The organism is Jatrophihabitans endophyticus (assembly GCF_900129455.1).
GTDB lineage: Bacteria > Actinomycetota > Actinomycetes > Mycobacteriales > Jatrophihabitantaceae > Jatrophihabitans > Jatrophihabitans endophyticus.
This window is the reverse complement of the sequence record NZ_FQVU01000003.1, coordinates 280903-510658: the sequence shown is the minus strand read 5'-3', so window position 1 is coordinate 510658 and position 229756 is coordinate 280903. Positions and strand designations below refer to the sequence as shown.

The following is a 229756-nucleotide window of genomic DNA, read 5'->3' as shown; positions in this document are numbered from 1 at the left end:
CGGAGACGTCCCGGTGCCGTCCCGCCGTCACGCACCAGGACACGCGCGGCGCAGGAAGATCCGCCGGGGTGGGTCAGCCCGTCTCTTCGCCCGTGGCCTCGGGCGCGGCGCCGACGACGGCGGGCTCGGCCGGGTCGGAGGGCTTGAACTCGATGAGGTCGGTGTTGATCTCGCGCATGGCGATCGACAGCGGCTTCTCCTGCGGCGCGGTCTCGACCAGCGGGCCGACGTACTCGAGCAGGCCCTCGCCGAGCTGGCTGTAGTAGGCGTTGATCTGACGCGCCCGCTTGGCGGCGATGATCACCAGCGCGTACTTCGACTGCGCGCGCTCGAGCAGCTCGTCGATGGGCGGGTTGGTGATGCCTTCGGGTGAGGACACGACTCAGCTCTCTGTAGCGACTACTGGGAGTTCCGCGGGCCCGGACCGCGGTGGGCGGTCGACGGATCCGACGTCCCAGGGTAGCAATTCCCGGGCCGATCCGCCGTCGGACGCCGCCGCGCGCCGGGGCGCGACCGTCGATAATGGCGCGGTGACCGACGTGATCGCGGGCCGTTTCGCCCTGTGCGACCCCATCGCGCGCGGTGGCAGCGGCACGGTCTGGCGGGCCTACGACCGCAAGCGGCAGCAGTTCTGCGCTGCGAAGGTGCTGCGCCGCCGCGACGCCGGCGACCTGCTGCGCTTCGTGCGCGAGCAGTCGGTGCGCATGTCGCACGCACACGTGCTCACGCCGTACTCGTGGGCCGCCGAGGACGCGTACGTCGTCATCGCCAGCGAGCTCGTCGACGGCGGGTCGCTCAGCGGCCTGCTCCACGACTGCGGCCCGCTGGGCGAGGGAACCGTGGCGGTCGTGCTCGACCAGCTGCTCGTGGCGCTCGCGGAGGTCCATCGGGCGGGGCTCGTCCACCGCGACGTGAAACCGGCGAACCTGCTGCTGCGCGCGACCGGCACCGGGCCGCTGCAGGTCATGCTCTCGGACTTCGGACTGGCCATCGGCGCCCAGGACGCGCACCTGACGCAGGCGGGGATGATCGTGGGGACGCCGGGCTACGTGGCGCCGGAGCTGCTGCGCGGCGGGGTGGCCCCCGACCCGCGGCACGACCTCTACGCCGCCGGGCGTGTCGCGGCCGCCCTCGCCGCCGGCGTCGAGCCGGCCGGGCTCGGCGTCCCCACCGACCTGTCCCCCTTCCCGCCCGGCCCGCTGCGGACGGCCGTCGCCGCGCTCGGGGCGCTCGACGCGCGGGCCCGGCCGCGGTCCGCCGGCGAGGCCCGGGCCCTGCTGGCGGGCGCGCCGCGGGACCCCGCGCCGCGTACCCGTGCCGGCACCCCGATCGACGTCCCGCACCGGCTGCCGCCGCTCACCGCGACGGCGCTGCGCGAGAGCGGCGCCGACGGCACCGACGGCACCGGCAGCCGCGGGACCGCCGCCCACGCCGAGGTCACGGCATCGGCGACGCCACCCACGGTCGTGGCGGCGGGGCCGGCCACGCTCGTCCCCGCCGGCGGCACGACCCCGGCGCTGGGGACGGCGCCCGCCACCGGCGACACCCGCAGCGCCGTCGGGGAGGCCCCCACCACGACCCGGCTCCCCGGCGCGGCCCGGCGCGGCCCGACCCGACCGCTGCGGGCGCGGGGGCGCGGCGCCCGCCGGAGCGCGCTGGTGGCGGCCGCGGGCCTGCTCGTGGCCGCCGCCGTGGCCGTCCCCACCGCGCTCGTGGTCGGGACGACCGACGCGGACCCTGCGCGGAGCACGCCCCCGGTCAGCACCCCGGCGCGCACCACGGGCGGCAGCTACGTCCCGCCGGCGGTGACGGTCAACGAGGTGTGCACGTTCACCGACGAGGGGGACGTCCGCACCACCGGTGACGGCGTGCGGGTCCGGTGCGCACGCCAGGCCGACGGCGGCTACGTGTGGGCGCGCGCCTGATGCGCTCGACGCCGGCGCAGCAGCAGCACCAGCAGGACGACCGCGACCAGGCCCGCGCCGACGCCGGCCACGCCCGCGACGAGCACGCCGTGGGCGGTGACGCCGCCGCCGCGCTCCGCCCGCGGTGAGGCCGACGCCGTGGCCCCGCCCGTCGGCAGGTAGCCCGGCCCCCGCTGGGCCTGCCCCACGACCTGCACCTGCAGCGTGTACGGGAACCGGGCACCGCCGGTCCCGTCCTCGGGGCGGTCGACGGCGAGCTCGAGGAACCAGTCCCCCGCCACCGCGCAACCCACCACGCCGTCGTCGTCCGACGCGCGGTTCGCGTACCGCACCGGCGCCGGGGTCGAGCCGGCGAGCGCGGCGTCGGCGTAGCCGACCGACGTGGTGGCCGAGCCGGTGCCGGAGGCGTCGACGGCCGCCCGGACCGGGTTGCGCACGGTCAGCTCGACGTCCAGCGCGTCCGCGTACTCGACGCCGGCCCGCGCCGGCGCGGTCAGCGAGAACGCCAGCCGCTGCCCCCACCCGAGCCGGACCCGCACGATCCGCACGTCGCCGGCCGCGAGCGAGTCGCGGTAGATCCCGGTGGGGACGAGCGGCGCGGTGTCGAACCCGGCGCCCGAGCGCAGGACGGTGGGGCGGCCGGCGAGCCCCGGACGCACCGGCGCCGCCGTCGCGGCGGCACCCGGCTGACCCGTCGCGTCCACCGCCGGCTCGAGGCGGTAGGCGAGCTCGACCCGCAGCGGGTCGGCGAGCGCGTACGGCCCCGAGCGCGCGACCTTGACGACGACGGTGCCGGCCGGGCAGCCGTCCTCGCGGCCGGTGGCGTCGTCCGGCGTGGCGACCGCGGTCACCTCGGCCAACCGGTCGTCGATCGCGTCGTCGCCCTGCTCGTCCTGCGCGCAGTCCTGGTCGTCGCCGGGCGCGCGCAGCGAGACCTCGACGCCGAGCCGCTCGCTCCCCGGCCGGACGGTCGGTCCCGGGGCGATCGTCGCCGCGACGTAGGGCGTCTCGCCCCGGCGCAGCGTGATCGCGTAGTAGCGCACGCTGCCCGAGCCGGTGACGTCGTCCGTGCCCCGGGCGAGGGTGTCGACGTGGCGGCCCGGGGTGAGCGGCGCCGCGGCGCCCGCGTCGTCGCCGCCGGTGATCGGCGAGCCGCCGGGCGTGAACACCTGGGCCGCCGCCACGCCGGCCGCCGCCCCGGCCGCCGCGCTCGCTGCTGCCGTGGGCGCGGCGGGAGCGGCGAGCGCCAGCGGCACCAGCAGGGCCGCGGCGCCGAGCGCCGCGCGACGTTTCACGCCCCGATCCTCGCGTGCGCGGCGCTGCCCGCACAGGCCGGGCGGCCGCCGACGTCCCCCGCGACGCCTGTCGCGGCCGGTCGCGCCCGGTTCGCGCTACCGTGCCCCGCGGGTGACCGGCTTCACGCGACCGCGCGGGCAGGCCTTCGGGTTGGCTAGGTTTCGCCCAGCGTCGAGACGGGAGTGCACTGGTGCTGATCGGGGTCATCAAGGAGTCACAGGCCGGCGAGACACGTGTCGCCGCGACCCCCAAGACGGTCGAGCAGCTGCGCGGGCTCGGCTACGACGTCGTCGTCGAGGCCGGCGCGGGGCTCGCCGCGAGCATCGCCGACGACGCCTTCGCCGCCGCCGGCGCGACGATCGGTGCGACCGAGGACGTCTGGCACGCCGACGTCGTGTTCGCCGTCAACGCCCCCACCGACGACGAGATCGCCCGGCTGCGCGACGGCGCCACCGTCGTCGGCCTGCTGAGTCCGGCGCTGCGCCCGGAGCTCGTCGACGCGCTCGCCGCCCGTCCGATCACCGCGCTGGCGATGGACGCCGTCCCCCGCATCTCGCGCGCCCAGTCGCTGGACGTGCTGAGCTCGATGGCCAACATCGCCGGCTACCGCGCGGTGGTCGAGGCCGCGCACGTCTTCGGCCGCTTCTTCACCGGCCAGGTCACCGCCGCGGGCAAGGTGCCGCCGGCGAAGGTGCTGGTCGCCGGCGCCGGTGTCGCCGGGCTGGCCGCGATCGGTGCGGCCAGCAGCCTCGGCGCGATCGTCCGCGCGACCGACCCGCGCCCCGAGGTCGCCGACCAGGTGCGCTCGCTCGGCGGCGAGTTCCTGGCCGTCGACGTCGAGCAGGAGCAGAGCGGCACCGGGTACGCCAGTGCGACCAGCGAGGACTACGACCGCCGCGCCGCCGAGATCTACCGCGAGCAGGCGGCCGACGTCGACATCATCGTCACCACCGCGCTGATCCCCGGCCGGCCCGCGCCCACGCTCGTCACCGCCGAGGACGTCGCCGCGATGAAGCCGGGCAGCGTGATCGTCGACATGGCCGCGGCACAGGGCGGCAACGTCGCCGGGTCGCGGGCCGGCGAGGTCGTCGTCACCGACAACCAGGTGACGATCATCGGCTACACCGATCTCGCCGGCCGGCTGCCGACGCAGGCCTCGCAGCTCTACGGCACCAACCTCGTCAACCTGATGAAGCTGCTGACGCCCGGGAAGGACGGCCGACTCGTCCTGGATCTCGACGACGTCGTGCAGCGCGGGATCACCGTCGTGCACGGCGGCGAGAGGATGTGGCCACCACCCCCGGTCCAGGTGTCCGCCGCGCCCGCGCCGGCACCGGCCGCGCCCGCCCCGGCCGCCGAGCCGAAGCAGCCGATCACCGTCGCGCGAAAGCTGACCCTCGTCGGCATCGGCGTGCTCGCGCTGTTCCTCGTCAACGCCTTCGCGCCCGACCCGCTGCCGCAGCACTTCACGGTGCTGGTGCTCGCGGTGGTCGTCGGCTACTACGTCATCGGCAAGGTGCACCACGCGCTGCACACGCCGCTGATGTCGGTGACCAACGCGATCAGCGGCATCATCGTGATCGGCGCCATGCTGCAGATCGAACAGCACTACGTGGTGATCCGGACGCTCGCGTTCGTCGCGATCCTGCTCGCGTCCATCAACGTCTTCGGCGGATTCGCCGTGACCCGCCGGATGCTGGGGATGTTCAGCAAATGACCGCGCAGAGCATCGCCACCGCGGCCTACATCGTCGCCTTCCTGCTGTTCATCATGAGCCTGGCCGGGCTGTCGAAGCACGAGTCGTCGCGGCTCGGCGTGGTGTACGGCATCGCCGGCATGGTCATCGCGCTGGCCGCGACCGTCGGCGTCGCGACCAAGGACGCCGAGGCCGTCGCCGTCGTGCTGCTCGTCGTCGCCGTGCTCATCGGCGGCGCCGTCGGGCTGTGGCGGGCGCGGATCGTCGAGATGACCGGCATGCCCGAGCTCATCGCGCTGCTGCACAGCTTCGTCGGTCTCGCCGCCGTGCTCGTCGGCTGGAACGGCTACTACGAGACCGAGGGCGGGCACGGCGACGTCACTGCGAAGGGTGCCCTCGTCATCGGCAACTACGCAGGACTGCAGGATCAGCTCGACGACGCGAACACGCTGCTGCACATCCACCACGCCGAGGTGTTCATCGGCATCTTCATCGGCGGCGTCACCTTCACCGGCTCGATCGTCGCCAACCTCAAGCTCTCGGCCCGGATCAAGTCCGCACCGCTGATGCTGCCGGGCAAGAACGTGATCAACCTCGGCGCGCTCGCCGCGTTCGCCGCGCTGACGATCTGGTTCGTGGCCGCGCCGAACTTCGGCCTGCTCGTCGCGGTGACCGTGCTGGCCCTCGCGCTGGGCTGGCACCTCGTCGCGTCCATCGGCGGCGGTGACATGCCCGTCGTCGTGTCCATGCTCAACAGCTACTCGGGCTGGGCGGCCGCGGCGTCGGGCTTCCTGCTGGACAACGACCTGCTCATCGTCACCGGCGCGCTCGTCGGCTCGTCCGGTGCCTACCTCAGCTACATCATGTGCCAGGCGATGAACCGATCGTTCATCTCGGTGATCGCCGGCGGTTTCGGCATCGAGGCCGCGCCGGGCACCGAGACCGACTACGGCGAGCATCGCGAGATCAGCGCCGAGGACACCGCCGAACTGCTCAAGGACGCGTCGTCGGTGATCATCACCCCGGGGTACGGCATGGCGGTCGCGCAGGCGCAGTACCCGGTCGCGGACCTGACGCGGCGGCTGCGCGAGCGCGGTGTCGACGTCCGCTTCGGCATCCATCCCGTCGCCGGGCGGCTGCCGGGTCACATGAACGTGCTGCTCGCCGAGGCCAAGGTGCCCTACGACATCGTCCTCGAGATGGACGAGGTCAACGACGACTTCGCCGACACGTCCGTCGTGCTGGTCATCGGGGCCAACGACACGGTGAACCCCGCCGCGGCCGAGGACCCCACGTCGCCCATCGCCGGCATGCCCGTGCTGCGGGTGTGGGAGGCACAGCACGTCGTCGTGTTCAAACGCTCGATGGCCGCGGGGTACGCCGGCGTGCAGAACCCGCTCTTCTTCCGTGACAACAGCCAGATGCTCTTCGGCGACGCGAAGGCAAGGGTCGAGGACATCCTGCGCGCGCTCTGACGCGTCCGCCGCACCCTGGCCGCGACGGCGCCGTCCGGTCATGATGACGGGATGACGGGGAGGGTCGCCGGCCGCCGGCCGCCCGCGTGGCGCCTGCTCGGCGGGGTCGCCGCGCTGTTCCTCGTCGTGCTGCTGGTGGCGGCCGCGGGCTACGGCTACCACCGCGACGAGCTCTACTTCCGGCTGATCGGCGGGCATCCGGCGTTCGGCTACGTCGACCAGCCCCCGCTCGTGCCCCTGCTCGATCACGCGGTCGACGCCGTCAGCGGGCACTCGCTGGTGTGGTTGCGGGTGCCGGCCGCGCTCGCCGGGGCGCTCGTCGTGCTCGTGACCGGGCTGCTGGCCGCCGAGTTCGGCGCGGAGCCGGCGGCGCAGGGGCTCGCCGCCGCATGCGCGGGCGTGGCCGCGATCGTCGTGTCCGCGGCGCACCTCGCCACCACCACGGTGTTCGACCTGCTGGCGTGGGCGGTGCTGAGCTGGCTCGTGGTGCGGGCGCTGCGCGACGACGGCCCGACGTGGTCGTTCGTCGGCATCGCCGCGGGGGTGTCGCTGCAGATCAAGACGTTGCCGGTGTTCCTGCTCTTCGCGCTCGCCGTCGGCGTGCTGGTCGCCGGGCCGCGACGGGTCTTCGCCTCACGGTGGCTGTGGGCGGGCGCGGCGATCGCGCTGGCGCTGTGGGCACCGAATCTCGTGTGGCAGGCCACGCACGGTTGGCCCCAGCTGCGGCTGTCGAGTTCGATCGCCGCCGGCGACTCCGGCAGCAGCGAGCCGAGGATCGCGTTCGTGCCCTTCCAACTGGTGCTCGTCAGCCCGCTGCTGGTGCCGGTGTGGGTGACCGGGCTCGTGCGGCTGTGGCGCGATCCCCGGCTCGCGACCTGGCGTGCGCTGGCCGTCGCGTACCCGCTGCTCGCCGTCGTGTTCCTGGCCGTCGGCGGGAAGCCCTACTACCTGTGCGGGCTGTACCCCGTGCTGCTGGCCGCGGGCTGCGAGCCGACGCTGCGGTGGGCACGTCGCGCACGGTCGCGGGGGGCGCTGCTGGTGGCCGCGGTCGCGCTGTCGGCGGCCGTCTCGGCGGTGCTGATGCTGCCCGTGGTCCCGGTCGGGACGCTGCCGTCGACCCCGGTCGTCGCCGTGAACTACGACGCGGGCGAGACGGTGGGGTGGCCGCGTCTCGCCGCGACCGTCGCCGGCGTGCTCGATGCGCAGCCCGGACGTCCCGTCGTCCTCGCGGCCAACTACGGGGAGGCCGGTGCGCTTGCGCGCTACCGGCCGCGGGTCCCGGTCTACAGCGGCCACAACAGCCTGTGGGACCTCGGCCCGCCGCCGGCGGACACGACCGCGGCCGTCGTCGTCGGCTACCGCGCAGCGACGCTGCGGGGCTGGTTCGCGTCGTGTCGCCGCGCGGCGACGGTCGACGACGGTGTCGACCTCGACAACGACGAGCAGGACGGGCCGGTGTTCGTGTGCACCGGCCCGCGGGACGGGTGGACGGGGTTGTGGCCGCGGCTGCGGCGGTTGGGCTGAGCCGCGGCTGCGGCGGTTGGGCTGAGCCGCGGCTGCGGCGGTTGGGCTGAGCCGCGGCTGCGGCGCCCGTCGATCACCAGGTCGGGTCAGCCGGGCGGGTCCTCGCTGGGGCCGATGACGAGCGCGGCGACCGCGGCGGCCGCGTCGGTGACGTCGTGGTTGACGACGACGTGGTCGAACTCGCTGGCCGCCGCCATCTCGACCTCCGCGCGGTCGAGCCGGCGTGCCATGTCGGCGGCGGACTCGGTGCCGCGCCCGGAGAGCCGCTCGGCGAGCTCGCGCGCCGACGGCGGGGCGAGGAAGACGAAGCGGGCCTCGGGCATCGCCGCACGCACCTGCCGCGCGCCCTCCAGCTCGATCTCGAGCAGCGTGGGGACGCCCTCGGCGAGGTGGTCGACGACGGCGCCGCGCGGCGTCCCGTAGCGATTGCCCGCGAACTCGGCGTGCTCGAGCAACTCCCCGGCGGTGGCCATCCGCTCGAACTCGGCCCGGTCGACGAAGCGGTAGGAGACCCCGTCGATCTCCCCCGGCCGCGGCGAGCGCGTCGTGCAGGACACCGACACCCAGACATGGGGGACGAGTTGGCGCAGCTCGGCGACGACCGTGCCCTTCCCGACGCCGGACGGCCCGCTGAGCACCGTGAGACGGGCCGGTTGCCATCCCTCGTTCATTTCGCGCAACCTACCGCAGGCCGACGCGGCCGGCGCGACCCGGCGGGCGGTGCTAGCCGGCGCGGCGGACGCGCAGCACCGCCGACACCACCAGGTTGTCGAGGTAGCTGCGGCGGGCGCGGTCGAAGTCGCCGGTGCAGGTGATGAGTCGGAGGACGGGCTGCGCGACCGGGCCGTACACGGCCGCGCTGGGGAAGTCCGATTTCGGATAGCGGCGCACGTCGGTCACGACGAAGTGGCGGACGGCACCGGCGGTGTCGCGGACCGCGACGTCGTCGCCGATCCGCACCTCGCGCAGCGCGAAGAACACCGCCGGCCCGGTCCGCGAGTCGACGTGGCCGGCGATGACGGCGGGGCCGAGCGCGCCGGGGCGGATCCCGCCGGCGTACCACCCGGCCCGGGCGAACTGCCGCGGCGCGCGCAGCCGACCGCGGGCGTCGAGGCCGAGGCGTTCGAGATCGCTCGAGATCCCCACCCGCGCCACCGCGACGTGCACCGGCTCGCCCGGCCCGGTGGCCGGGGCGCGGGTGTCGACCGGGACCTGCAGCACGGGCGAGGCGGGGGCGGCACCCATCGGCCCTCGCGTCGCCGTCGCCGTACCGACGACTCCCGCGGCGCGGCCCGTCCCGGCTCCCCCGCCGTCGCCACTTCCGGCGCCGACGGCGAGGACGGTGGCGGCCGCGGCAAGCACGGCGGCGCCGGCGGCGAGCAGCAGCGACACGCGCCGTCCGCGTCGTTGCCCTCGGGTCGCCGCGCGGCGCCTAGGCACCGCGCCCGGCGCCACGATCACGGCCCGTCCGGCCGGGGCTGCACCGCCGGCGGCGCCGCCACGTCCCGGCCGACGCGGCGGCGAGGAGGACGGCCAGCCCGCCGAGCACCCCGGCGAGGGGCCCGAGCGTGGCGGCGGGACCGCCGGCCCCCAGGCGGGCCGTCCCGCCCGCCCCGGCCGGCACCGCGTCGCGCGGGACGACCCCGGCGGACGCGGCGTCCAGGACGGTGCGGACGGTGATGCCGGTGGTCTTGGCGTCCAGCAGCAGGATCGAGGTCACCTGCCCGCTGCGCACCACGACGGGCCCGCTGGCGCTCGCGGTCGAGCCCGACGTGCCCCGGGCGCGCACCGTCCACCGGCCCGCCGGCAGCGTCGCGTAACCGGTCACCGTGGCGAAGCGGGCGCTGCGGCTGATCACCTGCCCGTCGGTGGCCTCGACGTCCGCGACCGGGACGCGGCTCGCCGCCTGCACCACCCGGACCCGCCCCCGGCCGGCCGGCGGCGTCGACAGGTCGTCGCGCACCACCACGCCGCGGACCGCGGTGCCCGCCCCCACCCCCGCCACCGTGTACGCGTCGTGCGGCCGGGCGTGCAGGGTCCACGTGAGCATCGGCGGCGACGTCGGCGACGCACCCGCCGCGCGCATCGCCACGGTGTAGACGCCCGGCGTCAGCGGCTGGTAGGCGGTGACCGCCCCGTAGCGGACGTGGCTGAGCCACAGTGTCGTCGGCGGCCTCCTGCCGTCGAAGCGACCGAGGTAGACGTCCACGCCCGGCGTGGTCGGCGAGAAGTGGGCGGCCCGGATCGTCGCGTCCGCGGCCGGCGCCGCCGCCGCGGCGGACGGTGCGGTGCCGCTCGCGACGACCACCGTCGCGAGCGGGACGGCGCCGGCGGCGACCACGACCGCGAGGACGCGGCCCCCGCGACCACGGCCCCGCGGGGCGCGTGACCGGGGCCGGCGGTACCGGTGTGCTGTGCTGCCGATCATGGCGGACCTCGCTCTCGACGGACGGGACGACGCTCGCGTCCCGGTGGCTGGTGACGCTGCGGCGGCGGTGCCGCTCATCCGCCCACGACCCCGGCCGGTGCCAGCGCCGGTGACCACACCAGGCGGAAGGCGCGGGTGCCGATCGCGTCGACCGAGCCGGGGCGGTAGGGCGGCGGCAGGGCGGCGAGCGCCGCCTGCACCGCGGCGGGGTCGGCGGTGGTGACGACCAGCGATCGGACGGGCGCACCGGCCCGCGCCTCCGCCGCCGACTGGCGGGGAGCGCCGACCTGCACCGTGCCGGTGGTCACGAGCGTGCTGAGGACGGTCTCGGCACGCAGGTCGACGTGCCCGGCGCGCAGCGCGGTGCGGGCGGCCGGGTCCGGCGCCACGCCGCTGTTGCGCAGCAGCTCGCGACCGCCGTCGCGCTGGGCGCTGCCGGCCCGGACGAGGCGCGACCGCGCGGCGGCCGCGCCGTCCGGTGCCACCTCGCGGACCGACGACGGCGCGCTCGCCGGACCGAAGACGGCCAGCGGCAGCGAGGCCGCGACGAGCGCGCGGCGCTGCGGGTCGGCCGGCGTCACGCCCGCGACGTCGATCACGTAGTCGACGGCGCGCCCACCCGGCTGGCCCGGCGCGGTCCCGGCCGGCCGGGACCCGCGCACCGGCCAGCCCACCACGGCGGTGAACCCGGCACGGCGCAGCGCGGCCGCGGTGACGTCGTCGGTGGCGACGACCGCCTCGCGGGCGAGCGCCGCCCGCGCCCAGCCGAGCGCGGCCGTCCGGCCGGCTGCGCTCACCCCCGTCGCCGGCGCCGGTGGCCTCGCGGTGCCCGGTGGCTTCGCGGTGCCCGGTGGCTTCGCCGCCGTCGCCGGTGGCTTCGCCGCACCGGGTCCGGTGCCGTCGTCCCCGGTGCCCGTCAGCGCGTGCAGCAGGATCGGCACCCCGACGGCGAGGGCGAGCACGCCGAGACCGATGCCCACCGCCCAGCGGCGACGCCGGGTGCGCGGGCCGGCCGGCCGGCCGGGTGGCGCCACCCGCGTCGCGGACGGTGACGGGCGTCGTGCCGGGACGGGCGGTACCGGTCGGCCGGGACCCGGTCGCGGCCGACCGCGGGCCTGGGTTGGCGCTGCGAGCAGGGCCGGCGGCGGTGGCGACGGCTGTCGCGGCGACGGCCGGACGGGTCCGCCCTCCCCCTCGGCCGAGCCGCGCTCGTCGAGCCCCGGGTTGGCGGCGAAGGTCACGGTGTAGCGCCGCCGGGTGCGGACCTCCGGCCCGCGCCGGACCACCGACGCGACGACGTAGGACGGCGCCGGCGGGTCCTCGTGCGCCGGCGGCGGCGCCGCACCGTCGCGTCCGGTCGCGGTCACGTGCCCTCGCCCCGCACGCCACCGGCCGTCGCGCGGCGGCGCACGTCCGACCCGTCGTTCACGCAGCGCCCCCCGGCACGTCCGAGGGTGGCGCCGGCAGTGTTGGCCGTGGCACGTGCCCCGGTACACCCGAGGACCTTAGGAGCCTGTCGCGGCGCTCGGCAACGAGTACGACGAGGCACATCGCCGTGGCAATCGCCGGTCACTCACGCGGACACCGCGCACGCCGTCGGCCAGGGCTACGGCGGCCAGCGGTGGGCGCCGACGACGGACCCGATGTCAGCCGGCCCGGCCGGGCGGGGAAGGCTGACGACATGGACTTTCGTCATCTCGGGAACTCAGGGCTCGTCGTCTCCGCGGTGGGGCTCGGCACCAACAACCTCGGCATGAAGCTGGACATGGCCGCCAGCCGCGAGGTCGTCCACGCCGCGCTCGACGAGGGCATCACGCTCTTCGACACCGCCGACTCCTACGGCGCGTCCGAGGAACGGCTCGGCGAGATCCTCGAGGGCAGGCGCGACGACATCGTCCTCGCCACCAAGTTCGGCAGCGACTCACGCTCGCGCGGCAACGACAACGGCGAGGACTGGGGTGCGCGCGGGTCGCGCCGCTACGTCAAGCGAGCCGTCGAGTCGTCGCTGCGGCGACTGCGCACCGACTGGATCGACCTCTACCAGCTGCACCGTCCCGACGAGCGCACCCCGATCGAGGAGACGCTGTCGGCACTCGACGACCTCGTGCGCGAGGGAAAGGTCCGCTACCTCGGCTCGTCCAACTTCACCGGTTTCCAGATCGCCGACGCGGAGTGGACGGCGCGCGCCCGGGGGCTGGAGCGCTTCGTCAGCGCGCAGAACGAGTACAGCTGGCTCGAGCGCGATCTCGAGAAGGACGTCGTCCCGGCCCTGGAGCACTACGGGATCGGGCTGCTGCCCTACTTCCCGCTGGCCAGCGGGTTGCTGACCGGCAAGTACCGCCGCGGCGAGGCCGCCCCCGAGGGCAGCCGGATCCAGGCGTGGGGTCGCGAGTCGACCCTCACCGACGAGGTGTTCGACGTCGTCGAGGCCCTGGAGTCCTTCGCCGAGGAGCGCCACGTCACCCTGCTCGACGTCGCGATGGGCGGCCTGGCGGCACAGCCCGCGGTCGCCAGCGTCATCGCCGGGGCGACCTCGCGCGACCAGGTGGCCCGCAACGTCGCGGCCGGCAGCTGGCAGCCGTCCGCCGCCGACCTCGCCGAGCTGGACGACATCACGGCGCGCTGACCGCGACGCGACGAAAGGCCCCGCCCGGACGGATCCGGACGGGGCCTCGTCGTGCGGGTGTCGGCTACAGCGCCTCGACCGGCGGCAGGCCGAACATCGACGGCGCGTTCTGCACGTGCTCGCGGATGTCGATCCGCTCGCCCCGGGCGTCGTCGACCCAGCTGTGCAGCGGCTCGTCGATCTCGGGGTTCACGAAGTACATGATCGACTGCCGGTCGTCGAGCCCGTGGTTGCGCACCTGGTGGTAGAGCGGCTGGATCACCCCGCCGGTCAGCGCGGTGAGCACCGAGCCCGGCATGATCACGATCTCGTCGGCCGCCGGGAGCATCGGCGCGACGTTCGGGCTGTGCTCGCCCTCGGCGTAGATCTCCAGGCCCGGCGCGGTCGGGTGCAGGACGGTGACCATGTGGCCGTCCTCGTGCTTGTCCTGCAGGAACTCGCGCTCGGCCGGCGCCGGGATGCTGTAGTTGATCTGCAGGTAGGCGGCCTTCTCGAACGCCGGCGCCTCGGGCGCCTCGAAGTGCCGCGCGATCTCGTCCAGGATGCCCTTCACGAGCGGGGCGAGGGTGTCGCGGTAGTCGAGGAACGACCCGGTGAGCTCCGGGATGTCCTGCGCGTTCGGGATCAGGTCGAGGCGGCTCGACCAGACGGTGAAGCACTCGTTCATGTCCGGGCGCTCGGGGGAGATGGAGTACTCGATGCCGAACGGCCGGTACCCATAGTTGTGGTCGGTGCTGCCGTGCGCCATCTTGTCCTCGAGCGGGCGCTGGAAGAACGCGACGGCGGTGCTGATGGCCTTGTCCAGGTTGGCGGCGTCGAGGTCGGCGAGCTTCACCACGGCATAGCCGTGGTCGATGATGTCGCGAGCGGCCTTGGATACGACTGGCAGTGCGAGCGTGTTGGTCATGAGGTGCCTTCCCTGTGGGGAACGTCGGATGGAGGTACGTACGTCGGCATGCGGGTGCGATGCCGATGGGCCACAGCCCGTCCCAGACCCTACCGAGCGGCCTCGGCGATCACCGCAACCCGCGAGGCGTTCTGTCAGGTTTCCGTGAAAGCGGGCACCATGACGGCGTGACACCCGCGTTCGACGCCGCGATCGTGCAGCTGCTCGTCTCGCCGGTCCATCGCTGGGCCGGACGCCCCGATCCGGCCGGGCCGGTCGCCGACGACACCACCGACGAGATCGGAGTCCGCGCCGGCCTGGGGGTCGTCGGCGACCGCTACTTCAACCGGCCCGCGCACCGGGACGCGTCGGTCACGGTGATGGCCGCCGAGGCCCTGGCCGGCTGGGAGGGCGGGCTGGCCCGCACCCGGCGCACCGTCCTGCTGCGCGGCGTCGACGTGGACGCGGCGCCGGGCCGGACGCTCTCCCTCGACAGCGGCACGGGCCCGGTGCGGCTGCGCCTCAACCGGCGGGCGCACCCGTGCGCCTGGCTGGACGTCGCGCTCGGCCCGGGCGCGTGGAAGGCGCTGCGCGGCCGCGGCGGCATGCGCTGCACTCCCCTGACCGACGGGACGCTGCGGGTGGGTCCCGTCCGGGTCGAGTGGCTGGACTGAGCGCCGCTCAGTCGCGCAGGAAGGCGAAGTCGGCGACGAGGCGTTCGACGGCGGCCCGGAGCGCGGCGACGTCCGGCCCGGCGCGCAGCACCTCCCGGGACACGCTCGGCACCACCGCGCGCAGCGAGGCGCCGAAGATCCGCCGGACGTCGTCGGCCGTGCCCCCCTGTGCGCCGACGCCCGGCGCGAGAACGGCACCGCCGAGGGCGGTGAAGTCGGGCGGGTCGGCGATCGTGGCACCGGCGACGACGCCGAACGACCCGAGCGGCGTCGCGCCAGCGTTGCGGGCGCCGACGTCGTCGACCACGGCCTGGGCCACGCTGCGGCCGGCGACCACGGCCTGCTGGACCTGCGGCCCCTCGGGGTTGGACGTCGCGGCCAGCACGAACAGGCCGCGCTCGTGCTCGGTCGCCGCGGCGAAGGCCGGGTCGAGGGAGCCGACGCCCAGGAACGGGCTCACCGTGATCGCATCGGCGGCCAGCGGCGACGCGGGATCGAGGTAGGCGCGGGCGTACGCGGTCATGGTGGAGCCGATGTCGCCGCGCTTGACGTCGAGCAGGACGAGCGCGCCGGCCGCCTGCGCCGCGACGACGGTGCGCTCGAGGACGGCGATGCCGGCCGAGCCGTAGGTCTCGAAGAACGCCGACTGCGGCTTGACCACGGCGGCGAGGCCGCCGAACGCCTCGACGCAGGTGTCGGCGAAACGGCCGAGGCCGACCGCGTCGTCGGACAGCCCCCACGCCGCGAGGAGGCCCGGATGCGGGTCGATGCCGACGCACAGCGACCCCCGCTCGTCGAGCGCCGCGTCGAGGCGCGCGCCGAAGCCGGTCACGACGCCGCCGCCCCGGCCGCCTTCGGCTGGAGCCGACCCACCCGCTGCGGCGCCGTGAGGTGGCCGAAGCCGACCGCGTCCTGCAGCGAGGCGAAGCCACGCTCGGCCAGTGCCTGCTCCAGCTCGGCGAGCACGCGCACCGGGGCGGACGGGTCGCCGAACACGGCCGTCCCGACCGAGACCGCCGACGCGCCGGCGAGCACGAACTGCAGCGCGTCGAGGCCGGAGCGGATGCCACCCATGCCGAGGATGGGCAGGTGCGGCAGCGCTTGGCGCACCTGCCACACGCACCGCACCGCCACCGGCCGGATCGCCGGCCCGGACAGTCCACCGGTGACGCCGCCGAGCGCCGGCGCCATGGTGTCGGTGTCGATCACCATGCCCAGCAGGGTGTTGATGAGCGAGAACCCGTCGGCGCCGGCATCTGCGCAGGCGCGCGCAATATGCGTGATGTCCGTGACGTCGGGCGAGAGCTTCGCGAACACCGGCTGCGCCGGGTCGGCCGCGCGTCGCACCGCGCCGATCACCCGTGACGACGCGATCGCGTCGCAGGCGAAGACCTGCCCGCGCGACTCGACGTTCGGGCAGGAGATGTTGACCTCGAGCATCGAGACGGCGGGGTGCCCGGACAACCGTCGCGCCAGTTCGACGAACTCGTCGGTGTGGCCACCGGCGATGGAGACGACGGTGCGAGCCCCGTGCTCGGCGAGCCAGGCGAGATCGTTCTCGACGAACGAGTTGATGCCCGGCCCCTGCAAGCCGATGGAGTTGATCATGCCGCTGGGCGTCTCGGCCATCCGCGGTGTGGGACGTCCCGACCGGGGCCTGGTCATGATCGATTTGGTGACGACGGCACCCAGCTCGGCGACGTCAAAGAACTGGTGCAGCTCGCGACCGGCGGCGGCGCAGCCCGATGCGGTCAGCACCGGGTTGGGCAGGGTGAGCGTCCCGAGCCGGGTGGACATGTCCATCAGTGACCTCGCATCGCGTCCGCGCCGACGAGGTCGGCGGGCAGGTGCCCCACGTCGTTCCACCGCACCCGGGCCGCATCGAAGACGGGTCCCTCGACGCACGAGCGGACGAGCCTGGTGCGGCCGTCGTCCCCCCGCACCGGGAGCACGCACGTCATGCAGACGCCGATGCCGCAGGCCATGGCCTCCTCCACGGCGACCGCGGCATGTATTGCGTGTTTCTGCGCAATGTTGCCGACGGCTTGCAGCATGGGCATCGGGCCACAGGCGTAGACGATCTCGGCGTTGATCCGCTCGATCGCCGCGGGCAGCACGTCGGTGACGAGACCGCGCTCGCCGGCCGACCCGTCGTCGGTGGTGACGGTGACCTGCCCGGCCGTGCGCTTGGCGGTGAGCTCGCCGTAGAGCCGCGAGCCGGTCGCCGCGCCCAGCACGAACTCGATCGGCGAACCCTGGGCGAGCAGGGCGTGCGCGAGCGGGATGAGCGGAGCCGACCCGTAACCCCCGCCGACGAGGACGGCCGGTGCCGGCCCGTTCGGCAGCGGGAACGGTGTGCCGAGCGGCCCCACGAGGTCGACGACCTCGCCCGCGCGGCGCTGCGTCAGCCACCGGGTGCCCGGCCCGTGCTCGGCGACGACGAACTGGACGGTGCCGGCGAACGCGCCCGTCGGCGTCGCCCCGGCGATCGCGAACGCGCGGCGCAACCCCATCGCCGAGTTCTCGCCGCCGACCGCGACGGCCACGAAGTGCCCGGGGCGGAACCCCTCGGCGATGCGCGGCGCGATCACCGTGAACTGGAAGTACTCCCCCGCCCTGGTGACCGAGAAGATCTCCGCCTGCTCCTGCACGACGCTCATCGACTGCCCCCCTCCCCGCGAATCCACTGGCGACTTCTCCCGCCGACTGGCGACTTCGCGGCCGACTGGCGACCTACAGGTCGCCAGTCGGCGCGAAAGTCGCCAGTCGATAGGCTGGGGCGGACGGGGCGGGTCAACGCGCACGTCCGGCCGGACGGATGACCGCGTGGAACTCCTGCAGGCTGCGGACGCCGACGTCGCCGCGGATGAGCTCCTCGATGCCCTGGACGGCGGCGGCGAAGGCCTGCGTCGTGGTCAGGCACGGGATGCCGGCGGTGACCGCGGCGGTGCGGATCTCGTAGCCGTCCAACCGCGGGCCACCCGAGCCCCAGGGCGTGTTGAGGACGAGGTCGACGTCGCCGGCGAGGATGCGCTCGACGACGTTGCCGCCACCTTCGCTGAACTTGCCGACGACCTCCACCGGGACGCCGTTGCGCCGCAGCACCTGCGCCGTCCCGGTCGTCGCGAGCACCCGGAACCCGAGGTCGGAGAGCCGCTTCACCGGGAAGATGGCCGCACGCTTGTCGCGGTTGGCGATGCTGACGAAGACCGTCCCCGACGTCGGCAGCGAACCGTAGGCAGCCGCCTGCGACTTGGCGAAGGCCGTCCCGAAGGTGGTGTCGAAACCCATGACCTCGCCGGTGGACTTCATCTCCGGGCCGAGGATGGAGTCGACCTGGTCGCCGGCGGGCGTGCGGAACCGGTGGAAGGGCAGCACGGCCTCCTTGACCGCGATCGGCGCGTCGTCGGGCAGGTCGCCGCCGTCACCCGTCGCCGGCAGCAGCCCCTCGGTACGCAGCTCGGCGACGGTCGCGCCGAGGGCGATGCGCGCGGCGGCCTTGGCCAGCTGCACCGCCGTGGCCTTCGAGACGAACGGGACGGTCCGCGAGGCCCGCGGGTTCGCCTCGAGCACGTAGAGCACGTCGCCGGCGAGCGCGTACTGCACGTTGAGCAGCCCCCGCACGCCGACCCCCTGGGCGAGGGCGAGCGTCGAGCGGCGCACGGCGGCGATGTCGGCCGCGCCGAGGGTGATCGGCGGCAGCGCGCACGCGGAGTCGCCGGAGTGGATGCCGGCCTCCTCGATGTGCTCCATGACGCCACCGAGGTAGAGCTCGTGCCCGTCGTAGAGCGCGTCGACGTCGATCTCGATCGCGTCGTCGAGGAAGCGGTCGACGAGCACCGGGTGGTCGTCGGTGATCTCGGTGGCGCGGCTGATGTAGTCGGACAGGTGCTGCTCGTCGTAGACGATCTCCATCCCCCGCCCGCCGAGGACGTAGGACGGACGCACCAGCACCGGGTAGCCGATCGAGTCGGCGACCGCCCGGGCCTCGTCGAACGACGTCGCGGTGCCGTGCTTGGGCGCGGGCAGCCCCGCCTCGGCGAGCACCCGGCCGAAGGCACCGCGGTGCTCGGCGAGGTCGATCGCCTCGGGCTGCGTGCCCAGCACCGGCACGCCGGCGTCCTTCAGTCGCTGTGCGAGCCCGAGCGGCGTCTGCCCGCCGAGCGTGCAGACGACACCGGCGACCGGGCCGGACTGCTGCTCGGCGTGCACGACCTCGAGGACGTCCTCGAACGTCAGCGGCTCGAAGTAGAGCCGGTCGGCGGTGTCGTAGTCGGTCGACACGGTCTCGGGGTTGCAGTTGACCATCACGGTCTCGTAACCCGCGGCCCGCAGCGCCATCACGGCGTGCACGCACGAGTAGTCGAACTCGATGCCCTGCCCGATCCGGTTCGGCCCGCTGCCGAGGATGATCACCTTCTCGCGGTCGGGCTGCGGCGCGACCTCGGTCTCCTCGTCGTAGGACGAGTAGTGGTACGGCGTCGTCGCCGCGAACTCCGCGGCGCAGGTGTCGACGGTCTTGAACACCGGCCGGATGCCGAGCCGGTGGCGCAGCGTGCGCACACCGTCCTCGCCGGCCAGCTCGGGGCGCAGCGCCGCGATCTGCGGGTCGGACAGCCCGTGCCGCTTGCCGCGCCGCAGCAGCGCCTCGGTCAGCGTGGGCGCGTCGCGCAGCGCCGCGCCGGTCTCGGCGATCAGTGCGATCTGGTCGACGAACCACGGGTCGATGCCGGTGGCGCCGGCGACGTCCTCGACCGAGGCCCCCGCCCGCAGCGCCTGCTCGACCCAGTAGATGCGCCCGTCGGTGGGGACGGCGGCGCGACTCAGCAGCTCGGCGGTGGGCAGCTCCTCGTCCGGCCGCGTCCAGAAGCCGGCGCGCTTGGTCTCCATCGAACGCAGCGCCTTGCCGAACGCCTCGGTGAAGTTGCGCCCGATCGCCATCGCCTCGCCGACGCTCTTCATGTGGGTCGTCAGCACCGGGTCGGCGCCGGGGAACTTCTCGAACGCGAACCGCGGCACCTTGACGACCACGTAGTCGAGGGTGGGCTCGAACGCCGCCGGCGTCTTGGTGGTGATGTCGTTGGGGATCTCGTCGAGGGTGTAGCCGACGGCCAGCTTGGCCGCGATCTTCGCGATCGGGAAGCCGGTGGCCTTGGATGCCAGCGCCGACGAGCGCGACACCCGCGGGTTCATCTCGATGACGATCATGTCGCCGGTGGCCGAGTTGACGGCGAACTGGATGTTGCAGCCGCCGGTGTCGACGCCGACCTCGCGCAGCACCGCGATGCCGAGATCGCGCATGTGCTGGTACTCGCGGTCGGTGAGCGTCATCGCCGGGGCGACGGTGATCGAGTCGCCGGTGTGCACGCCCATCGGGTCGAGGTTCTCGATCGAGCAGACGATCACGACGTTGTCGTGCCTGTCGCGCATCAGCTCGAGCTCGTACTCCTTCCAACCCAGCACCGACTGCTCGACCAGCACCTCGTGCACGGGGCTGGCGGCGAGGCCACGCGCGACCATGGTGCGCACCTCGTCGGCGCCGTCGGCCAGGCCGGAGCCGAGGCCGCCCATCGTGTAGGACGGCCGGATCACGACCCGGTTGTCGACGCTCGCGGCGAACTCCATCGCCTCGTCGAGGGTCTTGCACACCAGCGAGGAGGGCACCTCGCCACCGACGGCGCGCACGATCTCCTTGAACCGCTGGCGGTCCTCGCCGCGTTGGATCGCGTCGACGTCCGCGCCGATCAGCTCGACGCCGTACTTGTCGAGCACCCCGGCCTCGTGCAGGTCGATGGCGAGGTTGAGCGCGGTCTGGCCGCCGAGCGTCGGCAGGATCGCGTCGGGGCGCTCCTTGGCGATGACGCGCTCGACGAAGTCGGGCGTGAGCGGCTCGACGTAGGTGGCGTCGGCGAACTCCGGGTCCGTCATGATCGTCGCCGGGTTGGAGTTCACCAGGCTGACGCGGAACCCCTCGGCCCGCAGCACCCGGCAGGCCTGCGTGCCGGAGTAGTCGAACTCGCAGGCCTGGCCGATCACGATCGGCCCCGACCCGATGACCAGGATGTGCTCGATGTCGTCGCGCTTCGGCATCAGCGGCGGCCCTCCAAGAGCTCGACGAAGCGGTCGAAGAGGTAGGCGGCATCGTGCGGACCGGCCGCGGCCTCCGGGTGGTACTGCACGCTGAAGGCGCGGGTGTCGCGCGCGACCAGTCCCTCGACCACACCGTCGTTGAGGCAGACGTGGCTGACCTCGACGGCACCGAACTCGGTGTCGGTGGCGCGGTCGGCCGGCGCGTCGACGGCGAAGCCGTGGTTGTGCGCGGTGATCTCGACCTTGCCGGTGCGGCGGTCCTGCACCGGCTGGTTGATGCCGCGGTGGCCGTAGCCGAGCTTGTAGGTGCCGAAGCCGAACGCGCGGCCCAGCACCTGGTTGCCGAAGCAGATGCCGAAGACCGGCACCTGTCGGCGCAGCAGCTCGCGCACCGTCTCGACCGCGACATCGGCGGTCGCCGGGTCGCCCGGGCCGTTGGCGAGGAACACCGCGTCGGCGCCGGTCGCGACCACCGCGTCGGCGCTCGACGTGGAGGGCAGCACGTGCGACGTGATGCCCCGCTCGGCCATCCGGTGCGGCGTCATCGTCTTGATGCCGTAGTCCAGCGCGGCGACGGTGAAGCGATGCTTCCCGAGCGCGTCGACCCGGTACGCGTCGGGGGTCGTCACCTCGGCCGACAGGTCGCTGCCGGCCATGGCCGGCGAGGCGAGCACCGTCGCCAGCAGCGCGTCTCGGTCGCCGATGCTGCTGATGCCGCAGCGCATCGCGCCCCGCTCGCGCAGGTGGCGGGTCAGCGCGCGCGTGTCGACGCCGCTGATGCCGACCACGCCCTGCGCGGCGAGCTCGTCGTCGAGCGAACGGCGGGAACGCCAGCTGGACGCCCGGCGGGCGGGGTCGCGCACGACGTAGCCCGCGACCCAGATGCGACGCGACTCGGGGTCGTCGTCGTTGATGCCGGTGTTGCCGATGTGCGGCGCGGTCTGCACGACGACCTGACGGTGGTACGACGGGTCGGTGAGCGTCTCCTGGTAGCCGGTCATGCCGGTGTTGAAGACGGCCTCGCCGACCGTCTCCCCCTCGGCCCCGAACGGTTCGCCGGCGAACGTCCGGCCGTCCTCCAGCACGAGCAGTGCCGTCACGCGGGCACCCCTTCCACGATCGATCCGTCCTGCACGGTGAGTCGGCCACGGAACACCGTGGCCACGACCCGCGCCGGGAACCGGTGCCCGGCGAACGGGGTGTTGCGCGCCTTCGACGCCAGCGCGGCGGGGTCGACGGTCCAGGCGCCGGCCGGGTCGACGAGCACCAGGTTGGCCGGCGCCCCGACACCGAGCCCGCCACCGTGACCGGGCACGCGCCCGATCGTGGCCGGCCGGGTCGACATCCGGTCGGCCACCCCCGCCCAGTCGAGCAGGCCGGTGTCGACCATCGTCTCGGCGACCACGCCGAGCGCGGTCTGCAGCCCCAGCATGCCGAATGCCGCGTCGCCGAACGCGTGGTCCTTGTCGTGCGCGGCGTGCGGCGCGTGATCGGTGGCGACCGCGTCGACGGTGCCGTCGGCCAGCGCCGCCCGCAGCGCGGTGACGTCCTCGGCCGGCCGCAGCGGCGGGTTCACCTTGTACAGCGGGTCGTAGGTCTCGAGCAGGTCGTGGGTCAGCAGCAGATGGTGCGGCGTGACCTCGGCGGTGACCGCGACGCCGCGGGCCTTGGCCCAACGCAGCACCTCGACCGTGCCGGCCGTCGACACGTGGCACACGTGCAGCCGCGACCCGACGTGCTCGGCGAGCATGACGTCGCGCGCGACGATCGACTCCTCGGCCACCGCCGGCCAGCCGGCGAGCCCGAGTCGGCCCGAGAGCTCACCCTCGTGCGCGCAGGCGGCGTGGTCGGCGAGCCGCGGGTCCTGGGCGTGCTGCGCGACGACCGCGTCGAACGCCTTCACGTACTCCAGGGCCCGTCGCATGAGCCGGGCGTCGTGCACGCAGCGGCCGTCGTCGCTGAACACCCGCACCTGTGCGGCGGAGCGCGCCATGTTGCCGATCTCGGCGAGCGTCTCGCCCGCGAGCCCCTTCGACACCGCGCCGACGGGACGGACGTCGACGAGCCCCGCCGTCCGCCCGCGGCGGTACACCTGCTCGACGATCTCGGCACTGTCGGCCACCGGGTCGGTGTTGGCCATGGCGTGCACGGCGGTGAAACCGCCCAGCGCGGCCGCGGCCGACCCCGTCGCGATCGTCTCGGCGTCCTCGCGGCCCGGTTCGCGCAGATGCGTGTGCAGGTCGACGAATCCGGGCAGCAGCACCAGACCGTCGGCGTCGACCACCGTGTCGCCGGACAGCCCCGCCCCGACCTCGGCGATCACGCCGTCCTCGACGAGGACGTCGGTCGGGTCGGCACCGAGGAGCGCGGCTCCCCGCAGCAGCAGGCTCACAGCGCGACCTCCCCCGCGCCGGCGAGCAGCCGGTAGAGCACGGCCATGCGCACCGAGACCCCCGCCTGCACCTGGTCGAGCACCACCGAGCGTTCGCTGTCGGCCGCCACCGACGAGATCTCCAGGCCGCGGTTCATCGGACCGGGGTGCAACACCGGCGCGTGCTCGGCGAGCAGGTCGAGCCGTTCGGGGGTGAGCCCGTACCCGATCGCGTACTCGCGCTCGGTAGGGAAGTAGCCGCCGTTCATCCGCTCCCGCTGCACCCGCAGCATCATCACGGCGTCGACGTCGCCGTGGGCCTTGCCCGACAGCACGGCGTCGAGGTCCCAGCTGGTCTCGCACGGCCAGCTGCCGATGCCGGAGGGCAACAGCGTCGGCGGCGCGACGATGGTGACGCGGGCGCCGAGCGTGCACAGCAGCAGCACGTTCGAGCGAGCCACCCGGCTGTGGGTGATGTCGCCGACGATGACGACGTGCCGGCCGGCGAGCTCACCGAGTCGGCGCCGGAGCGTGTACGCGTCCAGCAGCGCCTGGGTCGGATGCTCGTGCGTGCCGTCGCCGGCGTTGACGACGCTGCACCCCACCCAGGTCGCGATCCGGTTCACCGCGCCCGAGGCGTGGTGGCGCACGACCAGCGCGTCGACGCCCATCGCCGCCACCGTCAGCACGGTGTCGCGCAGGCTCTCGCCCTTGCTCACGCTCGACCCCTTGGCGCTGACGTTGATCACGTCCGCCGAGAGCCACTTGCCCGCGATCTCGAACGACGAGCGGGTACGGGTGGAGTCCTCGAAGAACAGGTTCACGATCGTGCGACCGCGCAGCGGCGGGAGCTTCTTCACCTCGCGGGTCTGCACGGCGTGCATGCGTTCAGCGGTGTCGAGGATCGCCGTCGCCGCGTCCCGGTCGAGGTCGGCGGCAGAGAGCAGGTGGGCGCTCACGACGCCCCCGTCCCGAAAGCCTCGGAGTCGTCGACGTACACGGCGTCGCCCGGGTCGTCGCCGTCGATCTCCCTCAGCAGCACACGCACGTCCTGGGCGGCGGCGGTGGGCAGGTTCTTGCCGACGTAGTCGGCGCGGATCGGCAGCTCGCGGTGGCCGCGGTCGACGAGCGTGGCGAGCTGCACGCTGCGGGGCCGCCCCAGCTCGGTGAGCGCGTCCAGCGCCGCACGGCACGAGCGGCCCGAGCAGAGCACGTCGTCGACGAGGATCACCACCCGCCCGTCGACCCCGCCGTCGGGCTCTACCGTCTCGCCCAGGGGGCGGACGCCGCGCAGGCGCAGGTCGTCGCGGTAGAGAGTGATGTCGAGCGAGCCCACCGGCAGTTCGACGTCGGCGAACGCGAGGATGCGCGCCGACAGCCGGTGCGCGAGCGGGACCCCGCGGGTGGGGATGCCGAGCAGCACGGCGTCGAAGTCGCTGCGCGCGACGTTCTCGATGATCTGGTGGGCCATCCGGTCGGTGATGCGCGCGACGTCGGCGGCGGTGAGAACCGGGGGCGGGTCACCGGGGTCGGGCGGACCGGTGGGGTCGGGTGAGCCGGTGGGATCGAGCGGACGGTCGTCGGCGTCGCCGACGACGGTCGTCCGGGCACGACGATGCTCCGAGGGCACAGCGCCTCCTTGTCCGCCTCACGGGACGGTCCCTTAAAGGAGTGGTTCGCGCTCACCCTAGCAAGCCGCCGCGGCACCGCGGTCCCGGCACCGGACCCGGCACCGCACGCGCGAACGTGATCATTCCCGCGACGTCCCGAGGTACCGTCGGGGCCTGTCCACAGCAAGAATGGGCATCTTTGACAGGCAGTGACCGGGATAGTTACGGTCCGGTTGCTTCTCGGCGTGCAGACCACGCCGTCGGACGGCGCGGCGCACACGGGGACACGATGACTGGACGATCGACGGACGAGGACGCCGTCGCCAACGACGGCTACGCCAAGGCCCTCGGCGCGCGGCTGCGTGCCGTGCGCATGCAGCAGCACCTGTCCCTGCACGGAGTCGAGCGCAAGTCATCCGGTCGGTGGAAGGCCGTCGTCGTCGGGTCCTACGAGCGCGGCGACCGCGCGGTGTCGGTGCAGCGGCTCTCCGAGCTGGCCGACTTCTACGGCGTCCCCGTCAGCGACCTGCTCCCGCCCGAGGACTCCCCCTTCGGCAACGGCGGCTCGGCCGGCACCCCGCTCTCGCGCATCGTGCTCAACCTCGACAAGGTCACCTCGCTGCAGGACCCGCACGCCGACATCCTGCGGCGGTTCGTCGCCTCCATCCAGCGGCAGCGCGGCGACCTCGGCGCCCGCTCGTTCCCGGTGCGGCACGAAGATCTGCGCACGCTCGCGCTCATGTACGACACCACCATCGAGGCGCTCACCGAGCGCCTCGTCCGGTGGCAGGTGCTCGCGCCCGAGAGCGTCATCGTCGACGGCGAGCCGTAGGCCTCAGTCCGCTGCGGACGGCCGGGCCGGCACCTCGCGGGCGACCTTGCCCAGCACGCCGTTGACGAAACGCGGCGACTCGTCGGTCGACAGCGACTTCGCGAGCTGCACCGCCTCGTCGATCGCAACCGCGTCGGGCACGTCCTCTCGCCACAGCAGCTCGTACACGCCGAGGCGCAGGACGGCACGGTCGACGTCGGGCATGCGGTCGACCGTCCAGCCCTCGGCGTACTCGGCGAGGATGCCGTCGATGTCGCCGCGGTGCGCGTGCACGCCCTCGACGAGCTCGACGGTGTAGTCGTTGACCGGCGGCTCGGCGAGCGCCACCCGGTCGGCCAGCGTGGTGAGCGCGTCGGCGCCGCGGACGTCGGCCTCGTAGAGGACGTCCAGGGCGCGCTTGCGTGCCTTCGATCGCGCGGACAAGTCAGCTGTTGACCCGGCCGAGGTACCGGCCGTCGCGGGTGTCGACCTTGACCTTCTCGCCCGTCGACACGAACAGCGGCACCTGGATCTCGGCGCCGGTCTCGAGCGTCGCGGGCTTCGTGCCGCCGGTGCTGCGGTCGCCCTGCAGGCCGGGGTCGGTGTGGCTGATGACGAGCTCGACGCTGGTCGGCAGCTCGATGTAGAGCGGCGCGCCGTCGTGGACGGCGATGGCGACCTCGGCGTTGTCGAGCAGGTAGTGGGCGGCGTCGCCCACCACGTTGGCCCCGACCGGGATCTGGTCGTAGGTGTCGCTGTCCATGAAGACGAAGTCGCTGCCCTCCTTGTACAGGTAGGTCATCGCGCGCTTGTCGACGTTGGCCGTCTCGACCTTCGTCCCGGCGTTGAAGGTGCGGTCGACGACCTTGCCCGACAGCACGTTCTTCAACGTGGTCCGCACGAAGGCGCCGCCCTTGCCGGGCTTGACGTGCTGGAACTCGACGACGGTCCACAGCTGGCCGTCGATGTTCAGGACCAGGCCGTTCTTGAGGTCGTTGGTGGTAGCCACAGCGGGCGAGTCTAGTGGGGCTCAGCCGGTGGGGTCGGCAGCGGGCCGCTCGGTCACGTGCAGCCGGATGACGCCGCGGACCACGGCGGTGCCGTCGTCGCGGGTCGCGACCACGCGCACCGCCACCTCGCCCGGACCCGACCAGTCGGCCGGGTCGGTCTCGGCGGTGGCGAGCAGCGTCGAAGACGACTTGGCGAGGTACTCGAGCTCCATGCCCTTGGGCAGCCAGCGCAGGTGCTCCGGGATCGTGGCCTCGGCCAGCGCGCCCATCGCCATCTCGAGCCCGTTGGCCACGGCGATGGCGTGCACCGTCCCGATGTGGTTGTGCACGCCCCACCAGTTGCGCACCCGCACCACCGCGCGGTGCGGCCGCAGCTCGACCAGTGTCGGCGCGATCGTGAGGAAGTACGGCGCCTTCAGCGCGAACGCGAGGCTGAAGGCCCCCCGCCCGAGCGGCACGCGGCTGGCTCGGTCGTAGAGCGCGAGGACGTCCACGGCCGTGACGTTACCCGCCGGTAACCCAGCGCACAGCCCGGATCGTGGACCGACATGCCGGCGGATCGAGCGGATCGGTCCACGATCGGGGTCAGGCGTCGGCGCGCTTGCGCGACGGCAGCGCCGGGAAGCCGTGGGCGTGCCGCAACGCCATCCACACCGGGCCGGCCAGGACGAGCAGGGCGGCGAGCACGATCCCGGTCGCCGCGGTGGGCACGCCGAGCAGCTTGAGCGCCGAGGCCAGCAGGACGAAGGCGAGCGCCCGCCGGATGAGCGCGCCGGGCAACTGCGTCGACAGCTTGGCACCGAGGTACGCGCCGGGGATCGAACCGACGAGCAGTGCGAGGGTCACCCCGAACTCGAGCTCGCCGAACACCAGGTGCCCGACCGCGGCCGCGGCCACGAGCGGCACCGCCTGCACCAGGTCGGTGCCGACGAGCTCGCTCGCGCGCAGCGTCGGGTACAGGAACATCAGCGCGATGATGATCAGCGAGCCGCTGCCGACCGACGTCATGCCGACGACCAGACCGCCGACCGCACCGATCAGGACGGTCGGCACCGGACGCAGCGAGACCCCGGGCGGGCCGGTGGGGTCGGCGCCGCGCCGCCCGTCCCGGTGCCGCGCGCGCTCGGCGAGACGGAGGTAGGCCCGGCCGAACAGGCCGGCGGCGGCGACGATCAGCGCCACCCCCAGCGTCGTCTTGACGGCCTCGTCCAACCCGGCGTCGCCGTGCAGCCGGCCCACCAGCCACGCACCGGCGAACGCCGCGGGCACCGACCCGACGCACAACCACCGGACGAGGTCGAGGCGCACGGTGCCGTTGCGCAGATGCACCGCCGAGCCGACGGGCTTCATCACCGCGGCGGCCACCAGATCGCTGGACACGGCGGCCAGCGGCGCGACGCCGAAGAAGAGCACGAGCACCGGGGTCATCAGCGCACCCCCGCCCATGCCCGTCAGCCCGACGACGACGCCGATCCCGAGCGCGGCGGCGGCCATGAGCCAGTCGAAGTGCATGTCGGCGTGGTCCCGGTCAGCTGTCCAGCGACGACAGCCACGACAGCGCGAGGACGTACCCCTCCGCGCCGAGCCCCACGAGCACGCCCGCGGCATGGGGCGAGACGTAGCTGTGGCGGCGGAACTCCTCACGGGCGTGGACGTTGCTGAGGTGCACCTCGACCAGCGGCGCGGTGAGCATCGCGCAGGCGTCGCCGAGGACGACCGAGGTGTGGGTGAGCCCGCCGGCGTTGAGCACGACCGGCACCTCGTCGTCGACGGCCTCGTGCAGCCAGCCCAGCAGCTCGCCCTCGTGGTCGGTCTGGCGCACCTCGACCGCGAGGCCGAGCTCGGCGCCGGCCCGGACGCACAGCGCCGCGAGCTCGGCGTGCGTCGTGGTGCCGTAGACGGCCGGCTCGCGCCGGCCGAGCCGTCCCAGGTTGGGGCCGTTGAGGACGAGGACCCGGCGGGCGCCGGCGGGGGTGGCGGGATCGGTCATGCGGAGACCTCCGAGTAGGCGGCGGACAGCGTCTCCGCGTCCGGTTCGTCGATCGACACCGGCTGCGCCACCCCGTCGAGGACGACGAAGCGCAGCCGGTTGCCGCGGGCCTTCTTGTCGATGCGCATCGTGGCCAGCAACTCGGGGTAGGCGTCGGCGCGGTACGTCGTCGGCAGCCCGAGCGAGCGCAGCACCGCCCCGTGCCGCGCGGCGGTGGCGGCGTCCAGCCGGCCCAGCCGGCGGGCCAGCTCGGCGGCGTACACGAGCCCGACCGCGACCGCGTCGCCGTGGCGCCATCGGTAGTCCTCGGCCCGCTCGATGGCGTGGCCGAGGGTGTGGCCGTAGTTGAGGATCTCGCGCAGGCCCTGCTCGGTGAGGTCCTCGCCCACCACCCGCGCCTTGACCCGCACGCTGCGCTCCACGAGCTCGCGCTCGGCCGGGTTGCCGGGGGTGACCGCGGCGGCCGGGTCGGCCTCGACGAGCTCCAGGATCGCGGGGTCGGCGATGAAGCCGCACTTCACGACCTCCGCCAGCCCGGCGCGGTAGTCGGCGGCCGGCAGCGTGGCCAGCGCGGCGAGATCGCAGACGACCCCGGCCGGCGGGTGGAACGCACCGACGAGATTCTTGCCCCGGGCGGTGTTGATCCCGGTCTTGCCGCCCACCGCGGCGTCGACCATGCCGGCGAGCGTCGTCGCCACGTGCACGACCCGCACGCCGCGCAGCCAGGCGGCGGCGACCCAACCGGCGAGGTCGGTCGTCGCTCCGCCACCGAGGCCGACGACGGCGTCGGAGCGGGTGAAGCCGAGCTCGCCGAGCGTGTCCCAGCACCGCCCCGCCACGGCGAGCGTCTTGGCCGCCTCACCGTCGGGCACCTCGATGGGGTGGACGGCGTAGCCCGCGGCGACGAGGTCGTCGCGCACCCGCGCCGCGCGCTCGCGCAGGGTCGGTGGATGCAGCAGCGCGACGCGGGTCGCCCCGGTGAGCAGGCCGCCCAGCTCGCGGGTGACGTCGTGACCGACGAGGACCGGGTACGGCTGCGGGCCGCCGACCTCGATACGGGTGGGGGTCACGCGCGGCTCCGTTCGTGCAGTCGGGCGGCGACGGTGGCCGCGACCTGGCCCGGGGTACGGCCGTCGGTGTCGATCGTCATCGTCGCGACCGCCCGGTAGACCGGGTCCCGCTCCGCGGCGAGGGCGCCCAGCCGGCCGGGTGGGTCCGCGGCGAGCAACGGCCGGGTGCGCCCGTCCCCCACCCGTGCGGTCAGCGTGTGCAGCGTCGCGCGCAGCAGCACGACCGGCACCCCGGCCGTGGCGAGCGCGTCGCGGGTCGCGGCCGTGCTCAGCGCTCCCCCGCCCAGGGCGAGCACGCCGTCGAAGTCGCTCAGTGCGGACGCGATGGCGGCGGCCTCGACCTCGCGGAATCCGGGCTCGCCGGAGTCGGCGAAGACGGCGGCGACGCTGCGCCCGGCGGCGGCCTCGACGAGGTCGTCGGAGTCGGCGAAGGGCAGGCCGAGGATCTTGGCCAGTCGGCGCCCGCTCGTGCTCTTGCCGGCGCCCGGCAGGCCCACCAGCACCGCGCGCGGGGTCATCGCTCGGCGGCCCGCTCCGTCGCCGGCTCGGTGGCCGGGGTCAGCCCGCGCTCGACGAGCCGGGCCGCGTAGGCGTCGGCGTTGCGCCGCGTCTCGGCCACCGAGTCGCCGCCGAACTTGTCGAGGACGGCCTCGGCGAGCACCAGCGCCACCATGGCCTCGGCGACCACGCCGGCGGCGGGGACGGCGCAGACGTCCGAGCGCTGGTTGATGGCCACCGCGGCCTCGCCGGTCTCGGTGTCGACGGTGCGCAGTGCGCGTGGCACGGTCGAGATCGGCTTCATCGCGGCCCGCACGCGCAGCACCTCGCCGGTGGTCATGCCGCCCTCGGTGCCGCCGGAGCGTCCCGACACGCGCCGCAGCACGCCGCCGTCGTTCACGATCTCGTCGTGGGCCAGCGACCCGCGGATACGGGCGAGCTCGAAGCCGTCACCGACCTCGACGCCCTTGATGGCCTGGATGCCCATGAGCGCGGCGGCGAGCCGCGCGTCGAGACGGCGGTCGCCGTGGGTGAAGCTGCCGACGCCGGGCGGCAGGCCGTAGGCCAGCACCTCGACGACGCCGCCGAGGGTGTCGCCGTCCTTGCGGGTGCGGTCGATCTCCTCGACCATCGCCGCTCCCGCGGCCGCGTCGAGGCAGCGCACCGGCGACTCGTCCACCGCCGCCGCGTCCGCCGGGCGGGGGACGACACCCGCGGGCGCGGTCACCGCGCCGATCCCGACGACATGGCTCACGATCTCGACGCCGAGCGCCTGGCGCAGGAACGCGCGGGCGACCGTGCCGAGCGCGACGCGGGAGGCGGTCTCGCGGGCACTCGCGCGTTCGAGCACGGGTCGCGCGTCGTCGACGTCGTACTTCTGCATGCCCGCGAGATCGGCGTGCCCGGGGCGGGGCCGGGTCAGCGGGGAGTTGCGGGCGAGCTCGGCGAGCACGTCGGCGTCGACCGGGTCGGCCGACATGACCTGTTCCCACTTGGGCCACTCGGTGTTGCCGACCCGCACCGCGACGGGGCCGCCCATCGTCACGCCGTGCCGGACGCCGCCGGTCAGCTCCACGACGTCCTGCTCGAACTTCATCCGCGCGCCCCGGCCGTAGCCGAGGCGACGCCGGGCGAGCTCCACGGCGACGTCCCCGGTCGTCACGGCGACCCCGGACGGCAGCCCGTCGAGGACGGCGACCAGAGCGGGGCCGTGCGACTCACCGGCGGTGATCCAGCGCAACACGCCGCTCAGTGTGTCAGGCCGGGCGAAGCCACCCCGAGCGCCACCCGATCAGCCGCCCAGCAGCCAGCCGTCGGGCTCGGCCAGGGCACGCGCGGCCGCAGGACCCCACGAGCCGGGGGCGTAGCGGTGCAGCGTCGGCGGGTCGTCCAGCAGCGGGCCGGCGGCCTCCCACACCGCGGCGAGGCCGTCCGGGCGCGTGAACAGCGACCGGTCGCCCACGAGCACGTCGTTGATGAGCCGGACGTAGGGCGGCAGCGGGTCGCCGTCGGGCAGCGAGTCGAGGTGCAGCGTCACGTCCGCGGCATCCAGGTCCATCTCGGGGCCGGGTCGCTTGGTGACGAGCCGCAGGTCGATGGCGCCGCTGCCGGCAAGGTCGAAGGTCAGCACGTTGCCGTTCTTCGGGACGCCCTCGAGCGTGCCCTTCGGCTCGCGCAGGATCAGGCTCACCCGCTGCTCGCTCGCGTGCAGTCGCTTGCCGGTGCGCAGCAGGAAGGGCACGTCGCGCCAGCGGTCGTTGTCGATGTACATCCGCGCGGCGACGTACGTGTCCGTACGCGACGTCTTGCGCACGCCCTCGGTGTCGGTGAAGCCCTCGAACTGGCCGAGCACGACGTCGTCGGGGTCGATCTTGCGGAAGCAGCCGATGACCTCCTCGCGGGCGGCCTGCAGGTTCTCCGGCGACAGGTTGGTCGGGGGCTCCATCGCGACCTCGGCGACGAGCTGGAACAGGTGTGTCACCAGCATGTCGAGCACCGCGCCGGTCTCGTCGTAGAACTCGGCGCGGTCGGCGATGCCGAGCTGCTCGGGCACGTCGATCTGCACCGCGCGGATGTGCTCCTTCGACCAGACGGCGTCGAACAGACCGTTGGCGAACCGCATCACGTGCAGGTTCTGCGTGGCCTCCTTGCCCAGGAAGTGGTCGATGCGGAAGACCTGCTTCTCGTCGAGCACCTTGTGCACCATCTCGTCGAGCTCGCGGAAGCTCTCCGCCGACGTCCCGAACGGTTTCTCGTAGACGACGTAGCTGCCCTTGGCCAGGTCGTGCTCGCCCAGGCCCTCGGTGATGCGTTCGAAGGCGCTCGGCGGGATGGCGAGGTAGTGGACGAGCTGCGCGTCGTCGCCGACCTCCTCGCGTGCCTCGCCGAGGACGTCGAGCAGGCTGCCCGGGTCGTCCTTCGCGAAGCCGCCGCCGGCGAAGCGCAGCCGCTTCTCGAACTCGCGCCACGTCCCGTCGTCGAGGGACTCGCCGGTGTCGGCGAGCACCTCGCGCACGTGCTGCTGGAAGTCGTAGTGCGACACGTCGCCGCGACCGTTGCCGACGAGGAGCCACCGATCGGGCAGCAGCCCGGCCGTGGCCAGCGTGTAGAAGGCGGGCAGCACCATGCGCTTGGCGAGGTCGCCGGTCGCGCCGTAGAGGACGAAGACAGTGGGGCCGGGGCGGGCGTCGGACGTCACCCCTCGGGCATACCCGCGCGGCGAGCCCGGGCACCCACCCGGCGATGACGACTTGGCGTCAGCCGAGATCGGGCGTGAGGTCGAACGCGAGCACCAGCAACGCCCCCAGCAGCAGCATCGGACCGAACGGGATCGCGGTCTTCATGGTGGCGCGGCGACCGGCAAGCAGCGCGAGCGAGACCACCGCGCCGAGCAGGAACCCACCGAAGATGCCGTAGTAGACCTGCGCCCAGCCGAACCACCCGAGGTACCCGCCGAGGACGCCGCCGAGCTTGACGTCGCCGTAGCCGAACGAGCGGGGGGCGAGGAACACGAGCAGGAACAGCACGGCGAAGACGGCGGCCGCGCCCTCGGCCGCGCGCAGCAGCCAGGACCACTCGCCGGCCGGGCCCGCGGCGAGCAGGGCCAGCGGCGGTGCGGCCGTGACCAGGGCGAACACGAGCCGGTTCGGCAGCCGGTGGTGCTCGTAGTCGATGACGACCAGGGGCGCCCCGACGACCGCGAGCAGCACGAACGCCGGCAGCACCGCCGTCGTCGCGGCGGCGAGGCCGCCGAGCGCGCCGAGCACCGTGGCGAGCAGCGCGGTGACCCCGACCCGGGCGGGGGACGCGGGCCGTCCCCGCCACCACCGCGCGGCGGTACGGTCGGGCACCGAGAGCGTGAGTCGGGCGAGATACGGGGCGACGAGGACGGCCGCGCCGGCCGCGACGAGCGCGCCGGTCAGCTCGGAGGACACGCCGCGGAGCCTAGCGAGCGCTCTCGGCCCGGCCGTCCCGGCGAATAGGGTGGCGCGACGCAGGATCGGCAAGCCTCGCAGGCGGTCAGGGGGAACGGGTGGACGGGCCGGCACACGACGCGATCGTGCTGGCCGGCGGCCGGGCCCGCCGGCTGGCCGGCGCCGACAAGCCCGCCGAGTTCGTCGGCGGCGCGTCGCTGCTCGACCGCGCACTCGGCGCCGTCCCCGGGGCCGGGCGGGTCGTCGTCGCGGGGCCGCGCCGGCCGGTCGCACGAGCGGTCTCGTGGTGCGTCGAACAGCCCGCGGGCGGGGGCCCGGTGGCCGGGTTGGCGGCCGCGGTCCCGCTGACCACCGCGGCCCTGCTCGTCGTGCTGGCCGCCGACCTGCCCTGGGTCGCGCCGGCGGTCCCGCTGCTGCTCGCCGCCGTCCCGCCCGACGGTCGGGCGGTGCTCGCCGACACCGGCGGTCGCGACAACCATCTCGCCGCATGCTGGCGCCGCGCCACGCTGCTCGCCGCGCTCGCCCGCCTGCCCGTGCTCGCCGGCGCGTCGATGCGCTCGTTGGCCGCGGACGTCGCGACCGTCCGGGTCACCGACCGGGGAGGCTGGGGTCAGGACTGCGACACCTGGGACGACCTCGCCGCCGCCCGCGCCCGCGTCCACGACTGACGGCGCACGCGCGAGCGGCGACGCCCGGCGCGCGTAGCGCAGGAGGATCCGCCGGACCCAGCACCCGCACCCGTCACCGGTGACCGGAAGTTGCCGGGCAGTTTCGTGCCATCCGCGGGCCCTTGGGCGGTTTCGCCGAATGGGTGCAGGCTGTGCGACGGGTCCTGACAACGTTGTCAAATCGTGGCGCGACCAGCGACCCCCGGGTCCCGCGGACCCGGTGCGCCGAAGGAGCCCCCGGATGCCCGATCGGATCTGCGCCGTCCCGACCGCCCCTCGTCCACCCCGCTCCGCACGACGCCGCCGGGTGGCCCTGCTCGCGGCCGCCGTGCTGGGGCTCTCCCCCACGGTCCTGACGCTCGCGCCGGCGGCCACGGCCGCGCCGGCCGCCGTCACCGACCCGGCGGCGCACGTCGATCCGACGATCGGCACGTCGGGGTACGTCGACGACTTCCCCGGCGCGGACGTCCCGTTCGGCATGGTCCAGTGGAGTCCCGACACGCCGAGCCGGCCGGCGGGCGGCGGGTACGAGTACACCGACGACGCGACCACCGGCTTCAGCCTCACCCACATCAGCGGGCCGGGCTGTGCGGCCGGCGGCGACGTCCCGCTGCTGCCGGTCAGCGGCGACGTCCCCGCGAAGCCCGACGACGCCACGCTGCCGCTCGACCACGGCAAGGAGCGCGCCGAGGCCGGTGACTACACGCTCGACGCCGGCGGCGTCTCGACCCGGCTGACGACCACGCAGCGCGCCGGCCTCGGCGCGTTCACCTTCGCGAAGGACCAGCCCGCCACCCTGCTGCTCAAGCTCTCGGGCAGCGCGGCCGGCACCGACGCGACGCACTTCCAGGTCGTCAACCAGCACGAGGTCGCGGGCTGGGTGACCAGCGGTCACTTCTGCGGCGCGGACGACACCTACACCGTGTACTTCGACCTCACCTTCGACCACGACTTCACCGGCACCGGCACCTGGCAGGGCGCCGACGTCGCGAAGGGCAAGCGGTCCCTGACGACCCACACCCGCGCCGCCTCGCGCGCCCACGCCACCGACGGCTCCCACCGCACCGCCAACGGGGAGCGGCGGACGTCGCCCGAACTGCACGGCAAGGCCGCTCCCGCGAAGGTCACTCCCCAGGCGTCCCCACCGGTCGCCGACGTCAACGGCGCGTACCTCGGCTTCGACACGGCCGAGAACCCGACGGTGAAGGCCAAGGTCGGCATCAGCTACGTCAGCACCGCCAACGCGAAGAAGAACCGCACCACCGAGATCCCGGGCTGGGACGTCGACGCCGTGGCCACCGCCGCGCACGACGCCTGGAACGACACGCTGTCCAAGATCACGATCAGCGGCGGGACGGCCGACGAGCAGCGCGTCTTCTACACCGCGCTCTACCACGCGTTGCTGCACCCGAACGTCTACAGCGACGTCAACCGGCAGTACCTGGGCTTCGACGGCGAGGTGCACAAGACGGCCAAGGGCCACGTCGAGTACGCGAACTTCTCCGGGTGGGACATCTACCGCAGCCAGGCGCAGCTCGAGGCCATGCTCGAACCGCAGGCCGCGAGCGACGAGGTTCGCTCGATGCTCGACCAGTACGACCAGACCGGCCAGCTGCCCAAGTGGGAGCTGTACAACGGCGAGTCGTACGTGATGGTCGGCGACCCGGCCGACGCGATCATCGCCGACGCCTACGCCTTCGGCGCCCGTGACTTCGACACCGCGCACGCGCTCGACGTGATGCTCACCGAGGCCAACCAGCCCAACAAGATCCGTCCCGGCCTGTCGCAGTACCTCGACAAGGGCTACCTGCCGTTGGACGGCAGCTACGGCTGCTGCAACTTCTACGGCCCGGTCTCGACGCAGCAGGAGTACGACACCGCCGACTCGGCGATCTCGTCGTTCGCGAAGGCCCTCGGCGACAGCGACACCGCGACGACGTTCGCGAGGCGGGCCAACAACTGGCAGAACGTCTTCAACCCGGCGACGAACTTCCTGCAGCCGAAGCTCGCGAACGGCCAGTTCAACGGCAACTTCAACCCGTCGTCGAGCCTCGGCTTCGTCGAGGGCAACAGCTACCAGTACACGCCGATGTCGCCGCACGACGTGAAGGGCCTCATCGCCGCCGCCGGCGGCAACGACGCGTGGATCGAGAAGCTGGACGGCCTCACGTCCACGATCAAGGACATCGACTCGTCCAACGCCGACTTCGGCAACGAGCCGAGCATCGAGATCCCGTGGGAGTACGACTACGCGGGTGCGCCGTGGAAGACGCAGCAGACGGTCCGCGCGATCCAGCAGCAGATCTTCCCGGCGAAGCCGGCCGGGATCGCGGGCAACGACGACCTGGGCACCATGAGCGCCTGGTACGTCTTCTCCGCGCTCGGCTTCTACCCCGAGACGCCGGGGACGGCCGACCTCGCCGTCGGCAGCCCGGTGTTCCCGAAGGCCGTGGTGACGCTCGCGAGCGGGAAGAAGCTCACGATCACCGGCGCGGGCGCGACGGCCGACGCGCCCTACGTCCACGGTCTGACCCTCGGCGGCACGGCGTGGAACCACGCGTACCTCTCCCCCGACCTCGTCCAGACCGGCGGGAAGCTCGCGTTCACGCTCGGCACCACGCCGGACAAGGGCTGGGCGAGCGCAGCCGCCGACGCGCCGCCGTCGGACACCACCGGCCTGCTGCCCGCGCTGGGCTACGTCACCGACCCCCAGCTCGTCGTCGAGCCGGGCAAGACGGTGCGGTTGACGCTCGGGGCCCGCGCCGTCGGCAAGGGTGCGCAGGACGTCTCGTGGAAGGCGATCGCCGGGGACGGCCCGGCCGCCTCCCCCTCCTCGGGCACGGTGCACGTCAAGCCCGGCAAGGACGCGACGCAGACCGTCACGCTCACCGCCCCGAGCGCCGACGGCCGTTACCCGGTGGCGTTCTCGATGGCGGGCGCCGGCGGCGTCGAGCTGCCGAAGGTCGTCGCCGAGATCGATGTCGCGAAGCCGGGCGAGCTCTGGCCGTACTACGACAACGCGGGCGTCTCGAACGACGGGGCGACGAACCAGGGCGACTACGACGGCGGGGGGTGGTCGTACTCCGCACAGGCCCTCGCCGAGGACGGTGTCGCGCCGGGCAAGAGCGTCACCGCCGACGGGCTGACCTACGCGCTGCCGGCCGTCGCGGCCGGCGAGTACGACAACATCGTCGCCGGCGGCCAGCAGATCGCGCTGGCGACGCCGACCGCCGGGTCGTCGTTCGGCATCCTGGGCAGCGCGACCAACGCGTCGCCCGGGTCACGCGGCACGTTCGTCCTGCACTTCACCGACGGCACCACGCAGTCGGTGACCCTGGGCCTGTCGGACTGGACGCTCGGCGGCGACGGCACCACCGCGCCGTCCTACGGCAACACCGTGGTGTCGAGCATGCCGTACCGCGACACGGCCTCGGGCGGTCGGCAGGTGATCGCGACGTACCTGTTCGCGGCCCACGCGGACATCGCGGCGGGCAAGACCGTGCAGAGCGTGACCTTCCCCGCCGAGGTCGACAGCGGTGACCTGCACGTGTTCGCGTTCAGCGTCGGGTGAAACCCCCGCTTTTGGCGGCTGAGCGCAGCATGCTGCGCTCAGCCGCCAAAAGCGGACGATCAGGCGATCAGCTCGTCGCCGGCGTAGACGTTCCAGCGTTCCTCGCGGACGAGCCCGGCGAGCAGCAGGCCGTGCTCGCGGGCGAGGTCGACGGCGAGGCTGGAGGGGGCAGACACCGCCACGATGCCGGCCGCCCCGGCGGCCACCGCCTTCTGCACGATCTCGAACGACACCCGGCCCGAGACGACCAGCACCCGGTCGCGGGCGGGAAGGCCCCCGGCCAGCAGCGCGTTGCCGACGACCTTGTCGACGGCGTTGTGGCGGCCGACGTCCTCGCGGACCGGGCCGAGCCGACCCGCGGCGTCGGCGATCGCGGCGGCGTGGACGCCACCGGTGCGGTCGAACGCGCGCTGTCGGGTGCGCATGCTGGCGGGCAGCCCGGCGAGGACGTCGGCGGCGACCGTCCAGCCCTCGGTGTGCGGCGGGCCGCCGGCGAGCGGGGACAGGTCGAGCACGTCGGCGCTGCAGACGCCGCACGCGGCGCTCGTGACGAAGGCCCGCGGCCGGGGCGGGCGGACGCCGGCGCGCAGCGTCACGTGGACGCGGTCGGTGTCGTCCTCGCGGCAGGTCCGCATGGTCACGATGTCGTCGGGCCGCCGTACGCCGGACTCGACGACGAGCCAGCCGGCGGCGAGCTCCAGGTCGTGACCGGGCGTGCGCATCAGGGTCGCGATCGCGTCGCTGCCGGCACCGGTCGCGGCCTCGAGCCCGAGCACCAGCGGTGACTCGACCGCGAGGTCGTCGGGGGTGCGAGCCGGCTGGGCGTCGCCGTTACGGCGCACCACCGCGCGTCGTGTGGTGCTGACGGGCATCGTTCGAGCGTAATCCGGAATCCGCCGGTGGGGGTCGGTCCGCGGGCACCGGCAACGCATCGCGCATGGCGGGCAGCGGCGCGGGCCGGCCGGTCATCAGCTCGACCTGCCGGGCGGCCTGGTGCAGCAGCATCGCCGCGCCCCCCACCACGGTGGCGCCCGCCCCGGCCGCGGCCCGGGCCAGCGCCGTCGGCCACGGGGCGTACACGACGTCCAGCAGTGCCTGCCCCGCGTCCCACCGCCGACGGGCGACGGCATCGGCGGCACCGGCGGGCAGCGTCGACACGACCAGCGGGGCGGCCAGCGCCGGGGCGTCGACGTCGAGCCGGGCGGTGCGGACGGCGACGCCGAGCCGTTCGCCGGTCGCGAGCAGGTCCGCCGCCCGTGCGCGGTCGCGCACCAGGGCCGTGCACCGGTCGACGCCGCGGCGGGCGAGCGCCGCCACCACCGCCTGTGCGGTGCCACCGGCGCCGAGGACGGTGACCTCGAGCGGCACGATCCCCGCCTCGTCCCATGCCCCGAGCACGCCGTCGACGTCGGTGTTCTCGGCGATCCAGCCGGCCGCGCCGGGCAGCAGCGTGTTGGCCGAGCCCACCGCCGCGGCGACGGGTCGCACCTCGGCCGCCGCCGCGAGCACGGCGTGCTTCAGCGGCATGGTGCACGAGAAGCCCCGCCAGTCGTGGCGCGCGGCGAGCACGGCGGGCAGGTCGGCGACCCCGCAGTCGATCGCCTCGTACGTCCACGCCAGCCCCAGCGCACCGTAGGCGGCCCGGTGCAGGGCGGGCGAGAGCGAGTGGGCGATGGGGCGGCCGAGCACTCCCGCTCGGGTCATGGCGCCGCGCAGCCCCAGCCCGCGTCGTGGCACTTCTGCTGCGCCCGGGTGAACGACTTCTCGTCGTCGTAGAAGCCGAGGTGGCCGGCGGCGTCCTTGTTGACGTAGAACAGCCACTTGCCCGCGGCCGGGGCGACGGCGCCGGCGAGGGCCTCGCTCCCCGGGTTGCCGATGGGCGTCGGCGGCAGCCCGGCGTTGCGGTAGGTGTTGAACGGCCCCTGGGTCTGGGCGTAGATCTCCTCGGTCGGGTCCAGCCCCTTGAGCTTGGCGGCGTACGCGCTCGTCGCGTCGACCTGCAGCGGCCGGTCGGCCGCGATGCGGTTGAGGATGACGCGCGCGACCCGCGGGAAGTCCTCGGCGAACTTGGCCTCGGCCTGCGCGATCGAGGCGACGATCAGCGCCTGGTACGGCGAGAGGCCGAGCTCCTTGGCCTTGGCCGAGAACCCGCTGCTGCGCACGACGTCGGTGAACTTGCCGACCATCTGCTGCAGGGCCTCGGTCGGCTGGGTCTCCTCGTCGAAGGTGTACGTGGCGGGGAACAGGAACCCCTCGACCGAGGCCGGGTCCTTGCCTTTGGGCAGGTAGTCGGTGGGGATGCCGAGGGCCTTGACGTCGGTCAGCGCCTTCGTGACGGCGGCCGCGGACATCCCCGGGCCGCACCCGGACGCCGCGGCGCCGCCAGCCGCGCAGGCCTTGGCCACCAACCGCTTCTCGACGTCGACGACGGTGGCGCCCTCGGTGACGACCGTCCCCGAGCTCACCTTGGACGCGGGATCGAGCAGCAGGGCCAGCGCGCTGTCGGCCGACATGTGCCGCCGCAGCCGGTAGGAGCCGGGCTGGATGTTCTGGGCGCGGTCGTCGTCCTCGGCGGCGTCGGCGAAGGCACGCTCGCTGCCGACGACGCCCGCCTTCTCCAGCGTCTGCCCGATCTGCGAGGAGCCGTCGTTGGCGTGCACGGTGACCACGACCGAGCCCGAGCCCGCGCCGTCGTAGTCGTCGGGGCTCAGGTAGTGATAGATCGGCAGCGCGACGAAGTACACGCCCGCGGCGAGGACGAGGACCAGCAGCGTCGCCAGCACCGCGATCGCACGGCGCCGGCGACGGTCTCGGTCGGCGCTGCGCCGCGCGCTGCGCGAGCCCGGCCGGTGCGCGGCCCGGGGCGTCGGTCGATGGTGACCGGCGTCGCCGATCTCGTCGTCATGGCTGTCGTCGTCATGGCCGCCGTCGTGGGGGTCCTGGTCGTCGAACTCGTCCCGGTCGGCACCCGGACCGAAGAGCAGGTCGTGCGTGTCGGAGTCGTAGACCGACTCGCGATCGCGTCGCGCCACGCCTTCGCTCCCGTCGTGTTGACGTCGTCTGCGGCCTCCGTACGGCCCTCACCGGGCACCGGTGTCGAGCCAGTGTTGCAGCAGTTCGACTGCGGCCGCTTGATCGATGACGGCGCGTCCGGCGCGGCCTCGCACCCCGCTCTCGGCGAGTTTACGCGTCGCCGACACGGTGGTCAGCCGCTCGTCCAGGTAGGTCACCGGGACGGGGGCGACCCGCGGCTCGAGCGCGTCGCCGTACTCGCGGGCCATGCCGGCCGAACGCCCCTCCCGTCCGGCGAGGGTGCGGGGCAGTCCGATGACGACGCCGACGGCCTCGTACTCGGCCACCAGCCCCGCGAGTTCGGCGATGTCGTGGTCGGTGCGGGCGTCGCGGGCGAGCGTCGTCACGGGCACCGCGAGGACGCCGCCGGGGTCGCTGCGGGCCACGCCGACGCGCACCGTGCCGACGTCGACGCCGAACCAGACGCCGGGCGTGTCGCGGCCGACCGCGCCCGGTCCGGACGGCGTCGGCGGGGTCACGCCGGGTCGGCGACGTACGCGCGGGCGACGGCGAGCGCGTCGGTCAGCTTGCCGGCGTCGCCCCCGGCCCCCTGGGCGACGTCGGCCTTGCCGCCGCCGCGGGCACCCAGGACGGGCGCGAACGCCTTGACGAGGTCACCGGCGCGCAGACCGGCCTGCTGCCCGGCGTCGTTGACCGCGGCGACGAAGGCGGCGCCGCCCTTCTCGTCGGGCGACGCGAGCAGCACGACGCCGGCCTCGCCATGAGCCAACCGGTTGCGCACGTCCAACGCCAGCGAGCGCAGGTCGTTGCCGGCCACCCCGGCCGCCGCCGCGGCCGCGACGAGCTGGACCGCACCGCGGGCGGTGACCACCGACTCGGCGCCCGCGGCGAGCTCTCCGGCGCTCGACAGCACCGCGGCGGCCTTGAGCCGGCCCAGCTCGCGTTCGGCGACCCGCAGCCGCTCCACGAGCGCGGCGACCCGGTCGGGCACCTGGTCGGCCGGGACCTTGAGGGTGTCGGCCAGCCCGGCCACGAGGGCTCGTTCGGTGGCGAGGTGACGCATGGCCTCGATGCCGACGTACGCCTCGACCCGGCGCAGGCCGGAGCCGACGGAGGACTCGCCGAGCAGCGTGATCGTGCCGACCTGCGAGGCGTGCGCGACGTGCGTCCCGCCGCAGAGCTCGCGCGACCACGCCCCGCCGATCTCGACGACGCGGACGATCTCGTCGTAGGTCTCGCCGAACAGCGCCAGCGCGCCCAGCTCGCGCGCCTGCGCCAGCGAGACGTACTGCACGCCGACGGGCAGGTCGCGACGCAGCGCTTGGTTCGCGACGTCCTCGATGTCGGCGCGGGTGGCGGCGTCGAGCGCGCGGCCCCAGGCGAAGTCCAGCCGCAGGTACCCGGGCTTGTTGTACGAGCCGCTCTGCAGCGCGGACGGGCCGAGGACGTGACGCAGCGCCGCGTGGACGATGTGGGTCCCCGAGTGCGCCTGGCGCGCCGAGGTCCGCCACTCCGGGTCGACCGACGCGACGGCGCCGGCGCCGCTGACGACCTCGCCGGACGCCACCACGGCCCGGTGCACGATCAGGCCCTTGACCGCCTTCTGCACGTCGAGGACCTGCAGCGTCGCGTCGCCGACCCGGATGACGCCCTCGTCGGCGATCTGACCGCCGGACTCGGCGTAGAACGGCGTGCGATCGAGCACGACCTCGACGCTCTCCCCCTGCTGCGCGGCCGGGACGAGCGCGCCGTCGCGGACGAGCCCGCGCACCGTCGTCTCGGTCTCGAGCTCCTCGTAGCCGGTGAACGGCGTCTCGCCCTGGTCGCGCAGCGTGCGGAAGACGGAGAGGTCGGCGTGGGCGGTCTTCTTGCTGCGGGAGTCGGCCTTGGCACGCTGCCGCTGCTCGGCCATCAGCGTGCGGAAGCCCTCCTGGTCGACCGTCAGCCCCTGCTCGGCGGCCATCTCGAGGGTGAGGTCGATCGGGAAGCCGTAGGTGTCGTGCAGCTGGAACGCGCTCGTCCCCGACAGCTGCGCGCCGCCCTGCGCCTTCGTCTGCGCGACCGCGGTGTCGAGGATCGTCGTCCCCGACGCGAGCGTGCGCAGGAAGGTGTCCTCCTCGGCGTAGGCGATCATCTCGATGCGCCCGAAGTCGGTCGCGAGCTCCGGGTAGGACGGCGCCATCGCATCCCGCGAGACCGGCAGCAGCTCGGGCAGCACCGGCTCCTGCACGCCCAGCAGGCGCATCGCCCGGATCGCGCGGCGCATGATGCGTCGGAGCACGTAGCCGCGGCCCTCGTTGGCGGGGGTGACGCCGTCGCCGATGAGCATGAGCGCGGTGCGGACGTGGTCGGCGACGATGCGCAGGCGGACGTCGTCGGGGTGCGACTCGCTGGCCGCGTGACCCGAGTGTGCGCCGTACACCTTGCCCGCGAGCGTCGCCGCGCGGTCCAGGACGGGACGGGTCTCGTCGATCTCGTACATGTTGTCGACGCCCTGCAGCAGCGTGGCCATGCGCTCCATGCCCATGCCGGTGTCGATGTTCTTGCGCGGCAGCTCGCCCAGCACCGGGTAGTCGGACTTGCCCGGCCCGGTGTTGGCGCCGCGCTCGTTCTGCATGAAGACGAGGTTCCAGAACTCCATGTAGCGGTCCTCGTCGACCGCGGGGCCGCCCTCGATCCCGTAGTCGGGGCCGCGGTCGTAGTACAGCTCGCTGCACGGCCCGCACGGGCCGGGGATGCCCATCGACCAGAAGTTGTCGTCCATGCCCTTGCGCACGATGCGATCGAGCGGCAGCCCGATCTCCGAGTGCCAGATGTCGACGGCCTCGTCGTCGTCGAGGTAGACGGTGGCCCAGATGCGCTCGCCGTCGAGGCCGAAACCGCCCTGCTCGACCGGGTTGGTGGATAGCTCCCACGCCAGCCGGACGGCGTCGGACTTGAAGTAGTCGCCGAAGCTGAAGTTGCCGTTCATCTGGAAGAACGTGCCGTGCCGGGTGGTCTTGCCCACCTCGTCGATGTCCGGCGTGCGGATCACCTTCTGCACGCTCGTCGCCCGCGGCCACGGCGGAGTCTGCTGACCCACGAAGTAGGGGACGAACTGCACCATGCCCGCGTTGACGAACAACAGGTTGGGGTCGTCGAACGGCAACGGGGCGCTCGGCACGACGGCATGGCCGTTGCGCTCGAAATGCCCGAGGAACCGGGCCCGGATCTCGGCGGATTTCACGTTTCCACTCTGCCAGACCGGTGCTCGTGCCTACTCGCGCTCCGGGGCGCGGTCGCCGCGGCCGCCCAGCCGGGGCCGCTCGGGGCGACCGTCCATGCCGGTGTTCTCGCGCAGCTCCGCCTCGCGCTCGGACATCGCCGCCCGCACGTCGGTGCCGAAGTCGCGGATCGCCGCCGACAGCTCGGCCAGGCCCTCACCCAGCCCGCTCGCCATGCCCCGGGGGGTCAGCCGCTCGGCCACCGCGCTCAGCTTGCGCACGACCAGGACGCCGATCGTGACGCCCATGGCGAGCCAGAACAGCCGCCTCATGGCCCGACCACCGTGACCGACACCGTGGCCCGCTGGGGGTGAGCAGCTTGCGTCCGGATCCTCACGCGCGCCGCCCCCGGCTCGCCCGGTGCTTGCGTCGCGCCGCCTTGACCGCCTCGGCGTCGCGCCGGTCGGACACCGTCTTGCGCACGCCGTAGGTGAAGGCCGCCGCCTTGATCATCGGGCTGCCGAGCGTGGACGACACGACCGCGGTCATCGCGGCGACGTTCGTGGTCATGGAGTTGACGTTGGTCGCGATGCCCTCGATCTGCACGAGCTGGGCGTTGAGCTGCGTGACCGCGGTCTGCGCCTCGGACATGATCGGCGCGACGCCCTCGTGGGTCTTGCGCACGGCGAGGGTCGCCTCGTCCAGGGTGCGGCCGAGCTTGAGCAGCGGGATCGCGAGCAGCAGGACGAGCAACACGAACGCGCCCGCGGCGATCAGCGCGGCGATGGCCGCTCCGGACATAGGTCTGTACCCCTCGACGACGACTGGGCTGCGCGGGATGCGCCTCACCCGTAGCGCGACCCTATCGTCTCGTCACGCCGGGCTCTCAGCTGCCGGAACGGCGCCCGCCCCGCAGCAGGCCGCGCAGCTTGGTCACCCGCTCCAGGATGTGCCGCTCGGCGCCGCGTCCCGCGGGCTCGTAGTAGTCCCGCCCGACGAGCTCGTCGGGCGGGTACTGCTGCGCCACGACCCCCTCGGCGGTGTCGTGCGGGTAGACGTAGCGCGCGCCCGCGCCGAGCTTCTTCGCCCCCGCGTAGTGCGCGTCGCGCAAGGCGGGTGGGACGGCCCCGGCGAGACCGTTGCGGACGTCGGCCTGGGCCGCGTCGATCGCCCGCACCACGGCGTTGGACTTCGGCGCGAGGGCGAGGTGGACGGTGGCCTGGGTGAGGTTGATCCGCGCCTCGGGCAGCCCGACCAGCTGCACGGCCTGCGCCGCGGCGGTCGCGGCCAGCAGCGCCGTCGGGTCGGCGAGCCCGACGTCCTCGGAGGCGTGGACGACGAGGCGGCGCGCGATGAAGCGGGGGTCCTCCCCCGCCTCGATCATGCGGGCGAGGTAGTGGACGGCGGCGTCGGCGTCCGAGCCGCGGATCGACTTGATGAAGGCGCTGATGACGTCGTAGTGCTGGTCGCCGTCGCGGTCGTAGCGGACCGCGGCGCTGTCGACGGCCTGCTCGAGCGTGGCGAGGTCGACCGCCGCGCGCCCCTCGGCCAGCGACGTGCCGGCCGCGGCCTCCAGGGCGGTCAGGGCCCGGCGCGCGTCGCCGCCGGCGAGGCGCAGCAGGTGCGCCCGGGCGTCGGCGTCGAGCGTCACCCGCGAGTCGAGGCCGCGGGGGCTGACGATCGCCCGGTCGACGAGCTGCCCCACCGCGGCCTCGTCCAGCGGTTGCAGCGTCAGCAGCAGGCTGCGCGACAGCAGCGGCGACACGATCGAGAAGAACGGGTTCTCGGTGGTGGCCGCGACCAGCGTCACGTGGCGGGCCTCGACCGCGGCGAGCAGCGAGTCCTGCTGGGTCTTGGAGAAGCGATGGATCTCGTCGATGAACAGCACCGTCTGCCGGCCCTGGTGGGTGAGCTCGGCCTTGGCCCGGGCGATGACCTCGCGGACGTCCTTCACGCCGGCGTTCAGCGCGGACAGCTGCTCGAAGCGGCGGTTGGTGGCGCTCGACACGATGAGCGCGAGCGTGGTCTTGCCGGTGCCCGGCGGCCCGAACAGGATCAGCGACATGGGGGCGTCGCCCTCGACGAGGCGGCGCAGCGGCGAGCCGGGGGCGAGCAGGTGTTCCTGGCCCACCACCTCGTCCAGGGTGCGCGGCCGCATACGGGCGGCGAGCGGGCCCTGGGGGTCGGCCTCGGCGGCCGCGCCGGCGGCGCTCGGCGCGGCTGGGCGCGAGACGTCGGACTCGAACAGCGTCACCGCCCCAGCGTAGGGCCGTGAGGCGACACCGGTGGCCGGTCCGGGAACGCCGACGGCGGTGGCGGCGGCCCGAGGGCCTGCCGCCACCGCCGCGGGTGGTGCTGGTGATGCGGTGGTGCGGTGGTGCTGCTGCGCGGATCAGTCCACGTAGGTGTAGGTGCTGCCGGCGCTGACGATGCTGGTGGTGCCGCCGGTCGAGGTCTGGACCGTGACCGGGCCGGTGGTGGTGCCGGCGGCCACGGTGCAGCTCAGCGAGGTGGCCTTGACCGTGCTGGCCACGACCGGGCAGCTCGCGCTGTCGACGGTGACCGTGGTCGAGGCGGTGAAGCCGCTGCCCTTGATGGCGATGACGTTGGTGCCGTCGAGCGGGCCGGAGGCCGGGGTGACCGAGATCGTCGGGCTGGCCGAGATCTGGAAGTCGAACGAGTCGGCGACGGCGCTGCTGTTGCCGGCGGCGTAGCTGAAGGTCTTGGTCACGCCGTTGCTGGTCACCGCGAGCTTCGGGGCGGCGTCGGCGGCCATGGCCGGGAGCACACCGGTGAAGTAGTTGCCGCCGGTCGGCATGGTGATCGACTTGAGCGCGTAGCCGTCGACCGTGGCCGACAGCGGGTAGGACGCGCTGTTGACGAACTTGACCGTGCCGGCGGTGACGCGGATGGCCTGGCCACCCGAGAGCGACGCGGTCTTGGTCTGGTCGGCGAAGGCCTGGCCGGCGGTGCCCGCGGTGACGACCGGGTCGCTGGCGGAGTCGTCGTTGGTGGCCAGCGAGGGCAGGTCGACGAAGGCGAGCGCGGTCTTGCCGGAGTTCGCCGAGACGACGCTGCCGCCGGCGGCCTTGCTGATGGTGACGACACCGGTCGAGGACTTCGCGCAGCTGTTGTCGGTCTTGAACACGATCGTGGTCGACGAGGTGACGACGTAGGAGCCGGCGGTGCAGCCGTTGATCGCGACGCCGCTGATCGCGGACTCGCTGAAGGCGGTGCCGGTGATGGTCAGCAGGGACTTCGCGGTGGTGGCCGGCAGGTGGTGGACGTTGAACGACGAGATGGCCATGGTCGGGGTGGCCTCGGCCGAGCCACCGCCCATGATCAGGGCGCCCGCGGTGGCCGCAGTGGCGGCGACGCCGGCGACGACGCGCCGGGTGATGGTCTTGGACATTCGGACTACTCCTCCATAAGTAGTGCGGCCCGGGGGATCCGGCCGCGGCCGCCGCTTCCGTGCGGCTCCCCTGTCCATCGACCGGTCGCGGCGCGAGTTGAGCCCGTGCGCGCACAAGTTTCGCGACGGCCCCGACCGCCGCGACACGAACCGGTCGGCCGCGTGACGACGGCCGGGCCACGGCGCATCGTTCCTGCACAGCGCGGGCCCAGCGGCCACCGGGGTCACACCCGCCGCGCGGCCAGCGCCACCCGATTCGCTGGCACGATGACCGCACTCGCGCCCGCGCCCGCCCCCGTCCGCCGAGTGCCGCCGAAGCGGCTGCGGACCTACGGCGCGGTCGTCACCGTCCTGGTGATCGCGGTGGCCGCGCTCGACCAGGTGCTCAAGGCATGGGCCTGGCGGGTCCTCGGCGACGTCCACGTCAACTCCGGCGGCAACCCGTTCACCGGCGGCGTGGTCGGCGGGCTGCTGACCGGCCGGGTCACCGGCGCGGTGTTCGACGTCGTCGACGCGGCGCTGGTCGCCCTGGCCGGCCTGCTGCTCGCCCGCCACAGCCCGACGCGCGCCGTCGCCCTGACCGGCGGCGCGGCCCTGGCGGGCTGGGCCAGCAACCTCGGCGACCGGCTCGGGCTGCACTACCTCACCGCCCCGGACAGCGTGCGCGGCGCGGTCGACTACCTGCCCTTCGCCGGTCACTACTGGAATCTCGCCGACATCGTGATCGTCACGGGCACCGCCGGGTTCGTGGTCGCCCTGCTCGGGTGGCTCGGCGCCACGGCCGGCTCGCGGCCCGTGCTGCGCGACGGCGGGCGGCGCCCCGCCCGACGCCCCGCGCGGCGGGCGGTGCTGCCCGTCGCGCTCACCGCGGCGCTGTCGGCGGTCTGCGTGCTGGCGTTCCTCGGCGCCACCGTCGTCGGCCACCTCGACGGCCCGTCCTCGCTCGCCGCGGCGGTCGGCTGACCCGCGGCCCGCCGGCGCCTGTGCCCCGTGGCCGCCCACCGGTCACGTCCCCCTTAAACTGGAGGGCCACCCAGCCGGCCGGGAAGGACCCGCGTGACCCTCGACGAGCTGTATCTGGTGCTGCTCGTCGGCGGGCTGGTCGTGCTCGTCAGCATCGGGGCCACCCGGCTCGCCTCCGTCGCCGGCCTGCCCAGTCTGCTGCTCTTCCTCGCCTTCGGCGTCCTGCTCGGCGAGGACGTCCTCGGCATCAACTTCGACAACGCGCAGGCCGCGCAGGATCTCGGCACCGCCGCCCTCGCCGTCATCCTGGTCGAGGGCGGGCTGACGACCCGATGGTCGGAGGTCAGGTCCGTCATGGCGCCGGCGGGGTTGCTCGCCACGCTGGGCGTCGGCATCAGCACGGTGACCACCGCCGTCGGCGTCCACCTGCTGCTGGGCTTCGACTGGCAGCTGGCACTGCTCGTGGGAGCGATCGTCTCCTCGACCGACGCGGCGGCGGTGTTCGCGATCCTGCGTGTCGTCCCGCTGCCGAAGCGGGTCGCCGGCCTGCTCGAGGCCGAGTCGGGCTTCAACGACGCCCCCACCGTCATCCTCGTCGCCATCTTCAGCGCCACGCCGTTCCACCTCGACCCGCTGCACCTGGTCGGCGAGCTGGTCTACGAGCTCGGCGTGGGCGCCGCGATCGGGGTGGGCGTCGGCTTCGCCGGCACGTACGCCCTCTCGCGCCTCGCCCTGCCGGCGTCCGGCCTCTACCCGCTCGCGATCTTCGGGCTGGGCATGGTCGCGTTCGCGGCCGCCGGCTCGGCGCACGCGAGCGGGTTCCTCGCGGCGTACCTGTCCGCGCTCGTGCTCGCCAACACCGGCCTGCCGCACCGGGCGGCGACCCGGTCGTTCGCCGAGGGGTTCGGCTGGCTGGCGCAGATCGGGCTGTTCGTCCTGCTCGGCCTGCTCGTCGATCCCAGCGCGCTGCCCAGACAGGTCGTGCCCGCCCTGGTGGCCGGCCTGGTGCTGCTGCTCGTCGCCCGGCCGCTGTCGGTGTTCGCCTCGCTGCTGCCGTTCCGGGTGCCGGTGCGCGAGCAGGCGTTCCTGTCCTTCGCCGGGCTGCGCGGGGCCGTCCCCATCGTGCTGGCGACGTTCCCGATCGTCGAGGGCATCGACGGCAGCGAGCGCGTCCTCAACATCGTCTTCGTGCTGGTCGTGGTCTTCACGTTGCTGCAGGGCCCCAGCCTGTCGCCGTTCGCCAAGCTGCTCGGCCTCGCGCCGCGGGATGCGCTGCGCGATCTCGAGGTCGAGGCCGCGCCCCTGGACGTCCTGGACGCCGAGCTGCTCACCGTCGCCATCCAGCGCGGCTCCCGGCTGGACTCGGTCTCGGTGCTCGAGCTGCGGCTGCCCCAGCGCAGCGTCATCACGCTCGTCATCCGCGACGGTCGCAGTTTCGTGCCGGATCACACCACGCGGTTGCGGGTGGGCGACGAGATGCTCATCGTCACCAGCCGCAAGGAGCGCGAGGTCACCGAGCAGCGGCTGCGCGCGGTCAGCCGGCGCGGCTCGCTGGCCCGCTGGTTCGGCGAGACCGGCGACGACGACTGACCCGCGCCACGGGCCGCCCGGCCCGCCGTCAGGCGGTCTCGTCGAGCAGCAGCCCGGTCTGCAGCACGTTCGCCAGGCTGGTCATGCTGACGCCGGCGTTCCCGAGCAGGTCGGCGAGACTGGTGCCGCTGGTGAGCTGCCCGGTGAGGGTGTCGGAGTCGGTGCCGAGCAGCGTGCTCAGCTCGTCCAGCACCGACGTCGTCGAGCCCGACGACGCCGTGGCGGAGTCCGACGAGTCCGACGCGTCCGCCGGCGGAGGTGGCGGCGGCATGCCCGGGCCGCCCACGCCGCCGGGGCCGCCGGGGCCGCCCTGCGGCAGGCCGACCTGCTCGGCGATGGTCGTGGCGATCTCGGTCGGGTCGCCGCTCGCGGCGAGGTCCTTCGGCATGGTCGAGACGAGCGCCGACACGAGGTCGTCGCTCGACACGCCCTGTTCGGACGCGACGTCGGTCAGGCTCTTGCCGGACTTCAGCTCGCTGGTCAGGTCGGTCGTGCTCATGCCGAACAGGTCGGCGGCGACGTCGATCGCGGACTTGGGGCGGCTCTGCTGCGTCGTCGCGGCGAGCGTGGAGCTCGCGATGCTGCTCAGGCCGGAGACAGCGGTCATGGCTGGTCCTCTCCTCGGGAACGACACCGGCACCGGCGGCCGGCTCGTCCCCTGCATCGGCCGGTGCGTCGCGGACCGCAGCGTCCACAGCGGGACTTAAGAGCGAGTTGACGCCGGCACAGCAGCACCTTGACCGGCGGGCGGGCGAACGGGGCAGACCGGGCACGCCCGGGCCCGGCTACTCCCCCGCGCCGCCCGCGGTGTCGAGCCCGGCCAGCTCGTCGGCGCTCACGTAGGCCCACGGCCCGGCCGGGTTGATCAGCAGCCCGGCGAAGCCGCCCTCGCGGGCCAGCTCGACGACGTCGGCGGCGGTCTGCGTCGCGATCCGGTCCTCGGGCGCGCTGGCCACGACCTCGGGACCGGAGGTGAAGACGGCGAGCGCCTGCGCGCCGTCGGTGAGCTCCGGGGCGTCGACGGTGCGCACCTGCACCTGGGTGCCCTCCTCGGCGACGCCGGGTTCGACGTCGGGCGCGATGACCGCGAGGGAGAGCGGCCCCTCCGCCGTGAGCGCGGCGAGCAGCTCGGCGCGGGGCACGCCGGGCTCGAGCGTCGCCCGGACGGCGTCGTTGCGGGGCACCCGGAGCGCGAAGTCGATGTCCTCGGCCGCCAGTGCCGCGCTCGGCCCGGCGGGGTCGAGGTAGAGCCAGCCGGCCTCCTGCGCGCGGGCGAGCTCCAGCACGCCCGCGGCGTCCTGGACCAGGGACTGCACCTCGATGCCGTCCCCCGGTCCCTCGGGCGGGTACATCCGCACGATCTCGTCGTGCGAGGTGTAGGCGAAGATCGCCGGCTGACCGTCCGGGCCCTCGCCGCCGCGTACCGAGATCGTCGAACCGGGCGCGACCTCGCCCTCGTCGGTCACCGTGATCTCCGAGCCCGTGACGTCCAGCAGCAGGTAGCCGAACAGGCAGTGGCGCAGGATGTCGACGCTCGTCCGCGGCCCCGGCGACTCGGCCGACGCGTCCAGCGCGGCCCGCACCGCGTCGTTGCGGATCCCGCCGGCCGCGTCGGGACCGGCGGACGGGTCGACGGGATCGGGGTGGCCGCCCCCGAAGCCGGGGATGTCGGTGGGCGAGCTCATGATCGCGTCAACTCCAGGACCGGGATGGTGCGCACGCCCGCCGTCTTCTCCGCGTAGGTGCCGAAGAACGGGGCCTGCCGCACGATGTCGGCGTAGACGCGGTCGCGCTCCTCGCCGTCGAGCTCGCGGACGGTCACGTCGTGGGTGTCGATGCCGCCGACGCCGTCGCCCCGGCCGACCTCGACGGTGGCCCGGCCCGCCGCGACCAGGTTCTCGTACCACTGCGGGTGGGTGGGCGCCCCGGCGGCCGACGCGACCACGTGGATCGCGCCGGGCGGCCCCGCGAACCACACGACGGGCGCGACGTATCCGGTGCCGGACCGACGGCCGGTGTGGTGCAGCAGCACGATGTTCGCGCCGTCGAACGGCCCGGAGACGATGCCGTCCTTCGTGTGGAACTCGTCGATGATGCGCTGGTTCATGTCACTCATCGGACCCGTCCTTCGCCGGCCTGTCCTTCGCCGGCTCGTCCTTCGCCGGCTCGGCGTCGACACCGGCCTCCTTGCGCTGCTCGGGCGTGATCGGCGCGGGCGCGGCGGTCAGCGGGTCGTACCCGCCGCCGGACTTGGGGAAGGCGATGACGTCGCGGATGGAGTCCGCGCCGGACAGCAGCGCGCAGATGCGGTCCCAGCCGAAGGCGATGCCGCCGTGCGGCGGCGCGCCGTAGCTGAACGCGTCGAGCAGGAAGCCGAACTTCTCCTGGGCCTGCGCGTCGTCCAACCCCATGATCCGGAAGACGCGCTCCTGCACGTCGCGGCGGTGGATACGGATCGACCCGCCGCCGATCTCGTTGCCGTTGCAGACGATGTCGTAGGCGTACGCGAGCGCCGAGCCCGGGTCGGTGTCGAAGGTGTCCAGCGACTCGGGCCTGGGCGAGGTGAAGGCGTGGTGGACGGCCGTCCATGCGCCGCTGCCGACCGCGACGTCGCCGGAGGCGACCGCCTCGGAGGCCGGCTCGAACAGCGGGGCGTCGACGATCCAGAGGAACGACCAGGCGTTCTCGTCGATCAGCCCGAGCCGGCGGCCGATCTCGAGGCGGGTGGCGCCGAGCAGCCCGCGAGCCGAGGACGGTGTGCCCGCGGCGAAGAACACGCAGTCGCCCGGCTTCGCCCCGACGTGGGCGACGATGCCGGCGCGTTCGGCGTCGGACAGGTTCTTGGCGACCGGTCCGCCGAGCTCGCCGTCCTCCCCCACGAGGACGTACGCCAGGCCCCGGTGCCCGCGCTGCTTGGCGAACTCCTGCCAGCCGTCGAGGGTGCGACGCGGCTGCGACGCGCCGCCCGCCATGACGACCGCACCCACGTACGGCGCCTGGAACACCCGGAACGGGGTGTCGGCGAAGAAGTCGGTGCACTCGACGAGCTCGAGGTCGAAGCGCAGGTCGGGCTTGTCGGAGCCGTAGCGGCGCATGGAGTCGGCGTAGGTCATCCGCGGGATCTCGCCGACCTCGTGGCCGATGAGCTGCCACAGCGCGCGCAGCACCGCCTCGGCGAGCGCGATGACGTCGTCCTGGTCGACGAAGCTCATCTCGATGTCGAGCTGGGTGAACTCCGGCTGCCGGTCGGCGCGGAAGTCCTCGTCGCGGTAGCAGCGGGCGATCTGGAAGTAGCGCTCCATGCCCGCCACCATGAGCAGCTGCTTGAACAGCTGCGGCGACTGCGGCAGCGCGTACCAGCTGCCCGGCCGCAGCCGCGCGGGGACGAGGAAGTCGCGGGCGCCCTCGGGGGTGGAGCGGGTGAGCGTCGGCGTCTCGATCTCGACGAAGTCGCGGTCGAGCAGGACGTCCCGGGCGGCCTGGTTCACCTTGCTGCGCAGCCGGATCGCCGCAGCGGGCTCGGCGCGGCGCAGATCGAGGTAGCGATAGCGCAGCCGCGCCTCCTCGCCGACCTCGGCATGGGCGTCGAGCTGGAAGGGCAGCGCGGCGGCCTCGTTCAGCACCTCGACGGCGGTGGCCGCGACCTCGACCTCGCCGGTGGGCAGGTTGGGGTTGACGTTCTGCGCGTCGCGGCTGCGGACCTCGCCGGTCACCTTCAGCACCCATTCGTTGCGCAGGCCGTGGGCCAGCTCGTTCTCCCGCACCACGACCTGCACGACGCCCGACGCGTCACGCAGGTCGATGAAGGTGACGCCACCGTGGTCGCGCCGGGTCGCCACCCACCCGGCCAGGGTGACGGTCGTGCCTGCGTCGGACGCGCGGAGCGTGCCCGCGTCGTGGGTTCGGATCATCGGTCAACCTTCGTTGCGATCACCTGCGGGCGCAGGTCGGATTCAGGGGGTGTCCAGGTCGTGGCGTCGGCCTCGTGCTGCTCGCCGGAGCGGATGTCCTTGACCTCGTCCGGCGCACCGGCGGCACCGGGGAACCAGACGAACGGGATGCCCCGTCGCTCGGCGTAGCGGATCTGCTTGCCGAACTTCTGCGGGGTCGCCGCGACCTCGGCCGCGATCCCCCGGCGCCGCAACGCCTGCGCGGTGTCGTCGGACGCGGCGCGGGCGTCCTCGCTCGGCAGCGCGACGAGCACGGCCGACGGGACGGCGCGCGAACCGGTGAGCTCGCCGCTCTGGAACAGCGGCATGAGCAACCGGGTGACGCCGAGGGAGATGCCGACGCCCGGGTAGGTGCTCCTGCCGTCGGAGGCGAGCGCGTCGTACCGGCCGCCGGAGCAGATCGAGCCCAGCGACTCCCAGCCGGACATCCGGGTCTCGAAGACGGTGCCGGTGTAGTAGTCGAGGCCGCGCGCGATGCGCAGGTCGGCCTCCACCGTCACGCCCTCGATCGCGGCGGCGCCCTCGATCACCGCCGCGAGCTCGTCGAGCCCCTGCGCCAGCAACTCGTGCTCGACACCCAGCGCGCGCACCTCGTCGACGAAGGACGTGTCGGTCGAGCGGATCTCGGCCAGCCGCAGGCAGACGTCGGCCTGCCCCTCGTCCAGGTCGGCGACCCCGGTGAGCAGCGCGCGCACCTGGTCGACCGAGACCTTGTCCAGCTTGTCGATCTCGCGCATGACGGCGCCGACGTGCGGGGCACCGATGCCGAGGTAGAAGCCCTCGATCAGCCGTCGGTTGTTCACCTGCAGCGTGAGCGGTGGCAGGAAGTCCAGCGCCGCGAGGGCCTCGGCCATGACCCGGGCGATCTCGACGTCGTGGTGGAAGGGCAGCGTGTCGCGGGCGACGATGTCGATGTCGGCCTGCGTGAACTCGCGGTAGCGCCCCTGCTGTGGCCGCTCGCCGCGCCACACCTTCTGGATCTGGTAGCGGCGGAACGGGAACTCCAGGTGCCCGGCGTGCTCGAGCACGTAGCGGGCGAACGGCACGGTGAGGTCGTAGTGCAGGCCGAGCCCGGAGTCCGACGCGTCGTCGCCCGCCTGCAGCCGGCGCAGGACGTAGACCTCCTTGTCGATCTCGCCCTTGCGCAGCAGGGTGTCCAGCGGCTCGGCCGCCGGCGTCTCGAGGGGGGCGAAGCCGTGCAGCTCGAAGGTCGAGCGCAGCCGGTCGAGCACGGCGAGCTCGACGAATCGCTGGCCGGGCAGCAGTTCGGGGAATCCGGAGACCATGGGTCAGAGATCCTGCAGGTAGGGGTTGGTGGCGCGTTCGCGTTCGATCGTGGTCTGCGGCCCGTGGCCGGGCAGCACCACGGTGGCGTCGGCCATGGGCAGGACGACCCGCCGCAGCGAGCTCGTCATGTCCGCCATCGAGCCGCCGGGCAGGTCGGTGCGACCGATCGAGCCCGCGAACAGGACATCGCCGGCGAAGAGCACCGGCTCGTCCCCGGTGGGCAGGTCGAACACGACCGAGCCGAGGCTGTGACCCGGCGCGTGCCGCACCCCGAACTCGAGCCCGGCGAGCGGGACGGTCGAGGCGTCGGCGAGCTCGACGACGTCGTCGGGCTCGGCCGCGGTGAGCATCCCGAACAGCGGCGTGCCCTTCGGCATGCCCACGCCGGACCACGGATCGGCCAGCTGCGGGCGGTCGCCGGGGTGGATGTAGGCGGGGACGTCGCGCGCCTGGCACACCGGCAGCACCGAGAAGGTGTGGTCGAAGTGGCCGTGGGTCAGCAGCACGGCGACGGGGTGCAGCCGGTGCTCGGCGATCACCTCGTCGAGCTGCCCGGTGACGCCGATACCGGGGTCGATGACCACGCACTGCTCCCCGGCGGCCGGGGCCACGACGTAGCAGTTGGTCGCGGTCGCCTCGGACGGGAAGCCCGCGATGAGCACGGCGGGACACTCCTGACGATGTCGGCGGCGAGGAACGCTTCACCCTACCGAGCGACCGCCGGGCGGTCTGCTCAGGTGACACCGGGGCGGTTTCCGTAGACTGCCGGAGGTTTTGTTCCGACTCCCCAGGAGGACCGCCGGTGGCGACGAACAAGCAGCGCCGCGACGCCGAACGGCTGCGCCTGCAGCGCCAGCTCGACCAGCGTCGCCAGCGCGAGGCTGCTCGCAAGCGGCTCACCCTCATCGCCTCCGTCGTGGGGACGCTCGTCGTCATCGCCGTCGTGGTCGTCGCCGTGATCGCCGGCACGTCGGGCGGGGACGACGACACGTCCGCGCAGTCCGGCGGTCAGCCGTCGAAGACGGCGTCGTCGAGCGCGGCGGCCTCGAGCACGGCCGCGGCGGCCGCGAACTGCGACGACGTCGCGAAGCTCAAGGGTGCCGTCACGTTCCAGGGCGTGACGGTCGCCAACCCGACGAACCTGAAGAAGGAGCCCAAGGTGTGCTCGGCCGGCAAGGCCGACCCCAAGGCGCTGCTGGTCAAGGACCTCGTCGTCGGGAAGGGCAAGGCGCCGGCACTGACGTCGAACGTCACGGTCCAGTACACCGGCCAGCTCTACCGCAAGGGCACCCAGTTCGACTCGTCGTGGTCGCGCGGCAAGGCGGCGCCGTTCAACCTGCAGCAGGTCGTGCCCGGGTTCACGCAGGGCATCGGGGGCAACGGCAAGGCCGTCAAGCCGATGAAGGTGGGCGGTCGGCGCATCGTCGTCATGCCCGCCGCGCTCGGCTACGGCGCCCAGGCCAACAACGGGATCCCCGCCAACTCCGCGCTGGTCTTCGTCATCGACCTCACGAAGGTCGGCTGACCCGTGCCCACGGACAAGCAGCGGCGCGCGGCCGAGCGGCGCCGGCTGCAGCGCCAGGTCGAGCGGCGCCAGGAGCGCGCCGCCCGCCGCAGGCGGCTGAACGTGATCGTGTCGATCGTCGGCGTGCTCGTCGTCGTCGGCGCCGTCATCGCGCTGCTCGTCGGGACGAGCGGGGACGACGACGACACCACCGCCTCCTCCCCCAGCCCGTCCGCGACGGAGTCGGCATCCGCATCGGCATCGGCATCGGCATCGGCATCGGCATCGAGCAGCAGCAAGCCGGCCGCGGCGTATCCGTGCACCTGGACGAAGTCCGGCACCGCCGCCAAGCAGGTGAGCGTGCCGAGCAGCACGACGCCGTCACGCAAGGGCACCGCGAAGGTCCGGGTCCAGACGTCCCGGGGGACGATGACGTTCACGCTGGATCGCGCCAAGGCGCCGTGCGCGGTCGCGAGCTTCCTGTCGCTGACGAAGCAGAAGTACTTCGACGCCACCTCGTGCCACCGCCTCACCACCGGCCCGAGCCTGTACGTGCTGCAGTGCGGCGACCCGACCGCCTCCGGATCGGGCGGCCCGGGCTACTCCTTCGCCGACGAGCTGACCGGCAAGGAGAAGTACACCAAGGGCGTGCTCGCCATGGCCAACGCCGGCACCGACACCAACGGCAGCCAGTTCTTCGTCGTCTACCGCGACTCCACGCTCGACCCGAAGTACACCGTCTTCGGGACGGTGTCGTCCGGGCTGGACGTCGTCACCAAGGTCGCGGCCAAGGGCGTCAGCGGCGGCGGCAGCGACGGCAAGCCTGCCCTGCCGGTGACGCTGCAGAAGCTGACCTCCTAGCCCGCGACCGGGCGCCGCCGCACCGCGTCATCCCGCGCGAGGCGCAGGAGGATGGCGGGGTGTCAGTCGGCGACGTCGGCCGTCGCGTTGACGGCGTGCACCCGGTAGACGTCGTAGCACCCCTCGACGCCGCGGATCGCGCGCAGCAGGCTGTCCAGGTGCTTGGCCTCGGCCATCTCGAAGGTGAAACGGCTGACGGCCACGCGGTCGCGGTTCGTCGTCACGTTGGCCGACAGGATGCTGACCCGCTCGTCGGAGAGCACCCGGGTGATGTCCGAGAGCAGGCCGCGTCGGTCCAGGGCCTCGACCTGCACCGACACCACGAAGGTCGACCCGCTGGACGGCGCCCACTCGACCTCGACCAGCCGCTCGGGCTGCGAGAGCAGCGACGCGGCGTTGGTGCAGGCCCGCCGGTGCACCGAGACACCGCCCCCGCGGGTGACGTAGCCGAGGATCTCGTCCCCGGGCACCGGCGTGCAGCACATCGCGATCTTCACCCACACGTCGCTGACACCGCGCACCACGACGCCGACGTCGCTGCTCGAGCGCCGAACCCCGGCCACCGGCAGGTCGACGCTGGGCATCGTGGCCTCGGCGATGTCCTCGACCGACCCCTCCGAGCCGCCGAACTGCGCCACCAGCTTCTGCACCACCGACTGCGCCGACACGTGGTTCTCGCCGATCGCCGCGTAGAGCGCGGAGATGTCGGTGTAGTGCATGTCGTGCGCCAGCGTGAGCAGCTGGTCGCCGCCGAGCAGCCGCTGCATGGGCAGCGCCGCCTTGCGCATGGCCTTGGACAGCGCGGCCTTGCCGGCGTCGATCGCGTCCTCGCGCCGCTCGCGCGCGAACCAGGACTTGATCTTGTTGCGGGCGCGCGGCGACTTGACGAAGGACAACCAGTCCCGCGAGGGGCCGGCGTTCTCGGACTTGGAGGTGAACACCTCCACGCTGTCGCCGTTGTCCAGCACGCTCTCGAGCGCGACGAGCTTGCCGTTCACGCGCGCACCGATGCAGCGGTGGCCGACCTCGGTGTGCACCGCGTACGCGAAGTCGACCGGGGTCGACCCGCTCGGGAGCGGGACGACGTCCCCCTTGGGGGTGAAGACGTAGACCTCCTTGGCGTTGAGGTCGTAGCGCAGGTTGTCGAGGAACTCGTCGGGGTCCTGCGCCTCGCGCTGCCAGTCCAGCAGCAGCCGCAGCCAGCCCATCTCGTCGGACATGCCGGCCGGGTCGGCGACCGCGACGTCCTTGTGCTCCTTGTACTTCCAGTGGGCGGCGATGCCGAACTCGGCCGTGCGGTGCATGGCGTGCGTGCGGATCTGCAGCTCCACCGGCTTGCCGCCGGGGCCGATGACCGTCGTGTGCAGCGACTGGTACATGTTGAACTTCGGCATCGCGATGTAGTCCTTGAACCGGCCCGGGACGGGCTGCCAGTTCGCGTGGATCACACCCAGCGTGGCGTAACAGTCACGCTCCTCCTGCACGAGCACGCGGATGCCGACGAGGTCGTAGATGTCGGTGAACTCGCGACCGCGCACGATCATCTTCTGGTAGATCGAGTAGTAGTGCTTCGGCCGGCCGGTGACCTGCGCCTTGAGCCCGCCGCCGCGCAGGTCGGAGTTGATGCGCTCGATGACCTCGTGCAGGTAGGTGTCGCGGCTCGGGGCCCGCTCGGCCACGAGCCGGACGATCTCGTCGTAACGCTTCGGGTAGAGGGTCGCGAACGCGAGGTCCTCGAGCTCCCACTTGACCGTGTTCATGCCCAGGCGGTGCGCGAGCGGCGCGAGCACCTCGAGGGTCTCGCGGGCCTTGCGCTCCTGCTTCTCCGGCGGCAGGAAGCGCAGCGTGCGCATGTTGTGCAGCCGGTCGGCGAGCTTGATGACCAGCACGCGAGGGTCACGCGACATCGCGGTGATCATCTTGCGGATCGTCTCGGCCTCGGCGGCGTGGCCGTACTTGACCTTGTCGAGCTTGGTGACGCCGTCGACGAGGTGCGCGACCTGCTCGCCGAACTCGCCGCGAATGCTGTCCAGGGTCTTGCCGGTGTCCTCGACCGTGTCGTGCAGGAGGGCGGCGATCAGCGTCGTGGTGTCCATGCCGAGCTCGGCGAGGATCGTCGCGACCGCGAGCGGATGGGTGATGTAGGGGTCGCCGCTCTTGCGCAGCTGCCCCCGGTGGGAGTCCTCGGCGACGTCGTAGCCGCGCTGCAGCTTGCGGACGTCGGCCTTCGGGTGCGCGGCGCGGTGGATCGCGAGCAGCGGCTCCAGGACGGGCTTGACCGAGGGCTGCCGGTTCGTGGTGACCAGCCGGCGCGCGAGACGGTCACGCACCCGGCGCCGGTGGAACTCCGCGGCCGGGGAGTCCGGGGACGTCGCCGGCGCGGCGGACGGCTGCGGTGCCGCGGGCTTCGCGGTGGTCTTCGCCGCAGGTCGTGCCGCGGGCTTCGCCGTCGCCGGCGGCTGCGCCTGCTTCGTCGCCGCCGCGGGCTCGGCCGGCGACGTCGCGGCGTCCTCGCCCGGGTGCGACGTCGCGTCGGTCGCGTCGGTCGCGGCGGTCTCGGCGGTCTCGTCGGCGGCGCGGGACGTGTCGGCGTCCCCCTGGGTCGTCTTCGCAGGGCGTGACGGCGGCTGCATGCCGGCCTCGGTAGTCAGCGCCGGACCCCCTCGCCTGTCGCAGGTGAACGCGTCCGAGTCTACGGCCGCACCGGTAGCGCTTGCGAGACGTGCCGGTGATCGCCGCTCAGGCGGTGACGAGCGCGCGCAGCGGCGGCAGGTCGGCCAGCGCGGCCCGGCCGCCCAGTGCCGCGATCTCCAGGATCACCGCGAGCTCGACGACCGTCGCGCCCGCCTCGGCGAGCAGCTCGACGCTCGCGCGGAGCGTGCCGCCGGTGGCCAGGACGTCGTCGACGACGAGGACCCGCTTGCCCTCCAGGACGCCGACCGGCACCTCGATCTCGGCGCTGCCGTACTCGAGGTCGTAGCTGCGCCGGACGGTCGGCGGCGGCAGCTTGCCCGCCTTGCGGACGGGGACGAGGCCGCAGCCGAGTTCGTGGGCGAGCGCGCCGGCGAGCACGAAGCCGCGCGCCTCGATGCCGGCCACGAGGTCGACGGGCTCGGTCGGGCCGAGCGCGGTCACGGTCGCCGCGAACCCGTCCGCGTCGGCCAGCAGCGGCGCGATGTCCTTGAACAGGATGCCGGGTTGCGGGAAGTCGGGCACGTCGCGCAGCAGCGCGCCGATCCGTGCCGACAGCGACGGATCCACCTGGGTCATCGCTACCGCTTCCGTCGCTGCTGCGGGCGCACGCCCGGCTTCGGCGCGGGCATGGGACCACCCCGGTTGACCGGACCGGCCGCGGCGAGGGTGCCGTCGTCCTCGCTGCGCTTGCGCAGGCTGTTGCGCTTGGCCTCGACCCGCGCCGTCAGCGCCTTGTACCTCGGCTCGCGCTCGGTGAGGTCGACGACGATCGGCGTGGCCAGGAACAACGAGGAGTACGCACCGGAGGCCAGCCCCACGAACAGGATGAGCGCGAGGTCCTTGATCGTGCCCACGCCGAGCACGCCGGCCCCGACGAACAGCAGCCCGGCCACCGGCAGCAGGCCGATGAGCGAGGTGTTGATCGAGCGCATGAGCGTCTGGTTCACCGCGAGGTTGGCGGCCTCGCCGTAGGTGGTGCGCGAGCCGGCGAGGATGTCCTTCGCGTTCTCGGCGACCTTGTCGTAGACGACGACGGTGTCGTACAGCGAGAAGCCCAGGATGGTCAGCAGGCCGACGATGGTCGAGGGCGTGACCTCGAAGCCGATGATCGAGTAGATGCCGGCCGTGATCATCAGGTCGAAGATCAACGCGCTGATCGCGCCCACCGCCATGCGCCACTGATAGCGCAGCGCGATGTAGATCGTGACCGCGATCAGGAAGATGACCAGGCCCTGCGCCGCCTTGATCGTGGTGTCGTGACCCCACTGGCTGCCGATGCTGGTGGAGGTGAAGCTGCTCCTGCCGAGCCCGAGCTCTTGCTGGACCTTGGTCTGCAGCGCCTCCTGCTTCGCCGGGGTGAGCGTGCCGACGTTGACGATGAGCTGCCGGTTGGCGGCGTTGCCGACCTCCTGCGGCGCGCCGTCGGGCTCCTCGCCCGCCTTGACGAACGCGTCGTTGACCTTGTCGGTCGTGATGCTCTCGTTGCTGGTCTTGATCTGGAAGGTCGTGCCGCCGGCGAACGCGACGCCGAAGTTGAAGCCGCGGAACACCAGGCTGCCGATGCAGATCAGCATGACGATCGCGGAGACTGCGTACCACTTGCGGCGCGCCTTGACGAAGCCGATGCGGGTCTCGCCCCGGTAGAGCTGGCTCAGGATCGAGTGCTTGTCGGCGTCGGCCGGGCGGGTCGCGGTGGTGGTGGGGCCGGCGGGCGCCTCGGGGACGTCGTTGCCGCCGTCCGGCGGTGTCGTGTCGGTGGCCATCACTCACCCTCCTCCTCGTGCTGCCTGCGCTGGCGCGCCCGGCGGGCAGCGGCCCGCTCGGCCGCACTGCCCGCGGCCGGCGTGGACCGCCGCCGCGGCGTGGGCTCGTCGTCGGCCGCGGTGTCCTCGGCGTCCGGCGTGCTCGCCGGCCGGTCGGCGAGCTCGTCGGGCACGGCGGTCGTGGGCTCGGCGTCGGCGGCCACCGTCTCGTCGTCCTCGGCCTCGGCCGCACGCTTGTCGAGGACCACCGCCGAGCTCGTGGTGCCGCGGCGGGCGGCGGCCCGTGCCGCGGCGTCGCCCCGGCTCCGGCCGGCGGCCCGCTTGCCGCGCGGCTCGTCCCGGTCGGGCGTGATGCCGCCGGAGCGCACCGCGTTGAGGCCGGTGAAGCGAGGCGAGCCGAAGGCGCGACTGCGCGAGAGCAGCGAGACGATCGGGTGCGTGAACAGGAAGACGACGACGAGGTCCAGCACCGTCGACAGGCCCAGCGTGAACGCGAAGCCCTTCACGTCGGCCGAGGCGAAGATGTAGAGGATCAGCGCCGCGAGGAACGACACGATGTCGGCCGAGATGACGGTGCGCCGCGCCCGGATCCAGCCCCGCGGTACGGCGACGCGCACGCTGCGGCCCTCGTGCACCTCGTCCTTGATCCGTTCGAAGAACACCACGAACGAGTCGGCGGTGATGCCGAGCGCGACGATCAGGCCGGCGATGCCGGCGAGGTCGAGCGTGAAGCCGATCTGCTGACCGAGGATGACCATCATCGCGTACGTCAGCAGCCCGGAGACGATGAGCGAGGCGATGGTGACCAGGCCGAGGCCGCGGTAGTACAGCAGCGAGTAGATGACCACCAGGACGAGGCCGATGCCGCCGGCGAGCAGCGCCGCCTTGAGCTGCGAGGTGCCCAGGCTCGCCGAGACGTGCTCGTTGGAGTCGGTGCGGAACGACAGCGGCAGCGCGCCGTACTTCAGCTGGTCGGCCAGCGCCTTGGCCGAGGCCTGGGTGAAGTTGCCCGAGATCTGCGTGGCCTGCCCGGTGATGGGCTCGTTGGTGGCCGGCGCGGATTTCACCTCGCCGTCGAGGGTGAAGGCGACGAAGTCCTCGCAGGGCAGGCCGCCGGCCGCGGTGCCGCACTGCGACGGGGACCCGCTCTGCTTGGCGGTGTTGTGCGCGGTGGTCCACGCGCCCCACGCCTTCTGGCCCGAGTCGTCGAGGGTGAGCGACACCGTCCAGGTCGTCGAGCCGCCCTGCCCGCTGGTGCTCGGGGCGACGGCGTCCGCCTCGTCCACCTGGGTGCCGCGCAGGATCACCTTGCCGAGCAGGTAGGCGATGTTGGTGCCGCCCTGCTTCTCGCAGGCGATGTAGTAGTGGTCGGCGACGTCCTGCTGCCGGCCCGCCGAGGCACAGTCGAAGGTGGTGAGCGCCTGGGCGATCTTGGTCTGGGTGGCCTGCGGCAGCTTGGTGTACGCGGCCTCGGTGGTCAGCGCCTTCTGCTGCGCGACGGTGAGGACCGCCGCCGAGCCCGTCGCCGCGAGCGGCGCGCGCACGCACTTCTGGGCCGGGGCGCTGCTGGCCGACGCCGTGGGCGTGGCCGAGGCCGACCCGGTGGGGGTCTTGCTGCCGCTGGCCGCGCCCGTGGCGGCCGATGCCCCCGACGAGCCGGAGCGGGCGGCGGTGCTGCTGCTGTTGCTCGCCGGCGCCAGCTTGCGCTCGTTGCGGGCCTTGGGGGCGTTCGACTCGCTTGCCGACGCGGACGCCTGGGGCGACGACGTCGCCGACGGCACCGACGACGCGCTCGACGACGGCGAGGCGGTGCTGCTGGCCGAGGCCGACCCGGCCGGCGTGGTCGTCGAGACGCAGCTGACGGCCACGGCCGGCGCGATCACGGGCCGGAAGTTGAGCTGGGCGGCCTGCCCGAGCCGGGCGACGTCGGTGTCGGTACCGCCGGGAATGGAGACGACGAGCTGGTCGTCGCCCTGGATCTGCACGGTGGACGCGGTGACGCCGCTGCCGTTGATGCGGTCCTCGATGATCTGGCGGGCCTGCTGCATCGAGGTCTGGGTGACGGTCTCGCCGGCCGGCGGCTGGGCGGTGAAGATCACGCGGATGCCGCCGACGAGGTCGATGCCCAGCTTCGGGGTGTTCGCCGTCCCGGGGAGCAGGACGATCAGGTAGAAGACGCCGAGGATGATGCCCAGCGCGGTGAAATAGCGGGAGACGCGCAGGGTCCCTGGGGGTGGTGCCACGGGAAACGAACTCCTCGGTGCTGCTCGGTCGGGGTGCAGGCCGCGGGTCAGTATGACCGACGGCACCCGGCAAACGCCCTGAGGGCGGCCGACGGGGCTGCGGAACGGTCGGGGGAAGGGCTCAGCGCGGCTCGCCGCGTTCGCCGGATTCGTCCGTCCCCAGGGGCTTGTCGAGCCGTACCGCGTCGGGATCGCGGTCGACGGCGGCCCCGTAGCGCGGCGGCAGCGACGCGGCGTCGCGCAGGGCGGCGAGCTCCCACCGGACCTCGACGCCGGGCGCGATGGACAGCTGCACGGTGTCGTCGTCGTTGCGGGCGACGACGGTGCCGTGCAGGCCCGAGGTGGTCATGACGTCGGTGCCCACGCCGATGCGCCCGGCCATCGCGGCCTGGGTGGCGGCCTGGCGACGTCGCGCACGGCCGGCGAGCAGGAGCAGCACCGCGATCGCGGCGACGAAGGCGAGCAGGGGCAGGTAGTTCACGACGGGTCCCAGCGTCGAAGAGCAGGTACGAGGACAGAGGTTACGCGTCGAACAGTGTCCGGCCCGGGGAATCGCCGCCGCCGCCGGGCGGCGGAACCGCCCCGAGGTGTGTCCAGGCCGCCGGGGTCGCGACCCGGCCACGCGGCGTGCGGGCGAGCAGACCGGCGCGGACCAGGAACGGCTCGGCGACCTCCTCGACGGTCTCGACCTCCTCGCCGACGGCCACCGCGAGGGTGCCGACCCCGACCGGGCCACCCCCGAACCGCCGGACGAGCGCGTCCAGGACGGCCCGGTCGAGGCGGTCCAGACCGAGCTCGTCGACGTCGTAGACCGCGAGCGCGGCGGCCGCGACCGCGGTGGTGACGACGCCGTCGGCCCGGACCTCGGCGTAGTCGCGCACCCGGCGCAGCAACCGGTTGGCGATGCGGGGCGTGCCCCGCGACCGGCTCGCGATCTCGGCGCCGCCGTCGCCGCGCAGCTGCACCCCGAGCAGGTCCGCCGAGCGGCGCAGCACCTGCTCCAGCTCGTCGGGATCGTAGAAGTCCATGTGCGCGGTGAACCCGAACCGGTCGCGCAGCGGGCCGGTCAGCAGCCCGGCCCGCGTGGTGGCGCCGATCAGCGTGAACGGGGCGAGGTCGAGCGGGATCGCGGTGGCGCCGGGCCCCTTGCCGACGACCACGTCGACGCGGAAGTCCTCCATCGCCATGTAGAGCAGCTCCTCGGCGGGGCGCGCGATGCGGTGGATCTCGTCGACGAAGAGCACCTCCCCCTCGCCCAGGCTGGTGAGCAGCGCGGCGAGATCGCCGGCTCGCTCGATGGCCGGACCGCTCGTGACCCGGATGGGCGCACCCAGCTCGGCGGCGACGATCATGGCGAGACTGGTCTTGCCGAGCCCCGGCGGGCCGGAGAGCAGGATGTGGTCGGGCGGCCGGTTGCGGCGCATCGCGCTCTCGAGCACCAGGCTCAGCTGCTCGCGCACCTTGGGCTGGCCGACGAACTCGTCGAGCTGGCGCGGCCGTAGCGAGTTCTCGACGTCGCGTTCGTCGGGCAGGACGGCGGGGTCGACGACATCCTCCTCGAACTCGGTCATCGCGTGCGGCCCAGCAGCTGGATGGAGCGGCGCAGCAGCGTCGGGACGTCGGGCGCGGCGCCCTCGTCGCCGAGGTCGGCGGCGACGACCTCGATGGCGTCACCGGCCTCCTTCGCGGAGAAGCCGAGGCCGGCGAGAGCGTGCGCGAGCTGGTCGCGCCACGGGGCCACCGCGACGACCCCCTCGCCGGTCGGGACGCCCGCGTCGTCGCCGTCGATCGCGCCGATGCGGTCTCGCAGCTCGACGACGATGCGCTCGGCGCCCTTGCGGCCGATGCCGGGGACCGTGACCAGCGCGGCGAGGTCGGACGTCGCGATCGCCCGGCGCAGCTCGCGGGGCGGGTGGACGGCGAGCATGGTCTGCGCCAGCTTGGGTCCGACCCCGTTCGCGGTCTGCAGCAGCTCGAACAGCGCCCGCTCGTCGTCGTCGGCGAAGCCGTACAGGGTGAGCGAGTCCTCGCGCACGACCAGCGACGTGGCCAGCCGGGCGGTCTCCCCCACGCGCAGCCGGGCGAGCGTCCCGGGCGAGCACGAGACCGCCAGCCCGACGCCGCCGACCTCGACGACCGCCCCGTCGGGCGCGACCGCGGCCACGGTGCCGCGGACGCTCGCGATCACGACCCCTCCCGCGGGCGCCGCTCGACGGCGCGCAGCGCGGTGCGCGACGACTCCGCCTCGTCGAGCTCGAGCCGCTCGCGGATCGCCAATGCGCGGGCGAAGTGCTCCCGCGCGTCGTCCCAGTGCTCCTGGTCGAAGTCGTTCTCCCCCGCGTGCTGGTGGGTGAACGCGTCGACGACCGGCCCGAACTGCGACGCCGCGGCCAGCAGCTCGGTGTAGACCGGGTTCGACTCGACGAAGGCGCCGCGCCACTGCTGCACCCGCGCGAGCCGCAGCCGTGCCAGGTGCTGCTGCGCCGCGGTGCCCGCGATCTCGGCCCGGTCCACCGCGGCGTTGGCCTCGTCGAGCGCCTCGTCGAGCGCCCCGGTGACCCGCAGCAGGTCGACGAGGTCGCCGCGCGCCAGGAGCTCGCCGGTCTCGTCGTCGGCGCCGCGGATCTCGCCCTGCAACCGGGTGACGTGGGGGGCGGCGTCGGCCGTGGTCGTCTCGCGCAGCGTGTGGGGGTCGTAGCGCAGCTCGGGGCCCTCGGGCGTCTCGGTCATGTCCTCACTCTCGCAAGCGCGTCGGACATCCGCCGCTGCGCGCTGCCACGCCAGACGTGGCAGATCGCCAGGGCCAGCGCGTCGGCGGCGTCGGCGGGGCGGGGCGTCTCGGCCAGCCGCAGCAGGCGGGTGACCATCGCCCCCACCTGCGCCTTGTCGGCGGTGCCCGACCCGGTGACGGCCGCCTTGACCTCGCTCGGCGTGTGCAGGGCGACCGGCAGCCCGGCGCGGGTCGCCGCGACGATGGCGAGACCGGCCACCTGCGCCGTGCCCATCACGGTGCGCACGTTGTGCTGGCTGAACACCCGTTCGACGGCGACGACGTCGGGACGGTGCCGGGCGATGGCGGCACCGATGGCGTCGGCCTGGGCCACCAGCCGCTCGCCGATGGCCGCGTCGGGCGGCGTGCGGACGACGGCGACGTGGACGAGCCGCAGCGGACGGCCCGGCGCGCCGTCCACGACCCCGATGCCGCACCGCGTCATGCCCGGGTCGACACCGAGTACCCGCACCCGTACCTCCCAGCCGGATCGAACGGTCGTTCGACCGGTCAGCCTAGGTCACGCGCACGGCTCGCTCCCGTACCGTGCGCGGCATGTCGGTGTACAACCTCGGCAATCGCCGCAGCACCGGGAACCGCCGGCCGAGCCCGCTGTTCCTGGTCTTCGTCGCGGTCACGGCGCTCGGTGGCCTGCTCGCCTGGACGCAGTCGGGCGCCGGGTCGATCCCGGGCAACATGGGCGTCTTCGTGTTCGTGCTCGGCGGCTGGGTCGTCTCGGTGTGCTTCCACGAGTTCGCCCACGCCTACGCGGCCTACCGGGCCGGCGACCGCAGCGTGGAGGCCGCGGGGTACCTCACCCTCAACCCGTTCAAGTACGCCCACCCGGTGCTCTCGATCGTCCTGCCGCTGTTCTTCATCGTGCAGGGTGGCATCGGCCTGCCCGGCGGCGCCGTGTACCTGCACCGCCACGCGTTCCGCAGCCGGGCGATGCAGAGCGTGGCGGCCGCCGTCGGCCCGCTCACCAACCTCGTGCTCGGTGTCGTGCTGCTCGTGCTGGCCAAGCAGCACGCCACCGACGTCGGGCTCTACTTCACCGGGCAGGACAACCACGCCCGGTTCTGGGGCGGAGTCGCCTTCCTCGGCTTCCTGCAGGTCACCGCCGCGGTGCTCAACCTGCTGCCCGTGCCCGGGCTGGACGGCTACGCGATCGTCGAGCCCTACCTGGACCCGCAGACCCAGCAGTACGGCGACCGGGTCAAGCCGTGGGGCATGCTCGCCGTCATCGTCCTGCTCATCGTCTTCACCCCCCTCAACGACGCCTTCTTCGATCTCGTGGACGCGCTGTGCCGGCTCACCGGCATCCAGGACGGCTTCGCCGGGGTCGGGCGGTACTTCTTCCAGTTCTGGGAGAAACCGGCGTGACCGACCGCCGCCGGTTCCTGCTCGGCGGCGCGGCCGTGCTCGCGGGGATCGCCGGCACGCTCGCCGCCTGCGGCGCGGACGACACGGTCGGCATCGTCACCGGCGGCACGTTCCGCTCGCGCTACCGGCATGCCGCCACGGGCTGGACGATCGCCCGCCCCGCCGGCCACGCCCACGACCGGCTGCCGGTCCTGGTCGCGCTGCACGCCCGCGGCGGCGACCACGGCGCGGTCTTCACCAACCTGCGTCTCGACCGCGTCCTGGCCGACGTCGTCGGCTCGGGCACGGCGCCCTTCGCGATCGCCTCGGTCGACGGCGGTGACCACGAGTACTGGCACCCGCGGCGCGGGACCGATCCGGCGGGCATGGTCGTCCACGAGTTCCTCCCCCTGCTCGCGCGGCACGACCTCGACACCCGGCGCGTGGCCTTCATCGGGTGGTCGATGGGCGGCTACGGCGCGCTCTACCTCGCGACCGTCCTCGGCCGCGGCCGCGTCGCCGCGCTCGTCGCGGAGAGCCCGGCCATGTGGCACCGCGCGGGCCAGCGGGTCGAGGGCTCCTTCGACGACGACGCCGACTTCGACCGGCACGCCGTCCTGCCGAGGGCGAGCCGGCTCGACGGCATCCCGGCGCGGATCTCGTGCGGCGACCGCGACGGGTTCCGCTACGTCGTCACCGATCTGCGGGCGCGGATCCGTCCCAGACCGGCGGGCGGGATCGAGCCGGGCGGCCACGACGACGCGTACTGGCGCAGTCAGCTTCCGGCCGACCTGCGCTTCGCTGGCCGGCACCTCGCGCGACCTTAAGGCTGCCCGAAGGTCCGTCCGGAGGGTGGGCGACACCCACCCGCCCTCCGGAGGACACCATGCGCAACCCCCGCCCCGCCGCCGCGCTGCTCGCCACCATCGCCGCCGCCGCCCTGCTCGCCGGCTGCGGCTCGGACGGCGCCGACGGGCCTGCCGGCGTGGACCGCACCGACGCCGGCGCGAAGGTCGGCGCGAAAGCCGGCGGCGGATCGGTGGACGGGCCGTGCGACGTCACGGACCGGACGACGGTCGCCTCGGTGTTCCCCGGCGCGGCGGCCGGCAAGGCCGGCTCGGTACGCAACTGCGAGTTCGCCGTCGCGTCCGGGTCGGTCACCAAGGTCAACGTCTTCTACTTCGACGGCACGACCCTCGCCCAGTACAAGCAGCAGTGCAAGGACAACGACATCGCGTTCACCGCGGTCCCGATCGGCGACGGGGCCATCCGCGACCAGGTGCACACCGTGGTCGTGCAGCAGGGAGCGGTGCTCTTCGGCGTCCAGGCGATCGGTCACTCCATGCAGGCGGCGGCGCTCGCGCGCAACGACCCGCAGGTCATGGCCCTGGCGCGCGCGATCGCCGCGGGCCTCTGACCCTGGGCTCACTCGGCGCCGACGGCCTCCAGCACGTCGTCGCTGACGTCGAAGTTGGCGTAGACGTTCTGGACGTCGTCGAGGTCCTCGAGCGCGTCGACGAGCTTGAGCACCTTGCGCGCGCCCTCCTCGTCGAGGGGCACCTGCACGCTGGGCAGGAACGAGGAGTCGGCCGAGTCGTACTCGATGCCGGCGTCCTGCAGGGCGGTGCGGACGGGCACCAGGTCGGTGGCCTCGCTGACGACCTCGAACGCCCCGCCGAGGTTGTTGACCTCCTCGGCCCCGGCGTCCAGGACGGCCAGCAGCACGTCGTCCTCGGCCAGGTCGGTGGCCGGCACGACCACCACGCCCTTGCGGTTGAACAGGTACGCCACCGAGCCCGGATCGGCCATGTTGCCGCCGTTGCGGGTCATGGCGGTGCGGACCTCCATGGCGGCGCGGTTCTTGTTGTCGGTGAGGCACTCGATGAGCACCGCGACCCCGCTCGGGCCGTAGCCCTCGTACATGATCGTCTGCCAGTCGGCGCCACCGGCCTCGGCGCCCGACCCGCGCTTCACGGCGCGGTCGATGTTGTCGATCGGGACCGAGTTCTTGCGCGCCTTCTGGATGGCGTCATACAGGGTCGGGTTGCCGTCGGGGTCACCGCCACCGGTGCGGGCCGCGACCTCGATGTTCTTGATCAGCTTGGCGAACAGCTTGCCGCGCTTGGCGTCCTTCGCGGCCTTCTGGTGCTTGGTCGTCGCCCATTTGGAGTGGCCTGACACGTCGGCGCTCCCGTCCTGTCGCTCGTGATCCCAACGATCCAGTCTACCTGGCGGTCTCGGTGACCATCCGGCAGAAGTAGGCGTGCACGCGACCGTCGCCGGTCATCTCGGGGTGGAAGGACGTGGCCAGCAGCGCTCCCTGCCGGACGGCGACGACCTGCCCGGCACGGGTGGTGCCGAGGGCCCGCGCCGCGGGGCCAAGTTCCTGCACCCAGGGCGCCCGGATGAACACCGCGCGCACCGGCCCGCCGTCGACCCCGTCGACGGCGACGTCCTCCTCGAACGAGTCGACCTGCCTGCCGAAGGCGTTGCGACGCACCGCGATGTCCAGGCCGCCGATGGTCTCGGCGAGCGGCGACCCGCCGCTGTCGACGCGGTCGGCGAGCAGGATCATCCCGGCGCAGGACCCGTAGACCGGCAGCCCGTCGGCGATGCGCTCGCGCAGCGGGTCGAGCAGCTCGAAGGTGCGGGCGAGCTTCAGGATCGTCGTCGACTCGCCCCCCGGCAGCACCAGCCCGTCGACCGCCGCGAGCTCGGCGGGCCGGCGCACCGGCACCGCACCGCAGCCCGCCGCTTCCAGCGCGCGGGCGTGCTCGCGCACGTCACCCTGCAGCGCGAAGATCCCGATCGTCGGCACGATGTCCGAGCCTACCGAGCGCCGGCTCGCGCGCCGCGGCCGCCGACGGTCACCACGGCCGGGCGTCCGGCGGGGCCGCGAGCGCCCGTCGCAGGTACGCGCGCGCCAGCACGCTGACCCCGACACCCTGGCGTTCGGCCCGGCCGCGCAGCTCGGCCATCTCGTCGTGGTCGAGGCGCAGGCTCAGCGTGGCCGAGGATCCGGGCGTGGCCCGCCAGCGGCGGGTACCGACCCCCACGGGCCGTCCCGCCGGGGTGTCACCGCGCTCGATCGGGCGGCACGCGTCGACCTCGGCGCCCCCGATCCGGGCCAGGACGCGGCTGATCGACCCCGACTCGACCAGCAGCCGCTCCATCTCGTCCGGGTCGAGCCCGGCCGCCGCGCACCGCGCCCGAACGTGCTGTTCCAGTTCCATCGCTACCGCCCCCGTCGTCGGCCCCGCGACTCCGCCACGCGGCTCGCACGTCCCAAGCTAGGACGGGCCTACGACAGCTTCGGCCGCCCGGCGCGCCACATGGCAGCCCCGGCGGTCGTCGACCGCGGGCCCTCGGCGCGGTGTCACACGGCCCGTGTGCATGTCGTATGCACGCCGTATGCACGCCGTATGCACGCCGTATGCACGCCGTATGCACGCCGTGTGCGGCCTGCACACGACGCGCACACGCGCCGTCCTACATCACGAACAAGGGTCCCGGCAGACCGGCGACACCCGGCGCGGGTGGTGCCTACCAGCCGCGCTCGGCGAGCCGGTGCGGCTGCGGGATCTCGTCGACGTTGATGCCGACCATGGCCTCGCCGAGGCCGCGCGAGACCTTGGCGATGACGTCGGGGTCGTCGTGAAAGGTGGTGGCCTTGACGATGGCCTCGGCACGCTGGGCGGGGTTACCGGACTTGAAGATGCCCGAGCCCACGAACACGCCCTCGGCGCCGAGCTGCATCATCATCGCCGCGTCCGCGGGCGTGGCGATGCCGCCGGCGGTGAAGAGGACGACCGGCAGCTTGCCGTTGCGGGCGACCTCGGCCACCAGCTCGTACGGCGCCTGCAGCTCCTTGGCCGCGACGTAGAGCTCGTCCTCGGGCAGCGAGCCGAGCCAGCGGAGCTGGTCGCGCAGCTTGCGCATGTGGGTGGTGGCGTTGGAGACGTCACCGGTGCCGGCCTCGCCCTTGGAGCGGATCATGGCCGCCCCCTCGGTGATGCGGCGCAGCGCCTCGCCGAGGTTGGTGGCCCCGCACACGAAGGGCACGGTGAACTGCCACTTGTCGATGTGGTTGGCGTAGTCGGCCGGGGTGAGCACCTCGGACTCGTCCACGTAGTCGACGCCGAGGGACTGCAGGACCTGCGCCTCGACGAAGTGGCCGATGCGCGCCTTGGCCATGACCGGGATGGAGACGGCCGCGATGATGCCGTCGATCATGTCCGGATCGCTCATCCGCGACACGCCGCCCTCGGCCCGGATGTCGGCCGGGACGCGCTCCAGCGCCATCACCGCGACCGCGCCCGCGTCCTCGGCGATCTTCGCCTGCTCCACCGTGACGACATCCATGATGACGCCGCCCTTGAGCATCTCGGCCATGCCTCGCTTGACGCGGCCGGTGCCGACGGTGTGATCGGCCGGGGTGGATTCGCTGCTGTGCTCGGACATGGACCCGAGTCTACGAGCCGCGGCCAGTGCGCTAGGAGGCGAGCTGCTGGCCGTTCTTGGTCAGGACCACCCACGTGCCGCCGGGACGGAAGACGAGCTTCTTGCCCTTCCCGTCGAGCAGCGTCGTCCCGGCGTTCGTCTTCGCGCGCTTCCAGGTCCCGCCGACGCGCTTGCCGTCGCGGAAGAGCACGACCTTGCCCGAGCCGACGGTGTTGGTGAACTGGTTGGGGTTGCCGTTCACGTCGGTGTCGGCCCGGAACGGCACGACCTTGCAGAACTGGACGAGCACGTTCGGAGTCGCGACGAGGGCGCCGCTCGCGGTCCGCTGCGCCTGGCCGTCGATGTAGCGGACGTAGCGGTGGGTCTTGCGGTTGTAGCGGAACTCGACGGCCGTGCCGCCGACCCGCGTCTCGACCCGGGTGCCGGACGACGCTCCCTTGAGCTGGGACGTCGACGCCGACCAGCTGAACCCGACGTCACGGGCACCCGGGGCCTTGAGCGCCTTGGCCACCACGGCCAGGTTGGCGCTGAGGTTGTAGGGCGCCGGCTTGTCGCCCGTGCGCTGGAACCCCGGGCCGCCACGGTCGTTGATCGTGGTCTTGAGGTAGGAGCGGTCGAGGTAGCGCAGCGGCACCTTGGCCCCGCCCGAGGCCACGAAGGCGACCTTGCCGTACTGGCTGACGAGCTCGGGATCGGCGGCGCGAGTGCTGCGGACGGACGCGACGGTCGGCAGCGAGGAGTGGAACACGCCGACGAGGCGGGTCAGGCCGCCCTCGACCTCCTCGATGTACACCACGTCGGCCTTGTCGATGTTGCGCTGCGGCCGGCCGTTGGCGGTGTCGTCGATCTTGACCGCGACCACGGCGTTGCGGCTGAACTTCCCGCCGAAGAGCGGGTCCGGGGTCCGCTTCGCGGCCGGGGACGACGAGCTGGACGACGACGGGGTCGTGGGCGTGGCCGACGCCGAGCTCTGCTGCTTGTGGTCGTCGCCACTGCACGCCGACGCCGCGAGCAGCGTGGCGACGACGCCGCCGGCGACGAGCGTGCGGGACGGGCGGGTCAGGGGGGTCATCGTCAGTCCTCTTCCGTGGGTTCGGCGCGCGCGGGCCTCGCGGCGGTGGGCGTCGGGGCAGGCAGGGTGTCGTCGATGTCGAAGAAGGGCGGCATCTCGCGCCGGCCGGCCATGCGCAGCATTCTCGGCATGCGTCGGTCACGCAGCGCTCGCGTGTCACGGACCGCGTCATTGTAGAAGCGGCGGGCGATCAGGACCCGCGCGGCCGCCTCGCGCAGCTCGTCGACGGCGGCGGCGTGCGCGGCGTCCGGTTCGTCGCTCGGCCGGGCGACCAGGTCGACCACCGCGCGTCCCACGGCGTTCTCGGCGCCGTCGCGCGCGGTCAGCTCCGTGCCGCCGGCCCCGGCCGCCAGCGCGACCCGCGCGGTGTCGTCGAAGCGGGTGCGCTCGTCGTCGGGCAGTCGCGTGTGCGGCGACTCGGCGACGTGCTGCAGCGCGGCGGCCCGGCGCACCAGCTGGCTGTCGAGGGCGGCCTGGGCGGCGTCCACCCGGGCGTGCAGGCGGTCCAGCCGGGTCAGCGTGAACGTGAACCACATCGTCACCAGCACGGCGAGGACGACGGCGGCCACGAACCAGCCGACGGGGAGCACGAGCGGGACTCTAGGCGAGACGGCGGGCAGACTCGGGACGCCTCGCGCAGGTGTGGCTCATGTCCCGGCGCCGGCGATCGCCAGCTCGTAGACGCGCAGCACGTCGCCGACGATCACCGACCAGTCGTACGGCGCGACCGCCCGCGTCCCCGCCGCGACGAGACGGTTGCGCAGCGGCGCGTCGTCCAGCACGTCGGCGAGCGCCCCGGCGAGGGCGCGCGGGTCGCCGGTCGCGAAGCACCTGCCGGCCACACCCCCGTCGAGGACGCGGCGGAAGGGCTCGATGTCCGACGCCACGATCGCCGTCCGCGCGGCCATGGCCTCGAGCAGGATGACGCCGAAGCTCTCCTGCCCGGTGTTCGGCGCGCAGTAGACGTCCACGCTGCGCAGCATGCGGGCCTTGTCGGCCTCGCTCACCTGGCCGAGCAGGTCGAAGCGGTCGGCGAGCCCGGCCGGCAGGCCGGCGCGGAAGTCGTCCGCGTCGCCGCGGCCGGCGACCACGACCCGCAGCTCGGGGCGCAGCGGGGCCAGCAGCTCGAGCGCGCCGACGAGGACGTCCATGCCCTTGCGGGCCTCGTCGTAGCGGCCGATGAAGCCCACCGTGCCACCGGCCCGGGGGTAGCCCGGCAGCGGTTCGGCGCCGGCGTAGTGGTCGACGGCGACGCCGTTCGGGATCACCACGGCGTCGCCGCCGAGATGCTCGACGATGACCTGCCGGGCCGCGGCCGACACCGCGATCTTGCCCGAGATCTTCTCCAGGAAGGGCTGCAGCACGGTGTCGAACATGGCGAGGAAGCGGGAGCGGACGGTCGCGGCGTGGAAGGTCGCCACGAGCGGGCCGTCGTGGATCATGCACGTCAGCAGCGAGAGGCTCGGCGGCGCGGGCTCGTGCACGTGGACGACGTCGAAGGCCCCGTCGCGCAGCCAGCGCCTCACCCGGGCCGCCGACACCAGGCCGAACTGCAGGCGCGCCACCGAGCCGTTGTACGGGATGGGCACCGCCTTGCCCGCCACCTCGAGATAGTCGGGGCGGTCGGGGATCTCGTCGTCCCCGGGCGCCAGCACCGACACGACGTGGCCGAGGGTGACGAGCTTCTCGGCGAGGTCGCGCACGTGGGCCTGGACCCCGCCGGGGATGTCCCACGAGTACGGGCACACGATCCCGATCCGCATCGCCTACCGTCCGGTGGTCCCGGCCGGCGCGGCGGCGACCGGTGGCGCGGGGCGGGCCGGCAGGTCGGCGAGCCACAGCCGCTGCAGCATGTGCCAGTCCTCGGGCTTGCCGCGGATGCCCTCGGCGAACAGATCGGCCATCGTCTGCGTCGCCGCGACGACCCGGTCGCGCAGCCGCTCCCCCGGCAGCGCGACGGGGCCGCGCAGGTCGTGGCCCCAGCCGTCGTCGCCGACGAAACGGGAGTGCGCGACGATCAGCTGGGCACCGGTCGTGGCGGCGAGCAGCGCGGGACCGGCCGGCATGCGGGTGCGCTCGCCGAAGAAGTCGACCTCGATGCCGTGGTGCGACAGGTCGCGGTCGGCCAGCAGGCACACCACGCCGTTGTCCCGGAGCCGGTCGGACAGCACGGCCATGGGCGGGCGCTCCCCGCCGGTGAGCGCGACGACCTCCATCCCGATCGACTCGCGGTAGGCGACGAAGCGATCGAAGACCGACGCCGGGCGGAGCCGCTCCGCGACCGTGGTGAGCGGCCCGTAGCGCTCGATGCACCAGATCCCCGAGGCGTCCCAGTTCCCGGAGTGCGACAGCGCCACCACGACCCCGTTGCCCGCGGCGAGCCCGGCGTCGAGCAGGTCCAGGCCCCGGCTGTTGCGGTCGAAGCTCTCGGCCACCGCGGCGTGGTCCATCGCCTCCAGCCGGAACGTCTCGAGCCAGTAGCGCGAATAGGAGCGCAGCGCGGCGCCGACCAGCGCGTCCATGCGCAGCTCGGACATCGCCGGCCCGACGACGCGACGCAGGTTCCTGCGCAGCTGCCGGGCCCCGCCGCCGTTGCGGACGGTGGCGGCGTCCGCGGCCGCGCGGAAGGCGCGGGCCGAGACACCCCGCGGCAGCGACTTCACCACGCTCCAGCCCGCGGAGTAGCCGAGTCCGGTCGCGCGCTCCCGGACGCCGTCGAGCATCAGGAGCCCGCCGGCCGGGGCGCCTCCACGGCGGCGGCGCGGGCACGGGACTGCTCGCGGACGGTCGCGAAGCGCTGGACCACGGTGATCGCGGACGCGGCGACGAGCAGCCACAGCGCGACGGCGAGGACGAAGGGGACGCCGAGGCCGGTGAGGCCCGTGCCGACCAGGACCGCGATCAGCCGTTCGGCCCGCTCGGCGATGCCGACGGTGCAGGTGAAGCCTGCCCCCTCGGCGCGCGCCCGGATGTAGCTGGTCAGCGACCCCAGCACCAGGCACAGCAGCGCGGCGAGCAGCATCCACCGCTCGCCGTGCTGGGCGTAGTACCAGGCGACGGCGCCGAACACGGCCGCGTCGGCGATGCGGTCGCACGAGGAGTCCAGGACGGCACCGAAGTCGGTGCCACGGCCCCCGGCCCGGGCCACCGCGCCGTCGACCATGTCGAGCATGACGAAGAACCAGACGACCAGCGTCCCCACGAAGAACCAGCCCGTGCCGAGCAGGGCCAGGGCACCGGCCACGGCACCGACGGTGCCGACGACGGTGATGACGTCGGGGGTGACGCCGGCGCGGACGAGAGCGGTGGCCAGCGGCACCAGCGCGCGGGAGAAGGCGGCGCGGGCGTGGATGTTCAACACGCTGGAGTGGGTCCGTTCGCGTCGGTGGTCGGGCAGGAGGGTCGGCCCACGATAGCCGCCGGCGGCGCGCGCCCCGGCGCTCCCGGCTACTCCTTGGGCAGCTTGAGCTTGGACAGGTCGGGCATCTGCATGCCGGGCGGGAGCCCCGGGGGCAGCTGATCGCCGCCGAGGCCGGCACCGGGCAACCCGCCGGGCAGGCCGCCCGGGTAGCCCGCGGGCATCCGGGCCTGCGTCGGCCCGCGGCTGCCGCCCTTCTTGCCCTTCTTGCCCTTGCGGGTGTTCTTGGAGGACTTGGTCGCGCTGCGCTTGCGCATGCCCGGCAGCCCCATCCCGCCGAGCTGGCCCATCATCTTGCGGGCCTCGAAGAAGCGGTCGACGAGCTGGTTGACGTCGCTGACCTTCACGCCCGAGCCGGTGGCGATGCGCAGTCGCCGCGAGCCGTTGATGATCTTGGGGTTCTCCCGCTCCGCCGGCGTCATGCCACGGATGATCGCCGCGGTGCGGTCGAGGTCCTTGTCGTCGACCTGCGCCAGGGCGTCCTTCATCTGCCCCATGCCCGGCATCATGCCGAGCAGGTTGCCGATGGGGCCCATCCGGCGGATCGCCTGCAGCTGGTCCAGGAAGTCCTCGAGGGTGAACTGGTTGCCGGCGGTCAGCTTGGCCGCCATCCGCTCGGCCTCGTCCTGGTCGAAGTGGCGCTCGGCCTGCTCGATCAGGGTCAGCATGTCGCCCATGCCGAGGATGCGCGAGGCCATCCGATCGGGATGGAAGACGTCGAAGTCCTCGAGCTTCTCACCGTTCGAGGCGAACATGATGGGCTGCCCGGTGACCTCGCGGACGCTCAGCGCCGCACCACCGCGGGCGTCGCCGTCGAGCTTGGTCAGCACGACGCCAGTGAAGCCGACACCGTCCTGGAAGGCCTGGGCGGTGTTGACCGCGTCCTGGCCCACCATGGCGTCGACGACGAACAGGACCTCCTGCGGGTCGACCGCGGCGCGGATGTCGGCCGCCTGCTGCATCATCTCGGCGTCGATGCCCAGGCGGCCGGCGGTGTCGACGACGACCATGTCGTGCTGCGCGCGGCGGGCGAAGTCGATCGAGTCCCGCGCCACCCGTACCGGGTCCCCCACTCCGTTGCCCGGTTCGGGGGCGTAGGTCTGCACGCCGGCGCGCTCACCGACCACCTGCAGCTGGTTGACCGCGTTCGGGCGCTGCAGGTCGCAGGCCACGAGCAGCGGCGTGTGGCCCTGGTCGCGCAGCCAGCGGGCCAGCTTGCCGGCGAGCGTCGTCTTGCCGGCGCCCTGCAGGCCGGCGAGCATGATCACCGTCGGCGGCTGCTTCGCGTACTGCAGCCGGCGGGTCTCGCCGCCGAGGATCGCCACGAGCTCCTCGTTGACGATCTTGATGACCTGCTGCGCCGGGTTCAGCGCCTTGGAGACCTCGGCGCCGCCCGCGCGCTCCTTGATCCGGGCGATGAACTGCCGGACGACCGGGAGCGCGACGTCGGCCTCGAGCAGGGCGATGCGGATCTCGCGCGCGGTGGCGTCGATGTCGGCGTCGGACAGTCGTCCCTTGCCGCGCAGGTTGGTGAAGACGCCGGAGAGCCGGTCGGAGAGCGTGTCGAACACGCGCCCAGCGTACGTGCCCCGCGCCGCGCACCGAGTCCGCTGCGGCTCGCGGGCCGTCCACAAGTGGCCACCGCGGATGACTGGTGCGGACCAGTGGTCTCGCGATAGAACATCCCGGACGGAAATCGCAAACCGGACACACCGGTTCCCCAGTGGAGGTCGCCGTGCGCCGCATCCCCGTCCTGTTCGCCACCCTCGTCGCCGCGCTCGGCGCCGTCCTCGCCCTCGCCTCCCCGGTGGCCGCGGCGGCCGCGGTGCACTACGTCGCGCTCGGCGACTCCTACTCCTCCGGCGTCGGCGCCGGCGACTACGTCGACAGCTCCGGTTCCTGCGACCGCAGCACGAACGCCTACAGCCAGGTGTGGGCCGACGCGCACTCCCCCGCCTCGTACACCTCGGTGGCCTGCTCCGGCGCGACCACCGCCGACGTCGTCGCCGACCAGCTCTCGGCGCTGTCGGCGACGACGACGCTGGTCAGCATCACCATCGGCGGCAACGACGAGGACTTCGCCGGGGTGATGAAGGACTGCAACCTCAAGAGCGACGACACCTGCGTCAGCGAGATCGACGCCGCCGAGGCCGACGCCCGCAGCGCGCTGTCCGGCAAGCTCGACAGCCTGTTCGCCCAGATCCGCGACCGCTCGCCGGACGCCGAGCTCGTCGTGCTGAACTACCCGGACTTCTACGACCTCGACGCCGACTGCGTCGGGCTGAGCCAGACCAAGCGGACGAAGATCGACGAGGGCATCGACGTGCTCTCCACGGTGCTGTCCGGTGCGGCGTCGCGGGCGGGCGCGACGTTCGCCGACGTCCGGCCCGCGTTCGCCGGCCACGAGATCTGCGACGACAACCGCTGGCTGCACTCGGTCAACTTCGCCGACTTCGGCATCTCCTACCACCCGACCGAGGACGGCCACCGCAGCGCCTACTACCCCACCTTCGCCGCCGCGGCGTGACCGCCTCCCCGGCACTTCGCTGATGTCGTCGCCGGATCGCTCAGCTCTCAGCCGACGCTGTCGCCTGAGCGATCCGGCGCGGCTCACCTACACCAGTTCGCTGCCGCCGTCGACGTAGAGCACCTGGCCGGTGACGTAGCCGCTCTCCTCGCCGGCGAAGAACGCGGCGGCGTTGGCGATGTCGGCGGGGACGCCGCCGCGACGCACCGGGTTGTTCTTCGCGTTCGCCTCGCGCATCTGCTCGATCGTGATGCCGATGCGCTCGGCCGTCGCCTTGGTCATCGCGGTCTCGATGAAGCCGGGCGCGATGGCGTTGGCGGTGATGCCGAACGGGCCGAGCTCGATCGCGAGCGTCTTCGTCAGGCCCTGCAGGCCCATCTTGGCCGTCGAGTAGTTCGCCTGGCCGCGGTTGCCGGTCGCCGAGGTCGAGGACATCGAGATGATGCGGCCGTACTTGGCGTCCACCATGTGCTTCTGGGCCGCCTTGCTGCAGAGGAAGGCACCGCGCAGGTGGACGTTCATCACCGTCGTCCAGTCGTCCTCGCTCATCTTGAACAGCAGGTTGTCGCGCAGCACGCCGGCGTTGTTGACCAGGATGTGCAGGCCGCCCAGCTCGGCTGCGACCTGGTCCACGGCCGCCTGCACCTGCTCGCCGTCGGACACGTCGGCGCCCAGCGCGATCGCGGTGCCGCCGATGCCGGTGATCTGGTCGACGGTGGCCTGCGCGGCCGCTTGATTGAGGTCGAGCACCGCGACCTTGGCGCCGTCGGCGGCGAGCCGCGCGGCGATGCCGGCACCGATGCCCTGCGCGCCGCCGGTGACGAGCGCGACGCGGTCCTGAACTCCTGCCATGACGAACTACCTTTCCTCGTTGTCCGATCGGTCGGTCGAGACGAGCCGGCGTACACCGGCGAGCCAGCGGTCGGGGCTCGACGCCTTCTGCGCCCAGAACGTACCGACCTCGGGATGCGGCAGGAGCAGGAACCTGTCCCCCGCGAGCCCCGCGGCCACCACGTCGGCGACGTGCTCGGCGCTCACGATGTCACCCGACGCTGCGACCGCCTGCGCGCCGGCCTCGCCCGCGGCGAGCGGGTCCATGAGCAACGGTGTCGACACGCCCATCGGGCAGAGCACGCTGACGCCGATCCCGCGGTCGCCGTAGGTCACCGCGAGCCACTCCGCGAACGCCACCGCGCCGTGCTTGGTCACGGCGTACGGCGCGTCGCCGGGCGAGGTGAGCAGCCCCGCCGCCGACGCGGTCTGCAGCAGGTGGCCCCGGCCGCGCTCGAGCATCGCGGGCAGCACCGCTCGCGCGGCGTGCACGTGCGCCATGACGTTGAGGTCCCACGCGGCCTGCCACAGCTCCGGCGAGGCGACCCCCACGCCGGTGGTGCGACCGGCGTTGGAGCAGAACAGGTCGATGCGGCCCTCGCGATCCAGCGTGCGTGTCACCAGCGCCGCGACGGCGTCGGCGTCGGCGACGTCCACCTGCTCGGCGACGCCGCCCACCTCGGCCGCGACGGCCCGCGCGCCGTCCGCGTCCCGGTCGACGACGACCACGTGACGCGCACCGTCGCCGTGGAAGCGGCGTGCGAGGGCGGCGCCGATCCCGCTCGCGCCGCCGGTGACGACGACGACCGCGTCGTGGATCTCCATCAGGCCCCCTCGGGTGCGAGTCGGCGCAGCAGCTCCAGGGTGGGCGGCCCGTCCGGGGTCGGGACGAGCGCCAGCACCGGGGTCGTGACGCCGGCCGCGGCGTAGGCCTGCACCTGGTCGCGGCACGACTCCGGGCTGCCGTGAAGAACCAGGTCGTCGACCACGTCGTCGGGCACCGCCGCGAGCGCCGCCTTGCGGTCGCCGGCCGCCCACGCCTCGTGCATGGGACGCAGCACCTCCCCGCGTCCGAGCCAGTCGTGGAACGCCGCGTACGCGGGCACCGTGAGGTAGCTGGAGATCATGAACCGGCCCACGTTGCGCGCGTATTCGACGTCCTCGGTCGGGCAGACGAAGATGCGGGCCACGACCTCGGCGTCGGGGTTCGCGACCTCGGCGAGGCACTGCGCGACGTCGTAGGACGCCAGCCAGTTCAGGATCGCACCGTCCGCCTCGCGTCCCGCGAGTTTGAGCATTTGCGCGCGAAGTGCCGCCAGCACGATGGGCGGCGGCTCGGCCGGCGGCCCGTCGAGCTTGAACCGGCTGACGCTGAAGGTGTCGAACTCGCCGTCGACCCGCTCCCCGGCGAGTGCCGTCCGCACCGCCCGCAGCACGTCGCGGGTTCGGCGGAACGGCTGGTCGAACGCGAGGCCGTTCCACTTCTCGACGATCGCGGGACTCGACGCGCCGAGGCCGAGCACGAAACGCCCCGGCGCGGCCTGGGCCAGCGACGACGCCGACATCGCGATCAGCGCGGGCCCGCGGGTGAAGGCGGGCACGATCGCGGTGCCGAGACGCAGCGTCGGCTCCCACGAGGCGGCCAGGGCGAGCGGCGTGAAGGCGTCGGTGCCGTTCGTCTCGGCCGACCAGAGGTCGGTGTACCCCAGGTCGGGCAGGGCGCGGACGATGTCGGCGTGGTCGGGCAGTGACACCCCCGGCAGCGGGACGGTGAGCCCCCATCGGGTCATGGCCGGTGCTTCCCTTCGGTCGGCGTGAGCGCGGCGAGGACGAGGTCCGCGAGCTCGGCCGCGAACTGCGCCGGGCGGAGCGTCCCCCCGGCGCGGAACCACAGCGGCATCTCGTTGATGACGCCGAAGATGGTGTAGGTGACGGTGTCGGCCGAGGCGACGGTCGTGAAGTCGCCGCTGGCCTGGCCGTCACGGACGAGCCGGCGCACGGTGTCGTGGTAGCGACGGCGCTGCCGGCGGTACTGCGCGGTGCGCTCGCCCCCGAGCTTGTGCTGCTCGCGCCAGAAGACGAGCGCGGGGCGGGCGTTCGCGGCCGTCGAGGTGACCAGGTCGTCGATCAGCGCGCGCAGCGTGAGCGCCGGGCTGGCGCCGCGGGCGAGGATCTCGGCCATGCTCGCGAGCTGGCGCTCGATGAGATCGCCGTACACCTCGTACAGCAACGCCTCCTTGCTCGCGAAGTGGTGGTAGAAACCGCCCTTCGCGACCCCGGCCCGGGCCAGCACCTGCGCCACGCTCGTGCCGTCGTAGCCCTGCTCGGCGAACAGATCGACGGCGGCGGCCAGCACGCGCTCGCGCGCGCCGTGCGCCGGCGGGTCCGGGAGGTCCGGGAGGTCCGGGAGGTCCGGGAGGTCCGGGAGGTCCGGGAGGTCCGGCGGGCCGCCGGCGGGCCCGGTCACGGCCGACCGCCGGCGGGCGCGTCAGTCACGCGGCGCATGGGCACGCAGCTCGTCGCGCGCGATGGAGCGCAGGTGCACCTCGTCGGGCCCGTCGGCCAGGTGCAGCGTGCGCAGCTGCGCCCACATCTCGGCCAGCGGCACGTCGCCGGACACGCCCGCACCCCCGTGCGCCTGGATCGCGCGGTCGACGACCCACGACGCAGCCCGCGGCGCGGCGACCTTGATGGCCGCGATCTCGGTGCGGGCGTCCTTCACGCCCACGGTGTCGATGAGCCAGGCGGCCTGGAGCACCAGCAGCCGGGCCTGGTCGATGGCGAGCCGCGACTCGGCGATCCACTCCTGCACGACCCCGTGGCGCGCGATCGGCTGGCCGAACGTCGAGCGTGACGCCGTGCGCGTGCACATCAGCTCGAGCGCGCGCTCGGCCATGCCCAGGCTGCGCATGCAGTGATGGATCCGGCCCGGGCCCAACCGCGCCTGGGCCATCATGAAACCGCCGCCCTCCGGGCCGAGCAGGTTCTCGGCCGGGACGCGGACGTCGTAGTCGATGACGCCGTGACCGCCGTGCGGGCCGTCGTCGTAGCCGAACACGCTCGTGGAGCGCTCGATGGTGACGCCGGGCGCGTCGAGCGGCACGAGGATCATGGAGTGGCGGGCGTGCCGCGGGCCGTCGACGTCGTTCACGCCCATGACGATGGCGACCGTGCACTCGGGACGCATCGCGCCCGTCGACCACCACTTGCGCCCCCGCACGACGTAGCTGTCGCCGTCGCGCGTGATGGTGGTGGCGATGTTGGTGGCGTCCGAGGAGGCGACGTCCGGCTCGGTCATCGAGAAGCACGAGCGGATCTCACCGTCGAGCAGCGGGCGCAGCCACTGCTCGCGTTGCTGCTCGGTGCCGAACATGGTCAGCAGCTCCATGTTGCCGGTGTCCGGCGCCGAGCAGTTCATGGCCTCCGGCGCGAGGGCGATCGAGCGTCCCGACAGCTCGGCGAGCGGCGCGTAGTCGAGCACCGAGAGCCCGGCTCCGAGCTCCGGGCCGTCCGCGGGCGAGACCCCGGCCGGCAGGAACAGGTTCCACAGCCCGCGGCGGCGCGCCTCGGTCTTGAGCTCGGCCAGCACGGCCGGGGTGCGGAACGGCGTCCCGGCGGCCCGGTTGGCGGCGGCCTGCTCCTCGAACTCGTGCTCGGCCGGGTAGACGTGGTCGGCCAGGAAGGCGCGCACCTCCCGCTGCAGCTGCTGCGAGCGTTCGCTGTGCTCGAAGTCCATCGTGTCCTCTCGTCCGGGATCGCGTTCGGTGGGTAGGTGGTCGGTGCGCGTCGACGTCAGCGCGCCTCGAGCAGCGACAGCGCGCGCTCCAGCAGCTCGGGCACGCGCTCGCCGAAGTGGTCGAAGCCCTCGCCCACCGTCTTGCCGGCGAGGTAGCGGTTGTGGATGCCCTCCGAGACCACGGCGAGCTTGTAGTAGCCGAAGGCGACGTACCAGTCGAGCGCGGTGAGGTCGCGGGGCGAGCGCTGCGCGTAGCGGTCCACGAGCGCGTCGGTGGTGAGGAAACCCTGCGTCGGCGCCATGAGCGGCATGACGGTGTCGTCCTGCGCGGCGAGGCCCTGGTAGACGACCATGAGACCGACGTCGGTGAGCGGGTCGCCGAGCGTGGCCATCTCCCAGTCCACGACCGCCGCGATGCGCTGCAGCCCCCGGTCGAACATGACGTTGGTGAGGCGGTAGTCGCCATGGACGATGGCCGGCGTCGACTGCTCGGGCAGGGTGGTCGTCAGCAGCTCGACGGTGCGCTCGACCTCGGCCCGCGGCTGCGTCTGCGACGCCTGCCACTGCTGGGTCCAGCGCCGGACCTGTCGGGCCAGGAAGCCGTCCGGCCGGCCGAAGTCGCCGAGGCCGACCGTGCCCGGGTCGACCTCGTGCAGGTCGACGAGCGTGTCGACCAGCAGCTCGCAGCTGCGGGTGGCGGCGTCCGGCGTGACGGTCCCGAGCACGTCGGGACGATCGAGCACGACGCCGTCGACGAAGCCCATGAGGTAGAACTGCGCGCCCAGCACGTCGGCGTCCTCGCACAGCGCCACGGCCTCGGGGACGGCCACGGCGGTGCCCTGCAGCGCGCTGATGACGCGCCACTCGCGCACCATGTCGTGTGCGGTGGGCAGCACGTGCGCGAGCGGCGGGCGGCGCAGCGCCCACGTCGCCGTCCCGTCCGTGATGCGGTAGGTGAGGTTGGACTTGCCGCCGGCGATCACCTCGCCGGACAGCTCGCCCTGCCGCAGGCCGGGGCGGGCGCGGTCGAGCCAACCGGTCAGTGCCGCGAGGTCGACGCCGGGGAGATCAGCCATTCACCCGACCCTAAAGACCGACCGGTCGGTCTGACAACGGCGGATGTCACATCCGCGCCGGCGACGACGCGACGGGGCCGAGCGGGTCGGTGACGGATTGAGGGACGGATCAGCCGACCGTCGCCCCGAACGCCGCGCCGACACCGTAGGTGACCGCGGCCGCGGCGAGGCCGAAGGCGAGCTGCCGGGCGCCCGCGAACCACCAGCTGCGGCTCGTGAAGCGCGACGTCACCGCACCGGCGGCGAACAGCGCGACGACGGCGAGCACCGCGGGCACCACGATCGTCGTGGCACCGAGCAGGTAGGGCAGCAGCGGGACGAAGGCACCGAGCGCGAACGACGCGAGCGACGACGCGGCGGCGACGGCCGGGCTGGGCAGCTGCTTGGGGTCGACGCCGAGCTCCTCCCGCGCGTGGACGAGCAGCGCCTGGTCCGGATCGCGCGACAGCTGCGCGGCCACGATGGCGGCGATGTCGGCGTCGACGCCCTTCGCGACGAACGCCTGCGCGAGCTCGGCCTGCTCGGCCGCGGCGTTCGTGAGCAGCTCACGACGCTCGACCTCGACCTCGGCGGCCGTCGACTCGTTCTGGCTGCGCACCGAGATGAACTCGCCGGCCGCCATCGAGAACGCGCCGCCGACCAGGCCGGCCCACCCGGCGAGGGTGACCTGCGTGCCGCTCGACGAGGCCGCGGCCACCCCCGCCACGAGCGCGAAGTTGGAGACGAGCCCGTCCATGGCCCCGAAGACGGTGGGGCGCAGCCAGCCGCCGCCGACGTCGCGGTGCTGGTGGTGGATCTCGGCCTCAGTCGTCGTGCCCACGCTCGGCCGCGACCTCCTCGTCCGCTTCGGGTGCGCCCTGCCCGGCCGGGGCCGGGTCCGCCGCGACCGGCACGGCGACATGGCTGTCCTGGTACGGGCTCGCCTCGCGCTCGGCGCGGAAGCCACCGTGCCGCAGGAAGTAGGCGAGGCCCAGCAGGAAGACGACGATCGAGGTCCACACGTTCAGCCGCAGGCCGAGGATGTGGTTCGCGTCGTCGCGGCGCAGCAGCTCGATCCAGAACCGCCCCAGCGTGTAGCCCATGACGTAGAGGGCGAGGACGTTGCCACGGCCGAGTCGCAGCCGGCGGTCGAGCAGGATGAGCGCGACGCCCACGGCGGCGTCCCACAGCAGCTCGTAGAGGAAGGTCGGCTGGAAGGTGCCGATGACCGCGCCGTTGCTGCGGCCGGTCTCGATCGACAGGTTGTGGATCTCGAGGCCCCACGGCAGGTCGGTCGGAGCGCCGTAGAGCTCGTTGTTGAACCAGTTGCCGAGCCGGCCGATCGCCTGCGCGAAGACCACGCCGGGGATGCAGGCGTCGGCGAACACCGCGAGCCGGATGCCGCGGCGGCGACAGCCGATCCAGGCCCCCACGCCGCCGAGGGCGATGGCCCCCCAGATGCCCAGCCCGCCGTCCCAGATCTTGAGCGCGTCGAGCGGGTGGCGCCCGGAGCCGAAGTACAGCTCGGGGTCGGTGAGCACGTGGTAGAGCCGGCCGCCGACGATGCCGAACACGATCGCCCAGCCGGCGACGTCCCACACGTGGTCCGGATCGCCGCCGCGTTCGCGCCAGCGGCGGGTGGCGACCCACAGCGCGACGACGATGCCGACGATGATGCACAGCGCGTACGCGCGGACGGGCAGCGGCCCCAGGTGCCACACGCTGCGCGTCGGGCTGGGGATCGACGCGAGCAGGCGATCGTCGATGCCGGCCACGGATTTCACGACAGCAACGGTAACCGGGTAGGACATCGGACATGCGCGCAGTGGTGGTGACCGAACACGGTGGCGTCGACGTCCTGGCCGTGCAGCAGCGGCCCGACCCCGAACCCGGCCCGGGCGAGGTGCTCGTCGAGGTCGCGGCGGCGGGCGTCAACTTCAAGGACGTGTACATGCGGGAGGGCGTGTATCCGGGCGAGCCGCCGTTCGTCCTCGGCGACGAGTGCGCCGGCCGCGTCGTCGCCGTCGGCGCGGGCGTGGACGGGATCGGCGAGGGCGACGTGGTGGCCACGGCGTCGGCCCGCGGCGGCCAGGCCGAGCTCGCGGTGGTCGACGCCGCGCAGGCCGTGCCGGTCCCGGAGCAGGTGCCGGCCGACCTCGCCGCGGCGGCACTGCTGCAAGGCATGACCGCGCACTACCTGGTGCACTCGACGTACCCGGTCGCCGAGGGCGACGAGGTGCTCGTGCACGCGGCGGCCGGCGGGGTCGGCCGGCTGCTGGTCCAGCTGGCCACGGCGCAGGGTGCGCGCGTCGTCGCGACCGTCGGCAGCGCGGCGAAGGTCGCCGTCGCCCGGGCGGCCGGCGCCGACGTGGTGCTGCGGACCGACGAGATCGACGCCGGCGACCTCGCGGCCGCGGTGCGCGACGTCGTCCCCGACGGCGTGCACGTCGTCTACGACGGCGTGGGGCGGGCGACGTTCGAGGCCTCGCTCGCCGCCCTCCGTCCGCGCGGCCTGCTGGCGCTCTTCGGCGCGTCGAGCGGTCAGGTGCCCCCGTTCGACCTGCAGCGGCTCAACCCGGCCGGCTCGCTGTTCGTCACCCGTCCCACGCTCGCGCACTACGCGGCCACCCGGGCCGAGCTGCTGCAGCGCGCCGGTGACGTCTTCGCCGGCATCGCCGACGGCTCGCTCGACATCGCCGTGGGCGGTCGCTACCCGCTCGCCGACGTCGCCACCGCGTACCGCGACCTCGAGGGCCGACGAACGACGGGCAAGCTGCTGCTCGCGCCGTGATGCGGCCGATGGAGACCGCTCCCCATGTACGGTTTCCTGCGCTTCTGCCAGGGTTTGTCCGGTTTCGCAGCTCCGTTCCGGACGACCACCAGGAGGCACCCGTCGTGAAGAGAACCGCACTCGCCCTGCTCGCCACCCTCGCCGCCGCACTCGGTCTCACCGTCGCCGCCGGCCCCGCCTCGGCGGCCGGCGTCGTGTACGGCATGGACGTCTCGCACTACCAGGGGTCGATCAACTGGGGCGCGCAGTACAGCGCCGGCGCCCGCTTCGTCTACATCAAGGCGACCGAGGGCACGACCTACACCGACCCGAACTTCGGGTCCAACTACACCGGCTCGTACGACGCCGGCTTCATCCGCGGCGCGTACCACTTCGCCCGGCCGGGGTCGTCCAGCGGCGCCGCGCAGGCGAACTACTTCCTCGCCCACGGCGGCCGGTGGTCCGGCGACGGCAAGACGCTGCCCGGCGCCCTGGACATGGAGTACAACCCGTCCGGAGCCACCTGCTACGGCCTGTCGGCCAGCGCGATGGGCTCCTGGATCCGCGACTTCAGCAACACCTACCACGCGGCGACGGGTGTCTACCCCGTCATCTACACCTCGACGTCGTGGTGGTCGCAGTGCGTCTCGGGTGACTTCTCCGGCACCAACCCGCTGTGGATCGCGCGGTACAGCTCGTCGGTCGGTGCCCTGCCCGCGGGCTGGGGTTACTACACGTTCTGGCAGAACGCCGACTCGGGCACGTACCCGGGCGACCAGGACCGCTTCAACGGCGACCTGAGCCAGCTGCAGGCCCTGGCCCGCGGCTGATCCCCCCACCCCCTCCGCTTTTGGCGGCTGAGCGCAGCATGCTGCGCTCAGCCGCCAAAAGCGGTCAGTGGCGGACGCCCGCGGCGAGCTCCGCGGCCAGCTCGCCCACCGCGGCCACGCCGCTCTCGTCGGGCGAGTCGAGCAGGCACTTCACGAGCGCCGAGCCGACGATGACGCCGTCGGCGAAGGCGGCGATCTCGGCCGCCTGCGCGCCGGTGGACACGCCGAGCCCCACGCACACCGCGACGTCGGGCGCGAGCGCCCGCACCCGGCCGACGAGCGTCCCCGCGGCATCGCCGACAGAGGTGCGGGCGCCGGTCACGCCCATCACGGCGGTCGCGTACACGAACCCGCGCGACGCGGCGGCGGTGGAGACGATCCGCGCGTCGGTGGAGGACGGCGCCACGAGGAAGATCCGATCGAGCCCGTGCTCGTCGCTGGCCGACAGCCACTCCCCCGCCTCCTCGGGAATGAGGTCGGGGGTGATCGCGCCCGAGCCGCCCGCGGCGGCGAGGTCGGCGGCGAAGCGGGCGACGCCGTAGCGCTCGACCTGGTTCCAGTACCCCATCGTGACGGCGGCGCCTCCGGCGTCGACGACGGCGCTGACCGCACGCAACGCGTCGCGCAGGCCGACACCCGCACGCACCGCCGGCTCGGTGGCGCGCTGGATCGTGGGGCCGTCCATCACCGGGTCGCTGTAGGGGATGCCGACCTCGACGACGTCGCAGCCGCCCTCGACCAGCGCCCGCATCGCCGCGATCGAGGTGTCGACGTCGGGGTAGCCGACGGGCAGGTACCCGACCAGTGCGGCGCGGCCGGCCGCCTTCGCGGTGGCGAGCGCGGTGGTCAGGGGGGTGGTCGGCGGGGTGCTCACGACGCCGCCTCGGGCGTCTGCTCGTCGGCCGGTTCGGCGAGCTCGTCCTCGAGGTCCATGCCGAACCACCGGGTGGCGGTCTCGACGTCCTTGTCGCCGCGCCCGGACAGGTTCACCAGGATCACCGCGTCCGGCCCGAGCTCGCGGCCGAGATCGAGCGCACCGGCGAGCGCGTGCGCCGACTCGATGGCCGGGATGATGCCCTCGGTACGCGACAGCAACGAGAACGCGTCCATCGCCTGCCGGTCGGTGATCGGGCGGTACTCGGCCCGGCCGATGTCCTTGAGGTAGGAGTGCTCCGGACCGACGCCGGGATAGTCCAGACCGGCCGAGATCGAGTGCGACTCGATCGTCTGCCCGTTGTCGTCCTGCAGCAGGTAGGACCGCGCGCCGTGCAGCACGCCGGGCGCGCCACCGGTGATGGACGCGGCGTGCCGGCCGGTCTCGACGCCGTCGCCGCCGGCCTCCAACCCGACGAGCCGGACGCCCTCGTCGGGCACGAACGCGGTGAAGATCCCGATCGCGTTCGACCCGCCACCGACGCACGCCGCGACGGCGTCGGGGAGCCGGCCCACGCGTTCCAGGACCTGCGCGCGCGCCTCGTCGCCGATGACGCGCTGGTACTCGCGCACCATGAGCGGGAACGGGTGCGGCCCGGCCACCGTGCCGAAGACGTAGTTGGTCGTGTCGACGTTGGTCACCCAGTCGCGCATCGCCTCGTTGATGGCGTCCTTCAACGTGCGCGAGCCCGTCCGCACCGGGACGACCTCGGCGCCGAGCAGCTTCATGCGCGCGACGTTGAGCGCCTGCCGACGGGTGTCCTCCTCGCCCATGTAGACGACGCAGTCGAGGTCGAGCAGGGCGGCGGCGGTGGCGGTGGCGACCCCGTGCTGGCCGGCGCCGGTCTCGGCGATGACGCGCTTCTTGCCGATGTGACGGGTCAGCAGCGCCTGGCCGAGGACGTTGTTGATCTTGTGTGAACCGGTGTGGTTGAGATCCTCGCGCTTGAGCAGCACGCGGGCACCGCCGGCGTGCTCGGCGAACTTGGGGACGTCGGTGAGCGGCGACGGCCGGCCGGTGTAGTCGCGCAGCAGTCGCGCGAGCTCGGCACGGAAGGCCGGGTCGGCCTGGGTCTGGTCGAAGGCGGCGGCGAGGTCGTCGATGGCGGCGACGAGCGCCTCGGGGACGAACCGGCCACCGTACGGGCCGAAGTGGCCCGTGGCGTCGGGAACGGTAGCGTGCGGACGATCAGGTGCCGTGGTCATGGCGGTGCTCCGGTCGGGACAGGCTGCGGGGACGCAGGAGAGCTGGCTGGGTGGGCGGCGTCAGCCGCGCCATCGCCCGTCGACCACTGCGAACGCCATGGCAGAGACCATACCGGGCAGCGCTGCGTAGAGTCGGCGGCGGCGGCGCGACCAGGCCGCAGGAGGGCTGCGTCGTTCATGGGTGAGACCGTTCGGCCGCGCTGGTTCACCGAGTTCGGCGAAGGGCACGCCGACTGGTACATCGACCGGTTCCGCCGGCTCGCGGCGGAGGGTGCCGATCTCGCCGGCGAGGCGCGATTCGTCGACGCGCTCGTCGCGCCCCGCTCCCGGATCCTCGACGCGGGCTGCGGGCCGGGGCGGACCGCCGCCGTCCTGCACGAGCGGGGGCACGACGTCCTCGGCGTGGACGTCGATCCGCAGCTCGTCGCCGCGGCTCGCGCGGACCATCCGGGCCCCCGCTGGCTGGTCGCCGATTTGGCCACCCTCGACCTCGACGACGAGCCGTTCGACGCGGCGGTGCTGGCGGGCAACGTCATGGTGTTCGTCGCGCCGGGCAGCGAGGAGCGAGTGCTCACCCGTGTGAGCACCCACGTCCGTCCCGGCGGGGTCGTGGTGACCGGATTTGCGCTAGATCGCGCTTATTCGCTCGGCGACTTCGACCGTGACTGCGACGCGGCGGGCCTGCGTCGTGAACATCGCTTCGCCGGATGGGACCTCGCCCCCTGGCGCGACGACGCCACCTGGGCGGTCACCGTGCTGCGCCGGCCGTAGCGTCACCGGCGCCGGTCACCGTCGACCCCGCCGGATCGGCCCCGGGGACGTCAGCGCGCGGCGCGCGGCGTAGCGGGGTGGGCGCCCGCGGTGACGAGGTCGGCGACGGCCTGGCGCGGATCGGCGCCGACGACGAGGGTCTCGCCGACGAGGACGGCGTCGGCACCGCACGACGCGTACTCGATCAGGTCGAGCGGGCCGCGCACGCCCGACTCGGCGATCTTGACGACGCAGCTGGGCAGGCCGGGCGCGATCCGCTCGAACGTCGAGCGGTCGACGTCGAGGGTCTTCAGGTTGCGGGCGTTGACACCGATCACCCGGGCGCCGGCGTCCAGCGCACGCGAGGCCTCGCCCTCGGTGTGGACCTCGACGAGCGCGGTCATGCCGAGCGACTCGATGCGTTCGAGCAGGCCGATCAGCACGTTCTGCTCGAGGGCCGCGACGATGAGCAGGACGAGGTCGGCGCCGTGGGCGCGCGCCTCGTGCACCTGGTAGGAGCCGACCACGAAGTCCTTGCGCAGCAGCGGGACGTCGACCCGGGCCCGCACGGCGTCGAGATCGGCGAGCGAGCCGCCGAAGCGACGGTGCTCGGTGAGCACGCTGATGACCCGCGCGCCGCCGGCCTCGTACTGGGCGGCGAGCGCGGCGGGATCGGCGATGGAGGCGAGCGCGCCGCGGGACGGGCTGCTGCGCTTCACCTCGGCGATCACGCCGACTCCGGGGGCGAGCAGGGCCGCGAGGCCGTCACGCGCCGGGGGTGCGTCGGCCGCCCGGGCCTTGACCTCGGCGAGCGGACGTACGGACTCGCGCGCCGCGACGTCCTCGCGGACCCCCGCGACGATGTCGTCGAGAACGCTCGTCACCGGGTACCCCCCTGCGTCGTGTCCGCTCGGTGCGTCAGTCGCTGCGTAGAGGGTAATCGCTCGCCGTGGTCAGCCGGATCGCGGGTCGGCGGTCGGCCCGGAGGTGGGATCCTCGCCGCGGTCGAGCGCCGACCACAGGGCCGCGGCCCGCACCCCCGCCGCCGCGTCCCGGGCCTCGCCGTCGGTCGGTGCGTCGCCTCGTCCGTCCGCCGGCGCCGCATCCGGCGCGGCGGCCGCCGACGGCGAGGCGGGGGGAACCGCGTCGTAGCGCGCCGACATCGCCTGCCACCGTCCGCCCCGCACCGCCACCAGCGAACCGGCGATCAGCACCAGCACGCCGCAGCCGACCGACAGCACCGCCCACCAGCCGTGCACCTCGACGCGCGGGGCGACCCCGGGCGACAACGAGGCGGTCGGCCGGTGCGACTCCAGGAACGCCCGCGCCCGTCCGTCGCCGACCGCGCTCGACGCGGTGATGCCGCGCCACACCAGGCCGGCGCCGGCCAGGGCGACGAAGCCACCCACCAGCCGACGCCACCACCCGCGGGTCGCCAGCACCGCGACGACGCCGGCGAGGGCCACCAGGGCGAGCGCCGTGCTCGCCGAGTCCACGTCGCGACCGGTCATGCCGACGGTGACGTCGCCGAACGGGCGCGGCCGGGCGGCGGTCACCCGTTGCCACGTGGCGAGGGAGAGCAGCAGCGCCCCGCCGGCGCCCACGACGTCCACCAGCAGCGCGAGCGCGAGACCGGCGAACCGCTTCACGACACCGTCCGCAGCGTCTCGGCGGTGGCGATCGCCTGCAGGACGGCCCGCGCCTTGTTCCGGGTCTCCTGCTCCTCGTTCGCCGGGACGCTGTCGGCGACGACGCCCGCCGCCGCCTGGACGTAGGCCTTGCCGCCGCGCATCACGGCGGTGCGGATGGCGATCGCCATGTCGAGGTCGCCGGCGGCGTCGAGATAGCCGACGGCGCCGCCGTAGACGTGGCGCCGCACCGGTTCGAGCTCGTCGATCAGCTCCATCGCCCGCACCTTGGGCGCGCCGGTGAGCGTGCCGGCCGGGAACGTCGCGGTGAGGACGTCGAAGGCGTCCTTGCCCGTGGCGACCTGCGCCTCGACCGTCGACACGATGTGCCAGACGTGGCTGTACCGCTCGACCGTGCCGAACTCGACGACCTCGACCGAGCCGGGAGCCGCCACCCGGCCGAGGTCGTTGCGGGCGAGGTCGACCAGCATCACGTGCTCGGCGCGTTCCTTGGGGTCGCTCACGAGCTCCTGCGCGAGCGCGGCGTCGCGCTCGGCGGTCTCGCCGCGCCGCCGCGTCCCCGCGATCGGGTGCAGCACCGCACGGTCCCCGCTGACCGACACCAACGCCTCGGGACTGCAGCCGACGATGTCGACGGGATCGTGCTCCTCGCCGGCGCGCAGGAAGTACATGTACGGCGACGGGTTGAGCGTGCGCAGCACGCGATAGACGTCGAGCGGGTCGGCGGCGGTGTCGGCCACGAAGCGCTGCCCGACCTGGATCTGGAACACGTCACCGGCGCGGACCGCCTCCAGCGCCGCCTCGACCGCCGGCTGGTACTCGCCGGCCGGCGTGCGCGACTGCGCCTCCTTGGGCGCGACGGCGGTGGTCGTGGCGACCGTCGGCGGGGCGGGGGTGGCGAGCGCGGCCTGCATCCGGTCGAGCCGGCGCACCGCGTCGGCGTAGGCCTCGTCGATCTCGACCGCACCCATCTCGGGCCCGAGCACGGCGTTGGCGATCAGCACGACCGTGCACTCGTGGTGGTCGACCGCCGCGAGGTCCGTGGTCAGGAACATCGTCAGCTCGGGCAGGCCGAGGTCGTCGACCGCCTTGTCGGGCAGGCGTTCGATGCGCCGCACGACGTCGTAGCCGAGGAAGCCGACGAAGCCGCCGGTGAGCGGCGGCAACCCGGGCAGCCGTGGCGCCTTCACGGCCCGCCAGGCCGCGCCGAGCGCCGCGAGCGGATCGTCGTCGGTCGGGGTGCCGCCGGGCACCTCGCCCGTCCACACCGCGGAGCCGTCGGCGACGCTGAGTCGCGCACGGGCGTCCACGCCCACGAACGACCAGCGTGAGAAGGACGCACCGGGCTCGGCCGACTCCAGCAGGAACGTGCCCGGCCGACCGGCCGCGAGCTTGCGGTAGACCCCGACCGGCGTCTCGCCGTCGGCGAAGAGGGTCCGGGTGATGGGGACGAGCCGGTGCGTGCGGGCGAGCCGGTCGAGGTCGCCGCGGCCGATCACCGGCGTGCCGCCGGGCAGGGCGGTCACGCGCCGCTCACCGCCAGCACGCCCGCGTCGAAGCAGGTGCGCTCGCCGGTGTGGCAGGCGGCGCCGGTCTGGTCGACCTTCACGAGCAGGGCGTCGCCGTCGCAGTCGAGCGCCACCGACCTGACGTGCTGCACGTGCCCGGAGGTGTCGCCCTTGACCCAGTACTCCTGGCGCGAGCGCGACCAGTAGGTCCCCCGCCCGGTGGTGAGCGTGCGGTGCAGCGCCTCGTCGTCCATCCAGCCGAGCATGAGCACCTCGCCGGTGTCGTACTGCTGGACGACGGCGGCGACGAGGCCCTGCGCGTCGCGCTTGAGGCGCGCCGCGACGGCCGGGTCGAGGGCGGACGGGTCACCGGGCGGCATGGCGCCAATTGTGCCCGAGGCCGCGACTCAGTCCGGCTGCGCCGCCGGCAGCCGCACCGTGACGGTGCTGCCGTGCTCGACGGTGCTGTCGAAGCGGACGCTCCCGCCGTGCGCGCGGACGATGGTGGCGACGATCGACATGCCGAGGCCGCTGCCACCCCGGGCGCGGGTGCGGGCCTTGTCGGCGCGCCAGAACCGCTCGAAGACGTGGGCGGCGTCCTCGGCCGACAACCCGGGGCCACCGTCGACCACCCGGATCGTCACGCCGTCGGCGTCGGCCGTCCCGTCCACGCGGATGGGGCGCTCGGGTGCGGTGTGGACGGCGGCGTTGTTGACCAGGTTGCGGATCACCCGCAGCAGCTGGTCGGGGTCGCCGACGACGTGGGCCTCGGGCGCGACCTCGCCGAGCACGATCTCGCGCTGCGGGAACGCCGCCCGCGACCCGCTCACGGCGTCGTCGATGAGCCCGGCGACGTCGATGAGCTCCTGCCGCAGCGGCCGGTCCTCCCCGTTGCCGTCGCCGCGGGCGAGGATGAGCAGGTCCTCGACCAACCGCGACATGCGCGTGCCCTCGAACTCGATGCGGTCGAGGTTGTCCTCGTTGTTCTCGCCGACCGCGCGCTGCATCCGGGCGAGCTCGGCGTAGCCGCGGATCGAGGTCAGCGGCGTGCGCAGCTCGTGGGAGGCGTCGGCGAGGAACTGTCGCATGCGCTGCTCGCTCTCGAGGCGAGCCCCGAACTGCGTCTCGACCGCCGCGAGCATCGTGTTGAACGACGTCGCGAGCTGGCCGACCTCGGTGTCGGGCTCGTCGTCGGGCACGCGGCGGTCGAGGCCGGCGCCCTCGGGCGACAGCTCGGTCGCGACCTCTTGCGCGGTGGTGGTGACCCGTCGCAACCGGCGCAGGCTGAACTGCACGCCGGCGGTCGTGGCGAACAGCGCGATCAGGACGGCCGCGCCGCCGATGACCACCTCCAGGAGGACGAGGCGCCGGAGCGTGTCACTGACCTCCTCGGTGGACAGCCCGGTCGCGACGATGTAGTCGCCGCCCGGCGCCGGCTGTGCCGCGACCCGGAGCTCCTGGCCGTCGACCTGCACCGTCAACCGGCGTCCCGGGTCTTCGATCAGCGCGCGGATCTCGTCGGCGGTCAGGTCGAGACCGTGCAGCTCGCTGCTGTACTTGCCGCTGAAGATCAGCGTGGTGCCGGTCTGCGGGACGATCGCGGCGACCCACTCCTCCTGGGTCTGCGGTCCGAACTCGCAGCTGAGCGTGCGCTGGTTCACGCGGGTGAGGTGATCGAGGCAGCGCTCGATGAAGCCGGAGTTCTGGGTCGACGTCGTGCCCAGCTGCCCCTCGAGCTTGTCGCCGAGGAACGACCGCATGAGGAACCACGTCGTCGACGACACGACGAGCACCAGGACCACCACGAGCGAGACGACGAACAGCGTGAGCTTCGACGTCAGGCTGCGCGGGCCGCGGCGCCGACGTGGCAGGGGCGTCGGCGCGTCCGCGGGGTCGGGTGACCCGGCGGGCGGCGCCGGCGGTTGCGCCGGGGGGACGGTCGGCGGCGGCCCGTCGTAGTGCCCGGTGGTGTGCGCGGTGCTCACCGGGTCACTGGCGCGGGGCCTTGATGACGTAACCGGCACCGCGGATGGTGTGGATGAGCTTGGGCTCGATGTTGTCGATCTTCTTGCGCAGGTAGCCGATGTAGAGCTCGACGATGTTGGACTGCCCCTGGAAGTCGTACTTCCAGACCCGGTCGAGGATCTGCGTCTTGCTGAGCACGACGCGCTCGTTGCGCATGAGGTAGCGCAGCAGCTCGAACTCGGTGGCGGTGAGGTGCACCTCGACCCCGGCGCGGGTGACCTCGTGGCTGTTCTCGTCCAGCTCGAGGTCGGCAACGGTGAGTACGCCCTCGCGACCGGCGTCCGGAGCCGAGCGGCGCAGGACGGCGTGCACGCGGGCGAGGAGCTCCTCGATGCTGAACGGCTTGACGACGTAGTCGTCGGCGCCGGAGCGGAGCCCCACGATGCGGTCGCTGGCGGTGTCACGCGCGGTGAGGAAGATGACGGGCACCTGCGAGCCCGCGGCCCGCAGGTTCTGCAGCACGCCGAGGCCGTCGAGGCCCGGCATCATGACGTCGAGGACGATGAGGTCCGGGTCGGTCTCGGCCACCTTGGCGAGGGCCGCGGTGCCGCTGTCGGCGGTGATGGTCTCGAAGCCGTCGAAGCGCAGGGCGGACGAGACGAGATGGGTGACGTTGTCCTCGTCGTCCACGACGAGGACCCGGCGCTTGGTGGTGGGATTCGACACGACGGTTGCTGCGCTCATTTCGTTGGCTCTCCAGGCTCGGGCCGGGCGATCACCGACCAGGTGCGGTCTTGGTCTGTGCTGTGTCCATCCTGAGCACCACACCTGAGCCGAACATGGGCGAGTCCTGTGTACCGGATATGCGCTAGACCTCGGCGGGGGTCGCCTCCTCGCCGGATCTCACGTCCTCGCGGAAGGCGCGACCGACCAGCGCGGGCACCGGCCGGCGCACGTGGCGCCACGAACCCGGCGCGAAGCCGAGCACGAGCGCGACCAGGCTGGTCGCGCAGACGAGTGCGGACACCGCGACACCCCCCGCGGTGTCGTCGACGAGGAACCACGCCGTCGTGACGAGCACGACCAGCTGCCCCACGACGAACGGCCAGCGGTAGCGGCCGTTGAGGAAGAGCCACAGCGTCGTCGCCAGCACGACGAAGACGACCGCGGCCACGATGCCGGCGATCAGCTCGCCGGTCTGCGTCGAGGTGATGTCCGGCGGGTGGGCCGGGCTGATCGTCCCGTGCAGGATGAACAGCACGGCGTAGACGGCCAGGAAGGGCAGCGGGGCGGTGCCGATCGAGACCGCGCCGACCACTGCCGGCGGCGTCTCCCGGACGTCGTCGTCGTGCATTGCCCGTCGTGCCTCCTGCCCGCGCCTGACCCGGTGCGCCGAACGTGTCGGCGCGACTCTACGCGGCGCGGCGGTCGGCCGCGGTGCGGAAACGCTCAGCGGACGACGACGCCGGCCGCGCGCAGGTCGTCCTTGACGTCGCCGACGGTGAGCTCGCCGAAGTGGAACACGCTGGCGGCGAGGACGGCGTCGGCCCCCGCGGCGACCGCCGGTGCGAAGTGCTCTCGGGCGCCGGCTCCCCCACTGGCGATCACCGGCACCGACACCGCGGCCCGCGCACGGGCGACGAGGTCGAGGTCGAAGCCGTCCTTGGTCCCGTCGGCGTCCATGGAGTTGAGCAGGATCTCGCCGGCGCCGAGGTCGGCGGCGCGGCCGATCCAGCCGATCGCGTCGATGCCCGTCCCGCGCCGGCCGCCGTGGGTGGTGACCTCGAAGCCGCTCGGTGTCGGCACCCCGCCGGCCGGGACGCGCCGCACGTCGGCCGAGAGCACGAGCACCTGGTTGCCGAACTGCCGCGCGATCTCGCCGATCAGCTCCGGGCGGGCGATGGCGGCGGTGTTGACGCCGACCTTGTCGGCGCCCGCGCGCAGCAGCGCGTCGACGTCGTGCGGGGTGCGGACGCCGCCGCCGACGGTGAGCGGGATGAACACCTGCTCGGCGGTCCGGCGGACGACCTCGTAGGTCGTCTCCCGCCCGCCGGAGGACGCGGTGATGTCGAGGAACGTCAGCTCGTCGGCGCCCTGCTGGTCGTAGCGACGGGCGAGCTCGACGGGGTCGCCGGCGTCGCGCAGCCCCGCGAAGTTGACGCCCTTGACGACCCGGCCGGCGTCGACGTCCAGGCACGGGATGACGCGGACGGCGAGCGTTCCGGCGGTGGTCACCCCGCCAGTCTGCCGGGTGACCACCGCGCGGCGGACGCGTGTCAGCGCACGAAGCGCGAGTACGTCCAGGCGGTGTGGTTCCTGGCGTTGAGCGAGTCACCCGCGTACTCGGCCCGGACGCGGTAACGGTGGCCCGCCACGCCGCGGTAGGTGATGGCGACGGCGCTCTTCTTGCCGATCTTGTAACGGCGGGTCTGCAGCGTGCGGTAGTGCCCCTTGCGCCGCTCCTGCAGGCGGAACAGCACCTTGTGCCCGCGCTTGGACGGCGCGACCGCGGTGGCCACCGTGGCCTTCTTCGACTGGTGGTACGTGCGGTACCCCTTGTGCTTCGTGCCCCCGCCGGCGGCGATGGCCATCCTGACCCGGACCGTGATCCTGGTCGTCGCGGAGCTGGCCGCGTACGTGGAGTCGCCCGCGAACTTCGCGGTGAAGGTGGACGTGTACCCGGCCGAGCCGTCGATCGCGACGTTGCCGTGGGCGTCGGTCGTGCCGCTGTAGATCGTGCGGTTCGACACGCCGCGATGCTTCTCGTAGAAGGTGACCGAACGGTCTGCCGCGTTCAGATGGGCCCGCAGGACGACCCGCGAGCCCGCGGTGTAGGTGCGATGGTCGGCGCGCAGCGTCAACGTCGTGGGCGTGGCGGCGTCGGCACCGCCGGCCAGGACGACCCCCGGCACCACGCCGAGCACCAGTCCGGCGGCGAGTGCGGCGGCCGCTCGGCGGGGCGTCCGACGGGCGGCGGCGGGTGGTGCCACGGCGGGCGCGGCGGTGGACGAGACGGTCATGGGGTTCCCTCCCGGTCGTGCGGAGGGCGTCGGTGCCCGCCCGCAGACGATGTGTGGGAGCGAAACCTACCTCCTCACGGTCTTGTGACGGTGCGGCACGTGGGGCATAACGGAGAGACGCACTTCCTGGGAACGACCGCGGAATCCGAGGGGGACCAGGTATGGACACCACGACGGAGCCGGACGACCCGCAGCACATGACCGGCGCCGACATCCGCGCCGTCGCCGCGGCGACGCTCGGCTGGGCGATGGACGCGTTCGACTACTTCATCGTCGTGCTCGTCTACGTCGACGTCGGCGACGATCTCGGCGTCTCGGCGACCCGCATGGCGTTCCTGACGACGGCGACGCTGCTGATGCGTCCGATCGGTGCGGCCCTGTTCGGGGCGTGGGCCGACCGCTCGGGCCGCAAGAAGGTCCTGATCGTCGACGTGTCCTTCTACTCGCTCGTCGGCTTCCTGTGCACCTTCGCGCCCAACTACACCTTCCTGCTCGTGCTGCGGCTGCTCTACGGGATCGGCATGGGCGGCGAGTGGGGCCTCGGCGCGTCGCTCGCGATGGAGAAGGTGCCACCGGGGCGTCGGGGTCTCGTCTCGGGCATCGTCCAGCAGGGGTACGCGATCGGCTACATGCTCGCCGCGATCGCCTACCTGCTCATCGAGAACCTGACGACCTGGGGCTGGCGCGGCCTGTTCGCGTTCTCGGTGCTGCCGGCACTGGTGTCGCTGTTCGTGCGCACGCGGGTGACCGAGTCCGAGGTCTGGCAGGAGACGCGCGCGAACGTCGTCGCCAACAAGACGCGCTTTCGCGACGTGATGGCGAACGCCCGGGTGCTGCGTCGCTTCGGCTACCTCATCCTGCTGATGACCGCGTTCAACTGGATGAGCCACGGCACGCAGGACGTCTACCCGTCCTTCCTCAAGAAGGGTCTGGGGTTCTCGGAGAACACCGCGCTGTACGTCGCGATCCTCTACAACGTGGGCGCCCTGTTCGGCGGCACCCTCATGGGGGCGACCTCGGAGCGGTACGGGCGTCGGGCCGTCGTCGTGTTCTGCGCCGTGCTCGGCCTACCGATCCTGCCGCTGTTCGCGGCGTCCCACACCCTCGGGTTGATCTGCCTGGGGTCGTTCCTGATGCAGTTCGTGGTGCAGGGGGCGTGGGGGGTGATCCCGGCCCATCTCACCGAGCTCTCCCCGGCCGAGATCCGCGGCTTCTACCCCGGCGTCACCTACCAGCTCGGCAACTGCCTCGCCGCGTTCAACCTGCCGATCCAGGAGCACCTCGCCGAGACGCACAGCTACACGTTCGCGCTGTGCGCGACGATGATCCCGGTCTTCGTCGCGGTCGCGGTGCTCGCGGCGATCGGCAAGGAGGCCCGCGGCGGCGAACTGCCGCGCGCGCAGGCGCGACAGCCGGCCGAGACCCTGGCTTGACCGGTTGTGGCGGCAGGCGCTCGGACACGGGCGGCAGCCGCCACGAGCGCGATGGGGGGTCAGCGGACGGCGGCGAGCGCCTCGGGCAGCGTGAACGCCCCGGCGTAGAGCGCCTTGCCCACGATCGCGCCCTCGACCCCGAGGTCGGTGAGGCCGGCGATGGCGCGCAGGTCGTCGAGCGAGGACACCCCCCCGCTGGCCACCACCGGCTTGTCGGTGCGGGCGCAGACCTCGCGCAGCAGGTCGAGGTTGGGGCCCTGGAGGGTGCCGTCCTTGGTGACGTCGGTGACGACGTAACGGGCGCAGCCGTCGGCGTCGAGACGGGCGAGCGTCTCCCAGATGTCGCCGCCCTCCTGCGTCCACCCGCGGGCGGCGAGCGTCGTGCCCCGGACGTCGAGGCCCACGGCGATCTTCTCGCCGTGCCGCGCGATGGCGCGGCGCACCCACTCCGGCGACTCGAGCGCGGCGGTGCCGAGATTGACGCGGGCGCACCCGGTGGCGAGCGCCGCCTCGAGCGAGATGTCGTCGCGGATGCCGCCGGAGAGCTCGACCGCCACGTCCAGTCGGCCGACGACCTCGGCCAGCAGCCGACGGTTGTCGCCGCGGCCGAAGGCGGCGTCGAGATCGACGAGGTGGATCCACTCGGCGCCGTCGCGCTGCCAGGCGAGGGCCGCCTCGAGCGGGTCGCCGTAGGACGTCTCCGACCCCGCCTCCCCCTGGACGAGGCGCACGGCGCGACCCCCGGCGACGTCGACGGCGGGCAGCAGCTGCAGGGTCGGGACAGCGGTCAACGTCGACTCCGATCGAAGAAGAGCAGCACCAGGACGGGCGCGCCCACGACGAGGATCAAAGCAGTAGCGATCGTGACCGAGACCGACCGGGTCAGCACGTACACGACGGCCAGCACGAGCAGCACCAGGACGGCGAGCGCACCGGCGCGCTCGCGGGTGTCGCGGCGGCGCGGACCGCTCGGCCAGACGCGCAGCCGGCGACGCAGCGCCGCGCGTCGCTCGCGCCGGGCACGCAGCGCGGCCTCGTGGTCGCGGCGGGCCTGCTCGGCCGCCGTCCGCTGCGCCGCCGCGGCCTCCCGCTGCGCCCGCGCCACCTTGCGCTGCTTGCTCACGCCGCCATCCTCCCGCCGCTCAGAGCGTCGCGAGCCAGTTCTCGAGCAGCGTGGCACCCGCGTCGCCGGACTTCTCCGGGTGGAACTGCGTCGCGCTCACCGAGCCCCGCTCGACCGCGGCGACGAAGGGCTCGCCGTGGGTCGCCCAGGTCAGCGCGCCGTCGGAGTCGTGCGCGGCGTAGGAGTGCACGAAGTAGAAGCGGGTGTCGGCGGCCATGCCCGCGAAGAGCACGGAGCCGTCGGCGGCGGTGACGGTGTTCCACCCCATGTGCGGGACGACCGGCGCCCGCAGCGCCTCGACGCGTCCCGGCAGCACGCGCAGCCCGACGGACTCGACCCCGTGCTCGACGCCGGCGTCGAAGAGCACCTGCATGCCCACGCAGATTCCCAGCAGCGGACGTCCGGCCGCCACGCGGGAGGAGACGATGAGCTCGCCCTCGATCGCGTGCAGCCCGGCCATGCAGGCGGCGTACGCGCCGACGCCGGGCACGACGAGGCCGTCGCAGTTGTCGGCGGCGGCGCGGTCGGCGGTCACCGTCACCTCGGCACCGACGCGTTCGAGCGCACGTTGCGCCGAGCGCAGGTTGCCCGAGCCGTAGTCGAGGACGGTGACGCGCTTGCCCGCGATTACAGGACTCCCTTGGTGGACGGGACGCCCTGCACCCGCGGGTCGAGCTCGACGGCGGACCGCAGCGCCCGGGCGACCGCCTTGTACTGCGCCTCGGTGACGTGGTGCCAGTCGCGTCCGGCGTGGACGTTGACGTGCAGCGCGATCGCCGCGTGGTAGACGAAGGACTCGAACACGTGCCGGGTGAGCGTCGTGGCGTAGTCGGGCCCGATCGTGGGCGGCGCGCCCGCCGGCTCGTTGTGCACGAGGTAGGGGCGCCCGGAGAGGTCGACCGCGGCGTGCACCAGGCACTCGTCCATCGGGATCGTCGCATCGCCGAAGCGACGCGTGCCCGCCTTGTCGCCGGCCGCCTGCGCGAACGCCTGGCCGAGCGCGATCGCGGTGTCCTCGACCGTGTGGTGGGCGTCGATGTGCAGATCGCCCTCGACCTGCACGCTGAGGTCGAACAGGCCGTGCTTGCCGAAGGACGTGAGCATGTGGTCGTAGAAGCCGACGCCGGTGGAGACGTCCGTCCGGCCGCTGCCGTCGAGGTCGATCGACAGCGCGATCTTCGTCTCCTTGGTCGCGCGCTCGACGCGCCCGGTACGGGGCGTGCTGGTCATGCCGTCACCTCTTCCAGGGCGGTGCGGAACGCCGCCATCTCCGCCGGCGTGCCGATCGAGACGCGCAGCCAGCCGTCGGGTCCAGTCTCGCGGATGAGCACGCCGCGGTCGAGCAGGCCCTGCCACACCGCGTGCCGGTCGGCGAAGGTCCCGAACAGCACGAAGTTGGCGTCGGAGTCCGCGGCCTGCAGACCCCGGCCGCGCAGCCAGGCGACGGTGCGGTCGCGTTCGGCACGGAGCTCGGCGACCGCGCCGAGCAGCTCGTCGGCGTGACGGAGCGCGGCGCCGGCGACCGCCTGCGTCGTCGAGGACAGGTGGTAGGGCAGCCGGACGATGCGCACGGCGTCGACCACCGCGGGCGACGCCGCGAGGTAGCCGACCCGGCCGCCGGCGAGCGCGAAGGCCTTGCTCATCGTGCGGGTGACCACGAGCCGTGGCGAGTCCGGCAGCAGCGAGAGCGCACTCGGCACGCCGCTCCGACGGAACTCGCCGTAGGCCTCGTCCACGATGACCACGCCGGGCGCGGCGGCCACGATCGCCGCGATGTCGTCGATCGGCAGGGCCGTTCCGGTCGGGTTGTTCGGCGAGGCCAGCAGCACGACGGACGGCCGGTGCTCGGCGATCACGCCGAGCGCGTGCTCCCGGTCGATGGTGAAGTCGTCCGCCCGGCGTCCCAGCACCCACTCGGTGTGGCTGTCGCGCGCGTACTCGGGATACATCGAGTAGGTGGGTGCGAACGAGACGGCGGTGCGTCCCGGGCCGCCGAAGGCGAGCAGCAGCTGCAGCACGACCTCGTTGGAGCCGTTGGCCGCCCACACCTGCTCGGTCGCGAGCGGGACACCGCCGTCGGCGGTCAGGTACTCGGCGAGACCGGCGCGCAGAGCGACGGCGTCGCGATCGGGGTAGCGGTTGAGGCCCCGCGCGGCCTCGGCGACGGCGGCCGCCATGTCGGCGACGACGGTCTCGCTCGGCCGGTAGGGGTTCTCGTTCGTGTTGAGCTGCACCGGCACGTCGAGCTGCGGCGCCCCGTACGGCGTCTCGCCACGCAGCTCGTCGCGCAGCGGCAGGTCGTCGAGCGAGGTCATGTCGTGCGGATCGCGACGGCTGCACCGTGGGCGGGGAGGTCCTCGGCCTCGGCGAGCGCGATGACGTGCGGGGCGACCTCGGCCAGCGCGGCCGCGGTGTACTCGACCAGGTGCACGCCCTTGAGGAACGACTGCACCGACAGCCCGGACGCGTGCCGCGCGGTGCAGCCCGTCGGCAGGACGTGGTTGGAGCCGGCGCAGTAGTCGCCGAGCGACACCGGTGCGTGCGGGCCGACGAAGATGCAGCCGGCGTTGCGAACGCGTTCGGCCCACGCCCGCGCGTCGGCGGTGACGACTTCGAGGTGCTCGGCGGCGTAGGCGTCGACGACGGCGAGCCCCTGCTCGAGGTCGCGCACGAGCACCGTCGCCGACTGCTCCCCCGCCAACGCGGTGCGCACCCGCTCGGTGTGCTTGGTGGCGGCGACCTGGCGCTCGACCTCGGCGTCGACGGCGTCGGCGAGCGCGACGGAGTCGGTGACCAGGACCGACGCGGCGAGGGTGTCGTGCTCGGCCTGGCTGATGAGGTCGGCCGCGACGTGCGCGGGGTCGGCGGTGGCGTCGGCGAGGACGGCGATCTCGGTCGGGCCGGCCTCGGAGTCGATGCCGACGACGCCCTGGACGAGCCGCTTGGCGGCGGCGACGTAGACGTTGCCCGGGCCGGTGATCACGTCGACGGGGTCGATCTGCAGCGCGTCGTCGCCGTAGGCGGCGAGCGCGACGGCCTGGGCCCCGCCGACGGCGTACACCTCGTCGACGCCGAGCAGCGCGCACGCGGCCAGGATCGTCGGGTGGGGCAGGCCGTCGAACTCGCGCTGCGCGGGGGTGAAGACAGCGATCGAATCGACGCCCGCGACCTGCGCCGGCACGACGTTCATCACCACGCTCGACGGGTAGACGGCGAGACCACCCGGCACGTAGAGCCCCACCCGCTGCACCGGCACCCACCGTTCGGTGACGGTGCCGCCGGGCACGACCTGGACGTCGACCGTCTCGCGGCGCTGCGCCTCGTGGACGATGCGGGCGCGGCGGATCGACTCCTCCAGGGCAGCGCGGACGCCGGCGTCGAGGGCGGCCGACGCCTCGGCGAGCTGCCCGGCGGCGACCCGCGGCCGGGCGACGTCGACGCCGTCGTAGCGCAGGGTGGCCTCGCGGACCGCGTCGTACCCACGGTCCTTGACCGCCGCCACCAGCGGCGCGACGGTGTCGAGCGCGGCCCGGACGTCGACCTGCGCGCGGGGCAGGGCACGGCGCAGATCGGCACCGGTGGCGGAGGTCAGGTCGACGCGTCGTAGCACGTCCGCTGAGTCTACGGACGCGGTGGGTGGCCGCCGCGCACTAGCGTGTGAGGCGTGCCGGAGGTCATCCCGCTGTTCCCGCTGAGCCACGTGCTGCTGCCCGGGATGCCGTTGCCGCTGCACATCTTCGAGCAGCGTTACCGCGAGCTGCTGCGCGACATCGCCGAGGCGCCCGCGGGGCCGGTGTTCGGGGTCGTCGCCCTGCGGGCCGGCACCGAGGCGCTGACGCCGGTCGTCGCCACCGGCGACCTCCCCGAGGTCGAGCCGATCGGGACGACGGCCGAGGTGCTCGAGGTCGACACCGCCGACGACGGGACGTCGGACCTGCTCTCGGTGGGCAGCCGCCGATTCCGCGTCCTCGACCTGCTGCCGACGGGCCGGCCGTACCTGCGCGCCCGCATCGAGTACCTGCCCGAGCCCGACGGCGAGCTCACCGCGGCGCAGGAGACCCGCGCCCGCGAGCTGATCGACGTCTACGACGCCATGCTGGTGAGGCTCGCCGGCCGCGGCACCGGGGCCGAGCTCCCGCGCGACGCCAACCAGCTCTCCTACCAGCTCGCCGCGCGGCTGCCGCTCCCGCCGGCGGAGAAGCAGGCCCTGCTCACCGACGGCACGACGGCCGAACGGCTCGTCCGGGTGGGCCGCCTACTGCGGCGGGAGATCGCGCTGCTGCAGCGGACCCGCAGCATCGCGGTGTCCCCCGCCGTCCTGCGACTGCCCGTCGGGAGCAACTGACGGCGGTGGGTACGAGCCCGGGTAGCCACCCGGGGGCGGGTACGGCGGCGGATAGGGACCCGGGTGGCCGGGAGCGGGATGAGCCCCGGGCGGCGCGGTCGCGGCCGCATGGAGCCGGTCGCGCAGCGGGTCGGGCCGGCCCAGGTCGTCACGGGCGGCGAACGCCACCAACAGCCCGTAGACGAGGACGGCGACCCCGGCCTGCAGGAAGAGCAGCCCGTGGGCGTGCAACGTCAGCGGCAGCCGCGCCACGATCGTGTTCACCTTGCCGTCGGTCGAGCCGCCACCCGTCAGACGGCCGACCGCCCAGAGCAGCAGCGATCCGGCGAGACCGCCGACGGCGAGGGCGAGCAGCACGATCGGTCCCCGCTGCCGCGACCGCGTCCAGGCGAGCAGCCCGGCGAGCAGCCCGGCGACGGCCGAGAGCACGAGGTACCGGCCGTCCCCGGCGACGAAGGCCTCGGTCTCGTCGGGTTGCAGGCCGGCGGAGCGGACGAGCGCGATCGGTCCCGGCGGGCTCCAGGCCGCCCACACGAGCCCGAGCAGCGCCCCGACCACGGCCAGGGCCAGCACGATCACGGCCGCGACCCGCAGGTCGGCCGCGGCGTCCCGCCGCGGGTCGGCGTCGGGCCGGCCCGCCCCACCCGGGCCGCCGTCCAGCGCCATGCTCACGTGGAGCGTCCCGGCGCGGCGCCCGGGCCGCGGCCGGTCCCCTCGCGCAGCAGCATGTGCAGCTCGTCGAGCCGGGCGCGCGAGACGGCCCGCTCCACCTGGAACTGCCGCAGCCGCGCCATCGTGTCCTTGCGGCGGCGCCCGACCAGGCGGAACGCGAGCAACGGCAGCGTGATCGTCCGCGACGGCAGACCGACGCGGTTGAGCTCGCCGAAGACGTCGTTCGTGGCGCCGAGGACGAGTTCGCCGAGCCGGTCCTCGAGCGGGCCGTAGACCTTGCTGCCCATGAGGCGGCGCAGCACGGCCCGGAGCAACGCCCGCATGAGCAGCACCATCACCGCGACGATGCCGAGCAGCACGGCGAGCAGCGTGGAGTGGAGCAGGAAGCGCGCGCACACGGCCAGCACCACGAGCGTGACGCCGATGCCCAGCAGCGACCAGCTGACGCGATCCAGCAGCACTCGCCCGATGACGTAGCGGGCGAGCGCCCAGCGGCTGAACGGGGAGCCCTGCGGGAACTCCCCCACGTCGTAGGCGGGGCGGGCGTCGCCGAACGGCTCGTCCGGCTCGTCCGCCCGGCGCGCGGGAAGGGGTGGCTCCATACCTGCGAGATTACCCAGCGCGGCCGGGCGCCCCCGCCGGTCGACCGCTCTTCACGCCGGTTCGAGCACCGGCCGGGCGGGGGCGTCGGTGCCGATCCGCGTCACGAAGTCGCGGGCGTGGCTGCCGGTCGACGGCGTGAACCAGGCGTCCTCGACCCGGCGCACCTCGACCCGCACGGCGGGCCGCGTCGCATCGTCGGACAGGTCACCGAGCACCACCGGAAGCGTGTGCGCCGCCGTCGAGGGGAAGGTGATGACGTGCGCGGCGACCGGACCCTGTCGCAGCGTGAGCTCGACCGGCAGCCGGCCGCGCTGCACCCGGACGTTCGGCAGCGCGGCGATCTCGGCCAGCCGGTTCTCCGACTCGCGCCGGTGCGCCAGATAGCGCACCCCGGTGGCTCGGGCGGCCAGCCGGGCGAGGGCGGCCAGGTACGCGGCCCGGTCGACGACCCCCGTCTCCACCAGCGAGGCGCCGACGACGTCGATCTCGTCCGCGCGCACCTGCGGGACGCCCTGCGAGCGCGTCCACCCGTACCGGTTCACGATGCCTGCCGCACCCACCGGCGTCGCCCCGGTGAGGCAGCTGAACACGGTGAGCGTCCGGTGCGCGCCGGGCGAGAGCAGCCGGGTGGCGCGCGCCGCCCGGGGCGTCGCCCCCCGGGCCTCCAGCCGCCACCTGACCAGCGGCGCGCCGCTGTCCACGCACGCCGCGAACTCCCACGTCGCCGTCCCGTCGTCGACCACGACGACGTGCTCGGCCCGCACGAAGGGCAGCAGCGTCTGGATGAGCCCGGAGAACGGGTCGCCGAGGACGACGCGGTGCGCGGCCGACAGCGACCGGGTGAGGCGCACGCCGCCGAGCAGACCGCCGGAGCCCAGCGCCCGGATGTCGACCAGGTCGACGTTCAGGCCGCTGCCGGCGGCGAGCGCGCCGACCTCGCGCAGCTGCCCACGGGTGGGCGAGTCCTTCGGGCAGAGCACCGCGATCCGCAGATCCGCGGTCTCCCCCGTCGCGTGCGCCCACTCGACGACGTTGAGCAGCTGTGTCGCGCTCTCCACCAGCGCGAGGGTCCGCAGGGCGGTCATGTCACCGCGCGGCGACGGTGTCGCCCGGTGTGGTGTCCACCGACGCGGTGTCGACCGTCCGGCGCAGCTTCGCCCGCACCGGCAGCTCGCTGTCGTAGACGCGCTTGACGCCGTCGCCCAATGCGCTCTCCACGACGCGGATGTCACGCACGAGACGCTGCAGCCCCGAGGGCTCGACCGACGCGGCCTGGTCGGAGCCCCAGTTGGCGCGGTCGAGGGTGATGTGCCGCTCGACGAAGGTCGCGCCGAGCGCCACCGCCGCCACCGTGGTCTGCAGACCGATCTCGTGCCCGCTGTAGCCGATGGGCACGTCGGGGTAGTTGTGCATCAGCGTGTGCAGCATGCGCAGGTTGAGCTCCTCCGGCGGCGCCGGGTAGGAGCTCGTCGTGTGGCAGAGGACGAGCCGCTCCCGGCCGAGCACGTCGATGGCGTGGCGGATCTCGTCGGGCGTCGACATGCCCGTGGACAGGATCACGGTGCGGCCGGTCTCGCGCACCCGGGCAAGCAGCTCGTCGTCGGTCAGCGACGCCGACGCGATCTTGTGCGCGGGCGGGTCCATCAGCTCGAGGAAGTCCACGCTCGGCACGTCCCACGGCGAGGCGAACCACGCGATGCCCCGCTGCCGGCAGTAGCGGTCGATGGCCTCGTACTCGTCCTGGCCGAACTCGACGCGGTGCCGGTAGGCGAGGTAGGTCATCCGGCCCCAGGGCGTGTCCCGCTCGACCTGCTGCTGGTCGGCCGGCACGCAGATCTCGGGGGTGCGCTTCTGGAACTTGACGGCGTCGCAGCCCGCCGCGACCGCGACGTCGATCATGGCGAGCGCGTCGCCGAGGTCACCGTTGTGGTTGATGCCGATCTCGGCGGTGACGTAGACGGGGTGGTCGGGGCCGACCGGTCGGTCACCGATGTAGCGCAAGCGAGTCAGATCCATCTCGGATCTCCTTCCCTAGCAGTCGCGACGCAACCTCGCGGATCGCGCCGTGGCCGCCGGCGGCGGCAGTGACGATGCGCGCTCGTGCACGCACCGAGTGATGGGCGTCGGCGACCGCGATGGGCCAGCCGACGATGTCGAAACACGGCAGGTCGTTGACGTCGTTGCCCACGTAGGCCGTGCGAGCGAGGTCGTGGCCGTGATCCGCGCACCATTGCGCGAGGGCGACACCCTTCGCCTCGATCCCCTGCAGCGCAGGGATGTTCAATTTGCGCGCCCGCGCGCTGACGACCGGGTTCTGCTCGGTCGACAGGATGACGACGGCCAACCCGGCGCGGCGCAGCGCGGCGATGCCGAGCCCGTCGCCGCGATGCACGGTGACCGACTCACGGCCGTCCTGGTCGACGACGACGCGGTCGTCGGTCAGCGTGCCGTCGAAGTCGAGCACCAGCGCGTCGACGTCCGCGAGCCCGATGCTCGTGGCGTGGTCGACCAGCGGCGCCAGCAGCCGGGCCCGGTCGAGGTCGGCCGGCTCGTCGATCTCCAGGGTGCGGGCCGGGTCGACGGCGACGGGCACGACGCGACCGAAGAAGCGGTGCCCGGTACGACGGAAGCCGTCGACCCGCATGGCGTACGCGGCGCCGGTCTCGAGCAGCTCGACCGGCCGGTCCTGACGACGCGGCCGCGTCGCCGGGTCGTGGTTCACGCCGGTGCCGTCGGGCCGCCACAGGAAGCCGTGCGACACCGCGGCGGTGAAGGCGCTGTCGGCACCGCCGAGCACCGCCGCGGCGACGCCGTCGACGTCGTCGGCGGAGAGGAACGGCGACGTGCACTGCACGAGCAGCACGACCTCGGCCTCGGGGGCGGCGGTGTCGAGCGCGTGCCGCAACGCGGACTCCGAGGTCGCGGTGTCGTCGGCCAGGGCGACGGGGCGGTCGACGATCTCGGCCCCGGCGTCGCGGGCGGCGCTCGCGATCAACGGGTCGTCGGTGGAGACGAGCACGCGGTCGACGTGCCCGGCCGCCCGGGCGGCGGCGACCGCGCGGGCGACCAGCGGCCGGCCGCCGACCTCGGTGACGTTCTTGCCGGGGACGCCCTTCGACCCGCCCCGGGCGGGGATCACCGCCACCACGCGCGTCCTCATGTCGCTGAAGTTATGAGCGCAGGTGGACCGGGAGTCGTTCGCGAAGTGGACGTCGCAGGGCAGCCGGTTGACGTCCGGGTGAACGCGTCAGGCCGCCCGCAGGTAACCCGACGTCGCCACCCGGCCCAGCAGCGTCAGCCGCGAGTCGCCGGCGAGGTGGTCCTGCAGCGCGCGCTGCACGCCGGGCCACTTGCCGTCGCCGTAGTCGTCGAGCACGACGATGCCGCCGGGCGCGACGATCTGCTCGACCCAGCGCAGGTCCTCGGCCACGCCTTCGTAGCCGTGGTCGCCGTCGACCACCACGACGCCGTAACGGCGGTCGCCGACCGTGGCCCGGACGTCGGCGTCGCCGGAGAGGCCGACGACGATCCGGGCCGCGCCACCCGCGGCCCCGGCCAGCGCGAGGTTCGTCCGCACCGCCGCCGCGGCGACCGGCGTGCCGGACGCGTCGGCGGGGATCGCGGCCTGGTTCTGCAGCTGCATGCCCACCAGCGGGTCGACGATCGTCAGCGACGGCGTGGCCCCGGTGCGCTCGGTCATCCGCAGCAGCGCGGCCGCGAACAGGCCGTACAGCGTCCCGATCTCGAGCATCTCGAGCTCCGCGCCGTCGGTCCTGGCGAGCAGCGGGACGGTGGCGAGCTTGCCGCAGATGTTCATCGTGCCCCCGGCGATGCGCCCCACCCCGAGCGACTCGAGGGCGACGAGCAGGCGGAACGCGCCGTGCACGTTGCGCTCGGCGGCCTCGGGGTCGCCGCACAGGCCGGTGATCTCGCGCTGCAACCCCGCCAGGTTGGCCGGCGACGGCATCCGCGCCGTACCCCGCCCGGCGCCGTCGAGGAGCAGCTCGAAGGTGCGGGTGCGCTCGCGCAGCTGCTGCACCTCGCGGCGCAGCTCGGCGGTCTCGTCCCGGGCGATCTCGTGGCGCTTCATCGCCGCGGCGACCCGCCGGTCGACGAGCTCGGTCAACGTGCGCCGCGGTACCCGCACCAAGGGCGAGCTGCGAAGGGATCCCATGGTCACGTCCGTCTCCTGTTCGGTCGTCCGTCCTCGCGGGTCACCGGCCGGTCACCGGGCCCGCCTGCCCGGCCGGCCGCCGCGCGGCCGCCCGGGCGTCGGCCACCGGCCCGCGCCAGCAGCCCCTTGCCGACCGGCGGCGCAGTCGGTGCCGGCGCGGCCGGCGGCGGTGCCAGCAGCCCGACCGCCTCGAGCCGCTTGCGCTTGAAGTAGCGCTCGCGCCCGTGCCGGCCGAGGTAGGCGGCGGCGGCGTCGCGCAGATCGGCGAGCCGGTCGGCCTGCATGCAGTAGCCGACGGCGCGCACGAGCTCGGTCACGTCCGGCACGTCGGGTCTCGTGGTCCCGCCGTCCGCGTCCAGGCGGGGCAGCAGCGCGTCCGCCAGCGTCACGGGGATGCGGTTGCTGTTCTCGAACGGGGCGACCCGCTCGAGGACGGTGTCGGTGCCCATCGTCGCGACCTCGCAGCCGTAGAACCGGCTCGCGGTGAACAGCGCGGTGCTGAAGCACGACACCACCAGCGACGGGCCGGCGGCCGCGAACCAGGACTCGGCCGGCAGGCCGTCGTCCGGGACGACGAGCTCGACCCCCCGCCGCTGCGCGTGGCGTTGCAGCGGCAGCACGTGCACCCGCCGCGCCGCCGGGTGGGGCCGGAACACGACCCGGTCCGCCCCGCGCGCGGCGAGGGCGTCGAGCATGCGCTCGTGCAGCTCGAGCTCCTCGCGCGGCTCGAGGATGCCGAGCTGCGAGAGGTACTGGCCGAGGACGACGGGTGCGCCGCGCGCGCCGGCGGCGTCGGCCGCGGGCAGCGAGGCGACGACGCGCCGGAAACCGGTGTCGGGCAGCGCGACCGTGGCGACGTCGTACTCGCGTAGCAGCAGCGGCGCGATCGTCGGGACGAGGTCGAGGTACAGCAGCCGGCTGGTACGCCGGCCGATGCCGGCCGGCAGGTTGTCGCGCGTGGGCCCGTAGCTCATCAGCCCGTCGGAGTACACCGTGATCGGGCAGCCCTGCAGCAGCGAGCCGATGGTGCGCGCGGGAGCGACGGCCACCGATTCCAGCACGAGCTCGCGCACCCCGCCCGCCAGCCCGAGCCGCTGCGCGAACAGCCGTGCCAGCATGGGCGCCTCCGCCGCGCGCGGTCGCCACCGCGACGGGTGCAGCGGCGCGACCAGCGCGTTCCAGTCGACGACGTCGTCAAAGCGCTCGCGCAGCCCCGCCGCCGCGGGCAACCGGTCGAACGAGGGCGTGATCTCGGGGATCGGCACGGTGTTCGAGACGATCAGCACGCGCCGCTCGTCGTGGTCGCCGAACGCTCCCGCGTCCAGCGCGGTGGCCAGGGTCATGGCCCCGAACAGGGTCGAGGCGTAGAAGACGCTGGTCACGACGCCCACCGCCGGCCGAGGACGGCCGCGGGCAGCAGCGGGGCGAGCACCTGGATGCGGTCGTCACCGGGCAGTGCCCGCCCGACGACGTCGGGGTCCACCCCGGCGAGCAGCTCGGTGACACGCTCGGCCAGCTGCCGGCGCAGCGGGGCGGTGAAGCGCTCCTCGCCCTGTTCCACCTGGTGCGCGACGATGCCGAGGAACTGGCGCATCGCCTTGCCCAGCAGCGCCGCGTCGCCGCTCACCTGCGCGAGCACCATCGCGTAGGCGTCGACGAACTGCAGTTGCCGGTGGTCGCCGATCTGCGTCAGGGAGTTCGCGACGTCGCGCCGGTAGAACACGCCGGCCAGGGACGTCACGGCGTAGCTGCGGGCCTCGCGGTGCAGGCGCCAGATCCACGGCCGGTCCTCGGCGGTGTGCAGCCCGGCCGGGAAGCGCAGCAGCTCGCCGAGCTCGCGCCGGAAGATGCCCGCCCAGGCGTACGGGTAGTCGATCATCGTGCGTCGGCTGGCCGGCAGGATGCCCGAGCGCGGGTCGAGCACGACGTCGCGACGGGCCTCGGGCGCGAGGTGCACGACGCGGTCGCGGTCGCGCACCTGCACGTGGTCCACGCGCACGAAGTCGCAGCCGAGCCCGTCGATCGCGTGGACGAGCCGGCCGAGGTACCCCGGCGCGAGCCAGTCGTCGCCGTCGAGGAAGCAGACGTGGCGCCCGACGGCACGGTCCAGCCCGGCGTTGCGGGCGTCGGCCAGCCCGACCGCGGTGTCGTGCCGGATCGCCTGCAGCTGCGGCAACCGGTCCGCGAACTCCTCGATCACCTGCGCGGTCCCGTCGTCGGAGCCGTCGTCGACGACGACGAGCTGCAGGTCGACGTCGGTATTGAGCCCCAGGGAGGTGAGCATGTCGGGCAGGTACGCCGCGACGTTGCGGACGGGAAGTACGACGGTCAGTGTCGGGTCGGTCGGCACCCGGAGATGGTCGCGGCGCGCGGCGACGACACGATGAGGCCCAGGTGGCCGTCTCGACGCGCGCGGGTGAGCAGCAGGTGACGGGCGGGCGGGTGCGCCGGGGGCCCGGGCGCCGCGGCAGCCACCCGCGGAACCTCGCATTTACCTGACCGCTCCCCGACCGCCACCTGCATGCTCCCTCGCGGCAAGGCGCGCTTCCTAGCTTCGCGGCCATGACGGCGAGCCCCCCGACGACGACGGACGACGGCACCGAGACGCCACCCTGGCGCGTCGAGGTCGTGGCGGACTCGGACAGCCGATGGAAGTGGGGGGCCACCGTGGCGGCCCGCCTCGTCGCCGACCGCCCCGCGCAGCTGCACGCGACGTTGCTGCTCGGCCGCTCGGTCCCCAACGACCAGCAGCTGGCCGACATCGGCATCACCCCCGCCTCGCTGCGGCGGGCGAGCATCGCCGAGACCGTCGCCCGGCTGGCCGACAGCGACGCCGAGGTGGTCGTGCTCGCGTGCATCGGCGGCTGCGTCCAGTCGCTGCTGCACGCCCTGGGGCGGGCGTGGCGGGACCGGCCGACCCGGCCGGTCGTCGTCACCGGTTACGTCGGGCTCGTGTACGAGAAGATCATCGACGGGCTCGTGAACCGCGCCGGCGCCGATCTCGTGCTCGCCAACTGCGACGCCGACGCCGCCCGCTTCGCCGACGTCTTCGCCGATCTCGGCGCCGACCCGAAGTCGGTCGTCGCGACGGCGCTGCCGTTCCTCGGCGGGGCGCCCTACGACGCGGCGCAGGCGCGGCAGCGGCATCCCTTCACGCTCACCTTCGTGACCCAGCCCGGCGTCCCGCAGCAGGAGGCGGAGCGCCGGCACGTCCTGGAGCAGGCGGCCGCCTACGGCCGTCGGCACCCCGATCACGCGGTGGTGGTCAAGCTGCGTGCCCGGGTCGGCGACCGGACGACGCACGTCGAGCCCTTCCACTTCGAGGCCCTGCTCCCACCGGAGGAGCTGCCGCCCAACCTGACCTTCGCCTACGGCGCGATGGACGCGGTGCTCGATCGCACCGACCTGTGCGTCACCGTCAGCTCGACGGCGGCGATCGAGGCCATGCACCGCGGCATCCCGACGGCACTGCTCACCGACTACGGCATCCGCGAGTCGCTCGGCAACCAGCTGTTCGTCGGGTCCGGGGCGATGACGTCCTGGCCGTCGCTGCTGCGCGGCGAGCTGCCCGTCACCCGCCCGGAGTGGGCCGCCGCGCACGGCGTGGTCGTGGGCCCGGACTCCTACACCGCCGCCGCCGACCGGCTCGGCGAGCTTGTCGCGAAGCGCGCGGAGCTGCCGCCGCTGCGCCCATGGCTCGACGAGGAGCGGGCCGGCGCCTACCTGCCCGGCCTGCTCGCGAGGTACGGCATCGACCGCACCGGCGCCGTGCTGGCGCCGTCCGACGCGATCGGGACGCGCCCGTCGTTCGCGCGTCGCGCCGCGCGCGTGGCCGCGCGCCGCGCCTACCGGTACGGCGTCCGCGTCGTCGAGCCCCGCGTCAAGCGCATCGCGCAGCTCTGACGCACCGGCTCGTCAGAGGGCGACGCGGAACCGCTTCTTCGTGCCGTACTTGCGCGGCACGTGCTCGATGCCGTTGACCCGGTTCGCCCACCACACGATCACCTCGCGCACGGGGGCCACGAGCATCGAGTACTCCTGCGGCTTGCGGAACACGCCGACGGTGTCGCCCCAGTAGTTGCGCTCGTAGTCCACGCGCGCGTAGTCGACCCCACCGCGGGGGTGCTTCGGCGGCATGTCGGTGTGGGCCTCGAGCAGCTGCATGCGCGCGAACGCGGCGAGGGCCCGCATCGAGTCGGGGTAGAAGCGCCAGCAGTCCATGTCGAAGTGGATGTGGCCGCGCGACGGCGCGGTCAGGAACACCAGGCCGCCGGGCCGCAGCACCCGCGCGATCTCCAGGAACGACGCCCACATGAACGGGATGTGCTCGAAGGCCGATCCGGTGATGACGACGTCGAAGGACCTCGCCCGCGCGGGGATGCGGTACGGCTTGGCCATCACGATGTCGACGTTCTCCCCCGCCACCACGTCGACACCGGTGTAGGTGACGTCGTGGTCGACGAGCACCTCGCGGTGCGTCCGGCCGTTGCCGGCGGCCTGGGACCCGAAGTCGAGGACGTCGTAGTGACGGTCGCGCTTCAGGTATTGCTCCACGGAGAGCCGCATGTGGTTCATGGCCGACGTGTGCATCGCTCTCCCGACGGTGGTGGGCCGTCACCGCCGGACGGCGGACGGTCGCGGCCCCGACGCTAGGAAGGTCGACCGCCCGGGGGGCCACGTCCCGGCGACGGCGGGGCGACGCGCAGGTGACGCCCGGGTGACACCGCCCGCCGGCCCTACCCGGGGCGCCGTCGCGGTGTCTCGGCGGCCCGGGCCCCGGCCAGCGCGACGCGGACGAGGGGTGCGAGCCGGGCCACCAATTCATCGGCCGGCAGCGAGGCGAGCGGTTCGATGCCCACCAGGTAGCGGCCGATGATGAGCCCGCCGATCACGCTGATGACCGTGGCGGCGCGCAGCTGCGCGTCCGCCCCGCCGATGTGCCCGACGATGACGGGCGTCATCTCGCGCTCGAACATCTCGCGGACGAGCCGCGCGACGTCGGGGTCGCCCACCGCGCGCTGCCCGAGCCGGCGCAGCTTGGCGCCGTCCTCCTCGTCGTCCCAGGCCTGCAGCACGCGGCGCACCAGTCGCTGCGGTGCCGTGGCGGCCGGGCCGGCGAAGACCTCGGCGATGACGTCGGCCGGGTTGGTCGACAGCGCGAGCGCGGCCCCGAACAGCCCCTTCTTCGATCCGAAGTGGTAGCTCACCGCCGCGACGTCGACCCCGGCCTCGGCGGCGACCGAGCGCAACGTGACGGCCTCGTACCCCTCGCGGACGAAGCGACGCTGCGCCACCGCCAGGATCGCGTCGCGCGCCCCGGTGGGGTGCGCCGGCCGGCCTCGTCCCCGCGGTTTATTCATCACGGTTGAAATCTAGGGCGGGTGACCGTCACCGTCGAGTCCCACCCGATCGGACAGGAGCACGCCGATGACGACCGGCACCGGAGCCCGCGACCCGCGGGTCGCAGCCCCCACCCCCCGGCACGGCCACGGCGCCGTCCTCGCCACGACCTGCCTGGCCCTGGCCACCGTCGTGGCCGCCACCGCGTCGCTCAACGTGGCGCTGCCCTCGATCGCCGCCGAGACCCGCGCGAGCCAGACGCAGCTGTCGTGGATCGTCGACGCGTACGCCCTGACCTTCGCCGCCCTGTTGCTCGCCGGCGGGGCGATCGGCGACCGGGCCGGGCGGCGACGGGTCCTCGTCGCCGGGCTGCTCGTCTTCGGCACCGGTTCGGCCGTCGCGATGACGGTCGACTCGGCCCCGGCCCTGATCGCGCTCCGCGCGGTGCTCGGCCTCGGCGCCGCGCTCGTCATGCCGGCGACGCTGGCGACGGTCACCACCATTTTCCCGGCGGCCCAGCGCGCGAAGGCCGTGGGCACGTGGGCCGGCGTCGCCGGCGCCTCGGCCGTCGTCGGCCTGCTCGCGTCGGGGCTCGTGCTCGAGCACTGGTCGTGGCGCGGCGTGTTCGGCGTCAACGTCGCGCTCGCCGCGATCGCGCTGGTCGCGACGCTGCGGGTCGTGCCGGAGTCCGCCGACCCGGACGCGCCGCGCGTGGACGTCCTCGGCGCGCTCGTGAGCGCCGCCGGTCTCGCCGCGCTGGTCTACTCGATCATCGAGGCCCCGACCGCGGGGTGGTGGACGGCACGCACCCTCGGCGGCCTGGCCGCGGGGGCGGTGCTGCTCGCGCTGTTCGCGGTGTGGGAGACGCGGACCGCGACCCCGCTGCTGGACGTCCGGCTCTTCGGCGTCCCCGCGTTCGGCGCGGGCGTGCTGTCGCTCACGCTGCAGTTCGCCGCCTTCTTCGGCTTCGTCTTCCTGGTGCTGCAGTACCTGCAGCTGGTGCTGGGCAACTCGCCGCTCGTCGCCGCGGCGAGCCTCGTGCCGATGGCCCTCGGCATGATGCCGAGCGCACGGCTCGTCGCGCCGCGGCTCGCCGACCGGTTCGGCACCGCCCACGCGTCCGCGGCCGGGCTCGTCCTCGCCGCCGCCGCGCTCGGGCTGCTGTCACGCCTCGACGAGCGGAGCCCCTACTGGCTGCTGCTGGGCGGGCTCGTCGCGCTCGGCGCCGGGATGGGGCTGGCCATGACGCCGGCCACCGCGGCGGTGACCGACGCGCTGCCCGCGGACAAGCAGGGCGTCGGCTCGGCGATGAACGACGTCGCGCGCGAGCTGGGCGGTGCGCTGGGGATCGCCGTGCTCGGCAGCATCCTGCTCTCGCTCTACCGCGGTCACCTGCCCCTGCCGGGGGTGCCGCACCGCGTCGCCGAGCACGCCCGCGAGTCGCTCGCCGTCGCCCGGGCGATCGACCCGTCGCTCGCCGGCCGCGCGCAGGCCGCCTTCGTCGACGGCATGCAGGTCGCGCTGGCCACCGCCGCGGGGATGCTGCTGCTGGCGGCGTGCGCGGTCATCGTCCTGCGCCGCGGCGACCGGGACGGCGCACCGGGCGCCGGGCGCTGACCGCCGGCAGCGCGGGGCTCAGGCCGAGATGGCCGTCGGCCCGAGCAGCGCCTTGAGGTCGCCCATGAGCGCGGCCGACGGGGTCACCCGGGTGTCGAGCACCACCGTCGGGCTGTTCTGGCTGAGCAGCTCCAGATGCACCTCGGTGGGCCCGGCATGGGTGACCAGGACGTCCTTGAGCCGGCTCACCAGCGGCGGCGTGCACCGGGTCGCCTCGAGGCGCAGCCGCACCGGGCCGCGGGTGCCGTCGGTCTGCGTGGTGTCGAGGACGCTGAGCTCGCTGGCGATCAGCTTGACCGTGTCGTCGCGGGCGTCGGTGCGTCCCTTGATCGCCACCACCGCGTCCTCGGCGACGTTGAGCGCGACCTGCGCGTAGGTGGCGGGGAAGAACATGACCTCGATGGAGCCCTCGAGGTCCTCGAGCACGGCGTTGGCCCAGGGTGCGCCCGCCTTGGTGACGCGCCGGTTCACCGAGCTGAGGATGCCCGCGAGCGTCAACGTCTGCGCCTCACCCGCCCCCTCGGCCTGCACCGCGGCCACCGAGCAGTCGGCGGCGTTGCCCAGGACGTGCTCGAGACCGAACAGCGGGTGGTCGGAGACGTAGAGGCCGAGCATCTCGCGCTCGAACTGCAGCAGGACCTTCTTGTCCCACTCGACCTCGGGGACGCGGACGGCGAAGACGTCCTCGCTCGGGTCGTCGGCGGTGACCTCGAGGCTGTCCCACAGCGAGTCCTGACCGCGCTCGGCGGCCCGCTTGCTGTCGAGCACGCTGTCGACCGCGGCCTCGTAGACGTTGATCAGGCCGCGGCGCATGTGCCCGAGCGAGTCGAACGCGCCGCCCTTGATCAGCCCCTCGATGGTGCGCTTGTTGCACACCACGGCGTCGACCTTCTTCAGGAAGTCGCCGACGTCGGCGAACGCGCCCTTGAGCTTGCGCGTGGCGACGATCGAGGCGACGACGTTCGCCCCGACGTTGCGGATCGCGGTGAGCCCGAAGCGGATGTCGGTGCCGGTCGGGGTGAAGTTGGCCTCGGACTCGTTGACGCACGGCGGCAGCACCTTGATGCCCATGCGGCGGCACTCGGCGAGGTAGATCGCCATCTTGTCCTTGTCGTCCTTCACCGACGTCAACAGCGCCGCCATGTACTCGGCCGGGTAGTTGGCCTTGAGGTACGCCGTCCAGTAGGACACCAGCCCGTAGGCGGCCGAGTGCGCCTTGTTGAAGGCGTAGTCGGAGAACGGGAGCAGGATGTCCCAGAGCGTCTTCACCGCGGCCTCGGAGAAGCCGTTGTCCTTCATGCCGCCGGAGAAGCCGGCGAACTGCTTGTCCAGCTCGGCCTTCTTCTTCTTGCCCATGGCGCGGCGCAGGATGTCGGCCTGACCGAGCGAGAAGCCCGCGACCTTCTGCGCGATGGCCATGACCTGCTCCTGGTACACGATGAGCCCGAAGGTCTCGCCCAGGATCTCCGCGAGCGGCTCGGCGAGCTCGGGGTGGATCGGCACCACCGGCTCGCGGCCGTTCTTGCGGTTGGCGTACTTGTTGTGCGAGTCGGCACCCATCGGGCCGGGGCGGTAGAGCGCGCCGACGGCCGAGATGTCCTCGAAGTTGTCCGGCCGCATCGACCGCAGCAGCGCCCGCATGGGGCCGCCGTCGAGCTGGAACACCCCGAGCGTCTCGCCCCGGGCGAGCAGGTCGTAGGTGACTCGGTCGGTGAGGTCGAGCTCCTCGACCACGACGTCCTCGTCGCGGTTGATCTTGATGTTCTCGAGCGCGTCGTCGAGGATCGTCAGGTTGCGCAACCCGAGGAAGTCCATCTTGATCAGGCCGAGCTTCTCGCAGGTCGGGTAGTCGAACTGCGTGATGATCGCGCCGTCCTGCTCGCGCTTCATGATCGGGATCAGGTCGAGCAGCGGGTCGCTCGACATGATGACGCCGGCGGCGTGCACCCCCCACTGCCGCTTCAACCCCTCCAGGCCCTTGGCCTGGTCGACGACCTTGGCGACCTCCTGGTCGGACTCGTACAGCGCGCGGAACTCGCCGCCCTCGTTGTACCGGGCATGGTCGCGATCGAAGATCTTGGCGAGCGGGACGTCCTTGCCCATCACCGGCGGCGGCATGACCTTGGTGATGCGGTCGCCCATGGCGAACGGGTAGCCGAGCACGCGGCCGGCGTCCTTCACCGCCTGCTTGGCCTTGATCGTGCCGTAGGTGACGATCTGCGCGACGCGGTCGCTGCCGTACTTCTCGGTGACGTAGCGGATGACCTCGCCGCGCCGGCGCTCGTCGAAGTCCACGTCGAAGTCGGGCATCGACACGCGGTCGGGGTTGAGGAACCGCTCGAAGATGAGCCCGTGCTGCAGCGGGTTGAGGTCGGTGATGCGCATGGCGTAGGCGACCATCGACCCCGCGCCCGAGCCACGGCCCGGGCCCACGCGGATGCCGTTGTCCTTGGCCCAGTTGATGAAGTCGGCGACCACGAGGAAGTAGCCGGGGAAGCGCATCTGCTCGATGACGCCGACCTCGTAGTCGGCCTGCCGCTGCGCGTCGGCGGGGATGCCGTCGGGAAAGCGGCGCTGCATCCCGGTGGCGACCTCCGTACGGAACCACGAGGACTCGGTCTCGCCGTCGGGCACCGGGAAGTTCGGCATGTAGGTGCCGTTGCCCTCGGTGAAGCTGACCTCGCAGCGCTCGGCGATGAGCAGCGTGTTGTCGCACGCCTCGCGCAGGTCGTACTTGTCGGCCCACAGCGAGCGCATCTCGGCCGGGCTCTTGAGGTAGAAGTCGCGCGCGTCGAACTTGAACCGGTTCGGGTCGGCCATGGTCTTGCCCGACTGCACGCACAGCAGGATCTCGTGGGTGTCGGCGTCCTCGGCGTGCGTGTAGTGCAGGTCGTTGGTGGCGATCATCGGCAACTGGAGGTCCTTGGCCAGCCGCAGCAGGTCGTCGCGCACGCGGGTCTCGATGGCCAGCCCGTGGTCCATCAGCTCGAGGTAGTAGTTGTCGCGCCCGAAGATGTCGCGGAACTCGGCCGCGCTCGCGCGGGCCTTCTCGTAGTCGCCGATGCGCAGCCAGGTCTGGATCTCCCCCGAGGGGCAGCCGGTGGTGGCGATCAGGCCGTCGGCGTACTCGGCGAGCAGCTCGCGGTCGGCGCGCGGCTTGTAGAAGAAGCCCTCGAGCGAGGAGCGCGAGGAGAGCCGGAACAGGTTGTGCATGCCGGCGGTGTTCTCGGCCAGCAGCGTCATGTGGGTGAACGCGCCACCGCCGGAGACGTCGTTCTCGCCCCCCTCGGCCCAGCGCACCCGGGTGCGCTCGCCGCGGTGGGTGTTCGGGGTGACGTAGGCCTCCATGCCGATGATCGGCTTGACCCCGGCCGCGGTGGCCTTGCTGTAGAAGTCCTGCGCGCCGAAGACGTTGCCGTGATCGGTCATGGCCAGCGCCGGCATGCCCATCCGCGCGGCCGACTCGAACAGTTCGGTCAACCGGGCGGCGCCGTCGAGCATCGAGTACTCGGTGTGCACGTGCAGGTGCACGAACTGGTCGTTGGACCCGGACCCGGCTGACACGTGCAGGCACTCCCCTTGCTCGAACCGTCGCCCCGGCGACCCGGCGCGACCGGTCGATTCTCACACCCGCCACCGACAACCGTCGGCGTGTCGCGGCAGGCGTGTCCGACGGATATCTCGACCTCAACTGGAGGTTCCGCGAATCGTGGACCGACATGCCGACGGGGCGGCCAGTCGGGTCCACGATCGGGTCGCGCGGCGGCATCGGCGAGGATGGCCGGGTGAACACTGCCCTGCCCGACGATCCCGCCGCGCTGCTCGCCGCCCTGCGTCCGCACGTCGCGCACGCCCTTGTCACGACCGACTTCGACGGCACGCTCGCGCCGCTGCAGGTGGACCCCGAGGACTCGCGCGCGGTGCCCGGCACGATCGAGGCCCTGACGGCGCTCACCCGGCGCGGGGCGACGGTCGCCGTCGTCACCGGCCGCGACGCGCGCACCGTCGTCCGGCTGGGTGGCCTGGACGCCGTGCCCGGCATCGTCGTCGCGGGCGTCTACGGCGCGGAGACGTGGTGCGCGGGCGAGCTGCTGACGCCGGACACGCCGGCCGCCGTCGAGGCGCTGCGCGACCGGCTGCCCGCCACGCTCGCCGACGTCCCGGCCGACCCCGCCGTGTGGGTCGAGGACAAGCGGCTCTCGCTCGTGGTGCACGCCCGCAAGGCCGACGACCCCGTCGCGGCGCTCGCGGCGATCCGCGAGCCGGTGACGGCGCTGGGCGAGGAGCTCGGCTTCGAGGTCCACCCCGGCAGCGGCGTGCTCGAGCTGCGACTGCCCGGCTTCGACAAGGCCGGCGCGATCGAGCGGCTCGTCGCGGATCGCCCGCCGTCGGCCGTCCTCTACCTCGGCGACGACCTCGGCGACCTGCCCGCGTTCGCCGAGATCGTGCGGCTGCGCGAGCGGGGCGTGCCGGCGTGGAGCGTCGCGGTCGAGGCCTCCGCCGTCCCCGAGGCCGTGGCCGCCGCGGACGTCCGCGTGCCCGACGCCGACGCGGCCGTCGCGCTGCTGACCGCGCTCGCGCAGGACTGACCTCGCGGTCGCGCCCGTCACATCGGGGAAGTCCCGGGTGCCGCAGCGGCTTGGGCCGGAGGAACCCACGTCGCACGGAGGAACGCATGACCAGCCTTTTCGAGCCCGTCGAGATCGGCAAGCTGACGCTCGCCAACCGCGTCGTCATGGCGCCGCTGACCCGCAACCGCGCCGGCGAGGGCCAGGTGCCGCAGCGGATCGCGGCCGAGTACTACGGCCAGCGCGCCGGGGTCGGCCTGATCGTCAGCGAGGGCACGCAGCCGAGCGCCGTCGGCCAGGGCTACCTGAACACGCCCGGCATCTTCAGCGACGAGCAGCGCGAGGGCTGGCGCGCCGTCGCCGACGCGGTGCACGAGCGCGGCGGGCGCATCGTCGTCCAGCTCATGCACGCCGGACGCATCGGCCACCCCGACAACAAGCCGACGCCCGACGTCGTCGCGCCGAGCGCCATCGCCGCGCCGGGCACGATCGTCACCGCCGAGGGCCCGCGCGACCACCCGACGCCCCGCGCGCTCGGGACCGACGAGATCGCCGACGTCGTCGGCGAGTTCGTCCACGCGGCCCGTCAGGCGGTCGACGCGGGCCTGGACGGCGTCGAGATCCACGCCGCGAACGGCTACCTCGTGCACCAGTTCCTGGCACCGTCGTCCAACACCCGCACCGACGGCTACGGCGGCACGCCGGCCAACCGGGCACGCTTCGCGATCGAGGTCGTCACCGCGGTCGCCGAGGCCATCGGCCCGGAGCGCGTCGGCATCCGGATCTCGCCGTCGCACAACATCCAGGGTGCGCTCGAGGAGGACGCGGCCGCGACCGGCGAGACCTACCGCACCCTCGTCGACGGCATCGCGCCGCTGCACATCGCCTACCTGTCCTACCTCGCCGACCCGCGTAGCGAGCTCATCCGCGACCTGCGGGCCCGCTTCGGCGGCCCGGTGATCGCAAACGACGGCTTCGGCACCGTCACCAGCCGCGAGTCGGCCCAGGCCGTGCTCGACGAGGACCTCGCCGATCTCGTGGCCGTCGGGCGACCGGTCCTGGCCAACCCCGACCTCGTCGAACGGTGGCGCCACGGCGCCCCGCTGAACGAGCCGGACGCCGGCACCTTCTACGGCGGCGGCGCCCGCGGTTACACCGACTACCCCGCCCTGGACGCCTGACCGCCCCGTCGACTGGCGACTTCCGCGCTCGACTGGCGACTTCCGAGCCGACTGGCGAGCTATAGCTCGCCAGTCGGCGGACAGGTCGCCAGTCGACGCGAGAGGTCGCCAGTGGACGGCCCCGGTTCAGCCCGCCGTCTTCTCCAGCTCGTCGAGCTGCGCCTGGAACCACGCCACCGGGGGCAGCGCGACGGCGGCGGCACGCATCCGCTCGGCCCGGGCCGCGCGCTCCTCGCGCGGCATGATCAGCGCCTCGACGAGCGCCTGCGCCGTGCCCGAGACGTCGAACGGGTTCACCAGCAGCGCGTCGTCGCCGAGGATCTCGGCCGCGCCGGTCTCGCGGGACAGCACGACCGACGGGTCGCGTTCGGAGAGCACGAGCTCCTCGAGCACGACGAGGTTCATGCCGTCGCGGATGGAGTTGACGAAGACGACGTCGCAGCGTCGCATGATGGCCAGCGCGGACGCGTACTCCTCACTGATCTCGAACAGCAGCGGCGTCCAGTCGTCGGTCTCGAACTCGTCGACGATCTCCTCGGCCAGCCGTTCGATGCGGGCGGTGTACTCCCGGTAGGCGGGGACGTCCTCGCGCGAGGGGTTGTTGAACACGGCGTGGACGACGCGGCCGCGCCACTCGGGACGCGTGCGCAGCACCTCGCGGTAGGCGAGCAGCCCGCGGTACACGTTCTTGGACAGCTCGGTGCGGTCGATGCGGCCGATCAGGAGCCGGTCGCCGACGGTCTCCTCCAGCAGCCGCAGCTGACTGTCGACGGCGCGACGGCCGGCCTGCTCGTGCATCTCGTCGGGATCCGTGCCGAGCGGGAAGACCCGCACCCCGGGGGCGTCGACCCCCAGCACCGACTGCGCGGTCTCGCGGAACAGCCCGGCCCACCGCTCGGTGTGGAAGCCGAGCACGTCCGCGCCGAGCATGCCGTCGACGATCTCGCGCTGGACGTCGTCGGGCAGCACGCCGAAGTCGGCGGGGTTGACCCACGGGGTGTGCGTGAAGAAGCCGATGCGGACGTCCTCGCGCTGGCGGCGCAGCATGCGCGGCACCAGGAACAGGTGATAGTCCTGCACCATGACGTGCGCCCCGGGGGCCGCGGCCTCGGCGAGCGCGTCGGCGAACGCCTGGTTGAAGCGGACGTAGCTCGCCCACTGCCGCCGCCAGCTCGCGTCGTAGATCGGCTGCGTCGGCAGGTCGTAGAGCCGGTGCAGCGCGAACCACAGCGTCGAGTTCGCGATCGCGTTGTAGGCGTTGCGGAACGTGGTGCCGTCGATCGGCAGCATCCGCACGTCGAAGTCGCCGTGCAGCGCCTCGGCGACGAAGGGCACCTCGGAGATGCGACCGCCCGGCGAGCGGCGGGCGAGCACCCGCTCCCGGTCGTTCATGGCGGCGCTCACCCACACGGCGTCCGGGCTCGCCGACAGCGCGGCCTGCATGCCCGAGACCAGCCCACCGCTGCCCCGGCGTACCTCGTCGTCGTCGGACCCCTCCCCCGCGACGATGGACAGGGGCCCCCGGTTGGAGGCGACGAGCAGCTGGGCGTGACCTTCGGACGACATGACCGGTGTCCTACCCAGACTCCTCGCGCAGGACGTCCAGGGCGCGGGCCAGATCGGCGGGGAACGGTGACGTCACGCGCAGCTCGTCCCCGGTCCCCGGATGCCCGAAGGCGAGCTCCCGCGCGTGCAGCCACTGCCGAGTGAGTCCCAGCCGAGCCGCGAGCGTGGGGTCGGCACCGTAGGTGAGGTCGCCGACGCACGGGTGCCGGACGGCCGACATGTGCACGCGGATCTGGTGGGTGCGTCCGGTCTCGAGGTGGACGTCGAGCAGCGTGGCCGCGCGGAACGCCTCGTCGGTCTCGTAATGCGTGACGCTGGGGCGGCCACCGGCCACGACGGCGAACTTGTAGGCCGAGCCCGGATGCCGCGCGATCGGGGCGTCGATCGTGCCGCGGGTCGGGTCGGGGTGCCCCTGCACGAGCGCGCTGTAGCGCTTGTCGACGGTGCGCTCCTTGAACGCGCGCTTGAGCAGCGAGTACGCGTGCTCGCTCTTCGCCACGACCATCGCCCCGGTCGTCCCGACGTCGAGGCGGTGGACGATGCCCTGCCGCTCGGCTGCACCGGACTCCGCGAGGCGGTAGCCCATGGCGGCCAGCCCCTGCGTGACCGTCGGGCCCGACCAGCCGGGGCTCGGATGGGCCGCCACGCCGACCGGCTTGTCGACCACGACGAGATCGTCGTCGTCGTAGAGGACGGTGAGGCCGGCGACCGGTTCCGGCGGGGCGGCCGGGGCAGCGGCCGGCTCCTCGACCTCCAGCCACGACCCGGCGTGCACCTTGGCGCTGCGCGCGACGTGCACGCCGTCCAGGGTGACCGCACCGGCGTCGACGAGGTCGGCCGCGGCGGTTCGGGAGTAGCCCAGCATGCGGGAGATCGCGACGTCGAGGCGCAGCCCGTCCAGCCCGTCGGGTACCGGCAGCAGCCTGCTCACGCCTCGTCCCGCTCCGCCCGGACGTGGCGCCGGCCGTCGAACTCGACGCCCGCGAGAGCCAGCACCCCGGCGAGCACCGCGCCGACCACGATGCCGGAGTCGGCGAGGTTGAAGATGGGCCACCGCTGGGCGTCGGGTGCGAACGCGCTCAGCCAGTCGACGACGTGCCCCCGGCCGATCCCGGGATCGCGGAAGAAGCGGTCGACGAGGTTGCCGACGGCGCCACCCAGGATGAGCCCGAACGCGATGGCCCAGCCCACGCTGCGCAACCGCTTGGCGGTGCGGATGATGACGACCGCGACGATGACCGCGACCGCGGTCAGGATCACCGTGAACCCGGTGCCCAGCGAGAAGGCGGCGCCGGAGTTGCGGGTCTGCTGCAGGTAGAGCACGCCCCCGAGGATGCGCACGGGTCGGTGCGTGGGCGGCAGCTGCGCGACGACGACGATCTTGGACGCGACGTCGAGCCCGAGCACGAGCACGGCGACGGCCGCGAAGAGCACGATGCGTCTGCGACGAACCGGCGTCGCGGCGGCGGGCACGTCAGACGTCACCACGGCATTGTCCCGTACGCGGGCTCGCGACCGACGACGTGTCGCGGGTGCTCAGCGACGCTCTTCGCGCTGCTTGCAGGCGACGTCGAGGGTGGCGGCCGGGAAGGCCTTGAGGCGCGCCTTGGGGATCGGCTTGCCGCACCGCTCGCAGAAGCCGTAGGTGCCGGCGTCGATGCGCTCGACCGCACGCTCCATCTGCGTCATGAGGTCGAAGCGATTGGCCGCGATCGACTGCTCCTGCTCGCGCTCGAAGGTCTTGCTGCCGGCGTCGGCCTGGTCATCGCCGGCACCGTCGGTGCTGGATCGCTGCAGATCGTCGAGGTCACGCATCGACACGTCGTACGCGCTGTGCATCTCGGCCAGCTCGGCCACGAGCTGCGCGCGGACCTCGGCCAGTTCGGCCTTGGTCCAGTCCGAACCCTCGGGAACGGCGACGTCGTCGGACGGCTGCTGGGGAACTGCCTTGGTCACGGGTGCTGCTTTCTGTGGGGATTGCGGTGCCGGTGGCGCGGTGGGCGTCGACGACGCCGCGGCGCCCGTCGGGATCACCGGCGCAGCCGTCTTCACCGTTTCGCCGTCGACGGTAACCGGCACCGGCGGAGGAGTGATCTTCTCGACAGGCGCCTTCTCACCCGGCGCACGCGTCGTGGCTCGCGCGGCCGGGCCGGCCGTCGGGGCGGTGGTCTTCTTCGCCGCGGCCTGCTCGACCGGCGCGGCCGTCGTGGTAGCGGTCTTCTTCGCCGCCGCCTTCTTGACCGGGGCGGCCTTCTTAGCGGCCGCCTTCTTGACCGGGGCGGCCTTCTTTGCTGCGGCCTTCTTGACGGCAGCCTTCTTGACGGCAGCCTTCTTGACTGGCGCCGCCTTCTTGACCGGGGCGGCCCTCTTGGCGGCCGCCTTCTTCACCGCGGCCTTCTTGACGGCAGCCTTCTTGACCGGGGCGGCCTTCTTTGCTGCCGCCTTCTTGACGGGCGCCGCCTTCTTGACGGGCGCCGCCTTCTTGACGGGCGCCGCCTTCTTGACGGGCGCCGCCTTCTTGACGGGCGCCGCCTTCTTGACGGCAGCCTTCTTTGCTGCCGCCTTCTTGACGGGCGCCGCCTTCTTGACGGCGGCCTTCTTGACGGGCGCCGCCGTCTTCTTCACCGCGGCCGTCTTCGCCGCCGTCTTCCTCACCGCGGCCGTCTTCGCCGCCGCCTTCTCGACGGGGGCCGTCTTCTTCGCTGCCGCCGTCTTCACGGGCGCCTTCTTCACGGGCGCCGTCTTCACGGGCGCCTTCTTCGCGGGCGCCGTCTTCACGGGCGCCTTCTTCACCGCCGCCTTCTTCACCGCGGCCGTCTTCGCCGCCGCCTTCTTCGCCGCGGAACCGCCTGCAGCAGGGGTAGCCGTCTTCGAGCTCCCTGAACGTCCGCCCGGGCCGACGCGACGAAGTGCGCGGCCGATGCGTCCCGCTGCTGCCATGGGCACCTCTTCTCGGCCGGACGGTGCCGGCCGCTGGCGTGTCGGCCACCCCGCTGGCGACCGCAAAGGCGGTCAGGATATGAGTCGCGCCACGCCGTCGCTACTCCCCACGCCGATACCCCCGCGACCGCCGCCCGTCGACGAGGCCGCCGCGACCACGCGCTCGGTGGCTACACTCGGCGCTGCGTGGACGAGGACGAGTAGCCCGGCGACCAGCCGAGAGCGACCCGGGGACGGTGTGAGCCCGGGGGCCAGGACCGATCAGCGAAATCACCTCCGAGCACCGGAAGAACGGGTTCGTCGCCCTACGAGACGTCGCCCTACTAGACCCGGACGCACGACAACGAGTGGGCACCGCCTGGCGGGGTCAACGAGGGTGGTACCGCGGTGCGCACGCATCGTCCCTCGGGTTGCGCGACGACTCGAAGGAGCACCACCGACATGACCACCACGCCAGAGCGGCCCGGTTACCGGCCGCTCACGCCGCACGTCGACCTGCCCGCCCTCGACCGCGAGGTCATCGCCGGCTGGCGCGAGCGGACGGTCTTCGAGCGCAGCCTCGACGCCACCGCCGACGGCCCGGCCTGGACGTTCTACGAGGGCCCGCCCACGGCGAACGGCATGCCCGGCACCCACCACGTCGAGGCCCGCGTGTTCAAGGACGTCTTCCCGCGATGGCGGACGATGAAGGGCTACCACGTCCCCCGCCAGGCGGGGTGGGACTGCCACGGCCTGCCCGTCGAGCTGGCCGTCGAGAAGGAGCTCGGCTTCACCGGCAAACCCGACATCGAGAACTACGGCATCGCCGAGTTCAACGCCGCCTGCCGGGAGAACGTGCAGCGCCACGTCGACGCGTTCCTCGCCATGAGCGAGCGCATGGGCTACTGGGCCGACTACGACAACGCCTACTGGACGATGACCCCCGACTACGTCGAGTCGGTGTGGTGGGCGCTGAAGACCATCTACGACAAGGGTCTGCTCGTCGAGGACTTCCGCGTCGCGCCGTACTGCCCGCGCTGCGGGACGGGATTGAGCGACCACGAGGTCGCGCAGGGTTACGAGGACGTCACCGACCCGTCGGTCTACGTCCGTTTCCCCGTCCGCGCCGGCGGGCTCGCCGAACGCCACCCCGGCGTCGCGCTGCTCATCTGGACGACGACGCCGTGGACGCTCGTGTCGAACACCGCGGCCGCGGTGAACCCCGGCGTGGAGTACGTCGTCGCCCGAGCGGCCGACGGCGGACCCGTCGTCGTCGCGGCTGCCCTGCGCGCGAAGGTGCTCGGCGATGACGCGGAGGTGCTCGAGACCGTCGCCGGCACCGACCTGGTCGGCACCCCGTACGCGCGACCGTTCGACTGGGTGGACTTCGGCGACACCGACGCGGCCGTGCACACCGTGCTGGCCGCCGACTTCGTCACGACCGACGACGGCACGGGGGTGGTGCACGAGGCGCCGGCGTTCGGTGCCGAGGACTTTGCGCTCTGCCGCGCGAACGGCCTGCCGATCGTGAACCCGGTCGAGGCCGACGGCCACTTCGCCGCCGAGCTCCCGGTCGTCGGTGGGCAGTTCTTCAAGGACGCCGACGAGACCATCGTCCGCGAGCTGACCCAGCGCGGCTTGCTCTTCCGGCACGTCGCCTACGAGCACAGCTACCCGCACTGCTGGCGTTGCCACACACCGCTGATGTACTACGCGCTGCCGTCCTGGTACATCCGCACCACCGCCGTGAAGGACGAGCTCCTCGCCCAGAACGAGGCGACGAACTGGTTCCCGGCGACCATCAAGCACGGCCGCTACGGCGACTGGCTGGACAACAACATCGACTGGGCGCTGTCGCGCGACCGCTACTGGGGCACTCCCCTGCCCGTCTGGCGCAACGACGCCGACCCGGGCAGGGAGATCTGCGTCGGATCGCTGGCCGAACTGCAGCAGCTGTCCGGTGTCGAGCTCACCGATCCGCACCGGCCGTTCGTCGACGACGTCACCTTCACCGTCGCCGGCCAGGAGGGCACCTACCGTCGCGTGCCGCAGGTGATCGACGCCTGGTTCGACTCCGGCTCCATGCCCTTCGCGCAGTTCGGCGCGCCGTACCGCAACGCCGATGCCGCGAAGGCGGCCTACCCGGCCGACTTCATCTGCGAGGCGATCGACCAGACCCGCGGCTGGTTCTACTCGCTCATGGCGGTGGGGACGCTCGTGTTCGAGCAGTCCTCGTACCGCAACGTCGTCTGCCTCGGCCACATCCTCGCCGAGGACGGCCGCAAGATGAGCAAGCACCTGGGCAACATCCTCGAACCGATCCCGCTGATGGACCGGCACGGCGCCGACGCGCTGCGCTGGTTCATGCTGTGCAGCGGCTCGCCATGGTCGTCGCGCCGGGTGGGGCACAAGGCGTTGGAGGAGATCGCCTCGAAGGTCGTGCGGACGTACTGGTCGGTCGCCTCCTTCCAGTCCCTCTACGCGCGCGCCAACGACTGGACGCCCGGCGGGGCGACGGGTGAGCCCACCGTCCTGGACCGCTGGGCGCTGTCCGAGGTGCACCGCGTCGCCGGCGAGGTCGACGACGCCCTGGAGCGCTTCGACACCGCCCGGGCGGGCAAGGCGCTCGCCGCGTACGTCGACGACCTGTCGAACTGGTACGTGCGGCGCTCGCGCCGTCGCTTCTGGGACGGTGACGACGCTGCACTCGCCACGCTGCACGAGTGCCTCGACGTCCTCACCCGGTTGCTGGCCCCGTTCGTCCCCTTCGTCACCGAGCAGGTGTGGCAGGCCCTCTACGCCGCCACCGGCGCCGTCGACTCGGTGCACCTCGCCACCTGGCCGGAGCAGGACGCGGCCCAGGTCGACGCCACGCTGGCCGAGCAGGTCGCGCTGGTACGCCGCCTCGTCGAGCTCGGCCGCTCCGCCCGCGCCGACTCCAAGGTGAGGACGCGGCAGCCACTGGGTCAGGCACTGATCTCGGCGCCGGGGTGGGCCGCCCTGCCCGCGGGTCTGCAGGACCAGGTCCGCGACGAGCTCAACGTCGTCGAGCTCGCCGATCTCGGTGACACCGGCGAGCTCGTGCAGCTCTCGGTCAAGGCCAACTTCCGCGAGCTCGGCCGAGCGTTCGGCAAGCGGACGCAGGCGGTCGCGAACGCGATCCACGCCGCCGACGCCGACGCGTTCGTCGCGGCCTACCGGGCCGGTACGGCGAGCGTCGAGCTCGACGGCGAGACGCTGCCGATCGCCGGCGAGATGGTGGTCGTCGCCGAGACGCCGCGCTCGGGGTGGGCCGTCGCGTCGGACGGCTCGGACACCGTCGCACTCGACCTCGAGCTGACCCATGAACTGCGCCTGGCGGGGTTGTTCCGCGAGATCGTGCGCACGGTGCAGGACGCCCGCAAGAACGCCGGCCTCGACGTCACCGACCGCATCGAGCTCTGGTGGCGGGTCGGCGGGTCGCCCGACCCGGCCGAGGCGATCCGTAGGCACGCCGACCAGTTCGCTCGCGAGGTGCTCGCGACCACCCTGACCGAGGGCGAGCCGGACGAGGACGCCCACCGGGTCGAGGACGCCGAGCTCGGCCTCACCGTCTGGCTGCGCCGCGCCGCAACCTGACGCCTTCCTCGGCGAGTTGGTTGATCAACAGGCCTGTTGATCAACCAACTCGCCGAGGAAGTGGGACTGTCGCTACCGCTGGCACAGCGAGCAGGGCAGGAAGCCGTCGTCGACGGCGGCCTGCTCCGGCATCGGCCGCGCTGCGCGTCCCTTGATGATCAGGCAGTCCTGCTGGTGGTAGCGGGGGCGGCCCTCGACCACCCAGACCTGCGAGTCGCCGCGCGTGGCCGGGGCCGGCTCCGACTGCACCGCAGGCGCCGGCTCGGGCTCCGGTTCCAGCTGCGCGGCCGGTTCCGCCGGCGCGGTCGCGGTCGTCACCGGCACGGCCGGGACACCCGGCGCGACGGGAGTGACGGCCAGGGGCGCGCCGTCGGGCTGGCAGGCCGGGCACGGCGCGAAGCCGTCCTCGAGCGCCTGGTCGCGCGGGATCGACTCCTCCTCGAGCCCCAAGAGCCGCGCGCAACCGGCGCGGTGGAAGTCGGGGTGACCGTCGACGACGAGGACGTCGGCGGCCGCGTCGTCGGCCGCGTCGTCAACCGGCGCGTCGGCGACGAGGGCGATCCCCGCATCGGGCTCCGCCGCGGGCGGTACGGCGCGCTCCGCGTCGGGCTCGCCGCCCGGAGCCGCGGGGGGGTGCCCGACCGTTACCGTGTCACCGGGGCCGGCACCCTCGGGCCGGCACACCGAGCACGGCGCGAAACCGTCCTCGACCGCCTGCTCGTGCGGAACCGTCTCCTCGGGCAGGCCGGCCAGCGCCGCACACCCGGGCAGGTGGTAGTCCGGCAGACCGTCGACGACGACGACGTCGCGTGCCGCCGGCTCCTCGGGGCGGCACACCGAGCACGGCGCGAAACCGTCCTCGACCGCCTGCTCGTGCGGGACCGGCTCGTGATCGAGCGCCGCGATCGCCGAGCAGTTCTCGCGGTGGTAGTCGGGGAAGCCGTCGACGACCCACACCTGGCGACCGGCCGCGTCGCCGCCGCCGGCAGCGGCAACGCTCGCCGTTCCGCTACCAGCCGCCGCACCACGGTCGTCGTCGTCACGGTCGTCGTCACCACGGTCGTCGGCGGCAACATCGCCGCCCCCGTCGACGGCGTGCAGGGCGGGCTCGGCGTCCTCCGGACGGCACACCGCGCAGGGCGTGAAGCCGTCCTCGACCGCCTGCTCGCGCGGGACGGCCTCGTCGCTGTGGTCGGCGAGCCGGGCGCAGCCGTCGCGGTGGTAGTCCGGGAAGCCGTCGGCCACCCAGACCAGGTCGTCGTCGCGGCCGGGCCGGTCGCCGGCGCCGGTGTCGTCGGGCCGGTCCGTCGCCGCCGGGGGCGGGGTCGTCGGCGCGACCCCGCGGGTGGCGTCCGGGTTGCACACCACGCAGGGCTGGAAGCCGTCCTCGACGGCCTGCGAGTACGGGACCGGCTCGGCGTCGAGACCGCCGAGCTCGCCGCAGCCCTCGACGTGGTACTCCGGATAGCCGTCGGCCACCCAGACCTGGGCGTCCGCCCCGGTCCCGGCGTCCTTGGCCAGGCTCACCGCGGCCGGCGCGGCCTGCTGCCCGGCCTCGGAGCCGTCCGGGGCACTGGGCGTGCAGACGCCGCACGCGGCGAAGCCGTCCGCCAGCGCCTGGGACCGCGGGATGGCGATCGTGGTCTCGTCGCGCAGCCGCGGGCAGCCGACGCGGTGGTAGTCCGGCTTGCCGTCGACGACCACGACGTCGTCGTCGGTACCGCCGGCCACACCACCGTCGGCCGCGCCACCGCCGGCCGCATCGACGGCGGCATCACCGCTCACGGCGGACGATCCCGCCCGTCGCGACGACCGGTCGGCGCCTGCCCGGGACGCCTTGGCCGCACGCCGCTCGGCCTTGTCCTGCCGCTTCGCGGTGCGCCTGCGCTGCAGGACGAGATACGAGCGGACGAGCACCGCCGCGGCGAGGACGCTCGCCACGAGTGAGGCGATCAACCACGCGGCCTGGCCGGTGACGACCCCCACGATGACGCAGGCGACCGCCACGACGAGTAGGCCGATGAGCAGCATCGAGAGTCACTCCCACAGTCCGGGGCGGGCGGCGTCATCGGGAACGTACCCGAGGGCACCGCGAGGTGACGGGCCGGCGGCACAGACGCCGCCGCCGCAGCACCCGGGACGGGCGCTGCGGCGGACGGGACGTGCGTGGTGCCGGGACGGCGGGACGGTCAGCCCTGCTGGGCGTCGACCATGTCGCCGCTGCTCGCGGGCTCGGCCTTGCCGCTCGCGTCGAGGTCGCGCAGCTGCGACTCGAGGTAGCTCTTGAGCCGGGTCCGGTACTCGCGCTCGAAGGTGCGCAGCTCCTCCAGGCGCCGCTCCAGCGCGCTCTTGCGCTGCTCGAGCTGGTTGGAGATCGCCGTGGCGCGCTGCTCGGCCTCCTGGACCGTCTGCTGGGCGCGGGCCGAGCTCTCCTCGTCCAGCTGCTTGGCGCGGGTCTCGGCGTCGGAGATCTGGCGGGTCGAACGCTCGTTGGCGTCGTCGACCGTGGTCTTCGCCGTCGACTGCGCGTCGCCGACGAGCCGCTCGGCCTCGGCCTTGGCCTGCGCGAGGTGCTGGTCGGCGGTCTGCTGCGCCAGCGCGAGCATCTGCACCGCCTGCTGGGTGTGGTCCGACGGCGCCGGGGCGGCCTGCTCGGCCGGCTGCGCCTGCTGCGGCTGCTCGGCGGCGTTCTGCTGCGCCTCGGCCGCGGCCTGCTGCGCCTCGGCGGCCTGGGCCTGCGCCTGCTCGAGCTGCCCGCGGTTCTCGTTGAGCTGCTGCTCGAGCTGCGAGATCTGCTGCTGCAGCTGCACGACCTGCTGCTGGGCGCCGTTCTTGCCCTGGTTGAGGGCGCGCTCCAGCTCGCCGACGCGGTTCTGCAGTCGGCCGTTCTCCTCGCGGGCGCGGTTGGCGTCCTCACGCGCGGCGTCGAGCTCGGCCGGGTCGGCGCCGCCGCCCTGCTGGGCCGGGGCCGGCTGCTGCCCCGAGCCGCCGCGGGCTCGCAGGTCGTTGTTCTCCTCGATCAGGCGGGCGAGCTCGACCTCGACGATGTCGAGGAACGCGTCGACCTCTTCCTCGTCGTAACCCCGCTTGCCGATCGGCGGTTTCTTGAAGGCGACGTTGTGAACTTCGGCGGGAGTCAGCGGCATTCGGTCACCTCATGTGCTTGTCGCGAGCCGATCGCGATCGCTGGTCGTGGTGCGGTGCGGGACGTGGGCCGCGCGGGTTTGCGCGGTACTGCGTTGGAGCGGTGTGACGGCGTTCCGGTCGATCCTAGGCAGGCCGTTCGGACGGTCGTCGCGGGGCACTTCGTCGGGCGGTTCAGCAGGTCACTCGGTGGGGCGGTCACGCGAACGTCAGGGCAACCAGTCGCGCGACGATCAGCACGATCAACAGGATGATGACGCTCAAGTCGAGGCTTACAGTACCGAGCTGGAGCGGCGGGACCAATCGGCGTAGCAGTCGGATCGGTGGATCGGTCGCCGAGTAGACCAGTTCCACGCCGATCGCCGCGGTGCCCGCCGGGCGCCAGGACCGCGCGAACTGCCGCACCCACTCGACGACGACGCGCGCCAGGACGAGCAGGATGTAGACCCACAGGGCATAGCCGACGACGCCCCAGAGCAGCGCCATCGCACGTGTCCTTCCGTCGGGTGCGCCTCGGGCGCACCGCCTGCGCCGTCAACGCGGCCACCGGTGACCGGACAACGGCCCGGCACCGTCAATGGTGCCAGGCCGTCGCCGGACGTTCGTCATCGCGGACCGGGTGACCGGATCAGCTCTGGTTGAAGAAGCCGTTCTCGATGCGCTGCTTGTCCTGGGCGGTCACGCTCACGTTGTGCGGGCTGAGCAGGAACACCTTGGCGGTGACCCGCTCGATGCGCCCGTGCAGGCCGAAGGTGAGCCCGGCGGCGAAGTCGACGAGTCGTTTCGCGTCCGCGTCGTCCATCTCGGACAGGTTCATGATCACCGGCGTGCTCTTGCGGAAGTGCTCGCCGATGGTGCGCGCCTCGTTGTACGTGCGCGGATGCAGCGCGGTGATCTGGTACGACGGGCCGGCGAAGTCGTCGGCGTAGCCGACCTGGGCGTCGTCGTAGTCGCCCGCGTCGCGGAAGTCGCGCTGCTCACGGTGGTCACGGTCGAGCTCGCGCGAGTACTCGGCGTGGGTCTCGCGCCCGTAGCGCGGCTCGGCGTGGTCGTCGCGACGAGCCGGCGCCCGCTCGGCCGCCTGCCCGTAGCCGTCGGCGTCGGCGTACTCGTCGTCCTCGACGAGACCGAGATAGACGCCCATACGGTGCATCGCTCCGGGCATTGGTCCTCCTGGTGAACCGTGACACTGACTTGAGTCGGATCGGACGCTAGCCGAAAACGGGGTCCCGACGGCCGAGCAACGCCGAGCCGACACGCACATGTGTCGCCCCGTGCCGCACCGCTGCGTCGAGGTCGTCGCTCATGCCGGCCGAGAGCGCGTCCGCCCGCGGGTGGTCGGCCCGCACACCGGCCGCCAGCTCGGCCAGCCGTGCGAACGCACGCTGCGGGTCCTCCCCGCGCGGCGGGACGGCCATGAGGCCACGCAGGCGAAGCTGCGGGCGGGCGGCGACGGCGTCGACCAGCTCGGCGAGACCGGCCTGCGGCACCCCGCCGCGCTGCGGGTCGCCGTCCAGGCTCACCTGGACGAAGACGTGCAGCGGCTCGTCACGTCCCCCCGCGGCGTCGACGGCGTCGGCGAGGGCGCGGACGAGCTTCGGGCGGTCGAGCGAGTGCACGGCATGGGCGTAGGAGACGACGCTGCGGGCCTTGTTGGACTGCAGCTGGCCGACGACGTGCCAGCGCAGGGCGGCCGGATCGACGCCGAGGTCGCCGAGCTCGGCGATCTTCGCGCGCGCCTCCTGGTCCTTGCTCTCCCCGACGTCGTGGACGCCGAGGCGGGCCAGCACGGCGACGTCGCTCGCGGGGCGCGTCTTGGTCACCGCGACGAGGGTCACCGACTGCGGGTCGCGCCCCGCGTCCTGGCACGCGCGCGCGATCCGGGCGCGGACCGCGCCGAGGGCGCCGACGATCTCGGCATCACGCTCGCCGCCGTGCGGGGTCACGGTGCTGCGCCACCTGTCGTTGCTCGGGTCGGCGGTGCGCGGGCGCACCGCCGACGATCAGGACTTGAGGAAGTCGGGCACGTCGAGGTCGTCGTCGAGGTCGAGCGAGCCGCGGCGCGCGCCGTTGGCCGCCGCCGCGGCGGACGGGATCTCGGCCCGGGTGGCCTCGGCGGGCGCCTGGTACGGCGTCGTCGGGGCCTCGGCCTGCACCGCGCTCGATCCGCCGCCCGAGCGGTTCTGCGCCGCCGGCTCCCGCCGGATGTCGACCTTCTTGTAGGGCAGCTGGCCCGAGTCGAAGCCCGCGGCGATCACCGTCACCTTGACCTCGTCGCCCAGGGTGTCGTCGATGACGGCACCGAAGATGATGTTGGCGTCCGGGTGCGCGGCCTCGGCGACCAGCGTGGCCGCCTCGTTGATCTCGAACAGGCCGAGGTCGGAGCCGCCGTAGATCGACAGCAGCACGCCGTGCGCGCCGTCCATGCTGGCCTCGAGCAGCGGGCTGGCGATGGCGATCTCGGCCGCCTGCCGGGCCCGGTTGTCGCCGCGGGCGGCGCCGATGCCCATGAGGGCGGACCCGGCCCCGCTCATGACCGACTTGACGTCGGCGAAGTCGAGGTTGATCAGCCCCGGCGTGGTGATCAGGTCGGTGATGCCCTGGACGCCGGAGAGCAGCACCTGGTCGGCGCTGCGGAAGGCGTCCATGACCGAGACGTTGTGCTCGCTGATCTGCAGCAGCCGGTCGTTCGGGATGACGATGAGGGTGTCGCACTCGTTGCGCAGCGCGTCGATGCCCTCGTCGGCCTGGTTGGCACGCTTCTTGCCCTCGAAGCTGAACGGCCGGGTGACGACGCCGATCGTCAGCGCGCCGAGCTTGCGGGCGATGCTCGCGATGACCGGCGCGCCGCCGGTGCCGGTGCCGCCGCCCTCGCCGGCGGTCACGAACACCATGTCGGCACCCTTGAGGACCTCCTCGATCTCGTCGCGGTGGTCCTCGGCGGCCTTGCGGCCGACGTCGGGCTGCGCACCGGCGCCGAGGCCGCGGGTGAGCTCGCGACCGACGTCGAGCTTGACGTCGGCGTCGCTCATCAGCAGCGCCTGCGCGTCGGTGTTGACCGCGATGAACTCGACGCCCTTGAGGCCGACCTCGATCATCCGGTTGACGGCGTTCACGCCACCGCCGCCGACACCGACGACCTTGATGACCGCGAGGTAGTTGTGCGGTGCTGTCATGGCTTTCGCTCCTGTGCTTGCTGGCGGGTGTGCGGTGAGTGCGGTATTAGATTCCGGGCCTGAACCCTCACCCTCAAGTACACGGTTATAGTTATGTCAACCTAGGGTGTTGGGACCGAAGTTAGATCGCACCCCTGCGGATCGCGCGCAGGCGCGCCGTGCGACACGCCGGCCCAGCGGATTTTCGCGATCTTCGCCGCGGCACCGGTCGCCCGACACGGGCAGCGTAGGAAGATCCGCGCCGGCGGACGGCGCAGGTCGCCGCGACTCAGCGGGTGTAAGGCCGGTCGGGGTCGGTGACGTCGACGACCGAGGGGCGCGGGTGCTTGCGCTGGCGCAGGACGTCTGCGACACGCGCCTTGGTCGCGCTGCGCTCCTCGCTCCCCCACCGCACCAGCACGCCGTCGCGCAGGACGAGCGTGATCGCGTCGGGGTCGAGCGCCTCGATCGACTTGGTCCGCGCGCGCAGGTCGGCCGGCAACGACGCGGCGACGGTCGCCACCGCGCTCCCGGTCGTGTGTCGCGCGGAACCGGACGGGACGACGAGCTGCGGCAGCCCGGGCGCCTTGTCGACGCCGAGGTACTGCTCGCCGCCGCGGTCGACGAGGATGCGCCGCCCCGCGATCGTCACGTAGCCGACCGCGACGCGCTCGGTGACGGTGACGACGACGGTGGACGGGAAGGAGGTGCTGACCCGGGCGGACTCCACCTGCGGCAGGGTCTCGACCCGCGCGGCGATGGCGGCGGTGTCGACCCGCACCACCGGCTGGCCGTAGTCGACGTCGGCGGCCCGCTCGACGTCGGCCGTGGTGAGCGCGCGCACGCCGTGCACCGTGACCGTCCGCACGCCGAACACCGGCGAGAACGCGACGAGCCAGGTGGCGAAGGCCGCGAACACGACCAGCAGGGCGACGATCAGCGCGACGCGCCGCCGCCGGCGCGGCGCGGGTTCCGCGGGCAGCGACGCGAACCCGCCCGGGCCGCCGGCACCGGCACGCCGGATCTCGGTCGCGGTCACGTGGTCGCGTCCAGCCGGGCCGCGCACGCGTCGCGGATGCCGTCGCACAGCAGGTACACGTTGCCGATGCCCATCGTCACGACGAGGTCGCCGGGGCGGGCGAGCTCGGCGACCCGCTCGGGGACCGCCTCGTAGCGGGGTTCGTAGACGACGTGCCCGAGCGGCAGGTCGACGAGGTCGCTGATGGTGGCGCCGGTGACGCCGGGGATCGGTTCCTCGCGGGCCGGGAAGATGTCGAGAACGACCGCGGTGTCGGCCGTCGCCAGGGCGTCGGCGAACTCGCGGGCGAAGGTCTGCGTGCGGCTGTACGTGCCGGGCTGGAAGACGGCGACGAGGCGGCCGCCCCCGGCCAGTGCCTGCCGCGCGGCGGCGAGGGACGCGGCGATCTCGGTCGGGTGATGGGCGTAGTCGTCGTAGACGCGGACGCCACCCCCCTCCCCGTGCGACTCGAAGCGGCGGCGAACGCCGGCGAACCCGGCCCAGGCACCGGCCGCGGTCGTCACGTCGAGGCCGAGATCGGCGGCGAGGGTGAGAGCCGCGGTGGCGTTCAGCGCCATGTGCTCGCCGATGAGGGAGCCGACGCGTACCCGCCGCTGCCCCAGCAGCGGGCCGGTGACGGTGAACTCGACGGCGTCGGCGCGCGTGACGATGTCGCTGACCCGCTCGTCGGCGGTCGCGCTCGTGCCGTACGTGTGCACCCGGCGGCCGGTGCTCCGGGCGTACTCGCCGACGCGGACGGCGCCGGGGTCGTCGGCGCAGACGAGCACGATGCCGGCCGGGTCGATGCGGTCCACGAACAGCTCGAAGGCGGCGAAGATGCCCTCGAGGTTGCCGTGGTTCTCCAGGTGGTCGGCCTCGACGTTCGTGACGACGGCCGCGGCGGGCCGCGTCAGCAGGAACGACCCGTCGCTCTCGTCGGCCTCCACGACCGCGACCGGCCCGTTGCCGAGGTGGGCGTTCTTGCCGGTCTCGTACAGGTTGCCGCCGATGGCGAAGGACGGGTCGACGCCGCACGCCTGGGCCGCGACCACGAGCAGCGAGGTCGTGGACGTCTTGCCGTGGGTGCCGGCGACCGCGACGCTGCGCTTGTCCTCGAGCGCGGCGGCGAGGGCCGCGGCCCTGCGCAGGAAGTGCTTGCCGGCCGAGCGGGCCGCGGCGGCCGCGCGGAACTCCTCGTGCTTGGGGTTGATCGCGGTCGTGTAGACGAAGGTGTCGGCGTCGTCCAGGTGCGACGGCGAGTGCCCGATGCGGACGTCGGCGCCCAGCGCCCGCAGGCCCTTGACGGTGATCGACTCGCGCGCCTCGCAGCCGCTGACGGGCACGCCGCGTTCGAGCAGGATGCGCGCCAGCGCGCTCATGCCCGACCCGGCGATGCCCATGATGTGGACGCGGCCGAGATCGGCGAGCGGTGGGATGACGTCGGTGGCGGCGCTCCGGACGAGCGCGGCACCGGGCGCCTCCCAGTCCTCGGGGCGCTCGCCCTCGTGATCGCTGGTGGGTCTCACGCCGCCCGCCGGTCGTCGTCGAGCAGCGCCAGCACGCGGCGGGCCATGGTGATCCCGGCGTCCTGCGCGCCGGTCGTGGCCGCGGCGGCGGCCATCCGCGCGAGCGCCGCGGGGTCGGCGAGCACGGGCAGCAACCGCGTCCGGATCCACGCGGGGTCGAAGTCCTCGTTGGCGACGATCAGCGCACCGCCCGCCGTCTCGACGGGGACGGCGTTGAGGCGCTGCTCGCCGCCGCGCAGGGGCAGCGGGACGTACACGGCCGGCAGCCCCACCGCGCTCAGCTCGGCGCAGGTCATCGCGCCGGAGCGGCACACCACGAAGTCGGCGGCGGCGTAGGCGTACTGCATGTCCTCGACGTAGGGCACGGCGACGTAGGGCGGCTCGCCGGCCGGCACGTCGACGGTGTTCTGGGGCCCGGCGACGTGCAGGACCTGCACGCCGGCGACCCGGAGCTCGCCGGCGGCGGCGGAGACCGCGTCGTTGATCGCGCGCGCGCCCTGCGAGCCGCCGGTGACCAGGAGGACGACGCCGTCGGGGTCCAGCCCGAAGCGGGCCCGCGCCTCGGCGCGCAGCGCCGCGCGGTCGAGCCCGGCGATGGCCGGGCGCAACGGGATGCCGACCGGCACGCCGTGGGGCAGCCGGACCGCGGCGGAGGCGGTGAACACGTGGTGCGTGAGCCGGGCGGCGACCCGGTTCGCGACCCCCGGTCGCGCGTTGGCCTCGTGCACGACGAACGGCACCCCGCGACGGCGCGCCGCGATGTAGGCCGGCATCGCCACGTAGCCGCCGAAGCCGACGACGACCTCGGCCCGGGTGCGGTCGAGGACGGCCGCGGCCGCGCGTACCGAGTCGCGCAGGGCCACCGGCGTCCGCAGCAACGCCCGGTTGAGCCTGCGCTGCAGCGGCACCGGCGGGATGAGTTCGAGCGGGTAGCCGCGGGCCGGGATCAGCGTGGTGTCCAGGCCCCGCACCGTGCCCAGCGCGGTGATCTCGGCGTCGGGCCGCAGGCGGCGCACGGCGTCGGCGAAGTTCATCGTGGGCTCGATGTGTCCCGCGGAGTGCCCGCCGGCGACCACGATCCTGGGTGCGGACGCCGCCATCACCCGACCCGCCTCGCCCGCGACGGCGCCGCGGTCACCGGCCGGTGGGTCGCCGACCCCGCCGGCCGCGACGGGCGGGACGCGGGAGGTGCGGAGGCCGGCGCGGTCCGGCGCGCACCCGCGGGGCGGGACGTGCTCGTGGCGGCCGCGGCCGGCAGCGCGGACGGGTTTTTGCGCGGATTCGCGTAAACCCGCGGGACGGGGATCCGCAGCCAGCGTTCGAGGCGGGTGCGTCGCGCGAGCCGTTGGGCGCGGCGGGCGGCGTTGACGGCCTCGCGCTCGTGACGCGCGAACGACACGAGCATGCCGATGACGAAGAACGTGACGAGCAGCGAGGTGCCGCCGGCCGAGATGAGCGGCAGCGGGATCCCGGTGACGGGGAGCAGCCCGGTGACGTAGCCGATGTTGATGACGGCCTGGCCGGCGAGCCAGATCGTCGCGCCGCCGCCGGCGGTCCGCACGAACGGGTCGGGGCTGCGGCGCACGACGCGCATGCCGGCGTAGGCCAGCAGTCCGAACAGCAGCAGCACCGCGAGGCAGCCGATGAGGCCGAGCTCCTCGCCGATGATCGCGAAGACGTAGTCGGAGTTGGCGTTGGGCACCCAGCCGTACTTGGACGTGCCCTGGCCGAGCCCGACCCCGAAGACCCCGCCCGACGCGAGGGCGTACAGGCCCTCGACGGTGTGGTAGCCGGTCGAGCTGGCGTCCTTCCACGGGTTCGTGAACGTGGTGAGCCGCTCGAGCCGGTACGGCTCGGTGACGGCGAGGACGGTGACCGCCAGCCCCACCAGGCCGACGAGGAACGCGAAGTAGCGCAACGGCATGCCGACCATCCACAGCACGCCGAGCAGGATGAGCATGAAGCACAGCGTCGTGCCGAGGTCCGGTTCGAGCATGACGAGACCGGTGACGAGCGCGAACCCGGGCAGCAGCGGGACGAACAGGTGGCGGGCGCGGGTCAGCGTGCGCAGCTGCTGCTTGCGGGCGAGCAGGTCGGCGGCCCACAGCAGCATCGCCAGCTTCGCGAACTCCGAGGGCTGCAGCTGCAACGGGCCGATGTCGATCCAGCGCCGCGCGCCGTAGACACCCACGCCGATCCCGGGCACGAGCACCGCGCACAGCGACACCAGCGCGATCGCGAGGAGGGGGTAGGCGAGCAGCCGGAAGGCTCGCGGCGACGAGCGCATCGCCGCCCAGAACAGCACGAGGCCCAGCCCGACGAAGACGAGCTCCTTGACCGCCTGGTTCCAGATCGAGCCGGTGCCGCCGTTGTCACGGGCGGCGGCGATCGTCGTCGACACCGCCATCAGCACGCCGAAGCCGACGAGACCGACCGCGGCGAACACGAGCAGCTGGACCGAGGCGTAGGGCTGGTCGAGGAAGCGGCGCGCGGCCGTGCGCACCTGCCCGGCGTCGCGGCTCACGACGCGTCCCCGATCAGCTCGTGCACGGCGGCGGCGAAGGCGTCACCGCGCGCGGCGAAGCCGGCGAACATGTCGTAGGACGCGGCGGCGGGCGCGAGCAGGACCGTGTCGCCGGTGCCCGCGAGCCCGGCTGCGGCACGCACCACCTCGACCATCGCTCCATGGTCGGGGTTGTCGACCGTGATCACGGGGACCTCACGCGCGTGTCGCGCGAGAGCGGCGGCGACGGCGGCGCGGTCCTGGCCGAGCAGCACGGCCCCGGCCAGCCGCCCGGCGTGCGCGGCCACGAGCTCGTCGACGGCCACGCCCTTGAGCTGCCCCCCGGCGATCCAGACGATCCGGTCGTAGGCCGACATCGACGCGTCCGCGGCATGCGGGTTGGTGGCCTTGCTGTCGTCGACCCAGGCGATGCCGTCGTGGACGGCGACGAGCTCGTTGCGGTGGGCGTCGGGGACGAAGGCGCGCAGGCCGGCGGCGACCGCGTCGGCGGGGACGCCGAGCGCGCGGGCGAGCGCCGCGGCGCCGAGGGCGTTGGCGACGTTGTGCCGCCCGGCGGGACGAACCTCGGCGACGTCGGCGAGCACCGCGCCGTCGTCGCCGAACGCCCGCGACACCAGCCGGCCGCCGCGGACGCCGAGCTGCCCCTCCCCCGGCTCGCCGAGCGTGAAGCCGGTCGCCGCGGGGGGTGCCAGCGCCATCACGCGGGGGTCGTCGAGGTTGACGATCGCGACGTCGCCGCGCCACACGCCGGTCTTGGCCCGCTCGTAGGCGTCGAGCGAGCCGTGCCAGCTCAGGTGGTCGGGTGCGAGGTTGAGCAGTGCCCCGGCCGCGGGCCGGATCGACGGTGCGAAGTGCAGCTGCTGGCTCGACAGCTCGACGGCGAGCACGTCGTACGCCGTTCCCGCGCGCACCGCGTCCACGAGCGACTCGCCGACGTTGCCCACGGCGATCGCGCGTCGCCCGGCCGCCCGCAGCACGGCCTCGAGCATGTGGACGGTCGTGGTCTTGCCGTTGGTCCCGGTGAGCGCGAGCCAGGGCGCGGCGTCGGCCCCGCGCAGCCGCCAGGCCAGCTCGACCTCGCCCCACACCGGCACGCCGCGGGCGGCGGCGTCGGCGAGCAGCGGATGGTCGGGCGGGTAGCCGGGCGACACGACGAGCACGTCCGGCCGCGGCCGCCCCGGGTGCTCCGGATCGTCGGGCACGCGCGCGAGCGGGCCGAGCGCGACCGGCTGCCGCTCGCCGGGGCCGGGCTCGATCTCGACCGGCCCGTCGGCGGTGACGAGGACGACCGCGTGCGCGGCCACGAGCGCGCGCACCGCGGAGCGCCCGGCGACGCCGTAGCCGGCGACGAGGACGGTGCTGTCACGCAGTGGACCGGGTCCGTCGAGGGGTTCCTCGTCAGCCATTGCCGAGGAAGTCCGAGTAGAACAGGCCGACGCCGAAGGCGACCGCCATACCGGCCATGATCCAGAACCGGACGATGATCGTCGTCTGCTCCCAGCCGGCGAGCTCGAAGTGGTGGTGCAGTGGCGCCATCCGGAAGACACGTCTGCCCGTGCCGGTGCGTATTCGGGTGAGCTTGAACCAGCCGGTCTGGATGATCGAGGAGATCGTGATGGCGGCGTACAGGCCGGCGAGGGCGACGAGCAGCAGCTCGGTCCGCGTCAGGATCGCGAGGCCGGCCATCAGCCCGCCGAGGGCGAGCGAGCCGGTGTCGCCCATGAAGATCTGCGCCGGCGGCGCGTTCCACCACAGGAAGCCGAAACACGCCGCCATCGCCGAGGCGGCGACGATGGCGAGGTCGAGCGGGTCGCGCACGTCGTAGCACCCGGCGACGGGATCGCTCAGACACTGGTTGCGCGACTGCAGGAACGAGATGAGCGTGAACGCGCCGAACACCATCGCCGCGGCCCCCGCGGCGAGGCCGTCCAACCCGTCGGTGAGGTTCACCGCGTTCGACGTCGCCGAGATGATCAGGTACGAGAGCACGACGAAACCGATGGCGCCGAGCGAGATCGCCCCGATGTCGCGGACGTAGGACAGCTTCACCGACGCCGGCGTCAAGCCGTGCTCGTTCTTGAACAGCAGCGCGAGGATCGCGAAGGTGACGCCCACGATCAGCTGACCGCCGAACTTCGCTCGCGCCCGTAGCCCGAGGCTGCGCTGTCGCCGGATCTTGATCAGGTCGTCGAGGAAGCCGACGCCGCCGAGGCCGACCATCAGCAGCAGCGCGAGCACCCCCGAGGCCTGCGGTCCGCCCTCGCCGCCGAGCGCGCGGATGACGTGCGCGACGGTGTAGCCGACGACGGTGGAGATGATGATGGCGACACCGCCCATCGTCGGGGTGCCGCGCTTGACCAGGTGGGTCTGCGGGCCGTCGACGCGGATCTCCTGGCCGAAACCGCGCCGGCGGAAGTACACGACGACGAGCGGCGTGCACAGGATCGAGGTCAGCAGCGCGGCGATGGCGGCGACGAGGATCGTCTTCACCGCTCGTCCCCCCTCGTCGTCGTCTCGTCCGTCTCCCCGGCCGCGACCAGGGCCAGTGCCACCCGTTCGAGCCCGGCGGACCGCGATGCCTTCACCAGCACCACGTCACCGGCGGCCACCTCGTCGCGGAGCAACGCCACCGCGGCCTCGGCGTCGGGGACCCAGGCGGCCCAGCGTTCCCCGCGGTCCCGCTCGTGCCGTCCGAAGCCTTCCAGAACGGCTGCGTCACAGCTGGGCCGGGCCAGGTTCCCCACAGCGACCACCCGGGTGATACCGAGGCCCGCGGCCAGCCGGCCGAGCTCCGCGTGCGCGGCCGCCGTGTCGTCGCCGAGCTCGGCCATGGCGCCCAGCACCGCCCACGACGCACCGGGCCGGGCGGCGGCGACGCGGGCCAGCGTGCTCAGGGCGGCGTGCATCGACTCGGGGTTCGCGTTGTACGCGTCGTTGAGCACGAGCAGGCCGTCGGGACGCTCGGTGAGCTCCATGCGCCACCTGCTCGCCGGCGTCGCGGCGGCGAGGCCGGCGACGACGTCGGCCGGCGCGACGCCGCACTCGACGGCCACCGCGTACGCAGCGAGCGCGTTGCCGACGTGATGCCGCCCGACGAGCCGAAGGCTCACCCTCGCCTCGAGGTCACGATGCCGCAGTGTGAAGGTGGGACGGCCGAGATCGTCGAGCTCGACGTCGGTGGCGCGGACGTCGGCGCCGGCCGCCTCGCCGACGGTGACGACGCGCGCCGCGGTCCGGGTGGCCATCGCCGCGACCAGCGCGTCGTCGGCGTTCAGCACCGCGACGCCGCCGTCGGCCGCGGCGGACAACGACTCGACGAGCTCGCCCTTCGCCCGGGCGATCGCGTCCCGCGAGCCGAACTCGCCGAGGTGGGCGCTGCCGACGTTGAGGACCGCACCGATGCGCGGCGGCGCGATGTCGGTGAGGTAGCGGATGTGGCCGATCCCGCGCGCACTGGTCTCCAGCACCAGGTAGCGGGTGTCGGGCGTCGCGCGCAGCACGGTGTAGGGGTGGCCGAGCTCGTTGTTGAACGACCCCGGCGGCGCGACCGTGGCGCCGTGCGGGGCGAGCAGCTGGGCCAGCAGGTCCTTCGTCGACGTCTTGCCCGACGAGCCGGTCACACCCACGACGACGGTGTCGGGCAGTCGCCGGATCACGGCGGCCGCGAGGCTCGCCAGCGCGGTGAGGGCGTCGGCCACGACGATCGACGGACCGTCGACCGGGCGCGTGACGATGCTGGCCACCGCGCCGCGCTCCCGGGCCGTCCCGACGTAGTCGTGACCGTCCACGCGATCGCCGGGGAACGCGACGAACAACCCGCCCGGCCCGATCTCGCGCGAGTCGAACTCCACCGGGCCGGTGACCGGCGTCGCCGGGTCGGCGTGCTCCAGGCCCCCGCCGACGATCTCGGCGACCTCACCCAACGACAGCTCGATCACGACGTCGCCCCGGACGGCGCGCCGAGCGCCTCGCGCAGGACGACGCGGTCGTCGAACGGCTGCTTCACGCCGGCGATCTCCTGTCCCGTCTCGTGCCCCTTGCCGGCGACCAGCACGGTGTCGCCAGGACGGGCGCGCTCGACCGCGTCGACGATCGCGGCGCGCCGGTCGCCGATCTCCACGACCTCGCCGCGCTGCCCGGTCGGCACCGCAGCGGCGCCGGCCAGCATGGCGCGGCGGATCGTCGCGGGGTCCTCCGAACGCGGGTTGTCGTCGGTGACGACGAGGACGTCCGCCCCGCGCGCGGCGATCTCGCCCATGTGCGGCCGCTTGCCGCGGTCGCGGTCGCCGCCGCAGCCGAGCACGACGATCAGCCTGCCCCGGGTGAGCGGACGCAGCGCGCGGAGCGCACCGTCCACCGCGGCGGGCTTGTGGCTGTAGTCGACGACGGCGAGGAAGTCCTGCCCCGCGTCGACCCGCTCCATGCGTCCGGGCACCTGCGCGGTGGCGATCGCCGCCGCGACCGGATCGCCGGCGACGCCCTGGGTCTCGAGCATCGTGAGCGCCAGGGTGGCGTTGGCGACGTTGTAGCGGCCGGGGATCGCGCAGCCGAGGCGTTGGGACCCCCAGGGCCCGGTGGCCCAGAACGTCGTCGTGCCGTCGCGCTCCTCGTGGACGTCGAGCGCGCGCACCCCGGCCTGCTCGCCGTCGGTGCTCACGGTGGTCGCGTTGTGGCGCGACTCGACGGCTGCCCGGCGTCCCCACTCGTCGTCGACCACGACGACGGCCTGGGTGGCCCGCTTCACGAAGCCGAGTTTGGCGGCGAAGTAGTCGTCCATGTCGCGGTGGAAGTCGAGATGGTCCTCGGAGAGGTTGGTGAAGCCGGCGACGTCGAAGTCGATGCCGTCGATCCGGCGCATCGCGACGGCGTGGCTCGACACCTCCATCGCGACCGTGTCGACGCCCCGCTCGACCATGACCGCGAGCAGGGCCTGCAGGTCCGGCGCCTCGGGGGTGGTGAACCCGGCCTCGAGCGTCTCGTCGCCGATCATCGTCGCCACCGTGCCGATGACGCCGGTCATCGCGCCCGCTGCCCGGAGCCCGGCACGCATCAGGAAGGTCGTCGTCGTCTTGCCGCTCGTCCCGGTGATCCCCAGCATCGACAGCCGGCGTGACGGCTGGCCGTAGACCTGCGCGGCGACCGGCCCCAGCGCCGCGCGCACGTCGGGGACGACGAGGCGGGGCACCTGCGCAGCGAGCAGCGCCGCTCCCGCGTCGTCGGTGAGCACCGCGACGGCGCCGAGGCTGACCGCGTCCGCCGCGAACGTCGCCCCGTGGACGTTGCGCCCCGGCAGCGCCGCGAACAGGTCGCCGGGCCGCACACGGTCGCTCGCGGCCGTGACGCCGCGCACCGCGACGGTCGGGCCGGCGAGCCGGCCGCGCCCCTCGGCGAGGGCGGCGAGGTCCACCGGTGGCGTCCGCGTCGGGCGCGGGAACGCATCGGTGGCGCTGCGCGTCGTTCGGCCAGGCACGTCAGCAGACGTTAGCGGGCAGGGTCGCGCGGTCTCGTCCGGCACACACCTGCAGCGGCACGTGCGTGGAGTGCGAACCGGTCGGCGGCACCTGCGCGTGCTGCAGCTCGTAGGTGGCGAGATCGTGGAAGAGCGGGGCCGCGACGTCCCCGCCCTCGAGGCCGTGGGCGGGGTTGTCGACCATGATCGCGATCACGAACTGCGGGTTGTCGGCGGGCACCATGCCGGCGAACGTGTCCCAGTACATGGAGTCGGAGTAGCGCCCGCCGTTGTTCGGGTCCGGCTGCTGCGCGGTGCCGGTCTTGCCCGCCACCCGGTAGCCGGGGATGGCCGCCTTGACCCCGGTGCCGCCGGGGAGCGTCACGGACTCGAGCATCGTGCGCACCGTGCGCGCCGTCTGCGCGGTGACGGCCCGCACGCCCTTGGGCGTGGCCGTCTTCTGCTGGCTGCCGTCGGCCGACGTCACCGACGACACGACCCGCGGCGGCACCCGCACCCCGTCGTTGGCGAGGGTCTGGTAGATCGAGGCGAGCTGGAGCACGGTCATCGACTGGCCCTGCCCGAACGGCAGGTTCGCGAAGGTGGAGTCCGACCAGTCCTTGTAGGGCGGCAGGTAGCCGGGGCTCTCGCCGGGGAGCTCGACGCCGGTCTTCTGCCCGACGCCGAACGCCTGCTCGTAGCGCAGCCACTTCTGCGGGCCGAGCTTCTCGGCGATCTTGAGCGTGCCGACGTTCGAGGACTCGGCCAGCACGCCGGTGGCGGTGAAGCGCTCGGTGGGGTGGTACCACGCGTCGCTGACCTTGACGCCGCCCATGTGCACCGCCCACGGCACCGACAGCGAGGTCTTCGGGGTGATCGTGCGCTCCTGCAGGGCGGCCGCGAAGGTGATCGCCTTCTGCACCGACCCCGGCTCGAACGCCGCCATCACCGGCGGGTTGATCGGCGCGTCGCTGTCGATGGTGTCGGGGTTGCGCGCGTCGAACGTGCCGGACGACGCGAGCGCGAGCACCTGCCCGGTCTTGACGTCCAGCGCCGCCATCGTCGCGCCCCGGGCCCCGGACTTCTTGACGTCGGCGTCGAGCAGCTGCTGCGCGGTGAACTGCAGGTTCTGGTCGATGGTCAGGGCCACGGTCGCGCCGTTGCGCGCGGGCTCGGTGACGGCGCGGGTGCTGGGGTTGACGTTGCCGACGTTGTCGACCGAGTACGTCTGGCTGCCGTCCTTGCCCGCCAGCACCGCGTTGTAGCGCGACTCGATGCCGGCCGCGCCGCTGCCGTCGGAGTGCACCGTGCCGACGATGTTGGCGCCGGTCGTGCCGCCCGGGTACTGCCGCTGGGTCGTGGCCTGGGTGTAGATGCCGTGCAGCCCGAGCGCGGTGACCTTGGCCGCGCGGGCGGGCGACAGCGCGGTGGCCAGGACCGCGTACCGGCCCTTCGTGGCCAGCGCCTTCATCACCGTGGCGTGCTCCTCGCCGAGCACCGGCGCGAGCGCCAGCGCGTAGCGGTCGCGCTGGTCGGCCGGCACCTGGGTCGGGTCGACGGTGACGTCCTGCGCGTTCGAGGTGTAGGCGAGCGGGGTGCCGTCGCGGTCGACGATCTGACCGCGCATCGCGTGCAGCGTGACGGTGTCGACGCGCTGTGCCGCCGCGGCACCGGCGAGGTCGCGGTGATCGACGCCCTGCAGCTGCACCAGCCGGCCGCCGATGATCAGCAGCAGGGTGCAGACGGCCGCGAAGCCGTAGCGCAGCCGGCCGTCCATCGCCCCCAGCCGGAGCGCACGGCGACGTCGGACCGGCCGGCGTACCGGTCGCTGCTGGGCCGGCCGCTGCGGCCGCTGCTGGGTCGGCCGCTGCTGGGCCGGCCGCTGCTGGGTCGGTCGCTGCTGGGTCGGCCGCTGCTGGGTCGGTCGCTGCTGGGTCGGTCGCTGCTGGGTCGGTCGCTGCTGGGTCGGTCGCTGCTGGGTCGGTCGCTGCTGGGTCGGTCGCTGCTGGGTCGGCCGCTGCTGGGTCGGCCGCTGCTGGGTCGGCCGCTGCTGGGTCCGGCCGCTCGGGGCGTACCCCGGGGCCGGCCGGCCGGCGCTCCCCCGCTGCGGTTGCCCGCGGCGCGCGCCGGCCGGCGGTGGCCCGAAACGCCGGCCCCCGGCCGACGTCCCCCCGGGCCCGGCCCCGGTCCCTCCCCGCCCTGCCGGCGCCGCCCCCCGTGACGGCGCCTCGTGACCGCGGCGGCTGGGAAGCGCGCGGCCCGTTCGGGGATCGATCGCCGGGCGTCCGGTGGGCGGCTGCCGGCGGTCGGTCATCGGTTTCCTCCCGGAAGGGTGACGACGGGGGTCGGGGTGGCCGACGGCGTCGGGGTGCGGCTGGGCGCCGGCGAGCTGCTGCGCGCCCGGTGCCGTGCCGTCGACGCCGACGCCGACTTCGACTTCGACTTCGAGCTCGAGCTCGATTTCGACGCGGACTTCGACGCGGACTTCGACGGGTGCGGCGTGGCCGACCGGACGGCGACCGGCGGCGCGGTCGCGGCCTCGGGGCTGCCCATCACTCGCGCCTTGCCGTCCTTGCCCAGCACCACGAAGGCGGGATTGCCGGCCGGCACCATGCCGAGCGCCGCCGCCGCGGCGGCGAGGTTCGCCGGGGCCGCGCTGGCCGCGACCTCCACGCGCAGGTCCTGCAGCCGGGCGGCGACGGCGGCGTCGCGTTGCGTGAGCTCGTGGCGGCGCAGCTCGTTGGCCGCGGACGCGGTGTTGAGCGCGAGCAGCAGCGCGAGGCTGCCGACGATCAGGCCGGTGACGAGCAGCGCGAAGGGGACCCGGGCCGGTCGCCGCGGCGGGCGCGTGCTCTCGCGGGGCCGGGACGGTGCCGGCGGCCCCGCCGGGCGCCGCGTCGAGCGGCCGGCGTGGGCCGGCCCCGGGCCGACACCGGCGGCATCGCGAGCGGCGTCGCGGGCGGCCCGGGCGAGTTCGCTGGGGCTGCGCATGTCAGGACGCCCGCATGTCAGGACGCCGCCCGGATGCGTTCGGCGGCGCGCAACCGCACCGAGGCCGCGCGCGGGTTGGCGGCGACCTCGGCGTCCGAGGCGGCCTCCGACCCGCGGCGGAGCAGCCGCAGCTGCGGTCCGCTGCCGGGCAGCGTGACGGGCAGGTCGGCCGGCGTGGTGTCGCTCGCGATCGCCGCGAGCGCCCGCTTGGCGATGCGGTCCTCCAGCGAGTGGTAGGCGAGGACGACGATCCGGCCGCCCACGGTGAGCTTGTCCAGCGCGGCGGGCACGGCGTCGCGCACCGCGTCGAGCTCGCCGTTCACCTCGATCCGCAGCGCCTGGAACGTCCGTTTGGCCGGGTGGCCCCCGCGCCGGCGCGCCGCGGCGGGGATCGCCTCGCGCACCAGCTCGGCCAGTCGTGCTGTCGACCGCAACGGGGCCACCCGGCGCTCGCGGTCGATGGCTTGCGCGATCCGCAGGGCGAACCGCTCCTCGCCGAACTCGCGCAGGATGCGCGCCAGCTCGGGCACGGGGTAGGTGTCCAGGACGACCTGCGCGGTCGTCCCGCCGCTCTGGTCCATCCGCATGTCGAGCGGGGCGTCCTGCGCGTAGGCGAAGCCGCGCCCGGCGACGTCGAGCTGCATCGAGGACACCCCGAGGTCGAACAGCACACCGTCGACGCCGTCGATCCCGAGCTCGGCGAGCACCTCGGGCATGCGGTCGTAGACGGCGTGCACGAGGTGGGTCCGCGCCGCGTAGGGCGCGAGCCGCTCCCGGCTGCGGGCCAGGGCGACCGGGTCACGGTCCAGCCCGACCAGCGTCAGCCGCGGATGCGCGGCCAGCAGCGCCTCGGCGTGACCGCCCAGGCCGAGCGTGGCGTCGACGGCGACCGCGGGCCGGTCGGCCAGGGCCGGGCCGAGCAGCGCGAGCACGCGCTCCAGCAGGACGGGCACGTGCGACGCGCCGGCAGCACCGTCGGCAGCACCGTCGGCAGCACCGTCGACACCAGCGGTGTCGGCGGTGCCGCGCGGGTCGTCCTCGGCCATCTGCACTGCTCTCTCGCGACGGGGTGGGGCGAAGTGGGGAGGCGGGTGGGGATGTTCGTCGGCCGGGGCTCGACCTCGGACTCTGGTCCCCGCCCGTCCCGCCTGGCACCGGGGAAGTGACGCCAGGAGGCGGACGGGAGGAGGCCGGAACTCGAGGTCGCGGCAGCCGGCACGGTCGCGGGTGCGGTCACAGCACGCCGGGCAGCACCTCCTCGGCGATGTCGGCGAAGGCCGGCTCGGTGGCGTCCAGGTACTCCTGCCAGGCGGCGGCGTCCCACACCTCGATGCGGGTGTTCGCCCCGATGACCACGCACTCCTTCTGCAACCCGGCGTAGGAGCGCAGCGTCGGCGGCACCGTGATGCGTCCCTGCCCGTCGGGGGTCTCGTTGGACGCGCTGGCGAACAGCACGCGGCTGTAGTCGCGGACCCGGCGGTCGGTCACGGGTGCGGTGCGCAGCGCGTCGGTGACCCGGCCGAACTCGGTGACCGGGAAGACGTAGAGGCACCGGTCCTGTCCCTTGCAGATCACCAGGCCTCCTTCCAGATCGGGCCGGAACCGCGCCGGGAGCGCGAGCCGGCCCTTGTCGTCCAGGCGCGGGGTGTGCGTGCCGAGGAACACCGACACTCACCTCCGCACCACGTCGGTCGAGCGGAAACCGCTCCTGCACTCCCCACTCTCCCCCACTGTAACCCACAACATGCCACGGTCAACGATTTCGGCGCCGCACTCAGCCCGCGCCCAACCACCGCCGGGACCTCCGTCGCCGCCCCTCCGGACGGGTCGTCGGCGGACGGGACGGTGCGCGCGCACGCCGGGGCTCGGCATACTCGACCTTCCCGGGGCCGACCTCCGGGCCGACAGCGCAGCCAACCGACGAGGACGCACACCGGTGGATCACCTGCACGACGACCTGCACCCGGCCGGCAGGCACGCCGGCGGCCCCGCCAACGGCTCGGCCCCCGGGGCGACCCATCGGCCCGGGTCGGACGCCGGCCGGCACGGCACCGACGGGCAGTACCGCCCCTCGGTCGTGGCCGTCCGCGACGCCGGCGCCCGGATCGGCACGAACATCGAGCAGGTCATCGAGGGCAAGCACGAGACCATCCGGCTGGGGCTGGCCGTCCTGCTCGCCGAGGGCCACCTGCTGATCGAGGACGTCCCCGGCGTCGGCAAGACGACGTTCGCGAAGGCGCTGGCCCGCTCGATCGACTGTTCGGTGCGCCGGGTGCAGTTCACCCCCGACCTGCTGCCCAGCGACGTCACCGGCGTGAGCGTCTACAACGCCGAGGAGCGCGACTTCGAGTTCAAGCCCGGGCCGGTGTTCGCCAACATCGTCGTCGGCGACGAGATCAACCGCGCCTCGCCGAAGACGCAGGCCGCGATGCTGGAGTGCATGGCGGAGCGGCAGGTCACCGTCGACGGCGAGACGTACGGGCTCGAGTCGCCGTTCATGGTCATGGCCACCCAGAACCCCATCGACATGGAGGGCACGTACCCCCTGCCCGAGGCGCAGCGCGACCGCTTCACCGCCCGGATCTCGATGGGCTACCCCGACCGGCGCGCCGAGGTGGCGATGCTCTCCGAGCACGCGGCGGTCGACCCGCTCGACTCGCTGCGGCCGGTGTCGGACGCCACCGAGATCCGGTCCCTCATCGCCGGCGTCCGCGCGGTGTACGTCTCGGACGCGATCAAGGAGTACGCCGTCGACCTGTCCGAGGCGACGCGTCGGTCCGGCGACGTCCGCCTCGGCGCGTCGCCGCGCGCCAGCCTGCAGCTGCTGCGCTCGGCGAAGGCGTGGGCCGCGCTGGGCGGGCGCGAGTACGTCATCCCCGACGACCTGCAGTACCTGCTCGTCCCCGTCCTCGCGCACCGCCTGCTGCTGACGGCCGAGGCGCACGTCGCGGGACGTTCGCCGGCCGACCTGCTCCGCCGGATCGCACAGGTGACGCCGATCCCCGGCACGTCGCCGAGCGGGTCATACTGACGCGTGTCCCGAATGTCGCACCGCGGCCCCCGCGGCGCCTGATGCGCCGCCGCATCGGCTTCACCACGCGCGCCAGTTGCCTGCTGGCGGCGGGGCTCACCGCCGTCCTGTGCGGCCTCGTGCTCGGCGAGACCGACCTCGTGCGCGCCGGTGTGCTCGCGGTCGCCGTCCCGTTCGCCGCCGCGGTGTTCGTGCACCGCTCGCGCGTGCGGGTGGCCAGCCGCCGCGGCCTCGAGCCGCACCGGGTGACCGCCGGGCAGGCGGTGACCGTGCACCTGACGCTCACCAACCGTTCCCCGCTGCCCTCCGGCGCGCTGATGCTCGAGGACCGGCTGCCGCAGGGGTTGCCGGGCAACGCCCGTTTCGTGCTCGACTCGCTGGCCGGCCACGAGTCGCGCACGGTGTCCTACCGGACGCCGGACCTGCACCGTGGCCGCTACCGCGTCGGTCCGGTCAGCGTGCGTCTCAACGACCCGTTCCACATGGTCGACGTGACGCGCTCGTTCACCGCGACCTCCGACTTCCTCGTGCAGCCGGTGGTCGACCAGTTGCCCGCGGCGCAGCCGCCGCGTAGCGACGACCTCGGCGACGGCGGCGGCAGCCACTCGATCGGCGCCCACGGCGCCGACGACGCCTCGACCCGCGAGTACCGGATCGGCGACGACCTGCGCAAGATCCACTGGCGCTCCTCGGCGCGCGTCGGGTCGCTCATGGTGCGCCAGGAGGAACGCCCGTGGCGTTCGCAGACGACGCTGCTGCTCGACAGCCGCGCGACGTCCCACACCCGCTCCCGGGGCGGCGCGAGCGCGACCGGCGACGACCCACGGCTGCTCGACAGCTTCGAGTGGGCGGTCAGCGCGACGGCCAGCATCGCCGTGCAGGCCATGCGCCGCGGCCGCGAGATCGGCCTGCTCGACGACCCGACCCGCCCGGAGCTGCTGCGCTTCACTGAGCGCGAGCAGCTGACCACGCACCTGGCCGGCAGCCGCCCCGTCCCCACCGACCGGTTCGACCCGCTCGCCGACCTCGTCCGCGGCGCCGCGCGCGAGTCGACCCTCGTTGCGGTGCTCGGCCGGACCGACCCGGCCACGCTGCGGCTGCTGGCCGAGGCACGCGGCCGGGGCCGCTCGTCCCCGGCGCTCGCGCTGCTGATCGACGTCGACGGCTGGGGTGACGCCGCCGGCGGCCGGCCCGCGGACGACCCGGAGATCGCGGCGACCGTGCTGCGCAACGCGGGCTGGCGGGCCACGGTGGTCCGGTACGCGACGAGCACGGCGACGGCGTGGCAGCTGCTGGCCGGGGCCGGCTCCTCCCCCCTGGCGGCCCGGTCGTGACCGGCACCGCCACCCGCGGCAGCGCCGCCCGCGGCACCGGTATCCGCGGCAGCGCCGCCCGCGGCAGCGGCACCGCGCCCAGGCGGTCGGCGGACGGGCAGTCCGCGGTCCGCCGCACCCTGCTCGCGCTGCTCGCCGCCGCCCTCGGCGTGATCCCGCTCAAGGCGCTGCTGGCCGACTCCGGCTGGCTGCTCGACGTCTGGGTCGCCATGGCGGTCGTCGTCGGGCCGGCGGCGCTGCTGCGGTTGCGCCGTCCGCCGGGTGCCCTCGACATCTGGCCGGGCGTCGTGCTGCTCGTGCCGTGGCTGACACTGCGCTTCCTGCACGAGGGCGCGCTCGCCGGCGTCATCCCGACCGGCGCGACGTGGACGCAGCTGTCCACGCTGCTGACCCAACTGCACCAGACGACCCGCGACGAGGTCGCGCCGATCCATTCGACCCCCGCCGTCCGCCTCGTGCTCTGCGCGCTGGTCGGCCTGTTCGCCGCGCTCGTCGACCTCATCGCCGTCGTCGGACGGCGCGGCGCGCTGGCGGGCGTGCCGTTGCTGATCGTCTTCACCGTCGCCGGCGCGGTCCCCCGTTCCCCGGTGTCGTGGGTGTGGTTCGTCTTCTCGGCCATCGGCTACCTCGTGCTGCTCGCCGTCGACGCGGGCGACGACCTCGAGCGGTGGGGGCGGCGGCTCCGCGCCGGCCCGGTCGCCGGCGGCGTCGGTCGCACCCGACGGGCCCGGGCCGCGAGCGGGCCGGCCATCGCGGTCGCCGCCGTCGTCCTCGCCGTCGCGCTGCCGGCGCTCGTGCCGGGCGAGCCGCGCAACCTGCTCACCGACGCCTTCCACGGCGGCGGCGGCAAGGGCGTGGGCGGGTTCGGCAACGGCGGCAGCAACGGTCGGATCAGTCCGTTCGCCGCGCTCAAGGGCCAGCTCGACCAGGACGACCCCCGTCCGCTCGCCGACGTGCAGATGCAGGACGGCGCCGGTAGCCCCGCCCCGGACGCCAAGCCCTACTACCTGCGGGTCAACGTGCTGTCGAACTACACCGGCGAGGGCTGGCGGGTCGGCTACCACGGCGAGCAGGTGTCGGTGAGCGACGACGACTACCCGCTCGGTGAGGGCGGCGAGAGCGAGTCGACGACCCTGCGGGCCCGCATCGACATCAGCGCCATGCGGGGCAACGCGCCCGTGTTCGGCAATCCGACGAGCATCTCGGGGCTGCCCGGCGGGGCGACGTGGAGCCCGCAGGACCAGCTGCTGCTCGGCGAGTCGATCGACGAGGGGCTGGCCTACACCGAGTCCTTCCAGCAGCCGACGCCGAGCGTCGCGCAGCTGCGCCGCGCCACCGGCAGCCCGGACGGACGGTTCCGCACCGAGCTCGCGCTGCCCGACGACCTCCCCCGCTACGCGCGCAACCTGGTCGCCGACCAGACGGCCGGCCGGTCCGGGCCGTACGAGAAGGCGCGGGCGATCAGCGACTTCTTCGCCGACCCGGCCAACGGGTTCGTCTACGACCTGAAGACCGCAGTCGGCGACTCCGGCAGCGACCTCGTGGACTTCCTGCAGAACCGCCGCGGCTACTGCCAGCAGTACGCCGCGGCCATGGCGGTCATGCTGCGCGTCGCCGGGATCCCCGCCCGCGTCGTCCTCGGTTACATGCACTCCACCCCCGACCGCGAGGGCAGGTTCACGGTCACGACGTCGGACGCCCACTCGTGGGTGGAGGCATGGTTCGCCGGCATCGGCTGGGTGCCGTTCGACCCGACTCCGGCGGCGGGGTTGTCCTCCGGCGCGAACTCGCTGCCCTACGCACCGCGCGAGTCGCAGTCCGCCGGCACCGGCGCGGACGACACGGTGGGGCGGTCGTCCTCGGCGGCGGCGTCGTCGACCGCGTCCGGCAGCTCGGCGGCGAGCAGCTCGTCCAGCGCCGCCACCGCGCAGCGCCGCCCGCCGGGTGCCGCGTCCGGGACACCGTGGTGGGTCGGCGGCGGGGTACTGCTCGCGGCTCTGCTCGCGCTGACGCCGGCCGCGGTACGCCGCTCGCGACGGCAGCGCCGCTACGCCGCGGCCCGCCGGCGCGGCGACGCGAGCGCGCTGTGGGCGGAGCTCTCGGACACCGCGGTCGACCTCGGCTACGTCTGGTCGCCCGCGCGCTCTCCCCGGCAGGTCGCCGCCTGGCTCGCACGCGACGCCCCGGCCTCCGCGGAGTCGTTGCGCGCGCTCGCCGGCGCGGTCGAGCGCCAGCGCTACGCCGGGGCGACGGCGACGCGGTCCGCACCGGACACCGACGCCGCCGACGCCGCGCTGCGCCACGCCGTCGCCGAGCTGCGCGGCCACCGCAGCGGCGGCACCCGGTTCCGGGCCCGCTTCTTGCCCGCGTCCCTCGGCTGGACCGCCCTGTTCGGCGGCCCCGCCCGCCGTCGCCGCTGACCCGCCGCGCCGTACGCGGATCGTCCGGCGCCTCGCGAACCCCGCACCGTCCGCCGCAGCACGATCCACCCGCGCGCCACGATCTTCGGACACCCCGCGACCTCGGCACCGTCCGCCGCAGGACGATCCACGCGCGCGCCGCGGACGGCAAAGGCCGGGCCCGTCTCGGGCCCGGCCTCGGTGTGGTCGGTGCTGCTGGCTGCGCGGGGTCAGTTCTCGTCGAAGCGACGCCGCAGTCGGTCCTCCATGCGGTTGCGCAGCCCACCGGTCTGCTTCGGGTCCGGCGTCGCCGCCGCCTCGGGCGTGTCGGGGGTGCGCTCGCGGTCGCGGCCACGGATGGCCTGCACGGCGAACGCGCACGCGCCGACGACCAGCACGAACCCGACGACGCTCGCCCAGATGAGCTGCGACACCAGGCCTACGAGGACGAGCGCGAGCCCGACGACGACGCCGACCGCGCCGAGGACGGCCGATCGGCGCACCCGCGAGCGGGCCCGCGCGGTGCGGACGGACGCGGCGAACTTGGGGTCTTCGGCATAGAGCGCCTGCTCGATCTCGTCCAGCAGTTTCTGCTCGTGCTCGGAGAGCGGCACTGGGCCCTCCTTCGTCGCCGTGGTCGGACTTCGCGGCGGACAGTCGATCAGCGAATGGATGCGGTCGGACTCGACGGAGCCCTTCCGATGTCGAGCATACGAGCCGATCGGTCGGATCGAAAGTTACGAGGTGAAGGAATTGTTCGGCGTCTCGTCATCCGGCCGGGCGGGGGCCACCGCGCGCTTGCGCAAGAGCGTTCCCGACGTGACCGCGGCGGCGCCGAAACGGGCCCGGGCGGCGTCGACGGCACGGTCCGCAGCCGGTCGCGGCACCGGGGCCGGGCCTGACTCGGCGCGCGACGCAACCCCCGGCTCGGCCGGCGCCGCGGCGCGTGCGGACGTCGCGACGTCGAGCGCCAACTGCTGCGGCGTCGCGGCCGCGGCGCGCAGGTTCTCGGCCTTCACCCCGACGAGGCGGATGCGCGGCCGGTCGAGCCGCAGGCTGCGGTAGAGCTCGACCGCGGTGGCGTAGACCTCGCGCGTGGAGTCGGTCCAGTCCGCGAGCGTGCGGACGCGGGTGACGGTGCGGAAGTCGGCGTAGCGGATCTTGATGCCGATCGTGCGGGCCACGAAACCCCGTGCGCGCACCCGGTTGCCGACGTCCTCGGCCGCGCGCAGCAGCTCGCGGCAGACGTCGACCTCGGCGGTGAGGTCGGCGTCGAGCGTGTGGTCGGAGCTGATGGACTTCTCGACCTCGTCGGGCTGGACCGCCCGCGGGTCGAGGCCGGCGGCGAGGGCGCTGAGGTGATCGGCCGCCGCGACGCCCACGGCCCGGCGCAGCGTGTCGACCGGGGTCGCGTCCAGATCGCCGACGGTGCGGATGCCGAGCCGGTGCAGCGGCTCGGCCGTGCGTGCGCCGACCCCCCACAGGGCCGTCACCGGCAGCGGGTGCAGGAAGTCGAGCACCCGCGCGGCGGGCACGACGAGCAGGCCGTCGGGCTTGCACCGGGCCGAGGCCAGCTTGGCCACGAACTTCGTGGGGGCGACCCCGACCGAGCAGGTGAGCCCGAGCTCGCCCTCGACCCGCGCGCGGATCGTCGCGGCGATGGCGCCCGGCCGACCGTGCAGGCGCGTCGCCCCCGCGACGTCGAGGAACGCCTCGTCGAGCGAGAGCGGTTCCACCAGCGGGGTGACGTCGCGCAGGATGGCCATGACCCGCGCGGAGGCCGCGGTGTAGGCCGCCCGGTCGGGCGGCAGCACGACCGCGCGCGGGCACAGTCGCAGCGCCTGTGACATCGGCATGGCACTGCGCACCCCGTACCGGCGCGCTTCGTAGGAGGCGGCGGCGACCACGCCGCGATGGCCCCCGCCGACCACCACCGGTCGGTGGGCGAGCTCCGGCCGGCGCTTGATCTCGACGCTGGCGAAGAAGGCGTCCATGTCGACGTGCAGCATCGAGCAGCCGGTGTCGTCGCCGTCGAAGCGACCGGCGGTGCGTGGCAGCTCGTGGCTACGCCCCATCGCTACGGCGCCCCGGGGGTCGGCTGTGTCGTCACGCCGACGGGCGACGCAGCACGATGTGGATGCGCCCCGCGAGCTCGGCGAACGGGGAACGCCCGGCCGCCTCGGCGTCGAGGGCGGCCACCGCCTCGCGGCCGCGCGCGGTGTCGCCCGCGGAGCCCGGGACGAGGTCGGAGAAGACGCCGATGCCGCGGCGCGAGGCGACGGTGAGACCAGCCCGCTCGCCCAGCGCCACCACGGCGGCGGGCCCGGCGTGGTCGGCCGTGGTGTCGGCGACGGCGTCGAGGCGACGCAGGTCGGCCAGGGCCGCCACCGGTTCGCCGGCCAGTGCGCGGGCGATCACCGCGGCCACCGGGTTGGCGACGAGCACGCTGAGCAGGCCGCCGGGACGGACGAGCGCGGCCATCGCGGCGAAGGTGTCGCCCACGCGGTCGACGGCGTCGAGGATGCCGTGGGCCAGCACGGCGTCGAAGCGCCGGTCGCCGACGAGTTCGGCGAGTGCCTCGACGTCGCCGGCGACGGCGTGCACCGACGCCGAGACACCGGCCTCGTCGGCACGGCGGCGCAGGGTGGCCAGCGCGTCGGCACTGATGTCGACGACCGTCACGTCGGCGCCGGTCGCCGCCAGCGCGACCGCGTAGGCGCCGCTGCCCCCACCGCAGTCGAGCACCTGGGCCGCCGCACCGGCCGGCGTGACCGTGCGCAGCGTCTCGGCCAGGTGAGCGGTGACGAGACCGACCCTGCTACCGGGAGCGCGCTCGCGACGGGCCTCGGTCTGCACCCGGTCACACTATCGGCCGGCACCGACATCGTGGCGTCGAGCGCGGTCACGCCGCGAGCATGCCCAGCCCGTTCTCGACCAGGGCCAGGAACTCGGTGGCGGCCCGCAGCTGGTCGTCGGCGGCGCGGCTCGACACGGCCGAGACCGCACCCGCCTCGACCGCGGCACGGACCGGCGCGCCGGCCGCGAACAGCGCCGCCCACTCGGCGTACTCGGGCGCGACGCGCTCGAGCAGCACCCACACACTCAGCAGCCGCCGACGCGACGACGCCGGACGGCCGCGCCCGGCCACCACCGCGGCCGCCGTGCGCAGTGCCGACAGCTGCGCGAGTCGGAACCGCTCGCCGGCCTCGGGCGTGGCCACGGCGTCGAGCAACACCGCACGTGCCTGCACGAGCAGGCCCACCGCGGAGCCGCGGGAGACGATCGGGTGTTCTGCTGTGGTCGGCATGGCGTGCCCCCTGTCGAGTCGTTCGAACTCGCGTTCGATATTAGCACGACCGTTCGACCACGGTCGTCCGGTGCCGACGACGACGCTGCCGCAGGGGTACGACAGTTTCGTGCCGCCGCCGTGGCGGTCCGCCGCCCGGGGGGTCAGGACGGGTCGAGGACGGCGACGACGTCACCGACGACCACCACGGCCGGCGCGCCGATCCCCGCGCGCTCGACCTCGTCGGCCAGCGTCGCGAGCGAGGCGCGCACGACCCGCTGCTCGGGCAGCGTCGCGCGGTGCACGACCGCCGCCGGCGTGTCGGCCGGGCGCCCGTGCCGCACCAGGTCGTCGGTGATGAGCCGGAGCCGGTCCATGGCCATGAGGATCACGAGCGTGCCGGCGTGGGTGGCGAGTCCCGGCCAGTCCACGCCGGACTCCGGGGGGCGGCCCGGGTCGAGGTGGCCGGACACGACGGTGAAGTCGGCCGCCACCTTGCGGTGGGTGACCGGGATCCCCGCCAGCGCCGGGCCGGCGAGCGCCGAGCTGAGCCCCGGCACGACCTCGACCGGTACCCCCGCGGCCACGCAGGCGAGCCACTCCTCGCCGCCGCGGCCGAAGACGAACGGATCGCCGCCCTTGAGCCGGACGACGAGCTTGCCGCGACGGGCCCGGTCGACGAGCACCTCGTTGATCTGCGCCTGCGTGAGGTTGTGCCGGTGCGGGGACTTGCCGCAGTCGACGATCTCGACGTCCTCGGACAGGTCGGCCAGCAGGGCGCGCGGGGCGAGCCGGTCCACCACGACGACGTCGGCGTCGGCGACGAGGCGGCGTCCGCGCACGGTGATGAGGTCGGGGTCACCCGGGCCTCCCCCGACGAGCACGACCCGCCCGCCGGGCGCGGCGGGCGTGACGGACGCGACGGGGACGCGGCGGTGCCGCCGGGCCGGCAGGTCGCCGGCGTCGAGCGCGGCCGCGATCGCGTCGCGCAGCAGCGCCGCGCGACGCGGGTCGTCCCCGCCGCTCACGGCGACGGTCACCCCTTCGCGTCGCGTCACCGCGGGGACGCGCGCGGTGCCCGCCGCCGCGAGGTCCGCGCGGACGCAGAAGATGTGCCGCTCCTCGGCCGCGACGCCGACCGCGGTGTTGACATCGGATCGGTCGGTGCAGGCGACGGCGAGCCACGCCGCGTCGAGGTCGGCCGGCGCGAACGGTCGGCGCTCGATCGCGACGTCCAGGCCGTCGAGCTCCGGTCCGACGTCCGGGGCGACCACGACGACCGTCGCGCCGGCGGCGAGCAGCGATCGCGCCCGGCGGGCGGCCACCGGTCCGCCGCCGACGACGACGACCCGGCGACCCGCGACGTCGAGGAGCAGGGGGAAGCCGGTCACCGGCCCATTGTCCCGGTCCGGCGCGGTTACGGTGGGGCGGTCGGGCGTGCGGCCGGTCACGCCAGCGGCGGGCGATCGCAGCCCTTTGTCTACAAGGGCTGTAGGCATGTGCAACGCGCGTCGTCCGGTGGTTACCCGGCGCGTCGATGTGGGACCATCGAGCCATGACGACCGACGCGGCGCCCTGCGCCGGGCTGCGCACCCCGCGCCTCACCGAGCGTCGTCACATCGACCTCCTGCGGGTGGTCACGGCGGCCTGTCCGGCCTGACGACCGCGCCGGCACCCGTCGTCGGCCCGTCGTACCGCCGCCCGTCACACACCACGAAGGGAATCGCGCATGTCCGCGCGACGCGACGTCGAACCCCGTTCCGTTCCGAAGAAGGCCCAGGGTCAGTGGGCCCTGGGCTACCGCGAGCCGCTGAACAAGAACGAGCAGGGCAAGAAGGACGACGACCCGCTCAACGTCCGGCAGCGGATCCTCGACATCTACTCCAAGCAGGGCTTCGACAGCATCGACCCGGGTGACCTGCGCGCCCGCTTCCGCTGGTTCGGCCTCTACACGCAGCGGCAGGAGGGCATCCCCGGCGGCAAGACCGCCACGCTGGAGCCCGAGGAGCTCGACGCCGAGTACTTCATGCTGCGGGTGCGCATCGACGGCGGCGCCCTGACCGCGCAGCAGCTGGCGGTCGTCGCCGATATCTCGAGCACCTACGGCCGCGACGTCGCCGACGTCAGCGATCGGCAGAACGTGCAGCTGCACTGGATCCGCGTCGAGGACGTCCCGGCGATCTGGGAGAAGCTCGAGGCGGTCGGCCTGTCGACGACCGAGGCGTGCGGCGACTGCCCGCGCGTGATGCTCGGCTGCCCGCTCGAGGGCGTGGCGACCGACGCCGTGCTGGACGCCGGACCCGCCCTGCGCGCCACGGTCGACAAGTACGTCGGCGATCCGCGGTTCTCGAACCTGCCGCGCAAGTTCAAGACCTCCATCTCCGGCTGCGCGAGCCACTGCACGAACCACGAGATCAACGACGTCGCCTTCGTCGGTGTCGTCGGACCCGACGGCACGCCCGGTTTCGACGTGTGGGTCGGCGGCGGCCTGTCGACGAACCCACGCTTCGCCGAGCGGCTCGGCGTCTTCGTGACGTCCGAAGAGGTGCCCGAGGTGTGGGAGGGCGTCGTCTCGATCTTCCGCGACTACGGCTACCGCCGCAGCCGCAACCACGCCCGCATCAAGTTCCTCATGGCCGACTGGGGTCCGGAGTATTTCCGGCAGACGCTCGAGACCGAGTACCTCGGCCGCGCGCTGCCCGACGGCCCGGCCCCCGAGTCGTCGCCGAGTCACCGTGACCACGTCGGCGTGGTGCCGCAGGTCGACGGGCTCGTGGCGATCGGCGCCACCACCCGGGCCGGTCGCACGTCCGGCACGGCGCTGGCGGGCCTGGCGGCGCTCGCGGAGAAGTACGGCCGTGGCGCGGGCGGCCCGCGGGTACGCCTCACCGCCCAGCAGGGCGTCGTCGTGCTCGACATCCACCCCGACGACGCCGACACCGTGGTCGACGAGCTGCGCGGGCTGGGGTACGAGGCCCGCCCCTCGGCGTTCCGCCGCGGCACCATCGCGTGCACGGGCATCGAGTTCTGCAAGCTGGCGCTGGTGGAGACCAAGGGCCGGGCCGAGGCGATCCGCGAGGAGATGGAGCGGCGGCTGCCCGACTTCGACACCCCGGTCACGATCAACGTCAACGGCTGCCCCAACTCCTGCGCCCGCTTCCAGGTGGCCGACATCGGCTTCAAGGGCATGATCACCAAGGGCGCCGACGGCGCCGACAGCGAGGCCTTCCAGGTGCACCTCGGCGGCCAGATGGGCACCGAGGCGGAATTCGGGCGCAAGTTCCGGGGTTTGAAGGTGACGGCAGCGGAGGCGCCCGACTACATCGAGCGCGTCCTCACCGGTTACCTCGAACGTCGGGAAGGGGGCGAGCCGTTCGCGGCCTACGTGTCGCGGGCGGACGAAGCATGGTTGCTCTGAGTCCGCAGCAGCGCTCCGCCGAGCAGATGACCCGTGACGAGCTGAGAACGCTCGCCGAGCGGGCCGGTCACGATCTCGAAGGCGCCAGCGCGCTGGAGATCCTGGGCTGGGCCGACACGCAGTTCGGTGCGTCCTGGGCGGTCGCGTCGTCCATGGCCGACGCCGTCGTCCCGAGCCTGGCCAGCACGGTGCGCCCGGGCGTCGACGTGCTCTTCCTCGACACCGGCTACCACTTCGCCGAGACGCTCGGCACCCGCGACGCCGTCGCGGCGACGTTGCCGGTGACGATCCGTTCGATCGAACCCGCGCAAAATGTCGAGCAGCAGGACGTGTCGTTCGGCGCCCGGCTCTACGAGCGCAATCCCGACCAGTGCTGCGCGCTGCGCAAGGTGATGCCGTTGCGCAAGACGCTGAAGGAGTACACGGCCTGGGCGTCGGGTCTGCGCCGCGACGAGGCGACGACCCGCGCCGGCGCCAAGGTCGTCGAGTGGGACGACGGTCGCGGCATGGTCAAGCTCAACCCGATCGCGGCGTGGACGCAGGACGACGTGGACCGCTACATCGCCGACAACAATGTGCTCGTCAACCCGCTGCTGTCCGACGGTTACGGCTCGGTCGGCTGCGCGCCCTGCACCCGGCGCATCAAGCCCGGCGAGGACGCCCGTGCCGGCCGCTGGTCGGGCTCGAACAAGATCGAGTGCGGGATCCACTGACGCCGGTCAGTCCCCGAACGGCGGCCGTCGTCGCGCACCGATCTTCGTCCAGCCGACGAAGGCGGCGATCGCCAGCAGCATCAGGCCGACGACGACGATGGCGAAGAAGCCGCCGCCGTGGCCGTGCGTGTGGTGGTAGTAGTGGTGCGGCCGCGCAACGGCGGCGATGCGTTCGGGCGACAGGACCATGGGTCCACCCAACCCCACTCGGCGCCGGCGGTCGACGTGGAGAACTCCCCGCCCGCCGCGGGTCCTACTCGGCCGGCCGCCCGCGCCCGGGGTGGTGCTTCGCGAATGTGCCTGCGTGAGGCACGATCGTCACATGCGATCCGCCGAGCGTCAGCCGACGACCGGCGTCCGCGTCGTCCCGTGGACCGGTGACCAGTTCGGCGACCGCGTCGACGAGGCGATGGCCATCTACGTCGCCGCGATGGGCTATCCCGAGTACACGGGGGCGCAGCGGGCAGTGAGCGCCCGCAAACACGTCGCGCACGAGGGCTTCGCCTGCCGGGCGGCGCTGCTGCCCGACGACACGCTCGTGGGCTTCGCCTACGGGTACACGACCGCCCCCGGCCAGTGGTGGCACGACCTCGTGCGCCGGGCGCTGGCCCGCGAGCACAACACGGAGTGGCTCGACGACGCCTTCGAGCTGTCCGAGCTGCACGTGCTGCCCGAGCACCAGGGAGCCGGGCTGGGTCGCGAGGTCCTGCTCTCGTTGGCCGGCTCGCTCGCGCACCGCGCCGTGCTGCTGTCCACGCCGGACTCCGACACCCGGGCGTTCCGGATGTACCGCAGCCTCGGCTTCGTCGACCTCGCCCGCAACTACCTCTTCCCGGGCGACGCCCGACCCTTCGCCGTGCTGGGCGCGTCCCTGCCGCTCACCACGGCGACCGCGGACTAGACCCGCGCCCCCAGCGCCAGGTTGGCCCACACCTCACGCGTCGCCTTGGAGCGGTTCATCGTGTAGAAGTGGATGCCCGGCACGCCCTCCTCGAGCAGCCGCTCGGCGAGCTTGGACGTCTCGTAGATGCCCATGGCCCGTACGGACTTCGGGTCGTGCGACACCGCGGCGAACCGCTTGCCCAGCTGCTCCGGGAACGGGGCACCGGTGAGCTGCTCGGAGCGGCGGATCAGCCCGAAGTTCGTGATCGGCATCAGCCCCGCGATGATCGGCGCGTCGCACCCGGTGGCCGCGACGCGGTCGCGCAGGCGCAGGTAGTCGTCGACGACGAAGAACATGTTGGTGACCGCGTACTCGGCCCCGGCCCGGAACTTGGCGACGAGCTGCTCGGTGTCCGAGTCGACGGACGGCGAGCGCGGGTGGCCGTTGGGGAACGCGGCGGCACCGACGCAGAAGTCGCCGTGGGCGCGCAGCAGCGTCACGAGCTCCGCCGCGTACTCCAGGCCTTCGGGGTGCTTGACCCATTCCCCCTCGGGATCGCCCGGCGGGTCACCGCGCAGCGCGAGCACGTTGATGACGCCGGCCGCGGCCAGGTTGCCGGCGATGCCCCGCAGCTCGGCGACCGAGTGCCCGACGGCGGTCAGGTGGGCCACCGGCATGAGCGTGGTGTCGGTGGCGATCTGCTCGGTGATCTCGATGGTGTGCTCGCGCGTCGAGCCACCCGCGCCGTAGGTCACCGACACGTAGGACGGGCGCAGCGGCTCGAGTTCGCGGATCGTCTTCCAGAGCAGGACCTCCTCGTCCTCGGACTTCGGCGGGAAGAACTCGAACGAGAACGTCGGGCCGGACTCGGCGAGGGCTTCGCGCACGGTACGGGGCATGGCGCCAGCCTAGTGAGGCGCCTCCGGGGGCTCGCGGTGCCGCGGCGCGCGGCCCCGTGGCGGCCCTCCCGCAGTGACACCACGACACCGCCGATTAGCGTTCTCGTCGTGCGCACCGTCCCCGGCCCCACCGACCACGTGGTGATCGTGGGCGCGGGCCTGGGCGGGCTCGCCGCCGCGCTGCACCTGGCCGGCTCGGGTCGGCGGGTCACCGTCGTCGAGCGGGAGGCGGTGCCGGGCGGGCGCTGCGGGCTGATCGCCGATCGCGGCTACCGCTTCGACACCGGCCCGACCGTCCTGACCATGCCCGAACTGCTGGCGGAGGCGTTCGCGGCGGTCGGCGAGTCGATGGCCGACCGGCTCACGCTGCACCGCCTCGACCCGGCGTACCGGGCACGCTTCGCCGACGGCAGCTCGATCGACGTCCGCAGCGACACCGACGCCATGGCCGACGGGATCGCCACGACTTTCGGGGCCCGGGACGCCGACGGGTACCGCCGCTTCGTCGCGTTCCTGCACGAGCTGTACCGCATCGAGATGCCGCACTTCATCGCCCGCAACCTGGACTCGCCGCTGCAGCTCGTCGGGACGCCGCTCGCCCGGTTGGCGGCGATGGGCGGCTTCGGGCGGCTCGACCACCTGGTGGCGCGGTACGTCGCGGACGACCGGCTGCGCCGGCTGTTCTCCTTCCAGGCCATGTACGCGGGGTTGGCCCCGTCCCGGGCGCTCGCCATCTACGCCGTGATCACGTACATGGACTGCGTGCGTGGCGTCCACTTCCCCGCGGGCGGCATGCACGCCGTCCCCCGCGCGATGGCGGCCGCCGCCGAGGACCACGGCGTCGAGTTCCGCTACGGCACCACGGTGACTCGCGTGGACGTCCGCGCCGGCCGCGCGCGCGGCGTGATCACCGCCGACGGCGAGCGCATCGCCGCCGACGTCGTCCTCGTCAACGCCGACCTGCCGAGCGCGTACGCCGAGCTGCTGCCACCGGGCAGCGCGCCCCGGCGGCTGCGCCGGCTGCGCTACTCGCCGTCGGCGGTCGTCCTGCACACCGGGTCGACGTTCTCGCACCCGGACGCCGCGCACCACACCATCGACTTCGGCCGGTCGTGGGACGACACGTTCACCGAGATCATCGACCGCGGCCGGGTGATGAGCGACCCGTCGTTCCTCGTGACCAGCCCGTCGCACACCGACCCCGCGCTCGCCCCCGCCGGCCGGCACACGCACTACGTCCTCTTCCCCGCCCCCAACCTCGCCGGCGACGTCGACTGGACCGGCGAGCGCGAGCGGTACCGCGACCACATGGTCGCGACGCTGGAACGGCGCGGGTACACCGGATTCGGCGGCGCGATCGAGGTCGAGCACCTCACCACCCCCGCCGACTGGCGGGCCCAGGGCATGACGATGGGCGCGCCCTTCGCCGCCGCGCACACGTTCGGGCAGACCGGGCCGTTCCGTGCCCCCACCCTCGACCGGCGGATCGACGGCCTCGTCTTCTGCGGGTCGAACACGCAGCCCGGCGTCGGCGTCCCGATGGTGCTCGTCTCGGGGCGCCTCGCCGCCGAACGCGTCACGGGCACGAAGATGGACCGGTGAGCACGGTCGACCCCCGGCACCCGATCGCCCGGCGTGAGCTCGACGCCGCCGGCATCGAGGGTGCGGCGCTGCGCGAGAGCTACCTGCGCTGCCGCGCCATCAACGCCGCGCACGGCAAGACCTACTTCCTCGCCACCGCACTGCTGCCGCCGGCGAAACGACCGTTCGTGCACGCGCTCTACGGCTTCGCCCGTCGCGCCGACGACATCGTCGACGACACCGCCGTGCCGGTCGCCGAGCGCGGCGAGCGGCTGCAGGCGTGGTGCGGCGAGTTCCTGGCCGACCTCGACTGGGGCGCCACCAGCGACCCGGTCTCGCGGGCCGTGCTCGACACCGTCACGCGCTTCGACATCCCCACGAGCTACTTCGTCGACTTCGTCGAGGCGATGCGGTGGGACCTCGACGTGACGTCGTACGCGACGTACGCCGAGCTCGAGCAGTACATGTGGGGCTCGGCGGCGGTGATCGGGCTGCAGATGCTGCCCGTCCTCGGCCGCCGCGACGACGCCGTGCGCTGGGACGTCCTCGAGTCGCACGCCATCGCGCTGGGCACCGCCTTCCAGCTGACCAACTTCGTCCGCGACGTCGGGGAGGACCTGCGCCGTGGCCGCGTCTACCTGCCGCAGGAGTCGCTCGACCAGTTCGGCGTGGACCTCGAGCGGCTGCGGCGCGGCGTCGTCGACGAGGCGATCCGCAGCCTGCTCGCGTGGGAGATCGAACGGGCCCGCGGGTTGTACGCGAAGGCCCGACCCGGCCTCGCGCTCGTCCACCCGACGTCGCGCGACTGCCTGCAGGCCGCGACGACGCTCTACGGCGAGATCCTCGACGAGATCGAGCACAACGACTACGACGTGTTCCGCCGTCGCGCCCATGTCGGCGCCGGCCGGCGTGCGGCCGTCGGCCTCAGCGGCCTGCGCGGCGCGCTGCGTGCCCGTCGGCACTCGGTGCCCGAGCCGAACCCGCCCACACCCAGGTCGTGAGCGTCAGCAGCACCATCGCGAAGCCGAAGAGCAGGTCCTCGACCGGCGCGAACGCGATCCGCAGGCCGACGATGCGCGCCGGGTCGTAACGCACGATCTCGAGGCCCGTGAGCAATCCGTTCACGACCAGCTGGAAGAACAGCACGATCGCGTACGCGAGCCAGAACGAGCGTCGGGTCACGAGCCGGCGCCGGGTCACGTACCGGTCGACGACGAGGGCGGCGAGCACGCCCAGCACGGCGGTGAGCGTGTAGGTCATGCCGATGCGCCGGACTCGTCGCCGATCGACCAGTGCGGCCGGCGGGCACGGACCGCCTCCAGCGTGAGCACCGAGCACGCCGGGATCACCAGGAAGAACAGCAGCTCCTCCAGCGGCAGCCGGCCCGGCAGCGTCACCCCGGTGATCATGGCCGGGTCGTAGTGCCACCACCGGGCGCGGATCGCCAGCACGTCCCACGTCCCGAACACCACGACGACGGGCACGATCGCGACCAGCAACCGGCGCCAGCGCGCGTACACGCCGGTGCGGAGCACGAACTCCAGGGGCAACGTCCCGATCACGCACCCGGCGAGGATCAAGACGTAGGCGAGGTGCACCGCGCGTCCCGCGGCTCAGTAGCCCGCGACCTGGGCGCGGCGCTTGACCTCCGAACCGCGGTTCGCGCGCAACGCCTCGATCGGCGAACCGGGCAGCGTGTCGTCGACGCGGTGGAGCCACTCGGCGATCTCGTCGTCGCTGAAGCGGGCGTCGCGCAGCAGCGTGACCACCCCGGGGAGCGACTTCACGATCGCGCCGTCCTGCAGCAGCTGGGCGGGCACGCCGCGGACCCCGGCGTCGTCGCGCGTCGCCACGAGCTGGCCGTCGCGGACGTACTGGTGCACCCGGGTGACCGGCACGCCCAGCGTGTCGGCGACGACCGGGAACGGCAGCAGCTCCATGCCGATCAGGGTGCCAGAGCGGTGATCAGCTGGCATTCGTAGGTGATGTCGAGGCCGCCCATCGAGGTCACGGCGTCACCCACGGCGGCCAGCAGCGCCTCGCGCTCCGGCGGCGGCAGCAGATTGTGGTCGCTGAAGGTCTGCACGAGCTGGACGTAGTCCTCGGCCGCGTAGTGCCGCTGCCACGAGTACTCGCGCTGCGCGACCTCGGCGAAGCCGGCGCCGGCGAGCGCCGCGAGCACCGGCTCCCGGGGCGCGCGCTTGCCGCCGTAGGACCGGTTGCGGTGCATGAGCTGCGGCGCGACCGTCTCGTAGGCGGCGTCCAGGGCGGCGCGGTCGTCGCCGGTCATGGTGTCCATGTTCCAGAACAGGCCGACCCGCCCGCCGGGGCGCAGGACGGTCCTGGCCTTGGCCGCGCCGGCCTCCGGGTCGACCCAGTGCCACGCCTGGCCGCTGACCAGCAGGTCGAAGCGCCGGCCGCCGTCGTCCCACTCCTCGAAGCCCGCCACCTCCACCACGAGGCCGTGCCCGCGCGCGACGTCGGCCATGGCGGCGTCGGGCTCCACACCGAGGACGGTGCGTCCCGGGCCCGCGAACAGCAGCGCGGCCCGGCCGGTGCCGCAGCCGACGTCGAGCACGTCACGGGGATCGCCGGTGAGCAGGTCGCGCACGAGCGCGTCGGGGTAGGTCGGGCGCGCGCGGTCGTAGAGCTGCGCCACCGAGCCGAAGGACACGGCGCGGTCGCGCTGCTCGTGCAGGTCCCGGTCGGAGCCGGATGCGGGGTCGACCATTCAGTCACCGTCCCACTCCCCGACGCGCCACAGCGCGTCGGGTGGCTGTGGCGAGCGCATCGGGTCGGCGTCGGTCAGCACCGTCGCACCGCCGGCGAACGCGGCGAGCGACGTCCCGGCGTGCACGGTGCGCGGGAACGCCGCCCGGGCCGCGGCGCGGCGGACGTCGTCGACGGGCAGCGCGGCGCGCGACGCGGCGAGCACCACGTTGCCGAAGCGCCGCCCTTTGAGCACCGACGGGTCGGCCACCGCCAGCACCTCGGGCAGCGCGGTGGCGAGCGTCGCGGCGAGCCGCCGGCAGTAGCGCACCGGCGGGCCGTCGGCCACGTTCACGAGCAGCACGCCGGCCGGGCGCAGGACCCGCGCGACGTCGGTGACGAACTCGCGGCTCGTGAGCTCGCCGGGGACCCGGCCGCCGTGGAAGGCGTCGAGCACGACGACGTCGGCGCTGCCGTCGCGCAGCGCGGCCACGCCGCGCCGGCCGTCCACCGGCCGGATCCGCACCCGGGTGCCGCGGGCGAACGGCAGGCGGGCACGCACCTGCTCGGTGAGGATGGCGTCGGGCTCCAGGACGATCTGCGAGGAGCCCGCTCGCGTGTGCGCGACGTAGCGGGCCAGGGTGCAGGCACCGCCCCCGACGTGCGTGACCGCGAGGGGCCCGGGCGGCAGCGCGTCGAGCACGTCGGCGAAGGCCTGCACGTACTCGAAGTCCAGGTAGCCGGGGTCGTCCAGGTCGACGTAGGACTGCCGGATGCGGTCGACGGTCAGCAGCCAGCCCCCCGGCCGGTCGGCGTCGGCGAGCAGTTCGATGCGGCCGAGGCCCGGCCCGAGCTCGGAGGGGGCGTCGGCACCGGTCACCCGTCCACGGTAGGGCCGGGGCGGACGGCGCGCCGACTCACTCCGGCATTACGTCCTCACGGCGGTACGCCCGTAGAATCGCCGCCGTGAAGACGGCGGCCGCGGACTCCCTGGTCGGCCGCACGCTCGAAGGTCGCTACCGGATCCTCGACCGCATCGCGCGCGGCGGGATGTCCACGGTCTACGCCGCCGTCGACGAGCGGCTCGACCGGATGGTCGCCGTCAAGGTGATGTCCTCCGCGCTCTCGGCCGACCCGGCGTTCAGCGACCGGTTCGCCCGCGAGGCCCGCGCCGCGGCGCGGCTCGCCCACCTCAACGTCGTCTCCGTCTACGACCAGGGCCACGAGATCGCCCAGGACGGCCATCACGTCTTCCTCGTGATGGAGCTCGTCGAGGGGCGGACGTTGCGCGAGCTGCTGCGCGAGCGCGGCCGGCTCTCCCCCGCCGAGGCCGTCTCGATCATGGAGTCCGTGCTCAGCGCGCTCGCGGCCGCGCACCGCGCCGGCCTCGTGCACCGCGACGTCAAGCCCGAGAACATCCTGCTCTCCGACGAGGGCGTCGTGAAGGTGGCGGACTTCGGCCTCGCCCGCGCCGTCGAGACCGACCCGTCCTCGACCCGGACCGGGCTGATGATGGGCACCGTGGCGTACTGCGCGCCCGAGCAGCTCAGCCGCGGCCACGCCGATCCGCGGTCGGACGTCTACGCCGCCGGCATCGTGCTGTTCGAGCTGCTCACCGGCGAGCCGCCCTACACCGGCGAGTCGGCGATGAACGTGGCGTACCAGCACGTCCACAGTCGGGTGCCCGCGCCGTCCTCGCGGCTCAAGCGCGACGGCACCGTCCCGAGCGAGATCGACGAGATCGTCGTCGCCGCGACCGACAGCGACCCGACCGGCCGACCGGCCGACGCGGGCGCGCTCCTCGCCGAGCTGTCCGACGTCCGGGGCGAGCTGGGGCTGCCGATCACCCCCGTGCCGCCGCGGGTGCGTCCCGCCCCGCACCGTCCCGACCATCGCTCGCAGCGGCGGCCGACGCCCGAGCGCGCCACCACCGACGCCCTGCGCTCCGGGGCGGGCGCCGACACCGTGATGGTGTCGGACGCCGCGAGCCCCCACGACACGACCCGCCTCGACGACCGGCGCAGCGCCGCGCCCGCCCGCGGCGCCGGCGACCCACCGCCACCGGTCGTCATCCCGCCCGCCCGCGAGCGCGACCTGCGCCGCCGACGGCGCCGTCGCAGCCTGATCGGCCTGCTCGTCGTGATCGCGGTCGGCCTCGCCGCGTTCTTCGGCGCCAAGGCCTTCATCGAGTGGCGGTTCGCGCACGTCCCCGACGTCGCCGGGGGCTCGCTCACCGATGCCCGCCACACGCTCGAGCACGCGGGTTACGACGTCCGCGTCAACGAGGGCAAGGAGCCCAGCGAGACCGTCCCGGCGAACCACGTCCTGAGCACCGACCCGCAGATCGGCTCGCGGCTCCCGACCGGCAAGACGGTCACGCTCACGCTGTCGGCGGGCAAGCAGACCTGGGTCATCCCGCAGACGAAGGGCCGCAGCGTGCAGGAGGCCCTGGTCGCCCTCAGCGCCACCGGCGACCTCACCGTGAAGCAGCCGCCGCGACTGCGCTTCGACGACAGGATCACCAAGGGCGACGTCATCGGCACCGACCCCGCCGCGGGCAACCGGGTGAACCGGGACCAGCCGGTCACCATCATCGTCTCGAACGGGCCGCCGGCCGTCGCCGTCCCCGACATCCCCGTCGGCACTCCCCTCGACCAGGCCAAGGCGACGATCGAGGGCAAGAAGTTCGTGGTGCAGACCGACGGTCGGTTCAGCGACGACGTCGCCGAGGGCGGGGTCATCTCGGTGAGCCCGTCGGGCAAGGCGACCAAGGGCAGCACGGTCACGCTCACCTACTCGCGCGGGCCGGAGATGGTGACCGTGCCCGACATCCCGCGCGGCACCAAGGTCGACGCCGCGTCCCAGACGATCCGTGACGCCAACCTCGTGCCCGTCGTCAAGCGGCTGATCGGCGTGGGCGACGAGGTGCTCTCGACCTCCCCCGGCAAGGGCAGCAAACTGCGCGCCGGGTCGAGCGTCACGCTGTTCGTCATCCCGGGCTGACCCGCTCCGTCCGTGCCCGCACGTCCCCTCGCGCCCGTCGGCGCCCACGTGTCCGTCGCCGGTGGCCTGTCCCGCGCGCTGCCCCGGGCCGACACCGTCGGCGCCGAGGTGCTGCAGGTGTTCGTGGCCAACCCGCGCGGCTGGGCTCCCCCGGCTCCCGACCCCGCCGGCGACGATGCGTTCCGGGTCGCCTGCACCCGGCCGGTCTTCGTCCACGCGCCGTACCTGATCAACTTCGGCTCCCCGTCGGTGGACACACTGGCCCGCTCGAGCGGGGCGCTGCGGTTCTCGCTGGAGCGCGGCCGGGCGATCGGCGCGCGGGGCGTCGTGGTCCACGCGGGCTCGGCCGTCCTGGGCAACCGGTGGGACGACGCGATGGCGCAGGTGCGCGAGCACGTCCTGCCGGTGCTGGACGACGTCGCGGGCGGTCCGCGGCTGCTCATCGAGCCGACGGCCGGCGGCGGCGGCGCGCTCGCGTCCGACGCCGACTCGCTCGGCGCCTACCTCGACGTCCTCGGCCGCGACGAGCGGGTCGGCGTCTGCCTCGACACCTGTCACGTGCACGCGGCCGGGCACGACCTGGCGACGGCGGCGTCGTTCGCCACGGCCCTGCGGGCCTACGGCCGCGCCGCCGGACGCGGTCGGATCGGGCTCGTCCACGTCAACGACAGCCGCGATGCCGCCGGCTCGCGACGGGACCGCCACGCGGCCCTGGGCCGCGGCACGATCGGTGCCGCCGACGGCGGGGCCGCCTTCGCGGCCCTGTTCACGAGCCCGGTCACGCGCCGCGTCCCGATGGTGGTCGAGACGGCCGACACCGACCACGCCGCCGACATCGCCCTGCTGCAGCGGCTGCGCGCCGCCACCTGACGCGAGTCCGACCTGCATCGGCGCGGCGCGGGCCACGACGATGCAGGTCGAACCGTTCGTCCACAGGGCGCCGACGCCGATCTCGCGGTTGCGGCAGGCTCGACCGGCGTGACCGTCCGATTCGCCGAGGAGGCCGCCGTCGCGACGTGGCCGACGTTGCGCACCCGGTACAGCGAGGCGCGGATACGCGCCCAGCTCGATGCGGGTCGCTGGCGTCGGTGGGGACGCGCGATCGTCCTGCACAACGGCCCACTGAGTCGCCGGGAGCGCCTCTTCGTCGCGCGGGCGCACGGCTCCCCCGGCGCCTTGGTCGCCTCGTTCAGCGCGCTGGAGCTGGTGGGGCTGCGCGGCTGGGATCGTGTCGACGCGCACGTGCTCACCCGCCGGGGCTCTCGCTGCTCGTCGGTGGCGCCGGTGACGACGACCTTCCTCGAGACCCGCAACTGGCAGGCGGTCCGTCGCTGCGCGCGGTCCCGTACGCAGGTCCCCCGGCAGGCGGTCGTCGTCGCGGCGGGCTCGCTGGCCTCGCCCCGTGCGGCCTGCGGCCTGCTGGCCGCCGCCGTGCAACAGCACATCGTGGCTCCGGGGAGTGTGCGCGGCGTGCTCGCGACATCACCGCGTGCCCGACACCGCGCCGCGATGCTGCTGGCGCTCGGCGACATCGAACAGGGCGCGGACGCGCTGAGCGAGATCGACTTCGTCCGACTGTGTCGCCGCCACGGCCTCCCCGCCCCGGTGCAGCAAGCAGTCCGACGCGAACCGTCGGGGCGTCGGCGCTATCTCGACGCCACGTGGCGGCGGGCCGACGGGCGGCTCATCGTGGTCGAGATCGACGGCGCGCTGCACCTGTCGCAGGCACGCTGGTGGGACGACCAACTGCGGCAGAACGAGCTCGCGCTCGCCGATGCGCTGGTCCTGCGATTCCCCAGCGCCGTCGTCCGTACCGACCCCGAATCGGTCGTGCGCCAGCTCGGACGGGCGCTCGGCCATCCGGTTCGACCTGCATGACCGTGGCTCCGGCCACGACGATGCAGGTCGAACCGGTCACGATCGCTAGGCTCGCCCGATGGTCATCGTCATGGCGCCCGGCGCATCGGACACCGACGTCGACGGCGTCGTCACCCACATCCAGGCGCACGGCGGGCAGGCGTTCGTCAGCCGCGGGGTCATGCGCACGATCGTCGGCGTGGTCGGCACCGAGGACGTCCTCGAGACGCTCGACGCGGCGGGCCTCCCCGGCGTCGTCGAGACCATGCGCATCACCGCGCCGTACAAGCTCGTGTCGGCGCAGAACGCCGGCGGCGCCGCGACGCGCACCACGATCCGCGTCGGCGGCGTGCCCATCGGGCCCGACACCTTCACCCTCATCGCCGGCCCGTGTGCCGTCGAGACCCCCGAGCAGACGCTGGGCGCCGCGCTCATGGCCCGGCGGGCCGGCGCCACCCTGCTGCGCGGCGGCGCCTACAAGCCGCGCACCAGCCCGTACGCGTTCCAGGGGCTGGGCGAGGCGGGGCTGCGCATCCTCGCCGAGATCCGCGACGAGGTGCAGCTGCCGATCGTCACCGAGGTCGTGGACGCCGCCGACGTGGACGTCGTCGCCGAGTACGCCGACATGCTGCAGATCGGCACCCGCAACATGCAGAACTTCGGGCTGCTGCAGGCCGTCGGTCGCTCGGGCAAGCCGGTCATGCTCAAGCGCGGCCTCACCGCCACCTACGAGGAATGGCTCATGGCCGCCGAGTACATCGCGCAGCGCGGCAACCTCGACATCGTGCTGTGCGAGCGCGGCGTCCGCTCCTTCGAGCCGGCGATCCGCAACATGCTCGACGTCTCGGCCGTGCCCATGGTGCAGCGGCTGTCGCACCTGCCGGTGATCGTCGACCCGTCGCACGCGGCCGGCCGGCGCGACCTCGTCGTCCCGCTCGCGCGGGCGGGCATCGCCGCCGGTGCCGACGGCGTGATGGTCGACGTCCACCCCAACCCGGAGACCGCGCTGTGCGACGGCGCGCAGGCGCTCGTCGGCGACGTGCTCGACGAGCTCGCCGAGGCGGTCGCGACGCTGCCCCCGCTGCTCGGACGTACCAGCGCCGCGCACCTCGCCGGCTGAGCACGCGCCGCGGCCGGCCGACGAGCCCTGCCCTCGCGGGCCGGTCGGTCAGCTCCCGGCGGCGAGGGGGGCCAGCACCTCGACGGCGCGCTCCACGCCCGCGTCGTCGACGTCGAGGTGCGTGACGAGGCGCAGCAGGCGCGGCCCGAGCGCCGAGACCAGGACGCCCGCTGCGGCGGCGGTCTGCGCTACCGCCGCGGCGTCGGGCACGCGCAGGACGACGATGTTGGTCTCGACGGTCGCGGCGTCGACGCCGAGGGCCGCGCCGAGGCGGGCGGCCCGCGCGTGGTCGTCGGCGAGCCGCTCGACATGGTGGTCGAGCGCGTGGTGCCCGGCCGCCGCCAGGATGCCCGCCTGCCGCATGCCGGCGCCGTAACGCTTGCGCCAGACGCGGGCCGCCGCGATCCGCTCGGCCGAGGCCACCAGCACCGACCCCACCGGCGCGCCGAGGCCCTTGGACAGGCACACCGACACGGTGTCGAACGGCGCGGCCAGCTCGGCCAGCGGCGTGCCGGTCGCCACGTGGGCGTTCCAGAGCCGCGCGCCGTCCAGGTGCAGGCCGAGGCCGTGGTCGCGCGCCAACCGGGCGACCGCCGCGACCGCCGCGGCCGGCTGCACGGTGCCGCCGCCGAAGTTGTGGGTGTTCTCGACGGCGATCGCGGTGGTCGAGACGAGGTACGGGCCGGCGTCGGGGGCGATCAGCCCGGCGACGGCGTCCACGTCGAGCAGGCCGCGCTCCGCCGGCCAGGTGCGGAACGTGATGCCCGAGAAGGCCGCCGCGGCGCCCAGCTCGGCGCGCGCGATGTGGGCCAGCTGGTCGCAGACGATCTCCTGCCCGGGCGCCGCGTGCAGCCGCAGGCCCAGCTGGTTGCCCAGCGAGCCGGACGGGACGAACAGCCCCGCCTCGTGCCCGAGCAAAGCCGCGACGCGCTCCTCCAGCGCGTTGACCGTGGGGTCCTCGCCGTAGACGTCGTCGCCGACCACGGCCTCGGCCATCGCCGCCCGCATCGCCGCCGTGGGCCGGGTGACGGTGTCCGAGCGGAGGTCGACCAGAGCCGGGGTCGTCACTCCGCGGCCCGCGAGCGTCGCTCGGCCACGAGCCGTTCGGCGACCCGGAACGCGAGCTCGAGCGACTGCTCGATGTTGAGCCGCGGGTCGCAGGCGGTCTCGTAGCGGCGGCCGAGGTCGTCGGGCGTGAGCTCGGCCGTGCCGCCGATGCACTCGGTGACGTCGTCGCCGGTGAGCTCGACGTGCAGCCCGCCCGGGTGCGTGCCCAGCTCGGCGTGGACGTCGAAGAAGCCGTCGACCTCGTCGATGATGCGGTCCAGGTGGCGCGTCTTCACGCCGTCCGCGGTCTCCTCGGTGTTGCCGTGCATCGGGTCGCACTGCCAGACGACCCGGTGCCCGGTCGACTCCACCTTCTCCACGATCGGCGGCAGCGCGTCGCGCACCTTGGCGTTGGACATCCGGCTGATCAGGGTCAGCCGTCCGGCCTGGTTGTGCGGGTCGAGCCGTTCGACCAGCTCGGCGGCGAACTCCGGCGTCGTGGTAGGCCCGAGCTTGACGCCGATCGGGTTGGCGATGCGCGACACGAAATCGAGGTGCGCGCCGTCCATCTGCCGGGTGCGCTCGCCGACCCACACGAAGTGACCGGACAGGTCGTAGGCGCGGGCGCCGTCGAGCCCGTCGACCTCGATGCGGGTGAGCGCCCGCTCGTACTCGAGGATGAGCGCCTCGTGCGAGGAGTAGAGCTCGACGCCCTCGAGCGCCGCGTCGTCGACGCCGCACGCGCGCATGAAGCGCACCGCCCGGTCGATCTCGGCGGCCAGCTTCTCGTACCGGGCGCCGGTGTGCGTCGTCCGCGCGAACGCGGTGTTCCACGCGTGGACGCGGTCGAGGGCGGCCAGGCCACCGCCGGCGTAGGCGCGCAGCAGGTTCAGCGTCGATGCCGCCGTCGAGTACGCCTGCAGGATGCGGCGCGGATCGGGCGTCCGCTCGCCGTGCAGGTCGTTGACCATGTCGCCGCGGTAGGACGGCTTGCCGCTCGGGTCGAGATCCGAGGACCGGGGCTTGGCGTACTGGCCGGCGATCCGGCCGAGCTTCACCACCGGCATGGACGCGCCGTAGGTGAGCACCACCGACATCTGCAGCAGCACCCGCACCTTGCCGGCGATGTCGGCCTGCGAGCTCGTCACGAACGTCTCGGCGCAGTCGCCGCCCTGCAGCAGGAAGGCCTCGCCCCGGGCCACCGCGGCGAGGCGCTCGCGCAGCTGGTCGACCTCCGAGGCGACCACGAGCGGGGGCATGCCGGCGAGCGTCAGCGCGACCTCGCGCAGGGCGACGTCGTCGGGCCACCTCGGCTGCTGGGCCGCCGGCCGCGTGCGCCACGCGTCGAGGCTCTCGGCGAGTTCGTCCCTCGGGTCGGCGGCGTCGGTCGGTGCGGTCACGGGTCAAGCGTAGGCGGCAGCGGGAACGACGACGCGGCGCCCGTGCCGGGCAGGGTCGGTGCCGCCGGTCAGCGCAGTCCGGCGGCGTCCAGGTACCGTCCGAACGCCGACAGGGTGTCCGCGCACGACGGGTCGGGCACCGAGGACGCACTGCCGTTCGGGAAGCTGCCGAAGCTCACGCTCTCGGTGACGCCCCCGCTGCTGCCCTGCACCGCGGTGAAGTCGCACGAGTACGTGCCGTTGTCGTCGTCGGCGTAGACGCGGTGGCTGCCCGCCGCCTCGACGTGGGCGCCCTCGGGCACGGTGCGCTTCGAGTACTCCGGGTCGACGTAGGCGATGACGCGCTTGCCCGTCAGCACGCACCCGGCGTCGAAGGACTCCGCCGACGGCCGCGCCGAGCGCAGCAACGGCACGGACGAGACATCGGCCGCGGCGGCCACCTTGCACGCGTTCAGGGACGTCACCGACGGCGTCGGCGACGGCACCCGCTGCAGCCGGCCGGCCGCGACGGCACGGAGCAGGTTGCCGACGGCCTGGTCGCTGATGGCGCACGCCGCCTTCTCGTCCGGCTTGACGGCCCCGAGGGCGATGACCTGGAAGCTGACCGTGGCGCCGCGCACGACGGCGTCGCGGTCGCAGGCGTGCGACGCGGCGGAGTAGCGCCGGGCGAAGACGGTGTGACCCGCGACGGTGGTCCGGCGCGCAGCGCTCGTGATCGGCGCCTCCGTCGACGCCGAGACACGCAGGGTGACGTGCCCCGACGTGCCCGCCCGCGCGAACTGGAGCAGGCAGCCGTCGTGGTACTGCACCGACGGGTAGGACGCGACGAGACCGGCGACGCGGGGCAGCCCGGCCGCGGCGCAGAAGTCGGCCGTCACCGGGTCGCCGAGCTCGGTGTCGGGCGCGACCCGCGCGAACCGCTCGGGGACCGTGGCCCCGGACGACGACGATGCCGACGATGCCGACGTCGTCGACGGCGACGACGGCGACGACGGCAGGCACTGGGGGGCCGCGCTGGCACCGCTCGACGGCGAGCACGGCGCGGGCACGCTGCTGCTCGTCGGGTCGGGTGCCCCCGAGATGCTGCCCTGACCGTCGACGACCGCCGCGCAGCCGCCGGTGAGGAGGGCGACCGCGGCCGCCGTCAGCAGGACCCGACCTGGTGTCACTGGATTCCTCCCCGTCCGCTCAGCCGAAGAAGACCTCGGCCTCGCCGTAGAGCTCGCGCGAGACCACCTTGAGCTCGGCCGTGGCCTCGGCGAGCGGGACGCGCACGATGTCCGTGCCCCGCAGCGCGACCATGGTGCCCCAGTCGCCGTCGGTGGCGGCGTCGATCGCGTGCAGTCCGAAACGGGTGGCGAGCATGCGGTCGAACGCGGTCGGGGTGCCGCCGCGCTGGATGTGGCCGAGCACGGTCGTGCGGGCCTCCTTGCCGGTGCGCTTCTCGATCTCGCCGGCGAGCCACTCGCCGATGCCGCCGAGGCGGACGTGGCCGAACGCGTCGAGGCCCTTCGCGAGCACCGCGTTCTCACCGCCGTCGGGCGTCGCCCCCTCGGCCACGACCAGGATGGGCGCGTAGTGGGCCTGGAAACGGCTCTCGACGTAGGCGCAGACCCGTTCCAGGTTGAAGGGGAACTCCGGGAGCAGGATGACGTTCGCGCCGCCGGCGACGCCGGCGTGCAGGGCGATCCAGCCCGCGTGGCGTCCCATGACCTCGACGATCAGCGCGCGGTGGTGCGACTCGGCGGTCGTGTGCAGCCGGTCGATGGCCTCCATCGCGATGTTGACCGCGGTGTCGAAGCCGAAGGTGTAGTCGGTGGCGTTGAGGTCGTTGTCGATCGTCTTCGGGACGCCGATGACGTTGACGCCCTGCTCGTGCAACCGGGTGGCGACGCCGAGGGTGTCCTCGCCGCCGATGGCGATCAGCGCGTCGACGCCCAGCGCATGCAGGTTCTCGACGACCTTCGCGACGCCGCCCTCGATCCCGAACGGGTTCGTCCGCGACGAGCCCAGGATGGTGCCGCCGCGCGGCAGGATGCCGCGGACGTCCGGGATCCCGAGGGGCATCGTGATGCCCTCGAGCGGGCCGCGCCAGCCGTCGCGGAAGCCGACGAACTCGTGACCGTGGACGCCGGCGCCCTTGCGGACCACGGCCCTGATCACCGCGTTCAGCCCCGGGCAGTCGCCCCCGCCGGTGAGCACTCCGATGCGCATGACCAGCACCCTAGCGAGCCAGGGCCCGCCACTTCGCGAGGTTGTGGCGGGCGTCGGCGAGCGCGTCGTGCTGGTCGGGCGGCGCCGGCGGCAGCGGCGGGCTGCCGGCGTCCTCCCAGCGCTGCTTGAGCTCGTGGGTGAAGCGCGGGATCGGGCGGGGCAGCGCGCGCATGTCGCCCCACAGCTGGCACAGCACCACGTGGTCGTACGCCGCGACCCAGGCCCACAGCTCGACGGGCTCGCCCGGTCCGGTCAGGAAGGCGAGCAGGTCGTCGCGGATCGCGGCGCGTGAGCGCCAGGCCCGGTCGGCGGGCGCCGGCAGCTTGTCCAGGACGTGCCGGCGCACCCAGTCGATGGCACGCGTGGGGTCGAACTCGGTGGAGACCGCGTAGAACTCGCGACCCGTCTCGTCGACCACGCCGATCGACACCAGCTCGATCGTGGTGCCGTCCTCGATGAACTCGCAGTCGTAGAAGTACCGCACGCCCGCGCCGTGATCAGGACGCGCGCGTGCCGGGCACGCGATCGCCCAGCTCACGCACGGCGCGGGGATCACGGGCGCCGACCTCGCGGGCGTCGCGTTCGCGCGCGCCGAAGCCGGTGTCCGAGCCCTGCGACTTCTTGACCGACGCCGCGTACTGGTCCACGTACTCCTGGCCGGACAGCTGCATGAGCTCGTACATGATCTCGTCGGTCATGGAGCGCTCGACGAAGCGGTCGCCGGACATGCCCTCGTAGCGCGAGAAGTCCAGCGGCTTGCCGACGCGGACGCCGGGACGCGGTCGCAGCCGCGGCACGAGCCGGCCGGGCGGCTGGATGACCTCGGTGTTCACCATCGTCACCGGGATCACGACGGCGCCGGCCTCGAGCGCCATGCGCGCCACGCCCGTCTTGCCGCGGTAGAGCCGCCCGTCGGGCGAGCGCGTGCCCTCGGGATAGATGCCCAAGAGCTTGCCCTCGGCCAGCACCCGCACCCCGGTGGTGAGCGCGGCGCGGGCGGCGTCCTTGTCGTTGCGGTCGATCGGCACCTGGCCGACGCCGGAGAAGAACTGCCGCGAGAACCAGCCCTTGATGCCGGGCGTCGTGAAGTACTCGGACTTGGCCAGGAACGTCACCTTGCGCGGCATGAGCAGCGGCATGAAGAACGAGTCGCAGAACGACAGGTGGTTGCTGGCGAGGATGGCCGGACGGTCGTCGGGGACGTTCTCGCGCCCCTCGATCCACGGCCGCCAGAAGAAGCGCAGCAGCGGGCCGAGGAAGATGAACTTGGCGAGCCAGAAACCCAAGTGCTCGCACCCCTTGTCACCCGGACCGGAAATCTCTGCCCGAAGCGTAGTCGTGCCGGCGCGCCCCGGCCAGCGCCCGGGCGGGGAACGGCGCGTTCCCGCTCGCCCCGACCGGCCTCGGAAAGGCATGATGGGAGCGTGCCTGCCACGCCTCCCGACGCCGCGGACGCGGCGCCCTTCGCCGCCGACGGACCCGGCGGCGCGGGCAGCGTCGGCGTCGTGGTCAGTCACGGCTTCACCGGGACCCCGGCCAGCATGCGGCCGTGGGCGCAGCACCTCGCCGACGCCGGTTTCAGCGTGCGGTTGCCGCTGCTGCCCGGTCACGGCGCCACCTGGCGCGAGACCAACCGCACCCGCTGGCCGCAGTGGTACGAGGCGATCGAGTCCACGTTCGCCGAGCTGCGCGAGCGCTGCGACACCGTCCTCGCGATGGGGCTGTCCATGGGCGGGACGTTGGTGACGCGGCTGGCCGAGCAGCATCCCGAGACGGTCGCCGGCCTCGTGCTGGTGAATCCCGCCTACGGCACGCGGCGTGTCGACGCCAAGCTGGCGCCCTACATCGGTCGGCTGGTCCGCTCCCGGCCGTCCATCGGCGGCGACATCAAGAAGCCCGGCGTCGCGGAGCCTGCGGCCGATCGCACCCCGGTGCTGGCCTTCGCCTCGTTGCAGCAGCTGTGGAAGGCGACGGTGGCGGACCTGCCCCGCGTCACCGCGCCGGTGCTGCTGTACCGCTCGCGCGAGGACCACGTCGTCGACGACCTCTCCGTCGAGCTGCTGCACCGCGGCGCGGTGAACACGACCGTGCGCGAGGTCGTGCTCGAGGACAGCTACCACGTCGCGACGCTGGACAACGACGCGCCGACGATCTTCGCCGGCAGCGTCGACTTCGCCCGCACGATCGCCGGTGTGGGTGCCCCGTGAGCACGGCGAGCCCCGAGCCGCCGCGGCACGACAACGGGCTGCGCGCGCCGGCCTACGTCGCGCTGACCGATGTCGAGCCCGAGGTCGGCCAGCACCTGCTCGACGCGCTCGGTCGCGCCCGGATCGCGGCCTACCTCGCCGACGGGTTGCCACCTGGTCACGACCGGCGTCGACTGTTCGTCGCCTCCGACGAGCGGGTCGATGCCCGCACGATCGTGGCCGCGGCCGTCCGGGCCCTCGGCGACGACACGCACCCGGACGTGGAGCTGCCGGCGGTGGACGGGCGGTCCGACCCGCTCGCCGGCATCGACACCGACTCGGTGTTCGACGCGCTCGTGGCCGACTGGCACGTCGACACCCACGCCGCGATCCGCGACGCCGAGCGTGACCTGAACCGGGAGGACGCCGACTGGCGCGCCCGCCTGGTGCAGCCGCCCGTCGACGAGGACCCGGTGTGGCTCGACGACGACCACTACATCCCGCCGCCGCCGCCCCCGTTGCCGCGCCTGGCCGGCCCCACCATCCTGGCGATGGCCGTCCTCGCCGTCTCCGTCGTCGTGCTCGGCCTCGGCGGCCAGTTCGGGGTCGCGGGGAACCTGACCTTCGTCCTCGGCATCGCCGGCCTGCTGCTCGGCGCCGGCATCCTGCTCAGCCGCGTCCGCAACTCCGGCCGCGACGAGGACGACGACGGCGCGGCGCTCTGACGGCGGGGCCCCGTCCGGTCACCGTGCGGAGCTTGTCGTACGCCCCGTGTGCGCGCCGTACACGCGCCGTACACGCGCCGTACACGCGCTGTCGGACACCGCGCGGAGGCCCACCCCGGCAGGCCGGCCGCGGCGGTCCCGCCTACCAGCGCTGTCGGTCGGCCACCGTGTCGTCCGCGTCGGCGGTGTCGTGGGTGTCGTGGGTGTCGTGGCTGTCGAGGGCATCGGGCGTGTCGGCCGTGCCGAGGGCGCCGGCCTTCTCGGCCGTGTCGGCGTCCTCGGGAAGGTGGTCGGTCTCGGCGAGCAGCTCGCGCAGTTGCTCGCGGCCGCCGGCGGCGAGCAGGGCACCCGCACCGACGAGCAGGTAGGCCAGGACCATGCCCCAGGCGCCCACTCCGGAGTGGGCGACGAAGTCGCCGTACGCCGGTGGAGTGCTGCGCACGCGTGACCCGAGCACGTGGGCGAGCTTGGCGGCGTCCACCCGTACGTACTCGACCGCCACCGCGGTGAGGACCACGCCGGCCAGGGCGAGCGCGGCCGCCGTCGCGCCGACGGCCGCCGCGCGGCCGCCGCCGCCCAGGCCGGCGGCGACCAGGCCGACGAGGGCTGCGACGAGCAGCACCGCGATGGCGAGCCAGCCGAAGTAGGCGGGCGACAGCCCGAGATCGATGGCGCTCGCGAAGTCCGGGAAGCGCCGGTAGCCGGCGATGCTGTCGCGCACGTCGGCGACGGTGGTGCCGTGGGCGAGGATGCCGCCGAGGCTCGAGCGGTACCACGGCAGCACCGTCATCGACAGCATGCCGAGCAGGGCGCCGCCGAGCACGAGCCCCAGTCCGGTCAGGGTCCGGGTGCCGCGCTGCATCGCTTCACCCTAGCCAGCGCGGGCGGCACCGCCGGCCGCGGCCGACGTCGACGCCGGGCCGGCGCCGTCGTCAGCCTCGCCGCAGCGGGAAGTCGATCCCCGTCCGGGTCGCACCGAGCCCCAGGGTGACGACGGTGGCCTTGGCCAGCGGCGGCATCTTCTCCTCGTCGACCCAGGCGACGTGGCGCCAGCACTGGCCCTGGTACCCGTCGGCCACCACGCAGACCGTGTAGTCGCCGGGCGGCAGGGCGTCGACCGACCAGCGGCCGTCGCGCCCGGCCTCGCCGTAGCGGACGAGGTCGGCACGGCGGCCGGCGAGGACGAAGACGTCGGCGGCGACTCCGCGACCCGCGCGCGTGACGCGGCCGGCCAGCGCGCCGCCGTGGACGAGCCGCAGATCCACGCGCGTGTCCGCGTCCCGGGCCACGGTGACCGCGGTGCCGGTGGCGGCGGCCGGAGCGCCGCCGTGGCACTGCGACAGGTAGCCGGTCGTGCCGCCGCTCGCGGGCGACGGGATCGCACACACCTGCCAGCTGCCCGGCCGGACGCCGATCACGGTGTAACCGCCGTCGGCGCCGGTGAGGCTGCCGGCGCCGGGCGAGCCCGTCTCGGCGGAGACGGAGCGCAGGTCGCCGTCGAAGTACTCGCCCGAGCCCGGGGCGTCGTCGGCGGCCGAGCCGGGGACGACGAGCCGGGCGCCGGGCACCGGCTTGCCGGCGGCGTCGGTCACCGTGCCGGACACGGTGCCGCCGTCGGCGAGGGTCATGGTCAGCTCGACGGTGCGGCCGCGCCCGACCGCGACGTCGAACGTGCTGCCGTGGCAGGCGTCGCTGTAGCCGGTGGGCGAGCCGCCGGCCGGCGTGGTGCCGAAGTAGCCGTACAGGCACACCGCGTACGTGCCCGCCGTCAGCCCGTCCAGCTGCGCCACGCCGTCGCCGTCGGTGAGCCGGGACGCGGCGATCTCGCCCGCGGTGCGGGCACCGAGCAGCCCGACGGTCTGGCAGGCGTAGTCGTCGTCGTCCTCGTCCTTGCACGGCGCGATCGCCGTGGCGTCGACCGCGGTCACCGGGCCGCCCTGGCTGTCGACGACGCGCACCCGGATCGCCGTCGTCGCCGGCGTCCGCAGCCGCACGCCGCCGGTCACGTGGCCGGCGCGCACCGTCGTGCGTGCACTGCAGCCCTGCACGCCCGCCGTGTCGGCGGTGGCGGTGTCGAAGCAGACGCGGTGCGTGCCGCTGGTCAGGCCACCGAGCACGAAACGGCCGTGGGCGTCGGTGGTCGTGAACCCGGAGTCGTCGATGTCGAGGTCGAGGTCGTCGACCCCGGCCGACGACGGGTCGTAGACGACCACTCCCGCCACCGGCTTGCCGGCCGCGTCGACCACGGTCCCCGCGATCGCGCCGCCGGCGGCCAGCCGGGTGTCGATGCCGGTCAGCGTCCGGCCGGCCGACAGCGCGAACGCCCCGTCGTGCCGCCAGCACGCCCCCAGCACGCCGGACGTGCCGCCGCTCGAGCCGTCGTTGCCGAAGCACGCGCCGTACCGGCCGGCGGGCAGGCCCGTCGCCGTCCAGCGACCGTGCGCGTCGGTCGTCGCGCCGCCGCCCCACTCCGCGTCCTTCGCGGTGCTCTCGATGTCGACGCCGGCGTGCGCGACCGGCCGGCCGTGCGGCCCGGTCAGGGTGCCGCTGACGGCGGCGCCGCGCGGGAGCGCGAGCCGGGTGGAGGTGGTCTTGCCGGTGGTGACGGTGACGGGGCGAGCGGTGCAGCGCGGCGCCCATCCGCTGCGGCTGCCGGCCGTCGAGGACGTGCTGGCGCAGACCCGGTAGCGACCGGCGGCGACGGCCCCGATGCGGTACCGGCCGTCGGCGCCCGCGGACGCGAAACCACCCCAGAGCGACTCGACGTCGTCCACCGGATCGAGCTCCACGTCACCGGCGAGGGGACGGCCCGTGGCCGACGTCAGCCGCCCGGTGACCGTGCCGCCGTCGGCGCGGGTCAGCCTGAGGGTGGGCAGGGTCGTCACGGCACCGGCCGCGACGGTTGTCGCGCGCTTGGCGCACGACGTGACGTAGTTCGAGCCGGTCGTCGCGCCGGACACCGACGCGTCGTCGCCGTAGGCGCACACGGTGAACGCCCAGCCCGGCCCGACCCCGCGTGCGGTGAAGGTGCCGTCGGTGCCGGTCTCGAAGTAGTCCCCGCTCAGCTCGAGGAAGGAGCTGTAGGCCGAGGTGGCGGCCTGCACGTACGGGGTGACCGGCATGAAGAACGGCGTCGCGCCGGCGATCGGGTGGCCGGCGGTGTCGACGACCGTGCCCGTGACGACCGCACCGGGCTCGAGCACCACCGTCGCCGCCGACACCGTCGCGCCGGAGCCGATCGCGACAGTCGCGTACTCGGGCTGGTAGCCGGTGCGGTCGGAGTTCCCGCCCGCGGCGTCGCCGCCCCAGACGAGCACGCTCCAGCCGCCCGCGGGCAGGGTCAGCGTGTACCGCCCCGCCGCGTCGGTCAGCGTGCTGACGGCTTCGAGGTCGTCGCCGCTCCAGCGGTAGGCGGTGACGTCGGCGCGGACGAGCGGGCTGCCGGCGGTGTCGACGACGCGACCCGCGTACGTGCCCGGCGCGCCTGCCGGCGTCGAGGCCGGCGGGGTGGTGAAGCGGGTGACCGCGGGCGCGGACGCGCGGCCGGCGCGGTCGACGGCGAAGATCGACACCGCGTAGCGGGTGCCCCGGCGCAGGCCGGCGAGCCGCACCTTGTGCGCGGTGCGCGAGGTCGGGCGCACGCCGGTGCCGCGCGAGACGCCGGTCGGCGCGGCGGAACCGACGGCGTAGCGGACGACGACGCGACGCAGCTCGCGCGACGCCGGGTTGCGCCACTGGACGACCGTGTCGTCACGACCCTCGTAGGCGCGCGGGAAGCGCGGCGCGGCGAGCAGCGTCGTCGCCCGGACGACGGCGGCGCGCGCGGCGTGGCCGTGCCCGTCGGTGGCGAAGACCGCGAACGAGTAACGCCGGCCCGGGCTGAGGTCACGCACCGTGGCGGTGTGCCGGGAGGCGCCGAACCGGCCGACCCGGTGCCCCTGGTGGATCGTGCGCGGCGCCGTGGCGCCCGGCAGCACCCGCACCTGGGTGGCCGCGAACGAGCGGGACGACGGGTTGCGCCACGACAGCCGCAGCGAGTGCGCGGTGACGGCCGTCGCGGTCACCGCGCGCGCCCGCGCGGGGGCGCCCGTCGCGTGTGCCGGCGCCGCGCCGGCGCCGGCCGCGGTCCACGGCGCGACCGCACCCAGGACACCGATCACACATCCGGCCGCAAGGGCAGCCGCCATCGTCCGTCGCATCGACATTCCCTCCCGAACAGACCGAGCTGTGCGCACGCTAATCGACGCGGATGATCAAGCACAGCTTTGCGGGACCAAAGACTGCAAACTCGAGTCACACACCGGGCATACAGGGTCTTTCGCCCCCCGGGGAGGGTCAGGGGACGGTGACGTCGGCCCGGGCCCCCGACCCGGGCACCTCGGCGGCGTCGACGACGGCGATCCGCTCGTCGACGAGCAGGCCACCGGGCAACGGGACCCGGCCCGCCGCGAGCGCGGCCGAGGCGGGGCGGTCCGGACGCGGGTCGGCGACGCTCACGAGCGCCGGCCGGCCGTCGCCGAGCTCGGCCAGGGCCTGCTGCAGCTCGTCGCCCTGCCGCTGCCGGTCCGCGGGATCGCCGTGCAGCCGGGCGGCGGCCACGACGAACGGCCGCCCCCCCACGCGCATCGCCGCGATCGCGGCGCCGGGCGGGCGAGGTCCGCGGAACCGGCGACGCGGGGCGAAGCCGAGCTCGCGGGCGACCTCGACGTCCACGCCCAGGGTCGAGAGCAGCAGCGCGCCGCCGGCGGTCCGGCCCCCGGCCACCACCACCAGCCCGGCCTCGCGGGCGATCGCGGCGCAGGCCGAGCGCCAGCGCAGCAGGCTCGGCGCACCGTGCACGCACGCGACGTCGGGGCGCGCCTCGGCGATCAGCCGGGCCAGCGCGTGTCGGTCGCCCGAGAGGGCGTCGGCGTCGACACGGAGCAGGCGTAACGACGGCACGCCGTCATCCTGCCGTACGCGCTCAGCCCGCCGGACGCGCGTACCGGCGGGCGAGGTCCGCGGCGCCCACGAGACCGGCGTCCGGGCCGAGCGCGGCCGCGACGACCCGGGCCGGCGGGCGGAACCCGCGCCCCGTGAGCGTGTGCTCGAACTCCTCGCGGGCCGGGCCGAGCAGCAGCTCGCCGGCGGCGACCACTCCCCCGCCGATCACGAAGACGGACGGGTCGATGACGGCGGCCAGGTTGGCGAGGCCGCGGCCGAGCCACCGGCCCACCGTCGTGCAGATCGAGCGGGCGGCGGGGTCGCCGGCGGCCGCGGCCGCGGTGACGTGCAGGCCGGTGAGCGCGTCGACCGAGCCGGCGAGCGCGACCATGCGCTCCGCCGCCATCGGCGACTCGTCGGCGAGCTCGCGGGCGTCACGGGCGAGGGCCCGGCCGGACGCGTACATCTCCCAGCAGCCGCGGTTGCCGCAGGCGCACCGCCGACCGTCCGGGACGAGCGTCATGTGGCCGTACTCGCACGCGATGCCGAACGCGCCGCGGTACACCGAGCCGTCGGCGACGAGGCCGCCGCCGATGCCGGTCCCGAGGGTCACGCACACGACGACCGCGTCGTCGCGTGCCGCGCCGAAGCGGTACTCGGCCCACGCCGCGGCGTTGGCGTCGTTCTCGACCACGACCGGGAGCGGGATGCGGCCGCCGAGCGCGTCGCGCAGCGGCTCGTCGCGCCAGGCGAGGTGCGGCGAGAACAGCACCGTCGCGTGGTCGTTGCCGATCCAGCCCGCCGCGCCGATGCCCACCGCGGTGACGTCGTGCCGCGCCGCGAGCGCGGTGACGACCTCGACGATGACCCGTTCGGTCGCGGCGACGTCGGTCCCCGGGGTGTCGGCCCGCTCCCGGTCGACGATCGCACCGGAGCCGTCGACGACGCCGGCGGCGACTTTCGTGCCGCCGATGTCCACCCCGATGGCCAGGCTCGTCGGCGCGCTCATCGGCCGCCGTCCCCGGGCTCGTCGTCCAACCGGATGTGCTGGACGCGGGGAGCCGGGCGGGGGCGGTCGCGCGTGGCGTCCGGGCGCGGATCGAGCCCGGCCGATCCGGCCGGGCGCCACGCCGTGGAGTCCAGCAGCGCCCGCAGCGCCGCCGCGAGCGCCGACCCGGCCTCGACCAGCCGGTCCGCGACGTCAGGGTTCTCGCCGCGCAGCATGCTCGCGAACTGGCACAGCGGACACCACTGGCACTCCGGCCCGCCGTGGCCGGACGGCGGCGCGGGCAGGTTGCGCTGCGACCACTGCTGCACGGCGTCCTGCATCGCGGTGAGCAGCGACCGCGCGTCGTCGCCGAGCTCGCCGAACGGGCCGCGCGCGTCAGCCACGGCCCGCTCCCGGGTCGGCGCCGCCACGGCCGGGACGGCGGCCGCCCCGGGCGCGCTCGCCGCCGCGGCGGCGCGGGACGGTGCGCTTGTACGGCAGCGGCCGGTGCGACGACCACTGCCGCGGATCGGGCCGGAAGCGCACGTGCAGCTCCCGGCCGTCGTAGTGCCCGCCGACGACGTCGCAGCGGCGCAGCACACCCGGCAGGTCGAGCACCCGACGGTAGGCACCGACGCTCACGATCAGCTCGTCGCCGGCCCGCGCGGCGTCGACGTCGGCCCGCTGCGCCAGCGGCAGCGTCAGGTGCAGCTCGAACCCCTCGTCGGTCGCGTTGACGCGCATGATGCGGCTGGTGTCCGCCGGCGGCGCCGGATCCAGGCCCGGCAGCTCGCCGTACAGCGCGTCGGCGAGCTCGCGCAGCGCGACCGCGCCGACCGGCTCGGCGGGGCGGTAGGCGAGCTCGCGCACCGGCAACCCCGCGAAGGACTCCCGGATCGTGACCAGTTGCCGGGCCTGCGCCTCGGCCCAGCCGCGACGCCATTCGTCGTCCCCGGCGGGGAAGACCCGGTTGGCGACGACGAGGTCGACCGCGTAGCCGTAGAGCGCGAGGGCGGTGAACGTGCGCCGCGCCTCCGCGACCACGACCGTCTCGGGCGTGAGCACGAGCCGCACCGACGTCACCGCCGGGTCGCCGAGCAGCTGGCGCACGCCGGCGAGCTCGTCGGCGAGACGCAGCAGCGCCTCGAAGATGTCGTCGGGGGGAACGGCGTCGCCGCGACCCAGGACCGCGGCCAGCGGACGCACCGAGCGGGCGATGCGCCGCTGCGCCGGGAACACCCGGTCGAGGTACCAGCCGAGCGCCTCGGGCAGGGCGAGCAGCCGCAGCGTCTCCGCCGTCGGCGCGCAGTCCACGACGAGGGTGTCCCAGTCGCCGGTGAGCGCGAGCTCGCGCACGGCCAGCAGCGCGAGCACCTCGTCCACGCCGGGCAGCACGGTCAGCTCGTCGGCGGTGATCGGATCGACGCCGCCGCGCGCGAGCAGGTCGACGAGGAAGCCCTGCACGTCGCGCCAGGCCGCCTCGAAGCGCCCCTGCGTGTCGACCTGCACCGCCCACAGACCCGGGGTGACCTCGGCCGGCTCGTCGGTGAGCGGCGTCGCGAGCGCGTCGGACAGCGAGTGGGCGGTGTCGGTCGACAGCAGCAACGTCTTCACGCCGCGGTCGGCGAGCCGCAGCGCCGTCGCGGCCGCCGTCGTCGTCTTCCCGACGCCGCCCTTGCCGGTGAACAGCAGGATGCGCGCGCCCGTCCCCTCGCCGCTCGGGGTCACCCGGCTCACGCGACCCGCAGCGACTCGACGCGCTTCTTCAGTTCCTTCAGCGCGGTGTCCATCACGACGCGCTCGGCCTTGCGCTTGAGCAGACCCAACATCGGGATGGCGAGGTCGACCGACAGCGAGTACGTCACCCAACTGTGGGCGGGGCCCTCGCCGCGCACCGCGTACGACCCCTCCTGCGCGCGCATCATCTGCCCCGACAGCAGGTGCCACTCGACCCGCTCGTCGCCGTGCCAGGAGTACTCGAGCTCGTAGCGGTCGCGCACGATCCCGGCGTCGAGGACGAAGGCCACGCGGCGCGCCCGACCGTCCGGACCGGTCTCGAGCACCTCGGCCGACTTCACCGACCCGGCCCACCGCGGGTAGTTCGCGAAGTCGGCGATGACGGCCATGATGTCCGAGGGGTCGGCGTCGATGCCGATCGACTGCGTCGACTCGTCGGGCATGACACGTGAGGCTACCGGTCCCGCCCCGGCGGCCTGCGGCTCCACGGCGGCGCCCCCGTCCCGCCCGCGGACCCGCCGTAACCGGTCAATCGCCGCGCACCCGCCCGCCCCCGCCGGATGACCGGAACATCGTGTCGCGGGGAATTCACCGACGGGCTACGGTGAGCCCGGGCGGCGGCGCGGGGCCACGCCGCTCGAGGGCCTTCCACGAAAGGACGCCGGACGCGTGCAGGAACTGCATGTCGCGAGCAGCATCACGACACTGAGCCAGACCAACACCGCCGACTTCGTCTTCGACAACGCCGGGACGCGCCCACAGCACGTCGCGCTGCGCCGCCGCGTCGGGGACGCCTGGCAGGACGTCACCGCCGGCGCGTTCGCCGACGAGGTCACCGCCGTCGCCAAGGGGCTGGTGGCCGCCGGCATCGAGGCCGGCGACCGTGTCGCGGTGATGAGCAAGACCCGGTACGAGTGGACGCTGCTCGACTTCGCGCTGTTCACCGCCGGCGCCGTCGTCGTCCCCATCTACGAGACGTCCAGCGCCGAGCAGATCGAGTGGATCGTCACCGACTCCGGCGCACGCGGGATCGTCGTCGAGACCGACGAGCACGAGCAGCTCGTCGCCGCGGTCCGCGACGACGCACCCGAGCTCGCGCACGTGTGGACCATCGACTCCGGCGCCGTCGACGAGATCGTCGCGGGCGGCACCGAGGTCGCGGAGGCCGAGATCACCGCGCGCCGCCAGTCCGTCGGCCTCGACGACCTCGCCTCGATCATCTACACCTCGGGCACGACCGGCCGCCCCAAGGGCTGCGAGCTCACCCATCGCTGCTTCGTCACCGAGGCCGTCGAGCTGATGGACCTGCTCGAGGACTTCTTCAACGAGGACACGTCCACGCTGCTGTTCCTGCCGATCGCCCACGTGTTCGGCCGGGCCATCGAGATCGGCGCGCTCGCGGTGGGCTGCACCCTCGGCCACTCGCCCGACGTCAAGAACCTGCTCGAGGACCTCGCCGGCTTCAAGCCCACCTTCGTGCTCGCGGTGCCCAGGGTGTTCGAGAAGGTCTACAACGGCGCCAAGCAGAAGGCCCACGCCGACGGCAAGGGCAAGATCTTCGACGCGGCCGAGTCCGTCGCGGTGCGCTACTCCGAGGCCACCTCGACCGGCTCGGCGCCGCTCCCGCTCAAGCTCGCGCACGCACTGTTCGACAAGCTCGTGTACGGCAAGCTGCGCGCCGCCCTCGGGGGCAACTGCGTCGCCGCCGTCTCCGGCGGCGCCCCGCTCGGCGCCCGGCTCGGTCACTTCTTCCGCGGCATCGGCGTCACCATCTACGAGGGGTACGGCCTCACCGAGACGACGGCCGGCATCACCGTCAACCGCCCCAGCGCGATCAAGGTCGGCACGGTGGGCCGCCCGGTCGGCGGCACCACGGTCCGCGTCGCCGAGGACGGTGAGCTGCTGTTCAAGGCCCCGCACGTCTTCCGCGGCTACTGGCACAACGACGACGCCACCGCCGAGGCGCTCGAGTCCGACGGCTGGTTCCACTCCGGTGACATCGGCGAGATCGACGACGACGGCTTCGTGCGCATCACCGGCCGCAAGAAGGAGCTCATCGTCACCGCGGGCGGCAAGAACGTCGCCCCCGCCGTGCTCGAGGACCGCGTCCGCGCCCACTGGCTGATCAGCCAGTGCCTCGTCGTCGGCGACCAGAAGCCGTTCATCGGCGCGCTCGTCACGATCGACCCCGAGGCGCTGCCGCAGTGGCTCGACAAGGCGGGCCGGTCGGCCGACACCACGATGGCCGACCTCGTCGACGACGAGGAGCTGCGCGCCGAGGTCCAGGCCGCGGTCGACGACGCCAACAAGGCCGTCAGCAAGGCCGAGTCGATCCGCAAGTTCACGATCCTGCCCGCCGACTGGACCGAGGAGGGCGGGCAGATGACCCCGTCGCTGAAGGTCAAGCGCAACGTCGTGCACCAGGAGAACGCCGACCAGATCGCCGCGCTCTACGGCAGCTGACGGCCCGCGCCGGTCAGCCGTCGAGCAGCGCGCGCAGCCGACCGGCGAGCACGTCCCAGCGCCAGTCACGCTCCACCCAGGCCCGCCCGGCCGCGCCCATGCGCGCGCGGAGCGCGTCGTCGCGCAGCAGCGTGACCAGCCGGTCGGCCACCGCGTGCTCGTCGCGGCCGTCGACCACGTACCCGGTCTCGCCGTCGCGCACGGCGTCCGGTGCGCCACCGGAGTCGCCCACGACCACGGGCAGGCCGGTCGCCGACGCCTCGAGGAACACGATGCCGAGCCCCTCGACGTCCATGCCGAGCCGGCGGGTGCGGCACGGCATCGCGAAGACGTCGCCCGCGGCGTAGTGGGCCGGGAGCTCCGCCTGGGCGACCGCGCCGGTCACGACCACGTCCGGCGCGACGCCGTGGCGTCCGGCCAGCTCGACGAGCCGGTCGCGGTACGGGCCGCCGCCCACCAGCAGCAGCGCGGCGTCCGGGATCTCCCGTCGGACGAGCGGGAGGGCGCGCACCAGCACGTCCTGGCCCTTGCGCGGGACGAGGCGCGAGACGCAGACCACGGTCGGTCGGTCGGCGAGCCCGTGCCGCGCCCGGACCGCCGTCCCGTCGACATCCGACCGGAACGTCTCGACGTCCACTCCAGGTGTGAGCTGGACGAGCTCCGCGTGTCGACCGAGCGGCCCGCGCAGCCGCCGCCGGAAGTACTCCCCCAGGTAGGTGACGACGTCGGCGCCGTCGCCGATGCGGCGCAGCGCCTGCCGGGCGCCCGGCAGCATGGCCCAGCCCGCCTCGTGCCCGTGCGTCATCGCGAGCACGCGCTCCGCACCCGCCGCACGCAACGCGGGGGCGAGCAGGCCCAGGGGCGCCGCCGCCCCGAACCACACGGCGCTGCAGCCGTGCTCGCGCAGCAGCGCGACGGCGCGCGCTCGGACGGCCGGCGTCGGGAGCAGCAGCCCCGTGCCGTGCCGCACCACCGGGAACGGCTGCGCGGCGTCGAAGTCGGCCGCGCCCGCGTGGTCGGAGGCGTGGACCACGATCGAGCCGGGCGGCTGGCGCAGCGCCATCTCGTGCACGAACGACTGGATGCCGCCCTGCCGGGGCGGGAAGTCGTTGGTGACGACCAGGGTGCGACGGTGGCCGGCCGCGCGAGCCGGGCCCGTCATGCGAGCTGCTCCGCGACGGCGGCGCGCACCGCGGCGGTGAACCGTGCCGGCGTCTCGTGCAGCACCTGGCGCAGCGCGATCGCGACGGCCTCGTCGCTGCTGTTCCCGCTCGTCCCCGCCGCGGCCACCGCGCGGTAGAGCCGCACGAGCGCGACCCGGCCGTGGCGCTGCGCGACGGAGCGGCAGGCGAGCCACGACAGCTGGTAGGCCGTGGCGTTCGTGGCGGCGGTGTCGAAGTCGGCCGCGGTGGGCAGCGTCCGCGGCACGCCGCTGCGGCGCACGAGCGCCCGCAGCTCGGCGGCGGCCGCGGCGACGGGCCGCTCGTTGCCCAGGTAGCCGACGTAGTCGGCGAAGCCCTCGACGAGCCACCGGGGCGTCGCGTCGGTGGTCCAGGTCGCGGTCGCGAGGTGGGTGATCTCGTGCTGCAGCACGAGCCGCGTCGCCGTGGGGGTCAGTCGCCGCAGCTCGTCGGGCACGACCACGACCCGCTGCCCGTACGGCCGGCCGGTCAGCACGTCCTGACCGTCCGACGTCGCGACCGCGCCGACCTCCGCACCGCTCGACGCGGCCGCACCGAGGGCGGCGGCGCGTTCGGCAGCGGAGGCCGGGACGATCACCGCCACCGCGCGGGCCCAGCCGCGGCCGACCACGCCGGTCACGACCGGCACCGCCCGCGCCGCGTCGGCCAGCACGGTCCGGGCGAGCGTGACGTCGCGGGGGTGGGCGAGCACCACGACCCCCGCGCCCCGCAGGACCCGCAGCGCGCCGAAGTCCCACGGGCCGCGCCAGCTGCGGCCGCCGTCGTCGGCGAGGTCGGTGTCGGCCACCACGACGGCACGCCCGTCGCGGCGCACGACGGTCCACCAGAGGTCGCGGGACGTCGCGACGGCGTCGACGCCGCGGACCGCGTAGCGCAGCGTCACCCGGACGACGACCGCGCCGCCGCCGCGCCGCGCGCGCACCGCCCGTTGCGCCTCCGCGGCGACCGGCGGCCCGAGCGCGTAGGACCACCGCGACAGCGGCACCGCGGCGATCCCGGCGAACGCGCTGCGCTGCCGGCGGCCGAACGCGTCACCGGCGACGTCGGCGAGGAACGCGGGCGCGTCGTGCGCGCGGACCGCCGCCGCGTGCCGGACCAGCATGGCTGCGATGTCGCCACGCGTCGGCGGCACGTCGTCGGCGTCGTCGGCCGAGCAGCCCGCCGTGCCGGCCACCAGTGCGCACGCCAGCACCGTCGCGACCGCCGCCGGCACGACACGACGACGCCGCCCCGGTGCCGATCGCGGCACCGGGGCGGCGTGGGGTCGTGCGGTCACCTGCCGAGTATGCGCAGCAGGACCGGTACCGGCGGCGTCAGCCCAGGTGGGTGGCGCCGACGATGTCGCTGCTGAACGAGCTGACCGGGACGACCTCGACGGGCTGGCCCTCGGTCGGCGCCGAGACCATCATGCCGTCGCCGATGTAGATCGTGACGTGCCCGATCGGCTGGTACATGAAGATCAGGTCGCCCGGGCTGAGCGAGTCCAGGCCGACGTGCTTGCCGTAGTTGAACTGGTCGGCGGCCGAGTGCGGCAGGCTGACGCCGCCGGCCTGCCACGCGCCCATGGTCAGCCCCGAGCAGTCCCAGGAGCTGGGCCCGGCGGCGCCGAAGACGTAGGGCTCGCCCACCTGGTCCAGCGCGAACGCCACGGCCTTCTTGGCCGCGGCCGTGCCGGCACCGGGCAGGTCCTTGATCTTCGAGGTCGCGACCGACGGGCTGCTGGAGCGCTGGAAGCGCGCGCGCTGCTTGGCGTTGAGGGTGCTGAGCAGGTCCTTGTACTTGTCGATCTGCTTGGTCACGGCGTCACGCTTGCCGGCGATGCCGTCGCGCTCCTTCCTCGCCGCGGCGAGCGCGGTGCGGGCGCGGTCGGCCTGCGTCTCGGCCTGCGTGCGGGCGGACTCGAGACGCGTCACGAGATCGGAGTCGTAGCTGGAGATCATGCCCAGCGTCTCGAGCCGGTCGAGGTAGTTCGGGCCGCTGTTGCTGTCGAGCAGCGCACCGGCCGCGCCCAGCGAGCCCGCCTGGTACTGCGCCTGCACGTTCTGCGCGAACGCGAGACGAGCGCTGCGGTAGGTCGTGCGCGCGGTGGTCTCGGCGGTCTTGGCACGCGCGGCGGCCTTGTCGCGCTTGGCGACGTTCACCCGGGCCTGGTTGTAGCGCTCGACGAGCTGGGAGTTCTGCTCGGCGAGGTGGCCGAGCTGCTTCTGCACGTCGGCGATCGACGGCTCCCGGCGCGGCGCGGACGGCGACGCGGAAGCGAGGGTGGGGGCGACGACCGTGGTCGCGGCCAGGGCGGCCACCACGATCGCGGGCCGGGCGCGGTGCATGAAACGGATCGCCACTGTCGGCGGAACTCCTTCTTCCTCGACCGCCTACCGGGTTAGCTGACGGGTTCGGGCGGGAAGAAGCCCTACGGACGATGTCGACGCGGATGACGTGTCGACGCCGTACCGATTCACCCCGGGACTGATTGGGTCCCCGGTTCGCTGACGTGATCTCGGCCGTCGGTGGACGGGCGACACGACGTCGTCGCAGCAATTCGGCGGAACCTGCTCGGCGGTGACCTGGCAGTCACCGTGGAACCGATTAGGTCTCGGAAAGGTTACGACGAGCCCCGTCCCCGTGCAACGGCGGGGGTGCGCGTGTCGCGGCCACCGTCGGCGAAATGCCCGGAATGCGTCACGCGATGTCGCGCCGGCGGGCGGTCGTCGGCGCCACGAGCCGCAGCGGCGGCACCAGCCCCGCGTTCGCCAGCTGGTCGATCGCTGCGCGCGAGGCGTCGTCGAGCTCGACCGCGGGGGCCGTGCGCGGCGGTGCCGGTGCGCCGAGCAGCACCGTGACGACGCAGTCGTCGCAGGCGATGTCGCGTGCGACACAGGTCTGGCAGTCGATGAGCATCGGTGGCTCCCTCGCGAGCGGTTTCGGGGCGACGCGCCGTCCGGTGACGGCCTGCCGGCGACGCTAGGTCCGGCCTCCGACAATTTCCGCGCGCCGCGTGACGGCACCCGTGACGGCCGTCGACCGTCGGCGACGTCGCGACGCGCGGGAGGCCTGGTTGAGCGAAATCGTCGGACCCCGCGCCTAGCTTGCCGAGCATGACGGCGGCCACGCACCGACTCCCCCACCCCGGCCCCTCCGGCGGGCTGCAGCTCAGCTTCGACGAGCTCGCCGAGCCGCTGCGCGACATCACCTTCGTCGTCGTCGACCTCGAGACCACGGGCGGGGCGGCGGCCAGCGACGCCATCACCGAGGTCGGCGCCGTCAAGGTGCGCGGCGGTCAGGTGCTCGGCGAGTTCCAGACGCTGGTCGACCCGCGACGGTCGATCCCGGCCTTCGTCAGCGTGCTCACCGGCATCACCGACACCATGGTGGTGTCGGCGCCCACCATCTCCTCGGTCGTGCCCGCCTTCCTCGAGTTCGCGCGGGGCGCCATCCTCGTCGCGCACAACGCACCGTTCGACATCGGGTTCCTGAAGGCCGCGTGCACCGAGCTGGCGCTGCCCTGGCCCGGTCCCGCGGTGGTCGACACCGCCGTGCTCGCGCGCCGCGTCCTCACCCGCGACGAGGTCCCCAACTGCAAGCTGGCCACGCTCGCGCCGTTCTTCCGCGCGACGACCAGGCCCACCCACCGGGCGCTCGACGACGCGCGGGCGACCGTCGACGTCCTGCACGGGCTGCTGGAGCGGCTGGGCAACCTCGGCGTGCACTCGCTGCCCGAGCTGCGCGCCTTCACCGCGCAGGTCAGCGAGGCCCAGCGCCGCAAGCGCCACCTGGCCGAGGGGCTGCCCGCGCGGCCCGGCGTCTACGTCTTCCGCGACGCGAAGGGCACGCCGCTCTACGTCGGCACGAGCCGCAACCTGCGCTCGCGGGTGCGGCAGTACTTCGTCGCGAGCGAGACCCGCTCGCGCATGGGCGAGATGGTGGGCCTGGCCGAACGGGTCGACCCGATCGAGTGCGCCCACACCCTCGAGGCCCAGGTGCGCGAGCTGCGCCTCATCGCAGCCCACAAACCGCGCTACAACCGCCGCTCCAAGTTCCCCGAGCGCGCGGTGTGGCTCAAGCTGACCGTCGAGCCGTTCCCGCGGCTGTCGGTGGTGCGCGAGGCCCGCGACGACGGCGCCTCCTACCTCGGCCCGCTGCGCAACCAGCGGCAGGCCGAGGTCGTGCGCGACGCGATCCACGACGCCGTGCCGCTACGGCAGTGCAGCGATCGGCTCTCGCTGCGCCGCGTCGTGCGGGCGGCCTGCGTGCTCGCCGGCATCGGGCGCTGCGACGCGCCCTGCGAGGGCGGCACCACGCCGCAGCAGTACGCCGCGCTGGTGGGCCTGGTCGCGTCGGCGTGGACGGGAGACGTCCGGCCACTCGTCGCGCCGCTGGAGGCCAGGATCGCGGCCCTCTCGGCGGCCCAGCGGTACGAGCAGGCCGGGGTGGTGCGCGACCGCATCACCACGGTCGTGCGGGCGTGCGCGCGCATGCAACGGCTCTCCGCCGTCCGTGCGGTCGGCGAGCTCGTCGCCGCGCGTCCCGACGGCCACGGCGGGTGGGAGCTCGTCGTGGTGCGCGCGGGGCGGCTCGCCGCCGCCGGCGTCGCGGCCCGCGGGGTGCCGCCCTGGCCGGTGGTCGACGCGCTGCGCGCCACCGCCGACGTCGTCGATCCGAGCCACGCGCCGCTGGCGGAGGAGACCGAGTGCATCCTGCGCTGGCTCGAGCAGGACGGCACCCGCCTCGTCGACGCCAGCGCGCCGTGGGCGATGCCCGCGTTCGGGGCCGGTCGCATGAGCACCTACCTCGCGGCCGACCACCCCGGCGCCGACCCGTTCCGCGACCGCCGTCGCCTTCCCATGGCGGCCCGGCCGGCCCGCGCTACTGTCACCGGATGACTCCGGAGCGCCCCGCGTGATCACCGCGATCGTCATGATCAGCGTCGAGGCCGACAAGATCCCCGAGGTCGCCGGGGCGATCGCCGAGCTCGACGGCGTCAGCGAGGTCTACTCGGTGGCCGGCGACGTCGATCTCGTCGCGCTGGTCCGGGTCCGCGAGTTCGATGCCATCGCCGAGGTCATCGCGGGCAGGCTGTCCAAGGTGCCCGGCGTGCTGCACACCGACACCCACATCGCGTTCCGGGCCTACAGCCGGCACGACCTGGAGAGCACCTTCAGCATCGGGTTGGACTGAACGCTCCCCCGGCGGCTCAGCGCTGGTCGATGCGGGCCAGCCAGCGGTTGTAGGCGGCGTGCGCGTCGTCGTCGGTGTCGATGTCCCCCACCGGGCCGCGAGGCTCGTCGTCCCGGTCGGCCGGGCGGTCACCGTCGGCGGTGTGGGCGACGAAGGTCGCGGTACGGGCCTGCTCGAGCCAGCCGGACTCGGCCGGGCGGTGGTCGACGTTGCGCAGCCAGTCGACGACCAGCACGACCATCACGACGGCCATGATCGCGTCCCCGCCGAACCACATGATCGCGCCGCCGGTGCGGGTGTCGCCGAGGGCGTCCACGGCGAGTGCGGACGGCACGAGCCCGACCGCCGTCGTCCCCTGCATGAGGATGATGCCGGTGAACGTGTCGACGGCCATCGCGATCGCGAGCAGCAGCCAGCGCGCGGGCGAGCCGAGCCGCCACCGGATCGGCTCGTCGCCGACGACGAGCACGAAGAACCAGCATCCGGCCACCAGGTAGCCGAGGTGCTCGGCCTGCCCGGCCCAGTCGTTGCGCATGACGACGTCCATGAGCCCGGTGAGGTGGCTGCCGACGATGACGACGGTGTACATCGCGAGTGCGACGGGCGGCGCGGTGAGCACCGCGACCGTCCGGCCCCGCAGCACGGACTCCCGGCGACGGGCCCGGGCCGGCGCCGACGCCGTGATCAGCAGCCGCAGCGGCCGGCCCCACATCAGCAGCGCGGGGGCCACCATCACCAGCGCGAGGTGCCCGGCCATGTGGGCGCTGAAGAGCACCTGGTCGTAGACGGCGATGCTGCCGTTCGTCGCGAACGCGGCGACCGCGAGGCCGAGCAGGAACGACGCCGTGTGCCGCAGGGGCCACCGCTGCCCGGGCGAGCGCACCGGCACGAGCGCGACGCCGGTCAGGTACGCCGCGGCCAGCACGACGACGACGGCGAGCGCGGTGGCGTCGAGGTGCCACGCGGTGAACAGCACCGAGTGCAGCGGCCGGGTGATCTCGCCCCCGCCGCCCCGGGTCAGTGCCGCCGCGGCCGAGTGGTGATGGTGTCCGGTGTCGGCGGCGAGGTAGTGCGCCACGGCGAGGGCGAGTCCGGCCAGCGTCACCAGGGCGACGGCCCAGGCGACGAGCGCGAGCCGGGGGATGCGCGAACTGCTCACCGCCCCAGTATCCGCGCGGGCGGCACGGACCGGCGAGCGCGTCAGCCCGCCGCCGCCCGGCTGGCGCCCACCCACCGCTCGAGCAGCGTCGCGGCGGCGCCGGAGTCGACCGCCTCGGTCGCCGCGGCCAGCCCCTGCGCCACCGCGTCCTCGAGGGTGGCGGCACTCAGGCCGCCGGTGCCGACGCCGTCGAAGGCCGCGATCGCGGCGGCGGCGTTGAGCAGGACGGCGTCGCGGGCGCCGCCGCCCCCGCCGGCCAGCACGTCGCGCACCACCTGGGCGTTGTAGGGCGCGTCGCCGCCGCGCAGCTGGTCCGAGGTCACCGCCGCGATGCCGAGCCGGGCCGGGTCCAGGGTGGTCTCGGCCACCGCGCCGGCGGCGGCGAGCCAGACCCGCGACGTGGTGGTCGTCGTCAGCTCGTCGAGGCCGTCGTCGCCGCGGAAGACGAGCGCGGTGTCGTCCCGGTCGGCGAGGACGGCCGCCATCACCGGCGCCATCTCCGGATCGGCGCAGCCGATGGCCGCGGCGCGCACCCGAGCCGGGTTGGTGAGCGGGCCGAGGAAGTTGAACGCGGTCGGGATGCCGAGCTCCGAGCGCACCGGGCCGGCGTGGCGCATCCCGGGGTGGAAGGTGCGGGCGAAGCAGAACCCGATGCCCACCTCGGCCACCGTGCGGGCGATCCCGGCCGGCGGCAGGTCGATCACCACGCCGAGCTCCTCGAGGACGTCGGCGGCGCCGCAGGCCGACGTCGCGGCCCGGTTGCCGTGCTTGACCACCCGCCGCCCGGACCCGGCCACGACCAGCGAGGCCATCGTCGAGATGTTCACGGTGTGCGCGCGGTCGGCTCCGGTGCCGACGACGTCGACGGCCGGGCCGTCCACCTGCAGCGGCGTCGCGCGGTCGAGCATCGTGCGCACGAGCCCGGTCAGCTCGTCGGCCGTCTCGCCCTTCGCGCGCATCAACACGGCGAACGCGGCCAGCCGGGCCGGCGACGCGTTACCGGCCATGATCTCGTCCATGGCCCACGCGGTGTCGTCGGCCGAGAGCGCCCCACCGACGCTCAGCACCGACAGCACGCCCGGCCAGCTCCGCGCGTCCGAGGCGGTCGCCACGCCGTTACCGGACGACGGGGATGCCGCTGTGGCGGCGCCGCAGCTGCTCGGCCACGACCCGCGCGCTCTCGACCGGGTCGACCGGCGAGTTGATCACGGCGTCGGCCAGCGACCAGCTCGCGAGCCAGCCGTCCTGGCGGCGGGCGATGAGCACGACGACGGGCGGGCAGTCCTCGACCTCGAACTTGTACTGGCGGGCGAGGCCCATGCCGCCGGTCGGCTGGGCCTCCCCGTCGAGGATCGCCAGGTCGACGCCGCCCTGGTCGAGCTCGCGCACGACCTCGATCCCGGTGGCGCACTCCACCCAGTCGATGCGACCGGTGTCGGGGGCGGGGCGGCGCCCCACGGCGGTGCGCACCTGGGCCCGGACGTCGGCCGAATTGCTGTAGACGAGCACCGTCACACGCTCCGGCACCACCGACATCGCTGCCCCTCGCTTCGCTTGATCTGTCCGTCGATCGTATCCACGGTCCGAACCGGGCCCCGGTGGGCCGTCGCCGACGGCCACCGGGGCCGCTGGGGCGGCTCACAGCGGCATGCGTAACGCTCGGGCAACACGACCCACCCCCGGCGCCGCGATGTCGTACCGGCAGGGCACAATACGAGCGTGACCTCGACAGCTGCTGCGCCCCGCTTCGAGTCCAGCAAGGTGCACTCGCTGACCCGCCCGAACATCGTCAGCGTCGGCACCATCGTCTGGCTCTCCAGCGAGCTGATGTTCTTCGCGGGGCTGTTCGCGATGTACTTCACGCTGCGCTCGGTGCACGGCAGCAACTGGCCGATGAAGCTGCCCGACGGCGAGTCGATCGAGATCAGCCTGGGCTACGCCACGCCGTTCACGATCATCCTGGTGGCGTCGAGCTTCACCTGCCAGTGGGGCGTGTTCGCGGCGGAGAAGGGCGACGTCTTCAAGCTGCGCCGCTGGTTCGTCATCACGTTCCTCATGGGCCTGGTCTTCGTGCTCGGGCAGGCGAACGAGTACCGCATGCAGGTCGCCGACGGCAACACCATCTCGGCCACCGGCTACGGCTCGGTCTTCTACCTCACGACCGGCTTCCACGGCCTGCACGTCATCGGCGGCCTGATCGCGTTCATCTTCTTCCTGATCCGCACCGCCCTGGGCAAGTTCACGCCCGCTCAGGCCACCGCGGCGATCGTGGTGTCCTACTACTGGCACTTCGTCGACGTGGTGTGGATCGGGCTGTTCGCCGTCATCTACATCATCAGATGAGGTCCGGCCGATGAGTTCGGGCGCATGAGTTCCGGCGCCAGCCGCACCACCCGCCGACCGTGAAGGGGCACCCGTTGAAGGACGACGACATCGACGCCACCGGCGAGATCGGCTTCGAGCCGGCCGTCGCGGCGACCGGTGGCGATGACACATCCGCCGGTGCCGCCCGCTCCTCGCGTCGCGGGCGCGGCCGTCGGAGTGCGCCGCGGCTGCGGCGCCGGGTCGGCGGCGCGGTCGTGCTGCTCGCCGCCCTCGGCGCGATGGGCACGGCCTATTCCGCGTTCGCCACCTCCTCCGGCGCCGAGAGCAGCCCCGGCGCCAGCGCCGCGGACGTCGCCAGCGGCCGGCAGATCTACGAGAACAGCTGCATCACCTGCCACGGCGCCAACCTCGAGGGCGTCACGGGCCAGGGTCCGTCGCTGGTCGGGGTCGGCTCGGCGGCCACCTACTTCCAGGTCATCACCGGTCGCATGCCCGTCGCGGCGCAGGGTGCCTACGTCCAGCGCAAGACGCCCAAGTTCACCGAGGCGCAGACCGAGCAGCTCGCCGCGTACGTCGAGTCGGTGGGCGGCGGGCCGGCCGTGCCCGAGGGCACGGTGCGCGGCACCGACGAGCAGATCGCCGAGGGCGGCGCCCTGTACCGGCTGAACTGCGCGTCGTGCCACGGCACGACCGGCGGCGGCGCCCCGCTGTCCGCGGGCAAGGTGGCCCCGTCCCTGCACGAGGCCACCGACAAGGAGATCTACACCGCGATGCTCTCGGGTCCCGAGAACATGCCGGTGTTCAGCGACAACTCGATCACGCCCGACGAGAAGCGCGCGATCATCGCCTACGTGCAGAACCTCAAGGCCTCCAAGGACCCGGGCGGTGCCGGCATCGCCCGCATCGGCCCGGTCTCCGAAGCCGTCGTGATCTGGGTCGCCGGTGTCGGCGCACTGATGGTCGCGATCCTGTGGATCGGAGCGCGCACCCGATGACCCACCGCACGTCCACGTCGTCCGGGCAGCCGGCCGGGAGGACCCAGTGAGCAGCGAGACCGAGACCGGCACGCACGCCGGCGCCCACGGCGGCCCCGTGCGGCAGCCGACCGCGGCCGAGATCCGCGAGATGTCGCCCGAGGACGGCATGATCGCCGGTGCCGAGGTCGACGGCATCCACATCGTCCACCGTCGCGACCGCTTCCCGATCCGCGGGACCAAGGCCGAGAAGCGCGCCGAGCGCGCCGTCGCCGCCTGCTTCCTCATCGCCGCGCTCGCCGGTGTCGGCTTCATCGTCGCGTTCATCGCGATCCCGTTCCACTGGCACCTCCCCGGCACCCCGCAGGACTTCCGCTTCTTCACCCCGGCGCTCGGCGCGCTGCTGGCCACGCTGCTGGTCTTCATCGGTGTCGGCATGGTGCTGTGGGCCAAGTGGCTCATGCCCGAGGAGGAGACGGTCCAGGACCGTCACGACGAGCCGTCCACCGAAGAGGACAAGCTCTACACCGAGGCCACGCTGCTCGCGGGCCTCGAGGACACCGGCCTGCCCCGTCGGTCGCTGATCCTCAAGACGCTCGGCCTGGCCGGCGGCGCGCTCGCGACCGTCCCGCTCGTCGCCCTGGTCGGCGCGATGATCAAGAAGCCGGGCAACGCGCTGTTCCACACCTTCTTCGACCCGAAGTGGGCACCCGCCGGCGAGAAGCACGTGCCCCTGGTGCTCGAGAACTTCGACCGGGTCGGCCCCAACGACCTCGAGCCCGGTGGCCTGCTCACCGTCTTCCCGGGCGTCCGCGACGAGGTCGGCGGCAAGAACGGCGTCACCAGCGCGTCCTCCCCGACGCTGCTGATCCGGCTGCGGCCGGGCCAGAAGGTGCAGGCCCGCAAGGGGCAGGCCAGCTTCGGATGGCCGGCCGAGAACCCCGAGTTCCTGGCGTTCTCCAAGATCTGCACCCACGCCGGGTGCCCCGCCTCGCTCTACGAGCAGCAGACCACTCGCCTGCTGTGCCCGTGCCACCAGTCGCAGTTCGAGGTCCTGCAGGACGCCAAGCCGGTCTTCGGCCCCGCGTCGCGCAGCCTGCCCAAGCTCCCGCTCGGCGTCGCCACCGACGCCGACGGGCGGCAGTACTTCTTCGCCCGCTCGGATTACCACGAAGCAATCGGCCCCGCGTTCTGGGAGCGGCCATGACAGCACCGAAGAACCCCCGTCGTCCCGGCGCGCCCCGCACCCCCCAGGGCAAGGCCGGGGCCTGGGCCGACGAGCGGCTCAAGCTCGCCGGCCCCATGCGCAAGCAGCTGAACAAAGTCTTCCCCGACCACTGGTCGTTCATGATGGGCGAGATCGCGCTCTACTCGTTCGTCATCCTGCTGCTCACCGGCACGTACCTGACCTTCTTCTTCGACCCCTCGATGGCCGAGACGACCTACCACGGTCGCTACGTGCCGATGCAGGGCATCGAGATGTCCAAGGCCTACGAGTCCACCCTCAACATCACCTTCGACGTCCGTGGCGGCCTGATCATCCGTCAGATCCACCACTGGGCCGCGCTGATGTTCCTCGCGGCGATGCTGATCCACATGTTCCGGGTGTTCTTCACCGGGGCGTTCCGCAAGCCGCGTGAGCTCAACTGGCTGATCGGCCTCGGCCTGATCGGGCTGGGCATCGTCGAGGGCTTCGCCGGCTACTCGCTGCCCGACGACCTGCTCTCGGGCACCGGGCTGCGGATCGCCGAGGCGATCATGCTCTCGATCCCCGTCATCGGCACCTGGGTCTCGTTCCTGGTGTTCGGCGGCGAGTTCCCCGGCGAGCTCATCATCGGCCGGCTCTACATCGCGCACGTGCTGCTCATCCCGGCGTTGCTCGCGGCGCTCATCGGCGCGCACCTCGCGCTCGTGGTCCGCCAGAAGCACACCCAGTTCCCGGGTCACGGCCGCACCGAGGACACCGTCAGCGGTGAGCGGGTCTTCCCCGTCTACGCCGCGAAGGCGGGTGGCTTCTTCTTCATCGTCTTCGGTGTCACCGCCGCGCTGGGTGGCCTGACGCAGATCAACCCGGTCTGGCTGTTCGGGCCCTACATGCCCTCGCAGGTGTCGGCCGGTTCGCAACCCGACTGGTACATGATGTTCCTCGACGGCTCGACCCGACTCTTCCCGTCGTGGGAGATCCGGTTGTGGGGCCACACCCTGCCGGCACTGTTCTGGCCGACGGTGGTCCTCCCGGGCATCCTGTTCACCCTCGCGGGTGCGTATCCGTTCATCGAAGCGAAGATCACCAAGGACCGCGCGTCGCACCATCTGTTGCAACGACCCCGCGACGTCCCGGTCCGCACCTCGCTCGGTGCCATGGCCATCACGTTCTACCTGGTGCTCTTCCTCTCCGGCGGCAACGACATCATCGCCAAGGCGTTCGACATCTCGCTGAACGCGATGACGTGGGGCGGTCGCATCGCGCTGCTCGTGCTGCCGCCGCTGGCCTACCTGTTCACGTACCGGATCTGCCTGGGGCTGCAGCGTCACGACCGTGAGGTGCTCGAGCACGGGATCGAGACCGGCATCATCAAGGTGCTGCCCACCGGTGAGTTCATCGAGATCCACCAGCCGCTCGGCCCGGTCGACGAGCACGGTCACGGCCAGCTGGCCTACGCCGGCACCGACGTGCCGAAGCGGATGAACCACCTCGGCGCCGCCAACCCGGTCAAGGCGGTGCGCGGCTTCCTCTGGCCGGTCAAGGAGAAGGCCGACATCCAGGCCAAGCTCGACGAGCTCGAGGCCGCCGAGTCGCACCAGACCCTCGAGGAGCGCGACACCAAGCAGCTCTCCGACTGACCCGTTCCGACCGCGTTCCGGGCCGCCGCTCCCCCACGGGGGACGGCGGCCCGAGTCGTCGGTGGCCGGGTGACGTGCGCGGCACAGCGTCGACCTTGCTGCGCCGCCTAGCGTCGCGGGGATGAGTGAGGCGGCGAGCGAGCCCGGCGGCGTGGCCGGCTGGGCGCTGTCGGTGATGGACGCGGCGGGTGCGGCCGGCGCCGCGGCGGTGGTTGCGCTGGAGAACGTCTTCCCGCCGGTCCCCAGCGAGGTCGTGCTGCCGCTGGCCGGCTTCGCGGCCGGTCAGGGTCGCTTCGGGGTGCTCGAGGCCATCCTGTGGACGACGGCCGGCTCCACGACCGGGGCGCTCGTGCTCTACGCCCTGGGCGCGTGGCTCGGCACGGAGCGGCTGCGCCGGGTCGCCGGCCGGCTGCCGCTGACCACGGCGGCCGACGTCGACCGGGCGAACGCCGCCTTCGCCCGGCACGGAGGCGCCGTGGTGCTCCTCGGGCGCATGGTGCCGCTGCTGCGCAGCGTGGTGTCCGTCCCGGCCGGGGTCACCCGGATGCCGGTGCCGCGCTTCCTCCTGCTCACCGCCGCCGGCAGCGGCGTGTGGAACACCGCCTTCGTGCTCGCCGGCTACGCCCTCGGTCGCCGGTGGCACCGGGTCGAGCCCTACGTCGGCTGGGCCTCGAGCGCCGTCCTCGTGCTCGGCAGCGCGGCCGTGCTGTGCTGGCTCGGCCGACGATGGCGCGCGCGGCGCCGCGCCGGGGCCAGCCCCTGACCGCTGCCCGAGCGGGAGCTGACGAGGCCGGGCGGGTCAGTCGTCGTCGATGAGCCGCCGCTCCAGCCGGGTCAGGACCGCCGCACAGCCGGCGACGCCGGTTCGGTCGGCGCCGAGGGCCGCCGCCAGCTCGGCGGCCCACAGCGTGCGCAGGGTCTGCAGATTGCCGCGCGCCCGCGGGGTCGGCGTGACCGCCACCCCGCGCCGGCCGGTGTGGTCGCGCGCGACCATCCCCTTGTCCTCCAGGCTGCGCAGGGCGGTGCTGACGTTGGTGCGCTGCAGCCGCGCGCGGCGGGCGATGTCGCTCGGTGCGCAGCCCGGGTAGAGGTCGACGACCCGCATCACGGTGCGCTCGGTGTCGGTCAGCGCCACCAGCCCCTGCCCGGTCGGCGTCCGGCTGCGGATCAACCGCCCGACATCGAGGATGAGATCGGCGAGGTCGCCGAGCGCGGCGTCGCCGGCGGGATCGAAGGTCACCCGGCCAACCTATCTTCTGTTATGTCATCATAACTATATGGCGATAACTTCCGGGCTGGTCGTCGGCCTCGACGTGCGGGCGACCGCGGGCGCGCCTCCCCCGCTGCCCCGCGCCGTACGCGTGCGGCTGGTCCTGCTGCTCGGCGCCCTCAGCGCCGTCGCGGCCCTGACGATCGACATGTACCTGCCCGCGATGCCGGGCATGGCCCGGCAGCTGTCGACCAGCACCACGGCGGTGCAGTCGACGCTCACGGTGTTCGTGGTCGGCCTCGCGGTGGGGCAGGTCGTGGCCGGTCCGCTCTCGGACGCCTGGGGGCGCCGGCCGCCCCTGCTGCTCGGCCTGGGCGTGTACCTCGTCGGCTCGCTGGGCTGCCTCGTCGCGCCCGATATCGGCGTGCTCGTCGCCGCGCGGGCAGTGCAGTCGCTCGGCGCCGCCGCCGCGACGGTGCTCGCGCGGGCGATCGTGCGCGACCTGTTCGCCGGCCGCGACATGGCACGCTTCTTCTCCACCCTCATGCTGGTCAACGGGGCGGCGCCGGTGCTCGCGCCGGTGCTCGGCGGTCAGCTGCTGGCCGCGTTCGACTGGCGCGCGGTGTTCGTCGTGCTCGCCCTGGCCGGGGCGGCGCTGCTGGTGGCGGTCGCGGTGCTGCTGCCCGAGCCGTTGCCGCCGCACCGTCGCCGGCCGGCGCGCCCGGGCGCGCAGCTGCGCACCCTCGTCGGCCTCGCCCGCGACCGCGAGTACCTGCGGCACGTGCTCGCGGCCGGGCTGGTCTTCGCGTGCGTCTTCGCCTACATCTCGGGGTCGTCGTTCGTGCTGCAGGACGTCTACGGCCTGAGCCCGCGGCAGTTCAGCCTGGTCTTCGCCGCCAACGGCCTGGGCATCGTGCTCGCCGGCCAGCTCAACGGCGTGCTCCTCGGCCGGGTGGCCGACGAGCGCGGCCTGCTGCGCGCCGGCCTGATCGGCTGCACCCTCGCCGCCCTCGGCGCGCTCGTCGCCACGCTGGCGGGCGCGCCGCTCGCCGTCCTGCTCGTCGCCGTGTTCGGCTGCGTGTCGACGCTGGGCGTCGTCCTCGCCGACGCCACCGCGCTGGCCCTCGCCGATCACGGCGACGACGCCGGCGCGGCCGCCTCGGGCCAGGGGCTGCTGCAGTTCCTGCTCGGCGGGCTCGCGGTGTCGGTCATGGGCCTCGCCGGCCCGCACGGCGCCGTGCCGATGACGGCGACCATGCTCGGCTGCGCCGCAGCCGCGCTCGTGGGCCACGGACTGCTGGGCCGCCGACCGTCGTGAGACCACGGGCCCTTCGGGCGATGGCCCGTCAGGCGATGGGCGAGCGCTTGCCGCCGGTGTAGTACTCGAAGAGCAGCCCACCGATGGTGAACATCAGCATGACGACGGCGACGATCAGCAGCCACACCTGCACGAACGCGAGCGCGAAGCCGGCGACCATGGCCGACAGCGCGATTCCCACGGGCCAGTAGCTGCCGGGGCTGAAGAAGCCGAAGTCACCGGCCATCTCGGCGATCTCGGCCTCGTTGCGGTCCTCGGGGCGCGGGTCGATGCGCCGGGACACGAAGAAGAAGAACGAGCCCGGGATGCCCAGCAGGCCGCCGGAGAGGATCAGCGCCGCGACGCCGACCGGCTCGATCTGGCCGTGGCTGAAGCTGTTGGGCAGGCTCGTCCAGACGCCGTAGCCGATCGCGGACAGCCACATGAACACCGCGACGCCCAGGAAGACACGCGCTTCGACCTTCATGTCAGTTGCCGCCTCTCTGCGACGGACCCTGCGCGGTCCGGTCGGTGTCGAGCGGGTACGTGGTGGTCGCGATGGGGCTGGCGTTCGGCATCGCGATCTGCAGCGCCTTGGCCTGCCGGTTCGGGTCGTCCGGGCCGACGCGCCTGAGCGCCTCGAGGTAGGTCACGAACGTCTGCTGCGGGACGACGCGCACCTCGAAGTTCATCTGCGAGTGGTAGGTGCCGCACAGCTCGGCGCAGCGGCCGACGTAGCTACCCGTCTTGGTGGCCGTGAACTCGAACTTGTTGTCGCGGCTGGTGTCGTACTCGTCCTGGCCCTCGAGCGTGTTCGGCTTCTCGTAGGGGACGACGTCGCGCTTGAAGAGGAACTCGGGCACCCAGAACGAGTGGAGCACGTCGAAGGAGTGCTCCGTGACCTGGACGGTCTGGTTCACCGGCAGCACGAGGATCGGGATCGTGTTCGAGTCGCCGACCGTCTGCAGGTAGTACGGCACCGCGGCGTGCTCGGGGTTCGGCATCGCCGAGCCGTCGGGCTTGGTGTAGCGCAGCACCTGCGCCTTCTCGGCCTTGTTCGCCTCGACCCCGCGGTAGGTCTGGTACTCGAACTCCCAGTTCCACTTGAACGCGTCGGCCTGCACCTTGACGTCGGGGTTCTTCGTCAGCTTGTTCGCGTAGTCCTCGACGACGACGGTGCGGTAGAAGAGCACCGCGATGACGATGAACGGGAACGTGAAGCAGATGGCCTCGACGAGGAAGTTGTACTTCGTCTGGCGCGGGAGCTCGTCGTTGCGCTTGCGGTAGCGGATGCAGCACCAGAAGATCAGGCCCCACACCACGCAGCCGAGCGCGAGGGCGGCGACGCCGGACCACGTCCACAGCACGCGGATGCGCTCGGCCTGCTTGGTGACACCGGTCGGGAAACCGAAGCGCAGGTTGCGCTCCCAGTCCTTGGCCGAACACCCGGTGAGCAGGACGGCCAGGGCGGCGACGAGCAGGCCGAGACGACCCCCTCGAACCCATCGACTCCGACGCACCAGTACCCGCCTTCCGACACGTGCACGAACGGATGTGAGCCTACTGGACCCCTACCCGGCCGACGGGTCGGGGCTACCGTGGCGCGGTGCCGGGTTTCCTCGACGCCGCCTCGGGCGTGCCGCTGCATCCGGTCGCGCGCCAGGCCCTCCTCGCCGCCCTCGACGACGGCTGGGCCGACCCCGCCCGGCTGCACGGCCCCGGCCGTCGGGCGGCGTTGCTGCTCGACGCCGCGCGCGAGTCGGTGGCGGTGTCGCTCGCCGCCCGCCCGGACGAGGTCAGCTTCACCGCCAACGGCGTCCAGGCGCTGCACTCGGCCGTCCTCGGCACGGTGGGCGGCGCGCGGGGCCGCACGCTCGTCCACAGCACGGTCGAGCACTCGGCCGTGCTGCACGCCGCGCAGTGGCACGAGTCGGTCGGCGGTCGGACGGTCGCCGTCGGCGTCGACGCCCGCGGCCGGGTCGACGCCGACGCCTTCGCCGCGGCGGCGGCCGGTCCGGACGTCGCCGCCGCGGCCCTGCAGGCGGCCAACCACGAGGTCGCGACGACGCAGCCGGTGGCCGACGTCGCGGCCCGGGTCACCGCGCCCCTCGTCGTCGACGCCACCCAACTGGTCGGGCACGCCGACGTTCCCGCCGGCTGGTCGGTGCTCGCCGCCGACGCGAGGACCTGGGGCGGCGGGACGGTCGGCGTGCTCGCGGTGCGCACGGGCACTCGCTGGCGCTCCCCCGGGCCTGCCGACGAGCGGGAGCGGGGCCGCGCCGCGGGGCCGCCGGACCTGCCGGCGATCGTCGCCGCCGCCGCGGCACTGCACGCGGTCGAGGCGGAACGGGTGGCGACGGCGCGTCGGCACCACGACCTCGTCGCACGGATCCGCGACACGGTCGCCGCGACCGTCCCGGACGTGGAGGTGCTGGGCGACCCGGACGACCGGCTGCCCCACGTCACGACCTTCTCCTGCCTGTACGTCGACGGCGAGGCGCTGCTCACCGCGCTGGACCGCCGCGGTTTCGCCGTGTCCTCGGGGTCGTCGTGCACGTCGTCGACGCTCGAGCCGTCCCACGTCCTCGTGGCGATGGGAGCGCTGACGTCGGGCAACGTGCGGGTCTCGCTGCACCATGCGACGACCGAGGCCGAGGTCGAGGAGTTCCTCGCCGTCCTGCCCGCGGCGGTGGCCGACGTGCGGGCCGAGATCGGTGCGGTCGGGCTGTGATCCTGGACGCGCGGGGGCGCCGCTGCCCGCTGCCGATCCTCGACCTGGCCCGGCGCATCGGCGACGTCGCGGTGGGCGGGACGGTCACCGTGGAGGCCGACGACCCGGCGGCCCGGCCCGACGTCGCGGCCTGGTGCCGCCTGCGCGGCCACGAGCTCGTCGGCGAACGTCCGGCACCCGACGGCACTCCGGGTTACGAGGTGCGCAGGCTGCACTGAGCGGACCGGGATACTGGGCGCCATGTGCGGATTGATCGGATTCCTGTCGGCGGACGGCGACGCGGCGGCGGTGGCGCCCGCGGTCGAGGGCGCGCTGCCCGAGATGCGGCACCGTGGCCCCGACGAGGGCGGCGTGTGGCAGGACCGCGACGTCGCGATCGGGTTCCGGCGGCTGGCGCTCATCGACCTCGACCACTCGCACCAGCCGCTGCCGTGGCTCGCGGGCCGCTACCAGCTCATCTTCAACGGCGAGATCTACAACTACCTCGAGCTGCGCGAGCGGCTCGCCCGCGACTTCGGCGCGCAGTTCGAGACCGAGGGCGACGGCGAGGCCATCGTCGCCGGCTACCACTTCCTCGGCCCGAAGGTCGTGCGCGAGCTGCGCGGCATGTTCGCGTTCCTGATCTGGGACTCCCAGGAACGCGTGCTCTTCGGCGCCCGGGACTGGTTCGGCATCAAGCCGCTGTTCACGATGTCCGACGAGCGGGGCACGTTCTTCGCCAGCGAGAAGAAGTCGCTGCTCGACGTCGCGTCACCGGCCGAGCGCGGCACGGTCGACGCGACCGCGCTGCAGCAGTACCTGACGCTGCAGTACGTCCCGGAGCCCGCGTCGATGCACTCGGCGATCCGGCGGGTGGAGTCGGGCACCTACTTCACGCTGCGCCCGGGCGAGACGCTGCGCACGCACCGCTACTTCCACCCCGACTTCGCGATCAGGCCGGTGCCGGACGCCGACAAGCTCTACCGCGAGATCGCCGACGCGCTCGAGGACTCGGTCGCCAAGCACATGCGGGCCGACCCCGACATCACCGTCGGCTCGTTCCTGTCCGGCGGCATCGACTCGACCGCGGTCGCGGCCCTCGCGCACCGGCACAAGCCCGATCTGCTCACCTTCACCACCGGCTTCGAGCGCGAGGGCTACAGCGAGATCGACGTCGCGGCCGAGTCGGCCGCCGCGATCGGCGTCCGGCACGTGACCAAGGTGGTCACCGCCGAGGAGATGATGGCGACGCTGCCGCTCATCGTCTGGTACCTCGACGACCCCGTCGCCGACCCGGCGCTCGTGCCGCTGTACTTCATCGCGCGCGAGGCCCGGAAGCACGTCAAGGCGGTGCTGTCCGGCGAGGGCGCGGACGAGCTCTTCGGCGGTTACACGATCTACAAGGAGCCCATCTCGCTGCGCCCCTTCGAGCGGTTGCCCAAGGGTGTGCGGCGCGGCCTGGGCCACGTGTCGACCCGCATTCCCGAGGGCACGCGCGGCAAGGACCTGCTGCGGCGCGGCGCGATCGGCATCGAGGAACGGTATTACGGAAACGCGCGCATATTCCGGCCCGACGAGATGCAGGGCCTCTACAAACGCTACGACCCGGCCGTGTCGTACACCGACGTGACCCGTGACCTCTACGACCGCACGCGTCACCTCGACGACTCGACGCGCATGCAGTACGTCGACCTGTTCACCTGGCTGCGCGGCGACATCCTCGTCAAGGCCGACAAGATGACGATGGCCAACTCGCTGGAGCTGCGGGTGCCGTTCCTCGACACCGAGGTCTACGCGATCGGGTCGGCGATCCCGACCGAGCTGAAGCTGACGAAGGAGACGACGAAGTACGCGTTGCGGCGCGCGCTGGAGCTCATCGTCCCGGCCCACGTGATCAACCGCCCCAAGCTGGGCTTCCCGGTGCCGATCCGGCACTGGCTGAAGGACGTCATGTACGAATGGGCCCGGGCCATCATCAGCGACTCGCAGGCCGACGAGCTGATCGACAAGCAGGCGGCGCTGCAGCTGCTCGACGCGCACCGTGCCGGGCCGCACGACTACTCCCGCAAGATCTGGACGCTGCTCGTCTTCCTGCTGTGGCACGGCATCTTCGTCGAGGAGCGCATCGCGATCACCCCGCCGGAACCCGTCTACCCCGTTCGCGTCTGACGGCAGCCGCGGGGAGAGCTGCCCATTCCGGGGCGGCCGGGGCGCTCGTTAGGCTCCGGCCACCGCGGGCGTGTCACGCCGCGCCACGATCCCGGACGGAAGGGAACCATGGGCTCGCCGCTGCAGAACTTCAGCCTCCTCAAGGCCGACGGCTCGCTCAAGTCGGCCGAGGACCTGCAGCAGGAGACCGCCGCCCGGGTGCAGGACGCCCGCGCTCGGGCGCAGCGCCTCGGCGCCGAGATCGCCGCCAACGTCGTGGAGGCGCGTTCGCGCAACGGCGTCGCGACGGTGACCGTGCAGGCCGCCGGCACGTTGCGCTCGGTGCGGCTCAGCGACCGGGCCAAGGGCATGGGGCCGGCCATGATCGCCGCGTCGGTCATGGAGGCCTACCACCTCGCCACCGAGCAGGCTGCCGCACGCACCCGTGAGATCGCGACCGCGGCGCTCGGCGACGAGCGCACGGCCCGCCTGATGGCCGAGCTCGTGCCCGACACCCCACCGGACACCGAGCCGTCGAACGAGGAGCGCTGACCGTGGTCACCTTCAATCCCGAGGTCGTCGCCGAGCACGCCCAGCACGTGCACCTGTTCGCCACGCAGCTCGACAACGCCGAGACCCATGCGATGCACGACTCCACGTGGACGACGATCGCCCTCGGCGGCCTGGGCATCCTGATCTTCACGCCGATGACGGGCAAGCTGGACGACTTCGGCACGTCCGTCCAGACGCTGTCCGAGCGCGCCGACGACGTGAAGAAGCGCATCGACTCCACGGTGCAGATCCACCGGATCACCGAGCAGGCGAACGTCGAGCTGATCGACAAGACGAAGACGTCGATCACCGACCCCGACCTCTTCCACGCCCCCAAGTCGATCAACGACTTCCCCGACATGGGGATCTCGGGCGACATCGGCCAGTTCGCGTCCAATTGCCCGCAGTACGCCGAGGCCGGGTCCATCCCGGTCGTGCTCGGCGCGGTCGGCCTCGCGTTGGACGTCCTGGGCTACGCCCTGGACCCGGTCGGCAACGTCTTCGGCGAGCTCGCCGGTCTCATCATCGACCTCATCTGGCCGGCGAAGGAGCTGCTGGACTGGCTGCTCGGCGACCCCGGCGCCCTGCAGGACGCGTCGGCGACGTACGAACAGATCGGGCAGTACCTGTCCGAGACGGCCCACACGTACGCCGCCTCGCTCGCGCAGATCACCCCGGCGACGTGGGACGAGCCGGGTGCCTCCGACGTCTACCGCGGCGCCGCGGACAGCCTCGTGCAGCTCGCCGTCGGCTCCGGCACGCGCAGCGTCGAGATCTCCGGCGACATCCTCATGATCGGCTCGGTGCTCGGCGACGTCCGCTCCCACGTCTTCGACCACATAGTCGGCTTCGTCATGGAGGCGGTGTTCGAGGCCGCGCTCGGCACGTCGTTCGCGGCCGTGACGTTCGGGGCGTCGCTGGGCGTCGCCGCGGGGGTCATCGAGACCGAGGCGGCGATGACGATCGCGTCGATCGGGGTCGAGATGGCAGCGGCCGCGGCCCGGCTCGGTGCCGCGGCGATGGTCGCGCACGCGCAGAGCGCGAGCTACCAGAAGCTGATCGCCGACATCAAGAACTGAGCGTCACTCCAGCGCGAGCACCACGTCGACGACACCGGCCAGCGCGACGAACGCGCCGACGAGCGTCACGAGGCTGCCCTTGCCGTACCGGCCACCCCAGCCGGGGCGCGTGCGCAGTCGACGCCAGCCCCAGCTCGCCAGGGCCAGCCCCGCCACGACCAGCACCACGCCCCACACCAGGGCGAACGCGGACACCGGGGCCTACTTCAGGTGCGGCTCGATCTCGGCGGCGCAGTCGTCGCCGTAGGACTCGGCCAGCCGGCGGGTGAACTCGTCCTTCTCCACCGTGTACTCCTGCGTCCCCACGCTCTCGAGCACCATGGTGGCCAGCAGGCTGCCGACCTCGGCCGACCGCTCCCAGGACAGCCCCCAGTCGCCGCGGGCGGTGAGGAAGCCGGCGCGGAACGCGTCGCCGACGCCCGTGGGGTCGGTCTTGGAGCGCTCCTTGGCGACCGGGACGTGGACGGGGTCGAAGTCGTGACCCACGATCTCGACGCCCTTCGACCCGAGCGTGGTGACGCGGACGGCGACCTGCGCCTGCACGTCGGCCTCGGTGTAGCCGGTCTTGGACTCGAGCAGGTTCTTCTCGTAGTCGTTGGTGAACAGCAGGTCAGCGCCCTCGATCAGGGCCTTGAGCGCGTCGCCGTCCATGCGGGTGATCTGCTGCGACGGGTCGGCGACGAAGCGGAGACCCTTGTCGCGGCACTCGGCGGAGTGCTGCACCATCGCCGCCGGGTCGTAGGCGCTGATGACGGCGAGGTCGGCGCCGGTCACGTCCCAGATCGGGGCGATGTCGATGTCGACGGCCTCGCCCATGGCACCGGCGTAGAACGAGCCGATCTGGTTGAGCTCCTCGTCGGTGGTGCAGACGAAGCGCGCGGTGTGCTTGGTCTCGGAGACCCGGACGTGGCTGCAGTCGACGCCGGCCTGCTCGAGGAAGGCGCGGTAGTCGTCGAAGTCCTTGCCGACGTTGCCGACGAGCACCGGCGATGCGCCGAGCTGCGCCATGCCATAGCAGATGTTGGGGGCGACGCCGCCGCGGCGGACGTCGAGCTCGTCGACCAGGAACGACAGCGACACCTTGTGCAGGTGCTCGGCCAGCAGCTGCTCGGAGAACTTCCCCGGGAAGTGCATGAGGTGGTCGGAGGCGATGGATCCGGCGACGAGGGTCGGCATGGGAGGAGACGCTACCCAATCGGTCGGCGAAGACACGAAACGGACGGCGCTGACGCGCCGTCCGTCCCGGTGTCGAGGTGCGTCAGCCGCAGAAGCTGTTGCCGCAGGCGCAGCCGCCCTGGGCGTTCGGGTTGTCGATGGTGAAGCCCTGCTGCTCGATGGTGTCGGTGAAGTCGACCACTGCACCGCCGAGGTACGGCGCGCTCATCCGGTCGACGACGACCGGGACGCCGTGCGGCTCGAGCTCGACGTCGCCGTCGAGGGCGCGCTCGTCGAAGAACAGCTGGTACTGCATGCCCGAGCAGCCACCCGGCTGCACCGCGATGCGCAGCCGGAGGTCGTCGCGACCCTCCTGGTCCAGCAGGGCGCGGACCTTGGTCGCGGCCGTCTCGGTGAGCTGGACGTCGTTGCTGGGCGCCTCGGCCGGGGCCGTGGACAGCTCGACGGGGGTCTCGGTGCTGGTCATGTCGCTCCCCACGGATCGGGTACAAGTGTCCTGCTGCAACCGGACGACTCCGGGCGCTATTCCACTGTACGTGCCGAGCGGGACAACGCAGCGATCGCGGCGTCGTCCAGTTCGAGTCCGGCCGCCGCGACGTTCTCGCCCAGGTGGTCGACGCTGCCCGTCCCGGGAATGAGCAACACGTGCGGGTCGCGCGCCAGCAACCACGCGAGACCCACCTGCGCAGGCGTCGCCCCGAACCGCTGCGCCGTCGCGCGCACCTCGGGCAGGTCGGTGACCTTGGGGCGCCCGGCGAACCCCGAGCCCAGGGGGAAGAACGGCACCCAGGCGACGTCGCGCGCCGCGGCGTCGGCGAGCAGGTCGTCGTCGGCGCGTTCGAGCAGGCTGTAGTGGTTCTGGACGCACACGATGCCCGCGGCCTCGGCCACGCGAAGCTGCTCGCGGGACACGTTGCTGAGCCCGATGCCGTCGAGCTTGCCCTCGTCGCGCATCGCGACGAGCTCGGCGAGCTGGTCCTGGATCGGCACGACCTGGTCACCCGTCGCCCGGATGCCGGCACCGCCGTCGACGCGTCGCAGGTTCACGACGGCGAGCCGGTCGGTGTCGAGCCGGCGCAGGTTCGCCTCGACCTGGTCGCGCAACTGCGCCGGCCGTTGGGCCGCGACGAGCGAGCCCCCCGCCCGCACCGCGCCGACCTTGGTGGCGACGGCGATGCCGTCGTAGGGGTGCAGCGCCTGGCGCAGCAGGCCGTTCACCAGGCCGTCCTCGCCGTAGAAGTCGGCGGTGTCGACGTGGTCGACACCGAGACCCACCGCGCGACGCAGGACCGCGACCGCGGTCGCGTGGTCGGCGTGCTCGAGCTGCATGGCGCCGAAGCCGACGCGGTTCACGGTGTGACGCCCCAGCCGTCCGGTGTCCACGACCCCACCGTACCACCGAAACGGAGGATTCCTCCGCTACTGCCGGAACGGCTACGCTGGGCGTCGTGACCACCACGGAGTCGTTCACCGAACCGGCGTCGTCCCCGCTGGCGCTGCTGCTGCTGGGGCGGGGCAGCGACCCGGCCGCCGAGCGTGGCGTCGACTGCCCCGGGGAGCTGCCGCCGGCGTCGGACCCGCGGCTGGTCGAGCGGGCCGAGGCCGCCCGGGCGGCACTCGGCGACCGGGCGTTCGTGCTCGGGCACCACTACCAGCGCGACGAGGTCATCCGCTTCGCCGACGTCACCGGCGACTCGTTCAAGCTGGCCCGCGACGCGGCGGCCCGACCCGACGCCGAGTACGTGGTCTTCTGCGGCGTCCACTTCATGGCCGAGTCGGCCGACATCCTGACCGGCGCCGAGCAGCAGGTCGTCCTGCCCGACCTCGCCGCCGGCTGCTCGATGGCCGACATGGCCGAGTACCAGCAGGTCGTCGAGGCCTGGGACGTGCTGGCCGACGCGGGCGTCGCCGACGTCACCGTCCCGGTCACCTACATGAACTCGACGGCCGCGATCAAGGCGTTCACCGGCGAGCACGGCGGCACCGTGTGCACGTCGTCCAACGCCGAGCGGGCGCTGCGCTGGGCGCTGGAGCGCGGCCAGAAGGTGCTCTTCATGCCCGACCAGCACCTCGGCCGCAACACCGCCGTGCTCGAGCTCGGGCTGCAGCTGTCCGACTGCGTGGTCTACAACCCCCACAAGCGCGACGGCGGGCTCACCCGCGAGCAGCTGCGCGACGCCACCATGATCCTCTGGCAGGGCCACTGCTCGGTGCACGGCCGCTTCGCCGCGAGCAGCGTCGTCGAGGTCCGCGAGCGGGTCCCCGGCGTGACCGTGCTGGTCCACCCCGAGTGCCGCCACGACGTCGTGCTCGGCGCCGACCTCGTCGGCTCGACCGAGTTCATCATCCAGACCCTGGACGCCGCACCGGCCGGCTCTGCGTGGGCGCTCGGCACCGAGCTGAACCTGGTGCGCCGGCTCGCCAACCGGCACCCGGACAAGCGGATCGTCTTCCTCGACCGCACCGTCTGCTACTGCTCGACGATGAACCGCATCGACCTGCCCCACCTCGTCCGGCAGCTCGAGACGCTCGCCGCCGGTGACGTCGTCAACCGCATCGCGGTCGAGCCGCGGACGGCCGAGAACGCCCGGCTGGCGCTCGACCGGATGCTCGCGCTGCCCTGACGGGCGACCCGACCGCGGACGTAGACTGCGCGCGTGAAGCTCTCCCGCCGCGACAAGTCCGCCGCCGACGCCGAGGCCGCCGCCGAACCGGTGGTGCTCGACAAGTCGGCGGTGGGCGGCGCCGCGGGGAAGGGACGCCCCACCCCGAAGCGTCGGGACTCCCAGGGCCGGCGCGGTCCGGTGAGCGCGCCCAAGACGCGCAAGGAGGCCTACGCCCGGCAGAAGGAGCAGGCCCGCGAGCAGCGCGCCGCCGCCAAGACGGCCAAGCCGCGCACGGTGGCCGAGCAGCGCGCCGCCCTCAAGCGGGGCGACCCCGCCGTCCTCCCCAAGCGCGACCAGGGTCGGACCCGCAAGCTCGCCCGCGACTGGGTCGACTCGCGCCGCATGTTCAGCAACTACCTGCTGATCCTGTTCCCCCTGCTCGTGATCACCGCCCTCGTCCCGGCGCTCGCGATCCTGCAGGCGGTCGTGCTCGCGCTGCTGCTCGGCCTGATCGTCGAGTGGTACCTGACCGGGCGGCGGATCCGGACGCTGGCGCGGGAGCGCTACGGCTCGGCCGACGGCGGGAACATGTCGATCGGTTTCTACGCCGGCAGCCGCGCCTATCTGCCGCGCAAGTGGCGTCTGCCCGGACCGCAGGTCGAGCGCGGCGACGAGATCTGACCGCACCACCGCGCAGTCGCCGGGCTGTCACCGCGATCCGTGGGGTATGAAAGCGGTATCCCGACCCGAGGAGATGCCGTGAGCGAGCCCGCGCCCATCCAGAGCACCATGCAGGACGACTTCCCGCTGACGGTGAGCGCGATCCTGCAGCACGGGGCGCAGGTGTACCCCGACAGCGAGTGCGTGACCTGGACCGGCGGGGGTGCCCGCCGGGCGACGTTCACGCAGATCTCCGACAACGCCGAGCGCCTCGCGGCCGCCCTCACCACGCTCGGCGTGGAGCGCGGTGACCGCGTCGGCACGTTCTGCTGGAACAACCAGGAGCACCTCGAGGCGTACTACGCGGTGCCCGGCATGGGCGCCGTGCTGCACACGCTCAACATCCGGCTGACGCCGGAGCAGGTGGTCCACATCGTCGGACACGCCGAGGACCGCGTCGTCATCGTCGACGGCACGCTGGTCGGGCTGCTCGCCCCGATCGCGGCGGAGCTGAAGACGGTCGAGACCTTCGTCGTCATCGGCGACGCCGACACCGTCGCGCTCGGCGCGGGCGGGGCGAAGGTCGTGCGCTACGACGAGATCGTCGCCGCCGAGCAGCCCGGCTTCGTGTGGCCCGTCCTGGACGAGCGCGCGGCGGCGTCGATGTGTTACACCAGCGGCACCACGGGCGAGCCCAAGGGCGTCGTCTACTCCCACCGCTCGACCTACCTGCACGCGCTCGGCACGCTCGCCGCCGGCGTCACCGGATTCACCGAGCGCGACCGCATCCTGACCTTCGTGCCGATGTTCCACGTCAACGCGTGGGGCATCCCGTTCGGCGCGTTCCTCTGCGGCGCGACGCTGCACTTCCCCGGCCCGCACATGACGCCGGAGCCCATCTGCGAGTTCATCCGCACCGAGCGCTCGACCCTCGCCTCGGCCGTCCCGACGATCTGGGGCGGCATCCTGCAGTACGCCACGGCCAAGGGCGGCGACGTCGACCTCTCCTCGCTGCGCATGGGCACGTCCGGCGGCGCGGCGATGCCCCAGGCCATGATGGAGGCGCTCGAGCAGCGCTTCGGGGTGCGGGTCATCCAGGGCTGGGGCATGACCGAGACCTCGCCGGTCGGCGGCATGGCGCACCCGCCGGCCGACGTCGAGCTCGGCTCGCCGGACGAGATCACGTACCGCACGAAGTCCGGCCGCATCATCGCCGGCATGCAGCTGCGCATCGTGGACGACGCCGGTGACCCGCTCCCCCACGACGGCCTGGCCGTCGGCGAGATGGAGGTCCGCGGCCCCTGGATCACCGGCTCGTACTACCGCGCCGACGTCCCCGAGAAGTTCCACGACGGGTGGCTGCGCACCGGTGACATCGGCACGGTCGACCGGCGGGGGTTCTTCCAGATCACCGACCGCTCGAAGGACGTCATCAAGTCCGGCGGCGAGTGGATCTCCTCGGTGGAGCTCGAGAACCTGCTCGCGGCGGCCCCCGGCGTGGTCGAGGTCGCGGTGATCGGCATCCCGGACGAGAAGTGGACGGAGCGACCGCTCGCCTGCGTGGTCCGCGCCGCGGACGCCGACGTCGACGAGGCCGCGCTGGCCGCGTTCCTCGAGGGCAAGGTCGCGGCCTGGCAGGTGCCCGAGAACTGGGTCTTCATCGACGAGGTGCCGAAGACGACGGTCGGCAAGTTCGACAAGAAGGTGCTCCGCGCGCAGTACGCCGACGGCGACCTGCAGGTGCTGCGCACCAAGTAACGTCCTGCGCACGACGTCGGGGAGGGCTCGATGACCGCAGGACCGCCGTACGGCCCGCCGTACGGGCAACCGCAGCCGCCGCAGTACGGGCATCCGCCCGCGCCGCCGTACGGCCCGCCGTACGGGCAACCGCAGCCGCCGCAGTACGGGCCGCCGCCCGGGCCCGGCGGATGGGTGCCGCCGACCGGTGGCCGGCCGCCGCGCAGCCACCGCCGCGACGTGCTGATCGTGAGCCTGGCCGTCGTCCTGACCCTCGCCGGGCTCGGTGCGTACGTCGGCTACCTGCTGCACCGCAAGCACGAGGACCACGAGATCAGGTCGGCGTACGCGAAGATCTACGCGCTCGAGGCCGGCGAGTGCTTCGTGCCCAGCGGGACCGGCACCGACGACCGGGCGATCCGCGCGCTCGGCTCGTGCACCGACCCGGCGGCCTCGGTGCGGGTCACCAAGATCGCCAAGACCCTGCGGGGGTGCCCGCTCACGCTCGCCGACCGCACGATGTCGGCGGTGCGAGGTGACGGCACCGCCGCGGGCCGGGTCGCCTGCGTCTCACCGAATCTGTTCATCGGTCGCTGCTACACGCAGGCCGCCACGCCGACCCTGCTCGCGGTCGTCGACTGCGCCGACGCCCGCGCCAACGACACGGGTTACGAGATCGCAGTGCGCCGCCGGTACGGCGACGCCTCCGAGGACGCCTGCGGGCCGCCGCCGATGAAGACCTACGTCCAGTACGGCCGGGAGGGCGTCATCTGCACCCGCGCGTACTGAGCGTCACCCGCCGAGGTAGGCGAGCACGGCGAGCACGCGCCGGTTGTCGTCCTCGGACTGCGGCAGTCGCAGCTTGAGGAAGATCGAGTTCGTGTGCTTGCTGACCGCCTTGTCGCTGACGACGAGCTTGGCCGCGATGGCGGCGTTGGAGCGTCCCTCGGCCATCAACGAGAGCACCTCGCGCTCGCGCGGTGACAGCGTCGACAGCGGATCGTCGAAGGCCGAGCGACGGGTCAGCAGCTGCGCGACGACCTCCGGGTCCATCGCGGTGCCACCGGCCGCGACCTGGCGCACGGCGTCGACGAACTTGCCCACGTCGAACACGCGGTCCTTGAGCAGGTAGCCCACGCCGCCGGAGCGGTCGGCGAGCAGTTCGCGCGCGTAGAGCTGCTCGACGTACTGCGAGAGCACGAGCACCGGGAGGCCGGGACGCTGCCGCCGCGCCTCGATCGCGGCCTGCAGCCCCTCGTCGGTGAACGTCGGCGGCAGCCGGACGTCGACGACCGCGACGTCCGGGCGCTGGGCGAGGAGCTCGCGCAGCAGCGACGGGCCGTTGTCCACCGCCGCGACCACCTCGAAGTCGTGTGCTTCGAGGAGGCGGATCAGGCCGTCCCGGAGGAGGGCGAGGTCCTCGGCGATGACGACGCGCACGGCAGCACCATAACGATGCGTGTCGGACCGCCGGCCGGGCTCGTCACCGTGAGCGTGCCGTCGAAGGCCGAGAGCCGCCGCGCGATGCCGTGCAGGCCACTGCCCCGGGCGGGGTCGGCGCCGCCGTGCCCGTCGTCGTCGACCTCGACCACGATCGAGTCGTCGACCCGGGCGAGGCTCACCCGGGCGCGGGAGGCGTCGGCGTGCTTCACCACGTTGGTCAGCGACTCGGCCACCGCGAAGTAGAGCGCCGACTCCAGCGGCGCCGCGGACCGACCGGTCAGGCCGTCGACCACCTCGACCGGCAGCGGCGTGGCGAGGGCCAGCGCCTGGACCGCACCGGACAGGCCGCGGTCGGCGAGCACCGGGGGGTGGATGCCGCGCACGAGGTCACGCAGCTCGGCGAGCGCGTCGCTGCTGGCGTCGCGGGCCTCGGCCAGCAGGGTGCGGGTCGCGTCGGGGTCGCGGGCGAGCTGCTCCTCGGCGAGCGCGAGGCTCATCCCCAAGGACACCAACCGCGCCTGGGCGCCGTCGTGGAGGTCGCGCTCGATGCGACGCAGCTCGGCCGCGCTCGCGTCGACCTGGACGGCCCGCGACTCGGTGAGCTGCTGCACGCGCAGGGCGAGCCGGCTCTTCTCCGACACCGACAGCAGCGCCGCGTCGACCTGCACGTGCGCGCGCCCGGACAGCGACACCGGCAACCACCAGAACAGCAGGTCCAGGATGCCCTCGACGAGACCCACGACGGCCAGCGCCAGGCCCAGCGTGCCGTCGACCAGCACCCACCGCGCGTCGCGCCGCGTCGCGGGATCGCGCAGGAACGCGCCGAACCGGCCGAGCAGATTGCCCGCAGGCCGTTGCAGGTAGGGCGACTCGATCGTCCGGTCCAACACCCGGCCGGTCAGGCGGCGGCGCCGGTCGGCCACCCACCGGATCGCCGTGCCCGCCGCCAGCGTGAACGGGATGCCCACCCAGACCACGACGAGGACGACGCCCACGACCTGCAGCACGAACAGGACGAGACTCGCCACGCCGCCCACGAGGAACTCGACCGAGCGCAGCAGGGCGGCGACGCGACGACGCAGGGCGGATTCGCCGGTGACCATGCCGACCATCCTCGCCCACCGCACCGGCGCCGCACGGTGGAGGAAACTCCACCTCGGCACCGGGTCCCAGCCCTCCCGCGGGGCGGGCAGGCGGGCGGCAGCGTCGGCGGCACCGACGACACCGCCGCCCGGAGGACCTGCCATGTCACGCCTCGCGCACCCCGTCCGCACGCCGGACCGCTCCCCTGACCCCGCCGCCGCGGCCGGTGCCGGCGGCACCGCGGCTCGCGGCGGCACCGTCACCGTCCGCATGGCGCGGTGGAGCGCGACGCACCCGTGGCTGGCGATCGCCCTGTGGGTCGCCCTGGTCGTCGGATGCGTCGCGCTCGGTACGACGACATCGTTGCGACAGGCGGACGACCTGGACTTCGCCCGAGGTCAGTCGGGCGCCGCCACGCGGTGGCTGCACGACGCGGGGTTGGCCGAGCCGGACACCGAGAACGTCCTCGTCACCGCGCGATCGGGTCCACTCGACGACGCCGCGGCCCGAGCCGCGCTCACCGACGCGGCACGACGGCTGCGCCCGCTGCCCGCGGTGCGTGGCGTGGGCGCCGTGGCGATCGCGCCCGACCGCAGTGCGATGACGGTGCAGGCGACGCTGCGTGACGCGGACGCCGACGCCGACGACGTCCGGCCCCTGCTCGCGGTCACGTCGGCCGTGCAACGGGCGCATCCGTCGGTGCGGGTGGAGCAGGTCGGTGCGGTCTCGCTGAACGCGGCGGTCGACGAGCTCGTCGGCGAGGACCTGGCGACGGCGGCCATGATGAGCACGCCGGTCACCCTGCTGATCCTGCTGGTTGCCTTCGGCGCGGTCGTCGCCGCCGGCGTGCCCGTGCTGATCGCCCTCTCGGCCGTCGCCGCGGCGACGGGCCTGTCGACGCTCGCGTCCCACCTCGTCCCCGACTCCGGGTCGACGTCGGCGATGATCCTGCTGATGGGCATGGCCGTCGGGGTCGACTACTCGCTCTTCTACGTCAAACGGATGCGCGAGGAACAGCGCGCCGGCCACGACCGGGTGGACGCCGTCGAGCTCGCCGCCGAGACCTCCGGCCACGCCGTCCTGGTCTCCGGGTTCGCGGTCCTCGCGGCGATGCTGGGCCTCTACCTCGCCGACGACGCGATCTTCGACTCGCTGGCCACGGGCTCGATCACGGTCGTCGCGATCGCCGTGCTCGGCTCGCTCACCGTGCTGCCCGCGCTGCTCGTGAAGCTCGGCCGCGCCGTCGACCGGCCTCGCGTGCCGGTGCTGTGGCGGCTGACCGCGCACCACCGCGAACCCCGGGTCTGGCCCGCGCTGCTGCGCCCGTCGCTGCGTCACCCCGCGCGCACGCTCGGCATCACGGTGGCCGTGCTCGGCGCGCTCGCCCTCCCCGCGCTCGGCCTGCACCTGCAGTCGTCCGGTGCCGCGACGGTCCCGGACCAGGTGGCGGCCAAGCACACGCTGGAGCGACTCGA

General features: G+C 73.6%; 219 protein-coding genes and 1 riboswitch (1 of these 220 cut by a window edge). Of the genes, 61 read left to right on the top strand and 158 right to left on the bottom strand.

Annotation, left to right across the window (positions count from 1 at the left end):
* Positions 1-73: 73 nt before the first annotated feature.
* Positions 74-379: a DNA-directed RNA polymerase subunit omega gene (rpoZ, locus tag BUE29_RS12540; RefSeq protein ID WP_073390662.1), complete on the bottom strand. Its 306-nt coding sequence runs from the start codon at positions 377-379 to the stop codon at positions 74-76.
* A 151-nt stretch (positions 380-530) separates the two neighbouring features.
* On the opposite strand from rpoZ, the gene BUE29_RS12535 reads away from it, so the two are divergent.
* Positions 531-1925 carry a serine/threonine-protein kinase gene (locus BUE29_RS12535; RefSeq protein WP_073390661.1) on the top strand — a complete coding sequence of 465 codons (1395 nt, stop codon included), beginning with the start codon at positions 531-533 and terminating at the stop codon, positions 1923-1925.
* Here BUE29_RS12535 and BUE29_RS12530 read toward each other — a convergent pair.
* Complete coding sequence (locus tag BUE29_RS12530; RefSeq protein WP_073390660.1) at positions 1904-3220, bottom strand: relaxase family protein; 1317 nt, start codon at positions 3218-3220, stop codon at positions 1904-1906. The genes BUE29_RS12535 and BUE29_RS12530 overlap by 22 nt on opposite strands.
* Positions 3221-3411: 191 nt before the next feature.
* Here BUE29_RS12530 and BUE29_RS12525 point away from each other — a divergent pair, with 191 nt between their 5' ends.
* Genes BUE29_RS12525 through BUE29_RS12515 form a run of 3 tightly spaced genes read left to right on the top strand, consistent with a single transcriptional unit; the run spans position 3412 to position 7916 of the window.
* The gene (locus BUE29_RS12525; protein WP_073390659.1) at positions 3412-4938 is read left to right on the top strand and encodes a Re/Si-specific NAD(P)(+) transhydrogenase subunit alpha; all 1527 of its coding nucleotides are present in this window, start codon (positions 3412-3414) and stop codon (positions 4936-4938) included.
* Positions 4935-6392 carry a Re/Si-specific NAD(P)(+) transhydrogenase subunit beta gene (gene pntB, locus BUE29_RS12520; RefSeq protein ID WP_073390658.1) on the top strand — a complete coding sequence of 486 codons (1458 nt, stop codon included), beginning with the start codon at positions 4935-4937 and terminating at the stop codon, positions 6390-6392. The genes BUE29_RS12525 and pntB overlap by 4 nt, the downstream gene beginning before the upstream one ends.
* Positions 6393-6443: 51 nt before the next feature.
* Positions 6444-7916 (top strand): glycosyltransferase family 39 protein, encoded by a 1473-nt coding sequence (locus BUE29_RS12515; RefSeq protein ID WP_073390657.1) that lies wholly within the window; start codon positions 6444-6446, stop codon positions 7914-7916.
* A gap of 86 nt (positions 7917-8002) precedes the next feature.
* On the opposite strand, the gene gmk is transcribed toward BUE29_RS12515, so the two are convergent.
* The 4 genes from gmk to BUE29_RS12495 all read right to left on the bottom strand — a co-directional run bounded on the left by gmk (position 8003) and on the right by BUE29_RS12495 (position 11711).
* Positions 8003-8587 carry a guanylate kinase gene (gene gmk, locus BUE29_RS12510; protein ID WP_073390656.1) on the bottom strand — a complete coding sequence of 195 codons (585 nt, stop codon included), beginning with the start codon at positions 8585-8587 and terminating at the stop codon, positions 8003-8005.
* Positions 8588-8639: 52 nt separating this feature from the next.
* Positions 8640-9308: a class F sortase gene (locus BUE29_RS12505; protein WP_073390655.1), complete on the bottom strand. Its 669-nt coding sequence runs from the start codon at positions 9306-9308 to the stop codon at positions 8640-8642.
* Between the two features lie 40 nt (positions 9309-9348).
* Positions 9349-10257, bottom strand: a complete 909-nt coding sequence (locus tag BUE29_RS12500; protein ID WP_073390654.1) for a DUF4397 domain-containing protein — start codon at positions 10255-10257, stop codon at positions 9349-9351.
* Between the two features lie 161 nt (positions 10258-10418).
* On the bottom strand, positions 10419-11711 hold the full coding sequence (locus tag BUE29_RS12495; protein WP_073390653.1) for a hypothetical protein: 1293 nt from the start codon (positions 11709-11711) through the stop codon (positions 10419-10421).
* Between the two features lie 314 nt (positions 11712-12025).
* Here BUE29_RS12495 and BUE29_RS12490 point away from each other — a divergent pair, with 314 nt between their 5' ends.
* Positions 12026-12970, top strand: a complete 945-nt coding sequence (locus BUE29_RS12490) for an aldo/keto reductase (RefSeq protein ID WP_073390652.1) — start codon at positions 12026-12028, stop codon at positions 12968-12970.
* 64 nt (positions 12971-13034) lie between these two features.
* Here BUE29_RS12490 and BUE29_RS12485 read toward each other — a convergent pair whose 3' ends face one another.
* On the bottom strand, positions 13035-13877 hold the full coding sequence (locus BUE29_RS12485) for a 2-oxoglutarate and iron-dependent oxygenase domain-containing protein (RefSeq protein ID WP_073390651.1): 843 nt from the start codon (positions 13875-13877) through the stop codon (positions 13035-13037).
* A gap of 167 nt (positions 13878-14044) precedes the next feature.
* Between BUE29_RS12485 and BUE29_RS12480 the strand changes: the two genes are divergently transcribed.
* Entirely contained in the window at positions 14045-14530 is a 486-nt protein-coding gene (locus BUE29_RS12480) for a hypothetical protein (RefSeq protein WP_234971430.1), read from the top strand.
* Positions 14531-14537: 7 nt separating this feature from the next.
* Here the strand turns inward: BUE29_RS12480 and pyrF are convergent, their stop codons facing one another.
* The 8 genes from pyrF to pyrR form a co-directional block, all read right to left on the bottom strand.
* Positions 14538-15362 (bottom strand): orotidine-5'-phosphate decarboxylase, encoded by an 825-nt coding sequence (gene pyrF / locus BUE29_RS12475; protein ID WP_073390650.1) that lies wholly within the window; start codon positions 15360-15362, stop codon positions 14538-14540.
* Positions 15359-16333 (bottom strand): dihydroorotate dehydrogenase, encoded by a 975-nt coding sequence (locus tag BUE29_RS12470; RefSeq protein WP_200800163.1) that lies wholly within the window; start codon positions 16331-16333, stop codon positions 15359-15361. Before BUE29_RS12470 ends, pyrF begins: the two co-directional genes overlap by 4 nt.
* On the bottom strand, positions 16333-17190 hold the full coding sequence (locus BUE29_RS12465) for a dihydroorotate dehydrogenase electron transfer subunit (RefSeq protein WP_073390649.1): 858 nt from the start codon (positions 17188-17190) through the stop codon (positions 16333-16335). Before BUE29_RS12465 ends, BUE29_RS12470 begins: the two co-directional genes overlap by 1 nt.
* Positions 17191-17323: 133 nt before the next feature.
* Positions 17324-20620: a carbamoyl-phosphate synthase large subunit gene (gene carB, locus BUE29_RS12460; protein WP_073390648.1), complete on the bottom strand. Its 3297-nt coding sequence runs from the start codon at positions 20618-20620 to the stop codon at positions 17324-17326.
* Complete coding sequence (gene carA, locus BUE29_RS12455; protein ID WP_073391131.1) at positions 20620-21744, bottom strand: glutamine-hydrolyzing carbamoyl-phosphate synthase small subunit; 1125 nt, start codon at positions 21742-21744, stop codon at positions 20620-20622. The genes carB and carA overlap by 1 nt, the downstream gene beginning before the upstream one ends.
* Positions 21717-23012 carry a dihydroorotase gene (locus tag BUE29_RS12450; RefSeq protein ID WP_073390647.1) on the bottom strand — a complete coding sequence of 432 codons (1296 nt, stop codon included), beginning with the start codon at positions 23010-23012 and terminating at the stop codon, positions 21717-21719. Before BUE29_RS12450 ends, carA begins: the two co-directional genes overlap by 28 nt.
* Positions 23009-23950 (bottom strand): aspartate carbamoyltransferase catalytic subunit, encoded by a 942-nt coding sequence (locus BUE29_RS12445; protein WP_073390646.1) that lies wholly within the window; start codon positions 23948-23950, stop codon positions 23009-23011. Before BUE29_RS12445 ends, BUE29_RS12450 begins: the two co-directional genes overlap by 4 nt.
* Positions 23947-24621 carry a bifunctional pyr operon transcriptional regulator/uracil phosphoribosyltransferase PyrR gene (gene pyrR / locus BUE29_RS12440; RefSeq protein WP_073390645.1) on the bottom strand — a complete coding sequence of 225 codons (675 nt, stop codon included), beginning with the start codon at positions 24619-24621 and terminating at the stop codon, positions 23947-23949. Before pyrR ends, BUE29_RS12445 begins: the two co-directional genes overlap by 4 nt.
* A gap of 269 nt (positions 24622-24890) precedes the next feature.
* Here pyrR and BUE29_RS12435 point away from each other — a divergent pair, with 269 nt between their 5' ends.
* Complete coding sequence (locus tag BUE29_RS12435; protein WP_073390644.1) at positions 24891-25433, top strand: transcriptional regulator; 543 nt, start codon at positions 24891-24893, stop codon at positions 25431-25433.
* Positions 25434-25436: 3 nt separating this feature from the next.
* Here BUE29_RS12435 and nusB read toward each other — a convergent pair whose 3' ends face one another.
* The 10 genes from nusB to BUE29_RS12385 form a co-directional block, all read right to left on the bottom strand.
* Positions 25437-25856, bottom strand: a complete 420-nt coding sequence (gene nusB / locus BUE29_RS12430) for a transcription antitermination factor NusB (RefSeq protein WP_073390643.1) — start codon at positions 25854-25856, stop codon at positions 25437-25439.
* Position 25857: 1 nt separating this feature from the next.
* Complete coding sequence (gene efp / locus BUE29_RS12425; RefSeq protein WP_073390642.1) at positions 25858-26421, bottom strand: elongation factor P; 564 nt, start codon at positions 26419-26421, stop codon at positions 25858-25860.
* 21 nt (positions 26422-26442) lie between these two features.
* The gene (locus BUE29_RS12420) at positions 26443-26916 is read right to left on the bottom strand and encodes a hotdog fold domain-containing protein (RefSeq protein WP_084180996.1); all 474 of its coding nucleotides are present in this window, start codon (positions 26914-26916) and stop codon (positions 26443-26445) included.
* A gap of 91 nt (positions 26917-27007) precedes the next feature.
* Positions 27008-27934 (bottom strand): sulfite exporter TauE/SafE family protein, encoded by a 927-nt coding sequence (locus BUE29_RS12415; RefSeq protein WP_073390641.1) that lies wholly within the window; start codon positions 27932-27934, stop codon positions 27008-27010.
* A 16-nt stretch (positions 27935-27950) separates the two neighbouring features.
* Positions 27951-28412 (bottom strand): type II 3-dehydroquinate dehydratase, encoded by a 462-nt coding sequence (gene aroQ, locus BUE29_RS12410; RefSeq protein ID WP_073390640.1) that lies wholly within the window; start codon positions 28410-28412, stop codon positions 27951-27953.
* Complete coding sequence (gene aroB / locus BUE29_RS12405; RefSeq protein ID WP_073390639.1) at positions 28409-29482, bottom strand: 3-dehydroquinate synthase; 1074 nt, start codon at positions 29480-29482, stop codon at positions 28409-28411. The genes aroQ and aroB overlap by 4 nt, the downstream gene beginning before the upstream one ends.
* Entirely contained in the window at positions 29479-30000 is a 522-nt protein-coding gene (locus tag BUE29_RS12400) for a shikimate kinase (RefSeq protein WP_073390638.1), read from the bottom strand. The genes aroB and BUE29_RS12400 overlap by 4 nt, the downstream gene beginning before the upstream one ends.
* The gene (gene aroC / locus BUE29_RS12395) at positions 29997-31220 is read right to left on the bottom strand and encodes a chorismate synthase (RefSeq protein ID WP_084181105.1); all 1224 of its coding nucleotides are present in this window, start codon (positions 31218-31220) and stop codon (positions 29997-29999) included. The genes BUE29_RS12400 and aroC overlap by 4 nt, the downstream gene beginning before the upstream one ends.
* Before the next feature lie 51 nt (positions 31221-31271).
* The gene (locus BUE29_RS12390; RefSeq protein WP_073390636.1) at positions 31272-32678 is read right to left on the bottom strand and encodes a glucose-6-phosphate dehydrogenase; all 1407 of its coding nucleotides are present in this window, start codon (positions 32676-32678) and stop codon (positions 31272-31274) included.
* Positions 32679-32736: 58 nt separating this feature from the next.
* The gene (locus BUE29_RS12385; protein ID WP_073390635.1) at positions 32737-33414 is read right to left on the bottom strand and encodes a prepilin peptidase; all 678 of its coding nucleotides are present in this window, start codon (positions 33412-33414) and stop codon (positions 32737-32739) included.
* Between the two features lie 98 nt (positions 33415-33512).
* Between BUE29_RS12385 and mobA the strand changes: the two genes are divergently transcribed.
* Positions 33513-34082 (top strand): molybdenum cofactor guanylyltransferase, encoded by a 570-nt coding sequence (mobA, locus tag BUE29_RS12380; RefSeq protein WP_073390634.1) that lies wholly within the window; start codon positions 33513-33515, stop codon positions 34080-34082.
* Between the two features lie 241 nt (positions 34083-34323).
* Positions 34324-37653, top strand: a complete 3330-nt coding sequence (locus tag BUE29_RS12375; protein WP_084180994.1) for a GH92 family glycosyl hydrolase — start codon at positions 34324-34326, stop codon at positions 37651-37653.
* Between the two features lie 59 nt (positions 37654-37712).
* On the opposite strand, the gene BUE29_RS12370 is transcribed toward BUE29_RS12375, so the two are convergent.
* The 9 genes from BUE29_RS12370 to BUE29_RS12330 form a co-directional block, all read right to left on the bottom strand.
* Positions 37713-38525: a formate dehydrogenase accessory sulfurtransferase FdhD gene (locus BUE29_RS12370; protein WP_073390633.1), complete on the bottom strand. Its 813-nt coding sequence runs from the start codon at positions 38523-38525 to the stop codon at positions 37713-37715.
* Positions 38485-39357, bottom strand: coding sequence for a shikimate dehydrogenase (locus BUE29_RS12365; RefSeq protein ID WP_084181101.1), 873 nt, complete (start codon positions 39355-39357; stop codon positions 38485-38487). Before BUE29_RS12365 ends, BUE29_RS12370 begins: the two co-directional genes overlap by 41 nt.
* Complete coding sequence (gene mltG, locus BUE29_RS12360; RefSeq protein ID WP_073390631.1) at positions 39354-40685, bottom strand: endolytic transglycosylase MltG; 1332 nt, start codon at positions 40683-40685, stop codon at positions 39354-39356. The genes BUE29_RS12365 and mltG overlap by 4 nt, the downstream gene beginning before the upstream one ends.
* A gap of 48 nt (positions 40686-40733) precedes the next feature.
* Positions 40734-41204 (bottom strand): Holliday junction resolvase RuvX, encoded by a 471-nt coding sequence (gene ruvX / locus BUE29_RS12355; protein WP_073390630.1) that lies wholly within the window; start codon positions 41202-41204, stop codon positions 40734-40736.
* Positions 41201-43912 (bottom strand): alanine--tRNA ligase, encoded by a 2712-nt coding sequence (alaS, locus tag BUE29_RS12350; RefSeq protein ID WP_073390629.1) that lies wholly within the window; start codon positions 43910-43912, stop codon positions 41201-41203. Before alaS ends, ruvX begins: the two co-directional genes overlap by 4 nt.
* 30 nt (positions 43913-43942) lie before the next feature.
* Positions 43943-44221 carry a hypothetical protein gene (locus BUE29_RS12345; RefSeq protein WP_073390628.1) on the bottom strand — a complete coding sequence of 93 codons (279 nt, stop codon included), beginning with the start codon at positions 44219-44221 and terminating at the stop codon, positions 43943-43945.
* Between the two features lie 61 nt (positions 44222-44282).
* Positions 44283-44690 carry a DUF948 domain-containing protein gene (locus tag BUE29_RS12340; RefSeq protein WP_073390627.1) on the bottom strand — a complete coding sequence of 136 codons (408 nt, stop codon included), beginning with the start codon at positions 44688-44690 and terminating at the stop codon, positions 44283-44285.
* A gap of 85 nt (positions 44691-44775) precedes the next feature.
* Positions 44776-46047, bottom strand: a complete 1272-nt coding sequence (locus BUE29_RS12335; RefSeq protein WP_084181099.1) for a replication-associated recombination protein A — start codon at positions 46045-46047, stop codon at positions 44776-44778.
* Positions 46048-46281: 234 nt separating this feature from the next.
* Positions 46282-47301 carry an IPT/TIG domain-containing protein gene (locus tag BUE29_RS12330; protein WP_073390626.1) on the bottom strand — a complete coding sequence of 340 codons (1020 nt, stop codon included), beginning with the start codon at positions 47299-47301 and terminating at the stop codon, positions 46282-46284.
* Between the two features lie 267 nt (positions 47302-47568).
* Here BUE29_RS12330 and BUE29_RS12325 point away from each other — a divergent pair, with 267 nt between their 5' ends.
* Positions 47569-48264: a signal peptidase II gene (locus tag BUE29_RS12325; RefSeq protein WP_084180992.1), complete on the top strand. Its 696-nt coding sequence runs from the start codon at positions 47569-47571 to the stop codon at positions 48262-48264.
* Between the two features lie 93 nt (positions 48265-48357).
* Complete coding sequence (locus BUE29_RS12320) at positions 48358-49854, top strand: potassium/proton antiporter (protein ID WP_073390624.1); 1497 nt, start codon at positions 48358-48360, stop codon at positions 49852-49854.
* Between the two features lie 28 nt (positions 49855-49882).
* Here BUE29_RS12320 and BUE29_RS12315 read toward each other — a convergent pair whose 3' ends face one another.
* The 6 genes from BUE29_RS12315 to BUE29_RS12290 all read right to left on the bottom strand — a co-directional run bounded on the left by BUE29_RS12315 (position 49883) and on the right by BUE29_RS12290 (position 55753).
* Positions 49883-50461, bottom strand: coding sequence for a hypothetical protein (locus tag BUE29_RS12315; RefSeq protein ID WP_073390623.1), 579 nt, complete (start codon positions 50459-50461; stop codon positions 49883-49885).
* Positions 50462-50639: 178 nt separating this feature from the next.
* The gene (locus tag BUE29_RS12310; RefSeq protein WP_073390622.1) at positions 50640-51539 is read right to left on the bottom strand and encodes an SseB family protein; all 900 of its coding nucleotides are present in this window, start codon (positions 51537-51539) and stop codon (positions 50640-50642) included.
* The gene (locus tag BUE29_RS12305; RefSeq protein WP_073390621.1) at positions 51536-51970 is read right to left on the bottom strand and encodes a nitroreductase family deazaflavin-dependent oxidoreductase; all 435 of its coding nucleotides are present in this window, start codon (positions 51968-51970) and stop codon (positions 51536-51538) included. Before BUE29_RS12305 ends, BUE29_RS12310 begins: the two co-directional genes overlap by 4 nt.
* Positions 51963-53765, bottom strand: coding sequence for an aspartate--tRNA ligase (gene aspS / locus BUE29_RS12300; protein WP_073390620.1), 1803 nt, complete (start codon positions 53763-53765; stop codon positions 51963-51965). The genes BUE29_RS12305 and aspS overlap by 8 nt, the downstream gene beginning before the upstream one ends.
* Positions 53762-55090, bottom strand: coding sequence for a histidine--tRNA ligase (gene hisS, locus BUE29_RS12295; protein WP_073390619.1), 1329 nt, complete (start codon positions 55088-55090; stop codon positions 53762-53764). Before hisS ends, aspS begins: the two co-directional genes overlap by 4 nt.
* Before the next feature lie 3 nt (positions 55091-55093).
* Positions 55094-55753: an MBL fold metallo-hydrolase gene (locus BUE29_RS12290; RefSeq protein ID WP_073390618.1), complete on the bottom strand. Its 660-nt coding sequence runs from the start codon at positions 55751-55753 to the stop codon at positions 55094-55096.
* A 140-nt stretch (positions 55754-55893) separates the two neighbouring features.
* Here BUE29_RS12290 and BUE29_RS12285 point away from each other — a divergent pair, with 140 nt between their 5' ends.
* Both BUE29_RS12285 and BUE29_RS12280 read left to right on the top strand, forming a co-directional pair.
* On the top strand, positions 55894-56616 hold the full coding sequence (locus BUE29_RS12285) for an FKBP-type peptidyl-prolyl cis-trans isomerase (protein WP_073390617.1): 723 nt from the start codon (positions 55894-55896) through the stop codon (positions 56614-56616).
* A gap of 3 nt (positions 56617-56619) precedes the next feature.
* The gene (locus BUE29_RS12280; RefSeq protein ID WP_073390616.1) at positions 56620-57456 is read left to right on the top strand and encodes a peptidylprolyl isomerase; all 837 of its coding nucleotides are present in this window, start codon (positions 56620-56622) and stop codon (positions 57454-57456) included.
* Between the two features lie 62 nt (positions 57457-57518).
* Here the strand turns inward: BUE29_RS12280 and BUE29_RS12275 are convergent, their stop codons facing one another.
* The 9 genes from BUE29_RS12275 to ruvC all read right to left on the bottom strand — a co-directional run bounded on the left by BUE29_RS12275 (position 57519) and on the right by ruvC (position 67398).
* Positions 57519-60089, bottom strand: a complete 2571-nt coding sequence (locus tag BUE29_RS12275) for a RelA/SpoT family protein (protein ID WP_084180991.1) — start codon at positions 60087-60089, stop codon at positions 57519-57521.
* Between the two features lie 106 nt (positions 60090-60195).
* Positions 60196-60726, bottom strand: coding sequence for an adenine phosphoribosyltransferase (locus BUE29_RS12270; RefSeq protein WP_073390615.1), 531 nt, complete (start codon positions 60724-60726; stop codon positions 60196-60198).
* 2 nt (positions 60727-60728) lie between these two features.
* Positions 60729-61913 (bottom strand): protein translocase subunit SecF, encoded by a 1185-nt coding sequence (gene secF / locus BUE29_RS12265; RefSeq protein ID WP_073390614.1) that lies wholly within the window; start codon positions 61911-61913, stop codon positions 60729-60731.
* Positions 61913-64156, bottom strand: a complete 2244-nt coding sequence (gene secD, locus BUE29_RS12260; protein ID WP_073390613.1) for a protein translocase subunit SecD — start codon at positions 64154-64156, stop codon at positions 61913-61915. Before secD ends, secF begins: the two co-directional genes overlap by 1 nt.
* A 121-nt stretch (positions 64157-64277) precedes the next feature.
* Complete coding sequence (locus BUE29_RS12255; protein WP_073390612.1) at positions 64278-64637, bottom strand: preprotein translocase subunit YajC; 360 nt, start codon at positions 64635-64637, stop codon at positions 64278-64280.
* A gap of 40 nt (positions 64638-64677) precedes the next feature.
* Positions 64678-65727: a Holliday junction branch migration DNA helicase RuvB gene (gene ruvB, locus BUE29_RS12250; protein WP_073390611.1), complete on the bottom strand. Its 1050-nt coding sequence runs from the start codon at positions 65725-65727 to the stop codon at positions 64678-64680.
* On the bottom strand, positions 65724-66344 hold the full coding sequence (gene ruvA / locus BUE29_RS12245; protein ID WP_073390610.1) for a Holliday junction branch migration protein RuvA: 621 nt from the start codon (positions 66342-66344) through the stop codon (positions 65724-65726). Before ruvA ends, ruvB begins: the two co-directional genes overlap by 4 nt.
* Complete coding sequence (locus BUE29_RS12240) at positions 66341-66886, bottom strand: hypothetical protein (protein ID WP_073390609.1); 546 nt, start codon at positions 66884-66886, stop codon at positions 66341-66343. The genes ruvA and BUE29_RS12240 overlap by 4 nt, the downstream gene beginning before the upstream one ends.
* Positions 66883-67398 carry a crossover junction endodeoxyribonuclease RuvC gene (ruvC, locus tag BUE29_RS12235; protein WP_073390608.1) on the bottom strand — a complete coding sequence of 172 codons (516 nt, stop codon included), beginning with the start codon at positions 67396-67398 and terminating at the stop codon, positions 66883-66885. Before ruvC ends, BUE29_RS12240 begins: the two co-directional genes overlap by 4 nt.
* 83 nt (positions 67399-67481) lie before the next feature.
* Here ruvC and BUE29_RS12230 point away from each other — a divergent pair, with 83 nt between their 5' ends.
* Genes BUE29_RS12230 through BUE29_RS12220 form a run of 3 tightly spaced genes read left to right on the top strand, consistent with a single transcriptional unit; the run spans position 67482 to position 69705 of the window.
* Positions 67482-68309 carry a site-2 protease family protein gene (locus tag BUE29_RS12230; RefSeq protein WP_073391127.1) on the top strand — a complete coding sequence of 276 codons (828 nt, stop codon included), beginning with the start codon at positions 67482-67484 and terminating at the stop codon, positions 68307-68309.
* On the top strand, positions 68306-69115 hold the full coding sequence (locus BUE29_RS12225; protein WP_073390607.1) for an alpha/beta hydrolase: 810 nt from the start codon (positions 68306-68308) through the stop codon (positions 69113-69115). Before BUE29_RS12230 ends, BUE29_RS12225 begins: the two co-directional genes overlap by 4 nt.
* A 59-nt stretch (positions 69116-69174) precedes the next feature.
* A complete protein-coding gene (locus BUE29_RS12220) occupies positions 69175-69705 on the top strand; it encodes a hypothetical protein (protein ID WP_073390606.1) in 531 nt (176 codons plus the stop codon).
* Positions 69706-69713: 8 nt separating this feature from the next.
* Here the strand turns inward: BUE29_RS12220 and BUE29_RS12215 are convergent, their stop codons facing one another.
* The 10 genes from BUE29_RS12215 to ffh form a co-directional block, all read right to left on the bottom strand.
* Positions 69714-70469, bottom strand: coding sequence for a YebC/PmpR family DNA-binding transcriptional regulator (locus BUE29_RS12215; protein ID WP_073390605.1), 756 nt, complete (start codon positions 70467-70469; stop codon positions 69714-69716).
* 43 nt (positions 70470-70512) lie between these two features.
* Positions 70513-71109, bottom strand: coding sequence for a pyridoxal 5'-phosphate synthase glutaminase subunit PdxT (gene pdxT, locus BUE29_RS12210; RefSeq protein ID WP_073391126.1), 597 nt, complete (start codon positions 71107-71109; stop codon positions 70513-70515).
* 46 nt (positions 71110-71155) lie between these two features.
* Positions 71156-71521, bottom strand: a complete 366-nt coding sequence (locus BUE29_RS12205) for a ribbon-helix-helix protein, CopG family (protein WP_073390604.1) — start codon at positions 71519-71521, stop codon at positions 71156-71158.
* Positions 71522-71831: 310 nt separating this feature from the next.
* Complete coding sequence (gene pdxS, locus BUE29_RS12200) at positions 71832-72749, bottom strand: pyridoxal 5'-phosphate synthase lyase subunit PdxS (RefSeq protein ID WP_073390603.1); 918 nt, start codon at positions 72747-72749, stop codon at positions 71832-71834.
* Positions 72750-72780: 31 nt separating this feature from the next.
* Positions 72781-73821, bottom strand: a complete 1041-nt coding sequence (locus BUE29_RS12195; RefSeq protein WP_073390602.1) for a DUF3048 domain-containing protein — start codon at positions 73819-73821, stop codon at positions 72781-72783.
* Positions 73822-73823: 2 nt separating this feature from the next.
* Positions 73824-74411, bottom strand: a complete 588-nt coding sequence (locus BUE29_RS12190) for a LemA family protein (protein WP_073390601.1) — start codon at positions 74409-74411, stop codon at positions 73824-73826.
* A 57-nt stretch (positions 74412-74468) separates the two neighbouring features.
* Positions 74469-75584 (bottom strand): glycosyltransferase family 4 protein, encoded by a 1116-nt coding sequence (locus BUE29_RS12185; protein WP_073390600.1) that lies wholly within the window; start codon positions 75582-75584, stop codon positions 74469-74471.
* A 3-nt stretch (positions 75585-75587) separates the two neighbouring features.
* Positions 75588-76544 (bottom strand): phosphatidylinositol mannoside acyltransferase, encoded by a 957-nt coding sequence (locus tag BUE29_RS12180; protein WP_073390599.1) that lies wholly within the window; start codon positions 76542-76544, stop codon positions 75588-75590.
* Positions 76544-77182, bottom strand: coding sequence for a phosphatidylinositol phosphate synthase (gene pgsA / locus BUE29_RS12175; protein ID WP_073390598.1), 639 nt, complete (start codon positions 77180-77182; stop codon positions 76544-76546). The genes BUE29_RS12180 and pgsA overlap by 1 nt, the downstream gene beginning before the upstream one ends.
* Positions 77183-77268: 86 nt before the next feature.
* Positions 77269-78810: a signal recognition particle protein gene (gene ffh / locus BUE29_RS12170; protein ID WP_073390597.1), complete on the bottom strand. Its 1542-nt coding sequence runs from the start codon at positions 78808-78810 to the stop codon at positions 77269-77271.
* Between the two features lie 164 nt (positions 78811-78974).
* On the opposite strand from ffh, the gene BUE29_RS12165 reads away from it, so the two are divergent.
* A complete protein-coding gene (locus BUE29_RS12165; protein WP_143168153.1) occupies positions 78975-79766 on the top strand; it encodes an SGNH/GDSL hydrolase family protein in 792 nt (263 codons plus the stop codon).
* Between the two features lie 87 nt (positions 79767-79853).
* On the opposite strand, the gene fabG is transcribed toward BUE29_RS12165, so the two are convergent.
* The 8 genes from fabG to lgt form a co-directional block, all read right to left on the bottom strand.
* Positions 79854-80618, bottom strand: coding sequence for a 3-oxoacyl-ACP reductase FabG (gene fabG, locus BUE29_RS12160; protein WP_073390595.1), 765 nt, complete (start codon positions 80616-80618; stop codon positions 79854-79856).
* Between the two features lie 6 nt (positions 80619-80624).
* On the bottom strand, positions 80625-81422 hold the full coding sequence (locus tag BUE29_RS12155; protein WP_073390594.1) for an SDR family oxidoreductase: 798 nt from the start codon (positions 81420-81422) through the stop codon (positions 80625-80627).
* Positions 81422-82387: an LLM class F420-dependent oxidoreductase gene (locus BUE29_RS12150; RefSeq protein WP_073390591.1), complete on the bottom strand. Its 966-nt coding sequence runs from the start codon at positions 82385-82387 to the stop codon at positions 81422-81424. The genes BUE29_RS12155 and BUE29_RS12150 overlap by 1 nt, the downstream gene beginning before the upstream one ends.
* Positions 82384-83064, bottom strand: coding sequence for a TetR/AcrR family transcriptional regulator (locus tag BUE29_RS12145; protein WP_084180988.1), 681 nt, complete (start codon positions 83062-83064; stop codon positions 82384-82386). The genes BUE29_RS12150 and BUE29_RS12145 overlap by 4 nt, the downstream gene beginning before the upstream one ends.
* A gap of 21 nt (positions 83065-83085) precedes the next feature.
* Positions 83086-84333 (bottom strand): acyl-CoA dehydrogenase family protein, encoded by a 1248-nt coding sequence (locus tag BUE29_RS12140; protein ID WP_073390588.1) that lies wholly within the window; start codon positions 84331-84333, stop codon positions 83086-83088.
* Between the two features lie 56 nt (positions 84334-84389).
* Positions 84390-85409: a phosphotransferase family protein gene (locus BUE29_RS12135; RefSeq protein ID WP_073390586.1), complete on the bottom strand. Its 1020-nt coding sequence runs from the start codon at positions 85407-85409 to the stop codon at positions 84390-84392.
* Between the two features lie 109 nt (positions 85410-85518).
* Positions 85519-86229: a VIT1/CCC1 transporter family protein gene (locus BUE29_RS12130; protein ID WP_073390583.1), complete on the bottom strand. Its 711-nt coding sequence runs from the start codon at positions 86227-86229 to the stop codon at positions 85519-85521.
* Complete coding sequence (gene lgt / locus BUE29_RS12125) at positions 86213-87199, bottom strand: prolipoprotein diacylglyceryl transferase (protein WP_084180986.1); 987 nt, start codon at positions 87197-87199, stop codon at positions 86213-86215. Before lgt ends, BUE29_RS12130 begins: the two co-directional genes overlap by 17 nt.
* 5 nt (positions 87200-87204) lie before the next feature.
* Here lgt and BUE29_RS12120 point away from each other — a divergent pair, with 5 nt between their 5' ends.
* Both BUE29_RS12120 and BUE29_RS12115 read left to right on the top strand, forming a co-directional pair.
* Positions 87205-88179 carry a quinone oxidoreductase family protein gene (locus BUE29_RS12120; protein WP_073390578.1) on the top strand — a complete coding sequence of 325 codons (975 nt, stop codon included), beginning with the start codon at positions 87205-87207 and terminating at the stop codon, positions 88177-88179.
* A 104-nt stretch (positions 88180-88283) separates the two neighbouring features.
* On the top strand, positions 88284-88988 hold the full coding sequence (locus tag BUE29_RS12115; protein WP_073390576.1) for a lysozyme: 705 nt from the start codon (positions 88284-88286) through the stop codon (positions 88986-88988).
* Between the two features lie 64 nt (positions 88989-89052).
* Here BUE29_RS12115 and trpA read toward each other — a convergent pair whose 3' ends face one another.
* Both trpA and trpB read right to left on the bottom strand, forming a co-directional pair.
* Entirely contained in the window at positions 89053-89862 is an 810-nt protein-coding gene (trpA, locus tag BUE29_RS12110) for a tryptophan synthase subunit alpha (RefSeq protein WP_073390573.1), read from the bottom strand.
* Positions 89859-91127, bottom strand: a complete 1269-nt coding sequence (gene trpB, locus BUE29_RS12105; protein WP_073390569.1) for a tryptophan synthase subunit beta — start codon at positions 91125-91127, stop codon at positions 89859-89861. Before trpB ends, trpA begins: the two co-directional genes overlap by 4 nt.
* A 177-nt stretch (positions 91128-91304) precedes the next feature.
* Between trpB and BUE29_RS12100 the strand changes: the two genes are divergently transcribed.
* The gene (locus BUE29_RS12100; protein WP_073390566.1) at positions 91305-91898 is read left to right on the top strand and encodes a class I SAM-dependent methyltransferase; all 594 of its coding nucleotides are present in this window, start codon (positions 91305-91307) and stop codon (positions 91896-91898) included.
* Positions 91899-91948: 50 nt separating this feature from the next.
* On the opposite strand, the gene trpC is transcribed toward BUE29_RS12100, so the two are convergent.
* The 9 genes from trpC to BUE29_RS12055 all read right to left on the bottom strand — a co-directional run bounded on the left by trpC (position 91949) and on the right by BUE29_RS12055 (position 100019).
* Positions 91949-92761: an indole-3-glycerol phosphate synthase TrpC gene (gene trpC, locus BUE29_RS12095; RefSeq protein WP_143168151.1), complete on the bottom strand. Its 813-nt coding sequence runs from the start codon at positions 92759-92761 to the stop codon at positions 91949-91951.
* A gap of 69 nt (positions 92762-92830) precedes the next feature.
* Complete coding sequence (locus BUE29_RS12090; RefSeq protein ID WP_073390560.1) at positions 92831-93526, bottom strand: Trp biosynthesis-associated membrane protein; 696 nt, start codon at positions 93524-93526, stop codon at positions 92831-92833.
* Complete coding sequence (locus tag BUE29_RS12085; RefSeq protein WP_234971426.1) at positions 93523-95052, bottom strand: anthranilate synthase component I; 1530 nt, start codon at positions 95050-95052, stop codon at positions 93523-93525. Before BUE29_RS12085 ends, BUE29_RS12090 begins: the two co-directional genes overlap by 4 nt.
* On the bottom strand, positions 95049-95414 hold the full coding sequence (hisI, locus tag BUE29_RS12080; RefSeq protein WP_073390558.1) for a phosphoribosyl-AMP cyclohydrolase: 366 nt from the start codon (positions 95412-95414) through the stop codon (positions 95049-95051). The genes BUE29_RS12085 and hisI overlap by 4 nt, the downstream gene beginning before the upstream one ends.
* A gap of 27 nt (positions 95415-95441) precedes the next feature.
* Positions 95442-97019 (bottom strand): sensor histidine kinase, encoded by a 1578-nt coding sequence (locus BUE29_RS12075; protein WP_073390554.1) that lies wholly within the window; start codon positions 97017-97019, stop codon positions 95442-95444.
* 4 nt (positions 97020-97023) lie between these two features.
* Positions 97024-97743 (bottom strand): response regulator transcription factor, encoded by a 720-nt coding sequence (locus BUE29_RS12070; protein WP_073390551.1) that lies wholly within the window; start codon positions 97741-97743, stop codon positions 97024-97026.
* 124 nt (positions 97744-97867) lie between these two features.
* Complete coding sequence (locus BUE29_RS12065) at positions 97868-98353, bottom strand: hypothetical protein (RefSeq protein WP_073390548.1); 486 nt, start codon at positions 98351-98353, stop codon at positions 97868-97870.
* A gap of 95 nt (positions 98354-98448) precedes the next feature.
* On the bottom strand, positions 98449-99234 hold the full coding sequence (hisF, locus tag BUE29_RS12060; RefSeq protein WP_073390545.1) for an imidazole glycerol phosphate synthase subunit HisF: 786 nt from the start codon (positions 99232-99234) through the stop codon (positions 98449-98451).
* A 41-nt stretch (positions 99235-99275) separates the two neighbouring features.
* Positions 99276-100019, bottom strand: a complete 744-nt coding sequence (locus BUE29_RS12055) for a hypothetical protein (protein WP_073390543.1) — start codon at positions 100017-100019, stop codon at positions 99276-99278.
* A 161-nt stretch (positions 100020-100180) separates the two neighbouring features.
* Between BUE29_RS12055 and BUE29_RS12050 the strand changes: the two genes are divergently transcribed.
* Positions 100181-101452: an MFS transporter gene (locus BUE29_RS12050; protein ID WP_073390540.1), complete on the top strand. Its 1272-nt coding sequence runs from the start codon at positions 100181-100183 to the stop codon at positions 101450-101452.
* A 59-nt stretch (positions 101453-101511) separates the two neighbouring features.
* On the opposite strand, the gene priA is transcribed toward BUE29_RS12050, so the two are convergent.
* Genes priA through hisD form a run of 6 tightly spaced genes read right to left on the bottom strand, consistent with a single transcriptional unit; the run spans position 101512 to position 106185 of the window.
* Positions 101512-102243 (bottom strand): bifunctional 1-(5-phosphoribosyl)-5-((5-phosphoribosylamino)methylideneamino)imidazole-4-carboxamide isomerase/phosphoribosylanthranilate isomerase PriA, encoded by a 732-nt coding sequence (priA, locus tag BUE29_RS12045; protein ID WP_073390537.1) that lies wholly within the window; start codon positions 102241-102243, stop codon positions 101512-101514.
* Positions 102240-102575 carry a hypothetical protein gene (locus tag BUE29_RS12040; protein WP_073390534.1) on the bottom strand — a complete coding sequence of 112 codons (336 nt, stop codon included), beginning with the start codon at positions 102573-102575 and terminating at the stop codon, positions 102240-102242. Before BUE29_RS12040 ends, priA begins: the two co-directional genes overlap by 4 nt.
* 19 nt (positions 102576-102594) lie before the next feature.
* On the bottom strand, positions 102595-103203 hold the full coding sequence (gene hisH, locus BUE29_RS12035; protein WP_073391123.1) for an imidazole glycerol phosphate synthase subunit HisH: 609 nt from the start codon (positions 103201-103203) through the stop codon (positions 102595-102597).
* A complete protein-coding gene (gene hisB, locus BUE29_RS12030; RefSeq protein WP_073390532.1) occupies positions 103203-103805 on the bottom strand; it encodes an imidazoleglycerol-phosphate dehydratase HisB in 603 nt (200 codons plus the stop codon). Before hisB ends, hisH begins: the two co-directional genes overlap by 1 nt.
* On the bottom strand, positions 103802-104890 hold the full coding sequence (locus BUE29_RS12025) for a histidinol-phosphate transaminase (protein ID WP_073390529.1): 1089 nt from the start codon (positions 104888-104890) through the stop codon (positions 103802-103804). The genes hisB and BUE29_RS12025 overlap by 4 nt, the downstream gene beginning before the upstream one ends.
* Complete coding sequence (hisD, locus tag BUE29_RS12020) at positions 104887-106185, bottom strand: histidinol dehydrogenase (protein WP_073390526.1); 1299 nt, start codon at positions 106183-106185, stop codon at positions 104887-104889. The genes BUE29_RS12025 and hisD overlap by 4 nt, the downstream gene beginning before the upstream one ends.
* A gap of 54 nt (positions 106186-106239) precedes the next feature.
* Between hisD and BUE29_RS12015 the strand changes: the two genes are divergently transcribed.
* Entirely contained in the window at positions 106240-106920 is a 681-nt protein-coding gene (locus tag BUE29_RS12015) for an LON peptidase substrate-binding domain-containing protein (protein ID WP_084180984.1), read from the top strand.
* On the opposite strand, the gene BUE29_RS12010 is transcribed toward BUE29_RS12015, so the two are convergent.
* The 8 genes from BUE29_RS12010 to BUE29_RS11975 form a co-directional block, all read right to left on the bottom strand.
* Positions 106831-107592 (bottom strand): DUF2567 domain-containing protein, encoded by a 762-nt coding sequence (locus BUE29_RS12010; protein WP_143168150.1) that lies wholly within the window; start codon positions 107590-107592, stop codon positions 106831-106833. The two genes, BUE29_RS12015 and BUE29_RS12010, sit on opposite strands and share 90 nt — an antisense overlap.
* Positions 107589-108194, bottom strand: a complete 606-nt coding sequence (locus BUE29_RS12005; protein WP_073390521.1) for a hypothetical protein — start codon at positions 108192-108194, stop codon at positions 107589-107591. Before BUE29_RS12005 ends, BUE29_RS12010 begins: the two co-directional genes overlap by 4 nt.
* Before the next feature lie 51 nt (positions 108195-108245).
* Complete coding sequence (locus BUE29_RS12000; RefSeq protein ID WP_073390519.1) at positions 108246-109280, bottom strand: hypothetical protein; 1035 nt, start codon at positions 109278-109280, stop codon at positions 108246-108248.
* A gap of 1 nt (position 109281) precedes the next feature.
* The gene (locus tag BUE29_RS11995) at positions 109282-110211 is read right to left on the bottom strand and encodes an N-acetylneuraminate synthase family protein (RefSeq protein ID WP_073390516.1); all 930 of its coding nucleotides are present in this window, start codon (positions 110209-110211) and stop codon (positions 109282-109284) included.
* Positions 110180-111355, bottom strand: a complete 1176-nt coding sequence (locus BUE29_RS11990; protein ID WP_073391121.1) for an acylneuraminate cytidylyltransferase — start codon at positions 111353-111355, stop codon at positions 110180-110182. Before BUE29_RS11990 ends, BUE29_RS11995 begins: the two co-directional genes overlap by 32 nt.
* A gap of 87 nt (positions 111356-111442) precedes the next feature.
* The gene (locus BUE29_RS11985; RefSeq protein WP_073390512.1) at positions 111443-112369 is read right to left on the bottom strand and encodes a class I SAM-dependent methyltransferase; all 927 of its coding nucleotides are present in this window, start codon (positions 112367-112369) and stop codon (positions 111443-111445) included.
* Positions 112370-112371: 2 nt separating this feature from the next.
* Entirely contained in the window at positions 112372-113751 is a 1380-nt protein-coding gene (locus tag BUE29_RS11980; RefSeq protein WP_200800161.1) for a polysialyltransferase family glycosyltransferase, read from the bottom strand.
* Complete coding sequence (locus tag BUE29_RS11975; protein WP_200800160.1) at positions 113748-114719, bottom strand: glycosyltransferase family 2 protein; 972 nt, start codon at positions 114717-114719, stop codon at positions 113748-113750. Before BUE29_RS11975 ends, BUE29_RS11980 begins: the two co-directional genes overlap by 4 nt.
* Positions 114720-114931: 212 nt before the next feature.
* Here BUE29_RS11975 and BUE29_RS11970 point away from each other — a divergent pair, with 212 nt between their 5' ends.
* The gene (locus BUE29_RS11970) at positions 114932-116272 is read left to right on the top strand and encodes a DUF6716 putative glycosyltransferase (RefSeq protein ID WP_073390506.1); all 1341 of its coding nucleotides are present in this window, start codon (positions 114932-114934) and stop codon (positions 116270-116272) included.
* 12 nt (positions 116273-116284) lie between these two features.
* Here BUE29_RS11970 and BUE29_RS11965 read toward each other — a convergent pair whose 3' ends face one another.
* Positions 116285-116944: a methyltransferase domain-containing protein gene (locus BUE29_RS11965; protein WP_200800159.1), complete on the bottom strand. Its 660-nt coding sequence runs from the start codon at positions 116942-116944 to the stop codon at positions 116285-116287.
* Between the two features lie 161 nt (positions 116945-117105).
* A complete protein-coding gene (locus BUE29_RS11960) occupies positions 117106-117729 on the bottom strand; it encodes a TetR/AcrR family transcriptional regulator (protein WP_073390500.1) in 624 nt (207 codons plus the stop codon).
* A 67-nt stretch (positions 117730-117796) separates the two neighbouring features.
* On the opposite strand from BUE29_RS11960, the gene BUE29_RS11955 reads away from it, so the two are divergent.
* Complete coding sequence (locus BUE29_RS11955) at positions 117797-119326, top strand: MFS transporter (protein ID WP_073390497.1); 1530 nt, start codon at positions 117797-117799, stop codon at positions 119324-119326.
* Positions 119327-119344: 18 nt separating this feature from the next.
* On the opposite strand, the gene dnaE is transcribed toward BUE29_RS11955, so the two are convergent.
* Positions 119345-122827 (bottom strand): DNA polymerase III subunit alpha, encoded by a 3483-nt coding sequence (gene dnaE, locus BUE29_RS11950; RefSeq protein ID WP_200800212.1) that lies wholly within the window; start codon positions 122825-122827, stop codon positions 119345-119347.
* Between the two features lie 284 nt (positions 122828-123111).
* Here dnaE and otsB point away from each other — a divergent pair, with 284 nt between their 5' ends.
* Positions 123112-123915: a trehalose-phosphatase gene (gene otsB, locus BUE29_RS11945; protein ID WP_159440869.1), complete on the top strand. Its 804-nt coding sequence runs from the start codon at positions 123112-123114 to the stop codon at positions 123913-123915.
* An 86-nt stretch (positions 123916-124001) separates the two neighbouring features.
* Complete coding sequence (locus BUE29_RS11940; RefSeq protein WP_073390489.1) at positions 124002-125075, top strand: alkene reductase; 1074 nt, start codon at positions 124002-124004, stop codon at positions 125073-125075.
* Between the two features lie 126 nt (positions 125076-125201).
* Here BUE29_RS11940 and BUE29_RS11935 read toward each other — a convergent pair whose 3' ends face one another.
* From BUE29_RS11935 to BUE29_RS22830, 4 genes are read right to left on the bottom strand one after another with little or no spacing between them, the layout of a single operon-like run.
* On the bottom strand, positions 125202-126641 hold the full coding sequence (locus tag BUE29_RS11935; RefSeq protein ID WP_073390486.1) for an alpha,alpha-trehalose-phosphate synthase (UDP-forming): 1440 nt from the start codon (positions 126639-126641) through the stop codon (positions 125202-125204).
* A 10-nt stretch (positions 126642-126651) separates the two neighbouring features.
* The gene (locus BUE29_RS11930; RefSeq protein ID WP_073390484.1) at positions 126652-127572 is read right to left on the bottom strand and encodes an RluA family pseudouridine synthase; all 921 of its coding nucleotides are present in this window, start codon (positions 127570-127572) and stop codon (positions 126652-126654) included.
* Complete coding sequence (gene lspA / locus BUE29_RS11925; protein ID WP_073391119.1) at positions 127569-128126, bottom strand: signal peptidase II; 558 nt, start codon at positions 128124-128126, stop codon at positions 127569-127571. Before lspA ends, BUE29_RS11930 begins: the two co-directional genes overlap by 4 nt.
* Positions 128127-128177: 51 nt before the next feature.
* Positions 128178-129581, bottom strand: a complete 1404-nt coding sequence (locus tag BUE29_RS22830) for a TraR/DksA family transcriptional regulator (protein WP_143168148.1) — start codon at positions 129579-129581, stop codon at positions 128178-128180.
* A 441-nt stretch (positions 129582-130022) separates the two neighbouring features.
* On the opposite strand from BUE29_RS22830, the gene ileS reads away from it, so the two are divergent.
* Positions 130023-133178 carry an isoleucine--tRNA ligase gene (gene ileS / locus BUE29_RS11915; RefSeq protein WP_073390481.1) on the top strand — a complete coding sequence of 1052 codons (3156 nt, stop codon included), beginning with the start codon at positions 130023-130025 and terminating at the stop codon, positions 133176-133178.
* Between the two features lie 72 nt (positions 133179-133250).
* On the opposite strand, the gene BUE29_RS11910 is transcribed toward ileS, so the two are convergent.
* The 18 genes from BUE29_RS11910 to mraZ form a co-directional block, all read right to left on the bottom strand.
* Entirely contained in the window at positions 133251-135209 is a 1959-nt protein-coding gene (locus BUE29_RS11910) for a hypothetical protein (protein ID WP_073390478.1), read from the bottom strand.
* Between the two features lie 158 nt (positions 135210-135367).
* Positions 135368-136324 (bottom strand): DivIVA domain-containing protein, encoded by a 957-nt coding sequence (locus tag BUE29_RS11905; protein WP_073390475.1) that lies wholly within the window; start codon positions 136322-136324, stop codon positions 135368-135370.
* Positions 136325-136520: 196 nt separating this feature from the next.
* Complete coding sequence (locus tag BUE29_RS11900; RefSeq protein ID WP_073390472.1) at positions 136521-136808, bottom strand: YggT family protein; 288 nt, start codon at positions 136806-136808, stop codon at positions 136521-136523.
* A gap of 142 nt (positions 136809-136950) precedes the next feature.
* Positions 136951-137487 (bottom strand): cell division protein SepF, encoded by a 537-nt coding sequence (locus BUE29_RS23410; protein WP_073390469.1) that lies wholly within the window; start codon positions 137485-137487, stop codon positions 136951-136953.
* A 46-nt stretch (positions 137488-137533) separates the two neighbouring features.
* Positions 137534-138268 (bottom strand): YggS family pyridoxal phosphate-dependent enzyme, encoded by a 735-nt coding sequence (locus BUE29_RS11890; protein WP_073391117.1) that lies wholly within the window; start codon positions 138266-138268, stop codon positions 137534-137536.
* Between the two features lie 57 nt (positions 138269-138325).
* A complete protein-coding gene (ftsZ, locus tag BUE29_RS11885; protein WP_073390466.1) occupies positions 138326-139498 on the bottom strand; it encodes a cell division protein FtsZ in 1173 nt (390 codons plus the stop codon).
* Positions 139499-139766: 268 nt separating this feature from the next.
* Positions 139767-140516, bottom strand: coding sequence for a cell division protein FtsQ/DivIB (locus BUE29_RS11880; RefSeq protein ID WP_159440868.1), 750 nt, complete (start codon positions 140514-140516; stop codon positions 139767-139769).
* A complete protein-coding gene (gene murC, locus BUE29_RS11875) occupies positions 140513-141895 on the bottom strand; it encodes a UDP-N-acetylmuramate--L-alanine ligase (RefSeq protein WP_084181091.1) in 1383 nt (460 codons plus the stop codon). The genes BUE29_RS11880 and murC overlap by 4 nt, the downstream gene beginning before the upstream one ends.
* Before the next feature lie 122 nt (positions 141896-142017).
* Entirely contained in the window at positions 142018-143121 is a 1104-nt protein-coding gene (locus BUE29_RS11870) for a UDP-N-acetylglucosamine--N-acetylmuramyl-(pentapeptide) pyrophosphoryl-undecaprenol N-acetylglucosamine transferase (RefSeq protein WP_073390463.1), read from the bottom strand.
* Complete coding sequence (ftsW, locus tag BUE29_RS11865; RefSeq protein WP_073390460.1) at positions 143121-144545, bottom strand: putative lipid II flippase FtsW; 1425 nt, start codon at positions 144543-144545, stop codon at positions 143121-143123. Before ftsW ends, BUE29_RS11870 begins: the two co-directional genes overlap by 1 nt.
* Positions 144542-145951, bottom strand: a complete 1410-nt coding sequence (murD, locus tag BUE29_RS11860; RefSeq protein WP_073390457.1) for a UDP-N-acetylmuramoyl-L-alanine--D-glutamate ligase — start codon at positions 145949-145951, stop codon at positions 144542-144544. The genes ftsW and murD overlap by 4 nt, the downstream gene beginning before the upstream one ends.
* Entirely contained in the window at positions 145944-147035 is a 1092-nt protein-coding gene (gene mraY, locus BUE29_RS11855; protein ID WP_073390455.1) for a phospho-N-acetylmuramoyl-pentapeptide-transferase, read from the bottom strand. Before mraY ends, murD begins: the two co-directional genes overlap by 8 nt.
* Complete coding sequence (locus tag BUE29_RS11850) at positions 147032-148483, bottom strand: UDP-N-acetylmuramoyl-tripeptide--D-alanyl-D-alanine ligase (RefSeq protein ID WP_073390452.1); 1452 nt, start codon at positions 148481-148483, stop codon at positions 147032-147034. Before BUE29_RS11850 ends, mraY begins: the two co-directional genes overlap by 4 nt.
* Positions 148480-150015, bottom strand: a complete 1536-nt coding sequence (locus tag BUE29_RS11845) for a UDP-N-acetylmuramoyl-L-alanyl-D-glutamate--2,6-diaminopimelate ligase (RefSeq protein ID WP_073390449.1) — start codon at positions 150013-150015, stop codon at positions 148480-148482. The genes BUE29_RS11850 and BUE29_RS11845 overlap by 4 nt, the downstream gene beginning before the upstream one ends.
* 1 nt (position 150016) lies before the next feature.
* A complete protein-coding gene (locus tag BUE29_RS11840) occupies positions 150017-151771 on the bottom strand; it encodes a peptidoglycan D,D-transpeptidase FtsI family protein (protein WP_073390446.1) in 1755 nt (584 codons plus the stop codon).
* A gap of 533 nt (positions 151772-152304) precedes the next feature.
* Positions 152305-152985: a cell division protein FtsL gene (locus BUE29_RS11830; RefSeq protein ID WP_073390440.1), complete on the bottom strand. Its 681-nt coding sequence runs from the start codon at positions 152983-152985 to the stop codon at positions 152305-152307.
* A gap of 17 nt (positions 152986-153002) precedes the next feature.
* Complete coding sequence (gene rsmH / locus BUE29_RS11825) at positions 153003-154031, bottom strand: 16S rRNA (cytosine(1402)-N(4))-methyltransferase RsmH (RefSeq protein WP_073391114.1); 1029 nt, start codon at positions 154029-154031, stop codon at positions 153003-153005.
* Between the two features lie 187 nt (positions 154032-154218).
* Positions 154219-154650, bottom strand: coding sequence for a division/cell wall cluster transcriptional repressor MraZ (mraZ, locus tag BUE29_RS11820; RefSeq protein ID WP_073391113.1), 432 nt, complete (start codon positions 154648-154650; stop codon positions 154219-154221).
* 412 nt (positions 154651-155062) lie between these two features.
* Here mraZ and BUE29_RS11815 point away from each other — a divergent pair, with 412 nt between their 5' ends.
* The 3 genes from BUE29_RS11815 to BUE29_RS11805 are packed head-to-tail and all read left to right on the top strand — an operon-like array spanning position 155063 to position 159770.
* The gene (locus BUE29_RS11815) at positions 155063-156016 is read left to right on the top strand and encodes an AAA family ATPase (protein ID WP_073391112.1); all 954 of its coding nucleotides are present in this window, start codon (positions 155063-155065) and stop codon (positions 156014-156016) included.
* Positions 156017-156057: 41 nt separating this feature from the next.
* Complete coding sequence (locus BUE29_RS11810) at positions 156058-157350, top strand: DUF58 domain-containing protein (protein WP_073390437.1); 1293 nt, start codon at positions 156058-156060, stop codon at positions 157348-157350.
* Entirely contained in the window at positions 157347-159770 is a 2424-nt protein-coding gene (locus BUE29_RS11805; RefSeq protein WP_143168147.1) for a transglutaminase TgpA family protein, read from the top strand. The genes BUE29_RS11810 and BUE29_RS11805 overlap by 4 nt, the downstream gene beginning before the upstream one ends.
* A gap of 209 nt (positions 159771-159979) precedes the next feature.
* Here the strand turns inward: BUE29_RS11805 and BUE29_RS11800 are convergent, their stop codons facing one another.
* The 5 genes from BUE29_RS11800 to cobA all read right to left on the bottom strand — a co-directional run bounded on the left by BUE29_RS11800 (position 159980) and on the right by cobA (position 164426).
* Positions 159980-160363, bottom strand: coding sequence for a DUF3040 domain-containing protein (locus BUE29_RS11800; protein ID WP_073390432.1), 384 nt, complete (start codon positions 160361-160363; stop codon positions 159980-159982).
* A gap of 123 nt (positions 160364-160486) precedes the next feature.
* Positions 160487-161824 carry a DNA polymerase IV gene (dinB, locus tag BUE29_RS11795; RefSeq protein ID WP_073390424.1) on the bottom strand — a complete coding sequence of 446 codons (1338 nt, stop codon included), beginning with the start codon at positions 161822-161824 and terminating at the stop codon, positions 160487-160489.
* Between the two features lie 31 nt (positions 161825-161855).
* Positions 161856-162605 (bottom strand): class I SAM-dependent methyltransferase, encoded by a 750-nt coding sequence (locus tag BUE29_RS11790; protein WP_073390423.1) that lies wholly within the window; start codon positions 162603-162605, stop codon positions 161856-161858.
* A 46-nt stretch (positions 162606-162651) separates the two neighbouring features.
* Positions 162652-163056, bottom strand: coding sequence for an SAV_6107 family HEPN domain-containing protein (locus BUE29_RS11785; protein ID WP_143168146.1), 405 nt, complete (start codon positions 163054-163056; stop codon positions 162652-162654).
* 143 nt (positions 163057-163199) lie between these two features.
* Positions 163200-164426: a uroporphyrinogen-III C-methyltransferase gene (gene cobA / locus BUE29_RS11780; protein ID WP_073390421.1), complete on the bottom strand. Its 1227-nt coding sequence runs from the start codon at positions 164424-164426 to the stop codon at positions 163200-163202.
* A 164-nt stretch (positions 164427-164590) separates the two neighbouring features.
* Here cobA and BUE29_RS23505 point away from each other — a divergent pair, with 164 nt between their 5' ends.
* From BUE29_RS23505 to BUE29_RS11770, 3 genes are all read left to right on the top strand, one after another.
* Entirely contained in the window at positions 164591-164695 is a 105-nt protein-coding gene (locus BUE29_RS23505) for a putative leader peptide (RefSeq protein WP_327077573.1), read from the top strand.
* Between the two features lie 69 nt (positions 164696-164764).
* A complete protein-coding gene (locus BUE29_RS11775; protein WP_073390418.1) occupies positions 164765-166453 on the top strand; it encodes a nitrite/sulfite reductase in 1689 nt (562 codons plus the stop codon).
* Positions 166441-167166 (top strand): phosphoadenylyl-sulfate reductase, encoded by a 726-nt coding sequence (locus tag BUE29_RS11770; protein WP_073390415.1) that lies wholly within the window; start codon positions 166441-166443, stop codon positions 167164-167166. Before BUE29_RS11775 ends, BUE29_RS11770 begins: the two co-directional genes overlap by 13 nt.
* Positions 167167-167172: 6 nt before the next feature.
* Here BUE29_RS11770 and BUE29_RS11765 read toward each other — a convergent pair whose 3' ends face one another.
* Positions 167173-167355 carry a hypothetical protein gene (locus BUE29_RS11765; protein WP_073390412.1) on the bottom strand — a complete coding sequence of 61 codons (183 nt, stop codon included), beginning with the start codon at positions 167353-167355 and terminating at the stop codon, positions 167173-167175.
* 133 nt (positions 167356-167488) lie between these two features.
* On the opposite strand from BUE29_RS11765, the gene BUE29_RS11760 reads away from it, so the two are divergent.
* Positions 167489-168067 (top strand): GNAT family N-acetyltransferase, encoded by a 579-nt coding sequence (locus BUE29_RS11760; RefSeq protein ID WP_073390410.1) that lies wholly within the window; start codon positions 167489-167491, stop codon positions 168065-168067.
* Here BUE29_RS11760 and metF read toward each other — a convergent pair.
* Complete coding sequence (gene metF / locus BUE29_RS11755) at positions 168064-168948, bottom strand: methylenetetrahydrofolate reductase [NAD(P)H] (protein ID WP_073390408.1); 885 nt, start codon at positions 168946-168948, stop codon at positions 168064-168066. The two genes, BUE29_RS11760 and metF, sit on opposite strands and share 4 nt — an antisense overlap.
* A gap of 108 nt (positions 168949-169056) precedes the next feature.
* Here metF and crtI point away from each other — a divergent pair, with 108 nt between their 5' ends.
* Together crtI and BUE29_RS11745 are read left to right on the top strand one after the other, a co-directional pair.
* Positions 169057-170550 carry a phytoene desaturase family protein gene (gene crtI / locus BUE29_RS11750; RefSeq protein WP_084180978.1) on the top strand — a complete coding sequence of 498 codons (1494 nt, stop codon included), beginning with the start codon at positions 169057-169059 and terminating at the stop codon, positions 170548-170550.
* Positions 170547-171530, top strand: a complete 984-nt coding sequence (locus BUE29_RS11745) for a phytoene/squalene synthase family protein (RefSeq protein ID WP_084180977.1) — start codon at positions 170547-170549, stop codon at positions 171528-171530. The genes crtI and BUE29_RS11745 overlap by 4 nt, the downstream gene beginning before the upstream one ends.
* Here the strand turns inward: BUE29_RS11745 and BUE29_RS11740 are convergent.
* Genes BUE29_RS11740 through BUE29_RS11720 form a run of 5 tightly spaced genes read right to left on the bottom strand, consistent with a single transcriptional unit; the run spans position 171454 to position 174118 of the window.
* Positions 171454-171789, bottom strand: a complete 336-nt coding sequence (locus BUE29_RS11740) for a lycopene cyclase domain-containing protein (RefSeq protein ID WP_073390407.1) — start codon at positions 171787-171789, stop codon at positions 171454-171456. The genes BUE29_RS11745 and BUE29_RS11740 overlap by 77 nt on opposite strands.
* Positions 171786-172127, bottom strand: a complete 342-nt coding sequence (locus tag BUE29_RS11735) for a lycopene cyclase domain-containing protein (protein ID WP_073390405.1) — start codon at positions 172125-172127, stop codon at positions 171786-171788. The genes BUE29_RS11740 and BUE29_RS11735 overlap by 4 nt, the downstream gene beginning before the upstream one ends.
* A gap of 15 nt (positions 172128-172142) precedes the next feature.
* Positions 172143-172469 carry an Rv2175c family DNA-binding protein gene (locus tag BUE29_RS11730; RefSeq protein WP_073390403.1) on the bottom strand — a complete coding sequence of 109 codons (327 nt, stop codon included), beginning with the start codon at positions 172467-172469 and terminating at the stop codon, positions 172143-172145.
* A 5-nt stretch (positions 172470-172474) separates the two neighbouring features.
* Entirely contained in the window at positions 172475-173260 is a 786-nt protein-coding gene (locus BUE29_RS11725) for a class I SAM-dependent methyltransferase (protein WP_073390401.1), read from the bottom strand.
* The gene (locus tag BUE29_RS11720) at positions 173261-174118 is read right to left on the bottom strand and encodes a spermidine synthase (RefSeq protein WP_073390397.1); all 858 of its coding nucleotides are present in this window, start codon (positions 174116-174118) and stop codon (positions 173261-173263) included. It lies immediately after the preceding gene.
* A gap of 86 nt (positions 174119-174204) precedes the next feature.
* On the opposite strand from BUE29_RS11720, the gene pknB reads away from it, so the two are divergent.
* The 4 genes from pknB to aroF all read left to right on the top strand — a co-directional run bounded on the left by pknB (position 174205) and on the right by aroF (position 179218).
* Positions 174205-176241 (top strand): Stk1 family PASTA domain-containing Ser/Thr kinase, encoded by a 2037-nt coding sequence (gene pknB / locus BUE29_RS11715; protein ID WP_073390395.1) that lies wholly within the window; start codon positions 174205-174207, stop codon positions 176239-176241.
* 12 nt (positions 176242-176253) lie between these two features.
* The gene (locus BUE29_RS11710; protein ID WP_073390393.1) at positions 176254-177111 is read left to right on the top strand and encodes a deoxyribonuclease IV; all 858 of its coding nucleotides are present in this window, start codon (positions 176254-176256) and stop codon (positions 177109-177111) included.
* Between the two features lie 108 nt (positions 177112-177219).
* The gene (locus tag BUE29_RS11705; protein ID WP_073390392.1) at positions 177220-178119 is read left to right on the top strand and encodes a PDDEXK family nuclease; all 900 of its coding nucleotides are present in this window, start codon (positions 177220-177222) and stop codon (positions 178117-178119) included.
* Between the two features lie 58 nt (positions 178120-178177).
* Positions 178178-179218 (top strand): 3-deoxy-7-phosphoheptulonate synthase, encoded by a 1041-nt coding sequence (aroF, locus tag BUE29_RS11700; protein WP_073390390.1) that lies wholly within the window; start codon positions 178178-178180, stop codon positions 179216-179218.
* 48 nt (positions 179219-179266) lie between these two features.
* On the opposite strand, the gene BUE29_RS11695 is transcribed toward aroF, so the two are convergent.
* The 6 genes from BUE29_RS11695 to BUE29_RS11665 form a co-directional block, all read right to left on the bottom strand.
* Positions 179267-180226, bottom strand: a complete 960-nt coding sequence (locus BUE29_RS11695; RefSeq protein WP_200800206.1) for a threonine aldolase family protein — start codon at positions 180224-180226, stop codon at positions 179267-179269.
* Positions 180227-180282: 56 nt separating this feature from the next.
* Positions 180283-181665: a class II 3-deoxy-7-phosphoheptulonate synthase gene (locus BUE29_RS11690; protein ID WP_073390388.1), complete on the bottom strand. Its 1383-nt coding sequence runs from the start codon at positions 181663-181665 to the stop codon at positions 180283-180285.
* Between the two features lie 68 nt (positions 181666-181733).
* A complete protein-coding gene (locus BUE29_RS11685) occupies positions 181734-182834 on the bottom strand; it encodes a hypothetical protein (protein WP_143168145.1) in 1101 nt (366 codons plus the stop codon).
* Between the two features lie 19 nt (positions 182835-182853).
* The gene (locus BUE29_RS11675) at positions 182854-183879 is read right to left on the bottom strand and encodes a 6-phosphofructokinase (RefSeq protein WP_073391104.1); all 1026 of its coding nucleotides are present in this window, start codon (positions 183877-183879) and stop codon (positions 182854-182856) included.
* 10 nt (positions 183880-183889) lie between these two features.
* Positions 183890-184363, bottom strand: a complete 474-nt coding sequence (locus BUE29_RS11670) for a polyadenylate-specific 3'-exoribonuclease AS (RefSeq protein ID WP_073391107.1) — start codon at positions 184361-184363, stop codon at positions 183890-183892.
* 13 nt (positions 184364-184376) lie between these two features.
* Complete coding sequence (locus tag BUE29_RS11665; protein ID WP_084180976.1) at positions 184377-185165, bottom strand: lysophospholipid acyltransferase family protein; 789 nt, start codon at positions 185163-185165, stop codon at positions 184377-184379.
* A gap of 138 nt (positions 185166-185303) precedes the next feature.
* On the opposite strand from BUE29_RS11665, the gene BUE29_RS11660 reads away from it, so the two are divergent.
* Both BUE29_RS11660 and BUE29_RS11655 read left to right on the top strand, forming a co-directional pair.
* Positions 185304-186086 (top strand): alpha/beta hydrolase, encoded by a 783-nt coding sequence (locus BUE29_RS11660; RefSeq protein ID WP_073390381.1) that lies wholly within the window; start codon positions 185304-185306, stop codon positions 186084-186086.
* On the top strand, positions 186083-186790 hold the full coding sequence (locus BUE29_RS11655) for a hypothetical protein (protein ID WP_073390378.1): 708 nt from the start codon (positions 186083-186085) through the stop codon (positions 186788-186790). The genes BUE29_RS11660 and BUE29_RS11655 overlap by 4 nt, the downstream gene beginning before the upstream one ends.
* 142 nt (positions 186791-186932) lie before the next feature.
* Here the strand turns inward: BUE29_RS11655 and BUE29_RS11650 are convergent, their stop codons facing one another.
* The 7 genes from BUE29_RS11650 to BUE29_RS11620 all read right to left on the bottom strand — a co-directional run bounded on the left by BUE29_RS11650 (position 186933) and on the right by BUE29_RS11620 (position 194881).
* Positions 186933-187652 carry a hypothetical protein gene (locus BUE29_RS11650; RefSeq protein WP_073390377.1) on the bottom strand — a complete coding sequence of 240 codons (720 nt, stop codon included), beginning with the start codon at positions 187650-187652 and terminating at the stop codon, positions 186933-186935.
* Positions 187653-187722: 70 nt separating this feature from the next.
* Complete coding sequence (locus BUE29_RS11645; protein ID WP_073390375.1) at positions 187723-190950, bottom strand: carboxypeptidase regulatory-like domain-containing protein; 3228 nt, start codon at positions 190948-190950, stop codon at positions 187723-187725.
* Positions 190951-191125: 175 nt separating this feature from the next.
* Complete coding sequence (locus BUE29_RS11640) at positions 191126-191731, bottom strand: hypothetical protein (protein WP_073390374.1); 606 nt, start codon at positions 191729-191731, stop codon at positions 191126-191128.
* Between the two features lie 22 nt (positions 191732-191753).
* On the bottom strand, positions 191754-192722 hold the full coding sequence (locus BUE29_RS11635) for an ROK family glucokinase (protein WP_073390372.1): 969 nt from the start codon (positions 192720-192722) through the stop codon (positions 191754-191756).
* A complete protein-coding gene (locus BUE29_RS11630) occupies positions 192719-193105 on the bottom strand; it encodes a hypothetical protein (protein ID WP_143168144.1) in 387 nt (128 codons plus the stop codon). The genes BUE29_RS11635 and BUE29_RS11630 overlap by 4 nt, the downstream gene beginning before the upstream one ends.
* Positions 193098-194429: an ArsA family ATPase gene (locus BUE29_RS11625; RefSeq protein WP_084181086.1), complete on the bottom strand. Its 1332-nt coding sequence runs from the start codon at positions 194427-194429 to the stop codon at positions 193098-193100. The genes BUE29_RS11630 and BUE29_RS11625 overlap by 8 nt, the downstream gene beginning before the upstream one ends.
* Positions 194430-194434: 5 nt before the next feature.
* Complete coding sequence (locus tag BUE29_RS11620; RefSeq protein ID WP_073390368.1) at positions 194435-194881, bottom strand: SRPBCC family protein; 447 nt, start codon at positions 194879-194881, stop codon at positions 194435-194437.
* 226 nt (positions 194882-195107) lie between these two features.
* Here BUE29_RS11620 and BUE29_RS11615 point away from each other — a divergent pair, with 226 nt between their 5' ends.
* Positions 195108-196901: an AMP-dependent synthetase/ligase gene (locus BUE29_RS11615; RefSeq protein ID WP_073390367.1), complete on the top strand. Its 1794-nt coding sequence runs from the start codon at positions 195108-195110 to the stop codon at positions 196899-196901.
* 13 nt (positions 196902-196914) lie between these two features.
* Here the strand turns inward: BUE29_RS11615 and BUE29_RS11610 are convergent, their stop codons facing one another.
* From BUE29_RS11610 to BUE29_RS11595, 4 genes are all read right to left on the bottom strand, one after another.
* Positions 196915-198063, bottom strand: a complete 1149-nt coding sequence (locus BUE29_RS11610; RefSeq protein ID WP_073390366.1) for a glycosyltransferase family 4 protein — start codon at positions 198061-198063, stop codon at positions 196915-196917.
* Positions 198060-199379 carry a hypothetical protein gene (locus BUE29_RS22510; protein ID WP_159440867.1) on the bottom strand — a complete coding sequence of 440 codons (1320 nt, stop codon included), beginning with the start codon at positions 199377-199379 and terminating at the stop codon, positions 198060-198062. Before BUE29_RS22510 ends, BUE29_RS11610 begins: the two co-directional genes overlap by 4 nt.
* A 37-nt stretch (positions 199380-199416) precedes the next feature.
* Positions 199417-200445: a C40 family peptidase gene (locus BUE29_RS11600; RefSeq protein ID WP_073390364.1), complete on the bottom strand. Its 1029-nt coding sequence runs from the start codon at positions 200443-200445 to the stop codon at positions 199417-199419.
* Between the two features lie 12 nt (positions 200446-200457).
* A riboswitch (cyclic di-AMP (ydaO/yuaA leader) is annotated at positions 200458-200616 on the bottom strand.
* Positions 200617-200782: 166 nt separating this feature from the next.
* Positions 200783-201001 (bottom strand): hypothetical protein, encoded by a 219-nt coding sequence (locus BUE29_RS11595; protein ID WP_073390363.1) that lies wholly within the window; start codon positions 200999-201001, stop codon positions 200783-200785.
* A gap of 197 nt (positions 201002-201198) precedes the next feature.
* Here BUE29_RS11595 and BUE29_RS11590 point away from each other — a divergent pair, with 197 nt between their 5' ends.
* Both BUE29_RS11590 and BUE29_RS11585 read left to right on the top strand, forming a co-directional pair.
* Positions 201199-202983: a DEDD exonuclease domain-containing protein gene (locus tag BUE29_RS11590; protein ID WP_073390362.1), complete on the top strand. Its 1785-nt coding sequence runs from the start codon at positions 201199-201201 to the stop codon at positions 202981-202983.
* Positions 202984-202999: 16 nt separating this feature from the next.
* Positions 203000-203278, top strand: a complete 279-nt coding sequence (locus tag BUE29_RS11585) for an Lrp/AsnC family transcriptional regulator (RefSeq protein WP_073390361.1) — start codon at positions 203000-203002, stop codon at positions 203276-203278.
* Positions 203279-203294: 16 nt separating this feature from the next.
* Here BUE29_RS11585 and BUE29_RS11580 read toward each other — a convergent pair whose 3' ends face one another.
* Genes BUE29_RS11580 through BUE29_RS11570 form a run of 3 tightly spaced genes read right to left on the bottom strand, consistent with a single transcriptional unit; the run spans position 203295 to position 205973 of the window.
* Complete coding sequence (locus BUE29_RS11580) at positions 203295-204437, bottom strand: cytochrome c oxidase assembly protein (RefSeq protein ID WP_159440866.1); 1143 nt, start codon at positions 204435-204437, stop codon at positions 203295-203297.
* Positions 204438-204478: 41 nt separating this feature from the next.
* Positions 204479-205549: an anthranilate phosphoribosyltransferase gene (gene trpD, locus BUE29_RS11575; protein ID WP_073390357.1), complete on the bottom strand. Its 1071-nt coding sequence runs from the start codon at positions 205547-205549 to the stop codon at positions 204479-204481.
* 4 nt (positions 205550-205553) lie between these two features.
* Complete coding sequence (locus tag BUE29_RS11570) at positions 205554-205973, bottom strand: hypothetical protein (protein WP_073390354.1); 420 nt, start codon at positions 205971-205973, stop codon at positions 205554-205556.
* 183 nt (positions 205974-206156) lie between these two features.
* On the opposite strand from BUE29_RS11570, the gene ctaE reads away from it, so the two are divergent.
* From ctaE to BUE29_RS11545, 5 genes are all read left to right on the top strand, one after another.
* Positions 206157-206780: an aa3-type cytochrome oxidase subunit III gene (gene ctaE / locus BUE29_RS11565; RefSeq protein ID WP_200800156.1), complete on the top strand. Its 624-nt coding sequence runs from the start codon at positions 206157-206159 to the stop codon at positions 206778-206780.
* Between the two features lie 59 nt (positions 206781-206839).
* Entirely contained in the window at positions 206840-207757 is a 918-nt protein-coding gene (gene qcrC, locus BUE29_RS23500; protein ID WP_200800155.1) for a cytochrome bc1 complex diheme cytochrome c subunit, read from the top strand.
* A gap of 46 nt (positions 207758-207803) precedes the next feature.
* A complete protein-coding gene (qcrA, locus tag BUE29_RS11555) occupies positions 207804-208943 on the top strand; it encodes a cytochrome bc1 complex Rieske iron-sulfur subunit (RefSeq protein ID WP_073390349.1) in 1140 nt (379 codons plus the stop codon).
* Positions 208940-210580: a cytochrome bc1 complex cytochrome b subunit gene (gene qcrB / locus BUE29_RS11550; protein WP_073390346.1), complete on the top strand. Its 1641-nt coding sequence runs from the start codon at positions 208940-208942 to the stop codon at positions 210578-210580. Before qcrA ends, qcrB begins: the two co-directional genes overlap by 4 nt.
* 121 nt (positions 210581-210701) lie before the next feature.
* Positions 210702-211343, top strand: a complete 642-nt coding sequence (locus BUE29_RS11545; protein WP_073390343.1) for a DedA family protein — start codon at positions 210702-210704, stop codon at positions 211341-211343.
* 36 nt (positions 211344-211379) lie between these two features.
* Here the strand turns inward: BUE29_RS11545 and BUE29_RS11540 are convergent, their stop codons facing one another.
* Entirely contained in the window at positions 211380-211820 is a 441-nt protein-coding gene (locus BUE29_RS11540) for a MarR family transcriptional regulator (RefSeq protein WP_073390341.1), read from the bottom strand.
* Positions 211821-211857: 37 nt separating this feature from the next.
* On the opposite strand from BUE29_RS11540, the gene BUE29_RS11535 reads away from it, so the two are divergent.
* On the top strand, positions 211858-213108 hold the full coding sequence (locus BUE29_RS11535; RefSeq protein ID WP_073390338.1) for a multidrug effflux MFS transporter: 1251 nt from the start codon (positions 211858-211860) through the stop codon (positions 213106-213108).
* 28 nt (positions 213109-213136) lie between these two features.
* Here BUE29_RS11535 and BUE29_RS11530 read toward each other — a convergent pair whose 3' ends face one another.
* Positions 213137-213574: a cytochrome c oxidase subunit 4 gene (locus tag BUE29_RS11530; protein ID WP_073390335.1), complete on the bottom strand. Its 438-nt coding sequence runs from the start codon at positions 213572-213574 to the stop codon at positions 213137-213139.
* Between the two features lies 1 nt (position 213575).
* Positions 213576-214607 carry an aa3-type cytochrome oxidase subunit II gene (gene ctaC, locus BUE29_RS23130; protein ID WP_234971423.1) on the bottom strand — a complete coding sequence of 344 codons (1032 nt, stop codon included), beginning with the start codon at positions 214605-214607 and terminating at the stop codon, positions 213576-213578.
* 86 nt (positions 214608-214693) lie between these two features.
* On the opposite strand from ctaC, the gene BUE29_RS11520 reads away from it, so the two are divergent.
* The 5 genes from BUE29_RS11520 (at position 214694) to BUE29_RS11500 (ending at position 219576) form a co-directional block, all read left to right on the top strand.
* Positions 214694-215818, top strand: coding sequence for a cysteine desulfurase family protein (locus BUE29_RS11520; protein WP_073390332.1), 1125 nt, complete (start codon positions 214694-214696; stop codon positions 215816-215818).
* Positions 215815-216036, top strand: a complete 222-nt coding sequence (locus BUE29_RS23125; protein ID WP_073390328.1) for a sulfurtransferase TusA family protein — start codon at positions 215815-215817, stop codon at positions 216034-216036. The genes BUE29_RS11520 and BUE29_RS23125 overlap by 4 nt, the downstream gene beginning before the upstream one ends.
* A 22-nt stretch (positions 216037-216058) precedes the next feature.
* Positions 216059-217966: an asparagine synthase (glutamine-hydrolyzing) gene (gene asnB / locus BUE29_RS11510; RefSeq protein ID WP_073390326.1), complete on the top strand. Its 1908-nt coding sequence runs from the start codon at positions 216059-216061 to the stop codon at positions 217964-217966.
* Between the two features lie 108 nt (positions 217967-218074).
* Positions 218075-218497, top strand: coding sequence for a YbaB/EbfC family nucleoid-associated protein (locus BUE29_RS11505; RefSeq protein ID WP_073390324.1), 423 nt, complete (start codon positions 218075-218077; stop codon positions 218495-218497).
* A gap of 2 nt (positions 218498-218499) precedes the next feature.
* Positions 218500-219576: a hypothetical protein gene (locus tag BUE29_RS11500; protein ID WP_073390321.1), complete on the top strand. Its 1077-nt coding sequence runs from the start codon at positions 218500-218502 to the stop codon at positions 219574-219576.
* A 3-nt stretch (positions 219577-219579) separates the two neighbouring features.
* Here BUE29_RS11500 and BUE29_RS11495 read toward each other — a convergent pair whose 3' ends face one another.
* From BUE29_RS11495 to BUE29_RS11480, 4 genes are all read right to left on the bottom strand, one after another.
* Positions 219580-219771 carry a hypothetical protein gene (locus tag BUE29_RS11495; protein WP_073390319.1) on the bottom strand — a complete coding sequence of 64 codons (192 nt, stop codon included), beginning with the start codon at positions 219769-219771 and terminating at the stop codon, positions 219580-219582.
* 6 nt (positions 219772-219777) lie between these two features.
* Positions 219778-220752 (bottom strand): carbohydrate kinase family protein, encoded by a 975-nt coding sequence (locus BUE29_RS11490; RefSeq protein ID WP_073390316.1) that lies wholly within the window; start codon positions 220750-220752, stop codon positions 219778-219780.
* A gap of 82 nt (positions 220753-220834) precedes the next feature.
* On the bottom strand, positions 220835-221218 hold the full coding sequence (erpA, locus tag BUE29_RS11485; protein ID WP_073390313.1) for an iron-sulfur cluster insertion protein ErpA: 384 nt from the start codon (positions 221216-221218) through the stop codon (positions 220835-220837).
* 56 nt (positions 221219-221274) lie between these two features.
* Positions 221275-222135: an aldo/keto reductase gene (locus BUE29_RS11480; RefSeq protein WP_073390310.1), complete on the bottom strand. Its 861-nt coding sequence runs from the start codon at positions 222133-222135 to the stop codon at positions 221275-221277.
* A gap of 65 nt (positions 222136-222200) precedes the next feature.
* Between BUE29_RS11480 and nadA the strand changes: the two genes are divergently transcribed.
* From nadA to BUE29_RS22505, 4 genes are all read left to right on the top strand, one after another.
* The gene (gene nadA, locus BUE29_RS11475; protein ID WP_073390308.1) at positions 222201-223376 is read left to right on the top strand and encodes a quinolinate synthase NadA; all 1176 of its coding nucleotides are present in this window, start codon (positions 222201-222203) and stop codon (positions 223374-223376) included.
* Positions 223377-223409: 33 nt separating this feature from the next.
* The gene (locus BUE29_RS11470; protein WP_073390305.1) at positions 223410-224039 is read left to right on the top strand and encodes a DUF3043 domain-containing protein; all 630 of its coding nucleotides are present in this window, start codon (positions 223410-223412) and stop codon (positions 224037-224039) included.
* Positions 224040-224147: 108 nt separating this feature from the next.
* Positions 224148-225776 (top strand): long-chain fatty acid--CoA ligase, encoded by a 1629-nt coding sequence (locus BUE29_RS11465; protein ID WP_407657329.1) that lies wholly within the window; start codon positions 224148-224150, stop codon positions 225774-225776.
* 30 nt (positions 225777-225806) lie between these two features.
* Positions 225807-226544, top strand: coding sequence for a hypothetical protein (locus BUE29_RS22505; RefSeq protein WP_073390303.1), 738 nt, complete (start codon positions 225807-225809; stop codon positions 226542-226544).
* 3 nt (positions 226545-226547) lie between these two features.
* Here BUE29_RS22505 and BUE29_RS11455 read toward each other — a convergent pair whose 3' ends face one another.
* On the bottom strand, positions 226548-227195 hold the full coding sequence (locus BUE29_RS11455; RefSeq protein ID WP_073390300.1) for a response regulator: 648 nt from the start codon (positions 227193-227195) through the stop codon (positions 226548-226550).
* A complete protein-coding gene (locus tag BUE29_RS11450) occupies positions 227147-228301 on the bottom strand; it encodes a sensor histidine kinase (RefSeq protein ID WP_073390297.1) in 1155 nt (384 codons plus the stop codon). Before BUE29_RS11450 ends, BUE29_RS11455 begins: the two co-directional genes overlap by 49 nt.
* Before the next feature lie 142 nt (positions 228302-228443).
* Between BUE29_RS11450 and BUE29_RS11445 the strand changes: the two genes are divergently transcribed.
* A protein-coding gene (locus BUE29_RS11445) for an MMPL family transporter (RefSeq protein ID WP_159440865.1) crosses the window boundary here: on the top strand, positions 228444-229756 show its 5' portion. 898 nt of this gene lie beyond the right edge of the window; the window shows 1313 of its 2211 coding nt (coding positions 1-1313); it begins with the start codon at positions 228444-228446; its stop codon lies beyond the right edge, outside the window.

Coding starts and splice junctions, on each gene's coding strand:
- pntB (WP_073390658.1), top strand. CDS start 4,935: ATGACCGCGCAGAGCATCGCCACCGCGGCCTACATCGTCGCCTTCCTG.
- BUE29_RS12515 (WP_073390657.1), top strand. CDS start 6,444: ATGACGGGGAGGGTCGCCGGCCGCCGGCCGCCCGCGTGGCGCCTGCTC.
- gmk (WP_073390656.1), bottom strand. CDS start 8,587: ATGAACGAGGGATGGCAACCGGCCCGTCTCACGGTGCTCAGCGGGCCG.
- BUE29_RS12490 (WP_073390652.1), top strand. CDS start 12,026: ATGGACTTTCGTCATCTCGGGAACTCAGGGCTCGTCGTCTCCGCGGTG.
- BUE29_RS12485 (WP_073390651.1), bottom strand. CDS start 13,877: ATGACCAACACGCTCGCACTGCCAGTCGTATCCAAGGCCGCTCGCGAC.
- BUE29_RS12470 (WP_200800163.1), bottom strand. CDS start 16,333: ATGGACATGTCCACCCGGCTCGGGACGCTCACCCTGCCCAACCCGGTG.
- BUE29_RS12465 (WP_073390649.1), bottom strand. CDS start 17,190: ATGAGCGTCGTGCAGGAGCAGGCGGAGATCTTCTCGGTCACCAGGGCG.
- carB (WP_073390648.1), bottom strand. CDS start 20,620: ATGCCGAAGCGCGACGACATCGAGCACATCCTGGTCATCGGGTCGGGG.
- BUE29_RS12435 (WP_073390644.1), top strand. CDS start 24,891: ATGACTGGACGATCGACGGACGAGGACGCCGTCGCCAACGACGGCTAC.
- BUE29_RS12415 (WP_073390641.1), bottom strand. CDS start 27,934: ATGCACTTCGACTGGCTCATGGCCGCCGCCGCGCTCGGGATCGGCGTC.
- aroQ (WP_073390640.1), bottom strand. CDS start 28,412: ATGACCGATCCCGCCACCCCCGCCGGCGCCCGCCGGGTCCTCGTCCTC.
- BUE29_RS12400 (WP_073390638.1), bottom strand. CDS start 30,000: ATGACCCCGCGCGCGGTGCTGGTGGGCCTGCCGGGCGCCGGCAAGAGC.
- BUE29_RS12375 (WP_084180994.1), top strand. CDS start 34,324: ATGCCCGATCGGATCTGCGCCGTCCCGACCGCCCCTCGTCCACCCCGC.
- BUE29_RS12370 (WP_073390633.1), bottom strand. CDS start 38,525: ATGCCCGTCAGCACCACACGACGCGCGGTGGTGCGCCGTAACGGCGAC.
- BUE29_RS12365 (WP_084181101.1), bottom strand. CDS start 39,357: ATGACCCGAGCGGGAGTGCTCGGCCGCCCCATCGCCCACTCGCTCTCG.
- BUE29_RS12345 (WP_073390628.1), bottom strand. CDS start 44,221: ATGAGGCGGCTGTTCTGGCTCGCCATGGGCGTCACGATCGGCGTCCTG.
- BUE29_RS12340 (WP_073390627.1), bottom strand. CDS start 44,690: ATGTCCGGAGCGGCCATCGCCGCGCTGATCGCCGCGGGCGCGTTCGTG.
- BUE29_RS12335 (WP_084181099.1), bottom strand. CDS start 46,047: ATGCGGCCGCGCACCCTGGACGAGGTGGTGGGCCAGGAACACCTGCTC.
- BUE29_RS12330 (WP_073390626.1), bottom strand. CDS start 47,301: ATGTCCAAGACCATCACCCGGCGCGTCGTCGCCGGCGTCGCCGCCACT.
- BUE29_RS12325 (WP_084180992.1), top strand. CDS start 47,569: ATGACCGCACTCGCGCCCGCGCCCGCCCCCGTCCGCCGAGTGCCGCCG.
- BUE29_RS12315 (WP_073390623.1), bottom strand. CDS start 50,461: ATGACCGCTGTCTCCGGCCTGAGCAGCATCGCGAGCTCCACGCTCGCC.
- BUE29_RS12310 (WP_073390622.1), bottom strand. CDS start 51,539: ATGAGCTCGCCCACCGACATCCCCGGCTTCGGGGGCGGCCACCCCGAT.
- BUE29_RS12305 (WP_073390621.1), bottom strand. CDS start 51,970: ATGAGTGACATGAACCAGCGCATCATCGACGAGTTCCACACGAAGGAC.
- aspS (WP_073390620.1), bottom strand. CDS start 53,765: ATGATCCGAACCCACGACGCGGGCACGCTCCGCGCGTCCGACGCAGGC.
- hisS (WP_073390619.1), bottom strand. CDS start 55,090: ATGGTCTCCGGATTCCCCGAACTGCTGCCCGGCCAGCGATTCGTCGAG.
- BUE29_RS12275 (WP_084180991.1), bottom strand. CDS start 60,089: ATGCAGCCGCCGTCACGCCCTGCGAAGACGACCCAGGGGGACGCCGAC.
- BUE29_RS12270 (WP_073390615.1), bottom strand. CDS start 60,726: ATGACCCAGGTGGATCCGTCGCTGTCGGCACGGATCGGCGCGCTGCTG.
- secF (WP_073390614.1), bottom strand. CDS start 61,913: ATGGCCACCGACACGACACCGCCGGACGGCGGCAACGACGTCCCCGAG.
- ruvB (WP_073390611.1), bottom strand. CDS start 65,727: ATGACCGAGTTCGAGGAGGATGTCGTCGACCCCGCCGTCCTGCCCGAC.
- BUE29_RS12240 (WP_073390609.1), bottom strand. CDS start 66,886: ATGACCGAGACGCCCGAGGGCCCCGAGCTGCGCTACGACCCCCACACG.
- BUE29_RS12230 (WP_073391127.1), top strand. CDS start 67,482: ATGTCGGTGTACAACCTCGGCAATCGCCGCAGCACCGGGAACCGCCGG.
- BUE29_RS12220 (WP_073390606.1), top strand. CDS start 69,175: ATGCGCAACCCCCGCCCCGCCGCCGCGCTGCTCGCCACCATCGCCGCC.
- BUE29_RS12205 (WP_073390604.1), bottom strand. CDS start 71,521: ATGGAACTGGAACAGCACGTTCGGGCGCGGTGCGCGGCGGCCGGGCTC.
- pdxS (WP_073390603.1), bottom strand. CDS start 72,749: ATGTCCGAGCACAGCAGCGAATCCACCCCGGCCGATCACACCGTCGGC.
- BUE29_RS12195 (WP_073390602.1), bottom strand. CDS start 73,821: ATGACCCCCCTGACCCGCCCGTCCCGCACGCTCGTCGCCGGCGGCGTC.
- BUE29_RS12185 (WP_073390600.1), bottom strand. CDS start 75,584: ATGCGGATCGGGATCGTGTGCCCGTACTCGTGGGACATCCCCGGCGGG.
- BUE29_RS12180 (WP_073390599.1), bottom strand. CDS start 76,544: ATGCTCGACGGCGTCCGGGAGCGCGCGACCGGACTCGGCTACTCCGCG.
- fabG (WP_073390595.1), bottom strand. CDS start 80,618: ATGGCAGGAGTTCAGGACCGCGTCGCGCTCGTCACCGGCGGCGCGCAG.
- BUE29_RS12155 (WP_073390594.1), bottom strand. CDS start 81,422: ATGGAGATCCACGACGCGGTCGTCGTCGTCACCGGCGGCGCGAGCGGG.
- BUE29_RS12150 (WP_073390591.1), bottom strand. CDS start 82,387: ATGACCCGATGGGGGCTCACCGTCCCGCTGCCGGGGGTGTCACTGCCC.
- BUE29_RS12140 (WP_073390588.1), bottom strand. CDS start 84,333: ATGGACTTCGAGCACAGCGAACGCTCGCAGCAGCTGCAGCGGGAGGTG.
- BUE29_RS12135 (WP_073390586.1), bottom strand. CDS start 85,409: ATGGCTGATCTCCCCGGCGTCGACCTCGCGGCACTGACCGGTTGGCTC.
- lgt (WP_084180986.1), bottom strand. CDS start 87,199: ATGTCCTACCCGGTTACCGTTGCTGTCGTGAAATCCGTGGCCGGCATC.
- BUE29_RS12120 (WP_073390578.1), top strand. CDS start 87,205: ATGCGCGCAGTGGTGGTGACCGAACACGGTGGCGTCGACGTCCTGGCC.
- trpB (WP_073390569.1), bottom strand. CDS start 91,127: ATGACCACGGCACCTGATCGTCCGCACGCTACCGTTCCCGACGCCACG.
- BUE29_RS12100 (WP_073390566.1), top strand. CDS start 91,305: ATGGGTGAGACCGTTCGGCCGCGCTGGTTCACCGAGTTCGGCGAAGGG.
- hisI (WP_073390558.1), bottom strand. CDS start 95,414: ATGCCGCCCGGTGACCCGTCCGCCCTCGACCCGGCCGTCGCGGCGCGC.
- BUE29_RS12070 (WP_073390551.1), bottom strand. CDS start 97,743: ATGAGCGCAGCAACCGTCGTGTCGAATCCCACCACCAAGCGCCGGGTC.
- BUE29_RS12065 (WP_073390548.1), bottom strand. CDS start 98,353: ATGCACGACGACGACGTCCGGGAGACGCCGCCGGCAGTGGTCGGCGCG.
- BUE29_RS12055 (WP_073390543.1), bottom strand. CDS start 100,019: ATGACCGTCTCGTCCACCGCCGCGCCCGCCGTGGCACCACCCGCCGCC.
- BUE29_RS12050 (WP_073390540.1), top strand. CDS start 100,181: ATGGACACCACGACGGAGCCGGACGACCCGCAGCACATGACCGGCGCC.
- hisB (WP_073390532.1), bottom strand. CDS start 103,805: ATGACCAGCACGCCCCGTACCGGGCGCGTCGAGCGCGCGACCAAGGAG.
- BUE29_RS12025 (WP_073390529.1), bottom strand. CDS start 104,890: ATGACCTCGCTCGACGACCTGCCGCTGCGCGACGAGCTGCGTGGCGAG.
- BUE29_RS12005 (WP_073390521.1), bottom strand. CDS start 108,194: ATGGAGCCACCCCTTCCCGCGCGCCGGGCGGACGAGCCGGACGAGCCG.
- BUE29_RS12000 (WP_073390519.1), bottom strand. CDS start 109,280: ATGACCGCCCTGCGGACCCTCGCGCTGGTGGAGAGCGCGACACAGCTG.
- BUE29_RS11995 (WP_073390516.1), bottom strand. CDS start 110,211: ATGGATCTGACTCGCTTGCGCTACATCGGTGACCGACCGGTCGGCCCC.
- BUE29_RS11990 (WP_073391121.1), bottom strand. CDS start 111,355: ATGAGGACGCGCGTGGTGGCGGTGATCCCCGCCCGGGGCGGGTCGAAG.
- BUE29_RS11985 (WP_073390512.1), bottom strand. CDS start 112,369: ATGGGATCCCTTCGCAGCTCGCCCTTGGTGCGGGTACCGCGGCGCACG.
- BUE29_RS11970 (WP_073390506.1), top strand. CDS start 114,932: ATGACGGCGAGCCCCCCGACGACGACGGACGACGGCACCGAGACGCCA.
- BUE29_RS11965 (WP_200800159.1), bottom strand. CDS start 116,944: ATGAACCACATGCGGCTCTCCGTGGAGCAATACCTGAAGCGCGACCGT.
- BUE29_RS11960 (WP_073390500.1), bottom strand. CDS start 117,729: ATGAATAAACCGCGGGGACGAGGCCGGCCGGCGCACCCCACCGGGGCG.
- BUE29_RS11955 (WP_073390497.1), top strand. CDS start 117,797: ATGACGACCGGCACCGGAGCCCGCGACCCGCGGGTCGCAGCCCCCACC.
- dnaE (WP_200800212.1), bottom strand. CDS start 122,827: ATGCTCGACGGCGCCGCCCGGTTGACCGAACTGTTCGAGTCGGCCGCG.
- BUE29_RS11940 (WP_073390489.1), top strand. CDS start 124,002: ATGACCAGCCTTTTCGAGCCCGTCGAGATCGGCAAGCTGACGCTCGCC.
- BUE29_RS11935 (WP_073390486.1), bottom strand. CDS start 126,641: ATGTCGTCCGAAGGTCACGCCCAGCTGCTCGTCGCCTCCAACCGGGGG.
- BUE29_RS22830 (WP_143168148.1), bottom strand. CDS start 129,581: ATGGCAGCAGCGGGACGCATCGGCCGCGCACTTCGTCGCGTCGGCCCG.
- ileS (WP_073390481.1), top strand. CDS start 130,023: ATGACCACCACGCCAGAGCGGCCCGGTTACCGGCCGCTCACGCCGCAC.
- BUE29_RS11910 (WP_073390478.1), bottom strand. CDS start 135,209: ATGCTGCTCATCGGCCTACTCGTCGTGGCGGTCGCCTGCGTCATCGTG.
- BUE29_RS11905 (WP_073390475.1), bottom strand. CDS start 136,324: ATGCCGCTGACTCCCGCCGAAGTTCACAACGTCGCCTTCAAGAAACCG.
- BUE29_RS11900 (WP_073390472.1), bottom strand. CDS start 136,808: ATGGCGCTGCTCTGGGGCGTCGTCGGCTATGCCCTGTGGGTCTACATC.
- BUE29_RS23410 (WP_073390469.1), bottom strand. CDS start 137,487: ATGCCCGGAGCGATGCACCGTATGGGCGTCTATCTCGGTCTCGTCGAG.
- ftsZ (WP_073390466.1), bottom strand. CDS start 139,498: ATGACAGCACCGCACAACTACCTCGCGGTCATCAAGGTCGTCGGTGTC.
- murC (WP_084181091.1), bottom strand. CDS start 141,895: ATGGGCATCGCCGGGTCGGGCATGAGCGCGCTGGCGCGCATCCTGCTC.
- BUE29_RS11870 (WP_073390463.1), bottom strand. CDS start 143,121: ATGGCGGCGTCCGCACCCAGGATCGTGGTCGCCGGCGGGCACTCCGCG.
- murD (WP_073390457.1), bottom strand. CDS start 145,951: ATGGCTGACGAGGAACCCCTCGACGGACCCGGTCCACTGCGTGACAGC.
- BUE29_RS11840 (WP_073390446.1), bottom strand. CDS start 151,771: ATGGACGGCCGGCTGCGCTACGGCTTCGCGGCCGTCTGCACCCTGCTG.
- BUE29_RS11830 (WP_073390440.1), bottom strand. CDS start 152,985: ATGCGCAGCCCCAGCGAACTCGCCCGGGCCGCCCGCGACGCCGCTCGC.
- rsmH (WP_073391114.1), bottom strand. CDS start 154,031: ATGGCCGAGGACGACCCGCGCGGCACCGCCGACACCGCTGGTGTCGAC.
- BUE29_RS11810 (WP_073390437.1), top strand. CDS start 156,058: ATGCGCCGCCGCATCGGCTTCACCACGCGCGCCAGTTGCCTGCTGGCG.
- dinB (WP_073390424.1), bottom strand. CDS start 161,824: ATGGGGCGTAGCCACGAGCTGCCACGCACCGCCGGTCGCTTCGACGGC.
- BUE29_RS11785 (WP_143168146.1), bottom strand. CDS start 163,056: ATGCCGACCACAGCAGAACACCCGATCGTCTCCCGCGGCTCCGCGGTG.
- BUE29_RS23505 (WP_327077573.1), top strand. CDS start 164,591: ATGACGACCGACGCGGCGCCCTGCGCCGGGCTGCGCACCCCGCGCCTC.
- BUE29_RS11775 (WP_073390418.1), top strand. CDS start 164,765: ATGTCCGCGCGACGCGACGTCGAACCCCGTTCCGTTCCGAAGAAGGCC.
- BUE29_RS11770 (WP_073390415.1), top strand. CDS start 166,441: ATGGTTGCTCTGAGTCCGCAGCAGCGCTCCGCCGAGCAGATGACCCGT.
- BUE29_RS11765 (WP_073390412.1), bottom strand. CDS start 167,355: ATGGTCCTGTCGCCCGAACGCATCGCCGCCGTTGCGCGGCCGCACCAC.
- BUE29_RS11760 (WP_073390410.1), top strand. CDS start 167,489: ATGCGATCCGCCGAGCGTCAGCCGACGACCGGCGTCCGCGTCGTCCCG.
- metF (WP_073390408.1), bottom strand. CDS start 168,948: ATGCCCCGTACCGTGCGCGAAGCCCTCGCCGAGTCCGGCCCGACGTTC.
- BUE29_RS11740 (WP_073390407.1), bottom strand. CDS start 171,789: ATGACCTACACGCTCACCGCCGTGCTGGGCGTGCTCGCCGCCCTCGTC.
- BUE29_RS11730 (WP_073390403.1), bottom strand. CDS start 172,469: ATGGAGCTGCTGCCGTTCCCGGTCGTCGCCGACACGCTGGGCGTGCCG.
- BUE29_RS11725 (WP_073390401.1), bottom strand. CDS start 173,260: ATGGTCGACCCCGCATCCGGCTCCGACCGGGACCTGCACGAGCAGCGC.
- aroF (WP_073390390.1), top strand. CDS start 178,178: ATGGTCATCGTCATGGCGCCCGGCGCATCGGACACCGACGTCGACGGC.
- BUE29_RS11695 (WP_200800206.1), bottom strand. CDS start 180,226: ATGCGGGCGGCGATGGCCGAGGCCGTGGTCGGCGACGACGTCTACGGC.
- BUE29_RS11675 (WP_073391104.1), bottom strand. CDS start 183,879: ATGCGCATCGGAGTGCTCACCGGCGGGGGCGACTGCCCGGGGCTGAAC.
- BUE29_RS11650 (WP_073390377.1), bottom strand. CDS start 187,652: ATGCAGCGCGGCACCCGGACCCTGACCGGACTGGGGCTCGTGCTCGGC.
- BUE29_RS11635 (WP_073390372.1), bottom strand. CDS start 192,722: ATGAGCGCGCCGACGAGCCTGGCCATCGGGGTGGACATCGGCGGCACG.
- BUE29_RS11620 (WP_073390368.1), bottom strand. CDS start 194,881: ATGCCCGACGAGTCGACGCAGTCGATCGGCATCGACGCCGACCCCTCG.
- BUE29_RS11610 (WP_073390366.1), bottom strand. CDS start 198,063: ATGACGGGCCCGGCTCGCGCGGCCGGCCACCGTCGCACCCTGGTCGTC.
- BUE29_RS11595 (WP_073390363.1), bottom strand. CDS start 201,001: ATGCTCATCGACTGCCAGACCTGTGTCGCACGCGACATCGCCTGCGAC.
- BUE29_RS11590 (WP_073390362.1), top strand. CDS start 201,199: ATGACGGCGGCCACGCACCGACTCCCCCACCCCGGCCCCTCCGGCGGG.
- BUE29_RS11570 (WP_073390354.1), bottom strand. CDS start 205,973: ATGTCGGTGGTGCCGGAGCGTGTGACGGTGCTCGTCTACAGCAATTCG.
- qcrB (WP_073390346.1), top strand. CDS start 208,940: ATGACAGCACCGAAGAACCCCCGTCGTCCCGGCGCGCCCCGCACCCCC.
- BUE29_RS11545 (WP_073390343.1), top strand. CDS start 210,702: ATGAGTGAGGCGGCGAGCGAGCCCGGCGGCGTGGCCGGCTGGGCGCTG.
- BUE29_RS11535 (WP_073390338.1), top strand. CDS start 211,858: ATGGCGATAACTTCCGGGCTGGTCGTCGGCCTCGACGTGCGGGCGACC.
- BUE29_RS11530 (WP_073390335.1), bottom strand. CDS start 213,574: ATGAAGGTCGAAGCGCGTGTCTTCCTGGGCGTCGCGGTGTTCATGTGG.
- asnB (WP_073390326.1), top strand. CDS start 216,059: ATGTGCGGATTGATCGGATTCCTGTCGGCGGACGGCGACGCGGCGGCG.
- BUE29_RS11505 (WP_073390324.1), top strand. CDS start 218,075: ATGGGCTCGCCGCTGCAGAACTTCAGCCTCCTCAAGGCCGACGGCTCG.
- BUE29_RS11490 (WP_073390316.1), bottom strand. CDS start 220,752: ATGCCGACCCTCGTCGCCGGATCCATCGCCTCCGACCACCTCATGCAC.
- erpA (WP_073390313.1), bottom strand. CDS start 221,218: ATGACCAGCACCGAGACCCCCGTCGAGCTGTCCACGGCCCCGGCCGAG.
- BUE29_RS11465 (WP_407657329.1), top strand. CDS start 224,148: ATGCAGGACGACTTCCCGCTGACGGTGAGCGCGATCCTGCAGCACGGG.
- BUE29_RS22505 (WP_073390303.1), top strand. CDS start 225,807: ATGACCGCAGGACCGCCGTACGGCCCGCCGTACGGGCAACCGCAGCCG.
- BUE29_RS11450 (WP_073390297.1), bottom strand. CDS start 228,301: ATGGTCACCGGCGAATCCGCCCTGCGTCGTCGCGTCGCCGCCCTGCTG.